At 40.5% G+C, this 218,195-nt stretch carries 187 protein-coding genes, 3 tRNA genes, 1 other RNA gene and 2 pseudogenes; 44 read left to right on the top strand and 149 right to left on the bottom strand.

From position 1 onward, the window contains the following. Positions 1-155: 155 nt before the first annotated feature. The 6 genes from AACZ87_RS18125 to AACZ87_RS18100 form a co-directional block, all read right to left on the bottom strand. On the bottom strand, positions 156-1,175 hold the full coding sequence (locus AACZ87_RS18125; protein WP_339869251.1) for a type IX secretion system membrane protein PorP/SprF: 1,020 nt from the start codon (positions 1,173-1,175) through the stop codon (positions 156-158). Next, the gene (locus AACZ87_RS18120; RefSeq protein WP_339869249.1) at positions 1,175-3,511 is read right to left on the bottom strand and encodes a PKD domain-containing protein; all 2,337 of its coding nucleotides are present in this window, start codon (positions 3,509-3,511) and stop codon (positions 1,175-1,177) included. Before AACZ87_RS18120 ends, AACZ87_RS18125 begins: the two co-directional genes overlap by 1 nt. 105 nt (positions 3,512-3,616) lie before the next feature. Beyond that, the gene (locus AACZ87_RS18115) at positions 3,617-4,888 is read right to left on the bottom strand and encodes an adenylosuccinate synthase (protein WP_339869247.1); all 1,272 of its coding nucleotides are present in this window, start codon (positions 4,886-4,888) and stop codon (positions 3,617-3,619) included. Positions 4,889-5,035: 147 nt separating this feature from the next. Beyond that, entirely contained in the window at positions 5,036-5,383 is a 348-nt protein-coding gene (locus tag AACZ87_RS18110) for an STAS domain-containing protein (RefSeq protein WP_339869246.1), read from the bottom strand. 93 nt (positions 5,384-5,476) lie between these two features. Beyond that, on the bottom strand, positions 5,477-5,950 hold the full coding sequence (locus tag AACZ87_RS18105; protein ID WP_339869244.1) for a transcriptional repressor: 474 nt from the start codon (positions 5,948-5,950) through the stop codon (positions 5,477-5,479). A gap of 54 nt (positions 5,951-6,004) precedes the next feature. After that, complete coding sequence (locus AACZ87_RS18100; RefSeq protein ID WP_339869242.1) at positions 6,005-8,221, bottom strand: bifunctional (p)ppGpp synthetase/guanosine-3',5'-bis(diphosphate) 3'-pyrophosphohydrolase; 2,217 nt, start codon at positions 8,219-8,221, stop codon at positions 6,005-6,007. Between the two features lie 157 nt (positions 8,222-8,378). On the opposite strand from AACZ87_RS18100, the gene AACZ87_RS18095 reads away from it, so the two are divergent. The 4 genes from AACZ87_RS18095 to clpX all read left to right on the top strand — a co-directional run bounded on the left by AACZ87_RS18095 (position 8,379) and on the right by clpX (position 11,851). Beyond that, positions 8,379-8,460: transfer RNA gene (locus AACZ87_RS18095), tRNA-Leu, on the top strand. Between the two features lie 92 nt (positions 8,461-8,552). Beyond that, complete coding sequence (tig, locus tag AACZ87_RS18090; RefSeq protein ID WP_339869240.1) at positions 8,553-9,875, top strand: trigger factor; 1,323 nt, start codon at positions 8,553-8,555, stop codon at positions 9,873-9,875. Positions 9,876-9,950: 75 nt separating this feature from the next. Continuing rightward, positions 9,951-10,625 carry an ATP-dependent Clp protease proteolytic subunit gene (locus AACZ87_RS18085; RefSeq protein WP_283414911.1) on the top strand — a complete coding sequence of 225 codons (675 nt, stop codon included), beginning with the start codon at positions 9,951-9,953 and terminating at the stop codon, positions 10,623-10,625. Next, positions 10,625-11,851 carry an ATP-dependent Clp protease ATP-binding subunit ClpX gene (clpX, locus tag AACZ87_RS18080; protein ID WP_339869238.1) on the top strand — a complete coding sequence of 409 codons (1,227 nt, stop codon included), beginning with the start codon at positions 10,625-10,627 and terminating at the stop codon, positions 11,849-11,851. Before AACZ87_RS18085 ends, clpX begins: the two co-directional genes overlap by 1 nt. A 37-nt stretch (positions 11,852-11,888) precedes the next feature. Here clpX and lpxB read toward each other — a convergent pair whose 3' ends face one another. The 11 genes from lpxB to AACZ87_RS18025 form a co-directional block, all read right to left on the bottom strand. Then, a complete protein-coding gene (gene lpxB / locus AACZ87_RS18075) occupies positions 11,889-13,004 on the bottom strand; it encodes a lipid-A-disaccharide synthase (protein ID WP_339869236.1) in 1,116 nt (371 codons plus the stop codon). 91 nt (positions 13,005-13,095) lie between these two features. Further along, on the bottom strand, positions 13,096-13,482 hold the full coding sequence (locus AACZ87_RS18070) for a four helix bundle protein (RefSeq protein WP_339869234.1): 387 nt from the start codon (positions 13,480-13,482) through the stop codon (positions 13,096-13,098). A 65-nt stretch (positions 13,483-13,547) separates the two neighbouring features. Beyond that, complete coding sequence (locus tag AACZ87_RS18065; protein ID WP_339869232.1) at positions 13,548-13,967, bottom strand: 6-carboxytetrahydropterin synthase; 420 nt, start codon at positions 13,965-13,967, stop codon at positions 13,548-13,550. Between the two features lie 117 nt (positions 13,968-14,084). Beyond that, a complete protein-coding gene (locus AACZ87_RS18060) occupies positions 14,085-14,783 on the bottom strand; it encodes a hypothetical protein (RefSeq protein WP_339869230.1) in 699 nt (232 codons plus the stop codon). Next, positions 14,783-18,229 carry a S8 family serine peptidase gene (locus AACZ87_RS18055; RefSeq protein ID WP_339869228.1) on the bottom strand — a complete coding sequence of 1,149 codons (3,447 nt, stop codon included), beginning with the start codon at positions 18,227-18,229 and terminating at the stop codon, positions 14,783-14,785. The genes AACZ87_RS18060 and AACZ87_RS18055 overlap by 1 nt, the downstream gene beginning before the upstream one ends. 175 nt (positions 18,230-18,404) lie before the next feature. Further along, on the bottom strand, positions 18,405-19,235 hold the full coding sequence (locus tag AACZ87_RS18050) for a hypothetical protein (RefSeq protein ID WP_339869226.1): 831 nt from the start codon (positions 19,233-19,235) through the stop codon (positions 18,405-18,407). 14 nt (positions 19,236-19,249) lie between these two features. Next, a complete protein-coding gene (locus AACZ87_RS18045) occupies positions 19,250-20,704 on the bottom strand; it encodes a RagB/SusD family nutrient uptake outer membrane protein (RefSeq protein WP_339869224.1) in 1,455 nt (484 codons plus the stop codon). Between the two features lie 12 nt (positions 20,705-20,716). Continuing rightward, the gene (locus AACZ87_RS18040) at positions 20,717-23,698 is read right to left on the bottom strand and encodes a TonB-dependent receptor (protein WP_339869222.1); all 2,982 of its coding nucleotides are present in this window, start codon (positions 23,696-23,698) and stop codon (positions 20,717-20,719) included. Between the two features lie 470 nt (positions 23,699-24,168). After that, positions 24,169-26,091 carry an OmpA family protein gene (locus AACZ87_RS18035; RefSeq protein WP_339869220.1) on the bottom strand — a complete coding sequence of 641 codons (1,923 nt, stop codon included), beginning with the start codon at positions 26,089-26,091 and terminating at the stop codon, positions 24,169-24,171. A 4-nt stretch (positions 26,092-26,095) separates the two neighbouring features. Then, the gene (locus tag AACZ87_RS18030) at positions 26,096-26,722 is read right to left on the bottom strand and encodes a 7-carboxy-7-deazaguanine synthase QueE (RefSeq protein ID WP_339869218.1); all 627 of its coding nucleotides are present in this window, start codon (positions 26,720-26,722) and stop codon (positions 26,096-26,098) included. A gap of 135 nt (positions 26,723-26,857) precedes the next feature. Then, complete coding sequence (locus tag AACZ87_RS18025) at positions 26,858-27,319, bottom strand: GNAT family N-acetyltransferase (protein WP_339869216.1); 462 nt, start codon at positions 27,317-27,319, stop codon at positions 26,858-26,860. A 147-nt stretch (positions 27,320-27,466) separates the two neighbouring features. Here AACZ87_RS18025 and leuS point away from each other — a divergent pair, with 147 nt between their 5' ends. The 5 genes from leuS (at position 27,467) to AACZ87_RS18000 (ending at position 32,962) form a co-directional block, all read left to right on the top strand. Further along, positions 27,467-30,241 (top strand): leucine--tRNA ligase, encoded by a 2,775-nt coding sequence (leuS, locus tag AACZ87_RS18020; protein WP_339869214.1) that lies wholly within the window; start codon positions 27,467-27,469, stop codon positions 30,239-30,241. Between the two features lie 101 nt (positions 30,242-30,342). Then, positions 30,343-30,744, top strand: a complete 402-nt coding sequence (locus tag AACZ87_RS18015; protein ID WP_339869212.1) for a HEPN domain-containing protein — start codon at positions 30,343-30,345, stop codon at positions 30,742-30,744. Further along, positions 30,723-31,037, top strand: a complete 315-nt coding sequence (locus AACZ87_RS18010; RefSeq protein WP_339869211.1) for a nucleotidyltransferase domain-containing protein — start codon at positions 30,723-30,725, stop codon at positions 31,035-31,037. The genes AACZ87_RS18015 and AACZ87_RS18010 overlap by 22 nt, the downstream gene beginning before the upstream one ends. Before the next feature lie 15 nt (positions 31,038-31,052). Beyond that, complete coding sequence (locus AACZ87_RS18005; RefSeq protein ID WP_339869209.1) at positions 31,053-32,123, top strand: glycosyltransferase family 4 protein; 1,071 nt, start codon at positions 31,053-31,055, stop codon at positions 32,121-32,123. Then, positions 32,123-32,962, top strand: a complete 840-nt coding sequence (locus AACZ87_RS18000) for an FkbM family methyltransferase (protein ID WP_339869207.1) — start codon at positions 32,123-32,125, stop codon at positions 32,960-32,962. The genes AACZ87_RS18005 and AACZ87_RS18000 overlap by 1 nt, the downstream gene beginning before the upstream one ends. 5 nt (positions 32,963-32,967) lie before the next feature. On the opposite strand, the gene AACZ87_RS17995 is transcribed toward AACZ87_RS18000, so the two are convergent. Then, positions 32,968-35,727 (bottom strand): T9SS type B sorting domain-containing protein, encoded by a 2,760-nt coding sequence (locus tag AACZ87_RS17995; protein ID WP_339869205.1) that lies wholly within the window; start codon positions 35,725-35,727, stop codon positions 32,968-32,970. A 1,256-nt stretch (positions 35,728-36,983) separates the two neighbouring features. On the opposite strand from AACZ87_RS17995, the gene AACZ87_RS17990 reads away from it, so the two are divergent. From AACZ87_RS17990 to AACZ87_RS17980, 3 genes are read left to right on the top strand one after another with little or no spacing between them, the layout of a single operon-like run. Further along, positions 36,984-38,147: a dipeptidase gene (locus AACZ87_RS17990; protein WP_339869203.1), complete on the top strand. Its 1,164-nt coding sequence runs from the start codon at positions 36,984-36,986 to the stop codon at positions 38,145-38,147. After that, positions 38,148-38,876: a VIT1/CCC1 transporter family protein gene (locus AACZ87_RS17985; protein WP_339869201.1), complete on the top strand. Its 729-nt coding sequence runs from the start codon at positions 38,148-38,150 to the stop codon at positions 38,874-38,876. A gap of 1 nt (position 38,877) precedes the next feature. Further along, the gene (locus AACZ87_RS17980; protein WP_339869199.1) at positions 38,878-39,639 is read left to right on the top strand and encodes a DUF5995 family protein; all 762 of its coding nucleotides are present in this window, start codon (positions 38,878-38,880) and stop codon (positions 39,637-39,639) included. A 12-nt stretch (positions 39,640-39,651) separates the two neighbouring features. Here AACZ87_RS17980 and AACZ87_RS17975 read toward each other — a convergent pair whose 3' ends face one another. Then, positions 39,652-40,773 carry a DUF4407 domain-containing protein gene (locus AACZ87_RS17975; protein WP_339869197.1) on the bottom strand — a complete coding sequence of 374 codons (1,122 nt, stop codon included), beginning with the start codon at positions 40,771-40,773 and terminating at the stop codon, positions 39,652-39,654. Between the two features lie 295 nt (positions 40,774-41,068). On the opposite strand from AACZ87_RS17975, the gene AACZ87_RS17970 reads away from it, so the two are divergent. Then, positions 41,069-41,716: a GDSL-type esterase/lipase family protein gene (locus AACZ87_RS17970; RefSeq protein WP_339869195.1), complete on the top strand. Its 648-nt coding sequence runs from the start codon at positions 41,069-41,071 to the stop codon at positions 41,714-41,716. Between the two features lie 11 nt (positions 41,717-41,727). On the opposite strand, the gene AACZ87_RS17965 is transcribed toward AACZ87_RS17970, so the two are convergent. Continuing rightward, entirely contained in the window at positions 41,728-42,312 is a 585-nt protein-coding gene (locus AACZ87_RS17965) for an outer membrane beta-barrel protein (RefSeq protein ID WP_339869193.1), read from the bottom strand. Between the two features lie 212 nt (positions 42,313-42,524). Between AACZ87_RS17965 and msrA the strand changes: the two genes are divergently transcribed. Together msrA and AACZ87_RS17955 are read left to right on the top strand one after the other, a co-directional pair. Continuing rightward, positions 42,525-43,595, top strand: coding sequence for a peptide-methionine (S)-S-oxide reductase MsrA (gene msrA, locus AACZ87_RS17960; RefSeq protein WP_339869191.1), 1,071 nt, complete (start codon positions 42,525-42,527; stop codon positions 43,593-43,595). A gap of 129 nt (positions 43,596-43,724) precedes the next feature. Further along, a complete protein-coding gene (locus tag AACZ87_RS17955; protein ID WP_339869189.1) occupies positions 43,725-44,132 on the top strand; it encodes a hypothetical protein in 408 nt (135 codons plus the stop codon). Here AACZ87_RS17955 and AACZ87_RS17950 read toward each other — a convergent pair whose 3' ends face one another. Continuing rightward, a complete protein-coding gene (locus tag AACZ87_RS17950) occupies positions 44,133-44,561 on the bottom strand; it encodes a Dabb family protein (protein WP_339869187.1) in 429 nt (142 codons plus the stop codon). Positions 44,562-44,710: 149 nt separating this feature from the next. Here AACZ87_RS17950 and AACZ87_RS17945 point away from each other — a divergent pair, with 149 nt between their 5' ends. Next, positions 44,711-45,889 carry a hypothetical protein gene (locus tag AACZ87_RS17945; protein ID WP_339869185.1) on the top strand — a complete coding sequence of 393 codons (1,179 nt, stop codon included), beginning with the start codon at positions 44,711-44,713 and terminating at the stop codon, positions 45,887-45,889. Positions 45,890-45,891: 2 nt separating this feature from the next. Further along, complete coding sequence (locus AACZ87_RS17940) at positions 45,892-46,893, top strand: 2-hydroxyacid dehydrogenase (RefSeq protein ID WP_339869183.1); 1,002 nt, start codon at positions 45,892-45,894, stop codon at positions 46,891-46,893. Between the two features lie 136 nt (positions 46,894-47,029). Here AACZ87_RS17940 and AACZ87_RS17935 read toward each other — a convergent pair whose 3' ends face one another. The 8 genes from AACZ87_RS17935 to AACZ87_RS17900 form a co-directional block, all read right to left on the bottom strand. Next, positions 47,030-47,224, bottom strand: a complete 195-nt coding sequence (locus AACZ87_RS17935; protein ID WP_086501652.1) for a cold-shock protein — start codon at positions 47,222-47,224, stop codon at positions 47,030-47,032. A gap of 5 nt (positions 47,225-47,229) precedes the next feature. Beyond that, on the bottom strand, positions 47,230-47,517 hold the full coding sequence (locus tag AACZ87_RS17930; protein WP_339869182.1) for a cold-shock protein: 288 nt from the start codon (positions 47,515-47,517) through the stop codon (positions 47,230-47,232). Between the two features lie 9 nt (positions 47,518-47,526). After that, complete coding sequence (locus AACZ87_RS17925; RefSeq protein ID WP_339869180.1) at positions 47,527-48,729, bottom strand: DEAD/DEAH box helicase; 1,203 nt, start codon at positions 48,727-48,729, stop codon at positions 47,527-47,529. Between the two features lie 6 nt (positions 48,730-48,735). Continuing rightward, positions 48,736-49,728 (bottom strand): acyl-CoA desaturase, encoded by a 993-nt coding sequence (locus AACZ87_RS17920; protein ID WP_339869178.1) that lies wholly within the window; start codon positions 49,726-49,728, stop codon positions 48,736-48,738. Between the two features lie 531 nt (positions 49,729-50,259). Further along, positions 50,260-51,606, bottom strand: a complete 1,347-nt coding sequence (locus AACZ87_RS17915) for a hypothetical protein (protein ID WP_339869176.1) — start codon at positions 51,604-51,606, stop codon at positions 50,260-50,262. Continuing rightward, the gene (locus tag AACZ87_RS17910) at positions 51,603-52,649 is read right to left on the bottom strand and encodes a c-type cytochrome (protein ID WP_339869174.1); all 1,047 of its coding nucleotides are present in this window, start codon (positions 52,647-52,649) and stop codon (positions 51,603-51,605) included. Before AACZ87_RS17910 ends, AACZ87_RS17915 begins: the two co-directional genes overlap by 4 nt. 105 nt (positions 52,650-52,754) lie before the next feature. After that, complete coding sequence (locus tag AACZ87_RS17905; RefSeq protein WP_339869172.1) at positions 52,755-53,471, bottom strand: acyl-ACP thioesterase domain-containing protein; 717 nt, start codon at positions 53,469-53,471, stop codon at positions 52,755-52,757. After that, positions 53,468-54,643: an MFS transporter gene (locus tag AACZ87_RS17900; RefSeq protein WP_339869170.1), complete on the bottom strand. Its 1,176-nt coding sequence runs from the start codon at positions 54,641-54,643 to the stop codon at positions 53,468-53,470. The genes AACZ87_RS17905 and AACZ87_RS17900 overlap by 4 nt, the downstream gene beginning before the upstream one ends. A gap of 565 nt (positions 54,644-55,208) precedes the next feature. Here AACZ87_RS17900 and AACZ87_RS17895 point away from each other — a divergent pair. Then, on the top strand, positions 55,209-56,348 hold the full coding sequence (locus tag AACZ87_RS17895; RefSeq protein ID WP_339869168.1) for a DUF4221 family protein: 1,140 nt from the start codon (positions 55,209-55,211) through the stop codon (positions 56,346-56,348). A 19-nt stretch (positions 56,349-56,367) separates the two neighbouring features. Here AACZ87_RS17895 and AACZ87_RS17890 read toward each other — a convergent pair whose 3' ends face one another. The 4 genes and pseudogenes from AACZ87_RS17890 to trxA all read right to left on the bottom strand — a co-directional run. Next, positions 56,368-56,853 (bottom strand): DUF6691 family protein, encoded by a 486-nt coding sequence (locus AACZ87_RS17890; RefSeq protein ID WP_339869167.1) that lies wholly within the window; start codon positions 56,851-56,853, stop codon positions 56,368-56,370. A 10-nt stretch (positions 56,854-56,863) separates the two neighbouring features. Next, positions 56,864-57,499, bottom strand: a complete 636-nt coding sequence (locus AACZ87_RS17885; protein ID WP_339869165.1) for a YeeE/YedE thiosulfate transporter family protein — start codon at positions 57,497-57,499, stop codon at positions 56,864-56,866. Between the two features lie 188 nt (positions 57,500-57,687). Then, positions 57,688-59,109 (bottom strand): MBL fold metallo-hydrolase, encoded by a 1,422-nt coding sequence (locus AACZ87_RS17880; protein ID WP_339869162.1) that lies wholly within the window; start codon positions 59,107-59,109, stop codon positions 57,688-57,690. Between the two features lie 94 nt (positions 59,110-59,203). Continuing rightward, positions 59,204-59,539, bottom strand: a pseudogene (trxA, locus tag AACZ87_RS17875) (thioredoxin); the annotation flags it as partial. Between the two features lie 144 nt (positions 59,540-59,683). On the opposite strand from trxA, the gene AACZ87_RS17870 reads away from it, so the two are divergent. After that, entirely contained in the window at positions 59,684-62,665 is a 2,982-nt protein-coding gene (locus AACZ87_RS17870) for a DUF2723 domain-containing protein (RefSeq protein WP_339869160.1), read from the top strand. 564 nt (positions 62,666-63,229) lie between these two features. On the opposite strand, the gene AACZ87_RS17865 is transcribed toward AACZ87_RS17870, so the two are convergent. The 21 genes from AACZ87_RS17865 to AACZ87_RS17765 form a co-directional block, all read right to left on the bottom strand. Next, positions 63,230-63,424, bottom strand: coding sequence for a DUF6728 family protein (locus tag AACZ87_RS17865; RefSeq protein WP_339869158.1), 195 nt, complete (start codon positions 63,422-63,424; stop codon positions 63,230-63,232). A 106-nt stretch (positions 63,425-63,530) separates the two neighbouring features. Next, positions 63,531-65,513, bottom strand: a complete 1,983-nt coding sequence (ispG, locus tag AACZ87_RS17860; protein WP_339869157.1) for a (E)-4-hydroxy-3-methylbut-2-enyl-diphosphate synthase — start codon at positions 65,511-65,513, stop codon at positions 63,531-63,533. A 6-nt stretch (positions 65,514-65,519) separates the two neighbouring features. Beyond that, positions 65,520-66,224, bottom strand: a complete 705-nt coding sequence (locus tag AACZ87_RS17855) for an SDR family oxidoreductase (protein ID WP_339869155.1) — start codon at positions 66,222-66,224, stop codon at positions 65,520-65,522. A 63-nt stretch (positions 66,225-66,287) separates the two neighbouring features. Next, complete coding sequence (locus AACZ87_RS17850) at positions 66,288-69,752, bottom strand: hypothetical protein (protein WP_339869153.1); 3,465 nt, start codon at positions 69,750-69,752, stop codon at positions 66,288-66,290. A 47-nt stretch (positions 69,753-69,799) separates the two neighbouring features. Continuing rightward, entirely contained in the window at positions 69,800-73,504 is a 3,705-nt protein-coding gene (locus AACZ87_RS17845; RefSeq protein ID WP_339869152.1) for a HAMP domain-containing sensor histidine kinase, read from the bottom strand. Positions 73,505-73,560: 56 nt separating this feature from the next. Then, a complete protein-coding gene (locus AACZ87_RS17840; RefSeq protein ID WP_339869150.1) occupies positions 73,561-73,812 on the bottom strand; it encodes a hypothetical protein in 252 nt (83 codons plus the stop codon). Between the two features lie 34 nt (positions 73,813-73,846). Further along, positions 73,847-74,401, bottom strand: a complete 555-nt coding sequence (locus tag AACZ87_RS17835) for a DUF420 domain-containing protein (RefSeq protein WP_339869148.1) — start codon at positions 74,399-74,401, stop codon at positions 73,847-73,849. Next, positions 74,382-75,056 carry an SCO family protein gene (locus tag AACZ87_RS17830; RefSeq protein WP_339869146.1) on the bottom strand — a complete coding sequence of 225 codons (675 nt, stop codon included), beginning with the start codon at positions 75,054-75,056 and terminating at the stop codon, positions 74,382-74,384. Before AACZ87_RS17830 ends, AACZ87_RS17835 begins: the two co-directional genes overlap by 20 nt. Before the next feature lie 76 nt (positions 75,057-75,132). After that, positions 75,133-75,465 carry a cytochrome C oxidase subunit IV family protein gene (locus AACZ87_RS17825; RefSeq protein ID WP_339869144.1) on the bottom strand — a complete coding sequence of 111 codons (333 nt, stop codon included), beginning with the start codon at positions 75,463-75,465 and terminating at the stop codon, positions 75,133-75,135. A gap of 18 nt (positions 75,466-75,483) precedes the next feature. Beyond that, entirely contained in the window at positions 75,484-76,260 is a 777-nt protein-coding gene (locus AACZ87_RS17820; RefSeq protein ID WP_339869142.1) for a cytochrome c oxidase subunit 3, read from the bottom strand. Positions 76,261-76,287: 27 nt separating this feature from the next. Beyond that, a complete protein-coding gene (locus AACZ87_RS17815; protein WP_339869140.1) occupies positions 76,288-76,869 on the bottom strand; it encodes a cytochrome c oxidase subunit 3 in 582 nt (193 codons plus the stop codon). Positions 76,870-76,871: 2 nt separating this feature from the next. Beyond that, positions 76,872-77,774, bottom strand: coding sequence for a heme o synthase (cyoE, locus tag AACZ87_RS17810; RefSeq protein WP_339869138.1), 903 nt, complete (start codon positions 77,772-77,774; stop codon positions 76,872-76,874). 2 nt (positions 77,775-77,776) lie between these two features. Then, positions 77,777-78,853 carry a COX15/CtaA family protein gene (locus tag AACZ87_RS17805; protein ID WP_339869137.1) on the bottom strand — a complete coding sequence of 359 codons (1,077 nt, stop codon included), beginning with the start codon at positions 78,851-78,853 and terminating at the stop codon, positions 77,777-77,779. Then, a complete protein-coding gene (locus AACZ87_RS17800) occupies positions 78,837-80,720 on the bottom strand; it encodes a cbb3-type cytochrome c oxidase subunit I (protein WP_339869135.1) in 1,884 nt (627 codons plus the stop codon). The genes AACZ87_RS17805 and AACZ87_RS17800 overlap by 17 nt, the downstream gene beginning before the upstream one ends. An 18-nt stretch (positions 80,721-80,738) precedes the next feature. After that, a complete protein-coding gene (locus tag AACZ87_RS17795) occupies positions 80,739-81,770 on the bottom strand; it encodes a cytochrome c oxidase subunit II (protein WP_339869134.1) in 1,032 nt (343 codons plus the stop codon). 22 nt (positions 81,771-81,792) lie between these two features. After that, on the bottom strand, positions 81,793-83,085 hold the full coding sequence (locus tag AACZ87_RS17790) for a quinol:cytochrome C oxidoreductase (protein ID WP_339869133.1): 1,293 nt from the start codon (positions 83,083-83,085) through the stop codon (positions 81,793-81,795). A gap of 2 nt (positions 83,086-83,087) precedes the next feature. Continuing rightward, positions 83,088-83,792, bottom strand: coding sequence for a cytochrome c (locus tag AACZ87_RS17785; RefSeq protein WP_339869131.1), 705 nt, complete (start codon positions 83,790-83,792; stop codon positions 83,088-83,090). Positions 83,793-83,805: 13 nt separating this feature from the next. After that, positions 83,806-84,336: a DUF3341 domain-containing protein gene (locus AACZ87_RS17780; protein WP_339869130.1), complete on the bottom strand. Its 531-nt coding sequence runs from the start codon at positions 84,334-84,336 to the stop codon at positions 83,806-83,808. Positions 84,337-84,338: 2 nt separating this feature from the next. Continuing rightward, positions 84,339-85,703, bottom strand: a complete 1,365-nt coding sequence (nrfD, locus tag AACZ87_RS17775; protein ID WP_339869128.1) for an NrfD/PsrC family molybdoenzyme membrane anchor subunit — start codon at positions 85,701-85,703, stop codon at positions 84,339-84,341. Between the two features lie 17 nt (positions 85,704-85,720). Then, on the bottom strand, positions 85,721-88,804 hold the full coding sequence (locus AACZ87_RS17770; protein WP_339869127.1) for a TAT-variant-translocated molybdopterin oxidoreductase: 3,084 nt from the start codon (positions 88,802-88,804) through the stop codon (positions 85,721-85,723). Between the two features lie 39 nt (positions 88,805-88,843). Further along, the gene (locus AACZ87_RS17765) at positions 88,844-90,106 is read right to left on the bottom strand and encodes a c-type cytochrome (RefSeq protein WP_339869126.1); all 1,263 of its coding nucleotides are present in this window, start codon (positions 90,104-90,106) and stop codon (positions 88,844-88,846) included. 365 nt (positions 90,107-90,471) lie between these two features. On the opposite strand from AACZ87_RS17765, the gene AACZ87_RS17760 reads away from it, so the two are divergent. The 4 genes from AACZ87_RS17760 (at position 90,472) to AACZ87_RS17745 (ending at position 93,403) form a co-directional block, all read left to right on the top strand. Beyond that, positions 90,472-90,542: transfer RNA gene (locus tag AACZ87_RS17760), tRNA-Cys, on the top strand. A gap of 147 nt (positions 90,543-90,689) precedes the next feature. Continuing rightward, positions 90,690-91,160, top strand: a complete 471-nt coding sequence (locus tag AACZ87_RS17755; RefSeq protein WP_339869124.1) for a (2Fe-2S)-binding protein — start codon at positions 90,690-90,692, stop codon at positions 91,158-91,160. A gap of 2 nt (positions 91,161-91,162) precedes the next feature. Beyond that, on the top strand, positions 91,163-92,476 hold the full coding sequence (locus tag AACZ87_RS17750; RefSeq protein WP_339869122.1) for a molybdopterin cofactor-binding domain-containing protein: 1,314 nt from the start codon (positions 91,163-91,165) through the stop codon (positions 92,474-92,476). 18 nt (positions 92,477-92,494) lie between these two features. Further along, complete coding sequence (locus AACZ87_RS17745) at positions 92,495-93,403, top strand: molybdopterin cofactor-binding domain-containing protein (RefSeq protein ID WP_339869121.1); 909 nt, start codon at positions 92,495-92,497, stop codon at positions 93,401-93,403. Here AACZ87_RS17745 and AACZ87_RS17740 read toward each other — a convergent pair. The 5 genes from AACZ87_RS17740 to AACZ87_RS17720 all read right to left on the bottom strand — a co-directional run bounded on the left by AACZ87_RS17740 (position 93,400) and on the right by AACZ87_RS17720 (position 98,285). Continuing rightward, positions 93,400-93,807 (bottom strand): hypothetical protein, encoded by a 408-nt coding sequence (locus AACZ87_RS17740; protein ID WP_339869120.1) that lies wholly within the window; start codon positions 93,805-93,807, stop codon positions 93,400-93,402. The two genes, AACZ87_RS17745 and AACZ87_RS17740, sit on opposite strands and share 4 nt — an antisense overlap. 56 nt (positions 93,808-93,863) lie before the next feature. Next, positions 93,864-95,132 carry a hypothetical protein gene (locus AACZ87_RS17735; RefSeq protein ID WP_339869118.1) on the bottom strand — a complete coding sequence of 423 codons (1,269 nt, stop codon included), beginning with the start codon at positions 95,130-95,132 and terminating at the stop codon, positions 93,864-93,866. Positions 95,133-95,188: 56 nt separating this feature from the next. Then, positions 95,189-95,785 (bottom strand): outer membrane beta-barrel protein, encoded by a 597-nt coding sequence (locus AACZ87_RS17730; RefSeq protein ID WP_339869116.1) that lies wholly within the window; start codon positions 95,783-95,785, stop codon positions 95,189-95,191. Positions 95,786-96,047: 262 nt separating this feature from the next. Continuing rightward, positions 96,048-97,817, bottom strand: a complete 1,770-nt coding sequence (gene rpsA, locus AACZ87_RS17725; protein ID WP_339869114.1) for a 30S ribosomal protein S1 — start codon at positions 97,815-97,817, stop codon at positions 96,048-96,050. A 285-nt stretch (positions 97,818-98,102) separates the two neighbouring features. Then, positions 98,103-98,285, bottom strand: coding sequence for a helix-turn-helix domain-containing protein (locus tag AACZ87_RS17720; protein ID WP_339869112.1), 183 nt, complete (start codon positions 98,283-98,285; stop codon positions 98,103-98,105). A gap of 505 nt (positions 98,286-98,790) precedes the next feature. Between AACZ87_RS17720 and AACZ87_RS17715 the strand changes: the two genes are divergently transcribed. After that, positions 98,791-99,954 carry a 6-bladed beta-propeller gene (locus AACZ87_RS17715; protein WP_339869111.1) on the top strand — a complete coding sequence of 388 codons (1,164 nt, stop codon included), beginning with the start codon at positions 98,791-98,793 and terminating at the stop codon, positions 99,952-99,954. 141 nt (positions 99,955-100,095) lie between these two features. On the opposite strand, the gene AACZ87_RS17710 is transcribed toward AACZ87_RS17715, so the two are convergent. The 9 genes from AACZ87_RS17710 to AACZ87_RS17670 all read right to left on the bottom strand — a co-directional run bounded on the left by AACZ87_RS17710 (position 100,096) and on the right by AACZ87_RS17670 (position 108,579). Further along, positions 100,096-101,115, bottom strand: a complete 1,020-nt coding sequence (locus AACZ87_RS17710) for a bifunctional 3-deoxy-7-phosphoheptulonate synthase/chorismate mutase (RefSeq protein ID WP_339869109.1) — start codon at positions 101,113-101,115, stop codon at positions 100,096-100,098. 113 nt (positions 101,116-101,228) lie between these two features. Beyond that, the gene (gene trpA, locus AACZ87_RS17705) at positions 101,229-102,002 is read right to left on the bottom strand and encodes a tryptophan synthase subunit alpha (protein ID WP_339869108.1); all 774 of its coding nucleotides are present in this window, start codon (positions 102,000-102,002) and stop codon (positions 101,229-101,231) included. Positions 102,003-102,329: 327 nt separating this feature from the next. Next, positions 102,330-103,508, bottom strand: a complete 1,179-nt coding sequence (trpB, locus tag AACZ87_RS17700; protein ID WP_339869106.1) for a tryptophan synthase subunit beta — start codon at positions 103,506-103,508, stop codon at positions 102,330-102,332. A gap of 46 nt (positions 103,509-103,554) precedes the next feature. Next, on the bottom strand, positions 103,555-104,181 hold the full coding sequence (locus tag AACZ87_RS17695; protein WP_339869104.1) for a phosphoribosylanthranilate isomerase: 627 nt from the start codon (positions 104,179-104,181) through the stop codon (positions 103,555-103,557). Next, positions 104,181-104,999 carry an indole-3-glycerol phosphate synthase TrpC gene (gene trpC / locus AACZ87_RS17690; protein ID WP_339869102.1) on the bottom strand — a complete coding sequence of 273 codons (819 nt, stop codon included), beginning with the start codon at positions 104,997-104,999 and terminating at the stop codon, positions 104,181-104,183. The genes AACZ87_RS17695 and trpC overlap by 1 nt, the downstream gene beginning before the upstream one ends. Before the next feature lie 6 nt (positions 105,000-105,005). After that, positions 105,006-106,016: an anthranilate phosphoribosyltransferase gene (gene trpD / locus AACZ87_RS17685; RefSeq protein ID WP_339869100.1), complete on the bottom strand. Its 1,011-nt coding sequence runs from the start codon at positions 106,014-106,016 to the stop codon at positions 105,006-105,008. Positions 106,017-106,048: 32 nt separating this feature from the next. Beyond that, on the bottom strand, positions 106,049-106,615 hold the full coding sequence (locus AACZ87_RS17680) for an aminodeoxychorismate/anthranilate synthase component II (RefSeq protein WP_339869098.1): 567 nt from the start codon (positions 106,613-106,615) through the stop codon (positions 106,049-106,051). A gap of 103 nt (positions 106,616-106,718) precedes the next feature. Continuing rightward, entirely contained in the window at positions 106,719-107,087 is a 369-nt protein-coding gene (locus AACZ87_RS17675) for a four helix bundle protein (protein ID WP_339869096.1), read from the bottom strand. 79 nt (positions 107,088-107,166) lie between these two features. Continuing rightward, positions 107,167-108,579 carry an anthranilate synthase component I family protein gene (locus AACZ87_RS17670; protein WP_339869094.1) on the bottom strand — a complete coding sequence of 471 codons (1,413 nt, stop codon included), beginning with the start codon at positions 108,577-108,579 and terminating at the stop codon, positions 107,167-107,169. 423 nt (positions 108,580-109,002) lie between these two features. Here AACZ87_RS17670 and AACZ87_RS17665 point away from each other — a divergent pair, with 423 nt between their 5' ends. The 8 genes from AACZ87_RS17665 to AACZ87_RS17630 all read left to right on the top strand — a co-directional run bounded on the left by AACZ87_RS17665 (position 109,003) and on the right by AACZ87_RS17630 (position 114,668). Further along, positions 109,003-109,557, top strand: coding sequence for a hypothetical protein (locus tag AACZ87_RS17665; protein ID WP_339869092.1), 555 nt, complete (start codon positions 109,003-109,005; stop codon positions 109,555-109,557). Positions 109,558-109,583: 26 nt separating this feature from the next. Further along, the gene (locus tag AACZ87_RS17660) at positions 109,584-109,814 is read left to right on the top strand and encodes a hypothetical protein (protein WP_283414214.1); all 231 of its coding nucleotides are present in this window, start codon (positions 109,584-109,586) and stop codon (positions 109,812-109,814) included. Between the two features lie 117 nt (positions 109,815-109,931). Continuing rightward, positions 109,932-110,022: signal recognition particle sRNA small type (gene ffs, locus AACZ87_RS17655), an RNA gene on the top strand. Between the two features lie 184 nt (positions 110,023-110,206). Further along, entirely contained in the window at positions 110,207-110,866 is a 660-nt protein-coding gene (gene fsa / locus AACZ87_RS17650; protein ID WP_339869089.1) for a fructose-6-phosphate aldolase, read from the top strand. Positions 110,867-110,912: 46 nt separating this feature from the next. Beyond that, entirely contained in the window at positions 110,913-111,116 is a 204-nt protein-coding gene (locus AACZ87_RS17645) for a fructose-6-phosphate aldolase (protein WP_091692045.1), read from the top strand. Positions 111,117-111,118: 2 nt separating this feature from the next. After that, positions 111,119-111,829: an ATP-binding cassette domain-containing protein gene (locus tag AACZ87_RS17640; RefSeq protein WP_339869087.1), complete on the top strand. Its 711-nt coding sequence runs from the start codon at positions 111,119-111,121 to the stop codon at positions 111,827-111,829. A 62-nt stretch (positions 111,830-111,891) separates the two neighbouring features. Next, on the top strand, positions 111,892-113,286 hold the full coding sequence (locus tag AACZ87_RS17635; protein ID WP_339869085.1) for a S41 family peptidase: 1,395 nt from the start codon (positions 111,892-111,894) through the stop codon (positions 113,284-113,286). A 152-nt stretch (positions 113,287-113,438) separates the two neighbouring features. After that, entirely contained in the window at positions 113,439-114,668 is a 1,230-nt protein-coding gene (locus tag AACZ87_RS17630; protein WP_339869083.1) for a S8 family peptidase, read from the top strand. Between the two features lie 428 nt (positions 114,669-115,096). Here AACZ87_RS17630 and AACZ87_RS17625 read toward each other — a convergent pair whose 3' ends face one another. The 7 genes from AACZ87_RS17625 to AACZ87_RS17595 all read right to left on the bottom strand — a co-directional run bounded on the left by AACZ87_RS17625 (position 115,097) and on the right by AACZ87_RS17595 (position 124,062). Then, a complete protein-coding gene (locus AACZ87_RS17625) occupies positions 115,097-117,865 on the bottom strand; it encodes a TonB-dependent receptor (protein ID WP_339869081.1) in 2,769 nt (922 codons plus the stop codon). A gap of 18 nt (positions 117,866-117,883) precedes the next feature. Further along, positions 117,884-118,975, bottom strand: a complete 1,092-nt coding sequence (locus AACZ87_RS17620) for a phytase (protein ID WP_339869079.1) — start codon at positions 118,973-118,975, stop codon at positions 117,884-117,886. A 193-nt stretch (positions 118,976-119,168) separates the two neighbouring features. After that, on the bottom strand, positions 119,169-120,812 hold the full coding sequence (locus tag AACZ87_RS17615) for a tetratricopeptide repeat protein (protein ID WP_339869077.1): 1,644 nt from the start codon (positions 120,810-120,812) through the stop codon (positions 119,169-119,171). 155 nt (positions 120,813-120,967) lie between these two features. Next, positions 120,968-121,672 carry a tetratricopeptide repeat protein gene (locus tag AACZ87_RS17610; RefSeq protein WP_339869075.1) on the bottom strand — a complete coding sequence of 235 codons (705 nt, stop codon included), beginning with the start codon at positions 121,670-121,672 and terminating at the stop codon, positions 120,968-120,970. Between the two features lie 21 nt (positions 121,673-121,693). Continuing rightward, positions 121,694-123,136, bottom strand: coding sequence for an HD domain-containing protein (locus AACZ87_RS17605; protein ID WP_339869073.1), 1,443 nt, complete (start codon positions 123,134-123,136; stop codon positions 121,694-121,696). Beyond that, positions 123,133-123,603 (bottom strand): hypothetical protein, encoded by a 471-nt coding sequence (locus AACZ87_RS17600; RefSeq protein ID WP_339869071.1) that lies wholly within the window; start codon positions 123,601-123,603, stop codon positions 123,133-123,135. Before AACZ87_RS17600 ends, AACZ87_RS17605 begins: the two co-directional genes overlap by 4 nt. A 117-nt stretch (positions 123,604-123,720) precedes the next feature. After that, positions 123,721-124,062 (bottom strand): DUF6249 domain-containing protein, encoded by a 342-nt coding sequence (locus AACZ87_RS17595; protein WP_339869069.1) that lies wholly within the window; start codon positions 124,060-124,062, stop codon positions 123,721-123,723. Between the two features lie 56 nt (positions 124,063-124,118). Between AACZ87_RS17595 and AACZ87_RS17590 the strand changes: the two genes are divergently transcribed. Further along, entirely contained in the window at positions 124,119-124,742 is a 624-nt protein-coding gene (locus AACZ87_RS17590) for an RNA polymerase sigma factor (RefSeq protein WP_339869067.1), read from the top strand. Further along, positions 124,739-125,146, top strand: a complete 408-nt coding sequence (locus AACZ87_RS17585; RefSeq protein ID WP_339869065.1) for a hypothetical protein — start codon at positions 124,739-124,741, stop codon at positions 125,144-125,146. Before AACZ87_RS17590 ends, AACZ87_RS17585 begins: the two co-directional genes overlap by 4 nt. A gap of 59 nt (positions 125,147-125,205) precedes the next feature. Here the strand turns inward: AACZ87_RS17585 and AACZ87_RS17580 are convergent, their stop codons facing one another. Further along, positions 125,206-125,610: a hypothetical protein gene (locus AACZ87_RS17580; RefSeq protein WP_339869064.1), complete on the bottom strand. Its 405-nt coding sequence runs from the start codon at positions 125,608-125,610 to the stop codon at positions 125,206-125,208. Between the two features lie 287 nt (positions 125,611-125,897). Then, the gene (locus AACZ87_RS17575) at positions 125,898-126,518 is read right to left on the bottom strand and encodes a hypothetical protein (RefSeq protein WP_339869062.1); all 621 of its coding nucleotides are present in this window, start codon (positions 126,516-126,518) and stop codon (positions 125,898-125,900) included. 265 nt (positions 126,519-126,783) lie between these two features. On the opposite strand from AACZ87_RS17575, the gene AACZ87_RS17570 reads away from it, so the two are divergent. Continuing rightward, the gene (locus AACZ87_RS17570; RefSeq protein ID WP_339869060.1) at positions 126,784-128,400 is read left to right on the top strand and encodes a CTP synthase; all 1,617 of its coding nucleotides are present in this window, start codon (positions 126,784-126,786) and stop codon (positions 128,398-128,400) included. 41 nt (positions 128,401-128,441) lie between these two features. After that, complete coding sequence (yidC, locus tag AACZ87_RS17565; protein WP_339869058.1) at positions 128,442-130,247, top strand: membrane protein insertase YidC; 1,806 nt, start codon at positions 128,442-128,444, stop codon at positions 130,245-130,247. A 74-nt stretch (positions 130,248-130,321) separates the two neighbouring features. On the opposite strand, the gene AACZ87_RS17560 is transcribed toward yidC, so the two are convergent. Then, entirely contained in the window at positions 130,322-130,567 is a 246-nt protein-coding gene (locus AACZ87_RS17560; protein WP_339869056.1) for a DUF903 domain-containing protein, read from the bottom strand. 270 nt (positions 130,568-130,837) lie between these two features. After that, positions 130,838-130,911: transfer RNA gene (locus AACZ87_RS17555), tRNA-Arg, on the bottom strand. Positions 130,912-131,092: 181 nt separating this feature from the next. Between AACZ87_RS17555 and AACZ87_RS17550 the strand changes: the two genes are divergently transcribed. Beyond that, complete coding sequence (locus AACZ87_RS17550) at positions 131,093-131,848, top strand: porin family protein (RefSeq protein ID WP_339869054.1); 756 nt, start codon at positions 131,093-131,095, stop codon at positions 131,846-131,848. A 50-nt stretch (positions 131,849-131,898) separates the two neighbouring features. Here the strand turns inward: AACZ87_RS17550 and AACZ87_RS17545 are convergent, their stop codons facing one another. Both AACZ87_RS17545 and rpoN read right to left on the bottom strand, forming a co-directional pair. Then, the gene (locus AACZ87_RS17545; RefSeq protein ID WP_339869052.1) at positions 131,899-132,444 is read right to left on the bottom strand and encodes a PA-phosphatase; all 546 of its coding nucleotides are present in this window, start codon (positions 132,442-132,444) and stop codon (positions 131,899-131,901) included. Positions 132,445-132,518: 74 nt separating this feature from the next. After that, positions 132,519-133,973 (bottom strand): RNA polymerase factor sigma-54, encoded by a 1,455-nt coding sequence (gene rpoN / locus AACZ87_RS17540; protein WP_339869050.1) that lies wholly within the window; start codon positions 133,971-133,973, stop codon positions 132,519-132,521. 177 nt (positions 133,974-134,150) lie between these two features. Between rpoN and asnS the strand changes: the two genes are divergently transcribed. Then, the gene (gene asnS / locus AACZ87_RS17535) at positions 134,151-135,602 is read left to right on the top strand and encodes an asparagine--tRNA ligase (protein ID WP_339869048.1); all 1,452 of its coding nucleotides are present in this window, start codon (positions 134,151-134,153) and stop codon (positions 135,600-135,602) included. Between the two features lie 43 nt (positions 135,603-135,645). Here asnS and AACZ87_RS17530 read toward each other — a convergent pair whose 3' ends face one another. The 37 genes and pseudogenes from AACZ87_RS17530 to AACZ87_RS17350 form a co-directional block, all read right to left on the bottom strand. Next, a complete protein-coding gene (locus tag AACZ87_RS17530; protein ID WP_339869046.1) occupies positions 135,646-136,833 on the bottom strand; it encodes an MFS transporter in 1,188 nt (395 codons plus the stop codon). A 62-nt stretch (positions 136,834-136,895) separates the two neighbouring features. Next, complete coding sequence (locus AACZ87_RS17525) at positions 136,896-138,365, bottom strand: NAD(P)H-hydrate dehydratase (RefSeq protein ID WP_339869044.1); 1,470 nt, start codon at positions 138,363-138,365, stop codon at positions 136,896-136,898. Positions 138,366-138,367: 2 nt separating this feature from the next. Beyond that, entirely contained in the window at positions 138,368-139,681 is a 1,314-nt protein-coding gene (locus AACZ87_RS17520) for an MFS transporter (RefSeq protein WP_339869042.1), read from the bottom strand. Between the two features lie 60 nt (positions 139,682-139,741). After that, positions 139,742-140,203: a biopolymer transporter ExbD gene (locus tag AACZ87_RS17515; RefSeq protein WP_339869040.1), complete on the bottom strand. Its 462-nt coding sequence runs from the start codon at positions 140,201-140,203 to the stop codon at positions 139,742-139,744. Position 140,204: 1 nt separating this feature from the next. Beyond that, entirely contained in the window at positions 140,205-140,840 is a 636-nt protein-coding gene (locus AACZ87_RS17510) for a biopolymer transporter ExbD (protein WP_339869038.1), read from the bottom strand. Between the two features lies 1 nt (position 140,841). After that, entirely contained in the window at positions 140,842-141,171 is a 330-nt protein-coding gene (locus AACZ87_RS17505; RefSeq protein ID WP_339869036.1) for a hypothetical protein, read from the bottom strand. Positions 141,172-141,225: 54 nt separating this feature from the next. Next, entirely contained in the window at positions 141,226-142,032 is an 807-nt protein-coding gene (locus AACZ87_RS17500; RefSeq protein ID WP_339869034.1) for a MotA/TolQ/ExbB proton channel family protein, read from the bottom strand. Between the two features lie 1,231 nt (positions 142,033-143,263). After that, the gene (locus AACZ87_RS17495) at positions 143,264-143,473 is read right to left on the bottom strand and encodes a GDCCVxC domain-containing (seleno)protein (protein ID WP_233756359.1); all 210 of its coding nucleotides are present in this window, start codon (positions 143,471-143,473) and stop codon (positions 143,264-143,266) included. Positions 143,474-143,478: 5 nt separating this feature from the next. Beyond that, positions 143,479-144,078: a mercuric transport protein MerTP gene (merTP, locus tag AACZ87_RS17490; RefSeq protein ID WP_233756358.1), complete on the bottom strand. Its 600-nt coding sequence runs from the start codon at positions 144,076-144,078 to the stop codon at positions 143,479-143,481. After that, complete coding sequence (locus AACZ87_RS17485) at positions 144,075-144,449, bottom strand: metalloregulator ArsR/SmtB family transcription factor (protein WP_233756357.1); 375 nt, start codon at positions 144,447-144,449, stop codon at positions 144,075-144,077. The genes merTP and AACZ87_RS17485 overlap by 4 nt, the downstream gene beginning before the upstream one ends. Positions 144,450-144,620: 171 nt before the next feature. Beyond that, complete coding sequence (locus AACZ87_RS17480) at positions 144,621-145,415, bottom strand: cation transporter (protein ID WP_233756356.1); 795 nt, start codon at positions 145,413-145,415, stop codon at positions 144,621-144,623. 53 nt (positions 145,416-145,468) lie between these two features. After that, on the bottom strand, positions 145,469-146,308 hold the full coding sequence (locus AACZ87_RS17475) for a cation diffusion facilitator family transporter (protein ID WP_233756355.1): 840 nt from the start codon (positions 146,306-146,308) through the stop codon (positions 145,469-145,471). 10 nt (positions 146,309-146,318) lie between these two features. Beyond that, positions 146,319-146,674, bottom strand: a pseudogene (locus AACZ87_RS17470) (STAS/SEC14 domain-containing protein). A 21-nt stretch (positions 146,675-146,695) separates the two neighbouring features. Further along, complete coding sequence (locus AACZ87_RS17465; RefSeq protein WP_233756352.1) at positions 146,696-147,361, bottom strand: cation transporter; 666 nt, start codon at positions 147,359-147,361, stop codon at positions 146,696-146,698. Between the two features lie 10 nt (positions 147,362-147,371). Continuing rightward, the gene (locus AACZ87_RS17460; RefSeq protein ID WP_233756351.1) at positions 147,372-148,739 is read right to left on the bottom strand and encodes a phenylacetate--CoA ligase family protein; all 1,368 of its coding nucleotides are present in this window, start codon (positions 148,737-148,739) and stop codon (positions 147,372-147,374) included. Then, complete coding sequence (locus AACZ87_RS17455) at positions 148,732-149,988, bottom strand: cytochrome P450 (RefSeq protein ID WP_339869030.1); 1,257 nt, start codon at positions 149,986-149,988, stop codon at positions 148,732-148,734. Before AACZ87_RS17455 ends, AACZ87_RS17460 begins: the two co-directional genes overlap by 8 nt. A gap of 73 nt (positions 149,989-150,061) precedes the next feature. Further along, positions 150,062-152,704 carry a TonB-dependent receptor gene (locus AACZ87_RS17450; RefSeq protein ID WP_233756349.1) on the bottom strand — a complete coding sequence of 881 codons (2,643 nt, stop codon included), beginning with the start codon at positions 152,702-152,704 and terminating at the stop codon, positions 150,062-150,064. A gap of 136 nt (positions 152,705-152,840) precedes the next feature. Continuing rightward, positions 152,841-154,244: a dihydrolipoyl dehydrogenase gene (gene lpdA, locus AACZ87_RS17445; RefSeq protein WP_339869028.1), complete on the bottom strand. Its 1,404-nt coding sequence runs from the start codon at positions 154,242-154,244 to the stop codon at positions 152,841-152,843. Positions 154,245-154,379: 135 nt separating this feature from the next. Beyond that, on the bottom strand, positions 154,380-156,884 hold the full coding sequence (locus tag AACZ87_RS17440) for a heavy metal translocating P-type ATPase (RefSeq protein WP_339869026.1): 2,505 nt from the start codon (positions 156,882-156,884) through the stop codon (positions 154,380-154,382). Positions 156,885-157,005: 121 nt separating this feature from the next. Continuing rightward, entirely contained in the window at positions 157,006-158,382 is a 1,377-nt protein-coding gene (gene nhaA, locus AACZ87_RS17435) for a Na+/H+ antiporter NhaA (protein ID WP_014022487.1), read from the bottom strand. Then, positions 158,367-158,723, bottom strand: coding sequence for an STAS/SEC14 domain-containing protein (locus tag AACZ87_RS17430; protein WP_014022488.1), 357 nt, complete (start codon positions 158,721-158,723; stop codon positions 158,367-158,369). The genes nhaA and AACZ87_RS17430 overlap by 16 nt, the downstream gene beginning before the upstream one ends. Positions 158,724-158,935: 212 nt before the next feature. Then, positions 158,936-159,364, bottom strand: a complete 429-nt coding sequence (locus tag AACZ87_RS17425) for an MgtC/SapB family protein (protein WP_014022489.1) — start codon at positions 159,362-159,364, stop codon at positions 158,936-158,938. 15 nt (positions 159,365-159,379) lie between these two features. Continuing rightward, on the bottom strand, positions 159,380-160,270 hold the full coding sequence (locus AACZ87_RS17420; protein ID WP_339869023.1) for a bestrophin family ion channel: 891 nt from the start codon (positions 160,268-160,270) through the stop codon (positions 159,380-159,382). A gap of 1 nt (position 160,271) precedes the next feature. After that, complete coding sequence (locus AACZ87_RS17415) at positions 160,272-162,158, bottom strand: FTR1 family protein (RefSeq protein ID WP_339869021.1); 1,887 nt, start codon at positions 162,156-162,158, stop codon at positions 160,272-160,274. A 134-nt stretch (positions 162,159-162,292) separates the two neighbouring features. Beyond that, positions 162,293-164,227 (bottom strand): heavy metal translocating P-type ATPase, encoded by a 1,935-nt coding sequence (locus AACZ87_RS17410; protein ID WP_339869019.1) that lies wholly within the window; start codon positions 164,225-164,227, stop codon positions 162,293-162,295. 42 nt (positions 164,228-164,269) lie between these two features. Further along, positions 164,270-164,692: a transcriptional repressor gene (locus AACZ87_RS17405; RefSeq protein WP_339869017.1), complete on the bottom strand. Its 423-nt coding sequence runs from the start codon at positions 164,690-164,692 to the stop codon at positions 164,270-164,272. After that, positions 164,689-165,225 carry a hypothetical protein gene (locus AACZ87_RS17400; RefSeq protein WP_014022492.1) on the bottom strand — a complete coding sequence of 179 codons (537 nt, stop codon included), beginning with the start codon at positions 165,223-165,225 and terminating at the stop codon, positions 164,689-164,691. Before AACZ87_RS17400 ends, AACZ87_RS17405 begins: the two co-directional genes overlap by 4 nt. A gap of 2 nt (positions 165,226-165,227) precedes the next feature. Continuing rightward, entirely contained in the window at positions 165,228-165,461 is a 234-nt protein-coding gene (locus AACZ87_RS17395) for a hypothetical protein (protein ID WP_339869015.1), read from the bottom strand. A 35-nt stretch (positions 165,462-165,496) separates the two neighbouring features. Further along, positions 165,497-165,994 carry an ATP-binding protein gene (locus tag AACZ87_RS17390; protein ID WP_339869013.1) on the bottom strand — a complete coding sequence of 166 codons (498 nt, stop codon included), beginning with the start codon at positions 165,992-165,994 and terminating at the stop codon, positions 165,497-165,499. Positions 165,995-166,058: 64 nt separating this feature from the next. Continuing rightward, a complete protein-coding gene (locus AACZ87_RS17385) occupies positions 166,059-166,277 on the bottom strand; it encodes an SHOCT domain-containing protein (RefSeq protein WP_014022494.1) in 219 nt (72 codons plus the stop codon). A gap of 29 nt (positions 166,278-166,306) precedes the next feature. Next, positions 166,307-167,185, bottom strand: coding sequence for an SPFH domain-containing protein (locus tag AACZ87_RS17380; protein WP_339869011.1), 879 nt, complete (start codon positions 167,183-167,185; stop codon positions 166,307-166,309). 393 nt (positions 167,186-167,578) lie between these two features. Beyond that, the gene (locus AACZ87_RS17375) at positions 167,579-167,920 is read right to left on the bottom strand and encodes a P-II family nitrogen regulator (protein WP_014022495.1); all 342 of its coding nucleotides are present in this window, start codon (positions 167,918-167,920) and stop codon (positions 167,579-167,581) included. A 70-nt stretch (positions 167,921-167,990) separates the two neighbouring features. After that, positions 167,991-168,368, bottom strand: a complete 378-nt coding sequence (locus AACZ87_RS17370; protein ID WP_014022496.1) for a four helix bundle protein — start codon at positions 168,366-168,368, stop codon at positions 167,991-167,993. Positions 168,369-168,455: 87 nt separating this feature from the next. Next, complete coding sequence (locus AACZ87_RS17365) at positions 168,456-169,691, bottom strand: efflux RND transporter periplasmic adaptor subunit (RefSeq protein WP_041935369.1); 1,236 nt, start codon at positions 169,689-169,691, stop codon at positions 168,456-168,458. A gap of 47 nt (positions 169,692-169,738) precedes the next feature. Further along, positions 169,739-174,151 (bottom strand): CusA/CzcA family heavy metal efflux RND transporter, encoded by a 4,413-nt coding sequence (locus tag AACZ87_RS17360; RefSeq protein WP_339869006.1) that lies wholly within the window; start codon positions 174,149-174,151, stop codon positions 169,739-169,741. A 325-nt stretch (positions 174,152-174,476) separates the two neighbouring features. Further along, entirely contained in the window at positions 174,477-174,797 is a 321-nt protein-coding gene (locus AACZ87_RS17355) for a DUF6660 family protein (RefSeq protein WP_339869004.1), read from the bottom strand. 144 nt (positions 174,798-174,941) lie between these two features. Next, positions 174,942-177,218 (bottom strand): copper-translocating P-type ATPase, encoded by a 2,277-nt coding sequence (locus tag AACZ87_RS17350; RefSeq protein ID WP_233756338.1) that lies wholly within the window; start codon positions 177,216-177,218, stop codon positions 174,942-174,944. Positions 177,219-177,643: 425 nt separating this feature from the next. Here AACZ87_RS17350 and AACZ87_RS17345 point away from each other — a divergent pair, with 425 nt between their 5' ends. Further along, positions 177,644-178,699 (top strand): IS110 family transposase, encoded by a 1,056-nt coding sequence (locus tag AACZ87_RS17345; protein ID WP_339868999.1) that lies wholly within the window; start codon positions 177,644-177,646, stop codon positions 178,697-178,699. A 154-nt stretch (positions 178,700-178,853) separates the two neighbouring features. After that, positions 178,854-179,039, top strand: a complete 186-nt coding sequence (locus AACZ87_RS17340) for a hypothetical protein (RefSeq protein ID WP_339868997.1) — start codon at positions 178,854-178,856, stop codon at positions 179,037-179,039. 8 nt (positions 179,040-179,047) lie between these two features. Here AACZ87_RS17340 and AACZ87_RS17335 read toward each other — a convergent pair whose 3' ends face one another. From AACZ87_RS17335 to AACZ87_RS17225, 23 genes are all read right to left on the bottom strand, one after another. Then, on the bottom strand, positions 179,048-179,359 hold the full coding sequence (locus tag AACZ87_RS17335; RefSeq protein WP_233758023.1) for a hypothetical protein: 312 nt from the start codon (positions 179,357-179,359) through the stop codon (positions 179,048-179,050). A 212-nt stretch (positions 179,360-179,571) separates the two neighbouring features. Beyond that, positions 179,572-180,906 carry a rhodanese-like domain-containing protein gene (locus AACZ87_RS17330; protein ID WP_233758021.1) on the bottom strand — a complete coding sequence of 445 codons (1,335 nt, stop codon included), beginning with the start codon at positions 180,904-180,906 and terminating at the stop codon, positions 179,572-179,574. Positions 180,907-180,962: 56 nt separating this feature from the next. Then, positions 180,963-181,568: a hypothetical protein gene (locus tag AACZ87_RS17325; protein ID WP_233758019.1), complete on the bottom strand. Its 606-nt coding sequence runs from the start codon at positions 181,566-181,568 to the stop codon at positions 180,963-180,965. 140 nt (positions 181,569-181,708) lie between these two features. Beyond that, positions 181,709-182,710 carry an SDR family oxidoreductase gene (locus tag AACZ87_RS17320; RefSeq protein WP_233758017.1) on the bottom strand — a complete coding sequence of 334 codons (1,002 nt, stop codon included), beginning with the start codon at positions 182,708-182,710 and terminating at the stop codon, positions 181,709-181,711. Continuing rightward, complete coding sequence (locus AACZ87_RS17315; protein WP_233758016.1) at positions 182,707-183,990, bottom strand: trehalase-like protein; 1,284 nt, start codon at positions 183,988-183,990, stop codon at positions 182,707-182,709. Before AACZ87_RS17315 ends, AACZ87_RS17320 begins: the two co-directional genes overlap by 4 nt. Before the next feature lie 11 nt (positions 183,991-184,001). After that, the gene (locus AACZ87_RS17310) at positions 184,002-185,546 is read right to left on the bottom strand and encodes a vitamin K epoxide reductase family protein (protein WP_339868992.1); all 1,545 of its coding nucleotides are present in this window, start codon (positions 185,544-185,546) and stop codon (positions 184,002-184,004) included. Positions 185,547-185,597: 51 nt separating this feature from the next. Next, on the bottom strand, positions 185,598-186,704 hold the full coding sequence (locus AACZ87_RS17305) for an NAD(P)-dependent oxidoreductase (protein WP_233758014.1): 1,107 nt from the start codon (positions 186,702-186,704) through the stop codon (positions 185,598-185,600). Between the two features lie 495 nt (positions 186,705-187,199). Then, positions 187,200-187,358, bottom strand: a complete 159-nt coding sequence (locus AACZ87_RS17300) for a hypothetical protein (protein WP_233758013.1) — start codon at positions 187,356-187,358, stop codon at positions 187,200-187,202. A 3-nt stretch (positions 187,359-187,361) separates the two neighbouring features. After that, complete coding sequence (locus AACZ87_RS17295; RefSeq protein ID WP_339868989.1) at positions 187,362-187,697, bottom strand: cytochrome c; 336 nt, start codon at positions 187,695-187,697, stop codon at positions 187,362-187,364. A gap of 2 nt (positions 187,698-187,699) precedes the next feature. Next, positions 187,700-189,148 carry a glucose dehydrogenase gene (locus tag AACZ87_RS17290; RefSeq protein ID WP_339868987.1) on the bottom strand — a complete coding sequence of 483 codons (1,449 nt, stop codon included), beginning with the start codon at positions 189,146-189,148 and terminating at the stop codon, positions 187,700-187,702. Between the two features lie 165 nt (positions 189,149-189,313). Continuing rightward, complete coding sequence (locus tag AACZ87_RS17285) at positions 189,314-189,976, bottom strand: DUF305 domain-containing protein (RefSeq protein WP_339868985.1); 663 nt, start codon at positions 189,974-189,976, stop codon at positions 189,314-189,316. Positions 189,977-190,086: 110 nt separating this feature from the next. Continuing rightward, complete coding sequence (locus AACZ87_RS17280; RefSeq protein ID WP_339869253.1) at positions 190,087-190,362, bottom strand: four-helix bundle copper-binding protein; 276 nt, start codon at positions 190,360-190,362, stop codon at positions 190,087-190,089. Positions 190,363-190,605: 243 nt separating this feature from the next. Further along, positions 190,606-191,175 (bottom strand): AraC family transcriptional regulator, encoded by a 570-nt coding sequence (locus tag AACZ87_RS17275; protein ID WP_233758008.1) that lies wholly within the window; start codon positions 191,173-191,175, stop codon positions 190,606-190,608. Positions 191,176-192,032: 857 nt separating this feature from the next. Next, positions 192,033-194,018 carry a conjugal transfer protein MobC gene (mobC, locus tag AACZ87_RS17270; protein WP_339868980.1) on the bottom strand — a complete coding sequence of 662 codons (1,986 nt, stop codon included), beginning with the start codon at positions 194,016-194,018 and terminating at the stop codon, positions 192,033-192,035. A 25-nt stretch (positions 194,019-194,043) separates the two neighbouring features. Then, a complete protein-coding gene (locus AACZ87_RS17265) occupies positions 194,044-195,330 on the bottom strand; it encodes a relaxase/mobilization nuclease domain-containing protein (RefSeq protein ID WP_339868978.1) in 1,287 nt (428 codons plus the stop codon). Further along, positions 195,315-195,698, bottom strand: coding sequence for a hypothetical protein (locus AACZ87_RS17260; protein ID WP_339868976.1), 384 nt, complete (start codon positions 195,696-195,698; stop codon positions 195,315-195,317). Before AACZ87_RS17260 ends, AACZ87_RS17265 begins: the two co-directional genes overlap by 16 nt. Before the next feature lie 351 nt (positions 195,699-196,049). Next, positions 196,050-198,305 (bottom strand): lipid-A-disaccharide synthase N-terminal domain-containing protein, encoded by a 2,256-nt coding sequence (locus AACZ87_RS17255; RefSeq protein ID WP_339868975.1) that lies wholly within the window; start codon positions 198,303-198,305, stop codon positions 196,050-196,052. Then, the gene (locus AACZ87_RS17250; protein WP_339868973.1) at positions 198,298-199,050 is read right to left on the bottom strand and encodes a glycosyltransferase; all 753 of its coding nucleotides are present in this window, start codon (positions 199,048-199,050) and stop codon (positions 198,298-198,300) included. The genes AACZ87_RS17255 and AACZ87_RS17250 overlap by 8 nt, the downstream gene beginning before the upstream one ends. A gap of 77 nt (positions 199,051-199,127) precedes the next feature. Beyond that, positions 199,128-199,898 (bottom strand): hypothetical protein, encoded by a 771-nt coding sequence (locus AACZ87_RS17245; protein WP_339868971.1) that lies wholly within the window; start codon positions 199,896-199,898, stop codon positions 199,128-199,130. A gap of 25 nt (positions 199,899-199,923) precedes the next feature. Next, positions 199,924-202,332: a TonB-dependent receptor gene (locus AACZ87_RS17240; RefSeq protein ID WP_339868970.1), complete on the bottom strand. Its 2,409-nt coding sequence runs from the start codon at positions 202,330-202,332 to the stop codon at positions 199,924-199,926. Further along, positions 202,322-202,783 (bottom strand): PepSY-like domain-containing protein, encoded by a 462-nt coding sequence (locus AACZ87_RS17235; RefSeq protein ID WP_339868969.1) that lies wholly within the window; start codon positions 202,781-202,783, stop codon positions 202,322-202,324. Before AACZ87_RS17235 ends, AACZ87_RS17240 begins: the two co-directional genes overlap by 11 nt. Before the next feature lie 59 nt (positions 202,784-202,842). Beyond that, on the bottom strand, positions 202,843-204,132 hold the full coding sequence (locus AACZ87_RS17230; protein WP_339868968.1) for a HAMP domain-containing sensor histidine kinase: 1,290 nt from the start codon (positions 204,130-204,132) through the stop codon (positions 202,843-202,845). Beyond that, the gene (locus tag AACZ87_RS17225; RefSeq protein ID WP_339868967.1) at positions 204,129-204,803 is read right to left on the bottom strand and encodes a response regulator transcription factor; all 675 of its coding nucleotides are present in this window, start codon (positions 204,801-204,803) and stop codon (positions 204,129-204,131) included. Before AACZ87_RS17225 ends, AACZ87_RS17230 begins: the two co-directional genes overlap by 4 nt. 289 nt (positions 204,804-205,092) lie before the next feature. On the opposite strand from AACZ87_RS17225, the gene AACZ87_RS17220 reads away from it, so the two are divergent. Continuing rightward, entirely contained in the window at positions 205,093-205,380 is a 288-nt protein-coding gene (locus tag AACZ87_RS17220; protein ID WP_339868965.1) for a hypothetical protein, read from the top strand. 93 nt (positions 205,381-205,473) lie between these two features. On the opposite strand, the gene AACZ87_RS17215 is transcribed toward AACZ87_RS17220, so the two are convergent. The 4 genes from AACZ87_RS17215 to AACZ87_RS17200 form a co-directional block, all read right to left on the bottom strand. After that, positions 205,474-205,878 carry a hypothetical protein gene (locus AACZ87_RS17215; RefSeq protein WP_339868963.1) on the bottom strand — a complete coding sequence of 135 codons (405 nt, stop codon included), beginning with the start codon at positions 205,876-205,878 and terminating at the stop codon, positions 205,474-205,476. A gap of 11 nt (positions 205,879-205,889) precedes the next feature. Continuing rightward, positions 205,890-206,726, bottom strand: coding sequence for an RteC domain-containing protein (locus AACZ87_RS17210; protein ID WP_339868962.1), 837 nt, complete (start codon positions 206,724-206,726; stop codon positions 205,890-205,892). Positions 206,727-206,811: 85 nt separating this feature from the next. Next, positions 206,812-207,660 (bottom strand): RteC domain-containing protein, encoded by an 849-nt coding sequence (locus AACZ87_RS17205; RefSeq protein WP_339868961.1) that lies wholly within the window; start codon positions 207,658-207,660, stop codon positions 206,812-206,814. Between the two features lie 22 nt (positions 207,661-207,682). After that, on the bottom strand, positions 207,683-209,236 hold the full coding sequence (locus tag AACZ87_RS17200; RefSeq protein ID WP_339868959.1) for a terpene synthase family protein: 1,554 nt from the start codon (positions 209,234-209,236) through the stop codon (positions 207,683-207,685). A 298-nt stretch (positions 209,237-209,534) separates the two neighbouring features. Between AACZ87_RS17200 and AACZ87_RS17195 the strand changes: the two genes are divergently transcribed. Beyond that, entirely contained in the window at positions 209,535-209,963 is a 429-nt protein-coding gene (locus AACZ87_RS17195) for a MauE/DoxX family redox-associated membrane protein (RefSeq protein WP_339868957.1), read from the top strand. A 387-nt stretch (positions 209,964-210,350) separates the two neighbouring features. After that, positions 210,351-210,632, top strand: a complete 282-nt coding sequence (locus AACZ87_RS17190; RefSeq protein ID WP_339868955.1) for a DUF6520 family protein — start codon at positions 210,351-210,353, stop codon at positions 210,630-210,632. A 46-nt stretch (positions 210,633-210,678) separates the two neighbouring features. On the opposite strand, the gene AACZ87_RS17185 is transcribed toward AACZ87_RS17190, so the two are convergent. From AACZ87_RS17185 to AACZ87_RS17170, 4 genes are all read right to left on the bottom strand, one after another. After that, complete coding sequence (locus AACZ87_RS17185) at positions 210,679-212,028, bottom strand: RagB/SusD family nutrient uptake outer membrane protein (protein ID WP_339868954.1); 1,350 nt, start codon at positions 212,026-212,028, stop codon at positions 210,679-210,681. Between the two features lie 123 nt (positions 212,029-212,151). Then, positions 212,152-215,373: a SusC/RagA family TonB-linked outer membrane protein gene (locus tag AACZ87_RS17180; RefSeq protein ID WP_339868952.1), complete on the bottom strand. Its 3,222-nt coding sequence runs from the start codon at positions 215,371-215,373 to the stop codon at positions 212,152-212,154. Further along, positions 215,373-216,767, bottom strand: a complete 1,395-nt coding sequence (locus AACZ87_RS17175) for a TlpA disulfide reductase family protein (protein ID WP_339868950.1) — start codon at positions 216,765-216,767, stop codon at positions 215,373-215,375. Before AACZ87_RS17175 ends, AACZ87_RS17180 begins: the two co-directional genes overlap by 1 nt. Before the next feature lie 354 nt (positions 216,768-217,121). Next, a complete protein-coding gene (locus AACZ87_RS17170) occupies positions 217,122-217,316 on the bottom strand; it encodes a hypothetical protein (RefSeq protein ID WP_339868948.1) in 195 nt (64 codons plus the stop codon). Between the two features lie 316 nt (positions 217,317-217,632). Between AACZ87_RS17170 and AACZ87_RS17165 the strand changes: the two genes are divergently transcribed. Then, entirely contained in the window at positions 217,633-217,893 is a 261-nt protein-coding gene (locus AACZ87_RS17165) for a helix-turn-helix transcriptional regulator (RefSeq protein ID WP_339868947.1), read from the top strand. Positions 217,894-218,195: the final 302 nt, after the last annotated feature.

Raw genomic sequence — 218,195 nt, 5'->3', positions numbered from 1 at the left:
TAAGCCTCTTTTCTGGTAAGCTCCTGATAGAGACGGGGAAAAGTTTCCGCAAAATGAAAATGTACTATGGGACCTATATAAATGATAATTCTAAACCCAAAATTCCGCAGATATTCCATTTGCAGAGGTATTATTCTGCACACTATAAATTTCGCTTAATATCTGAATGTAGGTAGCGGAGGGTAATACTTTTTTCTAGGGTCTCGTGTGGAAAAAATGTACCTAACCGATACCTCATGAGCTCCGCCTGAAACTCGCTGCCCCAACTTTGAAATAGAATAGTCAAAGCTATATCCAAAGTCTAACCCTGACTCAAACTCAACTCCAATAAGCCCTATTAACGACTCATTATTCGGTAAATTATATTTGGAAGGAAGCCCCCTATACCAAAAACCAAGGATAAGAGGCTCAAAATAAAACTCTGTTCCAACATCTAACTGATCAAAAGCTCCCTGAGATTTGTAATTAAATGCAAGTGCCAATGACCTTTCTTGATCGGTATTATTGAAATAATCATTAATATTTCCAGGTGCCAGATTAAATCTAACTCCTCCATGGAGCGAGTATTTAACAGGAAGTTTATTAGAGTCTGTTTTTATATAGCTTATTTCAGGCTCCAGAAGATGAAAGGCAGAAACACCAAGCCAGAACTTTTCTTCATAATATAAAAGTCCAGCATTGAGGTCAGGCGCCCTGAAACGGCTATCTCCAGTAAAGCTCTCACCTGGGATCCCCACTATTACTCCTTTATCTATATCTATTTGAGTACCTAAAATCACTTGATCAAAAAGCACTTCTCGAGAAATAAAACTTCCTTGGGCTCCTACGTGAAGAAATCGTTTTTCCCCCAGTCGAAGTCGATAACTATACACTAAACCAATTTCACTGGTACTACTTTGGGTGAAGGATTCTCTTGCCCCCGAAATAATTACTCCCAATCCGGAATTATACTTTTTGGAAAAAAGATCCGCATAAGCAGTAAAAGCAACAAAACTTTGGTCCATTGCTGGCCATTGATTACGGAAATTAACACCAACTCTCGTCAGTTCAGTACTGCCTGCCAAAGCAGGGTTGAGATAAAAAGGATTAGCATAAAACTGGGAATATTGCACATCCTGTCCAGACACCAGAGCGGTAGAAATGAAAAAAAGAACGAATACCCACCAAACACGCATCACCTTATTAGTTTGAATTTTCCGTCCCTAGTCACTTTCTCTCCGTCTATTGCTACACCATTATATCTAAAAAAATAAAAACCTGCATTCAATAATTCTCCTTTCAATTTTCCATCCCAACCTTCGGTTTTTAAGTCATCTGTTCGAAAAATCAAATCTCCCCAAGTATTAAATATTAGGAGCTCTCCAGAAACTAGTCCTTTGGATTTTGGTAGGAAAAATTGATTCTTTTCACTTAATGGCGTAAAGCCTGTTGGAAACATCAGGCGATAGCTTCGTAAGATTGAGACTCTTTTAATCACTGTAGCTTCACAGCCCCACATATTAGTAATGGTAAGAATAACATCAAAGTCTCCTTTTTTACCATAAGTATGCGTAGGGTTTTTCTCAGTAGAAACTGAACCATCCCCAAAATCCCAACTCCAGCTTTCAGCACCATTTGGGGAGAGGTCTGTAAACTGGAACACATCGTCAGGAAAAAAACCTCCATCCTCTTCCCCCTTCACACCTGTTCCTTGAATTTCAAATTCAAAATCAGCAACTAGATCTTCTTCCAAAATCACTACCCTCACCTGCCCAGGAGAGGAAAAACAATCCAAATCAGCATGTTTTACTTTTAACTCATATTCTCCAGAAAAGAGAACCTCCTTCATTTCATCATCTCTATAGTTTTGCCCCAAACCAGTAAGCTCATAATCGTAAATAAAAGGATCATAATTGGCAATACTTGCTGTGACATCAACGGACTGCCCAGGGACACAACCCACAACGGGCGAAATGAAATCAAAGTCCGGAAATTCAGGGAAACTCACAAAAATCGAATTGGATACAGCTGGGCAGTTCTTACGATTATATGCTTTCACCAAATATTCACCAGCTGAGTTTGCTATAAGTTGATCTGATTGAGCGCCATCAATAAGAACGTCATCCTTATACCACTCGTAACGCTCGTAGATTTCTCCTCCTTGAGCAGTGAAAGTCACTGATTCTCCTCCACACAATCTTACTTCATCGATCAAATCTGCATTCCCTGCTTCAAAAACATTTATTGGCTCAGGTGATTCCTGAATTTTCAATGTCATCGCATTTCCTGCAGAGCTTTTCCCATAGGTATCTGTAATGGTGTAATAAACAGTGACACTTTGATCTGTAAATCCCTCATTCGGAAAAAAAGTAAAATCACCACCGCTCGTACCCGCTTTAAATGTCCCCTGTGGCAGCTCCAACACTCTATTTTCTTCACGGCATTTGCCTTGTGCGCAAATGTCATCGACTTCCTCTTCTATATCTTCTAGAGTAGCGTAGAATTGTAAGCACCTTATTTCACTATTTTCGTTAGGAAGAATAACTTCTTCATCGCTAATGTAATAGGTGTTTTCCTGACCTTCACAAGAGGCAAAATCTGAAAAATCAACTCCAGAAGGATTTTTCAGACCTTCTTCATTTGAAACTTCGACAACCAGATTTCTTATCTCATGAATATTAGTTTCTCCTCCTGTTGATGCAGCAAATCCAATTTTTAAGTTTTTCGGAGCCTCATAAGGAAATGGAATCCCAGGAAAAATAGTGATGGTCCTTGGCTCATTTGCAATGGTAGTAACTACCATTTCCAGTTTAAGCAGGTAGCCAACCCCATTTGGGTTTGGTTCTAACTCAAAAAACACTTTACGATAGCCTGGCAAAGCAGGATCAGTCACCCTGCTGGAGCCTTGTCCCCCAGAGCTGAGCGGAAATTGATAATCTACATCTAGTGACAATCCAAGCGGGCCAGTTGGAGGGTCCAAAGTCATTTTCCCAGCCACAAATTCATAGCCATTAAGACCTGACCCATTTTTTCTTAAAGAAATACTATTAGGATAAAGTCTATTTGATGGTCCTGGAAATCCCCCGATTTTACTTTCAGAGGAATTGCTGAAGTTCCCAAAACTATCAAAACCAATCCCTAAATAACCACCGGTCATACCTGGCGTGCTGTTTCTCTGGGCGTAGCCAAAAGATCCTCCGAATCCTCCGGGCTTAAAGTTTTGCACATCTGCGTCAAATAGAAATACAGTGAGACCATCAGCTCCAGTTCCACCATACATAAAGTATTCAAAAGATGATTTTATTCCATATGCTGGAGAAAAAGGGATATCTATATAGATGTATCCGGTTTGCTCTAGTTGTGCTTCTGTCAGCCGGAGCACTCCATCTACCAATTTTGCACTGCCTCCGAAAACAGTTTCTGCACCCAATGACTCCTGGTCTGCAAACGTTTCACAATAAGGGAATCCAACTTGCGAAAACGTTTTAACGGATAACAAGAGAAAGGCAACTAGAAAAAATGTAAGTCTCAATTCTAAGGCAGGTTTAATGGGTGAGCCAAAATACACTTTAAACGCATAGAAATAAAAAAGCCCTTGATTTAAATATCAAGGGCTTAGAATTTAATTTAGCTTGGACTAACGCATGATTGTCTGTGTACGGTCTGGACCTACGGATACCAGTTTGATCGGAACGTTCAATTCTGCTTCCAAATATTCTACGTATTCTTTCAATTCTGTAGGGAAGTTGTCATAAGAATGAATATTCTCTAAGGAGCGATTCCATCCTTTCATCGTTTTGTAAACTGGAGAAACTTCCTGCTCAGTGATTTCAAAGCTTAATTTATCGATTCGCTCTCCAGAAGGAAGTTCGTAATGCGTACAAACTTTGATTTGCTCAAAAATGTTCAACACGTCACCTTTCATCATAAACAATTGCGTGACGCCATTGATCATAATTGAATAGCGAAGTGCCGGCAAGTCTAGCCATCCGCATCTTCTTGGGCGGCCGGTCGTACTTCCAAATTCATTCCCTTCTTTTCTCATGTCCTCACCATCCTGATCAAACAGCTCGGTAGGGAATGGTCCACTTCCAACACGGGTACAGTATGCTTTGAAAATCCCAAAAACCTCTCCGATTTTGGATGGCGCAACTCCTAACCCTGTACAGGCACCGGCAGTCATTGTGCTGCTACTTGTGACAAATGGGTAGCTTCCAAAATCGACATCAAGCAATGAACCTTGAGCTCCTTCAGCCAGAATTCTCTTATTGGAATCCAGAGCTTCATTTACTACATATTCGCTATCGATTAGATTTAAAGTTTTGAAAAACTCAACTGCAGCGAAGAATTGCTCTTCCATTCCTGGTAATTCATCCAAAGGATGGCTGTAGAATGAAAGTGTAGTTTCGTGCTTAGCAACTAGAGCTTCGTATTTCTCTTTGAAATCTGGGCTAAGAATATCGCCAACACGAAGTGCGGTTCTTCCAATCTTATCCTGATAAGTTGGTCCAATCCCTTTAAGAGTAGATCCGATTTTCTTATCTCCTTTGGACTGCTCCAAAGCTGCATCCAGCAGTTTATGAGTAGGGATGATAATCGTAGCTTTCTTAGAGATAACTAGATTTTTCATGTAATCAATGGAGAATTTACCTAATCCATCAATCTCCCTTTTAAGGACAATTGGGTCTAGAACGACACCATTTCCTATAATATTAAGTATCTGTGAGCGAAAAATCCCTGATGGAATCTGATGCAAAACGTGCTTTATTCCGTCAAATTCTAAGGTGTGTCCCGCATTAGGACCTCCTTGGAAACGGGCTACAATTTCATATTCTGGCGCTAATACGTCTACTATTTTTCCTTTTCCTTCATCTCCCCACTGGAGACCTAGAAGTACATCCATCTTCATTTGATGTGCGGTCTTATCTGTTACACTTGACTTTTTGAAGCGTGAAATTTGCGATAAGCCTAAAGAAAACCAAGAGAATGATGGTAATTATTTGCTCCAGTTAAAAAGTGAAACAAATTTATCCCGACTAAAAAGTGGTCTAAAGTCCTATTTTAGATCGGCCTTTTTAAATTCATCTATTGAATCATAAACTGTAAAAATATTATTCAGTTTGGTGATTATCAGCAGTTTTTTCACATGATCAGATGGAGCTGTTAAGTAAACTTCCCCATCCTTATTCCTCATTTTGGTAAGCATGGTAATCAAAAGTCCGATCCCGCTGGAACTGATATAACGTACTTCACTCAGGTCGACCACAAACTTCTTGGCACCCTCTTCCACAGCGTCTGAAACTACCTCCACCAATTTTGGTCCCATCTCATCCCCTATCAAATCTCCCTGAATGAATAGGTAATGAGCAAGCTCATCTTTTTTTGTATTATATGTCAGTTTCATAGGATTATAATTTGTCTTTGAATAAAAAATCTTGCACTGTAAATGATCAACTCAGCGCAGGCCACTTGAGTAAAGCTACCGGCTGACTCAATTTCATGAAGTTTCTGTCTTTCTGTTTTCACAATTCTCTTTTGTACAATTACCATACAAAATTAGAGAGTGGTGAAGCACTTTGAAATTTAAAATTTCGCCTACCGTATTTTGAATGTTCTGGATTCTAGGGTCACAAAATTCAAGAACTTGATTGCAATCTGTACATATCAAATGATCATGCTGCTTGTAACCATAGGACTTTTCGAATTGCGCGAGATTTTGACCAAACTGATGCTTGGTAACCAGATCACATTCAACTAAAAGATCTAAGGTATTATAAACAGTAGCCCTACTTACTCGGTAATTTTTGTTTTTCATGCTGATGTATAATGACTCAACATCAAAATGTCCGGTTCGGGAGTAGATTTCTTCGAGGATAGCATATCGCTCAGGTGTCTTTCTGAGCTTTTTAGTTTCAAGATAAGCTGTAAATATTTTCTTTACCTCTTCGAAGTGGGTTGCATTCAAAGCCATTAGCTGGGTATTTTTTCAAATATAACTTTTGTAAGTAAGAAAAGATTCATTGGATCAATCAAACCTTGAAACCTTTAATATTCCATCGACGTCGACCAAATTTTCGATAAGCTTGTCTAAGTGCTCAGTACTATGCACATACAACTTAATCGTACCTTCAAAAATACCTGCATCTGAATCCACTGTAATGGAACGCATATTTACTTTCAATTCATTTGAAATCACTTTTGTCACATCATTGATCAAGCCAACTCGATCCGTACCAAGAATTCTCAAACCTGCCAAAAAAGCAATTTCCTTTTGGCTTGTCCACCTTGCTTTGATCACTCGGTTTCCATGATTTGAAAGTAGTTCGAGTGCATTGGGACAGGAAGTACGATGGATTTTGATTCCTTCATTTACTGTCACAAAACCAAAAACATCATCGCCAGGGATAGGATTACAGCATTTAGCCAAAATATAATCCACCACATCCATGTCTTCGCCTATCAACAGCTGATCATGATCTGGTCCTTTTAGACTTTTAATTTCTTTGGTAAAAGATGACTCGTCTCTTACTTTTTCCTGAGTAGACTTGTTTTGGAGTTTTTGGGTGGCCTTGAAATCCTTAAATGACTTAATCGATGTAGGATCAATAGCCCCTATTCCCACTCGAAAATAAAATTCATTTGCTGTCTTGAGCTCAAAAAAGGCTCTTAGTTTTTCGACAGATTCAGAATTGAATTCCATTTTCATTTGCTTCAGCTTTCGCTGTACAATTTCTCTTCCGTCAAGAATAGCTGACTTTTTATCCTCTCGCAGCGCATCCTTGATTTTTGCTTTAGCCCGGGAAGTTACAACGTTGTTGAGCCAGTCTTCCGTGGGCTTTTGTTTATTGGAAGTGAGAATCTCTACCTGGTCCCCATTTTTCAGTTTATGTGAAATAGGAACTAATCGTTGATTGACTTTTGCACCAATGCATTTCGCTCCAACTTCTGTATGAATTTCAAAAGCAAAATCCAGCGCCGTAGAACCAAATGGTAAAACCTTCAAATCACCTTTCGGGGTAAAAACAAAAACTTCATCATGGAACAGATTCCCTCGGAAATCATCCATGAATTCGATGGCATTTCCGTCATTGGACTCCAAGAGACCTCTCACTTGAGTAATCCAATCGTCAAGACCTGATGGCGCTTTGGAATTTTCTCTGTCTTTATATTTCCAATGAGCTGCATATCCACGCTCAGCTATCTCATCCATTCGCTCAGTCCGGATCTGCACTTCTACCCATTGTCCAGTTCCACTCATCACTGTAGTATGGAGAGATTCATAGCCATTGGATCGCGGTGTGCTGATCCAATCCCGAAGTCGGTCAGGGTTTGGTCTGTAAAAATCCGTCACAATAGAATACACCTGCCAGCAATCTGCCTTTTCACTGTCTAGGTCACTATCTAGAATAATTCGAATGGCAAATAGATCATACACTTCTTCAAAAGGTATCCCTTGCTTCTTCATCTTATTATAGATGGAGAAAACTGATTTCGGCCTTCCTTTGATCGTAAAATCCAACCCAGTCCTTTTCAGCTCTTCATCTATAGGTAAAATAAAGGAGCGAATGAATTTATTTCTATAGGACTTTGATTCATTGATTTTATAAACAATTTCTTTGTAGGTAGCTGTGTCTGTATACTTCAGATACAGATCTTCCAGCTCAGATTTGATAGCATAAAGACCAAGTCTATGGGCCAGAGGCGCATATAAGTACATTGTCTCCGATGCAATTTTCAGTTGCTTATGCCTTGGCATACTTGCCAGCGTCCGCATATTATTGAGTCGGTCAGCCAGTTTAATTAAGATAACCCGAACATCATCGGAAAGGGTAAGCAGCATCTTACGGAAATTCTCCGCCTGCTGGGAACTTCCAGACTCGAATACTCCGGCAATTTTGGTGAGACCATCTATAATAGTCATAACCTTATATCCAAACTCCCGCTCAATATCCTCCAACTCCCACTCAGTATCTTCTACCACGTCGTGAAGTAAAGCTGCTACAATTGACGTAGTACCCAACCCGATTTCTTCCACACAAACCAACGCAACTTCCAAGGGATGATAGATATAAGGCTCACCCGATTTACGGCGCATATCTTTGTGCGCTTCTAGGGAAACATTAAAAGCCCTTTTTATAAGTTTGGCATCGCCATCCTTTAAAACAGGCTTCGCGTGTCTCAAGAGCCTTCGATACCGTTTGAGTATTTCTTTTCTTTCTTCTTCTATGTCTACTTCAATCATACATGAGGAATTTAATACAAAAATGGGGTTCTTAGCCCATCCTGCATCAAATGTTGAATATTTTTTTTCTTATGCTATTGCATTTTATTTTATAGTACCTACATTTGCATCCACAATTGGATATGGAATGAATATTTCTATATTTTTTGTAAGTATTGCGGATGTGGCGAAATTGGTAGACGCACTAGACTTAGGATCTAGCGCCGCGAGGCATGGGGGTTCGAGTCCCTCTATCCGCACAAAATACCGAACCCTCAATCACTCAACTGTCTTCAACTACAGGAAAGGGATTGGGGGTTTTTAGTTAATCTTCATTATTAAATTTTGAGCTTTGGAAATCACACAAGACAAGCATTCAGCAAATCAAGCTTTAATTAAAATTAAATTAAACGAAGCAGATTACCAACCTAAGGTTGACGCAAAACTTAAGGACTTTGCCAAAAAATCTAACATCAAAGGATTCAGACCTGGAAAGGCTCCTATATCTATGGTGAAAAACATGTACGGCACTTCTGTACTGGTAGAAGAGATCAACTCCATCCTTAGTGAATCCCTGAATACTTATTTGAAAGAACAAACTTTCAAAATCTTGGGCGATCCTCTTCCTCAGGATCAAGGCACAATAGACTGGAAAACTCAAAAGGATTTCGAATTTGATTACAAAATCGGATTCGTTGAATCGGTAGAACTTACGCTTGATTCTAAAATCAAAGCAACAAAATACTCCATCAAAGTAGATGATAAGTTGATCAATGAAACCCTTGACAACCTAAAGTCTCAATACGGTAATAGCACCAACCCAGAGGTAAGCGAAGAAGGTGACCACATCTATGGTGACCTAAAAGCTACTGAAGGAACGTTTGAAAAAACTGTTTCTTTGGATTTGACTAAAATCACTAAAAAGCTTGCTGGTAAATTCATCGGTGTCAGTAAAGAAGCTGTAGTTGAATTTGAAGCTAAAGATGTAAAAAAAGGTCAGTGGGAAGAGGCATTCGGGTTAAGCGAAGAGGAGTCAGCTGAACTTGAAGGAGCGTTCACGTTGACTGTGAAAAACATCAATAGAAAAGAGACTGCTGAAATGAACCAAGAGTTCTTCGATAAGATCTTCGGTCCTGATCAAGTTTCTTCTGAAGAAGAGTTTATCACTAAAGTTCGTGAGACACTTCAGGCTAATTATGACAAAGAGTCCAAAGTATTTACTGAAGAGGAATTGAAAAAGGTGTTGACAGATGCTGCGAAAGTAGATTTGCCAGAGACTTTCCTGAAAGAATGGCTTTTGATCGCAAATGATGGCAAAGTAACCGAGGCAGATGTAGAGAAGGAATTCCCTATCTATGCAAAGCAACTAACTTGGTCTTTGATCTCTAATGAACTTGCTACGAAAAACGAAATCAAAGCTGAGCACGAAGAAGTGATCGAGAAAACCAAGCAGATGGTTCGTGAGCAATTCGCAGCTTCAGGCCTTGGCGCTCAAATGGAAGACAGCATGGATATGTTCGTAGACAATTACCTGAAAGGTGAAGAAGGTCAGAACTATATGAATATGCTTACTTCTATTCAGAATGAAAAAGTACTTGCTTTTGCCCTTGACAAAATAAGCGTAAAAGAAAAGGATATCACTATTGACGAGTTTAAGGAACTTTTAGATAAGTAATTCACTTAAATCATCATAAAAAAGCTCTTATTAAAGGGCTTTTTTTATTTTTGTTTACCACAACAAACTCGAAAGATGATCAACAAAGAAGAATTCCGAAAATACGCCATACACAATCAAGGCGTAAGTGGTACTGCATTTGACCAGTACACGCAACATATTGAAAACATGACCCGCTCTGTAATCGAAGAGCGTCCTCAGAATTTCAGAGAGATTGACGTGTTCTCTAGATTGATCATGGACCGCATCATCTTCCTGGGAACAGGCGTAGATGATCACATTGCAAATATCATTGTAGCACAGCTACTATTTCTAGAATCCGTGGATTCCAAAAAAGACGTATTGCTTTATGTCAATAGCCCAGGTGGATCAGTGACTGCTGGTCTCGGTATCTATGACACGATGCAATTTATCAATCCTGACGTAGCTACTATCTGCACTGGTATAGCCGCTTCCATGGGAGCAGTTTTACTTGCGGGTGGAGCAGCAGGAAAAAGATCAGCCCTAAAGCATTCAAGGGTAATGATACACCAGCCTTCAGGAGGAATGCAGGGCAAGTCTACAGATATGGAAATTTCCTTGAAACTTATTCTATCTATGCGTGAGGAATTGTATGGAATACTTTCCGAGCATACTGGTAAAACCCCAGAACAGATCGAAAAGGATTCGGAAAGAGATTATTGGATGAAAGCGCCAGAGGCAAAAGCATATGGCCTTATCGATGAAGTATTAGTTAAAAAACCAAAATAATGGCTCAAGTTACCTGCTCATTTTGCGGTAGAAATAAGAAAGATGTAGATCTAATGGTGTCAGGTATCTCTGCGCACATTTGTAATTTCTGTATTGATCAAGCTCACATGATTCTTGGCGAAGAAGATAAAGCCAAGAAACCTGACGGAGCAAAACCAAAAATCAAACTTAAAAAACCGAAAGAGCTAACTAGTTATCTGGACCAATATGTAATTGGTCAGGAAGATGCTAAGAAAGTACTGACGGTTGCTGTGTATAATCACTACAAGCGGCTTTTCCAGAAGGATGAACATGATGAAGTGAAGATTGAAAAATCTAATATCATCATGGTAGGTGATACTGGAACAGGTAAAACTTACCTCGCAAAAACACTTGCCAAAACCTTGGAAGTCCCTTTCTGTATTGCTGACGCGACGGTTTTGACTGAAGCAGGCTACGTGGGGGAAGATGTGGAAAGTATCTTGACTAGACTCCTTCAAGCTGCCGACTACAATGTAGAAGCTGCCGAACGAGGAATCGTATACATAGATGAGTTGGATAAAATCGCAAGAAAATCCGATAACCCATCGATCACAAGAGATGTGAGCGGTGAGGGTGTTCAGCAGGCAATGCTTAAGTTATTGGAAGGAACTATAGTGAACGTACCACCTCAAGGAGGACGAAAGCATCCTGATCAAAAAATGATCGCTGTAAATACGGAGAATATTCTCTTTATCTGCGGTGGAGCGTTCGATGGTATTGCGAGACATATTGGCAAAAGATTGAATACTCAGCCGATGGGTTTCAGCAAAGCTGCAGCAGATGCTCAAGCAGATCGAGAGAATTTACTACAATACGTGACTGCTCAGGATTTAAAAGCTTTTGGACTGATCCCAGAGCTGATTGGACGACTTCCTGTTTTGACTCATTTGGATCCACTTCACGCAGATGCTTTGAAAAGAATCCTGACCGAGCCAAAGAACGCCTTGGTTAAGCAATATGCAAAGCTGCTGAATTATGAAGGAGTAACAGTTACTTTCGAGGAAAGTGGATTGGATTTCATAGTTGAAAAAGCTGTTGAGTTCAACTTAGGAGCTAGAGGATTGCGATCAATTTGTGAAGCAATCATTACCGATGCGATGTATGACATTCCATCAGATGATTCCATCAAGGAATTGGTGATAGATGCTAAATATGCCCATGAGAAATTTGACAAGTCGAAGTTTAAGAGACTTCAAGTTGCATAAAATCAAAAACCCTGCTTCACTGAGGCAGGGTTTATTTTTATACCAAAGTTTTCATAATCAGACCTGCTGTAATATCTGAAGCACTTTGTTCCCCAAGTCTCTCTTTAATGAGATCATACCCCTGAAGCATATGCCCTCTGTAAACTTGATTTCCCAGAATCTGCTGTAACTCAGTTTTCAGATTAGGAATAGAAAAATCATTTTGAATAAGCTCCTTTACTACCTCTTTATCGGCAATTAGATTTACTAAAGAAATGTAAGGTACTCGTATTAAATTTTTCGCTATAGCATAAGAAATAGAGCTCGTTCGGTAAACAACAATCTGTGGCACTCTAAATAGTGCTGTTTCCAAAGTAGCAGTCCCTGACGTCACCACCGCCGCAATAGCATGAGACAGCAGGTCATACGTTTGATCAAAGATCACTCGAATACCTGCCTCAATCCCCCGCTGATAGCTAGCTGAACCTAGATCTCTCACACCGGCAATAACAAATTGCGCATTCGGAAATTCGTTGACTAGCTCTATCATGCGGTCAAGCATAGTATTGATCTCTTGAGCACGGCTTCCAGGTAATAAGGCTATAATTGGCTGATAGCTCAATTCATTTTTTTGAAAGAAAAACTCATGCTGAGAGAATTTAGAAATCTCATCCAACAAGGGATTCCCTACATAGTGAACCTTCAAATCGAATTTTTCAAAGAATGTAGGCTCAAAAGGTAAGATAGAATAGATATGATCTGTATTTGACTTTAGCTTTAATGCTCTCTTTTGGTTCCAAGCCCAGACTTTTGGTGGAATATAATAATGCACAGGAATACCGTGTTCTTTGGCAAATGACGCAATCTTCATATTGAAGCCTCCATAATCAACCAAAATGATAGCATCAGGTTTAAATGACAAAACATCACGTTTAACTAACTTGAGGTATTTCAAGACTTTGCGAAAACCTAAAACCACTTCCAAAAACCCCATCAACGCTACTTCGGAGTAATCTACAGCCAAGTCTACACCAGCCTCCTTAGAATAACTTCCCCCCATCCCACGTACAGTTACGTTTGGATTATGCTCAAAAAGAGACCGAGCCAAATTAGAGGCATGAAGATCTCCAGAGCGCTCACCAGAGATGATGTAGATTTTTTTAGTTCTAGTCAAATGTGAAGTTTGTAAGTCGTGAGCCGTAAGTGGTTAGTAGTGTGTTACAATTAATATTTTGTAAAGTATGTAGTTGGAGAAAAACAAAAGATCACTTCCTCCCTATCGTGCAGAACAAAGACGCTTTAGACATCATCGCATTTAGCTTTTGGTTAATGACCTCACAGGATTTAACAATTAATTCTCTTTCCTGACCATTGACAAGTTCACAATCAAATTCAACTTCAATCCAATGTTGAGTTTCGTACTGCTCTGCATCTGAATCGGTCAGCTTAGCTATAAAATGATTTATATATCTCCTTTTAGCCCAGCTTTCCGCAATTTGAGCACCTACCGATCTAGAAGATCTTCTTATCTGATCAGTCAAAGAAAACTTTTCCTCTACGGGAAAATGCTTGGATATCCTATAAACTTCCTTCGCTAATTGCCTTGACAATTTGTAAACATCAAGTTCAAAATAAAAATTTACGTAAGTCATAATTTATAAAGTTTAATGAAAACAATACAAAAATTGCAACTTACTACTTACAATTCACAAAATTGTCACTCTCCAAAGTACTCCACAAAATTCCTGGGAGTTTCATAAAGAGTAAGTTTATGCAGTCCCCCGTGTGACGTAATTTCTTTCACGGCTGGCTCAAGAATCTTCCAAAACTCCATGATAAGATTTTCACAACTAGCCAATTTACCTTGCATAAAATCGACGTCCACATTTAGATTTTTGTGATCAACTTTCTCAATTACCAAATTTCTAATAATGGTACTCAGTTTTTTTAGATCCACCACAAATCCCGTGTCCGGATCTGGCAAGCCCTTTACCATCACGATCAACTCAAAATTATGACCATGCCAGTTGACATTGGCGCAAGGGCCAAATACCTCCACATTCTTCTCATCCGACCATTTTGGATTCCAAAGCTTATGGGCTGCATTAAAGTGTTCTTTTCTACAAACGTAAATCATCTCTAATTGTAATAGGCCGCAAAGTTAGCCAAAAACAAACTAATATTAGAATGAAGGCTCTGAGCTAGTGCTATAAAAAAAGCCCAACTTACGCCAGGCTCTTAGTTTCTATCTAATTTAAGATTCATTCAGCTTCTGAAAGAATATGGTCAAATGATCCTCCCTACCTAGATCGAGTTTATTTTCTTTCACAATCTCTTTTGCTTTAGCTTGATCCTCTTCATGCAAAGCTTTTATGATACTATTCGTTTTACTTTTGACAGACTCCACATTTTCATCAGAGTCTATCAAGTAAAAATTCTCTTCAAAGACAAACATCCTTCCTGGAGTAGGAGAGTAACTATTCTTCGGTGGTGTTACTAGATCAGAGTAAAATTTTCTAATCAAAGTATATTTACTCCCCTCTCCTATAACATTCACAAGATCTTTAGGCTTGATGCCTGGCACAAAATCATAACCTTTCTTGAAAAGTAAACTGGTCAATAAGCCCACTTGCCCATTAGCAATCAATACAGAAGGACGATCCAATACCACGTATTCCAAATAGTCCTTATTCAGATAAATAGTATTTCCCGCCTCATTTACAACTTCTAATTCATTGTCATAAATATTGAACTTGTAGGCCACATTTTCCTTCAAGCCTGCATTAGTAGTCCCAATACTAGCCTCGCTCCACTCTGGAAATAAGTAAGGAGAACCATCTACTTCTGTATAGCTTGCAAGTCTGGCCGGTACGCCATTCATATTCAAATTAGCAATTTGCGCAAATGAGTACTGAGATAGCAGCAAAAGCGCTAGGATAAATAATTTTTTCATTAGTGTTTAATAACTTTTTTATGGAATGTTAAATTGTTGGTTTCTATCTGCAAAATGTAAACCCCAGCATTGCCTGTTAATTCAAGTTGAGCGTTTAGATCTCTCTCATTTTTATATGCTTTTTGTTGCATATTCACTTTCCCTTCCATACTAATAACTCTGAAAGTAACTGGACCAGTATACTCATTCGATATTCTAACGTTTAACAATAGATCTGTAGGATTAGGTCCTACAAAAATCCCAAATCGACTCAATTCGACTTCTTGGTCGGGAATTGCTGATATAACAACTGGCTCAGAGATCCGATTGCATGCATCATTAAAAATAGCTACTTGATACAAGCCGTCCCCAGTAGCTTCATAACTCCTTTGATTCGCACCTGTTATAGTTTGCCCATTCTGATACCACTGATATGAAGTTCCTGGCTGCTGGGATGTGAGCACATTGCCGTTGGCCACAATGACGGGTTGCTGAAGTCCATTATCGACTATTTCAATTTCTTGTTCATAATCAGTGAACCCTTGCTCATTGGATACTCGAAGATTCACTTTATATTTTCCAGGGGTGGAGAAAACGAAAAAAGGATCTTCTAAATCTGAAGTCCCCATACCTGAGAAATCCCATAGGTATGAAGAGATAGCTCCTTCGCTTAGATTTTCGAAAGTGACCGCTGCCCCTACGCAAGTATAGGAAGCGACAAAATTAGCAAACAGCACTTGATCACACAGCTGCTCCAACCAGCCTGAAGAATTAGAGACAGTTGCGTTTGTCCCTAAGCTAATAACCGCATCACCTTCCAGGTCAACATTAGAAATATTCAGATTATTAAAGCAGTATTTGAGGTAGATATCGTGGACTATTTTACCTTTTGTACCCGCTGTAATCAAAGCTTTTCCTGTTGCAGTAGCATTACTGACTATGGATTCTGAGACTATTAATTCCCCTCCAGATCCTAAGTTAAGGACTGAAGATGGCCCCAAAGTCAATTCACTTACTGTTAAACTTTCAATTCCCAATAATGCTTCTCCCTCAGAAACAGTCAAATTATTGTAGCCCCTGCTGGAAATTGACAATTTCCCAGACGATATTGTCAACTTGTTGAAATCGACGGGTCCACTGTTTGAGAAAGTTCCAGTTGTACCTTCAAATACAACACCAACATTCTCTTTCAGAGAAGTAACAGCAGCTATACTTAACTCATTTGTAAAGGAAATCTCATTTACAATTCCATCTACCTCTCCTGAATTCGAGACTGAGAAAGACTCAACCTGAAGCTTCTCTAGAGCTATCGACAATGAAGCATCGCCGACAACTACATTAGCCAAAGCATCGGCATCTATAATTTCCCAATTTCCTGAAGAAAAATTCAGTGTAAACTCTTCAAAATCTGCATTTCCAACCTCTACAATCTGCTCATTATCACCAGAATTAGTTAAAATTATGCTCCCACTTCGGAACGTTGTGGATTTATTACTCACCCTAAGACCATTGGAAAGTTGCAGCTGTTTAGAATTAAAATCAAATTCTACTGGTTGGCTTCCAAACAGATTCAGGCTAAAAGCACTTGCGTTTGAAGGCAAGGTAACACTGGTTTTCTGGTCAGATGTTCCGTCAAAAACTACACGAGTTGATGATCCAGGCACCTTGTTGGCAGTCGGGCCATTCGAAGAAAGAGACCAGTTTGCTCCTGTATTCCAGCTACCAGAGGCACCACCAATCCAGTAAAGCGTCTCAGCTGCACCATCTAAAACTCCAGCTTTGAAAACCAATGAATATTGCTGTACACCAAATTCCAAATCACCTTTATGTGATACTACAACTCTGTATTTTTTGGCTGCGGGACTACTGATCAGGACCTGTTCCACGTTATCCCTAAAATTGTCTTTTGTCTGCGTTGCTTTAGCAGCCACACCATTACTAGGATCCAATGACCAAGGGAAATAACTTTTACCATCCTCATCTATTACTCTTAGATCAAGATCATTAGTTAACATCAAATCTGTAGGGTCAAGACTTGGTGCAACGGGGTTTCCAGCAGGGTCCGTCCAAACTAGGGTGACTTTAATCGGAGTCACTCCATCGGAAAGGAAATCAAATTCTACAGTTTTTCCATTTTCTAATATATCCTCTTGGATTCGATTAGAAGCTCCATCTTCACCCAAAATAAGAGTTGCTGCATCTTCAACATTTAACAACCCCCAACCATACATATAATCGGGACCTATAGAGGGACCCGCTTCCCGACTAGTTTGTATTGCCAGTGCTTTCAAAGTAGATGAAAGCATATATTTCCCCACATTTCTTTGAGAATACAGCTGTTGCAGTAAAAACAATGATCCAGAAGCGTTTGGAGCTGCCATAGATGTGCCATTCAAAGACTGGTAGGAATCTGTACCGTTATTTACAGAACTACTGAATACACCTACACCCATTGCTACCAAATCAGGCTTGATTCTACCATCGTCAGGAGGGCCCCATGAAGAGAATGAGCTCATTTTAACATCCGATGCTACTGTATAATCTAACACACTTTCAACTGCTCCTATAGTAATATTGTTTTTAGCTACTCCTTCTGGCCCTATGGTATCCTCAGGCCCATCTGCATCCTTAGTACCATCACCTTTGTCACTTCGATCATTTCCTGCTGCCCAAATAACAGAATAATAAGGTCTGCTATATAATAACTCGTCGATCGCTTGACTTTTTGATGAGTAGAAGCCAAAGCGATAATCCTCATTTTCATCCACATTAGAATTTCCCGACCAAACCCAACCACTCGAATTCTGGGTCCACCCTAATACAATACCATAAGAATGATTTGAAAGAATCATTCCATCAGGTTTTGAAACTGGGTCATAAGAATTTGACAACATTTTTGAGATATCATTTTCCCAATTAAATGCCCAACCGGTTGCTTCATATGCCATTCCTTTTGCAGCTGGATTTATTCCTGCTGCGAGAACGGTACCCGTAACATGAGTAGCATGTGTACTGATTACTTCAGTTGAACCATCTTTTTGAGTCATGCGATTCCCAAATTCTATGTGATCTGGCTTGGGTCTAGTTTGGTCGATAATACCAACAGTCATACCTTTCCCTGTAAGATTTAAACCTAATCGCCCTCCAGGATTCAGTTGAGCCGCTCCTGTTGTAATCGCAGCTTTAGCATTAAAGGTAGTGTAGACAACGGGGAACCCCGTTTCATCAATATACTGAACTTCAGAAAAAGTACCGTCAGATAGCTGAAGCCTTCCATCAGAATTCAAAAAGTCGTAATTTTTAAATGATAAATTAGGGGTGTAAGAAAATTGACCAAGGTGGTTTTTTAATTTTCTTTCGACTTCTATCCTAGCCCTTATTAATTTATCAGAGGCTAAATCATCATTAGATTGCGCAAATAGTAAGTTGGCATATAAAAGCACCAATAAGGTGAAGAGTGATCTCATACATTATTTCGGTTATTCACCCAAACTGCATTGAGCGTCAGGTAATTATTACGTAAGCAACTATAAAAGGATAGTTAATTAATTCAAATTATTTGAAAATCAATTAATTATACGGAGTATTTAAAAAAATAAATAAAAAAAGGGAGGGTTTCCCCTCCCCTTATTCTAAGCTATTCTACTGTTTCACTAATGTAGTGGTTCCATTTATTTCGTTAGTAGGATCGCTCCAATACACAACCATAGTTTCCGTAGAGGCATCAAATGACCCCACAGTTGGATCCACAGTTGGAGCAGAAATACCAAACTCAGCCTGTCTCCTAGCCACGAATGACAAAGCACCACAATTGTCGGCATAGATAGCTTCTTGCGTAGTTGAGTAACCAAAACCAGCATAAAGGCCTGCAGATACATCAGAAATGACATACTGACCTGCCCCAAGTGGTGTTACTTTTACAGTGGCAGTAAAAGTGCCATATCCAGGCGCAACACAGGTAGCCATCCAAGTATCAGTGGCTACAGAAATATCAGATGGACATACTACCTGAATATTTATTTCCACTTCACTGTAATTAGTTGAAATTTCAGCACCTGTAGAAGATATCATTTTCAATTTCAAACTAGGCGCTTCTGATGGCTCAATGTTTCCTGTAAGAATTGTCACCGGGACAGTCGCTACAAATTCGTTAGCAGGTACGCTCACTGAATTGGAAGCTAGCGTATAATGAACACCACTTACTGCTGTAGAAGATGGGTCTACCTCAAAAGTGACTGAAATCTCATCGTTAGCAGAGGTAGAAACCCTGTTAACTTGTAGTTCTATTAAATCCGTTTGCTCAGAAGAAGCTCTTACCAAGGTAGCATTTACTCCATTTGGCAACCTTCCATCTTCAAATTCGACATAATCTCCGCTAAAGGTAGCGTCAGCTCCCTGATCGTCAAAACAAGCAGTCATAGACATTGATGTCATGAGCAATGCAAGGAATATATATAATTTATTGAATTTCATATTTTATCTGATTTTTAGTTATAACCAGGATTGTTTTCCAAAAGCTCATTAAGGATAATTTCATCCTGTGGTATAGGAGCAAGAATACGGTAATCTGAGTATGGTACAGGCTCAAAAGAACCTGCCTTTGAGATAGTCAGTCCATTTCTCTTCAAATCAAACCATCTATGACCTTCTAAAGCAAACTCAATTCTTCTTTCATTCATAATTGCACCGAACAGTGCATCAATGCTTAGTCCAGTCAAGGCTTCTACACCTCTTTTACTCCTTAACGCATTAAGATCTGCCAAAGCACCCGTAGCGTCCCCTGTTTTCTGTCTTGCCTCTGCTCTAATCAGATATAATTCGGAAGCTCTAAGAATTGGAAGATTCTCCAAGAAATCGCCTTTTGCACCTAACCATTTTTTAGACTCATAAACGACACCTTCAGCACCACTTCTTGTAGTTTCAGTCCACATTTCCCTTCTCACATCTCCCTCATCATATGACTCCAAAAGTTCATCTGTAGCAGTCACTATAAATTGAGCTCCTGTATAGACATCTGCAGTAAGTGAACTCATAGAGTTATTCACTCCATCTACTGAACTCCAATCTACTGATCTGATTTCAATTTCAAATACTGATTCAGGATTTGGGAATGTATTAAATGCCGCTTCATATTCAGTTGGCTCTAAAAGACCATCACCAGAAGATGTAAGCCCAAGTGTAGCCATAGCCTGACCAGCTGTTGAAGCGGCTTCGGCATTTTTGCCTTCATATAAGTAGACTCTAGCCAACAATAACTCTGCTGCGCCTTTAGATACACGATATACACCTGATGAGCCTATTGCCTGAGGCGCAAGACTAGCAACAGCACTAGTCAAATCAGACTCGATCTGATCATATATCTCTCTATTGGAGCTTCTAGCTCTAAAATCAGCATTAGAAAACCCTAAAGTAGGAGTCGTTCTCAAAATAACTGAAGAAGTATACCCATCTACTTCTTGTCCTGGCTCATAGCCATAAACTCTAGCAAGATCAAAATAGAATAAGGCGCGTAGAAAATATGCTTCTCCCTTTAGTTTAGTACGAAGCGCATCATCGCCTTCAGCCTCATCGATCTGAGTTAGAAGAATATTAGCTTCATTTATTGCTGAGTAAATACCACGAAAGTTATTAGTAGTTGAAAAATCCCAGAGATTAATATGAGATCTATCAGCATTAGCCTCTTGGCCAATATACCGCCCTGTATTGGCTATAATTCTCAAATTATCAGCCATTATTTCCGGAGCAATCATCATTGTTTGCCCGTAATAATTAAAGCTTCTCACTTTACCATATATAGAGAAAAGTAAGGATTGGTAGCTTTCCACATCTGTGAAAGCTGTTTCTGGCGTAAGGCTTTGCCTAGGTTCTGTTTCTAGTAGACTATCACAGGATCCTAGTGCAAGAACGCTTCCCAGTATAATTGTTTTTATAATATTTTTCATTCCTAGTCCAGATTAGAAGTTAAGATTGATACCGGCAGTGATTTGCTTTCCATTTGGATAAGATCCGTAGGTTGATGTTCCTACAGAGTTAACCTCTGGATCGATACCATTGTACTTAGTGAAAGTAGCTAGGTTCATTCCTTGAACAAAGACAGTTGCACTGCTCATCCCAATCTTTTGGGCCGCAGCATTCCCTAGGGTATACTTCAGCGTAACTTGCTTCAATCTAACGTAACCTCCATCACTAAGAAGTCTTGTGGAGAAGGTGCCAATATTGGATGTACCGGGAACCTGTCCACCTTCATAAGGCATTCCTATGGTAGTTATATCTCCTGGTTGTTTCCAATAATTAGCTTGATTTACCAATTGATTGTCTGTACCTGAACCCCACGATCCAAGATTATACAGATCCGAGTTTGTCACTAAGTTGCCAAATTGCCCTTGGAAAAACACCTCCAGGCTCACTGGTCCATAAGAAAAACTATTTGAAAGACCGCCATAGCTGCTAGGAAGAGCACTTCCTCTATATGCTAAAGTAGACTCACCTGTCAGATAGGTATATCCTCCTGTGCCTGAACCGTCATCGTACATTGCCAATCCATTCGCAGGATTTACACCTAGATACTCATTGGTATAAAAGAAATCAATAGGTTTTCCTACGATAAGGTCATTACCTACTCTATCTAATCCATCATACAGGGAAAGAAGCTCATTTTCCAATAAAGTAATATTGAATGCAGTACTCCATTGGAACTTTCCAATTACCACATTGGTCGTTTGCAGATCAATATCAATCCCCTGATTTCTCACTTCTCCAGCATTTCGGGTAATCTCACCAAATCCCGAATCAACCGGAAGAGGTGTATCTAAAAGAAGTTGATTGGAATTCTTTCTCCAGAAATCCACTGTAGCAATGATTCTACCATTGAACATAGTTCCATCTACACCAATGTTAAATGTCTCGGCTTCTTCCCAAGTGAGGAGATCATTCCCTAATTGGGTAATAGTCAAACCACCATTTCCAAGGTATTGTCCACTAGAACCAACTAATGTCCTTGAGGCAAAATTGTCGATATCCGAATTCCCTGTAATACCATAAGACGCTCTCACTCTTAGATTATCCAACCAAGTCACATCCTGTAAGAATGCTTCAGATGAAAGTCTCCAGCCCAACGAAACTGCTCCGAATGTACCCCATTTATATTCTTCTCCAAAACGGGAATTACCATCTCTTCTTAGTGTTACGTCAGCCGTATATCTATCATCATAATCATACTTAGCCTGCCCGAAGACACCAGCTCTTTTGAACTCTGTATAGTTACTATTCACAGCAAAAGGAGTTGCTGCATTTTGCAAGTAAATCAATGTAGGGTTAGGAAATCCACGACCTGTAGCAGATTGTAGATCCTCATTGCCTACTTTATATTCAAATCCTAAAATACCAGAAACGGTATGCACATCATTGAATTTCTTATTGAAATTGAAGTTGTGGTTGGTGTTGAAGTTTGTTTTCCTTCTAGCTGTAAATGTAGAAGCTCCTCCGTAAGATGAGAATGCAGGAATTGTAGATGGCCTATTATTTACATCTGCATTATCAGAGAAATCAAGACCAAAATACGAAGTCCAGCTAATCCATGGGGCAAATTGGTAAGTAAGTGACAGGTTAGAAACCGTCTGAACGGACTTCCCATTTCTAGTTTCCTCATTTACGCCTTGCACGATATTATATCCAAAAAGGTGATTGGAAGGATAGGGAGCAAACGTCCCATCTTCATTATAAATCGGCACATTAGGTCTAGCAGAGTATCCTGCCACAAATGGACCATTTACGAAATTTCCGCGATCAATAGAACCATTTGTATTCTGGAAAGCTAGTGAAAGAGCAGCAGAAACGGTAAGCTTTTGATTTGGTCTATGAGTAAGGTTTAAACGGCCTGTTGCTCTTTGATAATCAGATTGGATAATCTGCGCTTCTTGCTTTGTATACGAGCCCGAAAGGAAAAACGTGGTTTTTTCATCACCTCCAGAAACTGATAAATCATATACACTGACTCTACCATCCTGATAAAGAGCATCCAGCCAATCGTAACTTTCTAAGTTTGGATCTTCTGGGTTGCCGTAAGTGGCAGCAGCATTTGCTGGATTAAGGCCTGCATTAATATAGGCATCTCTTTTAATGGCGGATAATTGCGAAGCATCCATCACATCATAAAGATTCAATGGCTTCACAATACCTTCCTGTACAGATAGCCTTACATTTGTTTTACCCTTCTTACCTCGCTTGGTATTGATTAGAACTACTCCATTGGCTGCTTGAGCACCATATATGGCTGCTGCTGCTGCATCTTTCAATACTTCGATTGATTCAATATCATTCGGATTGATTGATGCCAAAGCATTCTGAGAGCCTTGTCCCGATAGACCTCCATTTGCCACTTGTACACCATCTACGATATACAGAGGATCATTACCGGCGTTGATAGAACCCACACCACGTATACGTACTGTAAGTGCTCCACCAGGTTGTCCAGTGGAAGAGGTTACCTGTACACCAGCTATACGACCCTGCATCGCACGGTCAAATGACTGAACTGGTAGATCTTGGAATACCTCACCTTTCACCGCTGAAATGGCTCCAGTAATTTCTCTTCTTGATTGATCACCATATGAAGTAATCACAAATTCTGAAAGAGCTTGAACATCTGGTTCTAATGCTACATCAATTGTTGTCTTACTACCGATGTTAATCTCTTGTGGACTTAACCCGACAAAGGTAAAGACCAACACATTGCTTCCGGCCGGAACACTGATCGAATACTTACCATCAATATCTGTGGCAGTACCGATTGTTGTTCCTTTTACCAGAACAGTCGCTCCCGGCACCCCAAGATTATCTTCCGTAGAAGTAATCGTACCGGTGATTACACGACTCTGGGCAAATACAAACGCATTTGCCAAAAACAGCATAATCCCTAGGAGTAAAATTTTCTTCATAAGTTATATGGTTTGGTTTATATTATCCCCAATGATATTCTTTTGAGGCAATTTCGCAAAATAGCATGTTAATAATTTATTCGGCAGCTTGGGCTAAAAAATAAATACTGGCCACTTATTCGTAAAAAAACCAAATATAAATTTGAAAACGAGTAAAAATATACTTGTTTTCAAAATATTAATATTATTATTAGAATGTTAACAAAAGTTAATTTTTTGTTAAAAACCTGTAAGATCTTGTAAATCAAAATAATAAAACTATAAAAAACTTAAAATTTGTAATTTTGGCATTTAAACAAAATTTTAGCAATCTAAAAATTTAACTTTACCCATTTTATTGCCAATAATAGCGAATAATTAAAATTAAAATCTGAAGAGACTCTGAAATACATATATATAACAAATAAATTAGCTATATATTTAATATGATAGTTTCTCTTACAACATTTTCTCTTAATTATTTAATAACACTACAAGACTTTTATTGTAATCCTTCGATTTAGCGCTTGATTTTCAGGATTAGAATTGGGTACCATAGGTTCTTTATCACCCTTGCCTTCGACTAAGACTCGCCCCTCATGAAACCCATGTTCTATCAGGAAATCTTGGACACTTTTAGCACGCTGTAAACTTAAGTTTTGATTATACCCTGCACTTCCCACATTATCAGTATGTCCGATAATCAAAATATTTACGTTAGGATTCTCATTCAAAAATTTCACCAGCCTTTTTAGTGATGTGATAGACTCAGGTTTTAGATTAAATTGATCAAATTCAAAGAACACATTCTCAAATACAAATTCTTCTCCTGCTGCTACCGGGACCAATTCAACTTTCAAATCTTTTACATTCTTTATTTTATCTCGCTCTACATTATAAATTTTAGGAATAAACCCTTTTTTCTCTACATATAATCCTGATATAGCCCTGTCAGGATAAAGCATAGTAAACTGACCTGTTTTACCGTCTGCCTTGAACATATAAAGCGTACTATCATTAGTGAGCGACACAAGTGAAAGTGTCGCATCTATAGGTTCGCCAGTTTGTGAATTAAATACTTTGCCTTCTGTCACGGTAAGGTTTTCACCTAGTGAAATCTCCTCAGGAAATTTGAATCTATATAACAGAGACCTGTCATGTTCATTTTCTGAAGAAGTTAATTCCGTAAAGTACGCATAGTCCTTTTGAGCAGTAATAAATAAAGCAACCTGATCTAATTGATCATTTATTGGCCATCCTAAATTTTCAGGCTCGGTAAACTCTCCATCCACAACTTTAGACAGCTGAATATCCATTCCGCCAAAACCAGGATGACCATTAGATGAGAAAAAAAGAATCTCGTTATTAAAGAACATGAAAGGGGAAATTTCATCTTTTGGTGTATTTACCACATCCCCAAGATTTTTAGCTTCGGACCAGCTTGCGTCATTTTGCATCACACTATACCAAATATCATTTCCTCCAAATCCCCCCTTCCTATTTGATGAGAAAAACAAAATCCTACCATCTGCAGATAAGGATGGCTGAGAATCCCATGATCTCGAATTCACATTTTTTCCCATATTTTTGGGTCTTTGCCACATCCCATTGATCTTATATGCGATATATAGGTCACAGCTTCCTTCTGAATCTGGAGCATCACATGAAGTGTAGATCAGGATATTCCCGTCTGCAGTGACCGAGCAGGTCCCCTCGTTATATGGTGAATTAATCGATTGTGCTATACTCTGAGGCTTGGACCAATCTCCATCTGGAGAAACAAAAGCCATAAAAATATCCTCTTTATCATTATTCCCCGTTCCGTCCCGTTTTGTGAAAAGTATCTGTTCACCATCCGCTGTCAATACAGGAAAATACTGTAATCGAAACTCATTGAGAGGTTCCGGCAATTTCTCCTTTTCAATTTGCCGAAAGTTCTCCAACTGATCAGCAAGAAACTCCATTTGGCTTTTCATTTCCAGATAATTAGGCAAACGGCGAAATGATGCGTCAAATAATGGATCAGTGGCTGCAAATCCCTGATAAGCCTCCTTGAATCTACCTTGCTTCAAGTATACATGCGTCAGAACCCATCCCAAATCTGCCTTATGCTGAGTTGTGGCATTCTTACCGGATAGCCGTGATTTTCCAGCAATAACGGTCTTCTCCGCATTTTCTAATTCCCCCACCGTAATTTGAAGCTGGGCCAATTTTACATAGGCTTCTAAAAATGAAGCTTCTCTATTGATCGCATCCTGATATTTTTCAATAGCCGAATCGTATTGCCGAGAAAGGGTAAACTCTTCTGCCTCCCGATACAGCTTAATAGCCTTCCCATCAATGATCGAATAGCTTTGCGCATTTGCGAAAGATATTGTCAAAAAAAGAAGAATTCCGGCTAAAATTGGGCGCATGGACTTAGGGTATGTCCATAAATTTATGAGTTTGAAGCGAAATTTTCCATTTTGGATGATTTTTTGCAAAATCTATAATCACAGGAGTAAATTTTTCAGCCTTACTCCACTCTGGTTGTAAGCGCAATTCACAGCTGGAATTCACCTGCACAGCATGCTCTTCCGCAAAGGCAAAATCACTTTGATGAAATACTACAACCTTTAATTCATCTGCTACTGCGTAGATCGAAGGATGTGGCTTTTTGAACTTTTTGGGTGAAAAACAAACCCAATCAAAATCACCTGAAAAAGGATGTGCTCCGGAAGTCTCAATATTTGTAGTAAATCCCTTTTCCTTCAAAAGTGATGTCAAAGGTCCAAGATCATACAGTAGAGGCTCTCCACCTGTTATGACTACCAACCTACCTGGGTAAGCCAAGGCATCCTCCACAATCTTTTCTATCGAAAGAACCGGCCACTTACCAGAATCCCAAGACTCTTTTACATCACACCAAACACATCCTACATCACAGCCTCCAAGCCGGATAAAATAAGCAGGATGCCCGGTAAATCTACCTTCCCCTTGTATGGTATAAAATGCCTCCATTAAAGGAAGCTCCAATCCTTTCGCCACTAACTCCTTTGTGTTCATATTCATCTGAATTTTTGGTAAAGCGGGCAATTGAACCGCTGGTGAATTATGCCGCAAAGGTAAGGTTTATGATTGAAAAACGCGAAGATTACAAAATTGTAATATTCCAAACTCGATTTATCAGTCCTTTGAATTCTAGAAGCTCTTCCGCATCACTATTCTATAATCATCCTCTGACCCTTTTTTGATCATCCCCACAATCTTAAAACCTCTTCTTAACCCGAAATTGATCATGGCAGGAAACCTATTCCGTGTTTTGAAAAAAATCCGCGTAAATCCATTTTTCTTAGCCCATCGCTCTTGCTTGTCAGCCAAAGCACGTGCAACACCTGCTTTCCTGAAGTGAGGTATCACTCCTCCCACCCAGGAATAAAACATTTCTGGCTCGTTACTTTCATAACCAACTTTAAATCCAGCCAATTGGCCTCCGACTTCAGCTATCAAAACCAAATGCATCTTGAGCTTGAGTCGCTCTTCATAAAAGCCACTTCCAAGGTCCCCTGAAAACTCCGGAATTAGCCGATGGATAAAATAAACATCTTCAATACTTCCTTTTCGAATAATCACATTTCCCATATCACACTTTTCCGTAAACAAATAAATCTATTAAAAACCTTTCCGTTATGTAAAAATGATCCGTTAAATAAACAGCAAGTCTTTATGAATTACGAATTTGAATCACAAAGCCCATCAATTTTTCTATTTTTGCAGGCGTTCAGCTAAAAAACTAGAAAAAATACAATCATGGCGGAGTACACTTTTAAGGACATTGAGAAAAAATGGCAAGCATACTGGGAAGAGAACCAAACTTTCCTGGCCAATGTAAACCCTGACAAACCAAAGTTTTATTCTCTAGACATGTTCCCATATCCATCCGGAGCGGGACTTCATGTTGGTCATCCGCTGGGTTACATTGCTTCAGATATTGTCTCTAGATTCAAAAAGTTAAAAGGATTCAATGTTCTGCACCCGATGGGTTATGATAGTTTTGGTCTACCTGCTGAGCAATACGCCATCCAAACTGGACAGCATCCTGCGATCACTACCGAGCAAAACATCGCCAGATACACAGAGCAGTTGAAGAACATCGGCTTTGCATTCGACTGGAGTAAAGAAGTCAGAACTTCCAATTCTGACTACTACAAGTGGACACAATGGATCTTTATGCAGCTTTTCAAAAGCTACTATGATCTAGATGCCGACAAAGCACTTTCCATTGATTCATTGACCGAGCGATTTGAAAAAGAAGGGAATGCTTCCGTAAAAGCTGCCTGTGATGAGGATACGGAGAAGTTTACTGCGGCAGATTGGAATGCATACTCTGAAAAAGAGAAACTAGAAACACTTCTTAAATATAGACTGACTTTTCTAGCCGAAACTACCGTGAACTGGTGCGCAGCTTTAGGAACTGTACTTTCCAACGATGAAGTGAAAGAAGGCTTCTCCGAGCGTGGTGGGCATCCTGTGGAGCGAAAGAAAATGATGCAGTGGTCAATGAGAATTACCGCTTATGCAGATCGTTTACTTCAGGATTTGGAAAAATTAGATTGGTCAGAACCAATCAAAGAAATGCAGCGCAACTGGATTGGCAAATCCATCGGAGCTGACGTGGTATTTCAGGTGAAAGATTCCAATCAGAAGATCAAAGTATTCACCACTCGAGTGGATACTATATACGGTGTGACTTATTTGGCTTTGGCCCCGGAATCAGAGCTGGCAGCAGCTTTGATCACAGAAGATCAGCGTGAAAAAGCGGAAACATACATAGAAGTAGCCAAAAACCGCTCAGAGCGTGAGCGAATGAGCGATGTTAAAACCATATCAGGGGCTTTCACTGGCTCTTATGCAATCAATCCATTTAATGGAGAAGAAATCCAAGTTTGGGTAGCTGACTACGTATTGGCTGGATATGGAACTGGTGCAGTGATGGCCGTTCCTGCGCATGATGAGCGGGATTATAACTTTGCGAAGCACTTCGGACTTGAAATCAGACAAGTGATCGAAGGCTCTATGGAGGAGGGTTCTTTTCCTGGAAAAGGCGGCTTGATTATCAATTCCGGCTTCATTTCCAATTTGTACATGAAAGATGCCATGAACAAAGCCATTGAGTTTTTGGAAGAAAAAGGCATCGGAAAAGGCAAGATTCAATATAGAATGCGTGATGCGATTTTCACCCGTCAGCGTTATTGGGGTGAGCCACTTCCCGTATATTTCAAAGAAGGACTTCCCTATTTAATAGAAGAAAAAGACCTGCCTTTGGTTTTACCTGAGGTAGATAAATACTTGCCAACAGAAGACGGCGAGCCTCCACTTGCCCGAGCGTCGGACTGGAACTACAAAACCGCGGACGGGGAATTCCCGCTGGAAAGAAGCACCATGCCAGGCTGGGCAGGATCAAGTTGGTATTTCTTCAGATACACCGATCCTAAGAATGAAACTGAGTTAGCCGACAAAGCAAAAACTGATTATTGGGGCTCTGTAGATCTGTACATTGGCGGTTCCGAGCATGCGACAGGACACTTATTGTATTCCAGATTTTGGACAAAGTTCTTGTACGATCTTGGTATAGTAAGCGTGGATGAGCCATTCCAGAAGATGATCAACCAAGGGATGATCCAAGGTAGATCGAATTTTGTATATAGAGTAAAGGGCACGAACCAATTTGTCAGCTATGGCTTGAGAGACCAGTACGATACGTTTGCCATGCATGTGGACGTCAATATTGTCTACAACGACCAGCTAAACCTAGATAAATTCAAAGCATGGAGACCTGATTTGGCGGATGCAGAATTCATCTTGGAAGACGGCAAATACATGTGCGGGTCTGAGGTGGAGAAAATGTCCAAGTCTAAATACAACGTGGTAAATCCGGACGATATCATTGAGCGATACGGAGCTGACACTTTGAGATTGTACGAAATGTTCCTGGGTCCTTTGGAGCAATTCAAACCTTGGAATACAAACGGAATTGACGGAGTGTATAAATTTTTAAGAAAGCTTTGGAATCTATATCACACCAGCTCTGGGGAATTCCAAGTTTCTGATGCAGAACCTAGCAAAGAAGAATACAAAGCACTTCATAAAGCCATCAAAAAGATGGAAGATGACATGGCCAATTTCTCTTTCAATACCTCCGTCTCCAGCTTTATGATCTGCGTGAATGAGCTTACCGCACTGAAATCAAACAAACGTGGAATTCTGGAACCACTTGCGATTTTGGTTTCTCCTTATGCACCACATATTGCAGAGGAACTTTGGAATTTACTTGGACACGAAGGTTCTATAACTGATGCTACTTTCCCTATTTTCGACGAAAGTCATCTCGTTGAAAGTGCTTTCGAATATCCAGTAATGATCAATGGTAAAATGAGAACTAAACTCAGCCTGGACCTTTCATTAAGCAAGGATCAGATTCAGGAAGCTGCTTTATCTGATGAAATCGTCATGAAATGGCTGGAAGGAAAGGCGCCGAAAAAGATAATAATTGTTCCAGGAAAGATTGTGAATCTGGTGGTTTAATAGCCATAATAACATTATTGAAGGCTCAATCTAATAGGTTGAGCCTTTTTGATTTAATAAAGAAATAGAGCTATTTTAGTTATTAAATAGGCTGTTATAATATGTCTGATAAAATAGAGAATATCCAAGGAGTAATCGATTATTGGATGAGTTCATCTGATCAAAACAATCAGACGATGATGAACTTATTTAAATCAAAAGATTATGATTGGTGTCTTTTTATTGGACATTTGGTTTTGGAAAAATTATTGAAGGCACATTTTGTAAAATCAAATAAAAAGCATCCAATATTCATACATGACTTGCTTAGGTTAGCAATGAAAACCAAACTTCAAGCATCTGAAGAGCAAAAAGATTGGCTGGATGAAATCACTACATTTAACCTGAATGTTCGTTATGATAGTTACAAACAGGATTTTCACCAACTTTGCACTAAGGAGTTTGCAGAAATTTGGATTGAACGAATAGAAAAACTTAGGAAATGGCTGATCAGCGAATTATAAATATTCTTAATAAATACCTTGAATGCATCCCAGAAAAATTTGGGTTAAGAAGCGCTTTTCTATTTGGGTCTTATTCTAAGGGATCTCAGAAAGAAGAAAGTGACCTGGATATCGCCCTAGTTTTAGATCACATGGATGATTTTTTTTCCACCCAAAACGAACTTCGAAAATTAAGACGTTCAATAGATTTGAGGATTGAGCCGCATCCAATTAAAACTGAGGATTTCAACTCCAAAAACCCGTTTGCATTAGAAATTAAAAGTACAGGAATCAATTTGGTTACGGCTATTTGAGTCCAAAAAAACTAAATGAGCCGAAATAAAATCCTGTACATCACGCCATCCCTGCAGTCCTTTGTGAAAAGCGACCTCAGGATTTTGTCAAAATATTTTAACGTTCGGGTAATCAACCAACCTTGGGGCAATAAAAAGCTTGCGCCTCTAAATTTCTTAGCGCAGTTTTTCTCCATGCTTTTCAGCATTTTCGGAGCTGAGTTTATCCTTGTCAATTTTGGAGGATATTGGGCTTTTTGGGCTACAGTATTTGGGCAGGTCTTTGGAAAGAAAGTCTTCATAGTCACCCATGGTACTGATTGCGCTTCTATTCCTGAGATCAATTATGGCAGTTTAAGGATTGATCTTCTAAAGCAAATTTGCAACTTCAGTTACAGACGAGCCGATGGGATCTTCCCGGTGAGTGAATCTCTAATCGAAACTGAATTGCTTTTCGATCCAGCCATCAAGTCTCGAAAGCAAGGTCTGCTTTTTCACTTTCATGAATTACAGGCACCCATAAAAACAATCTACAATGGATTAGATGACACGCAATGGACACTACCTAAAAAGCCTAATAGAATCCCAAACAGCTTTTTGGCCGTCATGTCATCCAGTCAATTTGAGCTGAAAGGCGGAGATTTGATTTTAAAGATTGCTGAGAAATACCCAACCTGTAACTTCTATTTTGCAGGGATAAATGATTCAGAAATAAAGTTAGAAATACCCGCAAACGTTTATTTCTTAGGATTTCTATCTCCAGAAGAGTTGCTTGAGCGTTATCAGAAAACTGAGTTCTACTTTCAACTCTCCAGTTTTGAAGGATTTGGCTGCGCTTTATGTGAAGCCATGCTTTGCGGAGCTATTCCTATCGGATCGTTTACGAATCACATTCCTCAAATCGTTGGTGATTCAGGGTTTATCCTAGGTGAGAAATCCCTAGAAGCCGCAATACTAGTGGTGGATAAAGCCCTTGGATCTATCAATAAAGATTTACTTTCCATAAATTCACGACTTCATATTCAAGCCAACTACTCTCTTGCTCTCAGAGAACAAACGTTAATCGGGACTTTGGAGCAATTTACAGGCAAGTCATATACTCACTAATGGAACAAGTATTAAGTAAAATATCTAGGAATTTATATGTGATTCCAGGCGGTTTTTTTGTCACTAAATTGTTTCGAAAATTCTATGGTTCTTCTAAAAAAGAAGGGGATTGGAGGGTTTTTATCTTTCGAGGAGTAGCCATGAAAGTGGACATTGCAAAGCAAATGGGCAATGCAATCTACTGGCGTGGCGCGCATGATTGGGCACCGATTTTTGTATTGGAGAAATATCTGAAAACAGGTGACACCTTCATAGATGTCGGGGCAAATCAAGGAGAGTATTCCCTCTGGGCGGCTAGAAAAGTAGGCACAAATGGAAAGGTTGTTTCATTTGAACCTATGCCTCAGCTTTTCGATCAATTGACTGCAAACATCCGACTTAACGAATCCTTTCAAAAGACCATCTCTCCAGTGAAACTTGGGCTTTCGGATAAAAAAGGTGAGGTAACACTCTACGCAAGCGAAGATTCTAATGAGGGTACAAACACCATTTACAATACTGAAAAATTCAGCATAGAACTCGGGAAAATTCAGCTTGATACACTTGACGAACAAATAGAAGAGTTGAAAATCAACAAGGTTAACTTCTTAAAAATAGATGTAGAAGGAGCTGAGCTTCAGGTCCTAAAAGGAGCTCTCAACACACTAAAAAAGCACCTTCCAATTCTTCTTCTAGAAATCAATAAAGACGCATGCATCGCTGGCGGCTACCTACCAGAGGATATTTTAGAATTGTTGAAGCCATTCAATTATTCTTTTTCAAAAATAGGTCTGCGTGGATCTTTGAACAAGGTGGACACATTGCCTGATTTCTGCAATATCCTTGCTACTCCACTATAAACACTCTATTTAATAAGTAAAAAGCTACCAGAAAGGTTTTTTAAAGTCTTAGCATCACTTTCATTCCTATACTGAACCTTATACACATATGTTCCCGTTGGCGCTTCTTTTCCTTTGAAATTACCATCCCAGCCCTGAGCTTCTAAACTTTTGGAATAGAATACTATTTCACCCCATCGATTGAAAATCCAGATTTCCAGAGTTTGCAATTGATTGAAAACAGGGTAATAATAGTCATTTCGCCCATCTCCATTTGGCGTGAAAGCATCAGGCATTCGGATATACTGGACCCCAGTTACTTTTAACGATTTAGAAATCTCCTTTACGCAGCCTAAAAGATCCCTCACTTCCATGCTCACACTATAGTTTCCAGGGATACTATACTGATGAATTGGGTCCTTCTCAGAACTTGTATTCCCATCTCCAAAATCCCAGGAATAAGACAAGCTTGAATTGCCTTGAGAAAGATTCTCAAAGCTGATCGGATAGTTGAAATTCAAAAGCCCTTCGTTAACAAGCGACTCACTACTATAGTCAAAATCAGCCTTTAAAAAATTAAGATCTTCCTCTTCAATTTCGAAGGATTCAACCTGGCTACAGCCTTCCCGATTTTCAATCTCGACAGTATAAACCCCGGGTAAAAGCTCATCATACGCATACATCCCTTCCGTTAATTCTAAGTCTATCAATTCAATACTCTCACCCGACAACAGTTCTCCAGAAATCGTAACCTTATACTTACTAGGTGAATCAGAGTTGATGACTAGCTGGATGTTAAACTCAGATTGATCTGGACACGATTCGATTGATGAGTTCTTGCTGACCTCCACAGTGAAAAGTTTTGCCTCAGGAACGATAAACTCCTTTCTAGCTGCACAACCAGTCTGATCTATCACAGATATACGATGTAATCCAGGTAATATAGCTCTTTCAGTTTCTGTAGTAGGCGTGCCTCCCTCTTCCCAAATAATAGAATATGGCGGAACACCTTTACTGATTGATAAACTCACATTTCTTTCTAAAGTAGATTGCGCACAGGCTCCTTCATCAATCTCTACTTCTACCTCCACCTCACTCACAGCAAAGCCAAAACCGATTGGGCAACTTCTATCAGGTATCACGGCATAATAAATGGCTTCGTAATCAAGTGGGAAATTTATTCCACCACCGTATTCTTTTGTCGTACTAGTAAGTGGGAATTCATTGTAATACCTGGTGCCCGCTGGAAAAAAGTCTGGCAAATAAAAAGATGGAATGATCTCTGTATCTCCTTGACCTATGCAGATGATAATCTTTGATTCACCAGATTCATAGCCACAGTTTTTATTTAGAAATTCATCGGCATCTACCTGTAAGTCTATAGGCCCGAAAATCGGAGAATTAAAGCATTGAGAATCCTCACTGAATCCTACTAGTAATGGGGTAGTTGGAATTGGTTTTCCAGAATTCCCATTAATGCCTTGGAGTTGTCCGTCCAAAACAAAATTAGCACTGCAGGTATCAATTAATATCTCACACGTTTCAGTCACACGAACGGTATAGGTAAGTTTTGCCATTAGATCATCTGGATTACCTGGCAAGGGAATTTCCCCTAATGCCCATACTACCTGATCCGATTTTAATGAAGGTTGTTTCCCTGAATTATTGGCAAAAAAATACTCCCCAACCGAAGACACATATTCTAATCCTTCAGGCAAATTTATTTCCAAAAGCAACTCTTCAAGATCAACCCCACCAGTATTTTTCACTTCCACTACTATCTCTAGTTCATCGCCAGGAACAATGCTTTTTGATTCTTCAAAAGCCTGGCTATTAATTGTATTTACATAATGGTATCCTTGAACTTCGGGCTCATTGGCATCCACAGCCATGATGATATTATAGATAACATAGGCGTCTCCATCCGTCCCATATCGGAATCGTGTACTCGTCTGCCCATTGGCTATGATATTATTTGCGGCATTTGGGACATCAAATACAGAAATATCCATTCCTGTATTATTCTTCAAATTCGGATTTCTCGGATTTCCTCCGGTATATATGCTGGAGTTAAAAAAATTATCAGGCGAATTTCCGGCATGAGAAAGCCTGACGAAATCATTGGTATTCACCCCCCGTTCTATTTCGAAATAATCTCCTAAAGCGGCCACATCTCCCTCTCCTGCAGCTATTCCCAGCTTCATATTAACCGGCCCGGCATCTACAGCGGAAAATCCTGATATTGGAATAGTGAAGTCAGCAACCACGCTGCCCCTCACAAATGCATAGCCATCAAAGACTGTAATACTCCTGTTCTCCATAACTGGATTTTCATAGACAACTACCATTGACCAACCCCCATAATGGTAGTTCGTCCCTTCAAGCGCTCCCAGGTCAGCTACGGTATACTCCCCCTCTCCATACTGCCTTACGTAATCTGTAACTTCCACAAAACCTACATATAAGCCCAAGTCATTATCTAAATCAAGACCGTAGGTATATCGGATATCATTCTCTCCAGCCCTGAATTTACCACCTACGGGATCATTCGGACCAAACAATTTCACTTCCATCCGATCTAACTTTTTCGGAAATCCATTTTGATCGTTCACGTAAAACTCATCTTCGGTAGGACCTCGACCCGACCAATACAATCCGGCAAATAAAACATTTGTGCAGCTTGCATCAGCGCCGTTTTCTTCGGGGAAATTAAGTACAGCTGAGGAAGAGTTTATAGTATTTGGATGATCATCTACATCTTCGAACAACAATAAATTATCATTCATTAGGTCATCTGCGTAATTGGCAAGACTCAAATTTGTATTCCCAATTAATTGAAAATCACCTTTAATATTAAAAGTTTTTCTGCTTGGATTAGAAGAAGAAGCCCTTTCTTGAAACGGGACCCTTACCTGTCCAGAAACTGTGAGCTGTGAGTAAATCCAAAAGATTACTGCAAGGCAGAAAATTGTTCTAACAAATTGTTTAGGCGCTGGCACTGTAAATAAGAGATAAGGTAAAGCTGGACACAAGTAGTAAATATCTATCCTTCTCAATTAGTGCGCGTAACTACATACTCCAATTGATTCGAGTCGCAATTTTCATCTTTTTAACCTAATTCTAAAAACTTAATTATAAATAATTTTAATGCCACTGGAGTTTTTCTAAATCACTAATAGATCTCCATTAAAAATCATGACTAGCCAAACATAAACCTGATTATCTGCAGTCATACCTTTAGCCAATCACTTACAGATATGTAAATAAAAATGATTGCCATAGGTTAATAGATTCATGATTTATATTCCTTGCACACCTAGAACTCCAGTAAATCCCAACCATTGGATGGTTTTAGTTAACATTCGCAACAAAGAATCCAATAACTTACTGAGCTAAAGGCCTTTAATCAAAATAACGAATTAAAACACCTCACAATTAATGATAATAGTTTTTTGGCCTTTGTAGATTCTGATACTTAATGAAAAAATAACCTGCCTTTTTTGCCTAAATCCATAAAAAACCCAGTTCAGTATTTTAATCCTCCAAATAACACATTTCGAAATTTTAGAAAGGACTTTTTCAATTATGCCAAATTTTCAATTCTAAAGAACCAATTCAAAATCCCCCACTCAAAGAAACCAGTTTTTCGAATCTGAACATAAATTTGATCTAAATCAAAGATTTTTTAAACCACCTTTTCAACTTTAAACAAAATGTCAAAATATATAGACATAAAAAAAGGGAGCTTTTTAGAAAAAGCCCCCAAGAGTGGGTCTATTGTCAATCATCTAAAACCAAATATACTTTTGTAATCCTTGCTGTGTATTTGTTTTTTTGATCTTTATATTTTGATAAACATAATGAAAATGTTTTAAAGCGCCCAAAAACAAATAATTATTTTTTTCACATTTAATCCTCCACACAGCCACGCATCTTCCCTGAAAATAAAAAATCAAATGAAATCTATACCCTATCTCTGTTCAAAAGCATTTATCAGAGGATAGACCATTTTTCATTATCTTCAATGATCTTATCTTTTGCTATGAAGAAATTAATAATCGCACTTGGAATTTTAGCCCTTATATATTTTGCTGCAACCCGTATAGTCCCACCCTATATAGAATCTCAAAGAAATCCCGTCAAGTCTACTCCACCCTATTCTGTTTCATCGGACGCACAGGCTTTGTATGACCGCTTGGACTTTATATCAGATTTACATTGCGACGCCTTGCTCTGGGGAAGAGATTTGACCCAGAGAGGAAGTCGTGGGCAAGTTGATTTCCCAAGAATGAGAGAAGCCAATGTCGCTTTGGAGATGTTTACCATTGTTTCAAAATCCCCAGCCGGACAAAATATGCAGAGTAATAGTTCGGATGCATTCGACAATATCACTCCGCTGACCATAGCAAAAGGGGAATCTCCGTCAAACTGGTTTAGCTTAATAAACCGTACTCTTTCACAATCCCAAAACTTAGCAGATTTCATACAGGATGAAGATGGCAACGCGATCTTCGTTAAAAACAAAGCGGATCTAAACAAACTCATTTCTGCTAGAAAAAATGATAAATCTATTATCGGCGGGATGTTAGGAATCGAAGGTGCACATGCAATCGAAGGAGATATAGAAAATCTAAATCGAGTTTATGAAGCTGGCGTTCGCATGATAGGATTGACGCATTTTTTTGACAATGAACTTGGTGGATCAGCGCATGGACAAAGTCAAGCGGGCCTTACAGAATTTGGGAAATCAGTAGTTCAGAGAATGAATGAGCTCGGTATTTTTGTGGATTTGGCTCACTGCTCTCCTGCAATAGTAGATGATGTGCTAGAGATGACTACTATGCCCGTGATGGTATCACATACTGGGGTGAGGGCTGTTTTGGACTCACAGAGAAATCTGAGTGATCTCCAAATCCAGAAAATCGCAGAGAATGGAGGCATCATAGGCATCGCATTTTTTGATGAAGCAGTAGGAGTTCCTGAATTGCCCAATATCATTGCTTCGATAAAGCATGTGAGAGACTTAGTGGGTATAGAATATGTCGCACTTGGGTCAGATTACGATGGATCGGTCGCAGTTCCTTTTGATATCACAGGATTTCCTCTTTTGGTAGAGGGAATGATGAATGCCGGATTTAGTGAAGCGGAGATCAAAGCTGTAATGGGCGAAAATGTGAAAAGATTTTTCCTAACAAATCTGAGATAAATGAACGAAGCTCACCTGCATCAAGAGAGTAAATACTTCCAGAAACTTCAGGAATATCTTCGAGAGTTTGTGTACGGAGGAATTGATGGTGCTGTCACGACATTTGCAGTAGTTGCCGGTGGATTTGGCGCAGACCTGGATGCTGGGATCATTATAATTCTTGGTTTTGCAAATCTCTTTGCCGATGGATTTTCGATGTCTGTGGGTGCCTATTTGTCCTCAAAGAGTGATAAAGAAAACTACAAAAAACACCAGGAAATTGAATATTGGGAAGTAGAAAATCTTCCGGAAGTAGAACGTGAAGAAATCCGAGACATTTACAAAGCTAAAGGATTTGAGGGGGAACTCTTGGAGAAAGTTGTAGATCAAATCACTTCCAACAAAGACATCTGGGTTGCAGAAATGATGAAAGACGAGTTAAACCTAATGGAAGAAACTAAAAGTCCCTTTAAGATTGGGGTCGCCACATTTGCATCATTCCTAATTGTCGGATTCATTCCACTGCTAGTTTATCTCTGGACATTTTTCTATCCCTCAGACATTAATACTTTCTTTTGGACCAGCATACTTACAGGCCTGGCATTCGTATTAATCGGAGCTTTAAAATCCTTAGTAAATCAAACTTCGCCAATAAAAAGCATAGCGGAAACCGTTGCCTTAGGCTTGCTGGCAGCCATTGTTGCATATTATGTAGGTGATATTCTAGAGAACTTTTTTATTAAACAATGACATGAAGACCATAGATGAAGTACTGGTGCGAATGGATCAAATCGTAGCTGAATGTAAAAATGATCAATCACGGATTGGCTATTTTGCCATTCTCTACAGGCAGGTGACTCGTAGAATTCGTGACGGAATCCTAGCTAGAGAATTCGAAGACAATCCAAGAATGGAAAAGCTAGATATTCTCTTTGCGGGCAGATTTATCAATGCATATAACACATGGAAAATCGCTCAAGCCCCTACTAATAGCTGGATGCTTGCATTTGAAGCAAGCAAAGACAGCAAGCACCTAGTTCTTCAGCATTTGTTTCTAGGCATCAACGCACATATTAATCTTGACCTGGGCATCTCAGCTGCAGACACCATGGGCTCAGAACCTATTGCAGGCATTCAAAATGATTTCAATAAAATCAATGCTGTCCTGGCAGAATTGGTAGATGGAGTCAAGTCCAATATTAGCATGGTTTCTCCGATTTTTGGCTGGCTGATCCCATTAGCAAAAGGCCGCGATGAAATGCTGCTGAATTTCTCTATCCAACTTGCCCGAGATGGAGCTTGGAAATACGCCGGTGAATACTATGGTTGCGAAGACCGAAATGCATCAATAGTAGAGCGAGATAGAAACATTTCCAAGTTGGCAAACAAGCTGATCAACCCAGGTAAGTTTCTATCATTTATGGTGAAAATAGTTGGATTCGCTGAATGGAAATCAGTGAGTCGCACGATGGATCAGCTGGACGTAGTGGTCCAAAAAGCTCAAAAGGATTAGGAGAATTGAGTTTCAGATATCCTGATTAAACCCTTTTTCAAACTCCATAATTTCTGCGTCAGTCTGGGCTTTATTTTTCTTGTTAGTCTTTTCCTTGTTAAGATCCATAGCATAGAAGTGAGTGTCTTGGAAGTAGCCAACCCTTGCCTCGGATTCGCCTTTGGCAAAAGTCCACTTCTCTCCTTTGAACAATCTGACTTTGTCCTCATGTAGCTCTAAATACTCATCGTACGGTCCACGTGGAGAAATTAACTTCACGAAAATTGGCGCTGTTTCAATAGCAATAAAAAGCAACATGATAAAGGTGTTTGCTAAAGCCATTGCTGAGCTTTCCTTGGTTAAAGCATCCAATGCTTCCATTCGAGCAGCCAACCCATCAAAGCCTTCGATTCCTGGCTGTTGCTTTTCAAATTCCAGTTGTCGCAAAGCAACAAATTTACGAATCTGCGCTTCCAGCGTATCCACACGGACCTGATTCCGAATTCTAAGCTCATTCAATGTGACTTGAGCCGCATCTAGCTGCTCTTCTTTCTTCTTAGCATTTGTTCCCAATCCAACAATTCCACTTGTGCTAGTTGTTTTCTCCCCAAAACGCTCTGCATCATATTCATCCTGCAGCTGATTTCTGTATTGTTCGAAATCCAAAACTTCTGCCTTCAACGTGTCAATTTTAGCCTCTAACTCTTGAATCTCAGGGAAACCCTTTGCTAGATTTTGCTTTGATTCTGCTATAAACACAGTTCTCTTCTCATCGATTTTCCGATCAATTTCCCGCTCAAACATTTTCAATTCCAGCGGCTTTGATATCACTAAGGCAAGTAAGACAGCTAATACTAATCGAGGAATCGCCAACTTCCACTCACCCCAAGCATTTTCTTTTTTCCGCATACTGGAAACGATAAATCGATCCAGATTGAATATCATCAATCCCCAAAGCAGGCCAAAAAAGATCGCAGGCCAAATTGATTGGAACACGGTGAACAAAGCATATCCAGCTGCCAATGCTGCAAGTATTCCCGTGAAGAAAACGGTAGCACCGATCCCGAGGTATTTGTTTGACTCAGTAGGAGATCTTTTTAATAATGAGAAGTTTGCGCCGCTACAAAACCAGAAAAAACGAGTGATGCTATTCATATAAGGTAAATGGTTGACCTAAATACACAACGCTAAAACTTCACCAAAAAGGCAGAATTTGATTTTTCAAAATTGAATTGTGACGAATTCAAAGAAAAAGGCTTATTCTGATCAATCAAGGGGCAATTCAAGTGATAAAAATGTCATTTACTAAATCGAGGACATTCTTCATTTTTGTACGCAGTGTTCGAAAATGCTCGCCATATGATCGGTTTTGTTCAGGTTACTAAAATCAGAAAGCAATTTGAAAACACTTTGCATGGAATTTACTCAGTAGGTTAAGTATATTTAGGATATGAAGAAGTTACTCTCTGCACTCGCTTTACTATTTCTGGTACAATTCTCATTTGCGCAAGAACTCCCATTTCAAGAGGAAGTAAATAAGCGCGCAAAAGAAATCGATAATGCCGGCTGGAAAAAAGGCAGCGTAGTTTTTACAGGTAGTTCGAGCGTAAGGATGTGGAAAAACCTTCAGGAGCAATTTCCTAATGTAGCTATCATCAATTCTGCTTTTGGTGGCTCTACGGCAGATCAGCTATTGATGCATTTGGACAAAACTGTACTTCGTTTTGAACCCTCAAAAGTATTCATCTATGAAGGTGACAACGACATCAATGCGGACCAAGAGATATCAGCTATAATGGACAACCTAGATGAATTAGTTACGCAGATTCATACAAAATATCCAAATACCACGGTTAACCTGATCGCTGCAAAACCTAGCCCTTCGCGGTGGGATAAAAAAGTTTCCTACGTTGCATTAAATGATCTGATTAGGCAATATGCGACCACCCATGAAAACGTACATATAGTGAATGTATGGGACATCATGCTGGATGATACTGGCAAACCTAGAGCTGATATTTTCATAGAAGACAATCTTCATATGAATGAAAAAGGCTATGAGCTTTGGAAGGAGATTTTTACTCCTTTTTTGAAGTAAGGAAAGTCTGATTAGAACTGATACGAAAGTCCCAAAATCACTTGCTCTGACCTGAAATCATCTTTCCTTTTGATAACCTGATCCAAATTTAATTTTTGGTCATTCAGTACGCGTTCGTATCGCAAGTCTAATCCCACCGGTCCAAAATTTAGCCCCAAGCCAAACTGGTATCCAAAAAGCAAGTCTTTTTCAGAGGGAGTTTCAAAAAAATCATCGTAGTTGTCATTCAATAGGTAGTGGAAAGAAGGCCCGCCTACTACTGTGAATAGTTTAAATAGATGCATTCCTACCATCACTGGCGCATCCAATCGGTTGGTCTTGACTTCACCTAAGCCTGATTCAAACTGGGAATGTGTATAGAGCAATTCCGGTCGCAGGAAAATATCATAAGACGCCAATTTATAAAAAGCTCCAACTTGGTAACCCGCGGAACTACCTGGACTTTTCCAGATTGACCCAGCATCTTTGAAATACTTTCCTGAAGTGCTATAGCTCAAGCCTCCCTTAACCCCAAAACCCGAACCTTTGTGCTGTGCTTTTGCTTGTATACAAACCAGCGAACACAAAACAAAAAAGAATAGTAGTAGCTTTTTCATGAGATTCAGGCTTAGTGAAATTTGGTAAAATGTAAGCTGCAAGACAAACCGAGTTTGATCTCAACTCGTATTTCAATGCATTGGAACCATAATAGTAAATAAACTCTCAAACAGAATCACGTAAATTGAGTTTAGATTAAAATGTTTTCTATATCATCCAAAACAAAAAAAGAACCAAAAACATGTTTAGTTCAAATAAACTTACTACACCCATGCTATCTCTCATCCTAGCGCTGATGTTTGCCTGCGGTAACACTGCGGTGCAAAGTCAAGAATCAACTGCAGACACAGACAAACTTGCTAACTATAATGGAAACACCGAGCTAGCTACATTTGCTGGCGGATGTTTCTGGTGTGTAGAAGCTCCATTTGAGGGAATAGACGGCGTAATTACGGTAATTTCGGGCTATGCCGGAGGCAAAGAAAAAAACCCTACATACGGTGAAGTATCCAGCGGAAAGACTTCTCACAGAGAGTCAGTTCAAATCACATTTGACCCAGAAGTAATCAGTTATTCTGAATTGGTAGACATATTCTGGCAGACTTTTGATCCGACAGACGTAGGAGGTTCCTTCTATGACAGAGGATCTCAATATGAATCAGCCATTTTCTTTCATGACTCTGAGCAAAAGAAAGTAGCCGAAGAATCCAAAAAGCTACTTGATAAATCCGGTAAATTCGACAAGCCTATTGCGACTCCTTTGATCAAATATACCAACTTCTATCCTGCAGAAGAGTATCACCAAGATTATTATAAAAAAAGCCCTCAGGATTACTATTCGTATAGAAATGGATCTGGTCGTGATAAATTCATCAAGGCACATTGGCCGGAACTTAGTGAGAAAGAATATAAGGCTCCGCCAAAATCCGAGTTGAAAAAGACCTTGACTGATTTGCAGTATGAAGTAACGCAAGAAGATGCTACTGAAATGTCTTTTCAGAATGAATACAACGGAAATCACGACAAAGGAATTTATGTCGATATCGTATCAGGCGCTCCGCTTTTCAGCTCCAAAGACAAATACGAATCAGGATCAGGCTGGCCAAGCTTCACCAAGCCTATTGATGCTAGAGTTTTAGAAAAACCAACTGACGACGATCTGGGCATGCTCCGAGTAGAAGTCCGAAGTAAGTTTGGAGACAGTCATTTAGGTCATGTTTTCTATGACGGTCCAGAACCAACTAGCCTTAGGTATTGCATGAATTCAGCTGCGATGAAATTTATACCAAAGGAAGAAATGGAAGCTGAGGGTTATGGCGATTATCTCTGGCTAGTTGATTAATATAACAAATAAAGGCTGCCTTTGAGCAGCCTTTATTTGTTATTTAGGATAAGTGATAGATTAATTTTAAGTAATTTTTTAAATTAAAATCATCTCGATATCTATCTTTAAGCCAAACTTATTCTCTCTATGAAAAAATTTGCTTGGATTGCCGGAATCGTAATAATCGGATTATTAGCTGGTATTTTTTGGTATAAATTCTATTTCGTGTTCGGTGAGGGGGTAAAAGCCGGAAGTTTAAATTACTTCGTGAAAAAAGGAGTAGTGTTCAAAACCTACGAAGGTCGCGTTGTTCAGGAAGGGTTTCAGAGCCCAACTGCTGGCGGATTGCAAAGTAATGAGTTTCGGTTCAGTGTAGTAGACTCAGAGATCGCAGAGCAGCTAGAAAGAGCTTCAGGCAAGTTTGTAGAACTTCGCTACAAAGAATATAATGGAATGCTCCCTTGGAGAGGGACCAGCAACTTCGTAGTGACCGAAGTGCTCACAGTCAATAATGCGGGCAAAACTGACGGATCAGCCTTGCCCTTTGATCAATAATTAAGGACGAGTCCAGTAATCAACTACGGTTACTTTATCCAAATGAGGACCTAGAATAGCGCCGAAAGCCGCATGAGCTGGATGTGGCAAATATGCGTCTCTAGCTTCCTCAGAATAAAAAGTCAAGGTGAAAGCATGTGTCAGGCCTTGATTCAATTCTTCCGGACTAGAGTTAACGCCCCATTCAAAATCTTCGATTCCGTCAATTTCATTTTTAAGATTTCGGAAAGCATCTACTACTGTTTGAATATCCTCAGGAGTTGAAGTTTCTTTAAAACTGAAATAAACATTGTGTCGTAGGACGGAATCTGGTTTTGCTGGCATAACTACTTCTTGGATTTCTTTAATTTCTGTTTCGACTTGTTTCTCTCCTTTTTCTGCGCAGGAAAGCGCTAAGACTAAAGGAAGAAAATAGAGTAATTTTTTCATAGGTTATAGATTTTTGACCAATCTAAGGAGATTCACCAAAATATTCTAAACCTAAAACTCTTTATAAACCCAACTTCCAAGTAATCGAAAGGTTAAAATGTTTTCTATATATTTAACGAAAATTTAGTAGATCTACGAAACTCAAACAAATGAAACAGCCGTATTATTCCATATTAGTACTCAGCCTGATAATCCTTTCGATAACATCAGGATGCAATTCCAATTCAAGAGACACTTCTACAAGTGAAGCGGAGAATTATGAATTGGTCAAAATTGATTCTTTCCAAGTTGATAATTTCACCCGGGTAAATATTTTAGACTACAATCCAAATGAAAAAATATTCTTGGGATATTCTATCAATGAAGATGACCTAGTGGAGATCTCCGAAAGTGGTGAGATTCTGAATCGTGCCCATAGAAAAGGTGATGGGCCATCAAATTATGGAAACTGGAATCCAATTGGTTTAGGATTTGGACCTGAAGGGCAGCGAATAGTCGAATTGCCTTTCGAGCTAATCAGCTATGATAAAAACTACGAGATTGTAAAAAGACTTAGAATTCCTTCTCCTCTTCCCGTTCGGGCGAATACACCATTTGGAAGCCCTCCATACTTCCAACATAATGATACCACCTTTCTCTTGGTGGGACCAAGCAATTACTTCACCGCTACCTACCTTATTCACAATCAAGAGGGAAAGGATACACTTCAGAATTTTTATCAATTGAATTTACAAACTGGAGCCATCAAAACGGTGGTTCCTTATGAAGCCAATTCAATCTATAATGTTACAGAAAACATCTACCCAGAATTGATGGGGAAATCATTTTTCATAGACCATGACAACAATGAATTGGTGCTTGTGCAAAATCTGGATACCGAACTATTGGTTTATGATTTACCTGGCATGACATTAAAAAAATCAATCCCAATAACTCATTCCGAATTCCTAACATATTCACCAGTCCCTGTAGAAACTGCCTTTTCGGATGAAAGAGCAATTGCCTTGGGAAGACTTTCCGCAAGAAATCAGAAGCTTTTCAACTTGGGAGATCACACCTACCTTCTCCAATATTTCACAGGAATATCCCAATCAGAATACGATAGTAGAACTACGGAAGAGGTTCCGTATCTAGGTCGATTTGACAAAAATGAACAGCGGATAGTGATTTTCAAAAATGGTGAACAAGTCACAATGGAGCTTTTAGGAATAAATGGAAGTGTTGTTCTTTCATTACCAGACCAGAAATTATTAGTGCAAGAGCCAGAAAATTCGGAGATTGAAGAAGAGTTTACCCGCTTCTCTATCTATCAACTAAAATCCAACTGACCATGAGAGTGGCATTTTTCAGCACCAAATCCTACGACAAAGAAAGTTTCAATCATTATCTGCCCGATCATTCTCACGAGTTCACCTATTTCGAACCAAAACTAGACAGCAATACCATCGCTTTAGCTGAAGGGTATGATGCCATATGCTCGTTTGTAAATGATCATTTAGATGAAAAAACTCTGATTAAACTTGATGAATTGGGTGTAAAAAACATTGTCCTAAGATGCGCTGGATACAATCAGGTCAATCTGGAAAAAGCTGCGGAACTAGGATTCAAACTGTGTAGAGTGCCAGCGTATAGTCCAGAAGCTGTGGCCGAGCATGCACTTGCACTATTAATGACCCTGAGCCGTAAAACTCACAAAGCCTATAACCGCGTCAGAGAAAATAACTATTCCATCGAAGGACTTACTGGGTTCAATATACACGGTAAAACTGTAGGAGTAATAGGGACAGGTGCTATTGGAAAAGCCTTTTGTGAAATCATGCTAGGAATAGGCTGCAAACTGCTTGCACATGACATTTATGAAAATGAGGAGCTTAAAAAGCTTGGTGTTACTTACCTGACTTTAGACGAGCTATTTGCTCAAAGTGATATCATTTCACTTCATTGCCCTTTGACACCTGATACTTTTCATTTGATAAACTCTACCACGCTGAGCAAGATGAAAAATGGAGTTGTCATCCTCAACACAAGCAGAGGAGCATTGATTGAAACAAAATCGGTAATCAAGGCATTGAAAACCCGCAAAGTAGGCAATTTAGGAATCGATGTATATGAGCAGGAAGAAAACCTATTTTTTCAGAACCTATCAGAAACCATCGTGCTGGATGAGCAAATCGCACGGCTGATGACTTTCCCCAACGTGCTAATCACAGGGCACCAAGCGTTTCTTACTCAGGAGGCTTTAGCACAAATCGCGAAAATCACGCTTCAAAACTTAGATGAACTAGCAGCCGGAGGAGATCTGAGTAATGAAATCAAGTGGAAAAGTGAGTGACGTATTGAGATTGAAATTCAAATTATAAGAAATAAGCTATCAAACATCAATTCCAAAAAGCACAAAAAAATGCCTGCAAATCAGAGATCTGCAGGCATTAAACTTTGTATTTCTAATTGGGCAAGCCCGATAGGAATTACTTAGCTACTTTCACGTTCACAGCGTTAACGCCTTTTTTACCTTGAACTACGTCATAAGTAACGTGATCGTTCTCACGGATTTCGTGTACTAGACCTGAGTGGTGTACAAATACATCTTCACTGTTGTCTGCTGGTGTAATAAAACCAAAACCTTTGGTTGTGTTAAAGAATTTTACTGTTCCTTCATTCATGATTACTAACTTTTTAAATTGGTGTTTCTATTATTTTGTTGTTGTGCATTGTTCGGATAATCTCTACGAGGAGGATTCTCTTTCCTTTGCGGGTTTTCTTTTTTCGGTGGTTCTGGTTCTGGCGGAGTGTCTGAGATGTTACCAAACTCATCCACGTACGCAATCATATCGTCCAGATCTCCGCTTTTCGGCTGATCTTTACGAGCAGCCATCTTCTCTTGCTTTTCTCTCTTTTTTCTTTTCTTAAGTTCTGCTTTTTGCTTTTTAATGAATGTGTTCTGGTTTTTTGACATATCGCGATTTTAATTGACAAATGTTATGGCCTTACCGGTTTTTCCGGCCCGACCTGTCCGGCCTATTCTGTGGATATAACTATCCATAGACATGGGAAGCTGAAAGTTGATCACATGGGATACATCAGCTACGTCTATACCTCTGGCAGCTACATCGGTTGCTACCAGTACTCGAGTCATTCCAGTTTTGAACTCATCGATCGTTCTATTTCTGAAATTCTGAGATTTGTTTCCATGAATCAACCCAGATTTTATTCCGGACTGATTTAATTGCTTGCTTAACTTATCTGCGAGTCTTTTGGTTTCAGTGAAAATAATCACCTTCTCCAACTCATTTCCTTTAAATAAATCAGCAAGTATATCAAACTTATTCTTGCCTTCCGGCACACGAATAATTTCTTGATCTACATTTTCACTGGTTGTTCCCCCAGTATTTACTTTGATCTCTACTGGATTGTTAAGCAACCCATCGATCAGTGCTTTTTGACTTGGTTCTAAAGTCGCAGAGAAGAGCATTGTCTGACTTCTCTTCGTCATCAAATTTACGAGTTTTTTCACATCATGAACAAAACCCATATCCAGCATCCTATCAAACTCATCCAACACAAGAGTATTTACTCGATTGAGATGCAATAGTTTACGGTTTGAAAGATCCAACAATCTACCAGGAGTACCTACGATTACGTGAAGCTTTCTGCTCAAAGCCTTGAAGTCTGAATTGATATTCGTTCCACCTATAAATGTGTTGGAATACAAATTCATTCCTTTGCTCAGGCTTTTGAATTCTTCTTCGATCTGCAGTGCCAACTCACGAGTAGGTGTTACGATCAAAGCAGTGAAATTCTGGGGATCTAGCTTTGCATGCTCAATAATAGGAATCAAAAAAGCTCCAGTCTTACCCGAACCTGTATTTGAAATCCCAAGCAAATCTCTTCTTTCCATCAGGGACGGAATAGCTTGCTCTTGAATATTGGTCATGCTTTCATAACCTTTTGCCTCAAGATTTCTCAACAACGAAGCATTGAGCTTGACACTTTTAAATGGAGTCTCCGAACGAAATCCCTGCTGTCCGCTAGGCTGTGCCTTTTTGACAAACAAGTTAGGATCAAGCTTGGATTCCTTCTTTTTATTTTGACCTGGTCTTCCCGCAGGACGTGCATTACGTCTTTGGTTAGCTGCTGGTCTTGTATTACTATTTCTATTGTTATTCATAATTAATTAGGCTTTAACTGGCTCTACTTCGGGAGAATTCCCCAATACATAGAGCATTTTAAAATGATCCAATACAGCCAATAAAAAATGTGGTTTTGAATAGTAAGGCACATTAAATTCTTCCGCGGTAGCCTTTACTATAGGTGCAATTTCCCTATAATGCACATGGCAAATGTCAGGAAATAAATGATGCTCAACTTGATAATTCAATCCTCCAACAAACCAGAATAAAACCTTATTATTTGGAGCAAAATTACAAGTGGTAGCCAATTGATGTAAAATTCTCTCGCCTTCTACTACTCCGTCGGTATCAGCCTTAGGAAAATCTACATCCTCTACTATATGCGCAATTTGGAACACCATCGTAATGACTAGTCCTGTCACAAAGTGCATCATAATAAATGCAAGAATGATCATTCCAATAGAGAATGGCGAAAATATAATCGGCAACCCCAATACGACAGAGAAGTAGGCTAGTTTAAGGAATATCAATTTAATAATCCCCTTTCTATACGCTTTCTCACCGCCTTTTACTAAGCCTCTGTTATAATATCTCGTAAATCTGATGAAGTCTTTTGCAGTCACCCAGGAAAGTGTAGATAGAGAGTAGAAGAACCAAGCATACAAATGTTGGTATTTGTGCATAGGAGTCACCGGCACATCAGGGGTAAACCTCAAAAAGAAGGGTGCATTGATGTCGTCATCATGCTCGTGAATATTTGTATAGCTATGATGAAGTACATTGTGCTGCAAGTGCCATACCATTGAACTAGCGCCCACCATATCCAGCGTATAGCCAACCCACGTATTTACACTTTTATGCTTTGAATAAGATCCATGAACAGCGTCATGCATCACTCCCATTCCTACTCCTGCCATACCGATCGCCGATATGAAAAAGCATCCAAACAACTGAGGTGTGGTAGAAGCAACACCGGTAATCACTAAAATAAGAGGCACGACAAACAAGGAAATCAAGATGATTGACTTGATGACCATCTGAGTATTTCCATACTTAGATTTGTTTGTGGACTTGAAATGTCCATAAACTCTCTGTCTTAGTGTTTGGGAGAATTCAGATAATTCTGATTCTGAGAACCTTACTGTCTTAATGGCACTGAAATTAAATTATAAATACTAATGTTTCCCGTGGGATTTTCTCTGCAGATTTTAATTCCAAGATTGGATTTGACCAGTTCTTTTGAATTAAAAAAGTAGGAAGATGAAGAATTAAAACCTTGCGAGGGGAAACTCTTGAATTTGCTACTTAAGCAGGTTGATAATCAACGCATACTCTATTTCAAGTAAAAAGGTTATCCGAAGACATCGCCTTTATGCGTACAAAGGTGAGGAGAAGATTTCGTATATCCTAATTACGCCTCAATACTACCTCATCTCTTCACTCTAAATAAATAATTAGACTTCAAAAAACCAAGAAGTTGCATACTTCACTGGTCAATAAAAGCACCTAATATCATTTACAAATCACTATGCCAGAATTTAAATAGTCGTATCGAACCTTTTCCAGAATCAATTCCATCTCCAATTCACAATCCCATTAACGTGAATCATACCCACCTTATTATAAATTTGATTTGGGTTTAAACGTTGGTTGCCTATACTTTCCTTATTCATGACCAACAACTGAAAATCGAGCTTCCGGATTGATTTGGGAGCATATTTCACTCCCAAGTTTATTTGCCGATAGGATGGCATGTTGTATTTATTTTCCGAAGGAGCATTCAAAGGAGGCAGCCAGTGAAAACCAAAATGAGCAAATGCACTTAATGCTGTATTAGGAAAAGTATACTCTGCAAAAGCAACGAGCGCATCCAAGTAGCTAAAGCCTTCATTTCTTTCCCTGGGAATAAAAGTATACCAAGCATCTTTCCCCCACTCTCTAGGACTGAGCCAAATCCCTCGCCCTCCTGTTTTGGTATAATTCAAATGTAAATCCCAAGCAGACTTTTTATAGCCAAATCTGGTAGAAAAAGCCCAATTTCTGTCTTCAGGGTTCTTGTATTGAAAAATAGGATCAGAATTCCCGCCAGCTCCCAAACCTGACTGAAATCCAGCTTGAACTCCCCAAAGCCAAGTAATTCCGGCTTGCTCGTTCTTCCATCTTTTTTCTCCTTGTGCCCAAAGTGTGTTTGAAATGTTTTGAACTAGCGTATTCGAAGCACTCAAATTAAATCCTTCCCAATCTTTGGCGACTTCTGCAATCCCAATCCAGTCACTTTCTGTCTTTCCAGCGTATTGGGAAGCTTCTCCATCTGGATCTCTCCCGACGGGAAAAACACCAATGCTTTCTCCAACTGACAGCCATTCACTCGTTCCTCGTACGCTCACCTTTCCAATCCCCCAAACAGAAAACTTCCATTTACTATCCGTGACTAACCAGGCATTTGCGCCTTCTATTCCAGTAGGTGAAAGCCTCCCATCTTGCGCATTAATCCAATCTTCATTGATAGCTATTCTTCCTGCGGAAATCCCCCAGCTTTCTTTTGAGTAGGTTAATGATAGGTTTTCCAATTTACCAAAAAACCTGTCGTCTTGATCTAACAAATCAAACAAACCAACTTCGTACCTATTCTCTCCACCACTTACAGGATCCGGAGCCGTCAGATCGCTACTCCACAGATTTGCAAATATCCTGTAGCCAACACGAAACTTCCAATGTTCAGAATAGGTGAGTGTTGTACCTAAGTTTAAACTTGTACCTAAAGCATAATCATCCTTATAGGGATCAGAGTAGCTTGTACTCATCCAAAACATCCGGAAATGGACATCAGGTGAGACTTTAAGCTTTTTCTCAATTTGCTGCGAAAAAGATAGAAACGGGATAAAAATGAGTAATCCAAATAAGAATTTTCTCATTTGCTTACAGCTTCTTTGATCGCCTGAAACGGGCCAAACTTATGCTGTTCCTCTGAAAATTCATCTGAATACGGCCCAAAAGGATGATCCATCGGTTTTTTGGAAATATCTGGCCAGTCATCAGGAAAATGTTTTTTCGGCCTATCCAAACTATTTACATAAGCCGCTACATCCCAAGACTCTTCATCTGAGAGCATTGGATTGTCATAGGTTGCCCCGAAAGGCATATTCGCTTTTACGTACCCAGCAAACCTAGACAATCTAAAAAGTCCCGCTCCCTGATTATAGCTATGTTCTCCCCAAAGCGGCGGATAGGTATAACCACTTCCATCTGATTTCTCCACCCCTTGTCCATCAATCATGTGGCAGGCTACACATAGCCTTTCATAAATCGTTTTACCCTTAATCGGATCAGCAGCTCTATCGAGCAAAGGAACCTCATACAGTCCAGCACCTTTTGGCTTTTCCCCATTTGGAACATCTTGCCCTAGCCAATTCATATAGGCGACCATGGCTATCATTTCCTTACTATCATTTGCCAATACCTCACCGTTGAGACTTCTTTGAAAGCAACCATTGATTCTCAATTGAATATCTTCTGATTTCCCCGATCTACCGCGCACTTTTGGATAGGTGCTCTTGGCTGCAGAATAGTTATTACCCAAAGGCACTGTCCCGGCCTGCAAGTGGCAATTTTGACAATTCAACCCATTCGAAATCTTCCTTACTTTTCCTTTTGGCCCAAGGTATTCTGAAGTATTTGCGATCAATTCTTTTCCATACTTTATATCCTCAGCATTTGGTTCGGAATCTACTTTGCTCCAATCTGGTGCAATCCACATCCCGACAGGGTCCATTAAAGTAGTTGACTTTTGAGGGAGGCCTGTTTCAGCCACATCAGCCAAAGCCTCAGTTGGTAATTTCAAACCGACTTGATCAAAATATAAAATACCACCAACTAAGGTTGCTAAAATAACCACCGTCATGATTAGCCCAGCGATCAGCGGAAACAATTTCAATAAAGGATTAGATGTCTGATTCATAGTTCTACAATGAAGCTACAAAAATGAAATTAATGATCCTTAATGCATGTGATGAAGATCACGTTGCAATTCAAAAAAGCGAGTTATTACTTAATTATCTGGTAATTATTTAGCCTCAGCCAAAAACACCTGCTTATCACCCACAATTCCCTCAACCATAAAACGGCCTTGATCTTGGTACAAATGAATATCCAAAACATCACCCATGACACATTCTGCCAGATAATTAATCAAAAATGGAAGCGTGTGACAGTTATTCTCTCTAAGGATATTTTCCACCCAGCATACATAGCTGGTATTGTTAACATGATTATTCAAGTCCAAATCAGAATGCCTCACTTTCAATTTCTCACTAGTTATAAGCGCTCCCTTGAGCCTGATCTTTTCTGGCTGCCAAGCAGGTTTTTCTTCAGGATCAAAAAGTTCTGGTGGCAATGCATTTTCTGGTCTAAAAATCCTTTTTGTAACGACATTCATCAAAACCCATGAACTCATCCCTCGGGCTAAAACGTCTCCTTCAGGATTGGTGATTAAAAATTCACGAAATGCAAAAAGCTTATCAACACCCCTTCCTGCAGTATAAACCTTGATCGAATCTCCCCATGAAGGCAAGTTCTCACATTTAATCTCTATTCGGGAAAGAATCCAAGAGAGATTCTGCTCTTGTAGGTTCCTTCCAAAATCAGCCGAATCAGCATGTCGCCAAGCGATTTCCTGAAACAAATTTGACAATGCCGTCAAGCTCAACTTCCCATCTGGATCGACCTGATAGGAACGAACTTCAAAATCTTTTTGAAACTGAAAGGAAGGATTCAAACTCATTTAGTTCGGTTAGGTGAAGGCTTGACCGGAATAAGAAAAACAGCTTTTCTGACACTTGAAAGCAAGGTGATTCCCAATCCAGCTACTGCAATTAGTGCAAAAGACACTTTTAAATTAAATAATTCTGCAATAAATCCGATCATAGGCGGGCCAAGCAAAAACCCAAAAAATGAAATCGTAGAAACCAACGCCAATGCGACACTTGGCGAATACAACTTGGATCTACCTGCGATGCTGTAGGATAACGGAATTATTGAAGCCACTCCTAGACCAACCAGTAAAAATCCAGCTGTAGCAATAAGTACAGTAGGGAACACCACAGCTAAACTCAGTCCAATAAAGATCAAAACACCACTCACTTGGATCACTTCAACTTTTGTATACCTAGCAGCAACTTTATCCGTAATAAATCTCCCCGCTGCCATGGTTCCCATGAATGCGACATAGCCCAAAGCGATTAATGAAGGATCTGATTGAATTACTTTTTTGAAATAAACTCCAGACCAATCAAACATACAACCCTCGGCCATCATCCCGAGAAAAGCTATCAAGCTGATTCTCATCAGTAGTGCATCTGGTTTTTTCAACACTAAACCTCCGCCACCTTCAGAGACTTTCTTATCCTTAATAATATAGCGCTGTGCAGAAAGTATAATTGTAATCGAAATCGCCATTACCACGAAGTAATGCTGCGCAGGTGAAAAGCCAATGAATATCATCAAAGCACCCAGACCAGCTCCAGAAAACCCCGCCAAACTCCACAAGCCATGAAAGGAAGCCAGGATGCTTTTCCCCATCTCATCTTCCAATCCTAATGCCTGCGTATTCAGCGAGATATTCATCACATTCCCGAGCATCCCATAAAGAATCAGAACAGGAATTAAAAACCAAGTAGTAGGCGCCAAACCTATTAAAGGCAAAGTCATGGCATAAGCAAAAGCTCCGAACATAACTACCGTACGGCTTCCAAATTGGTGCACCGCCCAGCCTGCAATAGGCAAACCTATGACAGATCCCAACGGCAAAAACAACAACAAAGTCCCCAATTGACCTTCTGAGAGATCAAACTTGGCTTGAATGTCCGGAATTCGTGCTGCCCAAGAAGCGAAGCAAAGTCCGACGAAAAAGAAAAAAGCCCCTAGGGCAACTCGTCTTTTGGAAAGTGTGTTCATGTAAATAGGTGGTTTAAGAGGCCCACAAAAGTACGGAACATTCGTTCAAAATCACGTGAGATCGAGAACATTGCCTCTAAAAACTAGTTACCTTAGTCTCACTAACCTTATCTAACACACATGGAATTGGTCATAGCAGGAGCCGTAATCGTTACCGCCATATTTATTGTTCGCTTTATTATTAAAAAAGTTTTTGATTAATCCCACCATTCCCCCCCCCCCATTAGCCGATCGAATACTAAAAATGCACTTTATACTATTTAATTGAACTTTAGGTTTCGTTCAACATATTTTTAAGTGAACATTTAACCATTATAAACATAAGAAAACACTTAATTAAAATAACCGGTGGGCTGTTTCTCTTCAGCTTAGTAGCGTTACTTCCTACAATCAGTGAAGCACAAGCAACCTGGTGTAATTGGATTCCTGAAACTGAAATGTGTGGTAAGAGCCCAGGAAATCCGTATTGTGCCGTTCCTGCACCTGATTGTGAAGTACCTGTTGTAGAATAATGCATGAATAAATAGTCCGGGAGTTCCCGGACTATTTCATATTTAAAATTAAAATGAAGCGACTCCTTTTACTATTTAGTACTACAATCATTTATTTTTCATGTCAACAAAACTCTGAAAAAAGTTCTTTCGGAACATTGGTGTTATCTGATAGCACAACATTATATATCAATGAAGAGATAGCACCTGTAACACATTCTATGCAATATAGTGATGGCTTTATTTACTGGTGGAATCAGAACAGAGGATCAATTACTCGATTGGATTTGAAAGATCTATCACAAATTAATTTTTTAAACTATGATTATGAAGGCCCCAATGGCGTGGGAACAGCAATGGGTTTTCACATCTTTAATGAAGACTCCATTCTTATACCCAAAGCGGGGAATCACCTTATTTATTTAATCAATATGAAGGGAGAAATTTTAAATCAATACGACTACTATACTGATTCAATAGATCTTTCACCAGCAATCTCCTTCTCAACTTTCGGTGTTAATTTTAAATCTTTTGGAAAAAAAATAATCGCGCTCAATCAAAGTTACCGTCCTGAGTTTTCCTCAATATCAGAAGCCAGGTTAAAAGAATACTATCCCTTTATTGAAATTGATCTTCAAAATAGCGAATCAAGAATATTACCATTTCAACTTTCAAATTCAATCCTTCAAGAAAATCAAGTACAGTTTGGCACTGCTTTCTGGATAAGAGACAAATTCATTTATGCAAAGCATTACGATAGCAGGATACTTTATGAGTTTAATCTTGAAAATTACTCTACTAAAGAATATGTCCTAGAGAGCAATTTGTTAAAAAACTACACGAACGATCATCTAGCTGGAGCTTCTATGATGGATCTAGATACATTTCAGAGAAAATACTATCAATCAGCCAAAACATTCGCATTTGCATACGACTCGCATCAAGGAATTTATTATGAGTTTGGGTGGCCTGGAGATGAAATACCAAGTGACAAACCCTTAACTAACATAGCTAGGTATTTACCATATTATGTGATTAACATATACAATGATGAATTCAAATTGATAGGAGAATATAAAACTCCAAGAAACACCTACTTACCTCATCTTTTTTTTATTGATGAAAATGGTTTAAATCTTTTTGCAAATCACCCTGATCGACCTAACGCACAAGAAGATGTGTTTGAAATCCATTCATTTAAATATATTGATTAAAGATGATTTTCCTGCAGGCTCAATTTGGGAGCTTATCCGAAAACTTACCGTAAACCCAAGTTCCTGCGATGGCAGAAAGTAGCGTAATAATCACCACAGTAAAACCAGATCCGATCTGAGCAAACAAGGGTCCTGGACAAGCTCCTGTAATCGCCCAGCCAAGTCCAAAGATAAATCCTCCGTAAATCTGCCCCTTGCGAAATTCTTTAGTTGGAATCTTGATTTCCTCTCCAGCAATGGATTTGATTTTCAACCGCTTGATCAATTGAATGGAAATAATCCCAACAACTATCGCCGAACCGATCACTCCATACATATGGAAAGAGTCCAAACGGAACATTTCCTGTATTCTAAACCAAGAAATAATCTCAGCTTTCACAAACACAATCCCGAATAAAATCCCCAGAATCAAATACTTCACTAAGGCAAAACCTCTCTCACCAGTCTCCTGGGAATTAGGAACATCACAAACCGCGTCCTGTATATTTCTATCTTCTACTTTCATTTTCTGTTGATTAAAATCCTACCAATTTCATTAAAGGAGCCAAAAACACCTGAGTCATCAGAAAGCCACCGACCATAAAAAAAATAGTGGCAACTAATGAAGGCCACTGCAAAGAACTGATCCCCATAATCGCATGACCTGATGTACATCCCCCTGCGTATCTAGTACCAAAACCAACCAGAAATCCTCCCAAAACAAAGAATACCAATCCTTTTGCCGTGAATAGATTTTCCCATGAGAAAATATCAGAAGGCATCAAGCCAGAGAAATCAGTGATCCCCAAGGCAGCCAAGTCAGCTTGCGTTTTGCTTGCAATGACGATTTCATCTGGATTGGACATAAAAGTAGTCGCTACAAAACCGCCGACTAAAACGCCTAGAACAAATATTAGATTCCAAGTCTCTTTTCTCCAGTTGTATTGAAAGAAAGGGATTTTGGCAGGAATACATATCGCGCAGACATGTCGAAGGGATGATGATATCCCAAAACTTTTATTCCCTAGAATAAGAAGTGCCGGAACAGTGAGCCCTATCAGCGGCCCAGCGACATACCACGGCCAGGGCTGGGAAATCCAGTCAATAAATTGATTCATAAGTTTTGTATTCGGGTGATTTACTTGAGTATTTACTCTTTTTGATCTCTGCAATCTCTTCCTCTTTGCTTATCAGGTCAGATGACCGGTGACCGAAGTAGCCTAAATGCTATAGAGATGCCTTTACATTTAAAATGACAAAGCAAGTGGTCTGTGATGACACAGACCACGGTTCTACTATTATTCTATATCCTAATGTCTTGAATCTAATGTCTTAAGTCTTGGTACTAATTACGTGCTACTCAAAGCAACGTAGTTGGACAAACAAATTCTGTAATCTTAAAATCTCCAGATTCCTTAAGGTCTTTGAATCCACCTTTGACATCGATAAGATTATCATAGCCTCTCGCTCTCAAGATAGAATTGAAAACCATAGATCTATAGCCACCCGCACAATGCACGTAGTAGGTTTTATCCTTGTCTATCTTCGCCATGCTTTCATTGATATAATCAAGTGGTGCGTTTTCTGCATCTTGCACATGCTCAGACTGGAATTCACTTTCTTTCCTCACATCCAAAATGGAAATATCAGGATTTGATTTTTGAATGTCGGAAAGCTCATCTGCACCAATGGACTTGATCTGATCTATCTCTTCACCTGATTTCTCCCAAGCTTCAAATCCACCTTTCAAGTAGCCAATAGCATAGTCATAGCCCACTCGCGCTAATCTGGTAACTACTTCTTCCTCTCTTCCCTCTTCTGCTACCACCAAAATTTGCTGCTTCAAATCTGGGATCATCGCTCCTACCCACACAGCAAAGCTTCCGTCGATTCCTATATTGATTGAGTTTGGCACAAAGCCTTTGGCAAAAACCTGCGGAGCTCTTGTATCCAAAATCAACGCACCCGTTTCATTTGCTGCAGCTTCAAATTCTTTTGGACTTAGCGGTTTCACTCCTCTTTCCAACACATCATCAATGCTGTCATATCCTTCGATATTCATCATGACGTTTTGGGGAAAATAAGCCGGTGGTGGAGTCAAACCTGTGATCAACTGCTTAGTGAATTCTTTCTTACTCATCTCTTGCAATGCATAGTTCGTTTTCTTTTGGTTACCCAAAGAATCCGAAGTCTCCTTACTCATGTTTTTGCCGCATGCAGATCCTGCTCCATGCGCTGGATAGACGATTAGGTCATCTGGAAGTGGCATTATTTTATTTCGAAGGGAATCGTATAGATACCCTGCAAGCATTTCTTGCGTTAGATCTTTGACTACTTTCTGAGCCAAATCTGGCCTTCCTACATCACCAATAAATAAGGTATCACCTGTGAAAATAGCCTCAGGATTTCCTTCTTCATTGAAAAGCAAATAACAAGAACTTTCCATAGTATGGCCAGGTGTATGAATCAATTTGATTTTCGCTTTTCCGACCTGAAATTCTTCACCATCCTTAGCGATATGCGCCGCAAAACCCAGCTTCATATCAGTCGGGCCATAAACTATTTCAGCACCAGTTTTCTCAGCGAGGTCAATATGGCCCGATACGAAGTCAGCATGAAAGTGGGTCTCAAACACGTACTTGATCTTAGCGTTTCTTCGCTCAGCTTTCTCAATGTAAGGCTGCACTTCCCTTAGCGGATCAATTACCACTGCTTCTCCATCTGACTCAATGTAATAAGCTCCTTGGGCTAAACATCCTGTATATATCTGTTCGATTTTCATATCTATGTTATCTTATTTGCTTTTAATCTCTCCCCAAAAGTAGGGATTTGAGTTTTAGCGCTGAATGACTTTTGTCACACAAGACTCATTCATTCTATACAATATTCGAATTAAGTGTATTGACCAATTGGTGTACTGGTACAACCCCTGATTCTCTCCATAGGATTTTTCCTTTTTGGAAAAGTATCAGAGTCGGCACACCACGAACCTGGAATTTGCTGGCAGCCAATTGGTTTTTGTCGACATCGACTTTCAAAATCTTCACCTTATCACCGAGCTGCTTGGCTGTATCTTCCAAAATCGGCTGCATCATTTTACATGGACCGCACCATGTAGCAAAGAAATCCACCAATACGGCTTGGTCACCATCTATCAATTCTTGGAATGTTTTAGGTTTTGCGCTCATGATTTCTGCTTTTTTTGTCACAACAAAAGTAGGAGCAAAATCAGTTCAACACCGTAATTAATATCACATAGCCGTAGAGATCAAGATGCCTCAAGTTTTAAAATACCTAAAATCGCCCTATTTGGCATTTATTTTTTTTATTTTCGCCAGTCAAATTCCACTTATTAAATGCTCAATTACAAGCAAATCAATAATCTGACCGGTTGGGTCGTTTTTGCGGTAGCTACTTTGGTTTACGTTCTTACTGTCGAACAAACTGCTAGCTTCTGGGATCCAGGAGAATTCATAGCCGTAGCCTACAAGTTACAAGTACCTCACCCTCCAGGAGCTCCATTCTTCCTTTTGGTATATCGCATGTTCAGTTTCTTCGCTTTCGGAGATCCATTGCAGGTGGCTTATTGGATGAATATCGGAAGTGCACTATTCTCAGGCTTCTCTATTTTATTCCTTTTTTGGTCGATCACTCTATTTGGAAAGAAGCTTTTCAAAGTTATAGAAGGGCAAGAAAGCAAAGGCGAAACAATCACCTTGATGGGTGCCGGGATCGTCGGCGCATTGGTTTACACCTTCTCAGATAGTTTCTGGTATTCGGCTGTAGAGTCAGAAGTTTACGCGATGTCTTCCTTCTTTACAGCGATCGTGATTTGGGCATTCTTGAAGTGGGATGTGATCAAAGACCCACGCGAAGAAAACAAATGGATGATTTTCATCGCCTATTTGGTCGGACTTTCTATTGGTGTTCACTTGCTGAACTTGGTGACTCTGCCAGCTTTGGCACTCATTTACTATTTCAAAAAATACGAGAATCCTACGCTGAAAGGTGGTTTTCTTGCCATGTTCCTAGGCGGAGTTGCGCTGATCATTATTAACAACCTGATCATTCCTGGACTACCAAGCATAGCTGGATCGATGGAGATATTCTTTGTGAATAGTATTGGCTTACCGTTTGGGTCAGGAATTATAGTGTTCATGCTGCTGTTTTTCGCAGCAGTATTCTTTGCATATAAGTACTCTCGTAAAAAGGGAAATGCTATTCTTAATACAGCTCTTTTATCCTTCATCTTCATCTTGATCGGCTACGCGAGTTATGCCTTGATCGTGGTGCGAGCAAATCAAGATCCGATTATCAATGAAAATGCACCAAAGGATATTGTCAGCTACGTCTCATACCTAAAGCGTGAGCAATACGGTTACAGACCTTTGCTTCATGGGCAGTATTTCACTGCGCAATTGGTGGCTCAAGAAGAAGGCGCACCAGTTTATATGAAGGGAAAAGATAAGTACGAGATCGTAGATTATTCTTTGGTCAACACCTACGATCCTACAAAGACTACAATTCTTCCTAGAATCTATTCAACACAGGAAAATCATAAAAGGCTTTACCGACAGAAACTTGGCCTGAGAGAAGGGCAAGACCCAACTTTTGGTGACAATATCTATTTCATGTTCTCGCATCAGTTAGGAAAAATGTACTGGAGGTATTTTATGTGGAATTTCTCCGGAAAAGAGTCAGATTTCAGCGATGCACCTTGGGTAGGAATTACGGATGCATTCAAAGATTATCCTGATTACATCACGGAAAACAAAGGACACAATAACTACCTCATGCTTCCGCTGTTGCTGGGAATTATAGGGTTATTCTTCCAAGCTAAAGCAGATCCAAAGTCTTTCTATGTGAATCTAATGCTGTTCCTAATGATGGGCGTGGTACTGGTTCTTTATCTGAATTCCCCTCCTGTTGAACCAAGAGAGCGGGACTACATCTATGTGGGTAGTTTCTATGCTTTTGCCATCTGGGTTGGGCTCGGAGTAATGGCCATCGCACACATGATCGGTCGGGCCACGAAGAATATGGCAACTGCCGGAATAATTGCGACGCTACTTACTTTGCCGGTAGCCGGCTTGATGGGCGCTCAGAACTGGAATGATCACAACAGAAAAGGAAGATATTTCTCGGTGGATTCTGCTAGAAACTTCCTGGCCTCTTGTGCCCCAAACGCGATCTTATTTACTGGTGGAGATAACGACACTTTCCCACTTTGGTATGTACAAGAAGTGGAGGGTTTCCGTACGGATGTCCGAGTAATTGTCTTGAGTTACTTCGATACGGATTGGTATGTGGAGCAAATGACTCGACCAGTCAATGAATCCGAGGCACTGCCATTTAGTTTAGATGCTAATCGATATCAGAAAGGCACAAATGATGTACTTTACGTGATGGAGAGAGAGGGAATGAATGCTATCTCCGTGAAAGAATATCTGAAATTGCTTAACTCAGGTTCTGATCTTCTGAAGATGGAAACTGGCGGTAAATCTGTTGCCAACATGGTTCCTTCTCGAAACTTGATTTTGGAAGTGGACAGTTCTGCCGTGGCGAATAAGAACATCATTCCTGAAGAATTCGCTCCTTTGTTCTCCCCTCAAATGAATCTTCAGGTAACTGGAAACTATGTAACCAAAGGCACTTTGATGCTGATAGACCTAATCGCTTCCAACAATTGGGATAGACCGATTTACTTCAACAATACATCTCTTGCCACCATTGGAATCAACGTCCAAGATCACGTGGTGATGGAGGGTTTGACTTATCGCTTGCTTCCAGTGAGAAAGCCTGAATACATTCGTGAAGAGCTGGTCAATGCTGATTTGGCTTATGAGAACTACATGACGAAGTTTTCTTTCCGAGGAATGGATAATCCCGACGCTTATTTGGATGAAGAATATAGAAGATTTGCTTCCAATCACAGAAGTGCGCTGAACAGCATTGTGATTGCTTTGTTAGACGAAGGTGATATGGAAAAAGCAGCAACTCTTCTAAACTACGGATTGGAAACCATGCCAAATGAAGCAATTCCTTATGATCTCTCCAGCGGACAATCTGTGCCACTTTTCTTTGAAGTAGGGGAGGATGAAAAAGCACTGGACATCATCGATAAGGTCTCCAAAAAGTCTTTGGACATGATTGAATTCTACACCAGCGAGAAAAGGGAATATGATCGTGAGATGATGATCTCTGTGGAAATGATCAAATATTTTATTCCTCTTCTGGAAGAAAGAGGCTATCAGGAAAAAGCTCAGGAGCTCAAGCTTAGAATGGAGCAATTCCTAGGGCCTCAGCAAAGTGGTGGAAGTGCTTTGGATAGAAGGTAAAAGCAGATAGTTTTTTAAAAAAGGGATTCGAAGTTGATTCGAATCCCTTTTTTTGTGAGTTTTTTCTAGCCACATAAAGCACGAAGGTTAGGTGAAATTGAAAAAAAAGCCCCTAAAAGATGTTTGCACCGCAATATTCATTTAGATGTTTTCACCACATAGTAACATAGATTAACCTAGGGAAAATCTTCGTGGACGGCTAATTCTCATGTTGAACCTTATGTCCTTTTTCCCTTTTGTGGTTCAAAAATATTCTACCACTTAAGGCATAAAGAGTCCTTTTTTTAAAACTATGAGAGCGATGTATCTATGTGGGCCTATAAAAGTATTGCTTTATCGGTAAAACATTTTCCACCTTATTTTGATCTATTAATAAAGCAATATGATCAAACTTACTTTTCAAGTGGTGAGAAAAAAGTGCATTAGAATTATTATTAGCTAGAAATATCGGCATTCTGAATACTCTGTTTTTTTGGTCCAAATGACGAGACTTAACTACTAAAAGTTGCGCTATCTGCGAGTCTTGATAGCTATCGGGACTTCGGGTACCATGCGTTTAGACTCCTATATAAACCGTTTCACAATCCAAAAAATGATAGCCAGAAGAAATACAACGATCGAAATCTTATTGATTCCGTGCATCATTCGCAGGTTATAATTGGACTTCTGGCTGGGATCTGGCTTTTGGAAAACCCGTACAAAATAGTTTCCAAAATCACCTATCTTAAAAAATCCTTTTACTTTATTGTTATCGGACATGGTTTGAATTTTTAATGGTTAACAGATTGAACTGGTAAATGGCTAACTATATCCTTTGAGGTGCAACGCTTCGAGGTTTTTAAAACCTCGAAGGGTTCTATTAAAATTAGATAATCTCAGGTTCGTTCCACATGCCGTCTTCTTTGATGATTTCTATCAATTTATCCACAGCCTTTTCAGAAGGAACAGAACGTTTCATCACTTCCTTGCCTTTGTAAAGTGTAATTTTCCCTTTGCCTGATCCTACATACCCATAATCAGCATCAGCCATTTCTCCTGGGCCATTCACGATACAACCCATTATTCCGATCTTAACACCTTTGAGGTGATCAGTTCTCTTGCGGATCATCGCGGTAGTTTCTTGCAGGTCAAAGAGCGTTCTACCACACGATGGGCAGGAAATGTATTCGGTTTTGGACATTCGGGTTCTCGCTGCTTGCAAAACTCCAAATCCCACAGAATTATGAAGTTTGATCTGTGCTAACACTTCCTCGCGCGAATGTTCTTTCTCCTTTTCTAAGGAAATGAAGATTCCATCGCCCAAACCATCTATCAACAAACCTCCAACATCAGTTGCAGAATAAAGCATAGTTTCATCCTCAGACTGATCTGGATAACTGACTTTCACGATCACCGGGATCTCAGACTTTGCTTGAAGTAGACTCACAAAACCTCTTCTCAAGGCAGGCATCGCGTGTTTATTTTCTGTTTTAAGAATCAACACAGTATTTTTTCTTTGCTCAGCTAGCACGATCGCTTCAGCAATTTCCGTATCAAAAACTTCAAGGAAATTCAATTCTTTATGAAATTTCTCAGCAACTGAAAAACTCACTAAATCGAAAAGCGGAAATTTATTTTGCTGGTCAGAACCGATAGTCCAAATCGTCGCATCCTGAATTTCTTTCATTCCATTTGGTAGCATAAAAGGAATCGGATTCGCACCGGAATAAACAAAATCACATCCTTGATCATTCATCTTCCACTTGTCCAATTCTGGCAAATAGAAATGACCAACCGACTTCATTTCCTTTTCTGTGATATTTTCGATCTTAGAAATATCCGTGATTACTCGAGGCACATTATGACCTCCAAAGTTGTAAATCTCCGCAGAGTGACGTTTGAAATGCTCATACGGATTGACTGGATAATTTTCAATAGCCTTTATCTCAGCATGTCCCGAACGATGAGCATAGCGGTCAATCAATGCCTTAGCAACTGGCGCTTCAAACTCAGGATTTTCGGTCAAGGATACACGAACGGTATCTCCCAAGCCATCTTCCAGCAAAGTTCCGATCCCAACAGCCGATTTGATTCTACCATCTTCCGCTTCCCCAGCTTCTGTCACTCCAAGGTGCAAAGGATAAGGTTTGAAACCGCCTTGATCTAATTTCTCCACCAACAAGCGGTATGCCTGCACCATCACCTGAGTATTGGAAGATTTCATCGAAATCACGATATCAAAGTAATTCTCATCTTCACAGATTCTCAAAAATTCCAATGCTGACTCCACCATTCCTAGCGGAGTATCTCCATACCTACTCATGATCCGATCAGAAAGAGAACCGTGATTGGTTCCAATTCTCATCGCTGTTCCATGTTCCTTGCATATTTTCACCAAAGGCAAAAAGCGCTCACGAATACGATCAAGCTCTTCCTGATATGTTGAATCTGTATATTCGATTACTTCAAATTTCTTTTTGTCCGCATAGTTCCCCGGATTCACCCGCACTTTCTCCACTATCCTTGCAGCTACTTCAGCGGCATTTGGAGTAAAGTGAATATCAGCAACCAACGGAGTATTGTATCCTCTTTTGCGAAGCCCATCTTTAATATGCTGTAAGTTTTCCGCTTCTTTGATACTTGGAGCGGTGATTCTCACCAACTCGCAACCAGCTTCAATCATGCGGATACTTTGCTCGATAGAGCCTTCTGTATCCATTGTATCGACCGTCGTCATGGATTGCACCACGATAGGATTATCTCCGCCGATGATTACATCACCGATCTTCACCGGAATCGTTTTTCTCCTCGAATAACTCGTCAAGCTATCGCAATAAAGCGGATCTACTGATTTGATAATTTGCTCCATATTGGGTTATATATCTCCTAATTGAGGTCGGATTACTAGTTCTTCAACAACAGACTGAGGTGAAAGGTTATAGGCTGCCCACACACTTTCGGCCACATCCTCGGATTTCATAAATCTTTCTATCGGTAAATCAACTCCTTCCCAGCTCGATGTATAGGTTGCGCCGGCAAGAATGGATGTTACTTTGATCTGATGTGGTTTTAATTCTTCACGCAGACACTTGGTCATCCCAAGCATGGCCCATTTGGAAACGGCATATGTTCCTCCATTTGGATAGGCTGTCAATCCAGCGACTGATCCCATGGTGAAAATATGTCCTGATTTTTTCTCAATCATTTCGTTGACAAAACCCCGGGTCAGGTAATAAGCGGAATACAAGTTGGTTTGCATCATCAGCTCAAAATTCCCCTCTGGTTCATTGTGAATAGCTCCAGGTAAAAACACTCCAGTGTTATTTACCAAAACATTAGGAATCGAAACTGCTTTGATCGCTTCCACGAACTTGGTCACCTCTTCCTTTTTGGAAAGATCAGCCTGAATCGCCAGAACGTTGATCAAAGGATATTTGCTTTCCAAAGAAGTCTTCAGTTTAGCCAAATCAGTTTCATTTCGCGCACAGGTGAAGACATCAAAGCCTTCCGCTGCAAAGCGCTCAATGATCGCTCTTCCTATTCCTTTGGTGCCTCCAGTGACGAGGATACTTTTGCTCATTTGATTCGCAGTTTAATAGTTAGTGTGACAACTATTCTCCTCCGGCAAAGTTACATGTTTTTATCAAAATAGAGCGGAAACTTGCATTCTCCCAACATGGACAATCCGATCCAAACCCTGGGAATTTCGACCTTCATACACCAAGTTTAATTGTAATCCTTCTCCTATTTTCTGTAACCAATTCACATTCCATGTGACATTCGTACCTGGAGTCAACGCTTGGAGCATTTCATAGCCCACAGCTGAATTTGCAATGCCATTGTAATCGATCTGAATCAGGTTAAGTGTTGAGGTTATGGTGGTTTTTACCGCTCTGGAAAGACGAAAATCCAGCCCTATTTGATTGAGTCGAGCTTTTTCATCAAACTCTAGATTGGCGGTGTTGACTTTTCCTGTATAAGTATAAGTCGCTGTAGTTCTAAAATATGGTGTGGGTTGCCAAGAAAACTCTGGACCGATTTGATTTTGGGAAATTGTATAATTCCGATTATCTAAGTAATCTGAGTTAGATTGACGATTACCCGTCCCCGCCAAAATCCTTAAAGTCGTCTGCCCTGTAAAGTTATATCTGGCATTTAATTTCCAGTCTTTTTGAATCAAATCCTCAAAACCTCCGGAAAGCAATTGCTTGAATTGGGAATCAAAATAGGTCAAATCAAACCCATATTTGGCTGAAGCTCGATTGAAAAAAAAGCTGGAGCGAATCACCTGCCTCAGTGATAAAACATCCTCTCTATCCACTCCACCAACAAAAGGATTGATCCGATCCACGAAGTCATCTGAAGTCACTTTCTTCTCCACGCTCAAACTGGTCGTGTTGGAAAAACGATGCAGAAATGATCTCAGACCACCTTCAGTCTTCCAGTTTTCTGGAAATCTGGCTTGAATTCTATAATTCAAAATACTCGTGTACGCTTGAATGTAAGTATCCGTTGGCACAAATATCTTGATATACTGCTTCTCTTCTGGGTTGATAGCCAGATAAAACTCATTTAATTGCTGGACCCCATCACCATTATCATCTCGCCAAGTGTGCGTCCCATCGCCATTAGGAGCTGGCAAAAAGACAAATTCCCGTTGCAATTCGCGTCCATTTCCAATTGCATAGGAAATTTCATTTCGAATGAGATTTTTACCCAAACTTCCCTGATAGTCAAGCTTTCCCATCACTGTAAGTTCAGATTGCAAATCGCGCTGCACATACTCGATCTCGCGATAGGTAAATGTGCTTCCCAAACTATGCTGTGTCCATTGCTTTTTAAAAGTAAAATTGGACGTAAACGCTCTCGTGTCTTTCTGCAATTCACCGGCGAACGGCGCCTTATCTTCCCGCCAAGCAGCGTCGACAAGAAAGGAATAACTCAGTGTATCATTGCTCCGGAGATAAACCAAATGCTGTTGGAAATTCATCGCCGTACTCACTACCGAATCAGTTTCTGCATTTCTCAAGGCATTCTGGTCAAGAGAAAACTGATAACCTGGAACAATGAATTTGGAATTGTAACTCACATCGCCCAAATAGCGCGTCCACTCAGAAGTTAGTGAATCCTGTTTGGAATTCAAGCGGAAAAATTCTTGTCTAAGTCGGATTTTGGATCCCAATTGAAGGTTCCAATTGGCGACATGCTGTGTGCCGTTCAGTACATTTTGTCTGTTTCTCAGGTAAAAAAGGTAATCAAAGCGATTAAGCGCATCTTTTTCAAAACCGAATCCAGCTCGGAAAAATTGCTCTGAAGCAGCGTTTTCCAAAGCTTGCTGGCTGAGCCCCCAATCTCGATCAAACTCGATATATCTGAATCGATCAATAAAATTGAAATTGGTGGAATTGTACTCGTATTCTGTCTGCCCTTTCATGATGTAGCCTTTGAAAAGTGACGATTCCCTACCCTCTGATTGCAAGCCTACTTTCATACCTAGCCCATGATTATTATCATCTCCAAACTCCGAAAACAAATTCTCATCCACAGACGAAAGCGCTACTTCAGTATAAACTTTCTCATGTTCATTCAGCTTAATTCTAGTTCCAGCTGTGACCATTCGCTTACTATCAGGAAGTGGCAATTGGGACAAAATTGAATAATCTCCCTGCGGAAGTCCATTCAAGCGCGGCACATATTCATAGACTGTTCCGTTGGACAATTGATTGGATCGGCGGTAATCCCCTTGGCCAGCTCCGACCTGCGAAAACCCCAGTTCATAATGAGCGATGGCTGGATCCGTAGAATAATGATAGAAAACTAATGAATCTCCGAATTGATCGATCTCAGTGATTTTCGCATATAAAATTCGATTTTGGTCAAAGGCTACGCTATCGATTCTTGGAATAGTTGCCAATTCTGGATTGTCTCCGACGGAGGAAAGTAATCTCAATTCCTGCTGGGAAAAATCCGTGAACAATGGTCTATTTCGATTGTCCTTTTCTTGATAATAATTCATGTAAAAGTCGACCGTACCATTCGTCTGGCTATGATTTGCACCGATGATAGATCGGGAATAATTCCGTTCAGAATATTCAAAATCTACCCGAACTCGGGAATATTGGGTAATCAGAACTTTCGGGGTAAAAGTGATTTCCGCCTGATTGTAATCAATCACATAATCCTCGTTAAATCCACGTTTGAGCTGTTTCCCATCCAAAAATACACGTTCGGAATTTGCCATGATGATCACAAATCGTTCATTGTTTGGCCCACTGACTCGATACGGACCAAGTACGCCTTCCAAAATCGGTAATTGGATGGAAGCGAATTTCCCTTTGGCAATGGAAGCAAAAGCCTGAGAACTTGCAGTCCATTGATCACTCACTTTATACTTGGACGTAAACTGAAGTCCCTGCACATTTTTGTAATAGCGTAGAAACTCAGATTGCCTTTGCTGCAAAACTACATCTCCCGCAGCCAAGCTAAAATCCTGGTTATACAGCTCAATTAACACATTGTCAAAGTCCTGGATTTGCTGTGTATTTCCCTCTGGCTGAAAAGGCACATTCTGATCAGTAATGCTTGCACGGATTTTTAGATTTTCGGAAATATCGCCTTCTAGCTGAAGATTAAGTGCAGAGTTCACAAATACATTTTGTGTGTTTCCGAAGGAGATCCCCCGAGTAAGACTTCCGGATTTGTAAAGATTCGTTGTAGGAAAAAGCTCCTCTCGAAAGTCGAAAGTAGGAAGTTCCGCCATGCGATTATCTTTGAATTGGGCAGTTGAATCGTAATCCGCAAATAAAGTCCTGCGGGCAATCGGCTGATCCAACCGTAGTGAGAACGTTTGGTAGCAAAGCAAAAGTGAATCAGGCTTTGTTTGGTTTGCAAAAAGTATCTGAAGTTTATTGGTGCTTAATTCGTACTTAAAACTGTATTCCTCCCCATTCTTATCAGTAATTCTGATCGTTTCTTCCAATAGTGAAAGTGAATCTGGAACTGAAGGATTAACAAAGACATCTGAATCTACCCATCGGCATTTCTCCTGAGCTTTTACCGAAGTAAAGCAGCCAAGTACTAAAACCCAGAAAAGTAGCCATACACGCATGCTTACTTCGAAATGCCTTTTGATTTTGAAGGTACTAAAAAGATGAATTAACCTATCAATGGAAATGTGAGATAGAAGGTTGTGCCTTTCCCCAACTCGGTTTCAAACCAAATCTTGCCTCCCGCTGTTTCTACGCCACTTTTTGCGATAGCCAATCCTAATCCTGACCCTGTGGACTTAGTCGAGAAATTAGGTATGAAAATCTTATCCTTCAGCTCATCGGTGATGCCTTTTCCATTGTCTGTGATTTCCAAGAAAACGGCTTGGTCCGTCATCCAAAGCCAAACTTTTATCACTGGCTTCACTCCTGGCTCTACAGCCTGAACCCCGTTGATGATCAGATTGGAAATCACACGCCCAAAAAGCTTATCATCACCCATAATCGGAATATCATTGGTGAAAGAATCATCCTGAAAAAGCAATTCGACTTGTTGATCTCCACTAAAAAGTTCTAAAACTTTGTTCAGGACAGATTTGAAGTTCATCCGTTCATTATTCGGTAGTGGCATTTTGGCAAACGTGGAAAAAGAAGAAGCAATCCCACTTAATGCGTCTACCTGATGAATCAGGGTTTCCAGCGATCTTTTTAGCTTTTCTGCATCGTCCAATCTTCCAGCATCTTGTAGTCTAATCAGATGCTGCAATGTAAGCTTCATCGGAGTCAGCGGATTTTTGATCTCGTGAGCAACTTGTTTGGCCATCTCACGCCAAGCAGATTCCTTCTCAGTGGAAGCGAGCACTTTTTTCGAATTCTCCAGCTTGAAAAGCATGTTATTATACTCATTGACCAGCAAGCCAATCTCATCTTTTGAACCCCAATACATAGGTTCGTTATCTTCCAAATTGGTAGCTTTTAGCTTTTGTGTCAGCAATTTGAATGGAAAAGTAAGGTTGGTCGACACAAAATACGAAACAACCAAAAAGAGGATGAAAATCACCACAAAGGCATTGAAGATATTGCTCAACACATCTGCTATCAGTGTGTTCAGCTCCTCTTCAGATTCAAAGAAAGGCACAGCCAAAATCCCCAAATTCGCCTGACCAGTAGTAGCTGGAATAGAAAGGTACACCGCTTTGTATCTGAGTTTACCGATTTGCTCGTCCGCGAGGTATTGACTTTGCCCCATCTCTTCGATCTCCGCAATAGCTTTTGGATTGATCAACGGTGCCAGAATCTTCTTATCGAAGATATTGGGACGATTGGTTGATTCAAGTTTGCCTCGCACACTGTATACGTGAATATCACTTGCAGTTGTATTCGCCAGTTCGTTTACCTCCTCATTGAGTTCATCGCTATCTACATTTTCAGGTTTCTGATTATTCAAAAAGCTTCCGAGGTTCCCACGAATCAAAGCTGCCTTTTGAATATACTGTCGATCCAAATCTTCGCGGTAGCTGTTTGCTAACAGCCCAACAGTGATTATACTGATGATGATGATTGGAAAGAAAAAGGCGAAATTCAGGTAAAGCTGAAGCTTGGTGGAATAATTGAACTCGAAATTCTTGACTCCTGTGACCAGTGTATTGATCAGGATAGTCAAGAAAGTCATGATCACAAACAAGACGAAAAACAGAGAAATATTTCCGAAGAAATGAGCTAAGGAGATATTTCTGGAAGACACAATGATCAATTCATTCCCATTTTTTATTCCATAATGATGATAGCCAGACTGATGAACTCCTTCCGTCAATAAAGCATTGCGCGTCAACACTCGCTCAAAACCCTTGCTCAGGTAATTATACGATCCAGAGTTGCGTATAAATTCATTGTCTTTGAAAATAGCATAATCATACAGCACTGGATCAAGCTTGTCATTGTACTTTTTGTCCAACAAAAGCTTCGGATAGACACTTGTTGGTTGAACTCGTAACTGCCGGAGTTCTAGAAAAACCGTCCCTAGGAAGGCCTCATCCTTATTCACTGGCACAAAAGCAATAAAACGGTTACCAGTATTTGACTCATTTCCTCGAATAAAATACAAGTCTTTTACACTGGTCACATAATCACTTTTGATAAATTCCAGCTGAATATCCTTGAGATTTTCAGAATCTGAAGTACCAAGAATCTGCTGTCCTGAGGATGAGAAAATCCGGACTTGGACCTCAAACTGATCGAAGTAGTTATCTAAGTAAATTCTCCTGATTTTGGTTTCTATAGGCTCCTTGGAGAAAAGCGGGTCTGCTATTCTGTTTTGGATAAATAAATCACTTTTAATCCGAGTGAATATTTCACCCAAGAAAAACTCAGTCATCACATCATTCTCGATGAGATTTTGATTTGCAAAACGAGTTTTGGATTGGATCAACTCACTTTTCTCCGTCTGGAAAGTACTTATCCCTCCGATAATGGCCGTCACAAGACAGGCGAAGAAAAAGGTGAGAAACGTATCTAACCCAAGCTTAAAGGCATTTTTAAAAAGCTCAAGCCGTATGATGGTGACTAAAAACAGCAAATGAATCAACCAAACCACACCACCCCAAATAGAAAATACAAACAGTAGCCCTGCGATAGGAAAACCAATCAAGGCAATCCATTTGTAATAGAATTTTTTGCGACCATTGATCTCCAAAAGTAGACTAAACAAAGTCAGTGAAACCAGCACGTAAACGGCACCCCAAAGGAAAAGCATAAAAAAGCTGATTCCTTTGAACCAATCGAAAGAAGGGATAGAACTCACATCTAGCGCCCACTGCGAATTCGTCATCAAGTCCCTAGGAAGAGACCAAACCATATACATGCCGACAGAACTGACGAAAAGTGCGAAAAAAAAGAATACCCAGATTTCGGTAGGAGATTTCAACACTTTGATCTTTTCATGCATGGTTTTGGAAGCCAGCTGGTAAACCACCATTGCCAAAACTATGACCGCACAAAGGGTATTGATCAGGAAATCACCAAGACTTGGATTGAACCAAGATGAAGCATAATTCGCAGAATCAAACAACGTCAAATTGAGATAATTGCCTGGAAAATCCAGTAAGAGCATCATAATTCTAAATGCTCCAAGCACAAAAATAGCATAACCAATAGCCTCCCATCTTCGTCCTGATTTCCACTTATTCAGGACAAAATCGGAACTCAAAAGAAAATAGAGTAGAAAAACTGAAGTAAAGAATATTAAAATGGCGGGATTTACTACCCTTCCTGCAGGACTGTAGCCGAAGAGAAAATTGACTCCAAAAAGAGGGATTCCGGCAGGATTCTCAACCACGGTAGATGCTTCCTCAGGATTAGTAAACAGCTCAAATCGTCCATTTCCAAATATCTCAGGGTTAGCTCCTGTGATCAGGTAATTGTTTTCAATGTTTCCAGGCCACAGCAAACGTAATACATGAAGCATAACATAATCAGCTCCGTTCCTTTTGACATTTCGTATTTTCAGTAATAGCGTCCCATACGGGTCTTCTAGGAGTTGGTACTCTCGAGTAAGATCAACCTGCGAAAAATCCAGTGTCAAGGTAAAATCAGACCAATACAACAGGTCTTTTTCTGGACTTAGAATAAAAAAAGGATGCTTGTGAACTGGCGTACTAATTTGACCAAAGCTTAAGGTATCGTCTGGCCGCACATCCATTAGAATCTGGATAAAATCCTCATCAAATTCTTCATCAACAGCCTGAATTCGATCTTGCAAAGCTTGCAAATAGGTATCCTGATCGTTTTTCTGGAAGAAAAAGAAATTCAGGATAAGTACAGCAAGAAGAGAGAAAATACTGACCAAGATGATCAGGCGACGGGAATCATGCTTCATTTAGATGTAAAATAAAAAAAGCAAAGTCCTTGATCAAACTTTGCTCTTCTATTCATTTAGTGTAAGGCTATTTTTGCCTTTCTTTTTTTAGCATTTCGGTACCAAAAGTAGCCTATTACCACAGCGATGAGATAAGGCATTACAAAAAGGTACATGATTCCAAGGTTCAACCCAGCAGCCACACTTGTATCGCCATTACTCACGTTGTTTTCCACTGAAGCGCGACACATGGCGCACTGCGCAAAACTAGCTGTCTGAAACAGAAAAGTTACCAATGTAAAGAGTGCTATTTTAAGTGCTTTCTTCATAGTAAGTCCTACGCTTATTTAATACGCAGGTTTATTAATGAACGTAATAAGGACTGATCATCAAGTAGACTATCACTCCAGTCACCGTCACATACAGCCAGATTGGATAGGCAAATTTAACAACTTTTCTGTGCTTCACACGCTGGTCTGTGTATCCGTAATAATAAGCAAAGAGGATAGGGAAAAGTGCCACTGCAGCGAGAATAATATGGGTAATTAAAAGAAAATAGTAAATACTCCGAATTGATCCTTCGCCCCCAAAGGAAGTGCTCTCAGCGGCTGCGTGATAAATCACATAAGAAACTAGGAATATAGCTCCTAATACAAATGCTGTGGTCATGGAGGCGCGGTGATAAGGGATATTCCCATTTTTAATAAAAACCAATCCTGCTATCAAGGCTACTGTAGCGGCGGTATTCATCACAGCATTAAGGTGCGGCAGGAAATAAACCCATTCAGAACCCAAATCAATTTTAGTAGGCATGAATATGAGCACGGCAACTGCCACAGGAATAATTACCGAAATGGCGATAATCCATCCTTTAACTTTCCCTTCATTCTCCAACAAACTATTTTCCTTCGCTTGCATGTAATAAAACTTTAGTCTCCAACATTAATAAATCCACATCTTCCCGAGAGGTTCCACTGTAATACCCTCTTATTCTTCCCTGTTCATCAACCAGTACAAATTTGTCACTATGAACAAAATCATCAGGCACACCTAACCCATCTACACTAGGAATGATAAAACCACATTTTGCCAAATCATAGGTTTCCTGAACTCCACCCGTTAGGAAGTCCCACTTTCCGGCTTCAGCATGATGTTCATCTGCATATTTCTTTAAGACCTCCGGACTGTCATAAGTGGGGTCAATGCTAATAGACATGATTCGAACGTTGTCATAGTCTCTAAACATGTCATTGACACGCTCCATCTCTGCAGACATTTTAGGACAGATACTTGGACAGGATGTAAAGAAAAAGTCAACAATTGTCACTTTACCTTCCATATCAGCTCTTCCTACTTGTTCCCCATCTTGATTTGTAAAGGTAAACTCAGGAATATAATGCTGGGTAGTATCAGCAATCGGACATTCCTGAAATGGATTATCAACTCCTTTTTCAAAAAAAACAGGAATATCATAGCTATTACTTCCAAAACCCTTAAGAAACAGGAAAATTAAAACAGGCACCAAGAGTATGCATACTAGCACCATCCCTTGCAATATTCTCAAACTTCTCATACTAGTGGTTTAACAAAAAAGAAGGTTAAAGTTCCTCACTTCAACCTTCTTTTTTGAATTTATTTTGAAACTCTGATTAGAACCAACGCATGTTGAATATATCTGAGCCTTCTTTGATCAGAACTATTATCAGCCAGAACAGAAATGCGATCGGAATCAGAATAGAGTAGATCAATGGCTTAACCTCGTCACCAAGGTGCATGAATTCCATCATAATGTACTTGGCTTTCCATATTGTCAATGCCATGAACAATACATAAAGTATTATTCCTCTAGGCATAGTAAAAGCCATTATAAATTCTGCGCCAGTAATAAGCGCAAGAATTAGGGCAGTCTTACCGATCTTTTTTATCTTTTCCTTATTTCTAGGAACAACAGTAAGCGTTGATTTATTTTCTTGAATATCCATAATTCTAATTTTTACAGGTTAGATCAGGTAGAATAAAGTAAATACAAAGACCCAAACAAGATCTACAAAGTGCCAGTACAAACCGATTTTTTCAACCATCTCATAATGACCTCTTCTATCATAAACGCCTACAGCTGCTTGGTAGAAAACCATAAATAGAAGGATAACACCTATCGTTACGTGGAAACCGTGGAATCCTGTGATGAAGAAGAATAGGTTTGCAAAGGAAGCAGGCCCATATTCATTTACCAGCAGGTTTGCACCAAATACAGTTTCTGTTACATTTTGGCTAATTCCATTGATATAATTTAAGACAGCACCGCTTTCAGATCCGTGAATGAAGTGACTCCACTCCCATGCCTGACAGCTTAGGAAAGTAATACCTCCTACTAGCGTCCATAGCATCCATTTTACTACATCATTTCTATCGTTACGGTGACCAGCTTCTACAGCCAATACCATTGTCACAGAACTAGCGATCAAGATGAAGGTCATCAAACCTACGAATACAAGTGGTGCATGAACTCCATGTACAAATGGAATAGCATCAAATACCAATTCAGGAATTGGCCAATACTCATTAGAACCTACAAATTCAGTAGCAGGTCCGGCATAGGCAGGATAGCTGACACGAATCGCAAGGTAGGTAATCAAAAAAGCGGCGAAAGTAAAGATATCCGAAAGAAGGAAAAACCACATCATGAGTTTTCCATAACTGGCTTTGAGAGGTTCGTTACCACCTCCCCAAACGCCTCTTTTCGGGCTTACTCCTATAGCAGTAGAATGCGCAGACATAAGATATTGATTTGTACTAGGTTAATTTTAATGATTCAAAAGCAAAAACATAAATAGATATAGCCACAATGCAGCAAGAAAATGCCAGAACGTAGTCGCCATTTCAAGTGTGTCCATAGACTTGGAATGCACTTTATATCTATAAGTCGAAATTAATACAATAATCAGAAATATCACACCGCTGATTAAGTGAACAGCATGTAATCCTGTGAATACGTAGAGAAATGAGCCTGAAGGATTACCGACAAAAAACACATTTTCGTCAACTAATGCCACCCAGCTATACCACTGACCAACAAGGAACGCTATACCAAAAAGAACCGCCAAGCTAAGACCTGCTCTAAGTCCAACAAGATTGTCTTTTTTAGCAGCAGAATAAGCATATTGAAGGCAAGCACTACTGATTATTACTATTCCTGAAGTGTACCAGAAAATAGTCGGCAGATCATACTCAAGCCAATTACCCTCTGATTGTCTTACGATATAAGCGCTGGTAAGTGCAGCGAAGATCATTACGATAGTCACTAAGAACAGCCATAATGCAAACTTCTTTGGATGCATTGCGATAGGCTGATCTACCATATCCACGTATTTAAGTTCCTTTTCCATGCTTAAGGCAGTTTATCTAATAGGTAAGCGATCTGCACAATAGGCAAATACAAAAAGGAACCAAACATTATTCGCAAAGCTGATTTGCGAGAGCAATCTTTCATCAAAGAGAAAGTTTGAGCGAGGAACAATACTCCACATACAGTAGCCACAATGCCTGAAGTCATACCTGTAAGTCCAAAATAGCTTGGAAGTAATCCTAGTGGCAAAAGGAATAAAGTATAGATCATTATTTGAATTGCAGTATTCAGATCCTTACCGCCACCGCTAGGTAACAGTTTAAATCCAGCTGCTTTGTAATCCTCATCACCTACCCATGCAATCGCCCAAAAGTGCGGGAACTGCCAGATAAACTGAATACCAAAGATAATTAGCGCCTCATGAGTAATAGAACCAGTGGCAGCAGTCCATCCCAAAAGAGGGGGCAAAGCACCTGGAATGGCACCAACAAACACTGCAATGGGCCCAACTCTTTTTAGCGGAGTATAGACAAATACATACAGCACCATACTCAAAACTCCCAACCAAGTGGTCAAAGGATTAGTAAAGTACCAAAGCAAGCCTACACCTAATACTGCTACCAGCGAGGTAACCCAAAGAGCTTCTTGTAAGGAAATAAGTTTTAATGGAAGGGGACGATTTTGAGTACGCTTCATTAGCTTATCCAGATCACGCTCTAAAATCTCGTTGGCAGCACAAGATGCGCCACTGATTAAGAAACCTCCAAGGGCCAAGCCTAGAAAGCCAGACCATCCGAAACTAACACCACGATCGCCAAGTATATAACCAAATACAGCAGAGAAGGTAACCAAAGCTGAAAGCCTCAATTTAATCAACTCAGCGTAAGCTTTAAACTTGCTTATCACTAAACTACTAATATGGTCAGTCACTGCAACTGTCCTCATGATCAATTTGTATTTATTAGAAACTGAATGTTTTCTCTGATTTCCAGAAGCAAGATGACTTGCACACCGATAATCAAAGAACCTAATAAGAGATGGATAGGCTGTAGAAATGCAGGAATACCAAAGTATGCCATTCCCATTCCTGTTGCTATTTCCAGTATAATCAGAATCATCAAGACCTGAGACCAAAGATTCACTTGAGACTTTCTAAGGGTGTATTTAAACGCCCAAAAGAAGTATAAAACATGGATTCCTAGCAGAACTATAGAAAAGGATCTATGAATAAGGAAATCTAACCCTATTCGACCTACCCACTCATCTCTTAGCATATTACCAAGAGAAGAGGAGATGATATCTATCTGCTCCCTTACTTGAGTACCTAAGACTATTTGAATAAGCATCAAGATAGTTCCTATCAATAATACCAACTCAATCCTTCTTGGAACATCCATTTTCACTCCTTTGCCTAAGACCAACTTACCTGATCTATGATAAACATAGATCAGTAAGGAGACTAGAAGCAAAGCTAGCATCATGTGAAAGGTGATCATCCAGTGCAGCAGATTTGTAGATACTACTATAGAGCCTATCCAACCAATGAAAATGACAAGAATAAGATTGAAAATGGACAAAATCGGTATCCATTTATCCATCTTACCAAGTGGAAAAGACTTCCAAACAGTAAGAATTATCAATAGACCGATCGCCACACCAGCTAAGCGATTCAAGTATTCTATCCATGTTTTCACAGGATTAAATTCCTCCTCTACATGAATAGATTTATCGTTAGCTATTTCCTTAGCTTTTTCTGCGAATCCTAATTTTTCAAGTGTTGCCACGAACCTTTCGTTCTTGGCTAATCTTTTATTGAGATAAATCTCCTGATAATTTGAAGGTAATTGATCTACGTTCGTAGGGGGAATCACACTTCCAAAACACTTCGGCCAATCAGGACAGCCCATTCCGGAACCGGAACTTCTTACTATCCCACCGATCAGAATCAGGATATAAACAGCTATCACCGTGATTAAATTTACACGACGAAAGCTGCTTATTGATTTTTTAGTGAGTTGTTTCATTTGAAGCCAAAACTTCCTCTTCTTCTTTCATAATCTCCAATTCAACCTTAACCAACTCTTGCTCATGTGGTAGGTTTGATTCAGGTGTAGCAGAAAGAGGAACTGTCTGAGGTATGAAATCCTCTTCAGCACCTGGCTTAGAGTAATCATATGGCCATCTATATACTGCTGGAATTTCACCTGGCCAGTTACCATGTCCTGGTTCGACTGGTGTAGTCCACTCAAGCGTATTAGATCTCCAAGGGTTCAAAGTAGCTTTTCTGCCTTTGAACATAGAGTAGAAGAAATTGAATAGGAAGATGAACTGAGCAGCAAAGGTGATAATTGCGGCAACGGACACAAACATATTCAAATCGGTATACATATTTGCAAACTCAAAGTTTGTCCAGCTGTAATATCTTCTTGGGAAGCCTGCAATACCTATGTAGTGCATTGGGAAGAACACCATGTAAACTCCTACGAACGTGATCCAGAAGTGTACATATCCCAATTTAGCATCCATCATTCTTCCAAACATTTTAGGGAACCAATGATAAACACCAGCGATCATACCGAAGAAGGATGCAGACCCCATCACCAAGTGGAAGTGAGCCACTACGAAATAAGTATCATGCAGTTGAATATCAATCGCAGAGTTACCAAGGAAAATACCTGTCAAACCACCAGAGATAAAGAAAGACACAAGTCCTATTGAGAACAACATCGCTGGAGTGAAAATTAAGTTACCTCTCCAAAGTGTAGTCAAGTAGTTAAATACTTTTACAGCTGAAGGTACCGCAATGATCAAGGTCAAGAACATGAAGATCGATCCAAGGAATGGATTCATACCTGATACGAACATATGGTGAGCCCAAACCACGAAGGAAAGAACAGTGATACCAAGCAAAGAGATAATCATCGCTTTGTAACCGAAGATTGGCTTTCTAGAATTAGTAGCAATTACTTCAGAAGTAATACCCAAAGCAGGAAGCAATACGATGTAAACTTCAGGATGACCTAGGAACCAGAATAAATGCTGGTATAATACTGGGCTACCACCTGTGTTTGGAAGTGCTTCCCCACCGATATAGATATCCGAAAGGTAGAATGATGTACCAAAGCTTCTATCAAATACAAGTAACAATGCCGCTGCAAACAAAACTGGGAAGGACAATAGACCGATAACGGCTGTCAGGAAGAAAGCCCAGATAGTCAAAGGAAGCTTAGAGAAAGACATTCCTTTTGTTCTCAAGTTAATTACTGTAGTGATGTAGTTGATACCTCCCATTAGAGAAGAAGCGATAAAGAAAGTCATCGCCACCAACCAAAGAGTCATCCCCAAACCTGAACCTGGAATAGCTTGCTCCAAAGCAGAAAGCGGAGGATAAACTACCCATCCACCAGAAGCTGGACCAGTTTTTAGGAAAAGGGAGATAAACATGATCACACCGGAAAGGAAAAACAACCAGTAAGAAAGCATGTTCATAAATCCAGAAGCCATATCTCTTGCACCAATCTGCAATGGAATCAGGAAGTTGGAGAATGTACCACTCAAGCCCGCAGTCAATACAAAGAATACCATGATGGTACCGTGCATAGTGACTAGAGCTAAGTAGAATGTAGGGTCAAGCCTTCCAGTTTCATCTATCCATCCACCGAGAATTGGACGAAGGAAAGACATATCCATCTCTGGAAACCCTAATTGTAATCTAAATAGTACAGAAAGAAATCCGCCAAGAAGAGCCCAAAACATACCTGTTACCAAGTATTGCTTTGCGATCATTTTGTGATCTTGGGAGAAAATATATTTCGTTACAAAATTATCATGGTGCTCGTGATCACCGTGATCGTGTGCTGCGTCATGATTTGCGACAGATGCTGTTGACATAATCTATAATTTTGTTTGTTACTTTTCGCTTATTTGAACTTCTGCAACCTCTTTAACCTCAGTTTGAGCTCCTGAAGCTAATGCAGGATTCATCTGAATAAAAGATCTTTGCTCTGCATACCACTTCTGATACGCTTCTGGCTCTACTACTTCGATTACCTTTCTCATAGAAAAGTGTCCTTTACCACAAATTTCAGTACAAGCGATCTCGTAGTTAAAATCAGGATTACCTGTCTCTTCTCTCATTTCTGCAGTAGTCTTAGTAGGTACAAACCAAAAACGAGTTGGCATACCTGGAACGGCATCCATTTTCAATCTCATGTGTGGAGCGAAAACTGAGTGAAGTACATCTCTTGCTCTGATTTTGAAAAGAACCGGTTCTCCTTTAGGAATTACCACAACTGGAGATGGGAAATCATCAATTGAGTTCTTATCTGTAAAATCAATACCATGTGAATTTGTGGCTGTGATCAATCGATAATCATAATCCCCTAACACATTGTCTTTACCTGGATATCTTACTTCCCATGCAAACTGGTATCCCATGATTTCAACTGTGTGCGCATTTTCTGGTGCTGGTGCAGTAATATCTGACCAAGCAACCCAACCTGAAATCACCAAACCGGCAAGAACAATAGCTGGAACAATAGTCCAGATAACCTCAAGTTTGTTATTGTCAGGGTAGAAAGAAGCTTTACGCTTCTCGCTGTACTGATATTTATAAGGGAAAATGAATAGCAGGATATGAGTAATCAAGAATACTATTCCTGTGATGCCCATAGACCACCAAAACAACGAATCAGTAATTACACCGTGCTCAGAAGCAACTGGCAACTGATAATTGTCAAATTCTTTGATAGAATACCAGAACATCAAAATTCCGCCACCTAACAAGAAAACTATAAATAAAATAGCGTTAACCTTATTACTCCCTGATGCGATCTTTTTATCAGATCCTTTTACAACAGAGACTAACGTTTGGATTCGATATACCATCCATATTATGGAAAATATCAAAAGAACCCCTACTCCAATCAGAAATCCGTACATACCTTAATTATTTCGGCTGTTATTAAATGTGATGATTATAGCTTTCTTCAAGCATTGGATGGTTTTTAGGAACTAGATTCCCTTTTGCCAATCCAGAAAGAACTACGAATGTGAAGGCGGCTCCATAAACCAAGAACATACCCACTTCCATAAATCCAACGCCACCATTATGTCCTAATGTGCCTGGCTGTACCATTAGGAAGAAATCTACCCAGTGACCAGCTATGATAAGAGCACAAACTAACTTCAAGAATACTCCATGTCTCTTCGCGTCTCTTGTCATTAATAACAAGAAAGGAAGGACAAAGTTTAAGGCTAAGTTCACAAATATGAATGGGCCATAAATGTCACTTGACAGTCTTTCGATGAAGTAAACAGTTTCTTCAGGAATGTTGGCATAATAGATCAACAAAAACTGAGAGAACCATAAGTATGTCCAGAAGATTGTAAATCCAAAGATAAATTTACCTAAGTCATGGACGTGATTTTCATTCACCATCTCTAGCAAGCCTTGGCTCTTTAGGAAAATGGTAATTAAAGTAATTGCTGATAAGCCAGCAACGAACCAAGACGCAAATACATACCATCCAAATAGCGTAGAGAACCAGTGTGTGTCAATTGACATCACCCAATCCCAAGCTGCTATAGAAGAAGATACTGCGAAGAAAATCAAGAAAAATGCAGACCAGCTTCTGATTTTGTACCAAGAAGAGGTACCACCTATTATATCTTCATTGTAAGTGAACTGTTGGAATTTCTTGAAAAAGAACACCCAAAATCCAAAGAACAGAACCATTCTGAAGATATATAGTACAGGGAATGTTCCTTTAGCCATTGGCCAGTAGAAGAAAGCACCTTTACCGTCAATGATTTTATCATAATCCGGAGAAGTCTTATCAAATAAATAGGCATGAGTCCAGTGGAACAAATCATGATTTGCGATGAAGAAGGTTACAATCATCAAGACACCTGCAATTGGCAACCAGTTACCCAAAGAAAGCATTACTCTAATGATGGCTGTAGACCAACCTGCCTGAGCAGCATACTGTATAGCAAAGAAGAAAACGCCTATGATAGCAATACCTGTAAAGTACACGTTATTGATCCAAAGGTTAGCATATAGACGCTCGTACCAATGAAATGCATGGCCTTCGGCTTCTGCTGCCTCGTGGTGTCCCCCACCAAACATCGCCATTACGATACCAAGTACTAGCAAAGCTGCGCCGATACCTAAAACCGTGAAAACGGCTTTCTTTGTCGCTGCGGTGAAATCAAACTTTTGATCCAGATTATAGTGTTGTACGTGATGAGCCATAATTAATTAGCTGGAGTTTCTACTTGTGTAACTTCTTCTACGTCTTCTGCCACTACTGCTACTGCATTATCAGCATTCTGACCGCCTTGGAGTTCTTGCTTCACATAGTGAACAATCTTCCATCTGTTTTCTGGAGTGATCTGAGAACCGTGAGCTCCCATTCTTCCTTTTCCTTTAGTGATCACATGGAAAATATGACCTTCAGAAAGACCTACATAAGCTCCTCCTGTCAAGTTAGCCACACCCCCGATGATTTCACCTACTTTACCGTCACCCATTCCACCTGATCCGTGACATGGTGTACAATACAACTGAAATAGCCTTTTGCCTTCAGTCAAAACCTCATCATTCAATTTGATAGGATTTTTCATTGTGGCGCTAGCTTCTTCTATTTCAAAAGCTTTATAGCGATATGGTAAATAGCCTTGCTTATTTCGAGGAACAGTATTAGCAGCCGGCTCACGCATATTCATACTGTGAGGGTTGTTAATATTACTGTTGAAATATTCTCCCTTGCCATCTTCACGGGTAGAGATAAGGTTACCCTTAGTTTCCGAATCCATTACTTGAGTCAAAGGCTCATAAGCTACCGAGTGATACATCTGAGGCGCATATTCCAAGCCTTGATTATCTCCTCCGACACAGCTTGCAAGAGAAATCCCTGCAACTGCAATCCCTAAAATACTTAGTGTCTTAGCAATCTTCATTTTTCCAGATTTACTATTCAAAACTTTTTTTATTAACCTCTGATGCTCCTGAAGATTTCAATATCTCTTCAATCTTCGCCAGTTCAATAGCAGAGTTATTAGCAATATCGATTGCCATGACGTGCTTATCATCAGTGATTCTCAAATCAAAAATTCTAGGCTGAGCCCAAGGCTTAAGATTCGTGCTTACCATAAACACCCCTACCATTCCGAAAGAAGCCAGTAAAACAGTCAATTCGAACGTAACAGGAATGAAATCAGGGAAAGCTGCGTAGTCCTTACCACCGATAATCATTGGCCAGTCAAATCGCATCATGTAGAACTGCATAGTCAAAGCCAAGCTAGTTCCTAACAATCCGAATAAGAAAGCTGCGATTGGCAACTTGCTTCTCTTATAGCCGAGGTAATCATCTATTCCGTGAACCGGATATGGTGAATAAACCTCATGAATTTTAATACCTGAAGATCTTACTTGGCTGATTGCCTCTAGCAATACATCCTCATCTTCATAAACTCCAGTAACAAAATGTGTATCTCTTTCCATGATTATTTATTCACTTTATCAGATGAAGACTTCAATACAGATTTCACTTCTGCCATGTTGATTACCGGGAAGAATTTGGCAAACAAGAAGAACAAAGTGAAGAACAAGCCAAACGTAAATAGATATACTCCCACATCCGTGATAGATGGATAGAACATCGCCCAAGAAGATGGCAGATAATCTCTATGTAGAGAAGTAACGATAATCACAAATCTCTCAAACCACATCCCGATGTTCACTACAATAGACAGAGCGAATGTAGCAGCAATCGAAGTTCTAATTTTCTTGAACCAGAAAAGCTGCGGAGAAATCACGTTACATGTCATCATAGATGCATATGCCCACCAATAAGGTCCAAACGCACGGTTCATAAAAGCATATTGCTCTGCTTCTACTCCTGAATACCAAGCGATGAAAAACTCGGTGATGTAAGCTATACCTACGATAGAACCAGTAATGATAATTACAATGTTCATCAACTCGATGTGGCCCATGGTGATGTAATCTTCTAATTTGTAAACCTTACGAGTCACAATCATCAGCGTCAATACCATCGCAAAGCCTGAGAAAATCGCCCCTGCCACAAAGTATGGAGGGAAGATTGTCGTATGCCAGCCTGGAATTACTGAAGTTGCAAAGTCAAAGGATACAATCGTGTGTACAGAAAGTACAAGTGGTGTAGCCAAACCTGCAAGGATCAAGGATACTGATTCGTATCTGCTCCAAGATTTTGCGGCGCCATCCCAACCAAATGAAAGTGCTCCGTAAATAATCTTTCTTAATCCAGTAGCTCTATCTCTAATAGTTGCGAAATCAGGAATCAAACCAATGTACCAGAAAACTAGTGATACAGAGAAGTAAGTCGAGATCGCAAACACATCCCAAAGAAGCGGGGAGTTAAAGTTTACCCAAAGGGATCCAAATACGTTTGGAAGAGGAAGTGCCCAATAAGCTCCTAACCATGGACGTCCCATGTGAAGTACCGGAAACATCGCCGCACAAATAACCGCGAAAATGGTCATCGCTTCTGCAGCTCTGTTAATTGAAGTTCTCCACTTTTGTCTGAAAAGTAATAATACAGCTGAAATAAGAGTACCAGCGTGACCAATACCAACCCACCAAACGAAGTTGGTGATATCCCAAGCCCAGCCTACGGTTTTGTTAAGACCCCACATACCGATGCCTTCCCAAACGGTGGCAACAACAGCAATAGATCCTATCCCCAAGACACCAACGGAAGTAAGGAAAGCTAGAAACCACCTGATATTTGGTTTTGCTTCCACATGGCGTGACACATCATGTGTCACATCATGGTAGGTTTTACCCCCGGTAACTAACGGCTCGCGTACGGATGAAGTAACCTGCATAGTTTATAAAATTTTGATTACGCTTCGTTTAAGTCTTTATTTCTGATTTTGGTAAAGTACCAAACGTTTGGACTCACGTTGATCTCTTCCAATACATGGTATGCTCTTTCCTCATTCACTTCCTTCAATGCAGAAGTAGTGTCTTCCTTAATTTTAAGAAGCTGAGAAACCTTAGAATTCGTATCGTTCATATCTCCGAACACCAACGCATCAGTAGGACAAGCAACAGCACAAGCTACATTGATGTCACCATCTTTCACTTTACGCTTTTCACGCTTAGCCTCTAGCTTACCAGCTTGAATTCTCTGCACACACATGGAGCATTTTTCCATCACACCACGTGCACGTACTGTTACATCTGGATTCAAGACCATTTTACCCAAATCATCGTTTTGAGCTACATTGACTCCTGCGAAGTCTTTGTTATCGTGGTATTTGAACCAGTTGAATCGACGTACTTTATACGGACAGTTGTTAGCACAATATCTTGTACCAATACATCTGTTGTAAGTCATTTGATTAAGTCCCTCTGAAGAGTGGGTAGTTGCAGCTACAGGACAAACAGTCTCACAAGGAGCGTTGTTACACTGCTGACACATCATCGGCTGGAAAGTAACCTCAGGATTTTCAGCCGCTATTTCCATAGCGCTCAAATCATCCGCTGGAGCGTCAGAGGAATAATAGCGATCGATTCTGATCCATGCCATCTCTCTTCTGTTCAATACTTCCTGCTTACCCACTACTGCCACGTTGTTTTCAACCTGACAAGCAACAGAACATGCCGAGCAACCGATACAAGAGTTCATATCGATAGCCAATCCCCAGTGATGCTGAGAATACTGGTGTCCTGACCAAAGAGATATTTTAGATGGTTTTACAAATTCACCATCCTTGTAGATCTGAGGATGAGATCTTCCAGCAGAAGCATCTTTCTTGTACTCGCTCAAAACAGACTCTTGAATGACGTTCTCACGTCCCATGAAGGTCTGGTGAGTTTGAGTACGGGCAATTCTATAAGCATCTCCAGTAGCAGATACTTCTACTCCAGAAGTAATATCGAAATTGACAAAGCCTTTGGAAGCATCAAGCAATTCGTAAGCGTTTACACCTACTCCATTTGCTACACGTCCAGCTTTGGTTCTACCATATCCTAGTGCCAAACCGAAAGTACCTTCTGCCTGACCTGGCTGAATCATGATTGGAACGATCAGAGACTTGCCATTTACAGAAATAGAAGCTTTGCTAGTTTCTCCCTCATTCATGGTCACTCCGTTTTCGGAAGCCCATTTCTGAGAAACTGTCAGGTAGTTATCCCAAGTTGCCTTAGAGATAGGATCTGATAATTCTTGAAGCCAAGGAATATTTGCATACGTACCGTTACCGATACCTACTTTAGTATAAATCACCAATTCAGCAGAAGCATTGCCAGCAGAATATGATTTGCTAACTGCGGAAGCAGCAGCACTTACATCACCTACTGGAGCCAAAGCTGCAGAAGGAGCGCTGATCGCTAGTACACCATTATAAAGTGTTTGATCCCAGAATTCCTGGAAAGTCCCACCAGTTTCAACCTGAGTGAATACATCACCCTGCCAGTTGTTCTGAAGAAAATCATAATAAGTAGTAGAATCACCAGCCCAAACCAAGAATGACTCTTGTGCTTGTCTTGTATCAAAAAGTGGAGTGATGGTAGGCTGTGCCAAAGAGAAGTGACCTTTCTTTGGTTCGAAGTCATTCCAAGACTCTAGGAAGTGATGATCAGGAGCTACAATTTGTACCAATGAGGAAGTTTCATCCAACGTACCGTTTGTAGAAACTGTCACTTTTGCTTTTGCAAGACCCGCTGCAATTTCAGCTCCTCTCGCAAAATCATACACTGGGTTACAGTTGTAGAAAATAACTCCGCCAACTCTTCCAGCATTCAAATCAGTGACAAACTGATTCATTTTGGCATCGTCACCTTTTCTGTAGTACGCAGGATTTGCGAAATCTACTGTAGTGCCGTTGCTTCCAAGTAGTTCATTGATCGCATTGATGACAATTTGAACATTTGGATCATTTGATCCAGAAACTACAAGAGAAGCGCTTTTGCTAGCCCAAAGGTCAGCGGCAGCTTTCTCCAAATGAGCAATTTCAACTGCTGGTGCAGAAACTGTAGCAGCTCCGGCTTTTTTAGCAATTGCATTGTATAGCGCTAATACTGCCAATCCGCTTTGTGAAGCTCTGATTGGAGTTCGGTAATCAGCATTGGCACCAGCAAGTGACAACGTAGATTCAAACTGATAATGTCTTGACATTTCAGGCTTCTCTTTGCTGATTTTTCTTGTCTGAGCATATTGACGGGCAAATTCAATAGGAGAAATCCATGATCCTAAGAAGTCAGCTCCGAAGGATACAATTGTTTTTGCTTGGTCAAAAGAATAAGAAGGTAGAACTGCTGAACCGTAATACGTCTCAGCTGCTTTAGTGATACCGTAGTTAGAAAGTGGATCATACATGATCACTTCCACGTTTCCATTTGCGTCAGCAAACTGCTGAATAGCCTGTAACGTAGAAGGAGAAATAATCGTATTTGCCACGATCTTCACAGAACCAGCAGAAGCCAATGCAGTCTTAGCCTGCGCATCCACTGTTTTCCAGTCAGAAGGTTGTCCACCACTGTAAGGTCCTGCTAGTCTTTCTTTATCATATAGAGAAAGGACAGAAGCTTCGACGATAGCATTTACTTTTCCTTTATTAATAGGAGAAAGCTCGTTTCCGTCAATTTTGATCGGGCGACCTTCTCTTGTTTTCACTACGATAGAAGCGTAATCGCCACCAGTAGAGTAAGTAGAAGCATAATAATTAGGAACAGATGGGTTGATGTCAACCGGCTTGTTCACATAAGGGATCATCTTTCTTACAGGCGCCTCACATGCCGCCAAAGAGGCTGCTGCTAAACTGAATCCCATTACTTTCAGAAAATCTCTTCTGGAAGCACTACCCTCTTCGTTGAGTGTAGAAGGAAGCTCAGGGAATTCCCTGTCAGCGTTCTTTACAAACTCTGGATCGTTGTTGAGCTGCTCAAGCCCTTTCCAGTACGTTTTTTTATTTTCCTTCATTTTATGATATAAGAATGAATTTGCGAAAAGAATAATGAATTAATAGTGGCATTTAGCACACTCCAAACCTCCGATGTCTTTCACCTTCAAGGCATCTTTAGAATCAGAGTGAATCTGAACCAACTTATCGTAGTAAGCATTGCCATCAGTAGTGATCTCAGTCTGTCTGTGACAGTCGATACACCAGCCCATAGTAAGTGCACTATGCTGACCTACTACTTCCATTTCCTGAATAGGACCATGACAAGTCTGACACTCAATCTCACCAACAACAACGTGCTGAGAGTGATTGAAATAAGCCAAATCAGGAAGGTTATGAACTCTTACCCACTCGATTGGCTGGCTATTATCTACAGCATCGTAGATTTTCTGAATTTCTGGAGAAACCCCTTCTTTACCTTGTACATTCTGAACGTGCGTGTGACAGTTCATACAAATGTTAGCAGAAGGGATATTTGCAGATCTTCCTAGCTCAACACCAGTATGACAATACTGACATTCAATCTCTAGAGTACCCGCGTGAAGTGCGTGTGAATATGCTATAGGCTGAGTAGGTGCATAACCTTGCTGAACACCAACGGAATACAAGCCATCCAATGCTGTTTTGGCTACCAAGGCAACAACTAGCGCAGTGACAATCACGACAAACATGTCGCTCTTGAATACTTTACTTAGATTAGTCTTCTGGTTTACAAACTCTTTGTCATCTTCATCAAGATCCTGTTTTGTAAGGTATTTGGTCAATACAGAAATTATTAATCCCAATACCACCAAAATCAAAAGAAGCACTACTACTAATACTCCCAAAATTACGGTTAGGTATTCGTTTGGAATCCCTCCTCCTTCAGCTACCACTCCACCTTCAGCTCCCACTCCCGCTGCTGCTGCCGCAGGATCTACTTTGTCACCATGCTCTATATAAGCTAGGAGATTATTAAGATCAGCATCAGTTAGGAACTCATGAGAGACCATTGGTGTATTATTGAACTCCTTAAAAAGAGCAGAGTAATACGCGTCACCTGATGCGATAACCGCCTGAGAGTTTTTGATAAAACTTTTCACCTTGTCAATAGGTGCTCTATCTGTAGCTCCCCTCAACGCTGGACCGATCAGCTTTTGATCTAATTTGTGACAGGTTTTACAGTTTGCATTGAATACAGCCTTCCCTGCTGCTACTGCTTCATCGCTACTATCCACTGCCGGGTCAGCGGCAAATGCCTGCGTACCGATCAGAATGAAAAACAGCACTGCCAGTGTGTGGAAATTCAATCGAACCCCTACTAACGAGCGTTTAGATAACATATTATAGCTAATTAAATAGTTTAAGCGGCTTTTTATAACCCTTGCAAAGGTACTACCCGAAGCCAATTTTTCAAACTTGCCCTAAAGTAAGATTGTACATATACATCACCTCCTTTTGATTTCCTATAGCATTGTAATCCAGTTATTTAAGCTTATTATTTTAATTTGATTTTAATTTAGAACCTTTATAAATAGAATGTATTTTGCAAGCATTTTAAACTTAAATTAAAAACTCACGATACAAGGCACTGAATTCTTGAATTCAAATTAAAGTTGAAGCCCTTTTGACCTCAAAGATTTAAAAAAATTAATGCCTTTATTGCAAGGGAAAAGATAATACCTACATTTGCATTCCAATTCTGATTGGTCGAGTGGCCGAGTGGCTAGGCAGAGGTCTGCAAAACCTTCTACAGCGGTTCGAATCCGCTCTCGACCTCAACAAAAAGCATCCGCCGTGGCGGATGCTTTTTTCGTTTTCAGTTATTTTTTCCTGCCATCTATTTACGTCCAGTGACTTAATTATTTTCTCACATTGCATTTCCGGTAGACATTCCTTAGTTTAATTTTCAAACTACTGATAATCATGCCACAAGACATTACCCTACGTGTCAACGGGAAAACCAAAACCATATCCGCTGATCCAGAAGAACCCCTTTTATATATTCTCAGAGATGAATTTGGGTTAAAAGGTGCCAAATATGGCTGTGGTCTTTTGCAGTGTGGGGCATGTACAGTCATTGCAGATGCTCAAGCAGAGACTACTTGCGTGAGACCTTGTTCCAGTTTTGAAAATGCTGAAATCACCACGTTAGAAGGTTTGAGGCAGAACGGTGAGCTTCATCCAGTGCAAAAAGCGTTCATCGAAACCCAAGCTGCCCAATGTGGCTATTGCGTGAACGGGATGATTATGAGTACAGTAGCACTTTTAGAAAAAAATCCCAAACCAAGTGAATTAGAAATCAGGGAAGTTCTAAATCCAGTAATCTGCCGCTGTGGCACTCATTCCAGATTTATCAAAGCTGTAAAGTTGGCATCAGAAAACACAAAGGCTTAATCATGGAAGATCTAAAGCAATTCAACCCAACCCGTCGTTCATTTCTCAAAAGTACTGGACACCTATTAATAGGGTTCAATCTTTTGCCACTTACTTTTTGCCAAACTAAGGGAGCGCCAAATGAAATTCCTCCTTACGCAGGAGTGCCGCTTCGGCCTTCGATTGATAATAAATTAATTGATTCTTGGATTCGGCTAGATGCCAAAGGGCACTTGACCGTCCTCTCAGGAAAGCAAGAACTCGGTCAAGGAATCAAAATTGCCTTGATTCAAATTGCAGCAGAGGAATTGGATATCAATCCTGATCGCTGCCATATTATCAATTCAGATACAGGCCAAACTGCAAATGAAGGATTCACCGCTGGCAGCAATTCCGTAGAAGGTAGCGGAAGTGCTATCCGCCAGGCAGCAGCTGAGGCAAGATACCATTTACTAAAAATGGCTGGGCAAAAATTGAATGTAAATCCTGACGTTCTTCGCGTAGATGACGGAGTTATTATAGCTAACACTGGCGAAAAAGTGAGTTATTGGGAGCTTCTGCAAGGAAAATACATAGAGGAGAAAATCTCTGGAGATATTAAACCAAAAAAACCAGAAAACTACAAATATGTAGGACAACCCTTGCATAGGGATGATATCCGGAAATTGGTAACTGGCGAATCTCATTTTGTCCATGACCTACAAATGCCAGGGATGGTCCATGCACGAGTGCTTCATCCACCTTCCTACGACGCCACCTTACAATCCATAGACCTAACCCAAGTAAAAGCTTTGCATGGAGTTCTCAAAGTGATCAGAAACGGGAGCTTTTTAGCAGTTATTGCAGAACGGGAATACCAGGCAGTAAAAGCAAGGGAAATGCTAAAAGAACTAGCAGTCTGGACTAAGTCACCAATCAATACACTTCCAGACCAGCTAAGGGATGACTTGCTAACTACTTCAGGAAAACCAGAGGAAGTAGAAATCTCACCAGGAATTGCAGAGATTATTTCAAATTCAGCCATACATCATCAAGCGGATTATTTCCGCCCCTATCACATGCATGCCTCCATGGGACCATCTTGTGCAGTCGCACTTTGGGAACCAAATCTGCTGACCGTTTGGTCAGCTACGCAAGGAGTATATCCCGTCAGAAACTCAATAGCAGATCTGCTTACTTTGGATAAAGAGAAAGTCCGATGTATAGGCGTTCCTGGTTCCGGGTGCTACGGACACAATGGCGCAGATGATGTGTCGGGAGAAGTTGCCATCATAGCCAAAGAATTCCCGGGTAAACATGTACGACTTCAATGGATGCGTGAAGACGAACACAAGTAGGAACCATACGGCACAACTATGGCTTTTCGCCTTTCGGCAGGAATGGATTCAGCTGGAAAGCTCCTAGGCTGGAACAGCATTGTCTGGTCAGATTCCCATAGTACCCGTCCCAATGGAAGTGGCGGAAGCTTCATCGCAGCGAGATCTTTGGATCCTCCTGTAGAATTTAGAAAGGGAGGCTGGTCAGGTGGATCGTACCGAAATGGAATTCCAGAGTACAGTTTCGGAGCCAAGCAACTTCGCCTTTTCGACTACGATGGCCCGCTACGAACCTCTTCACTCCGTGGTTTGGGTGCCTATGCAAATACCTTTGCCATGGAAGCATTTATAGATGAGCTGATATACAAAGCTGGAAAAGATCCGATTGATTTTAGGATAAAAAACTTAGAAGATCCGCGCGCCAGAGCCGTTTTGGAAGAGCTCGCTCAAAAAACCAACTGGAAAAACAGATCTAAATCAGCTAATAACGGATTCGGGGTCGCCTACGCGAGGTATAAGAATGCCACCTCCTATTTTGCTGTATTTGCAGAAGTGGAAATAGATAAGGCAGCCAAAAACTACAAACTCAAAAAACTCACTGGCGTAATCGACTCTGGGTTAACGATAAACCCGGACGGGTTAAAAAACCAGACAGAAGGCGGAATGATCCAATCTGCCAGCTGGACCATGATGGAAGAAGTGCACTTTGATCAAGATGGAATCACGAGTGTAGATTGGAATACTTATCCTATTCTACGGATGAAGGATGTACCGGAAGTAGAAGTCCATATTATAGACCGACCAGAAGAAAAGCCTATGGGAGCAGGCGAAGCAGCTATGGGACCTGTCGCGGCGGCAATTTCAAATGCTGTGTTTGATGCAACCGGAAGTCGGGTTCGGAATCTACCGATTAAAGCGGAGAAGATAGACTGGGAATCGGTCAGCTAATTAATCTTTTTGAAAATATATGAGCACCCCTCAATACACATGTAGGGAGCACGAGGAGCAAGAACCAAATCGCCTTCTTCCTGCCTCATTAAGTATTCATGATTAGGAATTTCTTCTTCACAGTCAAAAAGAACTATTAGGATTCGATCAGCTACTTGATATATCCCATCTGTACACTCAAAATATTCAAAAGAGCTTAGCTTCCCATCAGCGAGAAATGTAATAGTACTACCAGAAGGCTCATAGGGCGTTCGATAATCATCCGCACCTGTATTTCCTTGATATTGATAGAGCTCCCATGTACCAACCAAGCCTTCAGAAGTCAACTCAAATGGCAGATTCTCATCTTTATCACAGGATGTAAAAGAAAGTAGCGCTATAATTCCAATCCAAAAGTAGTTCATAGTCAGTAGTTTGAAAGTAGAATTAGGACGAAAGTGCTCATCGATTCGCTACAATTCTACAATAATGAAGACACGTCAATACTCAAAAATCTAGAATCACCTGAGCCAGTTAGAATATTAACATACAATTTCATCCCACTCCAGCTCAAACTTGCTATTCCGATATTGATATTTTCACTTTCCTGGAAATCTGTAACTTGGATCAACTGCTGGGTGGTAACATTCTTAATCCAAACTTGATTTGCTCCAGATCTGTCGGAAACAAAAGCAAGCAGATCTGAATTTGAAGGAGAAAAAGAAGGATTGCTATCGTTCCAATCAGAGACTACCCAATTTCTCAAAGTAGTTGGACTACTCAAAGCAAAACCAACAACATCATAAGAAAAGCCAATTGGGATGTCCTTTGGAACAGTAATTCCATAGGCTACACTTTTCTCTTCAATAGAATAATTCATTCCAAGCATAGGAGCATAGTCATTCTCAATATCTTCCACATCTCGAAGAATCGCCTTAGGATTAGTGGCAAATGGTGAAAGATTATAGGAAATGACGCTTTGATCTCCTCCATCCAAGCTATCCAGGAAATAGATCAAGGTCGTATCCCCAGAGCCAAAAACAGGAAAGTAGCTTAGGAAAGAATCACTGACAATTTCCTCAACCTCACGTGAAACAACCGAATATACTTTGATAGCTGAGGTGCTTTGCCCTCCACTCACGAAAACCGCCTTCTCGCCACTTGCAGACCAAGATGGATATTGGCCATTTTCAAAAATTAACTTTTCAGACTTACTATTGAGATCAAAAACAAAAACCTGCTGGGCCTGGACACTAGATCCCGCTTCTGAAATGGTATAGATCACTTTAGTCCCAGCAGGAGAAACTTGTGGATGAGTGATATAATCGAAGCTGACTTTTTCAAGAATTGTTTGAGAAGCAGGAAGTTCATTCGGCACGACCATCACACGGTTCGTTCTATTGCTTACGTTTGCTCTTTTGGCAATCACGAAAAACTCCTGTCTCACGCCAGGCTCCAATCCCTCAACCAGATAAGACATCTGGCCAGCTGGGATTTCTACAAGTTTATAATTGGTACTGGAAGTAAGCGACTTTGTCCACACTTCGTAGAAAGATGCCGGAACGATGGAAGGGCAGTTGATAGTACAAATCTGTGCTGAAGACCAAGTGAGCTCCACACTAGTTCCATCAACGAGTCTGGTACTAAGTGTAGGTGTTTCCAAAAAACTCCCATCCGGTATAGGATCATCGAAGTTTTGACAGGAGGAAAAAGCAAGGATCAGGACAAAGAGTAAAGCAATATTCTTCATAATTTATTTAGTTAAATCCTGTACGGATTTAAATGGGGTAGAGGTTTAGGCTAATTTTAGAATTGATATCCTACGCCAAGTTGAACCCCAAATTCCTGCAAGATTTGCTTGTAGTTCCCTTCTTTTTCAAAAGGAATCACGTTGTGCCTTTTGTAGTTGGGAAAAATAGAAAATGAAAACTTCTCTGTATCCAACTTTGCACCAATACCAGCCAAATAGCCAACTCCACTTTGGTCAGAGAAATTATTCCCTTCGGAAAGCTGGAAATCTACTACAGGACCAGCTGCAGCATAAAAAATCTTACCTAAGGCATATTCTGCATATACTGGAATAGAAAGAATTCTGAAATCAGGATTATGAGAATAGCCATACAAGCAATTTATACATGGAGGGAAATTAGGGCTGTATTTAATTTGCGCAAATGAATAATTCAGTCCTCCACTCAGCGAAAACCTATCACTTATACTTTTCGAAAATAAAACACCGACCTCCACTAAGTTTTCAATATCCACAGAGCTAGCTCCATCCAAATTTGCGTTCCAGTTGGCCATAGCTCCCGAAGCTCCAAAATAGCCTTTCACTTCTAACCTAGATTGTGCAGTCACCGAAATACTAATTAAAAGGATAAAGAATAGTAAAAGGGCATTTTTCATAAGATCGAAATTAATGATAAAAATAGTTTACCCAAGACGAAAGAAGTAGCACGTGTGCTACAAATTAATTTCATAAAGTATCTATTTTTCTTGAAGCAAGACCAGCTTCTGGAGAAGCAGGATAACCAATAAAACTGCGCTCTTTGCGCTTTCTCTGTGATCTATGCGGTTCAAAATTTTTCATAAAAAAAACGCCGACTTTTCAGCCGGCGTTTTCCATATATTAAGTAAGTCTTGATTCTAATGTCTAGAATCTAACGTCTTACTTTTTACCTTCCATTTGCTCTTTCAATTGAGTCAAAGCGTCCAAGTCACCAAGAGTTGACTTCTCAGCTGGAGCAGAAGTAGTAGAAGCAGAACCTGAATCAGATTTCTTCTTAGCTTCTTTCTTAGCTGGCTTCGCTTCTTCTCTGAACATTGCAGTGTGAGAAAGAACGATTCTCTTATCATCTTTAGAGAATTCAGTTACTTTGAAATCCAAAGACTCACCAACCTCTACTTGAGATCCGTCTTCTTTTTCCAAGTTTTTCACTGTAGCGAATCCTTCAAGACCGTAAGGCAATTCAAGAACTGCACCTTTGTCATTCTTAGAAACTACAGTACACTTATGCTCAGATCCGATAGGGAATACGCCTTCGAAAGTATCCCATGGATTTTCTTCCAATTGCTTGTGACCAAGAGCCAATCTTCTGTTGTCTACGTCAAGCTCAAGAACAGCTACTTCTAGCTCGTCTCCTACTTTCACAAACTCAGATGGATGCTTGATTTTCTTAGTCCAAGAAAGGTCAGATACGTGAACCAAACCGTCGATACCTTCTTCCAACTCAAGGAATAGGCCGAAGTTAGTCAAGTTTCTTACCACACCTTTGTGCTTAGAACCTACAGCGTACTTAGTACCCATGTCGTTCTTAGTCCAAGGATCTTCAGTCAATTGCTTGATACCAAGAGACATTTTTCTGTCGTCTTTGTCAAGAGTCAATACTACAGCTTCGATTTCGTCACCAACTTTCACAAAGTCAGCAGGATTTCTCAAATGCTGAGACCAGCTCATTTCAGACACGTGGATCAAACCTTCAACACCTGGAGCAAGCTCAAGGAACGCACCGTAGTCAGCTACGTTTACGATCTTACCTTTCACTCTAGATCCTATTTCAAGGCTAGACGCCAAAGAATCCCAAGGATGAGCAGTAAGCTGCTTCATACCCAAAGAAATTCTCTTCTTATCATCATCAAAGTCAAGAACCACAATCTGAACTTTCTGATCAAGTTGCAATACTTCTTCTGGATGATTGATACGTCCCCAAGAGATATCTGTAATGTGAAGAAGACCATCTACACCACCTAGATCGATGAATACACCGAAGTTGGTCATGTTCTTGATCACACCTTCCAATACTTGACCTTTCTCAAGGTTGTTTAGGATCTCAGCTTTTTGCTTCTCAAGATCTTTCTCGATCAACACTTTGTGAGATACTACTACGTTATCATTTGCGTGGTTGATTTTCACCACTTTTACTTCCATTTTCTTACCTACATAGATATCGAAATCTCTGATAGGCTTCACGTCGATCTGAGAACCTGGCAAGAATGCTTCTACACCGTAGATATCTACGATCAAACCACCTTTAGTTCTTCTTTTCACCAAACCTTCGATCACGTTGTCATGCTCAAGCGCATCTTCGATGTCTTGCCATGCACGTACGATCTTAGCTTTCTTACGGGAAAGGATCAACTGTCCAAGTGCGTTTTCTTGCTCTTCGATGAATACCTCTACAGTATCACCTGGCTTGATGCCATCAAGATCACGGAATTCAGAAAGAGGAACCAATCCATCAGATTTGAAACCGATGTTGATGATTACATCCTTATCATTTACACCTACTACAGTGCCTTTGATAACTTCTTTCTCAGTGATCTCGCCCAATGTATTCTCATACATTGCAGCCATTTGCTCACGCTCTGCTTTGGAATAACCTTCTCCAAAACCTTTGGTTTCGAAGTTGTCCCAGTTAAAATCTTCTTGTTTTGACATAATGTACTAACCCTGATTAGCAATAGTCCCCGGGTCAAAGAACTATCGTTTTTAGTTGTAAATCAATGCGTTAAACAAACCCAACACACTCCATTCACTCGAACGGACTGCAAAGGTATGGAATTATTGATAAATGAGGAATTTCTGGGGAAAATTTGGACGGAGTTATTCCGAAGGAAAAAATAATTTCTTTACGGGCACTTCATTCTCTACAACAATTCAAATCCTTTTCTCATCGCAAAGCTCTCCCTGATCCAGCCTGCAAGTCTGGCACCTTGGGAATGATCAAACAGTATTATTGTCTATAAGCGGTATCCCGAACTTCTGATAAATTAATTTTTGCTCGTCAGGTGTAAGCAGACCACTTTCTATTTTCATTTTTTCCTTCTTTATCCATCTTGAAAGAGTTTTAGAAGAAATTCCATATTCTTCGGCGATCTGCTGCCTCGTTTTGGCTCCGTGTTTCATAATAAAGTCAGTTGAGTAGAGACCATATCCATTAGAACTAAAATATTGAAAAACAGACATTATTAAAACCTAACAATCAAATAGTTCCGAACTTTAGCCATTCAAAAGAAATTTGTCCTGTTTTGTCCTGTTTTGTCCTGTTTTGTCCTGTTTTGTCTTGTTTTGTCCTGTTTTAAATAAAAAGTATATTTTAGATTTGACAATCCTTTAATTTTAATAAAATATCACATGGATAACTTTAACAAAAAAAGAATCACGAGGTCAATTTCCCTTGCTATTTTGCTAATGATAGTGAATTTTGGATTGGGTTTCAATTAATCCCAAGTTACTGCTCGGGCTGTTTTAGGAGAGAACTTTGTTTGGGGCTATCAACTTATGTGGGAACCTTGTTCCCAATGGTGGGACATAGATCATAGAATTTGCAGAGAAAGTAGCGGTGGATTTTGTCAGGCTAGTGCTCAAACTACTTGCCCCGGGCCTCCCTACATGGCATAACCACAAATAAATGAGACTAAGCCGACTCTCCCTTTATTGCATTATTTTTTCCTTACTGTCTTGCAAATCAGACATCAAAAAAGAGATTGATAGTAATTTAAAGCAAGCAGGGCCCCTAGTTGATATTCCAATAAACTTAGAGGATTTTAATGAGCTTTACTTTACCTCAATCTTTGACAGCCTGCATTATATCTTATTAGATTCCAATGACTCATTACCACTAGTGGGTAATATGAAAACTATAATTGAAGGAAACAATATTTATATTGAGGATAATGAGCTTAATAATCTTCATCAATTTGACCTGAAAGGAAAAATAAAATCAATTTTCAAATCCAGTGGAGAAGGCCCAGGACAATTTCTTCAAATTGAGGATTTTATAGTAAAAAATGACACAGTGATAATTTACGATCGGAGACTTGGTAAACTCATCTATTTTGACACTTCTGCAAGCTACATAAAAGAGAAATCAGAAAAAGCGGGGGCTACTAATTTCAATATTAGCGATGAATATACATTGTTCTTTTTTAGTGGGTACGCAAACTCTAGTGGAAACATCTTTCTCAGAAAATCAAAGAAAAACGCTAGCAGTTCATTTTATCCGCTTCCCGCAAATAGTAATAGGGGAGCAGTTAGATTACTTCATGGATTTGTTGAAAACAAAAAAACAAAAGAGATTTCAATCACAATTCCATATACCTATGATGTTGCCATATTGGACTCTCTAGGTAACTTAACTGATACGAGAAGATTTTCTTTTCTAAACATCCCTCCTGAAGATCCAGAAAATTCTTCTTCCCAGCCGAGCAAAGTAAATGTGTATTTCCCTATTCAAAATCAAGTTTGGATTTCTCAATTCTTTAATCGTAAGGGCTATCACTTTCTATTGAATGGTAAAAATAAAATCAGCTACCAATCAAACAACTTAAGAAATGATATAGATGGAGTCAATTTCTTTTTTTATCCAGTTGCAAAAACTGATAACTGCTTAGTTTTCTATACTCATTCGACAATCCTATTTAACCTTTACCAAAATTCACAGGATGAAATCAAAGAAAAATTCCCAAATGCTGGTATTCATCAATTTGTCAAAGATCATCGAATTGAACTAACTGACGACAGGCATGTATTGATATTTTTAAAATTCAAGGATTCATTAAAGCCGCTATTATAGAAAGCATTTTAGAGTCGAACAACAAACCTTCTGCTTCCACGAACAAAAAGACCTCTTTTACTTTTTCCACCCGTAGAAATGCTTACAAATAAATATTGCTCTTCTACAGTAGTTGAACAACATCGATTATTACTAATTTCTCTACAACAAATCAAATCCCTTCCTCATCGCGAAACTCTCTCTGATCCAGCTTGCGAGTCTTGCACTTTGAGCAAAATCCAAGGTCTGCTGACCATCGGAGTAAGCTTTCTCAGGAACTTCATGAGATTCATAGATTATTCCGTCAGCTCCGGACATCACTCCCGCCAATGCCATCTGAGGCACATAGGCACGAATACCTATTCCGTGCGAAGGATCTACAATCACAGGCAAATGTGATTTAGCTTTCAAAATCGGAATAGCATTTAGGTCCAAAGTATTTCTTGAAGCTCTTTCATAGGTTCTGATCCCTCGTTCACATAGAATCAGCTTCTCATTTCCACCGGAAAAAACATACTCAGCGGATTGCAACAGCTCTTCGATCGTACCTGAAATCCCACGCTTGATCATCACTGCCTTATCTACTTTCCCAAGTTCATCGAGAAGGTTGAAATTCTGAGAATTTCTAGCGCCAACCTGATATACATCTACATAGGGGTACATTTCTTCGATCTGGGAAGTCTGCATCACTTCGGTGACTATCTTAATACCTGCTTCACTTGCGATTTGATGCCATAACTTCAATCCTTCCAATCCCAAACCTCGAAATGCATAAGGGCTGCTTCTAGGTTTGAAGACCCCGCCACGCATCATCTTAATGTCATTTTCCACGCAGTGCGCCACTACGGCACGGATTTGCTCTTCCGTCTCGATGGAGCAAGGCCCAGTGATCACAGCCATTTCCCCTTCTTTGATGAAAACACCATCACCCAAATCAACAGAAGTTGGCTTAGCTTTCCACTTTTTGGACACCAACTTATACTCGTCAGAGACGATATGAATGTCGATGATTCCGTCCATCTGGCCGATTTTACGGATATCAAATTCCTTTTTACCAATACCTATTAGGTAGTCTCCTAATTGTGTTTTGACTTCTGTGGTTTTATAGCCAATTCCATTGACCACATTGATCAATTTATCTTTTTGGCTATCGGAAATATCGGGTTGAAGTTGGATAATCATTATTAAGTACGATTTATGAAATACGATTTACGAGGCTCTCGTAGGTTTTGAAGATAAATTGCAAATTGATGGTTAAGGCATGGAAATTTTTAATTTTCCAATCTTACAATATTTCAATTAATGACTGATTGAATGTAACTCTGGATATCCTCACTCAGATTTTTCGAATCTTTTATTGTCTTGATGAAAGCCGAACCTATAATGGCTCCATTACTATAATTGGAAGCGGTGGTAAATGTTTCCGAATCTGAAATGCCAAAACCAATCAGTCTGGGGTTCTTAAGATTCATTGCTTTTACCCGCTCGAAATACGCAATCTGCTCCTCGGTTATTCCAGCCTTCGCACCTGTGATGCTATGTGAAGAAACCATATAGATAAAGCCAGAGGTATTTTCGTCTATCTCTCTAATTCGCTTTTCGCTGGTTTGAGGTGAAATAAGGAAGGTATTGACCAAGCCATACTGCTCAAACAACTCCTTATAATCATCCAAATATTGCTGCATAGGTAAGTCAGGCAAAATCAAACCATCCACTCCGACTTCTTTGCACTTTTGGCAGAAAGCCTCCATTCCGTACTGCATAATTGGATTGAGATAGCCCATCATCACTACAGGAATATGGATTTTCGCGCGAAAACCTCTCAGTTGCTCAAAGATCTTTCTCAATGAAATCCCGTTTTCCAGCGCAATCATATTGCTGTCCTGAATAGTTGGTCCATCCGCCACTGGGTCTGAATACGGCACGCCAATCTCAATAATATCAGCTCCTCCAGCCTGGGCAGCCTCCATGATCGGCATCGTATCTTCCAATGCCGGAAAACCCGCCGTGAAGTAGATTGAGAGGACGCGCTCCTTTTTGGTTTCAAAGAGTTTATGTATTCGGTTCATTTGCATTTTCGATTTAGGATATTGGATTTACGAGCGCCTCTTTAAAATTGAGACTTTTTCCCATTCCAGCATCAACTATTTTAGTTCAACCCTTTCAGGGTTGGTATTCAATTTTAAAATTTCTTTCTCATGGGTTGCCCCCATGGCTAATCATGGTTAACCCCTTTTAAGGTTTATAGTGAAAGGTTCGTCTCAGGTTTCGGTCACTTCATTATTCAGCCTTCAACATTCTTCATTCACTATTGTTTTGTTTAGGAAAAGCATGAATTCTACGATGACGATTGAAGTTCAAAATGCCTTCGTAAATCCGATATCATATATCCCAAATCAATACTGACCCCACTTAATATAAGTATCCAAATCCTTATCGCCTCTTCCTGACAAGTTGATCACAATCACATCATCTTTGGAATATTCAATCAAGTTTAATGCATGTATCGCATGAGCAGATTCGATTGCCGGGATTATCCCTTCCAATCTACTTAACTCAATTCCTGCAGCCATTGCATCTTTATCCTCCACTGCTACGAATTCACCTCTTCCCACATCAAATAAATGAGCATGAACAGGACCTATTCCAGGATAATCCAATCCAGCAGAAATAGAATGTGGCTCTACAACTTGTCCATCCTCTGTCTGCATCAAAATCGTCTTTGATCCATGCAAAACACCTGGAGTTCCAAGGACAGTAGTTGCGGCTGATTTCCCAGACAAAACGCCCAGACCAGCAGCTTCCGCAGCAACTAAGCGAACTTGCGGGGTATTATAATAGTGGTAAAAAGCACCAGCAGCATTTGATCCTCCACCCACACAGGCAATCACTATATCCGGATTTTCTGTTCCTTCTTTCTCCTTAAGTTGCCATTTGATTTCCTCCGAAATCACGGATTGAAATCTAGCCACCATCTCTGGATAAGGGTGCGGTCCTACTACCGATCCTATGATGTAATGTGTATCCACAGGATTATTAATCCAAGCTCGCATGGCTTCGTTAGTCGCATCTTTAAGTGTTTTCGAACCCGAAGTAGCAGGCACTACTGTAGCTCCCAAAATCTTCATCCGCTCCACGTTTGGATGCTGACGTGCGATATCAATTTCGCCCATGTATATGGTACACTCCATCCCCATAAGCGCACAAACTGTCGCTGTTGCCACACCATGTTGACCCGCTCCGGTTTCTGCGATGATTCGCTTTTTCCCAAGCTTCTTTGCCAATATGATCTGGCCTATGGTATTGTTGACTTTATGAGCTCCGGTGTGACAAAGGTCTTCTCGCTTTAAATATACTTTTGCCCCATACTTTTCTGAAAGTCTAGAAGCAAAATACAAAGGAGTAGGCCTGCCTACATAGTCTTTCAGTAATCCTCTGAATTCATCCTGAAACTCCTGCGAAGCCATGATTGACTCGTAGTTTTCTTTCAGCTCTTCCACGTTTGGGTGCAACATTTCGGGGATATAAGCTCCGCCGAATTTGCCGTAAAAACCCTTTTCATCTACTTTGATCATAATTCTATAGTTGATGGCTGATAGACCATGGACCATGGACTACCAACTATGGTTTAATTTTATTCTTAAAAGTCTTTAACTTTTCAATATTCTTTACTGCTGGAGCATCTTCAAATTTCGAATTCAAATCAACCCCTGCCAAATGAGGCATTTTTGTGCTTAATGCAATTATCTCAGAAGCAGATTCCTCGTCCAGTCCTCCACTGAGAATAAATTCCTTTTCAAAAGGATATTTCTCCAACACCTGCCAATTGAACCTCTTTCCCGAACCACCATGCGCTTTGGTGGCCGTATCAAAGAGAAAGTATTCAATTAACCCGACGTATTCTCTCAATGTTTCCCAATCAATTGTTTCTCCTACAGAAACAACCTTCCAAAGCTTCTTGCTAGTTTTCAATTTGAGTTGCCTTACAAATTCCGGACTTTCATTTCCATGCAGTTGAACTGCTGACAACTTGAATTCATCGATTTTGGCAAGAATAAACTCAATGGACTCATTTACGAAAACTCCAACTTTATCCACCTCAAAGGATTGGACAGCACCTGCCAAATCAGAAGAAACATATCGTGGTGATTTGGAATAGAAAATCAAACCCATCCAATCAGGCTTAACCTCTTGAATCAGGTTTTTGATATTCTCAGGATCCCGCATCCCACAGACTTTGATTCTCATCAGATACTTACTGTTGATTCTTTAGCCAAAAGTTTCTTGTATTCTTTGATGAAATTGTAAGCTGCCTGCTCTGGACGGCTGGATTTCATAAAGTTTTCTCCTATAAGAAATCCATCAAAACCAGCTTTTTTCAAAGTGATCAAAGTAGCTGGATCAGAAATACCGCTTTCAGAAATCTTTACGAAATCACTTGGTATTTTATCAACCAAATCTAAGGAGGTTTGTAATGACACATCAAATGTTTTCAGATTCCTGTTATTCACACCTACCAAGTCTAATTCATCACAAAGGCTTCTTTCCAGTTCTTCACCATCATGCACTTCCATTAGAATTTCAAGTCCCAAACTTTTTGCGAAAGCTGCTAATTCTTTCAATCTAGCAGGCTCCAAAGCCGCTGCGATTAGCAAAATGCAATCTGCTCCGATAGACTTTGCTTCTAGAATCTGATATTCATCCACCACAAAATCCTTTCGAAGAATCGGGCAGAAATTGAATTTACGGGCTTCCTTAAGATCGGCATTACTGCCACCAAAGAAGTCAGTATCCGTCAAAATCGATAAAGCCGAGGCCCCTGCCTGCATGTATCCTATACTTACTGCTTCTACTGAAGCAGAGCCATTGATCAAACCTTTGGAAGGTGACTTTCTTTTGAATTCAGAAATGATTCCAGACTTCTCAGGATCGCACACATACTTTTTCATTGATACCACTTGCCCGTCAAAAAAGACACTTTTTTCAAGCATTTTTGCAGGCACCAAACTTTTCTTTTCTGCTACTTCTATGTGTTTTTGAGCAATAATTTTATCTAAAATATTCATACAATTTTAAGCTAAAGAAATTGAGGTTTTTGGATTGACAAGGCCTTCAAACACTGCTAATGCTTTTCCGGAAAGTAGAACTTCCTCCGCTTTTGCGACAGCATCCGTGAAAGAAAGGCCTTCTTGCGCTGTGACTAATGCTGCCGCAGAATTTGCCAATACCACTGCATTTTGACTTTTTGTGCCTTTCCCCTTCAGGATAGACTCAAAGATTTTGGCCGATTCTTGAATGGTATCTCCTCCTTTGATTGATTCGGCACTCAATCGTTGAAGACCAATGTTTTCAGGTTTTAAAACTTTCTCCCCATCATTGGAAATCATTTTGAAATCACCTGTTAATGAAATCTCATCATATCCATCCAAGGCGTGTAGGATCGAAAATCGTCCTTGCATTTCCTGATAGAGGTACCCATAAAGCCTTGCCAGCTCTAGACTAAATACACCAACCAATTGTTTTTTAGGAAAACTCGGGTTCACCATTGGGCCAAGCATATTGAAGAAGGTTTTTACACCAAGATCCTTTCTGATTGGCCCTACATGTTTCATAGCTGGGTGGAAAAGCGGAGCATGCAAAAAGCAAATCCCGACTTCGTCTAAGCTCTGACGGATCTTGTCTAAATCACTTGTGAATTCATAGCCAAAGTAGGCAAGTAAGTTTGAAGATCCACAGATGGATGACACGCCAGTATTACCATGCTTGGCTACATTCTGACCAGCTCCAGCGACTATGAAAGAAGATAAAGTAGAAATATTAAATGTATCCTTCCCGTCACCGCCAGTACCACAAAGATCCATTGCGTCATATTCAGCGATTTCGACAGGAATGCAACGCTCTAGCATAGCTTGTCTAAATCCCGAAAGTTCCTCCACAGTGATACTTCTCATCATATATACGGTCATAAAGGCCGCGATTTGACTCTGGTTATAAGTGCCGGATGTAATATTTTTTAGAACTTCAAGCGCATCTTCTCGAGTGAGCGTTCTATGTTCGATGAGATGATTTAATATTTCTTTCATAATATTTAGGAAGTAGGTGGGTGGTTTGATTCTTAATTCTCCAACCAGTTTTTGAGAATCTGCACTCCGTTTTCAGTAAGAATACTCTCTGGATGAAATTGTACGCCCCGGACATCAAACTTCTTGTGCCTCAAAGCCATGATTTGATTGTCGGGTGTACGGGCAATCACTTCCAAGTCTGATGAAAGGGTGATTTCATTAACGACCCAGGAGTGATACCTACCAATACTAAATGTATCGGGAACGTCCTTGAAAAGCAAGTCATCCTCCACTTTTACAATAGAAGCCACCCCATGAAGAACTTCTGATAAGTTAATTAAATCTCCACCAAAGGCTTCCCCGATCGCCTGATGACCAAGACAAACTCCCAATATTGACTTAGTAGAAGCATATTTCTTCAAAAGCTCAGGCATTATTCCAGCATCTTCCGGTACTCCAGGTCCAGGAGAGAGAATTATTTTATCGTATTGAGAGACATCCTCCAAGCTGATTTTATCATTTCGGAACACATCCATATCTGCCCCATAACCAAGCTGGCGGACGATATATACCAAGTTGTAGGTGAAGGAATCGTAGTTATCTAGGACGAGAATTCGCATATAATTTTATCGTTTTAATAGGTAATTCAGGTTGAAAGGTGGCAAAGTCGAAAAGTGGTAAAGTTCACTTATCCCCAACCCTTGCAATCCATTCCGTTTTACTCTATTCTTTCTTATTTTTCAAATAGGTCATTAAAGCTTTAATCTGCCTTGACAAGACAATTAACTCTTCTTTTAATTTTAAATATGTCTCTTCCGAAACTCTGTTTACTTTAACTAATAGTGCTAATTGACTTCTTAATTCACCTGCTGATCCCTTCGCATAGCCTAGAAATCTAATGAACTGAAGCTTATTGTTGTATTCAAATCCTTCGGCTATATTGTTCGAAATCGATATTGCACACCCAATTAATTGATCTCTAGATTTGTAGTCGCTTTTGAGAGGTACTTGATCAGAAAGAGAATAGATCTCTACTCCAATCTCAATTGCTTTTTGCCAAATGAGTAATTCTTCAAAACTGTTAGCCTTCATATTCAAAGATTTATATCAAATATTTTCAAGAATACTCATTATACCACTTTACAACCTTCCTACTTTAAAACCTTCCAACTCAAATATTCTCCGCCGCTCTTAAAGCCACCCTAAGCGCTTCCAGTTTATTTGCGACTTCTTGCAATTCAGATGGGATAGTTGATTTGGCGACTACACCCGCACCTGCTTGGAATCTGAGTTGATTGTTTTCAGAAACAAATGATCTGATCAAAATCGCGTGATTGAAGTCACCATTGAACCCTAAGTAGCCAATCGCTCCACCATAGAACGTTCTAGAAACATTCTCCAACTCGTCTATCAGCTCCATAGCTCTATATTTAGGAGCTCCGGAAAGTGTACCTGCAGGAAAGGTATCAGCTACCAACTGAAGTGGATTTGTTCCTTCTGGTAATTCTCCCGTCACTTTAGATACTAAGTGAATCACATGTGAATAGTATTGAATCTCTTTAAAGACATCCACGGTAACTTTCTCAGAGGATCTACTGAGGTCATTTCTCGCCAAATCCACAAGCATCACATGTTCTGAATTCTCTTTTGGATCATCATAAAGTTTGCGCGCCAAAACTGCATCTTCCTGATCATTTCCTGTACGACGGAATGTACCCGCTATTGGATAAATGGTAGCCCGTTTATCTTTCACTACGATTTGAGCTTCTGGAGAACTTCCAAAAACCTTGAAAGAACCGTAATCAAAATAAAATAAATAAGGTGAAGGATTGACAGATCTAAGGGCACGATATACATTGAATTCGTCACCTTTGAAGGCAGTGGAAAACCTTCTGGAAAGTACAATCTGGAACACATCACCTTTAAAGCAATGCTCTCTTCCTTGATTCAGAATTTTGAGAAATTCCTCATCGGTGTAGTTTGAGCTTTCTTCTCCTACTCTCTTAAACGAGTAGCTTGGAATATTTTTATTTGAAAGCAACCTTTCGATCTCATCCGTTAATTCCGGATTCTCCGCACCTGCAACCCTATGCTCTAATAAATGAAGCTCATTTTTATAATGATCTACCACAATGATATTTTGATACACCGAATATTGCATCATCGGCACCTCAGATGCCTTTGTATTCTGCAGATTGATATCTTCGAAATAGGCTACTGAATCGTATTGGATGTATCCAAAAAGTCCATTCGAGCTAAATTTAAAATTATCCTGACCCGTATCAAACTTGTTCCCAAAAGCTCTAAGGCTCTCCATCAGCTTCTGATCCGAACTCACTTTATAAGATACAGAATGCCCCAATGGTAAGGTTTCTTTCACTTCTCCAGCATTGAAACTGAAAGTTGCCAATGGATTGAAACAGATATAGGAATAACTATTCTCCTGACCATGATAATCTGAACTCTCGAGCAGAATAGGATTTGCAAAACGATCCCGAATCTGCAGATAAATACTCACAGGGGTGATCGTGTCCGCTAGGCGCTTTCTGTAAGTAGTTAAAATAGGTAGTTTAATATGAGTCATTTCGTATTTATTTATTCATATGATTATAATTTGGCTTTTAACTGCCATATGGAATCTCGCAGCGATTATAATCATGTTAGTGTGTGACTTTTTAGTGTACCTCGATTTCATGAAAAAAGGCTTACCGGAAATCCAGTAAGCCTTTTATACTATGTCGTAACGCAAAATTAAATGCAGGGGCTTTCTAAACTTCCTTTTGGAAAGAGTAAGAATGCCACCACCAGTATTTGTTTGCGATTGTTTTCATAAGAATGACAGCAAATTTAGAAAGGGATTGTTAAGGACAAAGCATCTGCACATCTTTTTTATCAAAAATTTACAGATACTAATTCAAAAACTTAAGCAAATGGGATTCATAGTGGCTAGAATCTGAAACTAAAACAATCTTAAAACGTTGACGACTAGGGAATAACCGCTACTAAAATGAAAAACATCCTATTCATCCTAATTCTTGTTTTTGTGATTCAGGGAATTGCGAAGGCACAAAACGCAGCAGAATGGACAGCTCCCATGCATCAAGTAAATTTTAAAGCTGATTCAGGAGAAGAAGCTAAAATGGAAATTGATAGGGGTTATCGCTACGCTGACCTTGATTTTGAAGGAAGAACATTCCATTTGTTTTTCAACCACGACGATAATAAAATAAAGAAAGCGCGAATTGTAGAACCTAAAACCAATCTACAAATTGCCAGAGGAAAGGGAAGTTACTTCTGGGGTAGTGCCCGATTTGAATTTGTAGATGGAGAAGTCTACAAAGTAAAAAGGAAGCGACATACAAACGGATATGAGATAATAGGCCCAAACGGCATACTTTTCAAAGTAGAAAACCACGCAATCAGCCCAGTAAAGCCTTTAAATGAAAAAGATTTTTTGGCTCAGGCATTTTATGTTTTTGAAAGGATAAAAATAACCCAAAGCAATCCCTCAGATGTGATGATATATTACTCAAGTTATTACCCAATTGGACCGAATGAGTAATTTCGCGAAACAAACGCTCTAACATTATGGCAAAAGCATTTCCACAGTATTTCAAGCGAGTTTTTGACGATTACCAAGTTTTGGTACAAGTTGAACCTGAGACGTTCACAGGGATTGAACTAATAGTGCATCCAGATGGAAAAATAGAAAAGACAGAAATGACCTTTGATGAAGAGATTTTTGAAGACCTAGCAGAGGACGAATTTATCCACTGCAATGTGTTGGAATTCCAGATGCACTTCGCTAAGACGAAGTAATTTCAAATCTCAAATCTATACTTTGAAATTAATCCCCCTCATAGTCAGTGCCAAAAGCCGTTAATTAGGCAATCCTGATTAGGATCATTGTAAAAAATGAATTTCTCCTTACCTTTGCGCCGGCGGCACGACCAGCTCCTGCTGAATCCCCCAGGTCCGGAAGGAAGCAAGGGTAGGTGGTTGAGCGGTGCGATGCCGCTTCTTTTTTGCCCTATTTTTTCTTGGGCACCTCCAATCAAGTTCCAAATCTTGATTAATCTTCTAACTTTGTTTCTTACAATCAAATCCATTTGGAATCATCCTTCTACATGGCTTTTACCCTGTTTTTTATTTAAGACAAGAATAACAAAGCTTAAGAAGAGAGGTTTCAAAACCTATTAAACAATTTAAACATGAAATTCTTTATTGACACAGCCAATCTTAGTGACATTCGCGAAGCTTATGACCTAGGTGTTTTAGATGGCGTAACTACCAACCCTTCATTGATGGCCAAAGAAGGCATCAGCGGAGATGAAAAAGTAAGAGCTCACTACAAAGCGATCTGTGATATCGTAGATGATAAAGTTAGTGCTGAGGTAATCTCCACCGATTTCGAAGGCATGGTAAAAGAAGGAAAAGAGCTTGCTAAGATCGATGACAAAATCGTGGTAAAAATCCCAATGATCAAGGATGGCTTAAAAGCACTAAAATATTTCCAAAGTGAAGGAATCCGTACTAACTGTACGCTGATTTTCTCTGCTGGCCAGGCACTTTTGGCTGCAAAAGCAGGGGCTTCTTATGTATCTCCATTTATTGGTAGATTAGATGATATTGCATTCGACGGCATGGATCTTATCGCTCAAATTGTACACATTTATGGCAATTATGGTTTCGAAACTGAGGTTCTTGCAGCTTCAGTAAGACATACTATGCACCTATTGAAATGTGCAGAAGTAGGCGCAGATGTTGTTACCTGTCCATTGAAAGTAATCACTGGCTTACTCAATCATCCTTTGACTGACTCTGGTTTGGCAACGTTTTTGGCAGATCATGCCAAAGCAGCTGGCAAATAAATAAGTAAAAGGCCGGCATTTGCCGGTCTTTTTTTCAATTTCCCCTATGTATATTATCAAAGTAAAAGGCAAAGCGAAAATCCCTGACTATATACAAATCAGAGATGAGAACTTTGTATTAGTAGCCTATTTCAGGGCAGATAGGCCATTGAAAAAAATGGAGAAATTTGGCTTAGAAGGAAAGGAAGATGAATTAGAAGCGTTAATAAAAGAACTTCCTTTTGGAAAACTGCAAAAATTAGAACTATAAGAATGGATTTCAGTACTCAGCCTGTACTTCAGGTAAAACAAGCAACAATCTTTCAAGGCTTAGATCCAATCCTAGCCGATGTTAATTTCTCGGTAGAGCAACACGAATTTGTATTTCTAATCGGCAGAACTGGGAGCGGAAAAAGCTCCTTGCTTAAAACACTTTACGCAGATTTGGAGTTGAGAAGTGGAAGTGCGGAAGTGGCAGGATTTAATTTGGAAAATATTAAAACCAAGGAAATCCCCTTTCTGAGAAGAAAAATCGGAATTATTTTCCAGGATTTCCAACTCTTCAATGATAGATCTGTAGCAGAAAATCTAGCTTTTGTGATGAGAGCTACTGGATGGACAGATAAATCAAAAATCAATTCAAGAATGGCTGAGGTCCTACTTTTGGTAGGTCTGAATAATGCATCTAGTAAAATGCCGCATCAGCTTTCTGGGGGAGAGCAACAGCGTGTGGTAATCGCTAGAGCTTTACTTAACGAACCTTCAATACTACTTGCAGATGAACCTACCGGAAACCTCGACCCGGATGTTGCCGATGGGATCTTCAAGCTTTTCCAGGAAATCAACAAAAAGGGCACAGCGATATTGATGGCAACCCATAATTATGATTTACTTCGTAAGTACCCATATAGAGTACTGAAATGCGAAAATGGAGAACTCAAGGATAGTCAGACACACGACGTTTCCTATGGTTCGACATTCTAAAATCGAATAATAATCAACCGTAATAAAATTATTGCGTTTGTAAATATCCAAATCACCCAAATATGAAGGCTACCCTTTTCTCAAGAATTTTCTTCTTAGCAATCCTCAGTGGACTGCTTTGGAGCTGTAAAGATGATGACAAAGATCCTGTCGTAGATTCTGAGTTAACGCTTGAAGAAGAAATCAACAATTGGATATTTGATGTGATGGATGAGGTGTATTATTGGAGGCTCAATATGAAGACTCCAATTGCGGAGACTTCTGATCCTACAAATTATTTCAACTCCCTTCTTTATACGCCTACAGATCGCTTTTCTGTAATCTATCCTGATTACCAAGAATTGATCAATTCCCTACAAGGGATTTCGCTGGATCCAGGCTACGAATTCAAATTGTACAGAATGCCTGATTCGGATAATGTATATGCTGAGGTAATCTATGTGAAAAAAAATAGTCCCGCTGCTGCAAAAGATCTAATGCGAGGTGATGCGATAGTGGCAATCAATGGTACCCAAATCAACATTAATAACTATAGAGAGCTCCTTCAGCAGACAGAAACGACTCATACAATTACTCCACTCAGATTCATCGATGATGCAGGAGCCTATATCGAAATGGATGATATTTCCATTACTCCAGTACAATTTTCGGAAGACCCGAATTTTCTAGACTCTATTTACACCGTAAATAATCAAAAAATCGGATATGTGATTTACAATTTCTTTGCCCCTGGCACTACGGCAGACGCTACTAAGTATGACAAGGAAATGGATGCTGTTTTTGCTAAAATGAAAGCAGAGAATATCAATAGCTTGATATTAGACTTAAGGTATAATGGAGGAGGTTATGTATCATCTGCTGTAAACTTAGCCAGTTTGATTGGCCCTGGTGTCACCAACGCTGATATTTTCTCTAAAACTAAATACAATGCATTCCTTACTGAGAATGTTGAAGCGTTAAGAAATGTCCAAACAAAATTTCTAAATAAATCCCAAAACCTAGGCAACACATTATCCGGAAATCGTATGTATGTGTTAACCTCCGCTGGAACGGCCTCAGCTTCAGAACTCATCATCAATGGGCTAAAACCTTACATGGATGTTTTCTTGATAGGTGATGTGACCTATGGTAAAAATGTAGGGTCGATTCCAATTGAGGATGAGGACAATCCAGACAATCTTTATGGATTACTTCCAATCGTCACCCAAAGCTTTAACAGTTTGGATCAGTCTGATTACAGCACTGGCTTCACCCCGAATATAGCTGTGAATGAAAATACTGAACGATTGAAAGAGCTGGGAGATGTAAATGAGATAATGCTCAGAACAGCAATTGAGCAAATCACTGGAGTGCCATCATCAGCCAGAGTTACAAAACTGGATAGAGTAGAACTTGCAAATACCTTAGAAAGCAAAAACAGGATGGGTAAAATGATAGAATCCCCAATCAAAAAATAAGTACTTAGCCCCGATAATCCGGGGCTTTTTTTTGCCTTTACCTGCGCATCCAGAATTGGTTAATTCATATAATTTCCAGACATTATATGTATAAACTGCTCTAAACACTTAACAAAGAGTTAGTTCTAAAAACAAATTAACCACTCTACTTTATGATCAACCAACAAAAACTTTGGAAAAAACCTGCCCTATATGCAGGAATCCTTATCGGAACCCTTGCCTTCTCCTGCCAGCAAGAGGCAGAATCTCCAATCACAGGAAATTCGATTGAATTTGTGAAATACCAGTCAGGTGACGTTATTCCTGGAAAGTACATCGTTACATTAATACCTACAGGAATTAATTTCAGAAAAGACATGTCCTACGTAGCCATCCAGGCAGCCATGAGAAAAACCGGGTCTGAACTTTTAGCAAAATATCGAATATCTGAAGAAAATCTTGGTTTCGTATATGGAAGCAGTATTGAAGGATTTGCAGTGTCATTGACAGAAGAGCAACTCCAAGCAATCTCTAAAGACCCTTCAATCAAGGCTATTGAGCAAGATCGGGTGATCGCATTAGGACCACCTCCTGGTAAAGGTCCAGGAGGCGGAGGTGGTGGAGGTGGATCAACTTCACAACAGACTCCTTATGGAATTTCAAGGGTAGGTGGAGGAATCACCTATACAGGAAACAAGAAAGCGTATATAATTGACTCAGGAATAGACTCTTCACATCCAGACTTGAATGTGAATGCTGGCATCGGATTCAATGCCTTTTCCAAAGGGAAAGACTCTGACATCGGCAGTGATGGAAACGGACACGGGACACACGTTTCAGGGACTGTAGGAGCGATTGATAATAATATTGGCGTAATCGGGGTAGCCCCAGGAGTTACTCTTATTCCAGTAAAAGTGTTGGATTCTAGAGGTTCAGGATCGTATTCTGGAGTAATTGCAGGCGTTGATTACGTTACGGACCACGCAAACGCTGGAGATGTAGCCAATATGAGTCTCGGAGGTCCAACATCGGCTGCTCTTGATGCTGCAGTATCCGCGTTAGGGAATGCCGGAATTAAAGTAGCTCTCGCTGCCGGTAATGAAAGTACCAATGCTAATAATTCATCTCCTGCTAGAGTAAACGGCAGTAACATTTTTACCGTTTCTGCCATTGACATAAACAACAGATTTGCCTCTTTCTCAAATTATGGCAATCCTCCTGTTGATTTTGCTGCTCCAGGAGTAGGCATATTATCTACCGTTCCTGGAGGATATGCCAGCTACAATGGAACCTCCATGGCATCTCCACATGTGTGCGGATTGTTGCTATATGGCACTCCTAATAATGGAGGCTCAGTAATAGGAGATCCTGACGGAAAAGCTGATGTAATAGCTGTTAAATAGAATTCTGATAAAACATAAGAGGTGATTTATTCGAATAAATCACCTCTTTTTTGTTCATTATCAAATTGTTAAGTTTCTCTTTTTCAAAAGCATTGGTTTGAATTGCTGTTAAATTTGGAGTTCAAATTAACAATCATGGAAATCGCAGCAAGTTTCACCCTTATACTATCAATCTACTTTCTAGGGTGCTTAGCACTAATTCAAGAAGTTGTAAGGCCAAACCGGCAGCTGATAGTAGAAGGAAACACTAAAAAAGGTCAATGGGTAACAAATTATTCGAAGATCCTATTGATGAGTTTTGGGATTTCATTGCTGACGACCTTTCTCGCTTACTACCTATTCCTTTAACACTGAGGTTCATCACTAAATACAGTTGAAAAAGGCTACCAATTAATATTTGGTAGCCTTTTTTATATGCTAAACCGTTGTTATTCGAACAAATCGAACTTCAAACCAAAGTTCAATCGCACATTATAATACTCAGCCTGCATCGTTCTCGATTTGATTCCCTGATAATATCTCAATGGCTGATTAGTCAGATTATTTCCTTCGAAAAAGACTCTCCATTTAGGGGTAATCGCGTAAGAGGCATTAACATCCAAGAAAGCTTGCTTATCATAATAGCGATCTTCAAAACTCTCTCCTCCCAATTCATCCAAATAATCAGAAGCGTAATTTACGGATACGCGTGCCACGAATCGCCTATTTTCAAAAGAAAGAGAAGCATTGAACATGTTATCAGCAGTCCCTGGCAATTCTATATCATCAGTGTCTCTTCCCTCAATCCCAGTAGTTGAAGAGTTGGTATACGTATAGTTCAGATATACGCCTATTCCCTTCCATAACTGACGCTGTATAGATGCTTCAAGGCCATAGATTTTTGCTGTGCCCCCATTTTCTGGACGGGAATATTGAAGATCGGATCCAAACTGTGGATCGCTGTACCCCTGAGAAGTGATCGTATAGACGAAATCGTCAATATCTTTATAAAACCCTCCCAGCGAGATCAACCCAACATTATCAAAATACTTTTCTCCCATCAAATCAAAGTTCATGGCAGTAGCTGGCTTCAGATTCGGATTCCCACGGGACAATTCCTCATCTTCAGGACTAAACTCAGCATAAGGAACCAAGTCAAAATAATTTGGCCTTGCAATGGTATTAGTCCAGGCAAATCTTAAGACAGAGTTTGAATTCATATTGTATTTCAAATGTACCCCAGGCATGAAATTCGTGTAGCTTTGCTCGCCTTCTGCTGGTGAAATTTCTTCGTTATCTATATCAAAGATATTTCCAACATAATCAATAGAAGTGTGTTCTATCCTCACCCCAAAAATCGCTGAGAATTTTTCTGAGAACTGATGATCTGCCATTACATACCCACCTGTAATAGTTTCCTTGGCGCTGTAATTACCTGGCGCATATTCCTCAGGAATATCGCTTTCTTCAAATAAACCTGAGTTTTTGAAATCCAAACCACCCAAATAATCAGGAGTCATAAATGTACCTACTTGGTATTGTGAGCCTACTAGGAAATTTGGATCTGAGTAGTTCTCATGGGGCACTTCTCCAATGGTTTCTCCGAACGCTTCTTCATCCAAAGGCTCGTATTCATAAAAATTATTCTCCCGCTCCTTATTTTTTCCTCTGTACCTCAAACCAAACTGAAGAATACCTTTAGGGCTATATGGGAGTTTAAAATCCAATTTCGCATTTAAGTCGCGGTCAGATGTATACCCATATTGCTCTGAAAGTCCGTTGAACCCAATTCCAAGATTATCTGCAGGATCAGTTAGGTATGCGTAAGGCTTATTTGGATTAGAAACATCTACAGTGACATTTTGCCCCGAAGATCTATAGGAAGTATAGCGCTCAAAAGGTCTTTCTTCGGATGCCTTCGCATAAGTTGCTGACCAATCCATTTTCAATTTGTTGAATAAATGACTACCGCCGAGTGTAGTATTATACACTCGCTGATCTTCCAGTCTAGCCGCTTTATTTCTATCGCTATCCAAACCACCTTTGGTCTCATATTCTACGCGGCCTTTCGTGAGGTAATTCCCAGAACTAACCTCAGTAAAATCTCCCTCATCAAATGAATCGTCCAACTGGCTAACTCTCATTCTGAATCTGTTCTCCCAGTCATCCCGATGATTGTACATTCCGGAAAGGAAAAGTGTATGATTGTCATTGATCTCATAGTCAAAAGCAACACTTGCTGAACGACGCACACGCTGCACTCTATACTCTCTGATATCAAACTCTTCCAAAGCGACCCCATTATCGTACTCTTTCCATACTGCTTCGATATTGTCTGAGCCAAAGCGATGATTATTGTAAGAACCTGAAAAAATGGCTCCCAATTTATCATTAAAGAATCTGTTGCCTATAATCAAACCGCCAGTCCAGATGGGCTTATTAGACAGTAAATTGACACCAGATGCTGCAGTCCCAGATATACGAAGTGAATTTGGCGCTTGACGAGTCACAAGGTTAACCGAGCCTCCGATTGCATCTGCGTCCATACTTGGAAGGACAGCCTTGTTCACTTCAATGGTCTGGATCATGTCTGATGGAATCAAATCCATTTGTACATTTCTGTTATCCCCTTCTGCAGATGGCAATCTTTCCCCGTTCAAAGTCACAGAATTAAGCTGAGGCGCAAGACCTCGGATAATGATATTCCTTGCTTCACCCTGATCATTTTGCATGGTGATACCAGGAATTCTTTTCAGGGCATCTCCAATATTGGCATCAGGAAACCGACCAATTTGATCAGAGGATACCACATTGGTGATATTGGCATTATTCTTCTGCTGATTGAGCGCTTTAGCTTGCCCCTTAAGCCGATCTCCCATCACCACAAATTCCAGACTTTCTATCGTAGTTTCATCCAGTTTGAAGTTCAGAATAGTGGTTTGACCATTTTCTACCTCCGTATCATGGAGTAAAGACCCATAGCCCAAGTATGAAACTTCTACTTCATAAGTTCCAGCCGGAAGATCAACAATAGAAAAATCTCCAGTTTGATTGGTAATAGTACCGATTGTAGTGCCCTTCAAAATAACATTTGCACCTGGCATAGATAGGTTCTGTGCATCGATAACCCTTCCTCTTAAAACACCTTGGGCTAGCATCTGATGGCTCAGGCAAAAAGCCGCGATCAAGGTAATTGCTCTTAGTAATTGATTTTTCATAACTATGAGGTTGAATGATTAATTTTTTGATTTTAGAATGTCACCAGCCAAATCTTCCCAGCGATAGATCTGGAAGGTTTTATCATCAGACATGGCTACAAAAAGTCCATGAGGAAAATCAGGTCCCAAAGCCAAACTGATGGATTCAGATCCATCACTGGATATTGTACTTGTGGCGATTTTGGTGATTAAACTGTGCTCATGTGAATTGGAAGCAGATCCTTCTCTTGGGAAAACGTGGAAAAGATTTGAACCCTGATCTGAAACTAAAATATACCCGGTGGCATCATCCAGTTTGTAAATGGAGATTCCTTCGTGGTCGTCAGAAAATCCTTCTTGCGCAAAAAATGCCAGTTCTTCATTCCCCTTCTCAGGGTCAGCATAGTACTTTTTCACGCCAACTCCTTCGTCGGAATAATAGATATAGCCTAATTCAGCATCAACTGCTATGGCTTCGATTTCTTTTTTACCAGAGTATGAGCCAAACTTCCGAACAAGATTTAGGGTGATTTGACCATCCTTTCCGAGAACCTCATATTGCCACAAATAAGTCCCATCTGTAGGCCCATTTTTTCTACCAGCGATCACATAATTCTTACCGGTAGTTTTGTCTTGAAAAAGAGCGACGCCCATCAGATCTCTGAAATCAGGGCCGGATTCCCCTTCATATACTTCTATTCCTCCGACATTTATTTCCTTCATATCTGGAAGGCTGAAAAATCTTAATTTGGAAGTCATTCGCTCTCCAGTAACTGCAAAGTCAACCGTTCGATCTCCTAGATCCAATCCGTAACCCACATCCACATTGTTTGGACGCTGAATATCTCGGACAATCAGGGAATCTATTGTATTTCCTTTCAAATCGAATACATACAAAGCTCCCTCGGCATCTTTATCTGTTCCGATGATTAGGCTTTTGCTTGGATCGGAAGGATTCACCCAAATGGCTGGATCATCGGTATCATGAATTACCGAGTCAGTCACATAGATTGGCTTCACCAAGGTTTGCTCTACTGCTACTGTTTCCTCTTGTTGCTGAACTGGTTTACTGCAGGAAGTCACGAGAATTCCCAGTGTGGACAGTCCATAAATTAGTCTACTTGTTGACATAAGATTTAGTATGGTTTTGATGCTACAATGTTAGCTCGGACTGTACCTGCAGACTAGAAATGACTGTTATCAATTGGGCAACAATGAGGAAAGTGACCGTTAACAAAACCTAAACAGAATTTCAAAAATCAATCATAACAAATTGAAAAATAGAAGATTACACTATGTTAAAAACAGATTAACAAATTGTAAATCATATACAAAGAAGAAATTGCTGTAAACTATCGTCCTTTTGTAGGTTCAATTTTTTTCGAAGTCGGTAGCGTGAAATACGAAGGCTATCCATGGAAATCCCTAATGAGGAGGCGATTTCTTTGGAGTTTAAATTCAGCCGCATCAGGCTTGCAAGTTTCATTTCGGCTGGAGTCAAACCTCCAGATCTCGCTTGTATGTTTTTGAAAAAATCCTGGTGTACACGTTCGAAAGTCTGCTTGAAATCATCCCAATCTGTATCGTGCGAAAAGTTAAAATCAATCTGCTTGATCAAATTCCGGATCCTTTTCTTTTGCTCTTTTGGGTCTTCTTCCAAGATGCTTTTCAGCTTAGCCTGAATATCTTCGAGCATTTGATTTTTATCTATGACATGAAGAGTTTGGGCTGTAAGGGATTTGGAATGTGCTCTATCTTCGGCCTCCATTTTTAACTCAAGCAATTTCAGATTTTCTTTCTCTGTATTGATCAATTGCTCCTTTACCAGCAAAATCTCTTCTTGTCGCTGCAACAATTCCCTATTGCTCTTAATTTTTAGCTTTTGTCTATTTAAAATGACCCAACCTAAAACAGACAATAGAATCACTAAAAACAGGAGCAACCATTTCACTTTTGTATCAAAATCTCTCATTTGCTCCAGCTGATTGATCTGTTGATTTTTGGCAAACAGGCTGTTATGTGCTTCCTGAATCGCAAATTGCCTAGCCGATTCCTCCGAATAAACCAAGTCACTTAGTTGCCTGCTTTGCTCCAAATATTTATAAGCATTCTCATAATCCCGCATCTCTGCATAAGCCTTTGATATATCAACCACCGCACTTTTCTGCTGATATAAAGAGCCAAGTCTCCCGCTCATCTCAGCAGCTTTTACTGAATAAAGCAATCCTTGCTCTGGCTCTCGGGTTTTGCGAAGCACATCTCCGAGATTATTTAAATTACCAATCATTCGAAGACTATCTCCAAGAGCAGTATTTAACACATATGCTTTCCGGAAATTGGAATATGCAGAATCATATTGTCCTAGATCTTCATAAATACTCCCAATATTCTCTCTTACGAATGCCAATTGACTACTGAGATGAAGCTCCTCAAAGATCTTGAGCGCTACTCGCTGATGTTCAAGCGCTTTTGGATATGAACCCATTTTCTCATACATACCACCGATGAAACTTATTGTCTCTGCCTCCCCTTCTTCGTTTCGTAGCTTTTGATAAATATTCAATGCCGCCTCGTGACGGAGCAGTGCATCTTCGGCCGTTTTTATTTTATAATAGACCTGCCCCAATCCATTATTCACTTGGGCCAAAAGTGAAGGCAATTCATACTGTTGAAAAATATGTTCCGCCTCATAGAATGCCTCAGCTGCAGGCTGAAACAAACCGAACTGCAAGAGAATTTTACCGCGGACCAACTGGGCTTTTCCTATTAGAGAATCCAGCAAAGTCTGCTTGCTTTCTTCTAAAACTTCCGTCGCAAGTAGAAACCCTTGGTCAGGCTTACTCTTCGCTAACTGATATGCTGAATCCAACTTAGAATTGATTAGTCGGGCATTTTGAGCCAAAGAGAATGTTGAGGTATATACCGAGATAATGGCGTTTGTGAATAAAAATAAAATCAGTCGCTTCATAACCAGCGAAGTTCAGTCTATCAAGATTAAAAAGTGTTACCAGAAAGTTGCCATTCAATTAAACTTCTGGTTCGTAATTCTCAAAAAAGCTATTCTCGTATAGACATAAAAAAACCGACCCATTGGGCCGGTTTCTATATTAGTCATCGATTAGATCAATTAGTCTTAGCAAGGTTTTCCTTTGCCAAATCGAATGCTGGATCTAGCGAAACTGCCTCTTCAAAAGCTGCTTTCGCCTCTACCTTCGAGCCTTGATCCAAGTAGATCATTCCTTTCAGGTTCAACGCCGCTGCTTTCATACTAACTTCCTGCGTTTCTGTCTGTGATTTCGGGAAACCTACCTTATCCTCAGGCTTGGAGTTTTTCACCAACATATTCATAGAGTTCAGCGCTTCCGGATATTTCTTCAAACTGTATTGGATAAAACCAGACTTGTAAAGGCTAAAATTATCTCCGGTCAGCAAGTAAAGACTCTCAAAATAAGGAAGAGATTTCTCCAATGCACCTACCTGCTCCAGAGAATAGGCCGCAATTTCCAAAGAGGTCACACTTTTGTCGTTTACCTTCAATACATCCATTGAAACAAGGGCTGCTGACATCGCTTGACCAGCTTCAAAATAGACTGAAGCGAGCATTTCTACATACCTCATGTCCTCAGGATTTCTGACGATCAGATGGTATAGAGAGTTCTTCGCAGAAGCTACGTCGTTATACCTCATCGCTAATTGGTATGCGGCTTGATCAGAGGCATTCAATGTTTTCTTAAGTTTTGGATCGAGTCTGGCAACAGAATCTGCTGTCTGGGCAATAGTAGTGCTGGCACAAAAGGCCATAAGCAGCATGATTAATACGCGCTTCATTTGAATAGAATTTTAATTAATTTATGATTTTGGGCGATTTAATAGTGGAGTCAATCCTTTGGATTTAGCTATCTTTAGCATCAATTCACGTGCCTGTACAGGATTATTGTGAATTTTGCCCTCCAATATAGCTTCTTTAATTTCTTCTTTAATATCTCCGACAATTTTAGAAGGTTTCAAATCAAAAATTTCCATAATTTCTTCTCCAGAAATTGGAGGTTGGAAGTTTCTAACCTGGTCTTTCTCCTCTACTTCAATCAACTTTTGAGCTACTTTATCGAAATTCTCCAAGTAGCGTTTTACTTTCTTATTATTCTTTGACGTGACATCTGCACGGCAAAGTTTCATTAAATCATCGATATCATCTCCGGCTTCAAAAAGTAATCTTCTCAAGGCCGAGTCCGTCACTTCATCTTTGACTAATGCTATCGGACGAAGGTGGAGTTTGACTAGCTTCTGTACATACTTCATCCGGTCATCCATTGGCAGTTTTAGCCTTCTGAAAATCCCAGGAGTCATTCGCGCACCTTTATCTTCATGTCCATGAAATGTCCAGCCCACTTTCTTATTAAATCGCTTTGTAGCTGGCTTGGCAATATCATGTAAGATCGCAGCCCAGCGCAGCCAGAGATCATCGCTCATCGTACAGACATTATCCAGCACCTGCAGGGTATGGTAGAAATTATCCTTGTGCGATTTGTCATCCACGGAATCGACTCCTTGCAAATCCACCATTTCAGGAAAAAACTCATGAAGTAACTTGCCTGCAAACAGCAATTTAAAACCGTAGGAAGGTTTTTTTACTTCTATGATTTTGTTCAATTCTACCGCTACTCGCTCGCCAGAGATGATTTGTAGACGATGAGCATTTTCACTTAATGCATAAAAAGTGTCCCCATCTATATCAAAATCCAATTGCGCAGCAAAGCGCACTGCTCTAAGCATCCGTAGAGGATCATCCGAGAAGGTGACATTAGGCTCAAGTGGCGTACGAATCAATTTCTTTTTGATATCAGAAAGCCCATCAAAAGGATCCAAGAGCTCACCATAATCTGCGGCATTTAGAGAAATTGCCATCGCATTGATGGTAAAATCCCTACGCTCCAAATCTTCTTGGAGTGTTCCAGTTTCCACGATTGGTTTCCGGGATTCTGAGCGGTAGGATTCCTTTCGCGCACCCACAAACTCGAGTTCCCAGTCTTCCAATTTCAGCATCGCAGTGCCAAAATTCTTGAAAACAGAGAGTGGGACATGTCCTTCAAATTGTTTTGCGACTTCCTTAGCAAGCTCTATCCCACTTCCTACACAGGTAAAATCAATATCCTTCTGGCCGCTTTTCTCTCGTTTCAAAATCAAATCTCTCACATAACCCCCCACCACATAGGTCTCTAAACCTAAAATGGCAGCAGCTTTTGCTACTTTTCCAAAGACTTCGAATTCATCAAGATGCGATTTGAAATTCATCCTTTAATAATTTTTACATCCCCATCTGGCCCCAAAAACATCTCCTTAGTACTTGGACTTAATAGTGGAAACAAGATGGGAGTTTGAAATGCAGTTTCTTCCTTTGTGTCTATTTTGACGATCACAGGCTGAGAAATCTGAAATAATAGTTTATTCCAATTAGGCTCAAGTATCAAACTAAACTTCAGAACGCCTGCTACTACGGGCCCATTCTTTATGATTTTATTTGCTGGGCTATGATATACCGTAGGCTTGTTTGCGTACTCAACTATATCTAGAGATACTTCAGAAAAAGGCTCACAAATGGTTCGAATTTGGAACAAATCAAAAAGTAGATAGGTCCAATCTTCACCCATCTCTGAATTCCAAAGTTCAGGTTTCATGAGTGTGATTACTTTTCCGTTTCCTTCCTTAAGGTGTAAAACTCCTTTTTCCCTAAAAGCAGCTAATAATTGTGAGTGATCCAAGATGAATTAGTTTTTCACAAAAATAATCAGAAAAATGAGAGCATGGGGCAAAACCCCATAAACCAAAAAAACCTCTCCTATTTCAGGGGAGGTTTTCAGCATCCATCTGGCAAGATATCAGCCTTCTTTCTCAGCAAGCTTTCTATTCAGGAAGAAACTAACCATCAAGCCTATTCCACCAAAGATGAAAACTGAAGAAGTGAAAGCTACTCCTTCTTCTAACCCGCCTTGATGAAACAACGCTCCCACCAATACACCTACGCCTATACCAATAGCAAGCAATGCTATATTGAGTATTACTTGGCCAAAGCTGTATTTTTTGCCGGAGTTGAAGAGTTTTGCATCAGCACCATTTTCTATGAGTGCGAGCCTTTCCTTATTTCTTGTAGTCAAAAAGGTGAAAATGACTCCGAAAATACAGGAGAAAATAATTAGAACAACTAAGATAGTAACAGCCATGATTTGTGTGTTTTTTCTTCTTTGATGTAGACTGTTGAGGAAAAGGTTACAACTCTATGAAAAAAAATGTAACTTTTTTTCAGGTACTTGCATCCAATGTGAAAATGCGATTCCAGGAAGACCAACATTATATAAAGAAAACGCTAGAGGGTAACTTGAATGCTTACGGACAATTGATTCAAAAGCATGAAAAGTACGTCTACACTCTTGCACTGCGTATTCTGAAAAACAGAGAAGAAGCCGAAGAAGCTGCACAAGACGCATTTATGAAAGCCTTCCATGCCTTGAAAAATTTTGAAGGAAATTCTAAGTTTACGACATGGCTATATAAGATAGTATATAATGAAGCGTTAGGTAGGCTGAGAAAATCAAAAAACTACACTATAAAGCTGGATGAAGTGGAAGTATTAGATAGTGACTCTATAGATTATTTGGATGGATTAAAATCTCTTCAGTTGATCGAAAGAAAGGAACTGATCAAACAAGGCTTAGATGCACTGAAGCCAGCAGAGTCTGCAGTACTCACCCTATTTTATTTAGAAGAACAAAGTATAAAAGAAATAGAGGAGATAATGAGTTTAACAAGTTCACATGTTAAAATCCTGTTGCATCGTGGAAGAAAAAGTTTGTTGGAATCGTTGCGAGCTATTACAAAAAGTGAATTAATTCATCTACTATGAAAAATCAAGGTAAGGAAGACGAATATATCCGCCAGATCATCACTGAGCTAGGAACTGATGAGCCCTCATCCAACTTCCGTAGATCTATATTAGATAAACTCAACCAAAAGAATTCTGTATCTATCTATAAACCAGTTATTTCTTCTTTTACCTGGAAATTAATAGGTGGTTCGATTGCCGCAATTGTAGTGATAGTATTACTATTCGTGCCTTTTTCAGAAAATGCACCTCCACAACTATACCAACTATCAGATTATGCTATACCTAAGTTTTCCATTTCATTTCCAAAGATCTCACTTCCTACACTAACGCTACCAGACTTAGTTGGGCAATCAATAATAGCCTTTTGCGTATTAGCACTACTTACTGTAGTTAGTAGCCTTAAGAGATGGAAAATATCATAAGTAATTAGAAACAAAAAAGGCAGCCTAGGCTGCCTTTTTTGTTTCTAATCGGTGAGAGATTATCCTCTCAACCAATTAATGAATGTCTGATAACCGACACCAATCTCTCTAGCGAATGCAGCTTTTGTCTTCTTACCTGCAGCTTCCACTTTCTTCCACTCTTCTACGATTTTGCTTTTCTCAGCATCAGAGAATGTTCTTCTCTTAGAAGTTTTAGCAGCAGCTCCACTTCCAGTAACAAGCGAAATTAGCTCATTCAATTCATTTAGGAATCTACCGTCATTCAAATGAAGACCTGCAGCTTCCAATTTCTTTATTACTTGGTCTTTTGGATTAACCGGTGTAACAGCGATACCCTTTGTAGCTGCTTCGTGTAAATCTATCTTACTTCCATCTGAAGTTACATAGATAAATCCATCACCTTTTTTAAGATCAGCAATTGCCTCTTTGATTAAATCTCTCATGTTTATCCTTGTATGTTAATAATTATTTTTATAAACCAATGGCAATATATATAATTATTAAACTTAGCATCAAATAAACGTATTAAAAAAACTTATTTTAACATTAAAAGACAACTAAGTAGTACTGTTTTTAATTCTCAGAGAAAGTTAACATCCACTGTTGGACTAAATTATACGAATGAAAATTCTGATTAAAAGCATTATAGTATTGTTTTTCTATTGAACTATTAGAAAAATTAGCTTTAAATTCCACAAGATCAATTTCCTGACCAAGAGAATCCAACAACTCACTTATACTTGAAAAATGTATTGCTTGATCCATTTCTTTTTGCCCCATAGAGACCTCCTACTACCATCAACTCAAACGAAGAAAGTTGAGGTTTAAGGTATGAATAGCTAATCATTTCAATTCCTTTAATACTAAAAATCAATATACTTTCGTTGCCTCTTTTTAAAGTGGCTATTTCCTCTATAGCCTCATTTAAACTAACATCTTCACAAACTGACTGAACTATAAATAGAATTAAAGATTTCCATATTTTTTCAAATTCAGGTAGCATTTTGACCTCATTCAAAAAACGGGGCAATGTATCCTCAATGACAATTTCTATTCTCGCGGCACGACAATACTCAACTAGTTTAATTATAGTTTCATCCATCAAGGGAGCACTAGGCCAATTACATATAAGTTGTTTACGAGCAATTACAAACTCGTCGAACAGCATGGAATATATCGCGTTAAGCACCTCTACATCTTCCTCAAATTTAGTCCTATCCAGCAATGTAAACAATGACAAGGGACTAATCACAAAAGACTCGTTATCATTATGTTGCGCAGAATCAATAGTAACAGATCTCTTATAATCAATTTGATTTATGAGTACAATTTCCCGGCGATTAGTATTCATTTCGTGTAAGGATTAGCATTTTGAACTAGTATAAATTAGGCCATGATCGCATACAAATTTGATCTATAGCACATAATAAAAGCACTCCGCAACAGTATCTCCTCAAAACAATTGTCACGTATTGTCACGGATAACTTTTGCACTAGACGTGAAGAAATTCGAGAAAAGTCAGCTAATAAAAGTTCAAAAGGCCATTAATCGGGAAATTTTCCATAATTTTGAGCCCCATAAGAATCCAATTAAATATCCATCCTCCCCCATTCTTATGGCTTCAAGCACCAAATACATCTTTATTACCGGAGGAGTTACTTCCTCTCTCGGCAAAGGCATCATCGCAGCTTCCCTAGGCAAGTTGCTCCAAGCCAGAGGCTTCAAAGTAACCATCCAAAAATTCGATCCCTACCTAAACATCGATCCAGGAACTCTAAATCCTTATGAACACGGCGAATGCTATGTGACTGATGACGGAGCAGAGACCGATTTGGATTTGGGGCACTACGAGCGCTTTCTGAATATCACCACCTCACAGGACAATAACATTACCACTGGAAGGATCTACAATAATGTGATCACCAAGGAACGTAAAGGCGAATTCCTTGGAAAAACAGTGCAAGTCATCCCGCATATTACAGACGAAATCAAAGCAAATTTCTACAAGCTGGGTGAAGACGGAAAATACGATGTGATTATCACAGAAATCGGAGGTTGCGTAGGTGACATAGAATCACTTCCGTTCATTGAGGCAGTTCGTCAAGCCAAATGGGATCTTGGTGCAAATAATTTTTTGGTAATTCACCTCACCTTAATCCCTTACTTAAGTGCCGCTAAAGAGCTAAAAACTAAGCCTACTCAGCACTCGGTAAAGCAATTGCTAGAAGCAGGTATTCAGCCAGACATACTTGTTTGCCGTACTGAATATCACCTACCTTCTGATGTAAAGAAAAAGCTAGCGCTTTTCTGCAACGTTCAGCTGAATAGTGTAATAGAAGCAATGGATGCTGACTCGATCTATGATGTTCCTTTACTTATGAAAAAGGAGAAACTGGATGAGCGGGTAATGACCAAGCTAAAGCTTACTTCAAAGGAAAACACTGACTTAGAAAACTGGAAAGATTTCTTAGGAAAGCTTAAAAACCCTACACAGGAAGTCACTATAGGATTGGTAGGAAAATATGTTTCACTTCCAGATTCATATAAATCAATCATCGAATCATTCACGCATGCAGGCGCTTCGATCGAATGTGACGTGAATCTTCGTTTGATTTCATCCGAAGAAATCAACCCTGATAATATTGTTCAAAAGCTCACCGATCTTGATGGCATCGTAGTCGCTCCTGGATTTGGAGAAAGAGGATTTGAGGGAAAAATAGAAACAGTGAGGTATGCGCGTGAAAACAACATCCCGTTCCTTGGTATTTGCCTTGGCATGCAGGTAGCTGTAATCGAATACGCCAGAAATGTATTGAACCTAAAAGATGCCAATAGTACCGAAATGGACCCAGCAACCAAAAATCCGGTGATCGGGCTAATGGAAGAACAAAAGAATATTGACCAAATGGGCGGGACTATGCGCTTAGGTTCGTATGATTGTGACCTCAAAAAGGGAAGTAAGGCCTATCAAGCCTACGGTAAAGCTAAGATCCAAGAAAGACACCGTCACAGATACGAGTTTAACAACGACTATTTGAAGGACATGGAAGAAAGCGGAATGGTAGCAACCGGCAAAAACCCTGAGACTGGTTTAGTAGAAATCGTTGAAATCAAAAACCACTCTTGGTTCGTGGGAGTACAATTCCACCCAGAATATAAAAGCACAGTATTAACCCCTCAGCCGCTATTCGTGAAATTCATCCAAGCTGCTGTGGACAAAAAAATTAAATAAAACTCCCCGATGCCTTATTCTCGGGTTTACGATTAATCTTTATGGACAGAAATCAAGCAACTGGTTTGATTCTTTTTGCTGCAGTCATCCTTGTTTATTCGCTTTTCTTTGCGAGTTCACCTGAGATCCCTGAAGTGGAGACAGCATCCACTACGCAAACTGAGTCGATTCAATCAAATGCACCAAGTCAAACAGCAATGCCAGAAAGTATTGCTGAGAATGATAGTACGCTAGATGTAGCGAGAGTTGCAAAATATGGCGCTCTAGCAAGTATTACAGTAGGAGAAGAACAAACTCTTACACTTGAAAACGACCTAATACAAGTAGAGATTTCCTCAAAAGGAGCTCAGGTCAAAAAGGTAATACTAAAAGAATACAAAAGCTGGAAAATGGAACCTCTGGAGCTTTTCAATGAGGAAAGTTCTAAAATGGATTTCATCATTGAAAGCAATAAAGGACCTTTAGCGCTGAATGACCTTTATTTCACATCAGCTGTTACAAGCAGTGAAAACGAGGAGGGAGTAAAAAACCAAACTCTTACGCTAACAGCAGGAACTGAAAGTGGGTCAATCATTCAATCGTTCTCTTTGGCAGACGGAAGCTATCAGGTAAAGAAATCATTCGAAGTAGATCGTTATCAAGGAGTAGTTACCGGGAATTCTTTATCAGTAAACTGGGAAGATCAGGTAATCGCTCAAGAAATGAACTTGGCCGAATCAAGAAGACAAGCAAGACTTAACTACTATACAAGTTCCGGGTCTTTTGACAACCTCGGTGCTGGAAATGATTTAGAGCAAGAGTTGATTGAGGAGCCTGTCAAATGGGTAAGCTTTAGCCAGCGCTTCTTCACTGCGGCGATGATTGCGGATACTGACTTCCAAAATGTATCCATCACCCAAAGTACACCTGCTGACAGCGCTATCGTCCGCTCGATGGCTACCACCTTATCTATCCCACTTCAGGATGGCAAAGCTGGGTTTACTTACTATTTCGGCCCAGACAAATACAAAACCCTAAAGCGGGTTACTGATGGTTTTGAGGACAATGTGGACATGGGTTACTTCTTTGTAAGCTGGGTTAACAAATACATCATCGTTAATCTATTTGCATTCCTTGAGAAGTTTTTCACCAACTACGGTGTCATCATCGTCATTATCGTATTCCTGATCAAACTTGCGCTTTTCCCACTGACATACAAATCATACATCGGGATGGCTAAGATGCGAGTGATCAAGCCAGAGATAGATGAACTGAAGGAAAAATATGGAGATGACGCTACGAAGATGCAGCAGGAGCAAATGAAGCTTTTCTCCAAATTAGGCGTAAGTCCAATTTCAGGATGTCTCCCTATGGTGCTTCAAATGCCATTCTTGTTTGCGATGTTCTTTTTCTTTCCTAATGCAATTGAGCTTCGCCAGGAATCGTTTCTCTGGGCGACGGATCTTTCTACCTATGATGTTTTCTTCAAACTACCGTTTACCATCCCTTTCTATGGATCCCACGTTAGTTTGTTCACTTTGTTGATGACTGTGTCACAAATCATTTACACGCACTTCAACAATCAACTCACTACGGCAACTGGACCAATGAAAAATTTGGGTTATATCATGCCGGTCATGTTCATGTTTATTTTGAACTCTTATCCAGCAGGTTTGAGCTTCTACTATTTCGTATCAAACATGGTGACTTTCGGTCAGCAAGCATTGATCAAATTATTTGTGGATGATGATAAAATCAGAGCAAAAGTGGAAGAAAGCAAAGTGAAAAACGTAAACAAGAAGAAATCAAAATTCCAGCAAAAATTGGAAGATGCGATGAAAGCCTCAGATAACAGTCGCAAAAAATAATTAAAAAAGGAGTCCAATCGGGCTCCTTTTTTAATGCTTATCTATGAGAGATTAGAATATAGAAACTGGTAGAATCACTCGCAAGAATAGCTAGTGTAGTCATTTCTAAAAACAGACCAGATCTTGCCATCCTCATCACGATAGGTGATCGCCAATGTTTTCTTATCCATCTCGATATTGCCATTTGTGACTACAGTAGTGCCATCGGTCAAGACAATGGTGCATGGCCCATCGATATCCTTGATGTCTACTAATTTGGTATCCTCGAAAAGATTGCACCCAGATAGAAGCAAAATAAGAAAAGGAAGATACTTTTTCATTCAAAGATTGGCAGGGTGATTTCATTGGCTAAAATGAGTAAAAATAACTTCTAAAAAAAAGTACTGTAAAAAGAATCTAAGTGTTCGAAACAAATGCAGCAAAGAAATCTATGCTTGATTTCATGTAGAACTTGTCACGATTCTTAGCAGTTTCCTGCAGCAGATTAAACGGGTGATCTACAAGATTATCCTATTGACTCATTAAACAACTGGAAGTCTGGCGTTTGAGTCACAAAAAAAAAAGCCCAACTATTAACTAGCTGGGCTTTGTGACCTCGTCAAGATTCAAACTTGAAACCTCCTGAGCCGTAATCAGGTGCTCTATTCAGTTGAGCTACGAAGCCGAATTGGAATGCAAAGGTATCTAAAATTAGATTTTATCCAAATATTGATTGACAAGAATTTTATAATTTCTTGACCAGACCTACGTTCATCCTTAAGAATAATTAAGATCAAAAACGGGGTAAATCCTCTGGGATTTCCTATTTTTGCCCGCATTGAGTGCATTTTAAGTAAACCAATTTGATGAAAAAAATATACACCTTCCTACTAGCCTTTGCTTTGATTCAAACCGCTTTCGCTCAGGATACGCTGCAAATCGCTAAAAAACCAAAAACTCCCATTGGTGGAAGACCCAACATTCCAAGTGATTTGAAATTTGAATTTGGCTTCAATCAACTAAACAACAGATCAGAGGATCTAGGGATTCATTTCTTCGCATCCCGTACTTTTAATGTTTACTATCAGTACCCTGTGTCAATTTTTGGAGAATCATCTGGATTCACCATGGACATCGGTATCGGCATAGGAACTGACAAGTATGCATTCAAGGATGACAAGACTTTGTACAACAATCCCGATTTAGGTCCTGAGTCAAGTGAGCTGAAGGAGATTACGGATGTACTGGGAGACAATATTAACATTAAGAAGAATGTTGTGGCGGCAAACTACTTTGATATCCCTCTGGATTTCACTTACCACTTCAACAAAAACAACTACAGCAAAGGCTTTAAGGTCAGTGTAGGCGGTAAATTTGGATACTTGTATGAGTCACACACAAAAGTGAGATATGAGGATTCTGACGGACTGAAAAGACAAATCAAAGACTCACAGAACTACGGTTTTGAAAAATTCAGATATGGTATCACTGTGAAAGCTGGATCTCCGGGATTCTATGCTTGGAGTTACTTTGGCTTGAATCAAGTGTTTCAAAAAGGACTTGGCCCTAGTGGAACTGAAGCTACCCAAATCAACTTTGGTATCGCAGTCAACGTTTTCTAACAAGATCACCTTGATAACTAATTTAGAACCGGGCAGTTGCTCGGTTTTTTTTATGCCCAAATCCAGCTAAACCCAACGAAGCACAACCCAAATCCAAAGAGCAAACCAACATAAATCTCGATTGGCCTATGAGCCTCTAAATACAACCTTACCGTACCAACCAAACCAGTCAAGGCCAAAGACCCAATTAGCGGATAAAGCGGCTGAAAGGTAGGAAACTTAAGCCCTAATACAACCACGCAGGCTATCAGTCCACCCATTCCCGTCATATGTGCAGACATTTTCCAAAAAAAAGTAACAAGGGTTAAGATGACTATTGCCAAAGTTATAATGCCCAGCACCTCCCACAGAATTGGATCAAGCTCTTCCTTTTGAAACAAAAAATAAACAGTAAGCACGTAATAGATACTCGTCACCGAAAAAGGAATAGCTCTATCTTTCAAATCAGCCATATGGATACTCTTCAGCGTTCCGCTTAGCCTCAACCCGAAAATAGTCACCATAGGAATAGCCAAAGTAGATATAGCAACCAAATAAAAAATTCGATGCTTAAATACTTCAGGGATACTAGTTGATTCTGGGACTACGAAAAGCACCAAACCAAAAACTAAACTTGGAATAACCAAAGGCTGTAAGACAACTGAAATAATTAACGAAAAAATCCTCTGCACTATAATTCTTTTCTTAATCTAGCTACAGGGATTTGCAATTGCTCACGATATTTCGCCACGGTACGTCGGGCAATATTGTAGCCTTTACCGTTTAGCATCTTCACTAATTTATCATCTGAAAGTGGCTTCTTTTTATCCTCAGCATCTACCATTCCCTGAAGGACAGATTTCACCTCTCGATTACTTACATCTTCGCCACTGTCAGTTGCTATGCCTTCAGAGAAGAAATACTTCAGAGGATAAACACCAAACTCGGTCTGAATCGCTTTACTATTTGCCACTCTGGAAACGGTAGAGATATCCATATCGATTTTCTCTGCAATATCTTTCAGAATCATCGGACGGAGATTGGTCTCGTCCCCATCAATGAAAAACTCTTTTTGGTATTGAAGAATTGCCTCCATGGTGCGCAAAAGGGTATTTTGACGCTGTTTGATTGCATCAATAAACCATTTGGCAGCATCAAGCTTTTGCTTTACAAAAGTGACCGTGTCTTTTAGCTTTTTATCTTTCTTATCACTTTTATCGTATGCATCAAACATCTCAGAATACGACCGTGAGATCCTCAGTTCCGGTGCATTCTTTGAGTTTAGGCTGATCTCAAATTTGCCGGCAGTATTGGTAAGCATGAAATCAGGAATGATATATTGCGTCCGCACTAAGCCGTCTGCAACTCCTCCTGGTTTAGGATTCAGCTTGGTAATCAAATTAACCGCTTCTTTGGTCTCCTCATCACTCAGGTCACATTTCTTCTGAATCTTCGAATAATGCTTTTTGGTGAATTCATCAAAGCATTCCTGCATGATTCTCAGCGCATTCTGAACAGTAGGATCATCTGGATGTTCTTTTCGCTCTAGCTGAATAGTAAGACATTCCTGCAAATTCCTCGACGCTATTCCAGCTGGATCAAAGTCCTGAATTTTTCTCAGAATCTCCTCCAGCTCATCAATATCAGTTTCTATGTTTTGGCTAAAAGCCAAGTCATTAATAATCGCTTCTAAATCTCTGCGGATATAGCCATCATTTTCAATACTACCGATCAGCTGCTCACCAATAATCTTCTTTCTGCTGTCAAGTCTGAGAAAGCTCAACTGTGAAACAAGCTGCTCATGTAGGGACGATTGGCTGGAAATAGGAATTTCCCGATCCTCCTCATCTGCATTGTAATTGCCATCGCCTTGCATTTTGTACCCGCCATACTCATCATCTAAGTAGTCGTCGATGTTTACATCTCGATCATCTTGCGGTGACTCCTCTTCGTAACTTTCCTCAAAGTCATCATCGGCACTTTCTTTTTCTTCCGTTTTGCCTTCTTCCAAAGCCGGATTAATCTCGAGTTCCTCTTCGATTCGAGTATCTAATTCAGCTGTCGGAACCTGCAGTAATTTGATAAATTGTATCTGCTGAGGTGAAAGCTTCTGGGAAAGTGATTGGCTAAGATTTAACTTTTGCATTCAGTATTGGATAAAACCTGCTGTTTGGGTTCAAAAAAGGCCTTTTCGCGTAAAAAAGACCTTATGCCAAAGTTAGGAAAAACGAGCAATTTTTTGATAAAAAGCTTATTTAATCGTTTTTTTGCATTCCTTTAAATTATTAGCAGGATAATAATTCCTGCCTTAACAAATCACCAAATGGCATTTAACAAACGAGTCAAAATCAAGACCATCCTGGATACTAATCCGATTGGAACAGAAGTGACGCTCATGGGCTGGGTACGTACAAAGAGAGGGAACAAAAATGTTTCATTCATTGCACTAAACGACGGCTCCATCATTACCAATTACCAAGTGGTGGCAGACCCTAATCTGATTTCTGAGGAAATTCTTAAAAAGTGTACTACAGGCGCTTGCCTTAAGGTGATCGGGAATGTGGTAGCATCTCAAGGTGCAGGTCAAAGCTCAGAACTGAATGCAACTTCTATAGAAGTACTTGGTGAAGCAGATCCTGAAAAATATCCGCTACAGCCTAAGAAGCACTCCATGGAGTTCCTTCGGGAAAATGCGCATTTGAGAATGCGTACAAATACTTTCAGCGCAGTATTTAGAGTTAGACATGCGTTGGCTTTTGCTGTTCATAAATACTTCAACGATAAAGGATTTTTCTATATACACACTCCTATTATCACTGCATCTGACGCAGAAGGGGCTGGAGAGACTTTTAAAGTCACAACCCTTGATTTGAAAAACCCTCCAAAGACTAGCGAGGGAGGAATCGATTACAAGCAAGATTTTTTTGAAAGAGAAACTAATCTGACTGTATCCGGTCAGTTGGAAGGAGAATTGGCAGCAATGGCTCTTGCAGACATCTATACCTTTGGCCCTACTTTCCGAGCTGAGAATTCCAACACAACTAGGCATTTGGCTGAATTCTGGATGATCGAACCTGAGATGGCATTCCACGACGCAGAGGACAATGCAGATCTTGCTGAAGATTTCTTGAAATATGTGATTCGATATGCACTTGACAATTGTGCAGAGGATCTAGCTTTCCTAGACACTAGACTTCAGGAGGAAGAGAAAGTGAAGCCAGCTGATCAGCGAAGCGAAATGAGCTTGATAGAGAAATTGAGATTTGTGGTTGATAATGACTTTGTGAGAATCACATACACTGAAGCTATTGATATCCTTCGAAACTCAAATCCAAACAAGAAAAAGAAATTCTCCTACCTTATTGATGGCTGGGGAGCTGACTTACAATCTGAGCATGAGCGATTCTTGGTAGAAAAGCACTTCAAGAAACCAGTAATTTTGACTGATTATCCAAAAGACATCAAGTCATTTTACATGCGTCAAAACGACGATGGAAAAACCGTTGCGGCCATGGATATTCTTTTCCCTGGAATCGGCGAAATAGTAGGTGGATCACAGCGTGAGGAGCGTATGGATGTCCTTACTGCCAGAATGGAGGAAATGAATATTCCTCAGGATGAAATGTGGTGGTACTTAGATACACGAAAGTTTGGAGCTACCCCTCATGCAGGATTCGGACTTGGCTTTGAGCGAATGGTGCTCTTCGTCACAGGAATGGGAAATATCAGAGATGTAATTGCATTCCCGCGAACTCCTGGAAACGCAGAGTTCTAAAAAACATACTAGTTAAGCCCGATAGAGATATCGGGCTTATTTTTTAACTCACTACTTTGATTCTTCTGGCAAGAGGAATACAGATCAAACTAAAACCAATTGCTAAATATCCTACACTATTGTAGTTTGTTAATTCTCCCGCAGCATTTTCACCTATAATGATTCCGGCTATTAATGATGCCAAACCAGTTGCTAATTGTTGCACTGCTGAGTTGAAACTTAAGAAGCTCCCTCTATTTTCTGGCTTAGCAGTTCCGGTGATTAAGGCTGCCGCTGGTACGAATCGACCATTTGAAGTAACAAAAAACATCGTAGAAACCATTAATACAAAAGGTATAGGAGTGACTCCAAGGTTTGTGATAATGGCAATAGGAATCAGATTAAGCAGCATAAAAACAATGAAGATCTTTTTCTTCCCGTACTTATCAGATAGCTTCCCTACCCAAGGGGAAGTAAAAATAGTAAATGCACCGCCCGCCATATAAATATAAGTGAGCTGCAACTCAGTGAATCCGACGTTTGCCACCGTATAAGGGCTCAGAAAAGGGATAATCATGAACTGGCCAAACATCATCATTACCGAAAGTGTGATTGCTCGCATTTGATTAGAATCGCTCGTGACTCTACGAATCACAACCAGTGGATTTGGTCGAACAATATCATTTTTGAGATGCTCTGTGATATTTGGAATGTATTTGACAATCATCCCAAGGCTCAATACCGATAATGCAGTAAGGATGAAAAAAGGCGTATGCCAATCGGATAAGCTTGCAAGGAACAAGCCGAGAGGAACACCAAGAACAGATGCTACAGAAAACGCTGCCATCACTAATCCCATCGCCCGACCACGTCGGGAATCAGGGATTACATCCCCAATGATAGCCAAAATCAAGGCTGAAGTTAATCCTCCAAATAAACCTGAGATTACTCTAGCGGCCAAGAGTACTGGATAGCTAGGTGACAATGCACAGCCTAATGTGGAAATAGCGAACCCTATATAAACCCACACCAATATTTTCTTGCGATCAAACCGATCTAATACAAAGGCTCCAAAAAAACTGGATATTCCTGCGCTAAATGTGTAGCATGAAACTAAAAGCCCAAATTCACGAGGTGAAATATCAAAGATCCGCATGAGCTGAGGCCCTAAAGGCATCAAAATCATGAAATCAACAATATGAATAAAATTGATGGCGGCTAAAGTCCAGAGTAGAAGCTTCTCTTTGTTCATGGTAAAAATTGATAATTGAGAAACCTCAAGAGGTCTGATAAAGTTTACTTAAGTAGAAATAATCAAGAAATATTCAAGTGGAGGTAAGTCGCTGGAATCGCTTCAATGATATCACTTGCGACCATAGACCTTCGTTTAGTTTGTGAAGCTATTTCCCCTGCCAATCCATGATGGTAAACCCCACAAAGAACAGCATTTTCTGGAGTGTAACCCATTCCTAAATAAGATGTGATCATTCCTGTGAGCACATCTCCAGAACCTCCAGTTGCCATATATTTAGTCCCAGAAGAATTTACTACTTGTCTTCCATCAGGAAAACTCACCACAGTATTTGCTCCTTTCAAGACCAAAATTAATTGATTTTCAACAGCAAATACCTTTGCCATTTCTAACCTCTGTAGATGATTATTTGCAGCTCCAACCAGTCTCGTGAATTCACCGATGTGAGGAGTAAGAATCGAATTCTTTGGAAGCAAAGACACTAAATCACGATACCTAGCCAATAAATTCAATCCATCAGCATCGATTACAATTGGCTTTGAAAAGTCTTGTAAAAACTGCCGAAATAAACGTTCCCGGTTTTCAGTTCCCCACCCTGGCCCTATCCCTACTGCATCATAAAACTCAGGATTTGGGATCAAGCCCCAGGAAGCCATCGCTTCGGGAACTGCAGTTTGGATAATGTAACGTTCCGAATCTTCCATATGACAAGTGACCAAACCAGATCCAGTTCGTAATGCACTCTTTGCACACAGAATAAGTGCACCCATTTTACCAGGGCTACCACCTACAAGGAGTACTTTACCCATATCTCCTTTGTAACTAAATCGATTAAAAACCTTATGGAGAGGAGCAATATCCGGACCTTCGAGATAAAAAAGTCCAGTGTTAAATTCAGCATAAGTAGTTGGAAGTATGCCTATTTTTATAACGACCAATTCTCCTACAAATTCGGCATGTTCAGGTAATAAAAGCGAAAGCTTTGGAAACTCAAAACTTACAGTAAAATCAGCACGAACAGCAACTTCAGACAATAGATCATCCGAAGGCAAACCAGAAGGAATATCCACACTAATAACTGTTCCTTCAAACTCATTTATTTTATTAATAATCCTGATTGCATTCGGTCGAAGCTCTCCTTTCAATCCAACTCCTAAAAATGAATCAATCAATACATCGTCAGGAGAAAAACCCCACTTTTCAATACCAATTACCGGAATTGAAGTAGGTAGCTTTTTGAAATTCAAAAGGGCATCTGCACTCAAGGAATCTTGTGATTCAAAACATTGCAATAGTGAGACCTTGTAGGAGTGACCTGTCAAAAGCCTAGCTATTGCCAATCCATCACCACCATTGTTTCCACCGCCAACAGCAATTAGGATATTTCGTTCTAAAGAAAAATCCTGAGCTAAAAACCAATTGATGAAAGACATACAGGCACTCTCCATCATCTCGTGACTTTCCTGCCCACTCATTTTCACATGCAGCGCATCAAGCTCTTTGACTTGTACCCCGGATAATATCTTTTGCATAACTATACACTTTCAGTTTCAAACCCTTTTTTCGGGATCGTAACTAAAAGTAAGAATCCTAAGCCAACAAGAAAAAATATCCCAAGGGAAAGGGCTGAGTTCCTCATACTGCCGGTGATTTGCTCAATGAATCCATAAGAGAAAGTCCCAAGTACAATGGCCATTTTTTCAGTCACATCATAGAAACTGAAATAAGAAGCATGATCAGTACTTTTTCGAGGAATTAGTTTAGAGAACGTGGACCTAGATAAGGATTGAATCCCTCCCATTACCAATCCAACTACAAAAGCTAAAGCGAAAAACTCATAAACGGTATAGACATAATATGCTCCTGCACATATTCCAACCCATATTAACACCATAATCACCAAACTCTTTTTATTCCCATAGTTCTTAGAGATAAAAGCAAAAAAATAACTTCCAGCAATTGCCACTATTTGAATAATAAGAATGGTCATAATCAGCTGATCACCTGGCAATCCAAGCTCCTTATCACCAAAGGTGGCTGCCAAATACATAACCGTTTGCACTCCCATGGAATAAAAGAAAAAGGATGCTAGAAATCGATTCATCACTTTAATTTGCTTCACTTCATTCCACACTTTTCTAATCTCCTGATATCCCTTCAGCAAGTATTCCCTTTTGATATCCTTACCAAAAGGGTTTTTAGGAAGAACTCTAAAAGGAATCTGAGAAAAACCAGCCCACCAGAGACCGGTAATCAAAAATGAAAAACGAGCTGCCATTCCATCATCAGAGAGCATAAACCAAGATGGGAACTGAATCATGAGCAAGTTTACAACCAGCAAAATCACACTACCGATATAACCTAAAGCAAAACCTTTTGCACTCAAGAGATCATACTTATCTGGGGTAGTAATCTCGGGCAAATACGCATTGTAAAACACAATGCTACCTGCATATCCAACACTTGCCAAAACACTAAAGCAAATACCCCACTCAAGGTTGCCTCCATCAAAAAAGAATAACGCTATACAAGATATTGACCCTAAGTAGGCAAAGAACTTCATAAACTGAAGCTTATTCCCACTAGCATCAGCTATACCAGATAGTATGGGTGATATCAGAGCAATAATCAAGAATGAAAAAGAGATGGAATAGGAGTATAGAACTGTATTAACAATTTCAAATCCGAAAAAATCAACAGTATCATCCGGATTGAGCCCCTTGGTAACACTATTGAAGTAAACAGGAAAAATAGTAGAGGTAATAACTAAACTGTAAACAGAGTTTGCCCAGTCGTACATCGCCCAGGCATTTTGAACCTTTTTGGTATTTTTCAGTGATGAAAGCATAGCATACAAAAAAAGCTATCCCGAAATACGGGATAGCTTTTATATAGAAATAATGTTTAATTATTTTTTAACTTTTCCTATAGATGCATAAAGTACTCTTCTAGCATCAGCTTCTCTAAGTTCTGTCTGAACATCAGAAATAGGACCCATTTTCACATCTCTATCAATCTTCATAGAAATTGTAATACCACCCCGATCAGCTTCTGGAAGCATATCTCGCTCCTGGTTTACCCATTGTACGATTTCTGATGTCTCCAATAGCGCATCATTAGCCTGTACTCTAGGCTCAGTTCCATACTGAGTAGTATTCTTAGGCTTTCCTATGAAAATATAAGAAATAAGAGACTTCTTCTGTAGCTTCTGAAGCTGAGTCGCTTGAGGAATCTTTTGATCTACCAAAATTTCCTGCTCTCTCAACACTGTCGTAACCATGAAGAAGAAAAGAAGCATGAAAATGATATCTGGTAATGCAGAAGTAGGAATACTTACCTCAGCTTTTGTTTTCTTTCCAAACTTTGCCATATTAATTTCCTCCTATTTTATCTGGTTCCGCAATAGAAATCGCCATTGGGATTCCTTCCTTTCCACGGTCAATAAGACTTTCCTCCGCATCATTCTTACCAGTCAAAGCTCTATACTCATCTGTGCTTAGATTAACTCTGGCAGCATAGATATCGAAATAAGCCTTCTTGGTTAAGTCAAATACTTCAAGGTACTTCTCATAACTTGTACCGCGGTCTGTCTTAATAGACACAACTGCCTCTCCTGGATCATCAGATGATTCTGGATTTCTTCCAGCTAATGCTTTCAAAGATGCTGGCAATGTGTTGTATAAAGCAGCACCTTCTTCATCAGGAGAACCAAAGTTCAAAATGAAAGATTTAATCTCTTCATCAAGCCCATCAGTATTATCTCTGTAATCACCTTCTACCAAATATTGATTATTTGAATTAATTCGGATTACGAAAATATTTCTTTCATTCAAATCAATCTCTGGAGGAGGATTATTTGGATCAAGCTTCGGAGGAAGGACATTCAAAATACCTTTATCCGATGCGATCGTAGTGGTGACGAGAAAGAAGATCAGCAGCAGGAAAGCAATATCTGCCATAGAGCCTGCATTGACCTCCGTACTCATTCTATTTTTCTTTCTGGCCATATTACTTTATCGCTTTAGTAACTTCTGTCAATACGATGCTACCAAGAGCAACGATTGCAAGAACATAAGTGGTGATAAGCATTCCACCTACCAACTGAGACCCACCTGGAGTTAAGTTGAAAGGAGACGCTTCAAATTTAGGAAGTACTTCATTGCTAGAAATTGAGTAAGCGATGAAGAACAATACAACTATACCAACAATTCCTACTGCAGTTTTAAGCAAGCTTTTTGGATTGTCCAAAGACTTGATCAACGGCATAAGAACCGCCACTACAGCACCAATTGCGATTAGGATGTAACTTCCGTATAATAAGATGTCATAAGTATCCATAATGTAGATTTCTTTGAGGTTAACGTTTATTTATAGTTTCAGCAAACTGACGGCTTATTTGCCAGTCAATTTGTGCTTAACCAAAATGTCAACCAAAGCAATGGAAGCATCTTCCATATCGTTTACCAAAGAATCAATTTTTGCTACACAATAGTTGTAAAACAACTGAAGGATAATCGCTACGATCAAACCAGCAACTGTGGTCAAAAGGGCGATTTTGATACCACCTGCTACTAGAGAAGGAGAGATATCACCTGCTGCTTCGATAGAGTCAAATGCTCCAATCATACCGATTACAGTACCCATGAAACCCAACATCGGAGCTAGTGAGATAAACAAAGAGATCCAAATAAGACCTTTTTCCAATCTTCCCATTTCTACAGAACCGTAAGAAATAATAGATTTCTCTACCATCTCGATTCCTTCAGAATATCTCATCAAACCTTGAGTAAAGATAGATGCTACAGGGCCTTTAGTGCTTTTAGTAAGGTCCTTTGCTGCTTCTACTCCACCTGATTCAAGAGCATCTTCTACTTTGATCAACAATTTCTTGGTGTTGGTCGTAGAAAGATTCAATGTGATGATTCTTTCCAAAGCAACCGCTAAACCCAAGATCAAACAGATCAATACTGGAGTCATGTAAAGAGGATCACCTTCGATGAACTTCTCTTTTACTACTTGGTGGAAACTTTGCTCCTCTGCGACGATCTCGTCATCTACAATTGCGGGAGATGCAGCAGGCTCAACTGCTACTGGTGTTGTTTCTTCTTGTGCTGCGGTATCTTCTGCATCTTGTGCGTTAGTGATAACAGGTGCGAATAGGATGCCTGCAAGCATGAACAAAGCGATTAACTTTCTCATAATGTGGATTTTAAATAGACTTTTGATAAAGGTTAAATGGTTTCTACTCTAGAATCGAGTTTTAAAGTTATCATTTTTTAAATTCAAAAAACAATCGACTCTTTTAGAATTTTGTGAAAAATCAGGCTTATATCTCAGGAATAAGCAAGCTTTTACACGAGCGGACGTATTTCCTTTTACATAAAAAAAGACACGTTCCTCTAAAACTCGGGTGTAAGGTTCTTATTTTTTCGCAGAAAGAAAAATTAAAATGTACTTCAGAGCCCAGCTTTTATTCAAATTATTTGAATATCCTGATTCATTGGCATTTACATATTCAAGACTTACCAACTTTCGCTTATAAAACATTTTAATTCCTACTGTCTAACAAGTAAGAAGTTAAGCAAAAACAGCTTATACCTAAGTATGGCTTAACAACTTTTAAACTTTTACGAGTATTTATTTCATGCTTTTATAGTTCAATTCGATACTACTAAGCACAAAAAAAGTACTGCAGAGGTGTTTTTTTTTGATTTTTTCAAATAGAGAACAAAAGCTAGATCACTACTAAGAGTTTTACATTAAAGAGATATAATAGCAATTTTATGCCTTAAAAATAAAGTCCTAGAATCGTTCTATGGCAACTACTATTAATAGTTTTTACTTATTTCTACTAATCTAAAGAAAGACCTTCACGCCTTTTATAAGCTTCCTGGTATTTAGGCTCTAAAACTGAAACAAAGGAGGTGTGACTAAGAGAAGGAGAACCAGAATAAAAAATAATCCTGTAAATGAGCATATTTTTCTATAAAAACACACCAAACCACTACTGCACCAAAACAAAAAACCCTAACTATCAATATTTCAAATAGTTAGGGTTTTATTCTGTAGAGAGGAAGGGGAATGAACCTAGCTACTATATAATTGATAATCAGTTAATTACAAATTAGATTTTCACAGAACTACACGATTGACGCAATCCAATAATTTATAACGAAAACAAAACACAATTCGTTGTAAATCAGGATATTACAATAGCTTAAAGCTTCCTGCTTACTTCTTGTATTAAAAGAACTTGTTCTCAAGAACGAGGTAAATTTACAAAAATTCCAAAGTATAGCCTAGTATGAATCCAATACTTTGCTAAAAATGATTTAGAATTGCAAACCTTAATGAATTGAAAAACTAGTAAAACCAGATGTTACTCTTTGAAGATAAATAAGGGCTGTCAATATTTAATTTTTTTCAATGTTTAAGAACAACAAGGCTTGTGCTCTTGAATAGGAGGACAAGGCACTGTTCCATAGGAGCAATAAACACAGCAATCTCCCTTCTTAGGTTTCAATACCATTTTACAATTCTCACAGTCATAAAAGAATTGACAGGCCTCTGTCGGCATGGTTTCTTCTTTCTGATTTCCGCACTCAGGGCAGGTGATTATTGATTTTAGTAGGACATTCATGCTAATTACTTTTCCTTTCTTTCTGTTACTTTGTATCCTGTTTTATTTATTGCTGTTTCAATTTCAGAAGCATTCGTTTTTAAGCTGTCAAACTGTATAACAGCATTGCCGTTATCATATGATGTGGTCGAGCTGATTATTCCAGAAAGTTTATTCACTTCATGGTTTACATATTCTTCACAACTTGCGCATGTCATCCCATTGATAGAAAACTCTACGGTCTGAAGATTTTCATTGTCAACCAGTACCGTCTGGCTTCCTGTCTTGGGGTAGAAGATTTGCGAGTAACTTGGAAAGGCAAGCATGAGCATAGCAAACGCTGTCAAAACACCCAAAAATGTTTTGGTTTCAATCAACTTCGGTTTAGTCCGCGTTTCGCAATAGCAATCCGCTTCTCTTTTAGGTTTCAAAATCTGATACCAAGCAAAACCAAGAGTCAAAATTGTAAAAGCAATAAAGTAAGGTCTTGCTGATTCAAGCCAGGAAAAAGTGGATGCGATTCCGCTTGTTCCCGCGACAAGAGCAAAAACAGGAGTAATGCAACATATGGAAGCCGTAAAGGATGATAGAACTCCTGCGCCGATTAGTGTATTATCTTTCTTCATACAGTTTCGAAAACTTTATTTTCCTCAATTAATGTGAATATCGGTTTAAGCAGGATTTTATACTCTTCAGCTAAGGAGTAGAAAATAGTTTGCGCTTGTCTTTCAGCTTCGATGACCTTCTGATTTTTGAGTTTCCTGAGATGTTGAGAAATTGCCGATATGGTCATTCCTAGAATATCACTCAAATCACATACACATAGTTGTTTCTCTTCATAAAGCAGGAAAAGAATTTTCAACCTGACCTTATTCCCAGCCAGCTCAAGTCCCTTTGATAAATAGTCGAAGGATTCGTGAAGCTCAAAAACTCGGCTTTTGCAGTGGTTTAGTTGTTCAACGTCCGCTTGTTGCCTAATACAAGAAATGATATCCATGAATACAAAAATAAGGAGACTTCTTATTTAAGCAAATGCTTAAATACATTTTTACTTTTGTTCTAAAAATCCAATACTCTGCAACGTTAATATCCTAAAATCAAATATTTTTACTTAGTCTGAAATTATCCTTACCTACCGTTATTTCGAATAAAATCACTTCATGTTTTTCTATTTGCTCACTTTTAAAATTCTAAATGCCCCTTGAACAACCAAGACAAAAACAATTGTTCCTATAACCAGATCTGGCGTACTGGATTCTAGCCAATGAACTAATAGGCCTGCGGCAATTACACCTAAATTAATAATCACATCATTTGAAGTAAAAATCATACTTGCTTTCATATGAGCCTCTTCTTTGCTTTTCGATTTTTGCAACAGATAAAGACAAATTCCATTCGCCATGAGGGCAAGAATTGAGACAATAATCATTGTTGAAAAATCCGGAAGCTTCTCGACTCCAAAAAATCTTCTTAATACCTCTACAAATCCGATGATCGCAAGTATGATCTGAAAATATCCAGCCCATTTAGCAATCCGCTTTTTCCTATATATTGTTCCCCCCACTGCAAATAAACTTATCCCATACACAAAGCTATCCGCAAGCATATCCAAGCTATCGGCAACCAGCCCCATAGATTTGGAAATAATTCCTGTGGTCATTTCGATTAGAAAAAACGCAAAATTTATTGCAAGGACAGACCATAGTAACTTTTTTTGGTGAGTGTGTTCTTTAAAGACCGATTGGTCAGTCTGCTCGGTGGAAATTTTCCTCCCTCCTAAATTTAAGTCCACAACAGACTTTTCGATGGCTTCAATTTCCCCTTGATGAAAAACTGTCAGTTTCCGTTTTGGGATATCAAATTCCAAATTTTCAATACTGGAAATACCGTCCAAATTCATCCTGATAAGGTTCTCCTCCGAAGGGCAGTCCATTTTGGTTATCTCAAAGATTGTTTTTTGCATGTTGACTAGCTTATCTTTTGACAGCAAGATTTTTAAGATTTAAATATATATTATCAATCAGAACTCTTCAGATCAATGTTGATATGTTCGGTATCTATATCGCTTAAAATTGCATGAATCTGCTCTTTTATAGCACTTGAATCCGATAATAATCGAATGTCTGAAACTATAACATGTGCAGTGACCACAGCTTTTTCCTCCGTTAGCGACCATATATGTAAATGCTCTACATCTTTAACTTTGTCCAAGCAAAGTATTTTTTGACGAAGTTCAGGGAGATTGATGTTCTTCGGAACTTTTTGAAGCAGTATTTTTAGTGCCTGTACCAGTTTATGCATAGCAAATACAAGAACAGTAAGGTTAATAACAATGGCCAGAATAGGATCCAATATTGGAACATCAAATAGCAACATGACAATGCTCCCAACAAGAACAGCAACCCATCCAAGAGCATCCTCTAAAAGATGAATCATCATAACCTGTTTGTTCATCGATTTACCGGATTTCAACTTCCAAACACCGATTCCATTTAAGGCTATACCCAAAAATGAAATGCCAAGCATCCAATATGCATCAGGGTTCTGTGGATTTATTATTCGCTCAACAGATGCATAAACTATATAGATTGATCCGAGCAATAATGTCAACGCGTTTATCATCGCTCCCAATAAAGAAAACCGGGCATATCCATAAGAATATTTATCCGTACTTCCTTTCCTGGATTTCTTTTCGAAGTACCAGCCTGCACCCAGTGAAAGACTGTCAGCAAAATCATGGAGTGAGTCTGCTAAAATAGCGATACTGCCTGAAATCAAACCACCTGTGACTTCTAGCACGGTAAAGGCTAGATTCAGGAAAAAGGCTGTCCTGATATTGTTATCTTTTTTTGCCACTGCCTAGCTGTTATTTTTTAATCCACTTGAATGCAGTTTCTTTTTCTGAAATATCAAAGTATTTAACTTCACCTGAACTGAAAAAACCCATTAGGTCAGACATTTTTTCTTCCCACTTTTTTTCGCCTACCATGGCCACTTTATCAAAGTCATTGGCATGTTTGGCATCAAACTTTAAATCTTCCGAAAAAACGTTCAGTTCGCACCCGTCAAATCTTCCATTTCAAAATACCAACGGATCTTCCGGTATTGCTTCAGCTTATCGTTGAACAGTGGCAACAGTTTATCGTAATCAACTTCCGTTAATTTTCCTGTGGCTTTTGTCGCAATGATGTTGCCTTTTGTTTGTTCGAGTATTTGAATCATCGTATTTCAGATTTTCAATTTTTATTCTCTATGCTTTTTCTTCTGATTATTGTATTCCGAAGCTGCAACACCTTTCCTGCGTGCACTTTGTGCCTGTTTAAGTATTTTCCATCCTCCCTGTAGCACCACTCCAACCACAATAAGGCTGATGATCAAATCCGGAAGAGGGGAGTTAAACACCATCACCCCGACACCGGACAATACAATGCCTAAATTTACCAGCATATCGTTGCTGGTAAATACCATGGAGGCCTTCATGTGTACGCCTCTTTCCCCTTGAGATTTCAGCAAGCGCAAGGCAAGCAGGTTACTTGCTGCATTTACTATAGCCGTGATGATCATGGCCCATCCAATTGGTTCGGCTTCTGTAACAAAACGCCTGATCACTTCACCCAACAAAAGCAGACCCAGCCCAATTAAAAGAACACCGGAAAGGTTTGCAGCGCGTGATTGAGCTACAACACCTTTGCCCACAGCGTAAATGCTTACAAGGTAAACGGCTGAGTCAGCAAGATTGTCAAGTGCAGCACCCAATAGCCCTGTGGAATTTGCTATAAAGCCAACAATACCGGCCAGTGCCACCTGAAACATATTGATTCCCAGAACCTGTTTTAATGTTTTTCTTTCAGCTTTATTAGAAGCATCGAGCTGGATCTCGTCTTCTTCGTTGTTGTTATTATCGCTCATGACTGGTCTATTATTTTAATGGAATTACCTCACGAACCTTACCACCGGATGTCTGTTCAGGCAGTTCTTCAGCTTTCTCCAAGGTGATGTTTTCAAGTCTATTCTCTTTTAGCACACCAGCTAGCTCTGCGAGTATTGTTTGCCAAATCCGCTCAGGTTCTGCACCAGCCGAAAGCTTCAGGCGTATACGAAGATTTGTCGGACAGGTCTGTACAAGCTGGAACAAATCAATCCCGGGAATGCGTGCAGCTACAGTGCTGAATGCCAAAGGCGCAATAGATACTTTTTCCCCATCCGCAGGAAAAGTAAGCACATCAGAAGAGCGGCCTTGTACACGAATAGCAGGAAGCGGGTTACCACATTTGCAGGGTTCAGGTTTTTGTAAAATACTATCTCCAAGGTCATAGCGAAGTATGGGCTGTATTTTATTAGCAAGATTGGTTAGAAGTACAGTGTATGACTGTTTCCCTGGAGGAGTTGGTTTATAATCCTCGTCAACAGGTTCCAGTATCACCCAATCGCTATTTACATGGAGCCAGCCATATCTGCACCTGTAGCTAATAAAAGGACATTCCGTAGCAGCATAACTATCGTAGACTTTAGCATTTAATGCCCTTGAAATCCGTTGGTACTCTTTTTCAGGTAACCCTTCTGCAGAGAGCACGATTAGCGAAGGATTTATGTGCAGCCGTCCAGCTTCCTGTTCACTGGCCAGCAGCGGGCCCATACTTGCATAGGGGGCAAGTATTATGGGCTGGAACTGGTTGAGGTTTTTAACCATATCTGGTATGGGCATGTTCACAGGAAGGACCTGATACCTTTTGTCACGCTTCTTTTTTAGCCGTACCGCAGCGATGGCGGAAGCAAAGTGCCCACCCATTGCGTTTATCATCGTCAAACGGCCCCGGTTAACAAGAATACGAATGAAGTCGCCTAAACCAAGCCAGGAAATCATCATGCGAAATGCAAGAGCGCCCACTACTTTAAAGCTCCTCTCATCAATAAGGAATATTCCCTTTTTTCCTGTAGTTCCGGAGGTAGTAGCGACAGTGTACTTGTTTAAAAAATACACCCCAATGAATTCGGGATTACCAACAAATGCCTGTGCTTTTTCAATGGTTACTTCTGGATCGGTGACGAAATCGTTAAAATGCTCCATTAACTCTTTTTTACTTGTAACCGGCAAGCATGTTGGATCTTCAATCTGCTTTGGTAACTCTTGATATAGTTCCTGATAATAAGGTGAGTTTGCACGAGCAAAGGCTACAATATCAGCCAAACGTTTACTTTGCCGTGTTTCTATTCCTTTTAAGCCTTCTTTCTTAGCCTTCCAGGTATCAAACAGCATCCATAAAACCGTGGTTTTAATTTTATTCATATGGCAATTTTTTTATTTTACTTATCATAAAACCACTGCGTGGCAGCGTGGGCATACGCGATAAACTGAATGTCAAATCCTGATCGGGTACCTCATAAGTCATCCGATTTGTCAGAAAATCTACAGCTTGTTTCATCGATTCAATGGTAAGCCATTCACCCGCACACCGATGACCGTGTAGATGTTCTCCTCCACCTTGCGGAATTAAGGTAAAGGGATTGCCGTCCCAGTTTATAAATCTTTCAGGATTAAATTCCTGAGGATGTTGCCATAATTCAGGATCGTGAAGCATGCCATATATATCCAGCAACACCAGCCTGCCACGCTTAAATGTATATCCCTTCCATTCAAATTCTTTTCGCACAATGGCGCCTACCATTGGGGTGAATGGATAAAACCTTCGTACTTCCTGTACCAGCATTTCTGTCAGATTCTCTTTCCCTGTCTGTATTTCTTTTTTGTATTGTGGATATTGATGTAAAGCAAGAGCAGTAAAAGTAATGTAGGTTGCTATGGCTACGGTGGGTCTTACTACATTGAGCAGCTCTACTGCTGCAACCTTTGTGTCCAACAATTTACCATCAAGCTCACAGTGAAAAGCAATTGAGTGGGCGGCAGTGCCCTTTTCTACCTGAATTTTGCCGTTACGGATTTCTTTAATAAGGTTACCAATCCATTTTTCAGCTCTTTTCCGAGCCTGCTTTCCTCTCCAGTGCCTTGGACCGATGGCTCCAAAGGCATCTACCATAGCCCCAAGATCCTTTGCTCTTTGTTGCACTTCTTCTTCTCGCAGCGGCACTCCCGACCACGAACAGACTGCACGACAGAGTAGCGCCTGTACTTCGTTAAATAATATTATTTGCTCTTCTTTCTCCCATTTACTAATGTATGTTTCCCAATAACCTTTTTTGATCTCTAAGAACTGTTCAAGGCTATCCGGCTTCATCAAAGACATAAACATTTCTTTTCTTTGTCTGTGTGCTGAATTATCCAATGTCTGAACCCCCTTTTGGCCGAATAATGTTTTTTGCACTCTTTTAGGAGTAGCACCTTTGCGCTGAAACTTTTCATTATCGTAGAAAACCTCCGCGGCTTCTCTTCCACTCATGCAGATCGTTTTCTTTAACATTAAGCGAGTTCTAAAAATATTGGATCCAAGCTTTTTACGCTTTTTCTGTATAAATTCATAGCCGTCACGAAGTAGCGTCAAACTGCTATCGATGTTTTTGTCTTTCGGAATAGTTGTCATATTCTTTATATCTTTAAATAATCATTTTTTCTTATTTTATATACACTACCCTTTTTATATACCGACAATCTTCTCATATCCTCAAATTGACACCAAAAATAATTTGCCTGAAACCACCTCCGAATATCCCTGATGTGGCACGGTTCAAGCGAGAGGCCCGGTAAATTTCATTGGTAACATTCTTTCCGTTAACAAAGGCAGTCATACTCAGTTTTTTACCCAAAATAAAATCATAGTTCACGTAGGCATCTATCGAACGATAGGCAGGCAGCTTTCCGATTGCCCCATCGGCAGACTCGTTGCTAAAATTATGGAACTCGGTGAATTGCTCGCTTACGAAATGTCCACTGACTCCAACGGATAGGTTTTGGAAATCATAGTTCAAACCAATGCTCGCGTTCCATTTGGGTGTGTAAGGAGCTTCGGCATCTGAAATGCCGTCCTCTCCAAAACGGATAACGCTTTTTGTTATGTTCTGAAAATCAGCTTGATCTATGGTTTCATCAGTAAGTAATACTTCACCTCCCGAACCGTCCGAAACATATACCTCATAGGCACTTCGGTTGGCGTTTACTTTATCGATATACTCGTTTTGGGTGGCGGTACTGTGAATGACTTGCGAAAAAAGATCTTTGTCCACCAATCTACCTTCCAACACTTTCGACTGCATCACATTGATATTTCCGAAAAGACGAATATGGTGCTGGTTTATATTGAAAAGTTCCGCACCAAGAGCAACCTCCAACCCTTGCACATTAATTTTGCCTAATCCCTGAAATACTTCATTTCGGCCTCCCGCATAGAAATTCCGGCTGGTATTGTTGAAGTAGGTCAGTTGCCCGTCAATGCGATTATCCCATAAATTTCCTCGCCAACCGATTTCCCTGTTCCACGCCAATTCGGGTTCAATGTTGATGCTTTGTCCTGCAAGCGGGTTGGTAACAACACCGTCCTGCTCCACCAAAAACCCGAATACCTTGGACGGGGCTATCATACCCTGATAGATGCTTCCATAAAATTCCCCATCTTGAATGCGATAATCTACTGTAAGGCCCGGTAAAAATTGCGTGTAAGCATTCGGCTCCCTACCTTCTTCCGTGCTGTTTATGTTCGGGTTTTGGGCAAGAGCCAATAAATCTTGTCGGTACATATCCACGTATTCCAAACGAAGGATAGGTGTGATGCCCCATTTTCCGATATTAAATTCATTTCGGATAAAACCGTTGAAAGACCATAACCTGTACCACAAATCTGTTGTGGTGGTTCCATTTCTTGCCCACCTACTGCTGTCGGCCACTAAAAAGCGGTCTTTGAAGGTTTCACGGTGCAAATTGATAGCTGCTTCCAGGTGTTGTTTTTCACCGAATGCTTGCCAATCATAATTCATCGTTTCTTTTAATCCCGAAACAGTGTATGTCCAACGACTATCCGTGGTGCTTTCCCGACCGTTCAGCACCCTGCCCACAATAACGTAATCCTCTTCTCCCAAGGTATTTCCATTCAAATAGCTGTAACGGTCGTTGAAAATCGCATCTCCAACGTAATTCCTTACCTCTGATGCTTTGACCTTTGCCGTGATTTGTCTCCACCAATCCCGCTCAAAATCGGTAGCATAAATTTTTGAGGTGAAACTCAGGTTACTATTAGGCAACCATTTATGGATAATGTCCACCCCATAACGCCTCATGGTAAATTGGTCAGCATCCAAGGGATTTTGGGTTGGGTCGGTATCGAAGGTAAATGGTGTTTGGGAACTTAATGAAGCTTGATTATCCTCAAATTGGCCACTCACTTTGAAATACAGGGATTGATTATCAGAAAGTTTAGCATATATTTTCGCATTCAAATTCAGCACTTCTACCGATGAATTATCGGTAAATCCATCAAACTTTTTGTAAACGCCCTCGACCAATGCCCCTAGATTGTTCCAGGTGCCGCCATAAGACAATAAGCCTGTTTGATAATTTCGTTGACCACCAATCAACTTCATTCGTAATTCAGGTTTTTGAGGCGGCAATGCGGTAATGTAATTAATGGCACCATACATATTATTTGGCCCAAAACGCAGCATATCTGCACCTTTGTACACCTCGATGGCGGTCAACCGGTCGCTCACAGGGTTGTAATAAGCACCCGGTGCAATGTAGGGAGCAGGTGCGGATGGTGTTCCATCTTCCATCAACAGTACCTTTTTAGAACGCCTTCCCCAGGACCCTCTGATACTTATATTGGGGCGGTTTGAAAGCCCCATATCACCTACAATGTTCACTCCGGGTACCATCCGCAGCACTTCTTCCGCACTCAGTGGATTGATGTTTTTCAGGGCAATCGGACTTATTCTGAAATTGCTTCCTTTAAATTCCTCTTTAAAATTATTGGGTGATGCACTTACGATGACTTCATCCAAAGTTGTACTGGCTCGTACCAGGGCTATTACTCCCAAATCGGGTGAGTCAGTATTGACGGAAAAAGTTTTTGCGTCATAACCCAAATATTTTATTTTAATTGTATATGAGCCATCCGGAAGTGTGATCTCAAAAAATCCCGATTCATTGGTTACAGTACCAACGCCCTGAGGTTCCACCATAATCTGAGAGCCAATAAGTGGTTGTTTATCCTCACTGTCAACCACCTTTCCACTTACTTTAATTTGGGCAAAAGAGGTAATACTTAATAGTGTTAATAATAAGATCAAGAGTACATTTTGTTTTGTCATCTTCAGTCTTAATTTAGTTTGCTAATTCTATAATTTAATTTCAAATATTGAGTACTACTTCTTATAAGCCTACAAGGCAACAATCGCAACGTATTAAACACCACTACTTATATGGAAGCTTCATGGATTGAAAGGCTTAAATATGTAACGCCCTGTCTTCGGTAGCTGCCAGACAGGCCTCCTTAAAGGTCTCGGAAAAAGTAGGATGCCCATGCGACATTCTTGCAATATCTTCGGCAGATGCCCTGAATTCCATCGCTACCACTGCTTCGGTATAACTGTCCGCGATGCGTGGGCCTATCATGTGCACTCCCAATATCTCATCTGTTTCCTTATCTGCAATTACCTTGATAAAGCCATCGGTATCCATACTTATTTTTGCCCTTGCATTGGCCTTGAATGGAAAAGATCCTGTTTTTATATTTTTATTGGCCTTTTTCAATTCTTCCTCTGTCAAACCTACTCCTGCAACCTCGGGTTGGGTGTACACAATATTTGGGATGAGCGAATAATTGATATGTGGTTTTTGGCCAACAATCCGTTCGGCTACAAATACGCCTTCTTCACTGGCTTTATGGGCAAGCATTGCTCCACGGATCACATCCCCTATGGCATACACCCCCTTGACACTGGTTTCGAGGTTTTCATCTACCTTTATCTGTCCTTTTTCGTTGGTTTCCACTCCTATATTTTCAAGGCCTAAATTGACGGTGTACGGCTTTCGGCCAATGGCCATAAGGCAATAATCTCCTTCTAACAATATTTCTTCTTTATCGGAAAGGTTTTCCGCTTTCAATTCCACTTTGTTATCTGTTGCTGTTGCATTTGTCACCTTATGTTCCAAATAAAACTCAATCCCCTGCTTTCTTAGGGAACGGTGCAATTGCTTGCCCAGTGCGCCATCCATAGTGGCGATTAGGCTATCAAGATATTCCACAATGGACACCTTAGCCCCCAAACGGGCGAACACGGAACCTATCTCAACCCCGACAACGCCCCCACCAACAACCATTAAATGGTCGGGGATTTCGCTTAGAGCAAGGGCTTCGGTAGAAGAGATGATCCGTTTTTTATCGATTTCAATATTGGGCAGCGAAGCGGGTTTGGACCCTGTGGCAATGATGATTTTATCAGTTTCTATAGTTTCCGTTTTATCTTCGGCCTTGATCTCAATTGTGTTTTTATCCTTGATGGTGCCGTGGCCTTCATAAACGGAAACATTGTTCTTTTTCATCAGATAGTCAACGCCATTGATGATTTCCTTTACCACATCCTGAACCCTTTGGTTCATTTTTTTGATATCGACATTGGCTTCTTTTACATCAATCCCAAAATTTTCAAATTGATGCCTGAGTTTATAATAATGTTCCGAGGCTTCCAGCCAGGCTTTTGACGGGATACAGCCCACATTTAGGCATGTGCCACCCAAAGTGCTGTACCTTTCAATAATAGCCGTTTTTAACCCTAATTGAGCACTTCGGATGGCACTTACGTACCCGCCAGGGCCAGAGCCTATTATAGTTACGTCATATTTTTGCATATTCACATTTTTTAAAGTTAAAGTTGATTATTGAGCCGTTAAGGTTCAGTTTTCTGGCAGGTCCAACCTGTTGCTTTCCCTATGACTTTTTGTAAACTTCTTTTAGCTTTTAACACTTTACATTATTCAAGTTTCTCATTTTTTATAAGCCAATAATCTCAAAGCATTAAACACCACTACCAGGGTAGAGCCTTCATGGATAAGCACAGCAATACCGATATTTGCAAAGCCGAAAACCGTAGCGGGTATCAACAAGGCTACTATGCCCAAACTTACCCAAAGGTTTTGCCTGATTATGCCTTTGGCCTTTCTACTTAAACCGATGGCAAAGGGCAAGGTTTCCAGCTTGTCAGCCATCAGGGCAATATCAGCTGTTTCCAGGGCTACATCACTGCCCGCTGCTCCCATGGCAATACCTACGGTGCTGTTGGCCATGGCCGGGGCATCATTCACGCCATCTCCTACCATCGCTACTTTGGATTCTTTCTCCTTAAGTTCTTTGATGGCTTCTACTTTTTCTTCCGGCAGCAAGCTGCCCCAGGCATCCGTGAGGCCAATCTCTTTGGCCACTGCATCGGCTACTTTCTGGTTATCACCCGTGAGCATGATCATACGCTTGATACCAAGCTTTTTCAGTTGCTCCAGGGTGTTTTTAGCTTCTTTTCTGGGCGTATCCATCAAGGCAATGATGCCAATGTATTTGTCATTTTGACGGATCAGCATGGTGGTATTGCCCTCAGATTCCAGTGATTTAACTTTTTCTTCTGTTTCCTTAGAGGGCTTTTTGTCATCCAGCGATTCAAACAGGTCCAGGTTGCCGATGTACACTTTGTCATTACCCAAGGTGGCTTTGATTCCTTTGCCCAACACCGCTTCCAGGTCTTTTGCATCAGGCACATCAGCACCCTTCAGTCGCTCTTTCCCATCCCGCACCACAGCTTTGGCCAGCGGATGGTCGCTCAGGCTCTCTACGGCTATGGCTATTTTCAATAGTTCGTCTTCCTTTACATCACCTAAAGCCACTACTTTGGTGAGCTTGGGCTTACCTTCTGTTAGTGTTCCGGTTTTGTCAAAAGCCAGGGCGGTAAGTACCCCCAAATCTTCCAGCGGACGTCCACCTTTGATCAGCACCCCGCCTTTGGCTGCCCGGGCTACTCCGCTCAGCACTGCACTGGGGGTGGCTATGGCCAAAGCGCAAGGGCTGGCTGCCACCAATACGGCCATTGCACGGTAGAAGCTTTCGCTAAAGGTTTCGTCCAATACTAAAAATGCGAAATTGAGTATGACCACCAAGACCAATACGGAAGGCACAAAATACTTCTCAAATTTGTCGGTGAGCCGCTGCGTAGGTGATTTCTGAGTCTGGGCTTCATTCACCAATTTTACCAAACGGGAGAGGGTAGAGTCCTTCGCTACTTTAATGACTTTGATTTCCAGCGTATTGTTGCCATTGATGGTACCCGAAAAAGCACGGTTCTCGTCTTTGATGTCTTTTTCCTGTGACCAGTCTTTATCGGGATTATCCACCGGTTCTTTATCTACCGGCACACTTTCCCCGGTGATTGGTGCCTGATTCACACTACTTGTACCACTGACAATCACGCCATCGGCTGAGATTTTGCTATTGGGCTTCACCACAATTATGTCGCCTATGCTTAGTTCTTCTATACCTACTTCTTCCGTTTTACCATTTCGCTTAACTAATGCCGTTTTAGGAGCGAGATCTGCTAAAGCAGCAATGGATTTACGGGCTTTGTTCATGGCATAGTGTTCCAGCGCATGCCCCATGCTAAAAAGGAAGAGGAGTAATGCACCTTCCGCCCATTCGCCCAGAATTGCCGCTCCAATGGCCGCTACCAGCATCAGGAAATCAATCTCAAAGCCGCCTTTGGCCACTGTTTGAATGGCTTCTTTGGCTGTGAAATAGCCACCAAAGAAGTATGCCCCGATGTATAATGCGAGGCTCACCCAGGAAGGCACAGCCTCTACATAAGACAATCCAAAGCCAATTCCGAGCAATGCTCCGCAGATGATAGAAAAAATCAGCTCGGTGTTTTTACCGAAAATGCCTCCATGCGAATGTTCATGATCTTCACCTTCCTCATGTTCATGTTCCTTATCAGCTTCTTCTTTTTGCTCTTCGCCTTTTTCGGCTTCATGTGTCTTTTTTATGTACCGCTCGACTTCTACTTCTGTAGATAGAATATCTAAACCTTCTTTGCGCAATACAGTAAGGATTTTTTCATCGTTTATTTTTGCTGTTTCAAATTCTAATCCGATCATACCCGAAGCAGATACTGCGGACTGTAAAACTCCATCTAATCTATTGAGTGCTTCTTCAATTTTTCTGGCATGACGGGTATGACGAATCCCTTCTACCTCAATTAACCGGTGACCGTATTTATCAATAATGGAAGCACCTGTACGTTTAGCTAATTTTTGTATCTGATCAATCGTAATAAGCTCAGGGTTATAGTGAAAGCATAGCTGTGGTACGCCATTGTCGGTTTCGTCTGCTACATGCACTTTTTCAAGGCCTTCTTTATCCTGAAGTTGTTGAATAAGTTTTTGCACACATTGATCCTTCTCGTCCGGTACTTCAGGCAGGAGTAATGGTATTTTTATTTGTAGCTTTTTCATAATTGAATTTATATAGTCTGTTTAAACATTCTTGCATTTTGATATCTATAATACAATTAGTGGTTGAATATACCGGAGTATTTCAATGGATTGGTATAGTGGGACATTGAAAACATCGTGATTATTCATTTTCAGAATAATCATAATTTTCAGTCTCCTTATAGTTATTCTGCTTCGTGCCGATCACCAAAGTAATGACACCACCTATAGCAGCAATTAGAGAAGCCATTAAAATACTGATTTTGGATACCTTGATAATCTCAGGATTGTCAAATGCCAGGTTGGTAATAAACAGTGACATGGTGAACCCTATACCGGCTATAAGGCCCATACCAATAATATGCCGCCATTTCAATGAAGGATGCAGTTCTGCAATACCTAATTTCTGACCGATAAATGCGAACAATCCAATACCGGCAACTTTACCCACGGCAAGCCCTAATAAAATACCAAGCCCAAGAGAGCCCGAAACCACTTCCATAAACCCGACATCCAGTTTTACACCTGCATTGGCAATGGCAAAAATCGGGATAATGAAAAAAGCATTAAAGTCAATTAAACTGTTTTCTAACCTGAGCAATGGTGGCCTGGCATTTTCCGTGTCTTTTTTAATAGCTTTCAGTATTTGTCCTTGGCGCTTATCCTGCATGGGGTCACGGTTTTCAATATCTGTTTCTTCTAATGCTTTGATATTATGAACGGTACGCTCCTTTAAAACCTTACTGTCCAATTTGGGTTTTACAGGTATGGTTACAGCTAAAAGCACCCCTGCTATAGTCGGGTGAATGCCTGAATTCAGGAAGCAATACCATAAAGCGACTCCTCCCACAATGTACCAGAAGAGGTTTTTTACCCCAAAACGGTTTAACAGTAACAAAAGGATGAATACGCCTCCACCAGCACTGAAGTACAGCCCACTAAGCTCATTGCTGTAAAAGAGTGCAATAACGAGTATTGCCCCCAAATCATCCGCTATGGCCAGCGCCACCAAAAAGATTTTTATCTGAGCAGGTACCCGTTTACCCAACAGGCTAATGATGCCCAAAGAATAGGCAATATCTGTAGCCATAGGGATTCCCCAGCCATTGATATTTTCCGTACCGTAGTTAAAACCTGCGAAAATCAGTGCGGGTAAAATCATACCACCGATTGCTCCCATGAGCGGCATAGAAGCTTTTTTGAAGGACGATAATTCGCCCACCATTATTTCCCGCTTCAGTTCCATGCCGGCCACCAGAAAGAATATGGCCATCAGCCCGTCATTGATCCATTCCTCGGTGGTCAGACCAAAAGAAAAATGTTCGGATAGTTCAAAGAGAAATTCGTCTTTCAGATAGTGGTGGTAAGCATCTGCCCAAGGGGAATTGCCCAGCACTAGGGCAATAATAGTTGCGCCAATTAGAAGCAATCCTCCGGTGGTCTCCCTGTCTAGAAACTTACGGGCAGTTTCTCTAATATATGCTAATCCGGAGTTGCTAATTTCTATTGACCGATCCATTCCTTCGCCTTTTGCTTTTCCTGGAGGTCAAAAAATTTGACTTCTGAATCTGTAAACAAATCCATGGCTTTGGCCGCCCATTCCTGCCATTTTTTGTTTCCTTCAAATTCCGTTTTGCCATAATCTGATAAATGTGCGGTATCTACCTTTAGGCCTTCCCATAAACCTTCCAGCTTGTAGCGGCGAAGGTTTTCCAATTCAAAGTAGAAATCTACCTTATTTCCCTTATCGATGATATGATGTATGAGCGGATGGATTTTTTCTATGCCTTTTTTTGTGATCTTACCGCTCATTTCAGCGGTAATTAAGATTTCCTTTTTAGTTTCCTGTAGCTGTATCATTTTCTTTTAACTTTAATTTATATTAATTCAAGAGTGTTTTCTATATTTCATTGCCTCTTGCATATCCAACTTCCACATTCCATTTTCATCGTTCGCATAAATTTTCTACAAGCCTTCTTTTCCCTAAAGTTGTTGAATAAGTTTTTGTACACATTGATCTTTTTCATCCGGTACTTCGGGCAGGAGTAATGGTATTTTTATTTGTAGTTTTTTCATGTTCTGATATTTTTCTTTTTTAAAAAAGGGAAATGATGTGAAATCAATAATAGAATAAGCAAGGCGGATGTGACACTCCCGATAAGGTACATGCCATATCCAATAGCAATTCCTACAGCCGCAGTGGCCCAAATAGTAGCTGCGGTTGTCAAACCTGAAATGAAATTTTTGGATCCATCTTTGAAAATGATACCGGCACCCAGAAAGCCAATGCCTGAAACAATATTGGCAACAATGCGGGTCTGATCCGCCACTTCAATATGGGCGTTGATAATCGTTATCAAGGTTGCGCCCAGGCAAACGGCAGCATACGTTCTGATTCCTGCGGCATGCCCGTCAATTTCCCTGTCGAGTCCTATCAAAACACCGAGTACCAGGGCGACAAGTAGTCTGGGTATGAGCGTTATTTCAGTTTGAAAATCCATTGTTATTGTTTTGTGTTATAAAACATAATAGTCTGTCGGTTTTTTCTTTTCAGGTACATCCGTTTCTCCAATCATTTGCCTGATGTTTATTTCTATCGTTTCCGCCAGGTCTGTCATGGGCGTGTCCAAAGGCTGGTTCTCAAAGGGGTCCTGCATGAGAATGGAGGTTTTTTCGATGGCAATAAAAATGATCGGGATACCAATAGTAAGGCCTATTTCTACTGCCAGGTATTTATCTGTCAGGCCAAACGGCAGCATGGTGGCAAACGCATAAATGATCAAATGGATCAACAGGCTGTGTGCTTTGGGGAAAACCGTGTTTTTTATGCGTTCGCACTTGCCCATAGAATCACATAATCTGGCGATGGTGCTATCGATTTGCACCTGCTGAAAATCATTGACCATACCTTTTTCTTTTGCCTTCAATAAGGTTTCAGAATGTTCTGACAATAAAGCATTTGGAATATTAAAAGCTTCGGTCTTCTTGGATTCTGTATATTTAATGACCCTGTGGGAAAAAGGTAGTTTTCTTAGTGATTCTCCGAGCGCATAACACCAAATGATCTGACGATTGGCCATTTCCCCGACCAGGGCTTCATAGCTATCGTTGCTTCTTTCAAAAAATGAAACACACTGCCTGACCAGCGTTCTGGAATCATTTACAATAGCACCCCAGATAATACGGGCTTCCCACCACCGCTCATAGGCTTGATTGGTTCGAAAACCCAACAGCAAGGCTACCGCAGTACCAAAAACGGCAGTGACGCCAATAGGAACCGAAATTTTGTCAAGAAATCCGTATTGATCGAAAATGCCTACCACAACCGCATACAAAGAGATAAGTACAATATCAACCTTAATGGTTTTGATAAAGTCAAGTATGGATATTCTTTTATTTAAGAGCATTTTAATTCAGTTTTGTTGATCTGATTTTGGTTTTATAGTTACTCCAAAAATAGAGCAAGAGCATAAGCAACAGCAGCGCTACTTGTGCCGATATCGTTTCAATAGTGGGATATATTCCCAGCCAATCTACACTCACCGATACAGGAAAACCGGTAACGGATAGCCAGCCGGCTTCCTGAATGGAATGAACGCCCTTACCGATCAGGATCAATGCTAGAAGGGTAATTGCCCAAGCCGAATAGCGAAACAACTGCCGAACAGGTATCCTTTTAGAATACCTTACAAACAGGACAGCAATGAGGGCGATTAATGCAAAAGCGGCCAAAACACCCAGACCAATGGATGATTGATGAGCCGGTTGCGTTTCCAGGCTGATAGCCTGTAAAAACAAAATGGATTCAAAGGCTTCACGAAACACCACCATAAAGGAGAAAAAAGCAATACCAAACATTTTGTCTTTTTTTAGCTGTTTGCCTATTTTTTCTTCGATAAACTTTCTCCAATTTTTAGCATGTGAGTGGTCATGCAACCAGAATCCTACGAAGGCCAGGACGATCACTGCCACCAGCGAAATCATTCCTTCCATGATCTCCCGGTTTTTACCGCTTATACCAATCACCCAATCGGTGAAAAACCATCCTGCCACTCCTAACAATATGGCGGTTATCCACCCTCCGTGTACCCAGGGTATAGCCTTTTTTAGTCCTGATGAACGAATAAGAGCTAGGATAAGGGCCAGGATCAAAAATGCTTCCAGCCCCTCTCGCAACATAATTGAAGCTGACAATGCAAATGACATCCAATAATTAAGCTTTTTGTCCTGCATCATTTCCTCTGCCTGCCCCAGCATGGCAAGACCATTGTCAATTTCCTTCTCAACTTGTGCTTTGTCACCTTTACTTTCGATTACCTCCCGGATCTTAAACATTTGCTGCTCCAGGCTGGCTGTAAAAGCAGGGGCATTGGCCTTTAGTCTTGCCTCCGATGGCTCGATACCCTCCAGGTAAGCTGCCAGGGCATCTTCTCGTGCAGAGGAGTAGCTGCCGGAAGTATAATTTTGTAAAGCGCTTTTTAAATAATTTCTTGCTTTATCAAGCGAATATTTTTGTGTATTATCCTCGGGAGATTGTGTTCTCAGTGCAGCTAGCAACAACTCTGGGTCAGCGCTATCATTATTGCTCAGACGTTTGACCAATTCCACATCAGAGAGGGTAGCCACCTCCTCTAAATTCACTGTATTGTTTGCCTGATCAAACTTCTGTTGAAGGTTGCTATTTTGGTCAGGTTGGGTTTTAAAACGGAGAGATTTTACATAAAATGCAAGGTCCCAGATCTCTTTATCGGATAAGGTGGCAAAACTCTGCATGGCAGTACCTTCCACACCCATTTTTATAGTGTTATATGCCTGAAAGGGCGAGATTTGCTGCATCAGGTTAGCATTAAGAAAATTGGTAGGGGCAGGTTTTAAGCCTGCCGCCAACTTACCGTCTCCCGCTCCATTCACTCCATGGCAGGGTGTGCAATGCTGCACATACAAATTCTTCGCATTTTCAAGGTTCGGCCAAACAAGGGGAGCCGTTTTAAGATTGGTAGTTTTGATAATGTCTCTTCTGACTTGTTGCGCTAAGGTGTAAATACTTTTATGAGGAGATTTATTTTCTATCTGCTTTCCTAATTCTTTTAACTGTGACAGAATAAGCAGCTTGTTATCCTGCGGCAGATCACTTTCTTCAATGAGCAAATACACTTTGTCACTGAATTCCTGCATTTCTGCAAACTCCCCTTCATCTATTATTTCGCCATTTTGTACTGCTGCGGTATAGTCTCTTGAAATGTAGTCCAGCAGATGAATGGTGGTTCGCAGGCTACTATCATCCTTGCTTGCCATTACGTTATGCGGAAAAATGCAGAGCAGTACACCTACCGTAAAAATTGTATATAATGAGTTTATTATCATCTATTTAGTCCTTTAAAACCTCTCTAATTACATTTAGCTATCTATTAAGCACACTCCGGTTTGGTTTAAAACTTCATTTTCTGGATTCTTATAGCATTCAAAATAGCCAGAAAGGCCACACCTACATCTGCAAAAACGGCTTCCCACAAAGATGCTAAACCTATGGCTCCCAGGATCATCATGATTAATTTTACCCCGAAGGCCAGGGCAATATTCTGCCAGACCACCTTACGTGTAGATCTACCTATTTTTATAGCCATTGCAATCCTTGAAGGCTGATCTGTCTGGATGATCACATCAGCTGTTTCAATCGCCACATCACTCCCGAGACCACCCATGGCTATCCCCACATCACTGACTGCCAAAACGGGTGCATCGTTGATCCCGTCACCCACAAAAGCAATGCTGGCTGATGGATCTTTCTTCATTTCTTCCACTTCATGAAGCTTATCCTCCGGTAACAAACCGCCTTTGGCTTGTTCTAAGCCCAATTCTTTCCCAATTTTTTCAGTAATTGATGGCTTGTCGCCCGACAGCATAATGATTTTCTTAATGCCGGCATTATGCATTTGCCTTACAGCTTCCACCGCATCTTCTTTCAATTGGTCGGCAATGGTAACGTAGCCGGAAAATAGATCATCAATGGTGATCATCACGATAGATTCAACGATGGTATCTGTCTCCGGTGGGACAGCAATATTATGAGCTGTCATTAATGCTTTATTGCCCACTAAAACAGTTTTATTATTGACTTTACCTTTTAACCCTTTTCCTGCTATTTCGCTTACATCAGAAGCTGTATGGTGCTGGCCATTTAATTCATACTCCATAATGGCACGGGCAATTGGGTGGGTCGACTGCTCCTCCAGGGCCAACAGATAGGACATCATTTCATTTTCGGAAATAGCTACTGGTTTGATCTGTTTGATCTTAAACACCCCTTTAGTGACCGTGCCTGTTTTGTCCATAACCACTGTATTTACTTTAGTCATGGCATCAAGAAATGAGGCTCCCTTAAACAGGATGCCGTTTCTTGAGGCCGCACCTAATCCACCGAAATAGCCCAGTGGAATAGAAATTACCAATGCACAGGGACAGGAGATTACCAGGAAGATAAGCGCCCTGTATAACCAATCCTGGAATACGTAACTATCCACAAAAAAGTAGGGAAGAACGGTGAGGCAGATGGCAAGAAATACAACGATAGGGGTATATATCCGGGCAAACTTTCTGATAAAAAGCTCTGTTTTTGATTTCCTTGCCGTGGCATTTTGTACCATATCCAAAATCCGGGCAATGGAGCTGTCGTTAAATTCTTTGGTCGTTTCCAGTTCTATTACGCCTTCAAGGTTGATGCTTCCCGCAAAAACCTTATCTCCTTTATATATAGTGTCAGGTTTACTTTCCCCTGTGATCGCTGCCGTATTGACGCTGGCCTTTTCAGACAAAAGAATACCATCCAAAGGAATTTTTTCTCCTGTTCGCACCTGAACCTTTTCCCCGATATGCACCGTTTCCGGGTTTACCTCTACAAAATCATTGTCCCGATATACCAAAGCGATATTAGGCCGTACATCGAGCAATGCCTTTATATTGCTTTTAGCCCGTGTCACTGCAGCATTTTGAAAGAGTTCACCTACCGCATAAAACAACATCACGGCTACACCTTCAGGATATTCACCTATAGCAAACGCTCCTAATGTAGCAATGGACATCAGGAAGAATTCAGTGAAAAAATCACCTTTCCTGATGCTTTCCCAGCCTTCCTTGATCACAGGAAAGCCCACGGGAGCATAGGCTAAACCGTACCATACAGGGCGAACCCACCCCTTAAAAAATGGCAGTAGATTAAAGTAATCAAGCGAGATACCGACTATCAGCATTGCAAAACTTACAATTGCCGGCACATACGTTCCTAACTTCATTTTACTCTCAGAATTCGCGGTGGATACCTTCTTTTTATTAAGATCGCTCAGATTTATTTTTTTCTTTTTTGTCATAATGCAAACAGTTCAAAATGGTTTTGCTTTTGAAGGATACCTTTAGCCACTACATTGTGAGCAAACACCCTTCACCACCAGATTTACTTCATTTTTGCTGAAATTCTCAGGCAACTCAAAATGTGGAATCCTGAACTTTGGAAGACAATAGGTCTTTCCACATTTGTCACAATGAAAATGGATGTGGGCATCATCATGCTTACCTACATCACAGGCATCTGAACAAAGTGCATACTTAGGAACTCCTGTGCCATCATCAATGCTATGCACCATGCCATTATCTTCAAAAACTTTCAATGTTCTGTAGATGGTAGTCCGGTCAGATTTCTCAAAGTCTTTATATAGATCTGTAAGGCTTACAGCTGACTCACGTTCCAACAGGTATTCCAAGACCAGTAGCCGCATAGCGGTTGATTTGATATTGTGTTGCAATAGGTTTTCTTCAAGTTCTTTTATAGTGCTCATAACTTATTTTTTCTTAGTATTACCTGTGTAAACTGTAACTTTAGTGTTTCGCCTATTTCCGGTAAAATTGATTTCAGGCCTATTTCCGTTGTGTTAACATCTCCGGTAGCGCTCAGCATACATGCTATGGCCTCACCTCCGTTAAAGTGTTTCAGGTTGCCAGAAAGAACAATCTGAAATGTACTTTCACCTGCCGTTACTTTTAAAGGCCAGTTAAACGAAATCGGAGCATGTGGCTTACTTATAAAATCATCTACAGGGATAAAGCCTGAAAAGGAGATTATATCAGCATTGCTTATCTGCTCATTTAAATAACCAATACCGGTATCTATGGTTTTTAGTTCTAGCTTTCCTGAAATTTCTTTGGTATTATAATCCAAAAAAAGAAACAGCTTATGGCTTTCAGCAATTATCCGTTCATTATTTATTTCGGCCACCATCACGATATGCCCCTCGGTAGTCTGGTACATGGATTGACCCTCAGCCACCCATGTTTGCGCAAAAAATAGCAGGGTAATAAATATAATTTTCATGCTTAACGTCCATTTAAATTTTCTTCGATGTAATTGAGCGCCTCAGGGATGTCCAGCTCACGGGTACCGTTTCCGGTGCGGATATAAAAGTGTGAACGGTCGTCCTGATGCAGATAGACCGGAGAGTGCGCATGTTTAATCTCAAGATGACAGACATCAAGCCCTTCTATTTGGTAAAAAGAAACATCTACCAGAGCGCAATAATTTGCCCCTAATTTGGTGGAGATCAGTTGCATTATATACTGCTCAAAACCATCTCGTCCCGGTTTTTTTAACAACGGTAGTCCTCGATCAGACCCAGTGGTTCACCATCATCATCAATACCTATGAATAGGTGTCCACCTTGGGTATTCATAAATCCGGCAATTGTTTTGGCTACTACCTCTTCCAAAGCTTTATTCGGCTTAAACTGCCTCAAGTCCCATCTTAAGGTAGATTTAAACTCTACCTGTTGGTTTTCTCCTGCCGCAATCAACTCCTTGATCTCCTCCAACCTATCCCTTCTTGTGGTAAGCTGAAATATTTTTTGCCTGACCATAAACATCAGTGCCAGGGCAATGCCCAGTAAGCCGAATAGCAATTTGATGATGGCCTGATCTAAATCCCATGAACTAACTTCCTGCTGATATGAAGCAAGCAGGTATTTCCACCAGTTGCCATTATCTCCCTGCATGTCATACATGTGAAGTGAAATAGCCAGGGGCTGTATCACAAATAGTCCAAAGGCTAATCCAATAAGTATATAAGCAAATACTTTCCGTTTTTTCATTTTATAATATCCTTTTATAAACCACAGGTGTCACCTCGCTTGGGATACACCTGTGGCTCTATAACTACTTCTTCTTATCCTGAAGGACTTTCCTCTTTTGTTCAAATTCCTCATCGGATATCTCGCCCCGGGCATATCGCTCTCTCAGGGCTTCCATGGCCTTATCCTTTCGTCTGTTTTGTCCGGGAGTAGGGTATGGAATTAAGAAAATCCAGAATAGAAGGATAAGCCACAAGATCCACCAGATCCAGTGCATTCCTCCGAAATACCAATCATACATCATAACTGTAGGTTTTAGGGTTAAACATTTATTTAATTGTCATTTACAATTACCGGTGATTTACCATCGGTTACAATTACTTTGGTGTTCTTAGAGCCGACCAGATCCCTGGTGATTTCCAGGCTCTTATATTTGATGAGCCGGTCATTCAGGGTGGCGTTGATGATGGCCTGCTGCTTTTTTATTGCATCGGCCTCTATCAATAACCTTTCAGCCTCTTTCTTCTGCTTCTCAATGTTGAAATTGATTTGCATACGCTCTGTAATGATGGCCATCTCCTTTTCTTTCTTTTGTTTCTCCAGCTCAAAATCCAACTGATTCCTTTTTATTTCATTCTCGATTTTTGTCTTCTTGGCTGTCTCGTCTGCATTGAGCTGAGCTTCGATGGTTTCCACCACTGCCTGTGGCAAATCGACTTCTTTAAGCATTACGAGATCCATGGCAAAACCATATTCACCGATTACCTTATTCATTTTTTCTTTAATGGTATTTTCAATCGTATTTCGTTCGGTAATCAACTGAGTGGCCTTATAATCAAGTCCCGTTTGCCGAAGGATGGTAATCAAATTATCCTCAATGACCGTTTCCTGATAACCGGCACCAAAATCCTGATAAATACGAATGACCGAATCAGGAACAATATGATATAATATGGTTATTTCAGAGCTTACCTCAATCCCTTCTTCTGTATGGAAATTGAGTTCCCGGGAGTAGTTGACAATCCGCGTATCAAAACGTTCTATTTTCCGCCCGATAAACCCCATAAAATGATGAGGGCCCGGTTTCATTACCGTTGGTTTCACCTTGCCAAAATGCACATCTACACCTACCTCTCCCGGTCGCACAATAGCACATCCCTGAAACAGCATAAATGCGATGATCAAGGGAACTAAGACTTTTATAGCTTTCATAATAATATCATTTTAATTTTTCAAATTATCTCTACATTTTGGACACCAGCTCCCCTGCATCACACTATCAGCGGTAGCCTGGAAACGATGACCGTTTTTACATTGCCACCTTAGGGGTGTTTTGGAGTTTATGTATTCCTTAGAAAGACACTTACCTCCCTTTGCATGAGCCATGGACTGCATTTTCTCAATCCCGTGGGGAACGTTGTTAGCACATAAAGGGCACCAGCTTTTCCGTATTTTCACACTAAATGGGGTGGCCTGCCACCGGTGGCCTTTTGCACATTGCCACCACAACCTGGACTTGCTGTTGATATATAAATCCGAAAGGCAAAGCCCGCTCCGTTCCCTGGCTAATTGCTGCATTTTTTCAATTGGTGACTCCATAATTTTTCACTTCATATCAAATCTTTTGATAGACTTTCCGGTCTTTATTCTGTAGGCATCATCTATTTCCGATACGTAAATAATGCCATCGCCCGGTTCTTGCGTTTTGGCTTTGCCGCATATTAATTGCACGGCTTTGTCCATTTCTTCATTTTGGCAGACCAGCTCCAGCTTAACTATCGGGCTATCGGTAAAATGAAAGTCCAGGGAAGGTGAAGCTTCAGGATCTTTATGAGCTCCCGTACCTTCTCCCTTGGATAGCGTTACACTTTCAAATCCTGCATCTCGCAGAGATTCTACTACTACCTGTACTCTTTTTGGTTTTATAAATGCTTTTATTTCTTTCATCTTTTTAGTCGTTATAATTTTTAATCAATTAATTTGGCTATGGGCAAAAGGCAGTTGACAAAAGACACCTTCATCTATTTCTTGGTTTGGACTTTTCAGGATGCTCTACCATATGATTTATCATTCTGCCTACTTCCTCAGACTTACTGATCAATTCATTATATTTTTCAATAGTTAAATAATCGCAAGCCTGTGCAAAATCGAGTGAAATCTGCGTTTCGGAGTTTTCCATATCGGCATCACTCATCTTACTTGAAAAGTGCTTTGGATATTGACGTTTTCTATACCCTTCACCAATGGCCCGACACACTGAGCGCGATGACCTTCTCAATTGGTCGGTCAATGCATATTTCTCCTCAGATGGAAATGTTTTTGTGATCTCAAACACTTCCATTGCCAGCGAAAAAGCCTTTTTAAAAACCGTCAAATCACGAAAACTACCTGCCATAATTATTTTTGCTTATTCGTAATACTGCCAACTTCCCCCTTGCCAACTGCCTTTTCCTTTTTTTGCCAACTACTTATTGCCAACTCATTAGTGACTATGAGAGGTCTGGCTTTTCTTCATTTCAGAAATCAGGTAATAGGCGTTGTTCCATGCTACCTGGGTGCCGTCAGGAAGTGGTTCTAATAATTTAATCTCTACCCATCCATCTTCTGTCATGCCTGTTCGCACTTCCACTGCTTTAAATGCCCATTCGGTCTTTCCATCTTCTTCATGCGCTTCTGCCATAAAAATATAAGGCTTGCCTTCTTCTTCTATAATGGCACTTTCAGGTAAGGCTTTTACCTGATTATTTCCGGTACGTATTTTACCATTGATATACATGCCCGGGATCAGAAAATCTTCCTTTTGATCTATCTCTGCGTGCACATGTACCGCTTTCGGATTTTGCTCAAACTGTTTGCCTACCGAATAAATTTTGGCTGTTAGCGTATTTCCCGGAACAGATTCCACAGTAAAAGACAACTTTTGTCCTTTCTTCACTTTGTGAACATCCTTTTCAAATACCATCAGATCGGCATGGATGTGGTCGGTATTGACGATCATAAACATCTCGGTCTGAGGATCTACATATTGGCCAACCTGAACCTCTACTTTTTCAATGTATCCATCTATAGGGCTTACCACAGGTACGTACTGGTAAATATCACCGTCCTGTACTTTTTTCACATTCAGACTGAGCTGCTTCAATTGGGCTTCATAGCCTTTCACCTCTCCTTTCATGGCCTGGTAGTCTGCCTGTATTTGCTGATAAGTTTTTCCGGAACCTACTTCCTCTTCGTATAACCTTTTCTGCCGTTGATTTTCTTTTTCCAGAAACTGTAATTGGCTATAAGCCCGAACATAGTCCGTCTGTAACCGGGTCAGGTTGGGGTGAGAGAGATAGGCCAATACCTGCCCCTTACTCACCTGATCTCCTTCTATCACTTTGATGGAAGTAACATTGGCTCCCAGAATAGCGGTAACAGTGGCCTCATGCTGAGGAGGAACTTCTAACTGTCCGTTGGCCTCAACCACTCCGGAGAGTGCCCGGGTGGGCAGAGTATCTACCTTAATACCCAAACTTGCAAATTTCATATCAGAAAGATGGAGCTCGGCCATTCCTTCTTCACTATGACCTTCTTCTTCACCTTCGTGCCCAGCCTCGCCCTCACTGTGTTCTTCGTGAGAAGCTTCACCTGAGTTATCAGCCGACTTGTTGCCGCAACCCGTAAATACTGATACCATCAGTACCAGTGCTACTATATATATAATTTGCTTTTTCATTTCTTCTATTATTTGTCTGACTTTATTATTGACTTTCAATTCCATCATTAGTTTGTTGTTTTTAAGTAGTACTCCAGTTGGTAGCGACTGTCCAGGTAACTGCCAAAGGCATTCCAGGAGTCTACCTCTATGCGAATGGCATCCCTGATGTTTTGCAGGAAGGTCACATAATCAATAGCACCTTCCCTATACGCCAAAATAGCTCCGTCCCTTTGCTCCTGAGCCAATGGTAGTGCTTCATCCCGGTAGTAGTTCCATGAATAAAGCCATTTCAGGTACTGTTCTTTCATTCCCTGATAGGCCGCATTCAATTCCAACTGGTTTTGCCGCAAGTTTTGACTAGCAATATCCCGGTTAATTTTGGCCGACTGTGTCCTGCCAAGCTCAGGCCCGAAGAACAAAGGGATCCGAATACCGATTTGGTACTGATATAATCCTGATTGCCCATCAACTTGTTGTCGTCCGTATTGGCCTTGCAACTGTGGAAAAAACTGCGAACGCCTTTCTTTTATGGTCGCATCCGCTACATCTACCCGTTGTTTTGAAACATTTAACATAGGATGATTCATCAGGGAATCGGCCACATAATTGAGCGGTTCATCCAACTGAGAAGTTGGAACATCCGGTACGGTAAAGAGGGTATCATTGGCAAACCAAAGGTTGAGCCGCTGCATGGCACTGAGGTAATCCCGATAAGCCTGCTCTTTTTGTATCTGTACCTGATTGGCCTGATTGGAGGTAGCCAGGTATTCCAGTTTAGAAGTAGCTTCAGTTTCCAAACGAATTCGTGCGGCTCTTTCAATATCGGTAAAAATCGAATCCAACTGCTCATACACCTGGTAGTTGTTTTTGGTGGCATACACCATCGCCCAGGCCTGGCTCACTTCCCTTTCCAGTTCTATCACGGAAAGGTCAAGGGCAGATTCGGCCAGTGCCACTCGTTCTTTTTGCAATTTCAAACGGGATGCTATACCAAAAACATCAATATTTTGCTGCTGGATGCCAAATTGTGTGTAGACACCATCCGATCCATTGCCCACTTCCTCTTTACCAGTAAATATTTGGGTATTCCCTAAGTCCCAAGCTGTTTTCTTTAAGGCCTGTTGGCTTTCAATTTCCAAACGTGCCGATTGAATTTTAGGATAATTTTCTACTGCGCGCTTTCTTGCTTGTTCTAATGTAATCGTTGAAAGGCTGTCTTTCTCTTGTTCTTGCTGCTGTGCATTTGCCACAGCCGGTAAACCAAACAATCCACCACAAATAATCAATATGATGATGACATTGGCATTCGGTGCTTTCAGGCTTTTTCTTCTATCATTTCTTCCTTCTACAAGAGTGTATAGCACTGGGAGCACTACCAGAGTAAGCAATGTGGCTGTAAGCATACCACCAATTACCACAGTAGCCAAAGGCCGCTGCACTTCTGCTCCTGCAGATGCTGAAAATGCCATGGGTAGAAATCCGAAAATGTCTGTAGTTGCAGTCAACATAATAGGTCTGATTCGTTCTTTAGTTCCTGTTAGAATTCTTTCGCGAATGCTGGTTACGCCTTCTTCTTTCAATGAATTAAAGCGATTGATCAAGACCAGCCCGTTCAATACAGCCACCCCGAAAAGCACAATAAAGCCCACACCAGCTGATATGCTAAATGGCATGTCTCGCATCCAAAGCGCAATTACGCCCCCAATAGCTGCCAGGGGAATCGCTATGTAGATCATAATAGACTGAGAGAATGACTGCAGGGCAAAATAAAGCAACACAAAAATCAGAAATAAGGCTATTGGAACTACGATCATTAATCGTCCCTTCGCCCTTTGCAGGTTTTCAAATTCACCACCATAAGTAATGTAGTAGCCCGGTGGTAAATCCAATTCCGCATCCAGTTTTTCCTGTATATCCGTTACAACAGACTCTACATCACGGCCCCTGGTATTAACACCCACGTAGGTCCTGCGGAAAGTATTGTCGCGGGAAATCTGCATCGGTCCCGGCACATAGTTGATATCCGCTACTTCTTTGATGGGCACTTGTGTACCGTCCGGCAGGTCAATGTACAAGGTGCGCAAATCTTCTATGCTTCTCCGGTGATTTTCATCAAACCGGATCACCATATCGAACCGTTTTTCCCCTTCAAAAATGACACCTGCAACACCTCCGGCAAAAGCTGCACTCACATATTCATTCAGCTTTTCAATATCCAACCCGTATTGTGCAATCTTTTTGCGATTGTAGCGCACAGTCATCTGTGGCAAGCCGGAAGTACGTTCAGGGTTTACATCACCTACTCCCGGAATAGTTTGAATGATCTCACCCATTTCCTCAGCTTTTTGCGCCAGCACATCCAGATCTTCACCATAGAGTTTCACGGCCACATCTTCTCTTACCCCGGTCAACAGCTCATTGAACCGTAACTCTACCGGTTGGCTGAAAACAAGGTTGACACCCGTCAGTTTTTCATCCAGTATTTCCTTTATCTCTGCAATGAGCTCTTCTTTAGTTTCTACTGTTGTCCATTTATCCATATCCTTTTCAAGAATAATGAACATATCGGCTATGTCCATGGGCATAGGGTCAGTAGGAATATCAGCTACACCTATTCGGGCCACAGCTGTTTTGATCTCAGGGAAATTGTCAAGTAAAATATTTTCAATCTTGGTAGATACATCAATTGCTTCACTCAATCCGCTTCCCGGCCGAATCAATGCCTGCATAGCTAAATCCCCTTCATCCAACTGCGGGACAAATTCTCCTCCCATACGTGAAAAAATGAACCCTGACAGTCCGAGTAATACAATAGCCACAATGATGACAATGGTTTTGAACCTTAAAGCACCTTTAAGTAATGGTACATAAGCCCATTGAATGCCATCTATAATTTTGTCACTTACCTTTTCCAGCCAGCGTTCAAACTTCCCAAACCAGTTTTTCTTGTTTTGGATAGGTTTCATGAATAATGCCGACATCATCGGAACATAAGTCAGACATAAGAAAATGGCACCAATCATGGCAAAGCCAAAGGTGTAGGCCATGGGCTGGAACATTTTACCTTCAACCCCAGAGAGGAAAAGAATTGGGGCAAATACAATAAGAATTATAATCTGTCCGAAAAATGCAGAGCCCATCATTGTACTGCCGGCATCATAAGCCACCTCATCCATCACACCTTGGTTGAACTTAATTTTTCCTGATCGGATCCGTTTCTGTATTTCATAGACCGTTCCTTCTATGATGATCACCGCACCATCTATAATAATTCCAAAGTCTATAGCGCCAAGGCTCATCAGGTTGGCCCATACATTGAATTGCTTCATGAGTATGAAGGCAAATAATAGGGAAAGTGGAATAGTGGTAGCAGTAATAATACCCCCACGAACACTTCCCAACAATATTACCAGGGCGAATATCACAATGAGGGCTCCTTCCAAAAGATTTGTTTTTACGGTGCTGGTAGTTCTTTCAATCAGGGAACTACGATCAAGAAATGGTTTTATTTCCAAGCCTTCCGGTAAAGACTTCTGCACTTTTTTCATGCGCTCCTGCACATTCTGGATGACAGAATTAGGGTTTGATCCTTTGAGCATCAGCACCATACCACCAACAGCTTCCTGCCCATCCTGGGTGAATGCTCCATAACGAACCTGACTTCCGAAATGTACTTTCTCTGCTACATCACCAATCGTGACAGGAATGTTGTTTTCATTCCGTACTACTATTTCCCGGATGTCGTCAAGCGAACGCACAAGACCTTCTCCACGGATGAAATTGGCCATGTTGTTCTTCTCTATATATGCACCTCCTGTATTTACATTATTGCGCTGAAGGGCTTCAAAAACTTCTGAGATGGATACATTCAGTGCGTTAAGTTTTTCAGGATTGATAGCGATTTCATATTGCTTTATTTTACCCCCGAAGGCATTGACATCCACCACACCATCTACCAGTGTCATCTGGCGTTTTACAATCCAATCCTGGATTGTTCTAAGCTCAGTAGGAGAGTATTTGTCTTCATAACCAGGCTTAGGCTTGATGGTATATTGGTATATTTCACCCAGTCCGGTGGTTATAGGCCCCATAGATGGACTACCAAATTTCTCGGGGATTTTATCCCTAACCTCATTAAGCTTTTCCTGTACCAATTGCCGGGGTTTGTATATCCCCATTTCGTCTTCAAATACGATGGTAACTACAGATAACCCAAAACGGGATACGGAACGAATTTCTGTAACGCCCGGCAGATTCCCCATGGCTAATTCCACCGGGTAGGTGACGAACTGTTCTATATCTTCTGTGGCAAGGTTTTGAGACACAGTCATTACCTGTACCTGGTTATTTGTTATATCAGGTACTGAACCCAGGTTGATTGTGGACATGGAGTATATGCCCACTCCAATGAGCGCCAACGTAAGCAGGCCCACGATGAATTTATTCTTTATTGAAAAAGAAATGATTTTATTGATCATACGACTTTAAATTATTTGACATGGAAAATAAAGAAGTGAAGAAGCCTGGCAATGGTTGCTATAATGAGAATTGCACTAATCAGCACAATAAAAAACCATTTCAGCACAGTTTTTATGGTGATTTTCTTCCTTCTCTTTTTCCTTTTTTTCGTTTTGATTTTATTCAGTTTTTTCAACTTTCTGAATAGGGTTGAACACAGTAAAAGGATGCCTTTGAGTACTAAAGGCTCATTTAAAGAAAATGTCTGAGTGGTAAGTAAAGTACCCGGTCAGTCCTGATAAAAGGGACTTTAACGCGCATACTTATCCTGTAAGGCAAGAAGGATTACGATTTGGGGGGCTTGAGAAAATCGGAGATTTCAATGCTTCTGAAATCCTGAAAATAAGAAGTGTAAACCACAGGTAGTTTTACTAGGTGCGTAAAATTAACCCCTGCTGTAGATAAAAAATGTACGTGACAACAATGGCAAAAGCATAAAGGAGAACAACCGTTCCAAGCCTGATTTTGATCCTGGTCATGATTATTATCAGCGGAATTAACCACCGTGATATTTTCTGAACTATCCCGCTGCGGTATGGTATCCGCACAGGCTATCCCTGCCAGGGCAATGAAGTAGAAGCTCAATATGTAACATAAGATTTTCACTATTGTAAATTTATGGATTAATACAATGCAATGGTATTGCAAAGTTTGATGAGGAATTGATTTATTTCTCAAATTCCTGATTGAGGAATAAAATGAGCCTCTATCTGAACAAGTGTTTAGTTGATATTTTTTATAGGCTGACAATCACCTCAACCTCAAACTATTCCCAATCACACTCACGGAGCTCAGGCTCATGGCTGCTGCGGCCAGCATCGGGCTTAAAAGCAATCCAAAAAATGGAAACAGGACACCTGCTGCTATAGGGACACCAATTGTGTTATAGATAAAAGCGAAGAAGAGGTTTTGTTGAATGTTACGCATTACATCCGTACTCAACTTCCTTGCCCTTACTATTCCGTCCAACTCACCCTTTACTAAAGTGAGGCTTGCACTTTCTATAGCTACATCGGTACCCGTTCCCATGGCGATACCCACATCAGCTTGTGCCAGGGCCGGAGCATCATTAATGCCATCACCGGCCATGGCTACTTTTTTGCCTTGCTGCTGCAGGGCTTTCACTTTTTCATATTTGTCTTCAGGCAACAGGTCGGCTTCAAAACCGTCCAATCCTAATTTATCGGCCACTGTCTTAGCCGTATTTTTATTATCACCGGTAAGCATAATCACTTCCAGCCCCTGGTCCTGCAAGTTCCGAATAGCCTTTGCTGAAGATTCTTTGATTGGATCTGCTACACTAATAAAACCAGCTACTTCATTTTCTATAACGACAAACATTACAGTTTGACCCTCCATTTGTCGCTTTTTAACATAATCAACAAATTTAGGTTTCAACTTTAGACTGAATTGCTCTAATAGCTTTATATTTCCTATAGCAACTTTTTTATTATTAATTCTGCCCATGATCCCTTTGCCGGTTATGGACTCAAAATCATCAACTGGTTCAGGTTTAATTCCTTTAGCCTCCGCACCTTTAACAATAGCGTGTGCAAGGGGGTGCTCACTATTATTTTCAAGAGAAGCCACCAAGGCAAGTATTTCTTCCTCAGAATAGGTATTATTTATAGCTTTTACCTGTTGCAGGACAGGCTTCCCTTCCGTAATCGTTCCGGTTTTATCAATAACCAGTGTATCGATTTTATGCATTTCCTCAATAGCCTTGGCATCTTTTACCAATACACCTTGCTTGGCACCTTTTCCCGTTCCAACCATAATGGACATTGGTGTAGCTAATCCAAGAGCACACGGACAGGCAATAATTAAAACCGTAACAGCAGTGGTAAAAGCATAAACAAGGGAAGGTTCGGGGCCCCATACTGCCCATACAGCAAAAGAAATAATGGCAATAACTATGACTATTGGCACAAAATAACCTGACACTTTATCAGCCATATTTTGTATTGGCGCTTTTGTGCGGCTTGCTTTATTTACCATGTCAATAATCTGTGAGAGTAAGGTATCGCTCCCAACTTTAAGAGCCTTCATCTTAAAAGTTCCGGTTTCATTTATTGTACCTCCAATCACAGGATCACCTTCGGCTTTCTCAACAGGCATTGGCTCACCAGTGATCATAGACTCATCAATGCTGCTTTTTCCACTTGTTATTTCTCCATCTACAGGAATCTTTTCCCCAGGTTTGATCTTGATAATATCTTCCATAAGAACCTCTTCCAGCGGAATTACTTGTTCCTGCCCATCCCGAATAACAGTTGCTTCCGGTGGAACCAGGTTGAGCAATTCCCTAATGGCTGAATTTGTTTGTCCTCGTGCCCTTAGTTCCATCAGTTGTCCTAATAATATCAGAGTAAGGATCACAGTGGCTACTTCAAAATATAAATGTACAGTGCCCTCCTCAGTTTTAAACTGAGCAGGAAAAAGCTCAGGGAACAATAAGCCAATTATGCTAAAGATATAGGCAGCCCCTGTACCTATTGAGATCAATGTCCACATATTTGGGGATCTGTTAACTATTGACCGATACCCCCTTTTGAAAAACTCCCAGCATGAATAAAAAACTACCGGAGTGGAGAGGATAAATTGGATCCAACCGTTGGTTTTCTCATCAATGAAAAGGGAAATATCAACTCCAACATATTGTGCCATGGAAAGAAAAAGCACAGGTACTGTAAAGATAGTAGCAATCCAGAATTTCCGTGATAGCTTTTTAAGTGCCTCTTTTTCATCCTCCTGATCTTCTTTTGTAACATCCACCGGTTCAAGGTCCATACCGCATATTGGGCAACTGCCGGGTGCATTCTGAATAATTTCAGGATGCATGGGGCAGGTGTATTCAGTAGCAATTTTATCTGAGGCTTTATGTTCTTTCACCAGATCCATACCGCAGACGGGGCAATCACCCGGCTGATTATATTTTTTATCGCCCTCGCAAAGCATGGGGCAATAATATTGGCCATTGGTTGAAAGTGATTTGTCTGGGTTACTATGTTGCTGATTATCTTGCATATTAGTTGTGTTTTTTAAAGCTGAATACCTTGGATCAATTAATTTACCTCTACTTCAGGAGTAATCTCCTGAGAAAAATACAGAAAGGAATATCCAGAAGGACTAAGACAAGAACTGCCTTCGGTCCTGGCTTCCGTTCATAACTCATTTTTTGGTAATAAAAGCCGACTTATAATGAAAATCAAAAGAGGAAGAATGGTGAATTGAAGTACTGGTGAAATCCCCACCTCCACCCAAGGTATTAGAGGCATACTCTCAGCATAAGTCCAATCCCCTCTGGAACTGTGCCATACCTCAGCGATTATTGCACCCACTCCACCTACTAACATTAAAATAACTGCCCGAAAAGGTTTGAAATGTTTGGTCCAATAGTTCCCATGATATAATCTGGTTCGTTTTAAGGACAGAACCAAAAAGAATATATCATGGACACCGAAGTTTCTCCTAAGTTATTCATTGGTATTGATGTGCACAAGCGCCAGTGGAGCGTTTGCATCTTTACAGCCAATTGCCATCATAAAACCTTCAGTCAGGCACCTGATCCCAAAGCCTTGAAGTCTTACTTGGATAAGTTTTTTCCAAAATATCAGATCATCTGCTGTTATGAAGCCTGTAAGTTTGGATTTTGGATCTATCGGGATCTAAAGAGTTTCGGATATGAATGTCTGGTGATCAACCCAGCTGATCTTCCCACTACCAATAAAGAAAGTAGTGAAAAAACCGATCCTGTGGATAGTCGCAAAATGGCCAAAGCTCTCCGTGCAGGACTGCTGCGAGGAATCCACGTGCCAACCTTGGAAACAGAAGGTGATCGCCAGCTCTTCCGATATCGCAAAAGGCTCTGGGCAGACTTGGTTAGAGTAAAAAACAGGATCAAGGACAAACTCCTTCAAAACGGGATAGAAACACCTCCTAAATACGATAATCCTTATTGGACAAAGGATTTTCTGGACTGGCTGGCCATCGTAGAGCTCCCTTCGGACAGCAGCAGACTGGTAATGGATTTATTGCTCGATCAGTTTGAATTTACCTACCGTCACTTTTTGAAGGTCTCCATATCTGTCCGTGCGCTACAGCGAAAAGCAAAATACAAGGCAAACTCCAAGCTGCTGAGACAGATCCCGGGAATAGGACCTTTGACAACAGTCCAGTTACTCACTGAGATTGAGGATATCCATCGCTTCAGAAATTTCAAACACTTCAACAGCTATATCGGGCTCAAACCGATGGTCCATTCCAGCGGTGAATCAGACCGAAAAGGATACATGACTTATCGCCATCATCAGGGACTGAGAAGCTCACTGATCGAATGTGCCTGGACCACTGTCCAACGAGATCCGGTGATGCTGAATCGATACGAGGAACTATTGCAAAGACATACCGGCAAACGAGCCATAGTTATCATAGCAAGAAAGCTCTTGTCAAGAATATATCATGTCCTAAAAACGGGTGAACCTTACCAGGTAGGATATTCAAATTAGTCCGTGGCAGAGACCATTGGATCAAGCCCATCAATAAGCTCCAGACCTCTCAACACTGTGTGAGTCCAACAATTAGGAACTCTATTTTAGTATGGGGCTGGAGCACTTACTAAACTAACCGGAAACTGGGGCTCATATATATAAGAGACTCCTAATGGAAGCATGGCTTGTATTTGATGATCGCAAGGTATGGACTGATACTGCAGAAGTAAAGAACAAGGCGAGTGGACAACCCACCCGCAAGGCAGCGCTTTGTCCATTCTTGACTTCTTCCAATCAGTCCAAAAAACAGGCAATCAACTCAAAAAAGCCAAAACAAAGAAAAAATGCTAGAAAATGAACTTTTGATTATTCATGGAACACATTGTTATAGATCAGTCCAAAAAGAAAAAGGAGAATGAGTACCATTAGCATATCCGCCACAGATGCCAGGGCACAAAAAGAAATATGCTGCCAATCATATTCATATCCTTTATAAAGGGGACCCTGAGCCACTTCCCAAATAAAATTGAGGACAAAAGCCAATATGGCTATTTTCAGAATATATTGTTTATAGATACGTCTTTCTGTAACCCGTTTTAGGAAATAGAAAAACAACCCTATAACCAACCCTAAAGCAATTACCGGAATCACGAATATATCGGGACGAAGATTCTCCATACTCTTTTTATTTTTTGATCTTTTTAAACAGCCAGACTACAAGCAGAACTAATACAACAATGAGTAAAATTCCACCAAGCCACATGCCTACACACATAAGCCCACAATCGTCCATGTTCATATTGTCCATCATAGTTTTTATTGTTTAATGGTTATATAATTCGTGATAGTATTTCATCTATATATTTTTTACTTCTAAAATTTTTTTACGACTATTTAAAATCACTTATTGCTTTACTCAGATCATAAACTGCGACATCAGCAAACTCAGTCGCCAGGATACTCGAACCTGCTGCCGACCGATACCCACCCGCACAATGCACGACTACTGGCCTGTGATCAGGAATTTCAGTAATACGTTCTCTTAGTTCGGGTAAGGGTACATGGATGGCTTTCTCGAAAATCTTGCCATTAGCTACTTCAGGTTCATTTCTGATGTCGACTATGGTATAAACATCGGGGTTTTGTTTGAAATCCTGTAGGTCTATCTGCTGATCAGCATACAGGTCGTATTGCTCTAACTGATAGGTCATACCGGTAATATGACCTTCATAAGCTATTTTAGCTGTACGTCTAACCGCCTTTTCTAACATTGCCTGATCTTCAGCAACGAGATTGAAACTCTCATCAGGGCCTACTATTGAACCCAACCATGTCTCAAATTTTGATGTGTCATCCCCTAGTTGAATATTAATAGATTGCTTTATATGCCCTTTTTTAAACTTTTCCTGGTCTCTGACATCTATGATTAATGCCTTCTCATCAATTGTTTTAGCTTCAAATATTTTATGAATATCTTCCTCTGGTGAGTCTATACCTTTTCGGTTTACCTCAACCTCGTAGGGAAAGTATTTGGGAGTGAAAGCCTGACCATCCAGAAAATCCGTGATAAACTGATCCTTGTCTTTGATTTGAAAGGCCCAGTTATTACTTCTTTCCTTTCCTATTGTGGTCTCTAATTCTTTGCCCATGTTTTTTCCGCACAGCGAGCCCGGCCCGTGGGCAGGATAGACGATTGTATCATCATCTAATATGCTGAAGACTTTATTGATCGTATCGTACATCATGCCGGCCAGTTCATTTTTGCTAACCTGCATGTTGCCGGTACCCTCTCTGAGGTCGGGTCGTCCAACATCACCTACAAATAAGGCATCACCCGAAAAAACCGCTTTTTCAACACCATGTTCAAGTAATAAATATGCGTTATGGTCAGGAGAATGACCGGGGGTAAATAAAGCGCGAAAGGTTAAATCTCCAATTTGGACTTCTTCATTATGTCCAAGTTCGTTGGCATCGTAATAGACTCCCGCTTTTGAATTAATGTAGACAGGGGCATTAAATCTTTTCGATATTTCCAGGTGACTACTAGCAAAATCCGCATGCGGATGTGTTTCAAGTACTGCCACAATTTCCCCACCGAGTTGGTGTGCAAAATCAAGATAAGGTTGAATATCCCTTGCCGGATCTACCAAGACTATTTGCCCTTTACTTTCGATGGCGTAAGACAGTTGAGAAAGTGCTTTATCATAAAATTGTTTTATTTCCATAATGATCTTTTTTATATATTTTTCTCATCGTTTTTATCAATGAAATTTCCGCAGGTCTATTTTTCGATTTCAGTTTTATGCACAAAATAATCTGTCAGTTTTTCCCATTGAAATTTTTGAAAACCTGCCCACCCACCTTCTGCTATTAATGTGTTTATTACTTTACGACCAGCAGCTTCTTTTCCTTCATTATTTATCATTTCGTTTTTTCCGATTTCGTAGCCATAAAGTATTTCTCCTTTGCATTCCACTTTAAACGTACTACTGCTTTCCTGTACAAAAAAGTGTTCTGTCTTCTTATCATTTTTTCCTTTCGCCTCCGGCTTATTGCTAGGATGCACAGTAAATTCGGCACTGAATTCATCTTGTTGAATGTTTGAAATTATTACCCAATTCTCCGGAAAAGGTCCTGGAAGATTTATTTTTATGTAGTCATTTATTTCCGGTTTATCTGCAAGCTTTTTCTCTCCGGATACATCATATAACTGAAACGAGGAGGTAATTCCAGGCAATTTTGACCATTTATTTATGTCAAAAAGTTTTTTCTTAGCCCTCGCAAACCTCTTTGACATCTCTGTTTTATCTGCAAATTTATTTATACTTCTATAGATGCGATTCTCACCTTGAGTGCTGTTTGCTTTATTAATAGTATCTGCTGTCATGATTATATTGTTTATTAAACATTAAAATTGTACACCTTCGTAACTGTTGAGAGCTTTATCATAAAGTTGCTTTATTTCCAATCTTTTAATGCGTCAGATAGTGATTCGCCGGTTCTTAAATTTTCTTTATCAGACCTTAATCAACCCCTTATTAAAATATATCCTATTACAATCGCAACAATTATTAATACAATTACCAACACTTCATGTCGTCTTTTATCAATCCAAAATGTCAAACTGAAATTCTTGGACTTCTTTCCAAAACCTCCATGCACGCCATGATCTCCAGGCACAGGATCCCATAGATTATGATTTCTTCCATTATTTTCAGGCTGATCCGTTTGCTGACCGGAAATACCATTTCTGGAAAGTGTCCAGTCCACCAACCAAGGAGCCAGCCTGTTTCCCCATATAGTTTTTATAGTAGAAAAACCTACAAAATACTCTCTTCTTTTATGTTTTGCTGCGTGTACTATGGCTTTGGCAGCTACTTCGGGCTGATAGATAGTACCCATGGGCTTTGGCTTATTTGGCAATCTTGACTTAACAAACCCAAACTGAGTAGTATTCATGGCTGGTAATTCTACAGTACTAATCTTTATTTTACTTTTCTCATGGATAAGTTCAGCACGTAGGGATTCATAAAAACCTTTTACTGCATGTTTAGAAGCACAATATGCTGATTGTAAAGGAATTCCTCGGTAAGCCAATGCTGAACCCACAAAAACAATCGATCCTTCATTTCTCGCTTTCATTTTTTTAAGGACAGCCAAGGTGCCATAAACTTGCCCTAGATAGGTTACCTCGGTCACTCTGAGATATTCATCCGGCTCCATTTTACTTACGGGGCTAAATACGCTTACCATAGCATTATTTACCAAAATATCAATCTCTCCCAATTCCAATTCAATTTTATCTATGGCTTGAGCCAAAGCTTTTGCATCTGCCACATCTGCCTGAACATACATGCCTTTGCTGCCATAACTTTCAATTTCTCGCCTTACCGATTCAAGCGCTACAAGGTTTCTTGCTATTACAGCAACATTGTAACCTTGGCTTGCAAACTCTCTTGCACATGCCCGACCCAGCCCTGCCGAAGCCCCGGTTAGGACTGCTATTTTTGAGGTGATTTGATTTTTCATAGTTTCTTATTTTTTTCCATCTGAATCATATCAATCACCAAGCCTGACCACGTAAAATCTCTTGCCCCATGCCCCTCACCTGTAAATGGATTATAATATTCTCTAAAACCACTGATCTCTATAAGCTTTTCAATACTTTCTATTAGCTTATGGGCTTCTTTCTCCCAATCGTTTTCCATTAGATGCTTATGCATAAACCAATTGTATAAAATCCAGGTAGGACCTCTCCAAATAAATAATGACTGATTTGGATTGAATGCTGGATGATTTATTGAAACTGAAGGTATTGGGTATGGAACATCAAACTCATCTTTATTAAAAAAATGATTTTGAAGTACTTTTTTGGATATATCGGTAGGTATATCTTTTATTACTGTAGGAAAAAAAGCCGTTGGTGTAAGTACTTTTATTTTTTTATTGTCTTTGTCATGTACATCATAGAAAGCTGCTGTTTCTTTATCGTACATTACTTCAAGTATGCTTTTTACAGTCTGATCATATCTCGACTTATAGATTTGGGCATCCGGGTCTGCTATTTTTTCACATAGCTGATGCATTGTTAAAAGATTTTGAGCGTAAATAGTGTTAAACCCTACTTCCTTGACTATAAAATACCCCTGTTCATAAATTTTTCTACAATTGTAATTATTGAGGAAATTCCTGAAATCAATCCAAACAACTTTTACAAACAATCGCCAATTAGCTCTCTTAGAAGAAAAATTAACGACTTCATCGAAACTCGGTTTCCAATCTATGCCTGACTCAAATGGTGAAATAATAGAGATAAGTCCATTACCTTCGAAATCCCGGTTGCTAGCTATCCAGTTATAATATTTTTTTAATTTGGGAAGCATTTTTTTAAGAAAAACTTGATCCGCAGAATTATCGCATACTCTCTTCACCGCTTGAGCCACTATTGGGGGCTGTAATAATGCGCTCATATGAGTTTTCAACAGCTTAAATTTTAAATTCGGGCTAGATTGAAATAAGTCGCTTAGACGTTTGGGGAATATATTGTTCCAGTAAATCATGTGTCCCACGAAGCCATTCGCTTTTTGTAAAGCAAATAGACTTTCTAAATGTTTTTTTGCCATTTCAGCACGATTTAAGGCTGCAAGAATAAATGCATGAAAGCAAGTATCCCAAAAAAACTGAAAGGGATATGAAGTAGGAGAAGGTTTAGTATAGTGGAAATGATGCCCTATACTTTTTGAGTAACCTTTCACCATATTTTCGTCCAACAATTGATTTACTTTTTCACGCATTTGTCCTTCCGTCATACAATAGATACTTATTTTACATATTTATCCCATAGTCCATATCTTTCTTTTATTACGCCGAGAGGAATAGAGAGTGTTGCTACTAAAACGCCCGTTAGGGTGCTGCTTAAGGTAAGGGCAAAGCTGCCACCTTGAATAAACCACGGCAGTACAGCGACCAATAAGCCAATTAAGATATTCAAATAGCGGCCTACACGCAGTACCTCTGCCATGCAAACCACGGCTACTACAGCTATAAGCGCACCTCCCAAATGATTCAAATCAGCTGCCTTTGTTTCTATACCTACTCCAAAAATGGATGGTGAAAACATCAACCATAACCCGAGGATAGTAGATAGAGTGAATGTCCAGGGAGAACTCATCCCCCAAATGGAAGCTTTGAAAACTTTTCCCGGTTTTTGAGGAAAGCTGAATAGTTCAGGTGATCGGTTGTCGTTTTCGGTAGTTATCGGCTTGCCTCCTTTCCAAAAAACTTTCCAGAGTGAATCGCCCTTTCTTTTTCGCTGCACTATGTGCTGCCCCATAGCAATCACCTCATCAATTTGTAGCGGTATCATGGGTAGCATGATTATGGCTGTAAGAAGGCAAATAGTACACCAAGCTCCAACTGTAAGAGGTTGTGAGACCACCAAGAAGATGCTGACAAACCCTAAGGGTATAACCAGGATTCCAAAAAAAGTTACCATCCAGGGCATGGTACGCCAACGTGATGTTCCGCCCATCCAGCCCATTAAAAATTCCAAAGTGTAGGCCAATGTTCCCAAAGCGGCATCAGATATGGGCCAGGAGTGGGACATATCGGAATTCAGCACTTTCATTGTGCTATTTCCAAAAAACGGATCCCAGGCATAATCAATGTATCCTAATTGAAATGCTCCCAGGTAGCGGGAGGCAATCCAGCCCACAAAAGCCAATGCGATCATGATCGCCCGCTGTGGCCAGCTTGATGGATTGTAGCTCCAGCCATCGGGAACATCCCCTCCCATTTTCATGTACATGATCATATTGGGCATTCCCGGTATAAGTACGGAAAGGGCAATAACTAATACACCCACCATTGTTCCATTAAGATATCCTACTGCGGTGGGCGACCAAAAAATCAATGGAGCCATACTGATCCAAATCCCGATGAAGCAACATATCCATATGCTATATGGGCGGTTTGGGGTCAATGCACGCCAGCCAAAAAATATCAGTAGTATTCCACTAATGATATCACTCCATTTCATAGCGGCAATTCGTCCACTCATTGATAACCAAACATCCCTGCCTCCACTTGGCTCAACCACATTCTTTGCATAATCAAAGGTCAGTGGGGAGGCCACCATCCAGAAGCCTAACATAACTAGTGACCAATAAATCCAGAGTGTGTTGCTGTGGTGCATGTTTAGCATTTCACTGCGTTGGCCGCTATCCATCTTCATCCCACCACCCTTCTCCTTTTTATCATCATCATGCTGGTCCTTTTTCATGGTCATTTCTGCCATTGGCCGGGTAACGCCTCTCTTTCCCATTCCTCCCTGGTTTTGGTACTTATTTTGATCATCGTTTTTCATAGGGTTGTCTGTTAAAGTGGATAAAAAAATATTATAAATAATTTCGCTAATTCAATCCTTTTTTAATTCAGAAGGTGGCTCCAGATGATTTTCCTTGTACCAATTCAGAGGATCGGATTTAAGTTTTTCTATCATATCCGGCAGAGTAGCTATTAAAGAATGTTCAGGCTCCCAGTTGAGCAACTCTTTGGCACGGGAAATATCCAGTTCATAATGATCATCGGCACGATCTATCATCCAAGGTTTAATAAAGGGATCACCAAATAGATCCATTGCCCAGGCACCGGCTTTAGCTATTGGTTTGGGTATCTCATAGGTCTCCCACTCCTCACCGTGAATCAATTTACCGACCGTGTCTTGCAATTCCTGATAGCTTGGGGTCTCTGATTCTCCAATATTTATTGCAATTTCTTCCGGAAGTGCCTTTCTTTTTTCTACTGTTTTTTCCAGTGCGTCTAGCAGGTCTTCCATGTGAAGGAATACATTGCCATGAGAAGTATCCCCTGAGTAGAAATGACTGGTAAATTGCTTTTCATAAATGCGTTGTATTTGATGGGATACGGGAATAGAATGCCCTTCTTCATCATACACGCCGGCCAGTCTTAAAAGAACAGCTTTCATGTCTACTCTGTTCTCACGGATGATTTGCTCAGTATCCACTTTCGATTCGGGATAATCCCAATTAGGCGCAACAGGACAATCTTCATGGATCTTCCTGCGTGGTTCGGTGGGTCTATAGATCAGGTTTGTACTGGAAAAAATAAACTGCTCTACTTCAAAATCCTGTAGCACTTTGACGAATTTCTCTGTTCCCTTGACAGTTACCTCTTCATATAATGAACTAGGTTTGCCGGAAAAGTCATAGTAGGCAGCAAGGTGGACCACGGATGCTATTTTTTTTCCATAAGCATAATTTACCCGCTCCATTGCCTTTTTTATGCTTTCTTCTGAAGTAATATCAAAGCATACGCATTCGGCTTCTATGGGAGGATGAGGATTCCCCTCCCTGTCCAGCCCAACTACGTTGAAATTTTCTGACAATCTTTTAATGATCTGAGCGCCTATTAGACCACTACTTCCAGTGACGATTACTGTTTCCTTCTCTGAATATCGGTGCCCGATATTCAGGCGTGTTGATCTATGGGTAGTATGTTTCATGTTGCTAAATTTTATGTTATAAACCCAACTACAACAGCTCTAAAATGCTTTTGCCTTCTTTTTCATTATATAGCTGTTTTATCTTTTCAATTCATTAGGCTTTTCTCTCTGAATCACATCCAATATTTAAGGCATTTTATGGAATTGTTTACATCAATTCTGTTGATTTTCACGTTCTCGCGCCTCTTCAGCGGATTCTATTTCCTGATCCTGTGGTTCAACCACTACTTCAGTAATCACCGAATTAGAAAGAGAGCACTCGGCATGCGCTTTTTCATGCATTTTTTTTCAGCTCAGTTAGGTTAGGGCCTTTGCACAGGCAAATGCTGTCCGGGGTAGTAAGTTGACTTAGTCACAGCCAGCTTGTTTTTTTTATTCCTTTCAACAATAGCTGTGGCCTCATCCTCATAGGTGCTTGGCTCGCATTTTTTATAGGAGGCTATGGCAAGAAAGGTAAGTTAATGACAACTGGCCAATGAAGCCGCAAACGCCTCCTCAGGGTTCATGTTCTGAGTTCCCAAAATATTCCGTGGCCGCAGAAGCTTTTACATAACTTCCTCCTCCGAATATCCATTTATGGGTACGGTTGTATTCTTTGTATGAAAAATCTTCTAAGTCACCTTTCCATTTTAATGATACCTTGTACCTTGACATAACTTAGTTGTTTTTAAGTGCCTTCAGATATTCCATTAACTGATCCAATTCCTTTTCTGATAAATGTTCCTTATCAAAGGCGGGCATAGCGCCTGCCCCATGTCTTACCTGAAACCGTTTAGCAAAGCCGGGTGCCCAGAGAATTGAAGGACCAAGCCCTGCTGCCCCTTGGGGATGGCACCTTTGGCAATTTTGCATGAAGACTTTTTCTCCAGCTATTTCCGAATCATTTAATATCTGCGCTCCTGCTAGGGAATGGCTTGACCGATGTGAACACCCAATCAGGTAAGTGGATGAGACCAAGCAAAGAATAGATAAAATCTGTCTGAATGAGACCATAATTACTGCTTTGTGATTTTCCAGACAACCCCCGTGCCCTTTCGGGAAACGGTTCCTTTGCCAGATGTATCAATTATTCCAAAATCCACCACATAAAGAGATTTTCCATCGGGATGGAACTTAACCGCAATGGGTCGTTCCAATCCACCTTTTTTAAGCTGTGAAGCTGGACCGTTTTTATTTCCTTTGTTCAGGGCAAAATCCTTGACAATGCCCAGCTCCACGTCTACCATCACAACCTTAAACCCGACTGGTCCAAGCACTTTTCCTACATTTGGTGCCATATCCCCCAGCTGGGCGATGAAAGCCTTTCCGTTAAATCCGAAAACCTCACTGGTAGAAAAGTCCAATCCATTGGAAGATGAATGAACACCCAACACGGCTACAGGTTTGGGAGGTTCAGAGGGATGATCTTTTAGCAGCAATTCTGCGGTGCCTTTTCCGGGGACTTTGTATCCATGATGGTCTAAAGGTTCATGGCCTGAGTAATCGGGCCATCCATACCATTGGTTTTCCTTTACTTCCCATAAAATGTCCCCTGTGCCCCAAACAGGCCTGCTACCCCGGTCATCAAAACCGTTTTCCACCACAAATAATTTATCATTTTGGGCTGCCATGCCATAAGGGTTTCGGAAGCCCCAGGCAACAAGCTCAGGTTCGCCTCCCTCCAGAGGAATCTTCATTAAGGAACCTGAGCACGGAAGGGACCCTTTTATGATTTGTCCTTCATGGGTTGTTGTATTGAAAGGGACATACGCCCCAGTATTTGCTTTATCATCCGGGTCGTCGGTCAATGGGTTGTCCGTTTTGTAGTTTTTGCCATTTAGTACGATGTCGCTACAGGGAATGTCGTGGAAATCAGGGTGACGTTTTAACCAGCCGAACTTGGCGTTGTCCTCCCCCACTATGCCCGAATTGGTAACTGTTCCTTGCCCAAAATATACATATCCATTCATAACTATCGGACCATTCGTATGATGGTCTCCCATGCTCGGCAGGTTTTCTATGAGTGTGGTCACCTCTCCTTCTTTGCTGATTCTTAAGATCTTGCCTCCGTCCCTTTCACCGCCTTCCGATACGTAAAATTGTCCTTCGTAAAAAGCAACTCCATTCCAAGGGCCATTTTCTGAACCAGTTGCCACTACCGAAGCTTTTGCTGATGATTCTATTTTCAACAGGCGGGGTTGTGTCCAGGTTTCGCCGTAGGCATAGCCGGATCCAACAACATACATCAGCCCATTCCCATCGAACGCTATTCCCGTAGGAAAGGTCAAATCCGATGCGACTGCTTCAATCGAATAACCTGTGGGCAAAGAAATGTCCATCGGATTGATTTTTCTTTCAGAGGTTTTAGCTTCCGCCCCTCCCCGGGAGGGACGTATGCCATAGCAGCCATAAAGGGTAGGCAAAGCAATCAGCAACATTAAACATTTATACAGCTTTTGTTTCATAGCTAAGTTCATTCAAGTAACGTTCTGTCAATCATGGGATCAAAAAAACATGCCTCTCAAATCATGAATTGCGATATCTGCTTATAGGTACTCATTATATATCGCTGCGGACAAGAGGACATTCCGCTTTTTATCTATTATTCCCCTTTCTTTCCGAATGGGCTCCTATTCCGGTTGCCCATGTCCATTCCTGAACTGGGCAAGTTCTATGATTTCTGCTTCCTGATCATCTATGATCATTTGTGCTTCCATCCGGGTGTTTTCGTCCACACCATAGTCCAAGTCTATTTTGGCCATATCTATGGCGCTCTGGTGATGGTGGATCATCATCTCTGCAAAATCATAATCGGGATCACTGGTATAGTGCATAGCTTTCATCACCTCATCCATTTTCCTCATGGCCATGTCTATTTCTTCCATAAAACCTGTTCCATCTTGAGGAACGGGAGCGCCATGGGCCTCAAGAAAATCATTTAAACGTGCCATACTTGCCTCATTTCCTTCAAGGGTCTGTTGTGCAAGCATAAGCAAATTTTCGTGTTCCCCGTATTCTAAAACTATACTCGCCATGTCAACAGCGCCCTGGTGGTGGGGCAGCATCACTTCAGCAAAATCAACATCCGGATCCATGGTCATGGGAGCAGCATTCATGTCTTCCATCATTTTCATCCGTACCGCTTCCATTTCATTCATAAAGTCTTCATTGATGGACGGCGTAGTATCTTCATCGGTACAACCGGAAAATACGATTAATGCTGTTATCATTATCAGCGAAGGTAAACGTAGTACCTTCGATAAATTTTGGCCATTTAAAATCTCTTTTTTCATGTTTTTACAGTTTCTGGTTTTCCATTAGGTCTTGTAACAAAACAACCGACACCAGATGTCTAGTTTTAATCCGTGGCCGGTTGTCTTTGGAGTATTCGTTTTAAAGTCTGTTAGCCTTGAACTCCTGAAAAACTTCCGCATGCCTCAGCACATTCGCGACAGGCTTGGGCACATTGTTGGCAGTGGTCTGCGTCGTGCTTGGCACATTCTTCGGCACATGCCCTACAGATCTCTTGACACTCCCTTATCAGGTGTTCGGCATGTTGGGAATGGGAGGCAACAAAACTAGCAGTTGTGTAACAGATCTTGGCGCAATCCCTGTCAAGCCGGATACATTGTACCATCATTTGTATGTCCTGTTCGTCCAGACAGGCATCCGCACACATTTCGCATGCAGCTGCACATTCCGCTAATTTTTGAATCAATTCTTTGTTGTGAGCCATGGTAATTAATTTTTATGATTGTGAATATTTTATGATAGCCAATTTCAGACTATGGTTTATTAAACGACTCCTAAGGAGGAAGAGTGGTATGAAATATTGATTTTAAATTATATAATATTGATCCAATGAGTTTTTTTGTGATCGGAAAAGGCAGGCAAAAAGATCAGCCTATTGCATCAGTCGCATCTATAATTTATCCCAAGATCTTCTTTTCGTATTACCTTTTTTATATTCTGTCACTGATTGTCCCGTCACTTTTTTAAACTGGAAGGATAAATAATGAACATTATTATATCTTAGCTTTAAGGCAATCTGGCTTAAAGTAAGTTCATTATACTCGAGCAGTTCTTTTACCCGCTCAATCTTCAGATGGATTAAGTATTTTTCTATGGTTTTGTTCGTGTATTTTGAAAAATGTCTGCTTATTGAGCAGTAGTTTTTACCCGTTTTTGTACTCATGTACAATGAAAGCGATTCATATTCTTTATTGTTCTCTATATGGGTCAGATAGGATATTAAATTGATTCTGATCTTTTCGAGAAACATATCATTTTCATCTTCTAGAAGTTCAAAACCCTGCTTTTCCAAAATTTCTGATATGCTGCTAATTTGAATTTCAGAAGGAATGCACCTAATGCGGGCCTGTCCCATTTCGACTTGCAGAACTTCGGCACCCAATACCCTAAGTTCGTCCCTTACCACTTTTATGCATCGTGGACAAACCATGTTCTTGATTTGGAGATTTAATTCTTTCATGATTGTAGGATGATATTTATAGCGAGATGAACCGCTGTTTTATCTGCTTAGATTTTAATTTTTTAGAGGTTACGAAGCGGAAAGTGCCTACTACTTTAATCTTACTAGGGGTAGACACAAAACATAAGGTTGAACTATGAACGATAGGTTTTGAAGCAGTTTTCCCCAATTATTTTTCAATAAAGTACCAACTAAACATAACTTGTCATAAGCATTATATTATCTAGAATAATTATTCGTTTATTGTTCATGTAAAAAGGTTTTGGACATACCTCCCTATTTCAAGATTTTCTTGGTACAAGAGTATCGTCTAACCAGCCCATAATCAATGTGCCCCATTACCGATTGATGTTTCGAAGGCGAAGAGGTAGAATGGAATTTGCTCGGAGTCCATCATTCCCTTGCTGATTCTATTGGGAAACCATGATCTATTTACTGGTCATTAATCAGTTTTCTTATTAAATAGAAGATAACATAGAAACTATAGCATATCCCATGAAAAAGTAACTGTTTTTGCTAAAAAAAATATAGAAACGAAAAATTATGTCCCCCAAAAGGTATTAGGCTTATCTTACCATGTGAAAAATTTCTTAGCCCGTTACGTGCAGGAAATATACCAGGCGGCATTCAATAGAACATGGGAGCATTAATCCCACAGATATGGTAGAAATCGCCACAAAGTGTCCTTGGACTCAAGTAACATAATCGGTTTATTATGTTCCTCTTCTGTTTGCATTATACTGGATATAATTAGATGGGCCTCATATATTAAATCATTTAAGATCTATTCACAGTATTGATTTACATCGGGGAAAGTCCGAAACCTATACTATTAAACAATTTAGTTTAACTACAATTTAATTTCCTTTCCTAACTACCAAATGTTTCTGCCCTGGATCATTCAGTAGCCTATCCATTTCAGAAAGGATAATATCCTGCACATCCTGCTTGATCTGGAGGTAATTGCGCTGAACAATAGTGCTACTTATCTTTCGGATTTCAGGTATGGGAACATAGTTTTCCTGCTCCTTTTTCAAGGCATTATGGTCATTGATAATCTCCGAATGAAATGCTTTCAGACCCATTTTACAGTCCGGGTTATCGGCTACCATCCCCACAAATTCTCCTGATGAAAGAGAGGATATGGTGGAAGTTGGAACAGCTGATTCCAGCTGTTTTGATTTGCTGATGGAGGTATCCGCACTGTTGATCGAAAGGCTCTGTCTATTCTGCATAATCTTCCCAATTCGATCCGATAATTGTTTGGCTGAATCTCCATTTACCTGTCCCGAAACAATGTTACCCACTATGCCTATGATCACATCTGCAAGCTCCCGCCCATAGTCTTTTCGTAGCTGGCTGAGGTCCTGAATACCCAATGTGGTGGCTACTTTATTACTCCTCGCAGTAGCGATCAAACTATCCATTCCATTCAAATAGATGGTCGGAAATTCATCGAAAATCAGACTGCTTTTTAGCTTTCCTTTCTGGTTCACCAACTTCACCAGACGGTTTACATAAAGAGAAAGTACGGCTCCATAAATCTGTATTTTCTGTGGGTTGTTTCCCATACAAACCAGCTTTGGTTCATCGGGATTATTGATATCCAGCGTAAAATCATTACCGGAAAGCACATAGTACAACTGTGCTGAGGAAAGCCTTGCCATGGATATTTTCGCTGAAGCAATCTGGCCTTCCAGCTGTTCCATCACATCATTCAGGTAAGCATTCACAAAGGGATTGATCAACACATCGATATCCTTTTCTGTCCTTAAAACCGTGAACAACTCATCGTAATCAGCCTGCATCAATTCAATTACATGGGGTAGCGTACAAAACTCACCATCGTTATATTTTCGCAAAAACCAGATGATGGCTGTCAGGAAATTGATAGGCGATTCCACAAAAAAGTCTCCCTGCTTTTTGATCCATTCCCTGTTCAACCCCATCAAAATAGTCCGTGCAGACTCTGCTGCATCGGTGATATCCAGCATGGTTTCCGGTGCCAACGGGTTGCAGCGGTGACTCCGTGTAAGGTCATCAAAATTGATCACGTAGAAATCTGGGACCACCTTATAACCAGTCTTATTTTTTAACCAGGTATTGTAAACAATAGCCGACAGATCATCGAATTTGAAATCGTACACAAACATAGAGAAGCCTTTTTTGATATGCTGAGTAATCACATGTCGGATGATAAAATAGCTCTTTCCCGAACCAGGTGTTCCCAAAACCATCAGCCCGCGAAAGGGATTGATGATATTGATCCAGCTGTTTCTGAACCTTCCTTTTAGGTTATATTTTGCCGGTAGATTTACCGAAAACTCATTCTCAATCAGTCGTTCCTCCTGCGGAAAAGTCTCATTTTCTGAGTTGAAAACATCGTTGCTTAGTTTGGCATGGATAATTCTGGACAGCTTTGTTCCGCCTGAAAGGATAAGCAAATAGCCTATGGAAGTTACCGCCATATAGGAAGCTGAAAGCAATTCTAAGCTAGCTTGAAACTGTAGTATAAAATAGCTCGAAAAGTAAATCCCTAGCCCAAATCCACCATATAAAAAAGCATGCTTGACACTCATTTTCTCACTCTTTCTTCCCTTGATTCCCAGCAGGGAAATTCCCAGCATCGCCAATGCGATCAACTTAGAAGTATGGAAATCCAGAAACAAACCCGTCCCAAAAATGTTCCTCAGTACACTATCTGTCAGCTCCGATACCAACCCCCAATCGTTAAAGGTAGTATAGAAGAAAAAATAAAAATGCAGCCCCAAAACCCCGATTCCCATCAGTCTGGTCATATCCAAAATCTTGCGTAATCCCTGTTCGTTTTCGTCTGTCTGCATCCCCATCTTGCCGTGGTTTAAGTTCTTACTTTGTTACTTTTCTCTTCATTTTCCGTTTCTTTTTTCGCCAATCAAAAGGAAGGTAGCTATAGGTTTCTTGAGGGGATATCACTGTTTCCAACAGACTTTCCGAAGCGTTAATAGCTTGTTGTTTTTGTCCGCTCTCCCCTATTATTGGTAATGGCTGCCCTCCTTGCTTTTCATTCAATTGTCCAGGTGATTTCGCCAGTGGTTCCAGTGTAAACCCACTTTTAGCTGATTGAAAAACTATTCTATCCATCAATCCTTTGGCGCTATATTGTTTACCCAATGCACTTCCGTTAAAGACACACTTAGTCCGGTGATCAACAAAGGTGATCCCATACAGTCTCCCCTCTTGATTCTCTCTTTTTAAGGTGGCAATTCCCTGCTTTTCTAAACTTTTTATAACCTCATCAAGACTCTTTCCCGGCATCTTCATTACTGTTAAATCAATGGCAGAGCGGGTAGATTTAAGTTGTTTTTTACGTCCCATTTCGTTGGCTTCAAAGCGGGATTCTATGGAATTTAGAGTTGCTTTGAAATAAAAACTACTGGCTTTAATCGGTACTCCGATCTTGTTTCCCTGATCATCCAACACCCGGTAAACCAAGCCCCTGTTTTTAAAAATCCTTGACTCTTCGCTTCCTCTATCTGCCACTACCCGGTATTGGTTCAGCACTGCGTTCAGCTCAGGCAGGGAAGTGAATTTGTAGTTTTTGAGAACATGCTGCAACACATTTCCTATAGCCCATTTGGTTTCTGATTTACCATAATCCAGTCTGGAAACGGCAACTGGTTTGGCGATAAAAAGACCATGTTTTTGTGACTGGGCTGGAACCAAACCAAACTGTTTTTCGATTGCTTTTCGGGTCGGTTCAGACTTGAGTTTTCCGATATTATGCAAAGGAATCCGCTTGCCGTCGAGCTCAATATTGGTAGTAACAATATGTAGGTGTGGGTGGCCTGCATCGGTATGTTTATAGACCAGATAAGGCTGGCTTTCAAAGCCGATCCCACGGATATATTCCTTGGTAATCTCTTGTAATTTCTCTTTTTCAAAGTCCTCTCCGGGGGCAAAATTCAATGAGATATGGACTGCATTTACAGACGTTATGGAGTTTAGATTTGCCAATTTGAGCAAGTATTTCAGTCGCAAATCAGCAGTCTGTTCCGCATTTTTCATGGGATAATTCTGGGCTAAAAGCAATTCAGCCACTCCCTCCTTCACCTTATTTTCATTGTAGTGAAAAGGTCGTCTCAAAGACTTGCTGGTCTTTATGATTGCAACCATTTCTCCACAGTTTGATCAATAAATCGGTTGACTCGCTTCAGTGATTCTTGGATACTTTGTTCCAATTTCTCAACCTGGAAACGCTTGGAAGTAATTTCATTTTCAGTAGCCGTATTCATCTTTTTAGCCAACTGGTTGTAGTTGGTCGCCAAGCCATGGAGATCCCGCTTCAGTGCAGTCAACTCTTTTAAAAGTTCCTGCATACCGGTATCCCGATACCTACCAATTACCAACTTTTTGAGCAATATCCTTCTGGAATATTCACTTAAACTATCATGAATTGTCTCTCCAAAATTTGCCTTTAGCTTCAGCAATTCCCGGTCAGTCAATCGGATATGCAGCCATTTGTTTCTCTTGTTTTCTTCCATCTTCGCAGTTCATTTTCATGCTTAACAGCTTTTAAAACTCAAACCCGCACGACTTCGGAGTGCTGGTCCCAAGATCCGGTTGTGATACAACCGTACATCTTGCCGATTTCGGATGACGCAGGAAATCCAGTTAGCTTATTGAAGGTTTATCAAGCTTTGGAAAAATCGCTGATTCATTTTATAATCCCAGTCGGTAGGTGATACAAGTATAAAAAGTGCTTGGATCATTTACCTATCCTGATCAATCTCTAAATAGGTCCAATTTTATATTCATCAATGTACGGTGCTTGAGAATTAAATTATACTTCCATCCTTCAAACAATTCGCATTCTGAAATCAAAAAGAATTAGTTCAATTATTTAACTTAGATATTACCCACCCGTCAATGACCTTGAGTTGAATCCAACTATTCGAACTATTAAGGGTTGGCAAATCTCTATTATATTTTGAAATCCATATCGAATTATCCGGGGCTTTTTCTATGATCCAGGTGGAATCTGATTGTAAATTGATCAAACCAGACTTCCAATCCTCATTCTGCTGAAACTGCGTCTCCCGGTTCAGGCTTTCATCGCCATCATACACAGAAATCACTTTCAAATCCGAATTAAATAACACAGAGGGAAGGCGCTTATTGTAAATGATCACTTCTTTAGTCGCTGGCTTATTTTGCATAATCCATTCAGTCACTCGATGGGTGTCATTGGTCAAGCCAGGATTTTGGCTCATGAAATAGGTAGACATTCCCGTCAAGCCCATGGTGAATATAAAAGCAGAAATCACGGCTCGATCCACTCTACGGATATCAACCTTCTGCATGGCAGCTAGTAGAGACGCTGTGATAAACCAGAGAAAGTAAAACTTGAAATTCAGTGAGATCTTAGGGTCTATCAGGGGCAAAGAGACCAAGGCAATCAGCAGAACAATATGAAATCCCAACTGCCATCTCTCCCATGTTTTTTGCTGTGAATCTGTGAGCTTTTCCCAATAGTAAATCGCACCAATGGCCAACCCGGAATACAAGGGCAAAATATAAAGTACTAGTTTAGACTGGCTGAGTGAGAAAAAAACCAAGGGCAAAAGAACCCACATCACCAGCAAAGCCCCTTGACTTTTGAATTCAGCACGCTTGAGTGGAATCTTTCTCAGCAAGATCAATATCCATGGGAAAGCTGTTCCCAGCAAAACCACTCCATAAAACCAGAATGGTTGTCCGCGGTGGAAGGTATCTGTTGCAAATCGATCGATGGTATGTTTGAAAAGGAAATAGTTCAGAAAGCGATCATCCTCCAGGTGCAAGAAGACAAACCAACTCAATCCAATTCCCAGCATCAAGGCTATTCCGGCCAGATGAATTTTGAACGAACCCATTTTCTGCTTCATGACAAGCCCTTGATAGACCCCTATTAAAAGCGGCACAATCAGAACCACTGGGCCTTTGGTCAGAAAGCCAATCCCCAGAAAAAAATAACATAGCATCAGTAGGTGCTCTTTCCTTTTCTCTAAAAAATCAAACCAGAAATAGAGCGCTGCCAAAACGAATAGTGCCAGAAAGGTATCTGTCGTCAATGCCCTACTGCCAATAATCAATGCTGGAAATGAGGCATACAGCATTGCGGATAGAAAGGCCGGATTGGATCGCTTGAAGAATAATAAAGCAAGCTTATACACCAACCAGATCTGAAGAAGCACTGAAATCTGCAATAGAACCCTAGCCGAAAATGGCGAGATCCCTAGGACTTTATAGCTCAATGCAGTTAGCCAATAAGTCACGGGCGGTTTATGATAATGGTAGATCCCCATAAGTTGAGGATGCAACCAATCTCCCGTTTGCACCATTTCTTTGGCGATTTGGGCATAGCGGGCTTCGCTGGATTCGGTGACAGACCAAGCTCCCAAGTTGAAAAACAACACCATGCCAACAAAGACCAACAGCAAAGTCATTCTCATGCTTTTGATCCGATCGAGGAAACTGAGTTTCTCCTCGTTGGCTGCTCCGTAGTGTATCATCAGATTTCTCACATACACCAAGATCCCAAATGCCTGACCAATAAACAGCACAGAGTCTTTTCGTAGTATCGCATAGGAAGCGATCAATACCGCTCCTACCAAGCTGATGTACCAAAAACTCAAGGGGAATTGGGATTCCTTGCTTCGCTCTGCTTCATACCATTGCACCACAAACCTAGTCGTGAAAATAACTTGACCTAATGTCCCCCAAGTCAGCAGCATTCCACTGATCTCCGGATTGTGCACCAAACTGTGGAAATCATAATGTGCATGAAAGACCAAGTATCCCAGAAACAACAGGGGAAGGAGAATGAAACTCCAGCGAACCCACTTTGGGAAAAGCTGCCAAGCATTCTGAATTTTCAGGTTTCGGATGTAAATGAAATAGCCTACCAATTGTCCGCCGACGATCACGAGATCCTGACGAAATGTCCCATAAACCAGCAGGAAAAAGGAGGCAACCAAACTGAGTTGCCAGAAAATAACCGGTGAAAGCACTTTTCCTGCTTTCTCAGACTTGACCAATTGTATTAGAAATCGGGCTGAAAAAAGCCCCTGAGCTAAAAAACCAACTCCAAGTAGTACCCAACTATTCATGGATTGCTGCTTTATGACTTTTGATGGAATTCTCAGAAATCGTATACGTAGACTGACGCTTCATCATCCATCGCAGCGCTATTGTGTCCTGAAGGGGGGACAAAAGCCGATTCCACACGTTAAATTTGGATTTACCCGTAACTCTTGGAAAATGCTTTACAGGAATTTCAATGACTTTTTTGCCTTGAATCAAAGTCAGCGCAGGAAAGAATCGATGCATGCCTTTGAAGAAAGGCATTTGCAATGCGACCGATCTACGCATAATTTTCAACGGACATCCCGAATCATGAACACCGTCGTGTAGCATAGAATCCCGAAACCAGTTGGCAAAAGTGGAAGACATTTTCTTCATCGCGCTGTCCTTGCGCCCTATTCTTCTGCCCGTCACCAGATCATAATCAGGAATCATCGCTTCTAGTTTGAGAAAGTCCATAGGGTCTGTCTGCAAGTCAGCGTCAATATAGCCTACCCATTTAGTTGTAGATTTTTCGAAGCCTGCCCGAATTGCAGAGCTTAGTCCTGCATTTTTCTCAAAGGAAATGAAGCCAACATGATCATGAAGGTCTGCAATTTTCTTGATTTCAATCAAGCTATGATCAGTAGAACCATCATTGACCAATAATAGATTGACCTCGAATTTTGACTGCTTGATATACTCTTCAAAGGCTGGCAAAATTCTTCGTATCCCATCTTCCTCATTGAAAATAGGGATAACTAAAGTGATTGCGTTAGATTGCTTATCCATTTTTTAAAACAACTTCACTTTTCAAAACACAATAAAAACGTGGAATGGAAAAACCGTTTCCAGATGAAAGACACTTGCTATTCAGTCTCATTTTCAGATTGTTGTATTTTAACTGATTCACGATGAGAGAAATAAATTAACATACTAATGATAGCTAATGAGACAATGGAGGCATTCAAAGTCCCTAAATTCAAGCCACCCTTAGCCAATGGTTTGGTTAAAAAATCACCGAACGTGGCACCAAAAGGCCTGGTAAAAATAAATGCAACCCAAAAAAGAAATATTTGATTGACACGTGTAAACTGATGAATCAGAAACACGATCAAAATGATAGCCGCTGTGACAAAGGCTCCATGGAGATAGCTGAGTCCCAAGCTGTCAGTCAGAAAATCACCAAAAGCAGTTCCGAGACTATTGGAGAACAAGATAGCTACCCAGTAAAACAGCTCTTTACCCCTGTCCTGAATAGGGAATACCGCTAGTGACCCATATTTTTTGTACCAGATAAATAAGACTAAGATTAGCCACGCAAATAAGATGATGCTGCCTATTGTATATCCCAAATGGAGACTTCTATCCATAAAATCAGAAACCTCAGTACCTAGCGTCGTAGTGGCAATAATAACCAGCCAATAATAAACTGGAATGTATTTCTGACAAGACAACTGTCTCATCAATACTACAAGAAAGAATCCCGCGGTAATAACTAGACCAGTGAGGTAACCAAGGTTTAGCGTCATCGAGAGGAAGTCTCCCAACGTCTCTCCTAGCGTCGTAGCCACAATCTTCATCAACCAGAACAGAAGGGTGATTTCAGCTACCTTATTAAGTTTTTTATAAACAGTCATGGCTAAATACTTATCGTTTCTCTTATCAGAACTTATAACTATACCCTACCCGAAACACCTGAGTCTCGTAGTAATCAGCACTTGTGTAACTGAAGTCATTTCCATCAATCGTCTTCTTGATCACCATGGTATTCAGCAAATCGGTCGCGTTGAAAAACAACTCTCCGTTTCCCCCTTGGATCACTTTTTTCAAACCCATGTCAACAGTAAATCTTCCTTGAATTTTACCCTGAGGAATAATATCCGGAGCCAGATAGATGGCTGTCAATTGCCCTGTGAAATTCTCAGCAAACTTGAATTTGGAATTCCATTTGACATTTCCAGAGAAAATCTCCTGTTTGTCCGCTGAAAACGCATGTGGTTCTGGATAAAGATTCTGTACAGTAAATGCATCAATCTTATTGTGATATCCATTCAGATTTAGGTCAAAAGAATACCAATCATTGACATCCTGATCCCAGATCAATTCCAAACCAGTATTGTAGCTTTTTGCAGCATTCTGAAAGATGGCGTAGATCAATTTGCTGTCCCCATAGGTAGAAGAAATCCTGGTGATCGTCCCATCCACCTGTCGATGATAGGCTGCTGTATATAGTGAACCGGTACTCCAGCCAGTCTTCCACGCTAGTTCGTAGGAATTAGTAAACTGAGGTTTCAAAGCTGGGTTACCCACCTTGATAATTTCAGCATCATCGTACTTGGGGAAGATCCGGATATCCACCTCATTTGGTCTATCTACTCTTCTGTTGTAGGATGCAGTGATCTTATTCATCCCATTGATTTTGTAAGAAAATCGGGTATTGGGAAAGGGTTGGAAGTAATTGTATCCATCACTTTTGTAGGTCGGATGATTTGGGTTCACATCATAGTTCAATTTGATGTATTCTACTCTCAGCCCGATTTCAGCTTCCAGTTTTTTGGACTCAAACACGTAATTACCATAAACTGCAGGAATGATTTCCTTGTACGTAGCCGCTCCACCTGCTAGTGAATCAATCGCGGAGTTTTCGCCTGGAAAAAACTGCATGTTAGTTGGAATCCAACGTCTTCTAAACTTCAGTCCCGTTTCCAACCTGCCATTCTTCATGGGCTTCACATAGTCCAGCGTGAAGTCCACCACGTTCTCATCCGAGAGCAATTTGAAAGCATCTTTACCTGAAGAGGCTGGTAAAATATTGGTAAAGAAATACTGCTCATCCTCTCGGTGAAAAGTATAATTCAAGCCTGCTGAAAGGCTATGACCTGGATCTGCAAAGTTATGCTTGAAAGCCGCAGTAGCCATCACAGTGGTCTTGAGCTCGTCTTCTAAGAACTGCCAAAGCCTCAATCGCTCTGAATAATCACTATTGAAAAAAGGCTGATCGCCTCTGTCAATGATTTTTTCACTCCCAAAAAGTCCTGAAATACTAAGTGTATTTGACTCGTCTATCGTCCAATCCATCCCTGCGCGGGTGGTCAAAAAATTGGTATTTCTGTTTCTCTTAAGTTGCTGATTGATGATAGTTCCGTCAGTATAAGTTCGGGTGACAAACTCATTTTTATTCAATGTCTGGGTGTAGAGATTGTCTGCCGAAAGGAAGAAATTCACATCCTTCCTGCGATAATTCAGTGATATCGAAGGATTGATTTTTGGCGTGCCTTGATACTGAGGTCTGATGTCCGGGAGGTTTGCTTTTTTCTCCCAAAGTGCGCCTACACCAAGTGCTAGACCAACTTTCCCGTTAAATCCCTCCTGCTCTTCCTTTTTGAGAATGATATTGATGATACCCGCATTTCCATTTGCATCAAACTTTGCAGAGGGGTTATTGATGATCTCAATTCTCTCTACGGCGGAGGACGGAAGGTTGTCCAGGCCAGTTTGATTACCAAATCCAGTCAAAGCAGTCTGCTTTCCATCGATCAAAACTGCTACGCGGTCATTTCCCCGAATCTGAACTTTACCATCCTGTACGGTTACTCCAGGAAGATTGGACATAGCCTGAAGAACGGAGCCTCCGCTTTGGCTAATATTCTGACCCAAATCATAGGTTTTCTTATCCATTTTAGCGCTAACTGATTCCGCCTGCCCTACCACTTCTATTGCACCTAACTCTTGGATTGATGCAGTCATAGCAATCTCGCCCAGATTCAGAAATGCAGAACTTGCCCCCACATAAACTTCCTTGCTAACAGTCTCAAATCCTATGAAGCTCGCTTCCAATTCATAGTTTCCCGGAGCTACATCTACTAAAGTAAAAAGTCCCGATTCATCGGTAATAGCACCAGTAACAAAACTGGCGTCTTTGGCTGTTTTCAGCACTACATTAACATAGGACAAGTCCTCCTGAGAAGTCTTGTCCAGTATTTTTCCTGATACTTTTACTTTTGTTTCCTGAGCCAAAAGAGCCTGAGATAACATTAGAAAAATGATCAGCAAATAGTTTTTAATCTTCATCACCTTCTTCGATTGCTTTCTTTTCGATTAGTTTTCCATTGATATCGAACACTAACTCCCACTCTTCCTCGCCTTTTTCCACCGCCAATTCATAGACGCTTCCATCGGCTTTTTCTGAGATCTCTGCTTCTTCGATTTTGAATCCGGCAAAGTCCTGAGTTAAAGTCTGTTTGATAGCTTCTGGGATATCAGCTTTTTTAATTTCGTATTCAGTTTCTTGCCAAGTTCCGTCAGCTAAAAAATTCGCAGAATACTCATTCCCTTCCAGTTTAAATTCGGCCTCCCATTCCGTAGCAGACTCCATATCCCAGCTTACTTTCTTTGCGGTTGGAAATTTCTGAGAAAAGGCAGTTTTCACCGCATCAGGCACTTCTTCGTCGGAATGTTCCTGAGCACAGGCGCCTGCCGAAAGCAAGACGCCAATAGATAAAATTGTTAGGTACTTGTTCATATGAAATTTGGGTTTGGTAAATATGATTACCCAAAAGTCGCATGAGATTTAGAAGACATTTAGAATTTGCCGAAGCGTACCGAAAAAACGTGGAAATGATCCAAAAAATCATAGCTGATTTCCCAGCTATTTTGCTTGCATATCTCTTTCACTATAGCCAATCCCAATCCACTGTTAGTTGTTTCTGTGGTGGAAATAGAAAATCGTTTGAATAATAAATCACGATTCAATCCTTCCTTACCGGAATTCTTAAAAGAAAAACCAGCTTCATCCCATTCCACACTGACCTCGCCATTTTCGAAAGTGTGCCTAATCGCATTGGAAAGTAAGTTATTGACCAATGTCTCAGCTAAAAATTGGCTACACTGAAATACGCATAATCCTCTTTCATTTTTCTGTAAGCTCAACTTCTTTTCATCTATATAATCCTGAAGCAGTTCTTCGCTTTTCTCTACTTTCTCGGAAAAATTTATATCTGAGATATCTGAAAAATTGCTGGCATCAATTCTTGCCAACAAAAGTAAATTCTTGTTCACACGGGTTAGCCTGGCTAAAGGAACCTGAATGGCATTAACCAAGTCTGATTGATCAGAACTGAGTTTTTCATCCTGAAAAAGAATATCCAATTTGGATTTAAGCAAGGCAATTGGCGTTTGCAGTTCATGGGAAGCATTGGCTACGAATGCCTTCTGTTGATTATAAACGCTGACATTTTCAGAAATCAACTTTGAAATCGTTTGATTCAGAGTTTGAAACTCCTCTATATCCGTTGGTTCAAAAATCACTTCTTTACTCGTACTTAAATCAAAAGATTTCAGCTTAGTCAGTGTACTGTCAAAGGGTTTCCATACACTTTGAGAGATCTTACGATTGAGTCGGATAAAACCAAAAACAAGAAGTCCATAGAGAACAACTGTCACAAGGCCAATGGCAAAAATAGTTTCATAGGCTTCCTCTACATTGGTTTCTATGTTCAGTAAATAGGGCTTACTATCAATTTTAATCACCGTCTGCAAGCCCCTGAAACGATCCCATTCTGCCTCATACTCATTATATTTCGTTACTTCGTAAATACTATCTCGACTTACAAAAGTTTCGGTAATAGGTGTGATGGAGGAGCTTGGTTGTAATGTATTCCAGGTATTTAGGATTGTTTCCAAATCATGACCAGAGACATGAGACTGCTCAAATCTGTTCTCAATCCTTTCCATGATGATTTCATGATTATCATCAATCTCTGTTACCCAGATCCAATCCACCACCAAAAAATAGATCGGAATACTAACCAGCAGAATGATCAAAGCATAAATAGTGAAAGCTTTGAATGGCTTATCGAGCAGCTTGATCATATTTCCCATTTATATCCAGTGCCATACATAGTTTTCAAATAATTCCCATATCCCGCTTCGCTGAGCTTTTTCTTCAAGTTTTTGACATGAGCATAGACGAAATCATGACTATCAAACATATCCGCCAAATCCCCCGAAAGATGCTCCGCCAACGCGCTTTTTGATAGAACACGATTCTTATTTCCTATGAAAAAAAGTAATAGATCATATTCCTTCTTAGTCAGCACGATTGGATTCCCTTCTATATGAACAGTTTTTGAAAGTAAATCAATTTTAATTTCGTTCTGGACAATCAGGTTGGAAGGATCAAATTGCTTCCTACGGATCACCGAATGAATCCTAGCCGCCAACTCTGAGTGATGAAATGGCTTAGCCAAAAAGTCATCTGCACCAATATTCAATCCTTTGATTTTATCCTGCAAGGTGTCTTTGGCAGAAATGATAATCACTCCATCCTGTTTGTTTTGACTTCTCAGATGTTCCAGAATATTAAATCCATCTCCTCCCGGCAACATCAGATCAAGTAAAATACAGTCGTATTGATACATACTTACCTTTTCTTTGGCCGACGCAAAATCACTTGCAGTCTCACACCGGTAATCCTCCTCAGACAGATATTTCACTATATCGCTTGCCAGCTCCTTTTCGTCTTCTATTACCAGGATTTTCATGTTTTTATAATTATTAATTAATCGCCACCCTAATGACTATGGGGAGAATCCCTCTTGGTTGGGGATATTTTCTGTATTTCTAACCTGTGCTTTGCCTTCCTGTTTAAGGTAAACTTGGATTTCATACGGTCAAAGTAAATATTGAAATTGGAAGTAATTTAGAATTTCCACATTACTATAAATGGAGCTTTACCTATGCAAATCCTGATCAATTTCTAAATAGGCTCAAATCATTGGATCAGAGTATCTTTAGCCATGAAATTATTCTACATACAAAACCAATGAAGCTATGGCTATCTCATCACTTGAAACTATCTACGAAACATTACTTGCCGTTCCAGGTATGCATGACACGGTAAAGATTGATCTGAAAATCCCCCGCAAAACAGTGTTGTTGCTGACTGAAGTAATCACCCGTGGAATGGAAGGGAAATCTGAATCCGAAAAACCTTTAATCCGGATTTCCAAAGAGTCCGAAGAAGAACTGAATACCATTATTTCGGAGAGTCTGGAAAAAGCAGGATTGACTATCCTAAGCTCCAAACTGAAAAACTTATCAAATCAGAGTCAGAAGTAACACACCATATTGGTCAGCAGAGTAAATTTAATCTAGGGTAAGACTTAAAATACTGCTGACATCTAGTAAATCATGCCTAAGATCAAATCTGCCTTATCCTAAGCAACTCATGGACGCAAGGGAATGATTGTTTGGGATGGGGCTGATCTTCTTGCTGCCAAAGCCCTTTTCCGCCGGAACAAGGAAGTGGGCTGTAGGCTCTGCTATACTTTTTTCAGTTTTATCAGAATCCTTGATTATATACCGCCCCCTTTCAATCAGATTTATGCTCCAAAAAAATAAAACCAGCATTCCCAGAATCATCATAGGAATACTCACAAACAACAGGAAGCCTTCAATCATAGAACTTAAGACTGCTTTGCTGTAACTGGAATAATGCTGCAATCCACCAGGGCCACGCCTGTAAAATCTCCTACGACTCACCCATACACGTAACCCAAATCCACCTGCCAAAAGACAAATTCCTACCGCTACTATAAATACATCTTGCCAAAACATAGCTTATCAAATTAATATCCCATATCCGTATCATCCATACGCTTTACTAGACTTTCCTTCAGACTATCCAGAAAAATAGTCCTGTTCTTCTTTCTGCCTCGCATGCTCTGAAAGGTTCGGTAGAAGTTTCCTACCTGCACATTAAACAGCGATTCCATTAAGGTTATAATTGCCTTCACATCACTCTTGCCATGGTTTACTGCTCCGCGGGAATGCAGGGCATAGGCCAACTCAATCAGAGCAGATTTTGAATCCGTCCACTCATGGCTAGATAGCTCACCCGCATCTCCATCATTGCGCATTTCCAGCTTATAGAGGGTTTTGCGTATTTCATCAGTGAGGGCTTCACAAGCCATAATCTTAGCTAACTTGTTGCTGTTTACTGTTGAAAATGTAGAATCAAAATCAAATGAATAATCTGGGATTAATGACACAGGTTTGGAATCCCTTAAAAACAGTATTGAATCCTGATCACTTTTGCCTAGTTGATAATAGATGTAGAGTTGTTGGTTTCTGACAAAAAACTCCTGGATCTGATCCAATACATGGGGATAATAGCTTTTCATCTGTTCCTTTTTACTAATGGGTTTCTTTGCTTCTATATAGGCGAGCTCTGAGTAGAAAATCAGTTCCTTAAAGAGCAGGGGCTTGTATTCCTTGAAAAACCGGATCTCCTCCTCCTGATCCCTGAATGTATAGCCTGCCATATATTCCTTCAAGCGGATCAAAATCACATTGATCACCTGACAACATCTTTCAGCTTTCTGCAGTCCGTTGGTAGTTTCCCTGGAAACTTCCTTCAGTGATTGCTCCATCTCCACAAAAAGCGCTTCTACAAATGCTTTCATATCCTCCTTGTTTATTACCCAAGCACTGACTGCCTCTCAACTCATTCAATGCCTTTTTTAATTTCAAATCACCTGAAATGATCAATTATCCCTTAGCTTCAAAACTTTTCATATAAGCCTCCAGATTTTCTTTACAATGGTCAAGAAATACAGTTCGGTTTTTCTTTCTGTTTTTTATTTCCAGAAAGGTCCTGTAATAATCCTGCAGTTCCTTGCTGAACACTTCAGCCATGGTGCTTGCCAATTCTGAAACGCTGACATTTCCATTGTTTATAACATTGGATGTTTTTAATGCATATACCAATTCCACCAGGTCTGCCTTTTTCCCTGTCCAAAACAGCGGGGTACTTTTATCCTCTCCCATTTGCTCTTTTTCAAGGGGTAAGACAAGTAATTGGCCCTGGATATACTCTGCCAATGCTAGGGTCCCCATGATCCTTGCGCAGTATAAAGTATAGACAGTACAGTACCTGGTGTCCAGCGTATGCCAGAATAGATTAGGTTTATATACAGGCGCTTGGGCACTTCTTAAGAAAAACACCCGATCCTGATGATCTTTTTTCATTAAGAGGTAATTGTACAGGTTCTGATTGTTTTGCAGAAATTCCTGTACACTGAGCAACTCCCTTTCGTAGAATTTTCTGATTTCATTTTTAGACCCGGCCGGCTTGATAGACTCCATATTGAACAATTCGGAGAAATACACAGATTCCCTGAGAAAGTAAGTCATCCGGGATTTGAAGAATTCTATTTCCTCTTCTTCAGACACAAAGTCGTATTGATCCATAAAGAGTTTGATTTTATCCATCGCTCTATCCACCAGGTGAAAAGCAGATTCAAACTGGATGAGCTTGTTTTCGCCGTCCAGCTTCAGTACTCCCAGCTCATTTTTTAATCTGGTGATGATCCGGTCTGAAAAGGTGAGGATGCTCATAATTTTGAATTTTACGCGGGAATCAATTCTGTTTGTACCTGGGAGAAATCGACAGAGACCAATGGACTGTTCCGGCAATCTTGTATTTAATCTGCTTGAGGTATTTCAGGATGCCGCTGTTTTCAGGCTTATATTCCTCCCTCCATTTTCTCTCCAGCACCATAAATTCTTCCAGAGTCTCCGCATGCAGATTCAGAACTTCCTGCTGGGCCATTGTGAAATCAAGCTGCTTATAATGCATCATCAGCGCCACTGCATTCATAAAATCACCCCGATCAGCTTCCTTTTGGTAGGATATCAAGTCGTTGGACAGATAGATCAGCTTGGCTGCCAACCCACGGAGATCGGTTGTTTCCCTCCAGTCTGAACAATCACTTGTAAATTTCTCGCCCGATTCAAATGAACAGAGTGCCAAGGCTAGATTCCCTCCTGAAAAAGCCGGTCGGATAACCTGATATTCTTCCCAAGTAGGTAACGTCCCCTTATCTTTAAATTCCGCTTCAATTTTATTCTTTTGCATATAATTCAGAACCTCGAAAAATATAAGCCCCTTCAATTCCTTATGCCCTGAAACCAGCGCATCGAATTCTGTGGCCAGATCACTAAAAGCATTAAGGAAAACTGTAATACGATCAGGATTAAATCCCAATGGCTTATCATCCAGGATGTTTTCAATACCGGTCAGGAGGTAATCCCAAAAACCTGCTTTCTGCCCGGCATGCAAATCATCTGTCATATCATCCAGATAAAACAGCCAGAGGTAGAGCTTGGAAATCCAAACCCCTTTTTCAATATCAATTTCCGGATACAGGCAGGAGGACAGGTAACTGAATTTTTGTTCTTTGTAATAGGTGATCTCATCGTTGTTCCTAAGGATTGAATGGAAGTAAAAAGCCCAGGAGACAGTTTGCTCCTCGATTTCAGCTGCATCAGTGTGGACATAGGCAGGAAATGGATAGTGTAGCAATTTTCCAAGTTTTCCACTTTTATCAGCAGGTTTTTTACCAGTGGACTCTTTCTTAATACGTGCTGCTGTAGCGTAGCTTACCCCCAGCAGGCTCGCCTTTTCATTATTGGTCAGATCATAGGTGAACTTGGGGAACTTCTCTTCAATCACCCTGAGTTTGTCCCGGTAGTTCATTTGGGTAAATGCATGCCATTCCACATCAGCATTCCGGACTTTTGCTATCTGGGAATTTGAAAAATCTGTGAACTCAGGTATTTCTTTCAGTAAAAGCGTCTCATTTGGGTAGGAAAGGCTTATATAAACAGATTCTCCCAAAGACCTAAATCGATATTTACTGGGCATCTGTGTCTGATAGGATTCAAAATCCATAAATACATCACCCGGAAAGTAAAGTCTGGATAACTTACCCATATAGTACATCCCGATCATTCCTTCCACCAGAAACCTGGATTCAGTTTCCACAGTACCGGCATCACGGATGGTAGCTTTCCGTTTAGCATTCCTTATTTCCAGAAATTCTCGTACTTTTTCAAAAGCACTATCACTCACTTTACCTTCCAGATCAAAGAGTTTCTTTAAAAACGTTGGGGTCAAATCATACCGATTCATGATGACATCTCTGTTTAAATTACATTTTACTTCCGATTATAAAACTCCTTGCCAGAGCCTACATTTAAATTGCCTTTACAGTTGGAGAGCCAACTGCCGAACTTGCTTAGTTCGGTTGTTTAGTTTAAAAAAACAGTAGTTCAGTTTAAAATACCAACTCCTAAAAACCAAGTAATCAACTACTTTATTTCCCCAATACCCCTGAAATTGTATAGTTGATACACTTTTTTTGTTTATCACCCAACTTGTGAATTCCGGATTTTTATAATTCCCAACTTTCCATTGAACATAGAGCCGAATGGAAAACTCAGAAAAAATAGCTATCCCAAGTATCCTGTTAATCCTTTTGTGGGCCTACACAGGATTTGACAAAATCATTCACTGGGAGACTAGCAGAAAGGCATTTCATAATCAGACCTTTCCTGCTGAGCTAGCAGAAGTATTGGCCTACGCAGTGCCAACTGTTGAATTGCTGATCGCCCTGCTCCTGCTCTTTTCAGTCAGCAGATGGTGGGGATACCTCTCAAGTATCCTCCTCCTCACCGTCTTTACCACCTATGTGGGACTGATTTGGGTGGGAGCTTTTCCCCGAGTCCCCTGCAACTGTGCAGGGATTCTGGAAAGCCTGGGATGGAAAGCTCATTTCTGGCTTAACAATGTGATGATTGTGATTAGTATCATCGGACTCTATTTAACAAAAAAGCGGAATCCGAAGATCCCGCCTTGAGCGTTAAGTTTTAAGTAGATGACGGCAACTATTTCCTTAAACAATATAAACTAAATATTAATTACATAAGCAAAAAAGATACAAAAATTTAACCCTTTCCTTCTGAACAATTAAGACTTTCACTTGAAAGTGAAAAAAACGGGGCAGGAAAAGGCATTATCCCACCCCAAAAAATAGCTAAATGAGAATCAAATCAATAACCGCATCACCTGTCTCCAAATCTGGAAGTGGAGACTCCAGACTACACTGGGTGATGTAAAAGGGCGATGCCGAAAACCCTTTAACAGAGTAGGTATTTTAACCACTTCAGGTAAACAGCATATAGCTCAATCCGGAAACCCTAAACGTTTTCACCTGTTTTTGATCTGTTAAAAAACAGGACACTATATGAAAAAGCTCGAGGGCAAGTTGCCCCTATTAGCGTTTGTAGTAGCTGCCTTCGCGGCAGTTGCGTTTACTTCTCCAAATGAACTGCCTGGTAATTCTACCATGGTCTGGGCAGAGGATCCTTCAAATCCCGATACCTATATTGATGTCACAGATATTGTGAATCAAAACCAGTATCGATGTGAAGCCTCCTCTCTGGAATGTAGAGTAGCATTTACAGATGATGACCCCATCAACGGAGAAAAAACTGTTTTACAATCCGGTGAGTTTGTAGAACTTTAACCCAAGTAAACTTACCCAAGGTCAGGTGACCTTGGGTATTTATTTTTTATCGCTGGTTTTGTTCTATTCCGCTTCGTAGGATTTCCTGGTCAGGAATAGGAAAAACGTAAGCTGGACTCATTGGAGTTAGCTGATAAATTTCGCCCCCTACATCCCGTTGGATGCTTTTAGCCCATTTATCTTCCTGATTCAGTCTTCTCAGATCAGTCCAGCGTGTTCCTCTTCCCACCAGTTCCTTTCTTCTCTCCAAAAGAATCCTTGCGAGTAATTCTTCCCCTTCCAAGTCCAGTATTTCGCTATATGAATCGTCTTCATATCTGAGGGATAGCAACTCCTTCAAGAAGGATTTTGCTTTACTTTCATCCCCTAAGCGTAGGTTTGACTCTGAAGCAATCAAAAGATTCTCTCCAACCGTAAGCCCTCCAAAGTATGTAGAAGAACCGGTATGATGTCCGGTCAACCGATGGTTTCCATCAGCATTGGTCTGAAAATAATACTGAAATCTCAAATCTGCCGAATCATAACTTTCAATCAGCCCATTATCCACAGTAAACAATTGGGAAAACATCACTGATGTACTCTGAAGCTGAATATAATAAATGGTCTCGGCGTTAAAGAGGGGAAAAGGTATGGATGTACTGGAGTCAATATCATTGAAATCCATCCGTTCTGTATAGAAATCCAAAGCAACTTCTGCTGACCTTGCCGCCTCTGCATAATCAAATACGGACAGCTGAACCCTTGCCAATAGGCTTGCAGCAGCAGCTTTATTAGGACGGGTTTTATACTCCACATAATCAGGCAACAGATTTAATGCAGTTTCCAAATCTTGAATTACTCTGGCATAACTTTCTTCTAGAGTTGCCCGTTCTGATGGCAGGTTTATATCCGGATCGTCTCTCAGAACTATCCCAAGAAGCTGTTCATTTCCTCCTTCCAACTGATAGGGAGGGGCAAATGTATGCAACAACTGATAATATGCCATTGACCTGTAGAAGAGGGCAGCTCCTTCCAATTCATAGTATTTGATATCCTTCTCTCCGGTGTATTTCACCAAGGCGTCCAAAGCCACATTGCTGTAAAAAACAGCTTCATAGGGGTAATTCCAATCTGTGGATGCTCCTGTAGGAAACAGTTCTTCTGACCAGGTATAAGCTCCCTGTTCGGTAACACTTGCCCCTATAAATGCCTCCTCTGTCAAGTTGAATTCATCCGCAGCCAGCAAGGGGATAAATCCCTGAAAATTAAACACCACGTTGTTATCCAAGAGGTATTGCACATCTTCCAAGGTTCGCGGCACCAACAAACTTTGGTCCGGCTTGGGGTCTAGGTAACTGTCGCAGGAACAAAATATCCAGCTAAATACTGTAAGTAGTAATACGTTATATTTTTTCATTTTTTGCTTGATTTAAAAAAAGGGGCCGGAGTAAACCTCCGGCAGGCCGGTAATTATCAGAGGGAACCACCCCTCCCCTTATGAAGAAAGCTTATGGCCTTTTCCCTTTATTCCAGTTTATAGTTAGAAATCAAATTGAAGTCCTGCCGCTATACTTCTCAGGGGTTTGGCAAAACCGAAATCAGGATCCAGTCCACTTTCCGTAGCTTTCCAGATCATACCCAGGTTATTGGCATATAGGAATAGCTCCGCATTTCGGACACCGGAAAGAAATCCCCGTGACTTCCCAACCTGATAGCCCAACCGGATATCCTGAAGCCGGATATGATCACCCTTTTCCACCAGAGATGAATTGTTTCTATAAAATTGATCCCGGAAAGAATTTCTTGCAGATGGCATGGATGGAATTTGGGTAGTAAGCTCATCTCCTGGATTTCTCCACCTCAGCGTATAATCACTGTGACCTCCCCTGCCCAATAAAATGGGATCATATTGCACAGATTCCCTTCGGAAGTAATAGCCAAACCTGTAACTGATATTCACCGACAGGCTAAATCCCTTCCATGCAAAATCATTTCTGATCGCTCCAAAGGAGGTAGGCCTGGCCGGTCCATGGTAGATGATACTTTCCAAATCCGCCGAGTTGATCAGCTCCCTGTACTCCTCACTGGGCTGTCCATCCAGCATCCCCATGGGATTGCCGTTTTCCGGATTGAGTCCTGCCCATTCCAGACTATACACCCCAAATAGAGGTCTGCCTTCTATGGGGTAATACTCCCCACCTCTGCCTGCCATACTGTAATTGATCAGGTTGTTGATAGATACCTCGGATTCGTAACGGGTCACCTCTTCCTTCAGTCCTGATATCAAAAAGGTCGTGAACCAAGCAAACTGTCCCTGGATATTTTTGGTGCTCAGCGTCAGATCATATCCCAAAGTCTGGGTAGATGCGTTGTTTCCCCGAAACGTAGTGATCCCCGATGAAGGAGCATAAGGCGATTCCCCGATCAGATCAAGTCCTTCTTTCCTGTACAATTCCAGACTTCCTGCTATCCGGCCTCCCTTGGATTCGAAATCCACCCCCAGATTGGAGATCTTGATCCTTTCCCAGCGCAGATCTGCATTGGGAGGATTCCTGATCAATGCATAGCTGGCAGGGATAAACGAGTTAAAGGATATCAACTGTGCCGTGGTAAACGCGGTCAGGCTTCTGTCCACATTTCCGTTGTAGCCGTAACTCAATCTCAGCTTCAGAAAAGCAAGTTTATCCCAATTGTAAAACTCTTCTTCAGACAGCGTCCATCCGGCCCCGGCAGACCACAAGGGCACTGCACGCTGATTGGTCTCTACCCCAAATAAATTAGAGGCATCCCTTCTTACACTTGCCGTCAACAGATACCTGTTCCGGTACGTCACCGAGGCATTGGCAAAGGCGGAATAAAAGCGATCCGTCAGTTCCGATACATTGTCCACATAAGGTATTCTCGCTGTGCTTCTCGGATTGGTGTAGCGGGAAAAACGATTGATATAATCAACAGGCTGTACTGCGGCCAATTCTGGATTATAGCCGTAGTAACGGTTGGAAAAGTTCATCGCATGCAGGGACTTCAGCTCTGCACCAAGTAGACCGTCAACCTCAAAATCCACTCCCAACTCTTCATGATAATCCAATAGCATTCTGGCTGAATGACTCTGTGACTTACTTTTACGAACATCATAGATAGCCCCGTTGGGGATGGCATAGCTTAGATTTCCTTCTTCATCTGCCTGGGTATATAGATTGATCAGGTTACGGGCAAAGTAGCTGTCTTCTGTATTGACTGTTTCGTTCAAGCCCTGATTTTCCCAATACTGATACAAGGCAGAAATTCCCAGCGTATTGCTCAGCTTGTACTTGCTTGCCAGATTGATCCTCCAGTCATTTCTAGCCGACTCAGCCACACTTTTTCCATACTCTTCCAAAGGCCTGAAAGCCCAATCCAATAATCCCCCGGCTTCGGCCTCCCGTTTGAAAATGGAATTGTACTCCCGGTAAACTTCCAGGGGATTTCCTGCTCCATCAGCCAGTCTGGCATAGGGATACATCGCTGTGGTGGTAGAAAAAACCAGGTCACTTGGACTTAGTTGGGCATCCTCTCTGGTCGCCCTCGTTCCGTAAAAGCCCAGATCCACCGTAAGCTTATCCTTCAGCAGTGAAAAGTTGTTTTTCAGATCCAAGGTAAAACGCTGATTTGAATTGCCCTGAATTTCTTCCCTATTTCGGTCATAGCCCAGTCCCACACGGTACCCGTGGATCTTACTCCCTCCGGAAATACCCAGGCTGTATTGCTGATTTAGCTGAGGCTGGTATAGATAGCGCTCCAGGTCATTTCTGAGATCATAGCTTCTAAACTGCGCCAGTCTGCTTTGCGCTTCCTGCTCTGAGATCATCCCCTCCCTTTCCATGAAAAGGGTCTCCACTACAGGAGTCACCACCGGACGGTTGGCATTGGTCAACGTACTGTTGTAAAATCCGCTTTCAAATAGCTGGGTTTCCACAGCTATGTAATCATTTACTGAAAGGTTTGGGGCAAGAAAAGGGTCAGTGTGCTCAATCCAATTGGTGTTAGCCATCAGGCTCACCCGCATGGGCTCATGGGCTCTCCCGGATTTGGTGGTAATCACGATCACGCCATTTCCTGCCTGTGCACCCCAGATGGAAGCGGCAGCGGCATCTTTCAGGACGGTGATTGATGCCACATCGTTGGGGTTGATATCTTCCAGAATTCCATCAAAGGGAAAGTTGTCGATCACGATCAGTGGTTGGTTGAACCTGCCAAGTGTGCTTCTGCCCCGGATGGAAATAGGATCCCTTCCCGAATCCCCCGTCCGGTTGAAGATCAGACCCGAGGTCACATCCTCCAGCCTGTCCAGGATATTGGAACTTACCTTACGCTCCACCAGCTCCTGATCCACCTGCACAAAGGAACCCGATGCCCTGGCTCTCGGGATTTCCTGATAGCCTGTTGCTAGGATTTCCACTGCTCCCAGTTCCAGTTCTGCCGGAGCCATGCGGATCAGCAACGGGGCTGAGATAGGAACAGTGATATCCCTTGATATCTTTCCATACCCCATAAAGCTAAACTCCAGGGTATAATCTCCGGGATCAAGCTGCAATGTGAATTCCCCTTCATTGTCCGTTACGATTCCATTTGTCTTTCCGGCTACCCGTACCGCAACTCCGGGTAATCCTAACTCAGATTCTGTATCGAGTACCTTGCCCGAAACTTCCAAACGGGTCTGTGCATTTATCTGCTGACTCCCCATCCCTAGGAGAATCAGCAATAGTAGTATGGTTCTTTGCATTAGTGTAGGGGGTTAATTTTAGTGAGAATCAATACCGGAATCTCCTCCTCCCGCTGCACCAGATCCAGTCCGACTTTGCGGAAAGCGGCAGTAAGTTCCTCCACCTTGGAGAAATTGCCCTCCAGCCGGATATCGATGGGATAGTCTATACCCGTCTTATCGATCAGCGGAAAAGGCGAGCGCTGGAGAAAGTAGAGGTTCATCTGGTAGATGAGCCCGGTAAGCAGGGACTTTTGAAGGTCGGCTTCATAAGGCCGTACCCGGTAGTGTTTTTCATCCGCTTCCGAAGGCGGGTAGCGAAACCCTTCCGGCTGAACCAGGGCGAGCACTGTCCTTTTCCTTAGCTGCACTTCCGCTTTGATATGCGGAAAGTATCGATCCAGATCCTGACGCATGAGCGCGTATTGGTCCACTCCCGGGGGAGCGATGAGTTCATAGCCAAAGACCTTATCGCCTTCCTCCATCCAGTCGATGTAGTCCAGACCGGATTTTCTGCTGTCGAGCTCCTCTTCATCAAAACCTTCGGCAATGATCCTGTTGCTGGAAAAGAAATTGGCGAAGTCCCTTCCCGTGTATGCTAATCGATAGAGTTTGATCAGCGGTGAATTTACCGTTAGGATATGGGCACCATCTTCCCGGGAATCCATGGTGGAACCGGGCACTCCCGGTATATAGGAAGTGAGGGCAGATTGGTAGCGAATATTCTTATTGGGGATATGGGTATTTCCGCTGATCAGTCTTTCATCCATATCCACCGAAACCTGCTCGTCCACCTTGGTACGGAAATCAGCGGAACCGTCAGAAAGCAGCTCAATGATATGCGCTGCGGTGAAATCCTGTGAACCGGTGATGGCCACTACTTCTCCCTGTGGGTCAATGATCACCAGATGCGGAAAGGTGACATGCGGAAATACCTTTCTGAGCCTATTATCCCCTACAATCAGCGGGAAGTCCAGATTCTGAAGAACAGGACGCAGCGCTATGGATTCTATTACCTCCTCCCTTGGCTGGTAGGTAATAGGCAGGATCTGCAGGTCATCCCCAAATTGTTGCTGCAGCTTATCCAGCTCGGGGAGAAAGCCTGAACTGGCCGTACACCAGGTAGCCCAGAACTGAAATACCAGATACTTTCCTTCAAAATCCTCCAGTTTGAGTTTATCTGAATCATACTGCAATACATCCGAGAACTCAATTCCCGAAGGCATCTGATCGCCGATGGATAAGGTATCGGAGCGGGTCTCCCCGCCCCGATGGGTGTCTCCATAATCAGTGGAGACCTGGGGCTGCGACCTATGAAGAAAATCCGCCCCGGGTGAATCAGCAACTTTTGCTGTGGATGTGCTTCCGTATAGGCATAGCGATGCCAAGAAGCATGTGAGTATGTTTTTTTTCATGCTTTTGATGTTTGTTTAAGCTGGAAGACGGGAGACGGAAGACCGATGAGAGCACCGTCATTGCGAGGACGAAGAGCCTGTCCCGATTCGTCGGGAACGAAGCAATCTCTGTCACATTTCCGAGTCATTTCGACGAGGAACGTGGAGAAATCTCATGACTCTTGGCTCTAGCTTCTTGGCTCTAAACCAGACATAGTAATCCCACCTCAGTCTATCCGACCAACCCGCACTAATTAATAATAAGATGTAATGTGCCAGCTCTACCAGCTACTGTGAGCTTGCTGACGTGAGTGTGTAGTAACCGATCTGCTCAGGGATGTGCACCTCCCCTTTCACGGTCTTAAAAATGAATCCTCAAATCGGATTCTTGGGCTTCAGAGGATACAGGCGATCTACCGCGGCGATGCCCTGTACCTCTGGAAGGATGTAATAGGCTCCGATAGGTAATGAGCAATGTGACCCAATGTAAAAAAGCACAGACAGATCTTTCTTCAGGAATACTAATCCCAGGAAGCAACTTAATCCAGAAAAAATCAAGGTCTGTTCCATGATACTTGGGTTATATGAATTTCCAAGTTAAGACCATGCATAATGAAAAGGCGTGGTACTCAACTTACCGACACCAGGTACCTAGGATAGACCTCGAACACGGATAAGAAGAGCCCACGCCAATGGCGTGAGCAATCCACTTATTCCCCCATGTTCTACGAAATTTCCTAGGTTTCGGTATCGAGGTTGTAAGTGCAATGCTTCAGGATTTAACCACTAAAGAATCACAAATAAGCAAAAAAACATCAATTGATAGCTTTTGCTTAGTAATAACTAAGCATAAAACTAAGGAAGATTTTTGAATTTGCAAACAGCAATGGAAAAAAAAACAAATTTCGAGTTAGCTGTTATACAACATGTTAAAGATGTTCGAACTCTTAAAAAGTTTTCGCAGCGAGATATTGCTGCATTTTTAAATTTAACTGAAGGATTCATTGGACAAATAGAGAGCCCTAAGAACGCTAGTAAATATAACCTCAACCATCTGAATAAGTTAGCTACTGAGATGAAATGTTCGCCAAAGGACTTTCTACCAGACTCACCAATTGAAGAAAACGAGGGCGAACAACAAGAATAGTAACCTAGTTTGTTGAGACTTTTCAAGCAATAAAAAAAATAGAACCTGTGTCAGAAGAAGAGATTTTTTTGAATACTACTAGAAATGACAAAAGACCTAAATCTTCTCGAGAAGACATTAGTGTCAAACTGATCCAGTAGTAAAGGTATGCGATTATTGAGGAGGGGAAGGGATGATTTGATCAGCTACCGATCTAAAAAAACACATTCCTTCCTAGCACTTGGTTAACCTCTTAATTTGGTCTTACGGTAGTATCCCATTAAGTGTGTAAGTGTAGAAAAGTTATTCTATAATTTTTCGGC

The organism is uncultured Algoriphagus sp. (assembly GCF_963974365.1).
Classification (GTDB): domain Bacteria; phylum Bacteroidota; class Bacteroidia; order Cytophagales; family Cyclobacteriaceae; genus Algoriphagus.
Note: the sequence above shows the minus strand (reverse complement) of the source record. Positions and strands in the feature narration are given on the sequence as shown.

Excerpts from the sequence above, each read along its gene's own strand:
- AACZ87_RS18125 (WP_339869251.1), bottom strand. The coding sequence starts at position 1,175 with ATGCGTGTTTGGTGGGTATTCGTTCTTTTTTTCATTTCTACCGCTCTG.
- AACZ87_RS18115 (WP_339869247.1), bottom strand. The coding sequence starts at position 4,888 with ATGAAGATGGATGTACTTCTAGGTCTCCAGTGGGGAGATGAAGGAAAA.
- AACZ87_RS18110 (WP_339869246.1), bottom strand. The coding sequence starts at position 5,383 with ATGAAACTGACATATAATACAAAAAAAGATGAGCTTGCTCATTACCTA.
- AACZ87_RS18105 (WP_339869244.1), bottom strand. The coding sequence starts at position 5,950 with ATGGCTTTGAATGCAACCCACTTCGAAGAGGTAAAGAAAATATTTACA.
- AACZ87_RS18100 (WP_339869242.1), bottom strand. The coding sequence starts at position 8,221 with ATGATTGAAGTAGACATAGAAGAAGAAAGAAAAGAAATACTCAAACGG.
- AACZ87_RS18085 (WP_283414911.1), top strand. The coding sequence starts at position 9,951 with ATGATCAACAAAGAAGAATTCCGAAAATACGCCATACACAATCAAGGC.
- clpX (WP_339869238.1), top strand. The coding sequence starts at position 10,625 with ATGGCTCAAGTTACCTGCTCATTTTGCGGTAGAAATAAGAAAGATGTA.
- AACZ87_RS18070 (WP_339869234.1), bottom strand. The coding sequence starts at position 13,482 with ATGACTTACGTAAATTTTTATTTTGAACTTGATGTTTACAAATTGTCA.
- AACZ87_RS18065 (WP_339869232.1), bottom strand. The coding sequence starts at position 13,967 with ATGATTTACGTTTGTAGAAAAGAACACTTTAATGCAGCCCATAAGCTT.
- AACZ87_RS18060 (WP_339869230.1), bottom strand. The coding sequence starts at position 14,783 with ATGAAAAAATTATTTATCCTAGCGCTTTTGCTGCTATCTCAGTACTCA.
- AACZ87_RS18055 (WP_339869228.1), bottom strand. The coding sequence starts at position 18,229 with ATGAGATCACTCTTCACCTTATTGGTGCTTTTATATGCCAACTTACTA.
- AACZ87_RS18050 (WP_339869226.1), bottom strand. The coding sequence starts at position 19,235 with ATGAAATTCAATAAATTATATATATTCCTTGCATTGCTCATGACATCA.
- AACZ87_RS18045 (WP_339869224.1), bottom strand. The coding sequence starts at position 20,704 with ATGAAAAATATTATAAAAACAATTATACTGGGAAGCGTTCTTGCACTA.
- AACZ87_RS18040 (WP_339869222.1), bottom strand. The coding sequence starts at position 23,698 with ATGAAGAAAATTTTACTCCTAGGGATTATGCTGTTTTTGGCAAATGCG.
- AACZ87_RS18035 (WP_339869220.1), bottom strand. The coding sequence starts at position 26,091 with ATGCGCCCAATTTTAGCCGGAATTCTTCTTTTTTTGACAATATCTTTC.
- AACZ87_RS18030 (WP_339869218.1), bottom strand. The coding sequence starts at position 26,722 with ATGAACACAAAGGAGTTAGTGGCGAAAGGATTGGAGCTTCCTTTAATG.
- leuS (WP_339869214.1), top strand. The coding sequence starts at position 27,467 with ATGGCGGAGTACACTTTTAAGGACATTGAGAAAAAATGGCAAGCATAC.
- AACZ87_RS18015 (WP_339869212.1), top strand. The coding sequence starts at position 30,343 with ATGTCTGATAAAATAGAGAATATCCAAGGAGTAATCGATTATTGGATG.
- AACZ87_RS18010 (WP_339869211.1), top strand. The coding sequence starts at position 30,723 with ATGGCTGATCAGCGAATTATAAATATTCTTAATAAATACCTTGAATGC.
- AACZ87_RS18005 (WP_339869209.1), top strand. The coding sequence starts at position 31,053 with ATGAGCCGAAATAAAATCCTGTACATCACGCCATCCCTGCAGTCCTTT.
- AACZ87_RS18000 (WP_339869207.1), top strand. The coding sequence starts at position 32,123 with ATGGAACAAGTATTAAGTAAAATATCTAGGAATTTATATGTGATTCCA.
- AACZ87_RS17995 (WP_339869205.1), bottom strand. The coding sequence starts at position 35,727 with ATGAATGATAATTTATTGTTGTTCGAAGATGTAGATGATCATCCAAAT.
- AACZ87_RS17990 (WP_339869203.1), top strand. The coding sequence starts at position 36,984 with ATGAAGAAATTAATAATCGCACTTGGAATTTTAGCCCTTATATATTTT.
- AACZ87_RS17985 (WP_339869201.1), top strand. The coding sequence starts at position 38,148 with ATGAACGAAGCTCACCTGCATCAAGAGAGTAAATACTTCCAGAAACTT.
- AACZ87_RS17980 (WP_339869199.1), top strand. The coding sequence starts at position 38,878 with ATGAAGACCATAGATGAAGTACTGGTGCGAATGGATCAAATCGTAGCT.
- AACZ87_RS17975 (WP_339869197.1), bottom strand. The coding sequence starts at position 40,773 with ATGAATAGCATCACTCGTTTTTTCTGGTTTTGTAGCGGCGCAAACTTC.
- AACZ87_RS17970 (WP_339869195.1), top strand. The coding sequence starts at position 41,069 with ATGAAGAAGTTACTCTCTGCACTCGCTTTACTATTTCTGGTACAATTC.
- AACZ87_RS17965 (WP_339869193.1), bottom strand. The coding sequence starts at position 42,312 with ATGAAAAAGCTACTACTATTCTTTTTTGTTTTGTGTTCGCTGGTTTGT.
- msrA (WP_339869191.1), top strand. The coding sequence starts at position 42,525 with ATGCTATCTCTCATCCTAGCGCTGATGTTTGCCTGCGGTAACACTGCG.
- AACZ87_RS17955 (WP_339869189.1), top strand. The coding sequence starts at position 43,725 with ATGAAAAAATTTGCTTGGATTGCCGGAATCGTAATAATCGGATTATTA.
- AACZ87_RS17950 (WP_339869187.1), bottom strand. The coding sequence starts at position 44,561 with ATGAAAAAATTACTCTATTTTCTTCCTTTAGTCTTAGCGCTTTCCTGC.
- AACZ87_RS17945 (WP_339869185.1), top strand. The coding sequence starts at position 44,711 with ATGAAACAGCCGTATTATTCCATATTAGTACTCAGCCTGATAATCCTT.
- AACZ87_RS17940 (WP_339869183.1), top strand. The coding sequence starts at position 45,892 with ATGAGAGTGGCATTTTTCAGCACCAAATCCTACGACAAAGAAAGTTTC.
- AACZ87_RS17935 (WP_086501652.1), bottom strand. The coding sequence starts at position 47,224 with ATGAATGAAGGAACAGTAAAATTCTTTAACACAACCAAAGGTTTTGGT.
- AACZ87_RS17930 (WP_339869182.1), bottom strand. The coding sequence starts at position 47,517 with ATGTCAAAAAACCAGAACACATTCATTAAAAAGCAAAAAGCAGAACTT.
- AACZ87_RS17925 (WP_339869180.1), bottom strand. The coding sequence starts at position 48,729 with ATGAATAACAATAGAAATAGTAATACAAGACCAGCAGCTAACCAAAGA.
- AACZ87_RS17920 (WP_339869178.1), bottom strand. The coding sequence starts at position 49,728 with ATGGTCATCAAGTCAATCATCTTGATTTCCTTGTTTGTCGTGCCTCTT.
- AACZ87_RS17915 (WP_339869176.1), bottom strand. The coding sequence starts at position 51,606 with ATGAGAAAATTCTTATTTGGATTACTCATTTTTATCCCGTTTCTATCT.
- AACZ87_RS17910 (WP_339869174.1), bottom strand. The coding sequence starts at position 52,649 with ATGAATCAGACATCTAATCCTTTATTGAAATTGTTTCCGCTGATCGCT.
- AACZ87_RS17905 (WP_339869172.1), bottom strand. The coding sequence starts at position 53,471 with ATGAGTTTGAATCCTTCCTTTCAGTTTCAAAAAGATTTTGAAGTTCGT.
- AACZ87_RS17900 (WP_339869170.1), bottom strand. The coding sequence starts at position 54,643 with ATGAACACACTTTCCAAAAGACGAGTTGCCCTAGGGGCTTTTTTCTTT.
- AACZ87_RS17895 (WP_339869168.1), top strand. The coding sequence starts at position 55,209 with ATGAAGCGACTCCTTTTACTATTTAGTACTACAATCATTTATTTTTCA.
- AACZ87_RS17890 (WP_339869167.1), bottom strand. The coding sequence starts at position 56,853 with ATGAAAGTAGAAGATAGAAATATACAGGACGCGGTTTGTGATGTTCCT.
- AACZ87_RS17880 (WP_339869162.1), bottom strand. The coding sequence starts at position 59,109 with ATGAAAATCGAACAGATATATACAGGATGTTTAGCCCAAGGAGCTTAT.
- AACZ87_RS17870 (WP_339869160.1), top strand. The coding sequence starts at position 59,684 with ATGCTCAATTACAAGCAAATCAATAATCTGACCGGTTGGGTCGTTTTT.
- AACZ87_RS17865 (WP_339869158.1), bottom strand. The coding sequence starts at position 63,424 with ATGTCCGATAACAATAAAGTAAAAGGATTTTTTAAGATAGGTGATTTT.
- ispG (WP_339869157.1), bottom strand. The coding sequence starts at position 65,513 with ATGGAGCAAATTATCAAATCAGTAGATCCGCTTTATTGCGATAGCTTG.
- AACZ87_RS17855 (WP_339869155.1), bottom strand. The coding sequence starts at position 66,224 with ATGAGCAAAAGTATCCTCGTCACTGGAGGCACCAAAGGAATAGGAAGA.
- AACZ87_RS17850 (WP_339869153.1), bottom strand. The coding sequence starts at position 69,752 with ATGCGTGTATGGCTACTTTTCTGGGTTTTAGTACTTGGCTGCTTTACT.
- AACZ87_RS17845 (WP_339869152.1), bottom strand. The coding sequence starts at position 73,504 with ATGAAGCATGATTCCCGTCGCCTGATCATCTTGGTCAGTATTTTCTCT.
- AACZ87_RS17840 (WP_339869150.1), bottom strand. The coding sequence starts at position 73,812 with ATGAAGAAAGCACTTAAAATAGCACTCTTTACATTGGTAACTTTTCTG.
- AACZ87_RS17835 (WP_339869148.1), bottom strand. The coding sequence starts at position 74,401 with ATGCAAGCGAAGGAAAATAGTTTGTTGGAGAATGAAGGGAAAGTTAAA.
- AACZ87_RS17830 (WP_339869146.1), bottom strand. The coding sequence starts at position 75,056 with ATGAGAAGTTTGAGAATATTGCAAGGGATGGTGCTAGTATGCATACTC.
- AACZ87_RS17825 (WP_339869144.1), bottom strand. The coding sequence starts at position 75,465 with ATGGATATTCAAGAAAATAAATCAACGCTTACTGTTGTTCCTAGAAAT.
- AACZ87_RS17820 (WP_339869142.1), bottom strand. The coding sequence starts at position 76,260 with ATGTCTGCGCATTCTACTGCTATAGGAGTAAGCCCGAAAAGAGGCGTT.
- AACZ87_RS17815 (WP_339869140.1), bottom strand. The coding sequence starts at position 76,869 with ATGGAAAAGGAACTTAAATACGTGGATATGGTAGATCAGCCTATCGCA.
- cyoE (WP_339869138.1), bottom strand. The coding sequence starts at position 77,774 with ATGAGGACAGTTGCAGTGACTGACCATATTAGTAGTTTAGTGATAAGC.
- AACZ87_RS17805 (WP_339869137.1), bottom strand. The coding sequence starts at position 78,853 with ATGAAACAACTCACTAAAAAATCAATAAGCAGCTTTCGTCGTGTAAAT.
- AACZ87_RS17800 (WP_339869135.1), bottom strand. The coding sequence starts at position 80,720 with ATGTCAACAGCATCTGTCGCAAATCATGACGCAGCACACGATCACGGT.
- AACZ87_RS17795 (WP_339869134.1), bottom strand. The coding sequence starts at position 81,770 with ATGTACGGATTTCTGATTGGAGTAGGGGTTCTTTTGATATTTTCCATA.
- AACZ87_RS17790 (WP_339869133.1), bottom strand. The coding sequence starts at position 83,085 with ATGGCTCATCACGTACAACACTATAATCTGGATCAAAAGTTTGATTTC.
- AACZ87_RS17785 (WP_339869131.1), bottom strand. The coding sequence starts at position 83,792 with ATGAAGATTGCTAAGACACTAAGTATTTTAGGGATTGCAGTTGCAGGG.
- AACZ87_RS17780 (WP_339869130.1), bottom strand. The coding sequence starts at position 84,336 with ATGGAAAGAGATACACATTTTGTTACTGGAGTTTATGAAGATGAGGAT.
- nrfD (WP_339869128.1), bottom strand. The coding sequence starts at position 85,703 with ATGCAGGTTACTTCATCCGTACGCGAGCCGTTAGTTACCGGGGGTAAA.
- AACZ87_RS17770 (WP_339869127.1), bottom strand. The coding sequence starts at position 88,804 with ATGAAGGAAAATAAAAAAACGTACTGGAAAGGGCTTGAGCAGCTCAAC.
- AACZ87_RS17765 (WP_339869126.1), bottom strand. The coding sequence starts at position 90,106 with ATGTTATCTAAACGCTCGTTAGTAGGGGTTCGATTGAATTTCCACACA.
- AACZ87_RS17755 (WP_339869124.1), top strand. The coding sequence starts at position 90,690 with ATGCCACAAGACATTACCCTACGTGTCAACGGGAAAACCAAAACCATA.
- AACZ87_RS17750 (WP_339869122.1), top strand. The coding sequence starts at position 91,163 with ATGGAAGATCTAAAGCAATTCAACCCAACCCGTCGTTCATTTCTCAAA.
- AACZ87_RS17745 (WP_339869121.1), top strand. The coding sequence starts at position 92,495 with ATGGCTTTTCGCCTTTCGGCAGGAATGGATTCAGCTGGAAAGCTCCTA.
- AACZ87_RS17740 (WP_339869120.1), bottom strand. The coding sequence starts at position 93,807 with ATGAACTACTTTTGGATTGGAATTATAGCGCTACTTTCTTTTACATCC.
- AACZ87_RS17735 (WP_339869118.1), bottom strand. The coding sequence starts at position 95,132 with ATGAAGAATATTGCTTTACTCTTTGTCCTGATCCTTGCTTTTTCCTCC.
- AACZ87_RS17730 (WP_339869116.1), bottom strand. The coding sequence starts at position 95,785 with ATGAAAAATGCCCTTTTACTATTCTTTATCCTTTTAATTAGTATTTCG.
- rpsA (WP_339869114.1), bottom strand. The coding sequence starts at position 97,817 with ATGTCAAAACAAGAAGATTTTAACTGGGACAACTTCGAAACCAAAGGT.
- AACZ87_RS17720 (WP_339869112.1), bottom strand. The coding sequence starts at position 98,285 with ATGAAACACGGAGCCAAAACGAGGCAGCAGATCGCCGAAGAATATGGA.
- AACZ87_RS17715 (WP_339869111.1), top strand. The coding sequence starts at position 98,791 with ATGAGACTAAGCCGACTCTCCCTTTATTGCATTATTTTTTCCTTACTG.
- AACZ87_RS17710 (WP_339869109.1), bottom strand. The coding sequence starts at position 101,115 with ATGATTATCCAACTTCAACCCGATATTTCCGATAGCCAAAAAGATAAA.
- trpA (WP_339869108.1), bottom strand. The coding sequence starts at position 102,002 with ATGAACCGAATACATAAACTCTTTGAAACCAAAAAGGAGCGCGTCCTC.
- trpB (WP_339869106.1), bottom strand. The coding sequence starts at position 103,508 with ATGATCAAAGTAGATGAAAAGGGTTTTTACGGCAAATTCGGCGGAGCT.
- AACZ87_RS17695 (WP_339869104.1), bottom strand. The coding sequence starts at position 104,181 with ATGAGAATCAAAGTCTGTGGGATGCGGGATCCTGAGAATATCAAAAAC.
- trpC (WP_339869102.1), bottom strand. The coding sequence starts at position 104,999 with ATGAATATTTTAGATAAAATTATTGCTCAAAAACACATAGAAGTAGCA.
- trpD (WP_339869100.1), bottom strand. The coding sequence starts at position 106,016 with ATGAAAGAAATATTAAATCATCTCATCGAACATAGAACGCTCACTCGA.
- AACZ87_RS17680 (WP_339869098.1), bottom strand. The coding sequence starts at position 106,615 with ATGCGAATTCTCGTCCTAGATAACTACGATTCCTTCACCTACAACTTG.
- AACZ87_RS17675 (WP_339869096.1), bottom strand. The coding sequence starts at position 107,087 with ATGAAGGCTAACAGTTTTGAAGAATTACTCATTTGGCAAAAAGCAATT.
- AACZ87_RS17670 (WP_339869094.1), bottom strand. The coding sequence starts at position 108,579 with ATGACTCATATTAAACTACCTATTTTAACTACTTACAGAAAGCGCCTA.
- AACZ87_RS17665 (WP_339869092.1), top strand. The coding sequence starts at position 109,003 with ATGAAAAACATCCTATTCATCCTAATTCTTGTTTTTGTGATTCAGGGA.
- AACZ87_RS17660 (WP_283414214.1), top strand. The coding sequence starts at position 109,584 with ATGGCAAAAGCATTTCCACAGTATTTCAAGCGAGTTTTTGACGATTAC.
- fsa (WP_339869089.1), top strand. The coding sequence starts at position 110,207 with ATGAAATTCTTTATTGACACAGCCAATCTTAGTGACATTCGCGAAGCT.
- AACZ87_RS17645 (WP_091692045.1), top strand. The coding sequence starts at position 110,913 with ATGTATATTATCAAAGTAAAAGGCAAAGCGAAAATCCCTGACTATATA.
- AACZ87_RS17640 (WP_339869087.1), top strand. The coding sequence starts at position 111,119 with ATGGATTTCAGTACTCAGCCTGTACTTCAGGTAAAACAAGCAACAATC.
- AACZ87_RS17635 (WP_339869085.1), top strand. The coding sequence starts at position 111,892 with ATGAAGGCTACCCTTTTCTCAAGAATTTTCTTCTTAGCAATCCTCAGT.
- AACZ87_RS17630 (WP_339869083.1), top strand. The coding sequence starts at position 113,439 with ATGATCAACCAACAAAAACTTTGGAAAAAACCTGCCCTATATGCAGGA.
- AACZ87_RS17625 (WP_339869081.1), bottom strand. The coding sequence starts at position 117,865 with ATGAAAAATCAATTACTAAGAGCAATTACCTTGATCGCGGCTTTTTGC.
- AACZ87_RS17620 (WP_339869079.1), bottom strand. The coding sequence starts at position 118,975 with ATGTCAACAAGTAGACTAATTTATGGACTGTCCACACTGGGAATTCTC.
- AACZ87_RS17615 (WP_339869077.1), bottom strand. The coding sequence starts at position 120,812 with ATGAAGCGACTGATTTTATTTTTATTCACAAACGCCATTATCTCGGTA.
- AACZ87_RS17610 (WP_339869075.1), bottom strand. The coding sequence starts at position 121,672 with ATGAAGCGCGTATTAATCATGCTGCTTATGGCCTTTTGTGCCAGCACT.
- AACZ87_RS17605 (WP_339869073.1), bottom strand. The coding sequence starts at position 123,136 with ATGAATTTCAAATCGCATCTTGATGAATTCGAAGTCTTTGGAAAAGTA.
- AACZ87_RS17595 (WP_339869069.1), bottom strand. The coding sequence starts at position 124,062 with ATGGCTGTTACTATCTTAGTTGTTCTAATTATTTTCTCCTGTATTTTC.
- AACZ87_RS17590 (WP_339869067.1), top strand. The coding sequence starts at position 124,119 with ATGAAAAAAAATGTAACTTTTTTTCAGGTACTTGCATCCAATGTGAAA.
- AACZ87_RS17585 (WP_339869065.1), top strand. The coding sequence starts at position 124,739 with ATGAAAAATCAAGGTAAGGAAGACGAATATATCCGCCAGATCATCACT.
- AACZ87_RS17580 (WP_339869064.1), bottom strand. The coding sequence starts at position 125,610 with ATGAGAGATTTAATCAAAGAGGCAATTGCTGATCTTAAAAAAGGTGAT.
- AACZ87_RS17575 (WP_339869062.1), bottom strand. The coding sequence starts at position 126,518 with ATGAATACTAATCGCCGGGAAATTGTACTCATAAATCAAATTGATTAT.
- AACZ87_RS17570 (WP_339869060.1), top strand. The coding sequence starts at position 126,784 with ATGGCTTCAAGCACCAAATACATCTTTATTACCGGAGGAGTTACTTCC.
- yidC (WP_339869058.1), top strand. The coding sequence starts at position 128,442 with ATGGACAGAAATCAAGCAACTGGTTTGATTCTTTTTGCTGCAGTCATC.
- AACZ87_RS17560 (WP_339869056.1), bottom strand. The coding sequence starts at position 130,567 with ATGAAAAAGTATCTTCCTTTTCTTATTTTGCTTCTATCTGGGTGCAAT.
- AACZ87_RS17550 (WP_339869054.1), top strand. The coding sequence starts at position 131,093 with ATGAAAAAAATATACACCTTCCTACTAGCCTTTGCTTTGATTCAAACC.
- rpoN (WP_339869050.1), bottom strand. The coding sequence starts at position 133,973 with ATGCAAAAGTTAAATCTTAGCCAATCACTTTCCCAGAAGCTTTCACCT.
- asnS (WP_339869048.1), top strand. The coding sequence starts at position 134,151 with ATGGCATTTAACAAACGAGTCAAAATCAAGACCATCCTGGATACTAAT.
- AACZ87_RS17530 (WP_339869046.1), bottom strand. The coding sequence starts at position 136,833 with ATGAACAAAGAGAAGCTTCTACTCTGGACTTTAGCCGCCATCAATTTT.
- AACZ87_RS17525 (WP_339869044.1), bottom strand. The coding sequence starts at position 138,365 with ATGCAAAAGATATTATCCGGGGTACAAGTCAAAGAGCTTGATGCGCTG.
- AACZ87_RS17520 (WP_339869042.1), bottom strand. The coding sequence starts at position 139,681 with ATGCTTTCATCACTGAAAAATACCAAAAAGGTTCAAAATGCCTGGGCG.
- AACZ87_RS17515 (WP_339869040.1), bottom strand. The coding sequence starts at position 140,203 with ATGGCAAAGTTTGGAAAGAAAACAAAAGCTGAGGTAAGTATTCCTACT.
- AACZ87_RS17510 (WP_339869038.1), bottom strand. The coding sequence starts at position 140,840 with ATGGCCAGAAAGAAAAATAGAATGAGTACGGAGGTCAATGCAGGCTCT.
- AACZ87_RS17505 (WP_339869036.1), bottom strand. The coding sequence starts at position 141,171 with ATGGATACTTATGACATCTTATTATACGGAAGTTACATCCTAATCGCA.
- AACZ87_RS17500 (WP_339869034.1), bottom strand. The coding sequence starts at position 142,032 with ATGAGAAAGTTAATCGCTTTGTTCATGCTTGCAGGCATCCTATTCGCA.
- AACZ87_RS17495 (WP_233756359.1), bottom strand. The coding sequence starts at position 143,473 with ATGAATGTCCTACTAAAATCAATAATCACCTGCCCTGAGTGCGGAAAT.
- merTP (WP_233756358.1), bottom strand. The coding sequence starts at position 144,078 with ATGAAGAAAGATAATACACTAATCGGCGCAGGAGTTCTATCATCCTTT.
- AACZ87_RS17485 (WP_233756357.1), bottom strand. The coding sequence starts at position 144,449 with ATGGATATCATTTCTTGTATTAGGCAACAAGCGGACGTTGAACAACTA.
- AACZ87_RS17480 (WP_233756356.1), bottom strand. The coding sequence starts at position 145,415 with ATGCAAAAAACAATCTTTGAGATAACCAAAATGGACTGCCCTTCGGAG.
- AACZ87_RS17465 (WP_233756352.1), bottom strand. The coding sequence starts at position 147,361 with ATGAGCGATAATAACAACAACGAAGAAGACGAGATCCAGCTCGATGCT.
- AACZ87_RS17460 (WP_233756351.1), bottom strand. The coding sequence starts at position 148,739 with ATGAATAAAATTAAAACCACGGTTTTATGGATGCTGTTTGATACCTGG.
- AACZ87_RS17455 (WP_339869030.1), bottom strand. The coding sequence starts at position 149,988 with ATGACAACTATTCCGAAAGACAAAAACATCGATAGCAGTTTGACGCTA.
- AACZ87_RS17450 (WP_233756349.1), bottom strand. The coding sequence starts at position 152,704 with ATGACAAAACAAAATGTACTCTTGATCTTATTATTAACACTATTAAGT.
- lpdA (WP_339869028.1), bottom strand. The coding sequence starts at position 154,244 with ATGCAAAAATATGACGTAACTATAATAGGCTCTGGCCCTGGCGGGTAC.
- AACZ87_RS17440 (WP_339869026.1), bottom strand. The coding sequence starts at position 156,884 with ATGAAAAAGCTACAAATAAAAATACCATTACTCCTGCCTGAAGTACCG.
- nhaA (WP_014022487.1), bottom strand. The coding sequence starts at position 158,382 with ATGGATCGGTCAATAGAAATTAGCAACTCCGGATTAGCATATATTAGA.
- AACZ87_RS17430 (WP_014022488.1), bottom strand. The coding sequence starts at position 158,723 with ATGATACAGCTACAGGAAACTAAAAAGGAAATCTTAATTACCGCTGAA.
- AACZ87_RS17425 (WP_014022489.1), bottom strand. The coding sequence starts at position 159,364 with ATGGATTTTCAAACTGAAATAACGCTCATACCCAGACTACTTGTCGCC.
- AACZ87_RS17420 (WP_339869023.1), bottom strand. The coding sequence starts at position 160,270 with ATGCTCTTAAATAAAAGAATATCCATACTTGACTTTATCAAAACCATT.
- AACZ87_RS17415 (WP_339869021.1), bottom strand. The coding sequence starts at position 162,158 with ATGGCAAGCAAGGATGATAGTAGCCTGCGAACCACCATTCATCTGCTG.
- AACZ87_RS17410 (WP_339869019.1), bottom strand. The coding sequence starts at position 164,227 with ATGACAAAAAAGAAAAAAATAAATCTGAGCGATCTTAATAAAAAGAAG.
- AACZ87_RS17405 (WP_339869017.1), bottom strand. The coding sequence starts at position 164,692 with ATGAGCACTATAAAAGAACTTGAAGAAAACCTATTGCAACACAATATC.
- AACZ87_RS17400 (WP_014022492.1), bottom strand. The coding sequence starts at position 165,225 with ATGAAAATTATATTTATTACCCTGCTATTTTTTGCGCAAACATGGGTG.
- AACZ87_RS17395 (WP_339869015.1), bottom strand. The coding sequence starts at position 165,461 with ATGCAACTGATCTCCACCAAATTAGGGGCAAATTATTGCGCTCTGGTA.
- AACZ87_RS17390 (WP_339869013.1), bottom strand. The coding sequence starts at position 165,994 with ATGAAAAAACGGAAAGTATTTGCTTATATACTTATTGGATTAGCCTTT.
- AACZ87_RS17385 (WP_014022494.1), bottom strand. The coding sequence starts at position 166,277 with ATGATGTATGATTGGTATTTCGGAGGAATGCACTGGATCTGGTGGATC.
- AACZ87_RS17380 (WP_339869011.1), bottom strand. The coding sequence starts at position 167,185 with ATGAAAGCTATAAAAGTCTTAGTTCCCTTGATCATCGCATTTATGCTG.
- AACZ87_RS17375 (WP_014022495.1), bottom strand. The coding sequence starts at position 167,920 with ATGAAAGAAATAAAAGCATTTATAAAACCAAAAAGAGTACAGGTAGTA.
- AACZ87_RS17370 (WP_014022496.1), bottom strand. The coding sequence starts at position 168,368 with ATGGCAGGTAGTTTTCGTGATTTGACGGTTTTTAAAAAGGCTTTTTCG.
- AACZ87_RS17365 (WP_041935369.1), bottom strand. The coding sequence starts at position 169,691 with ATGAAAAAGCAAATTATATATATAGTAGCACTGGTACTGATGGTATCA.
- AACZ87_RS17360 (WP_339869006.1), bottom strand. The coding sequence starts at position 174,151 with ATGATCAATAAAATCATTTCTTTTTCAATAAAGAATAAATTCATCGTG.
- AACZ87_RS17350 (WP_233756338.1), bottom strand. The coding sequence starts at position 177,218 with ATGCAAGATAATCAGCAACATAGTAACCCAGACAAATCACTTTCAACC.
- AACZ87_RS17345 (WP_339868999.1), top strand. The coding sequence starts at position 177,644 with ATGGACACCGAAGTTTCTCCTAAGTTATTCATTGGTATTGATGTGCAC.
- AACZ87_RS17340 (WP_339868997.1), top strand. The coding sequence starts at position 178,854 with ATGGAAGCATGGCTTGTATTTGATGATCGCAAGGTATGGACTGATACT.
- AACZ87_RS17335 (WP_233758023.1), bottom strand. The coding sequence starts at position 179,359 with ATGGAGAATCTTCGTCCCGATATATTCGTGATTCCGGTAATTGCTTTA.
- AACZ87_RS17330 (WP_233758021.1), bottom strand. The coding sequence starts at position 180,906 with ATGGAAATAAAACAATTTTATGATAAAGCACTTTCTCAACTGTCTTAC.
- AACZ87_RS17325 (WP_233758019.1), bottom strand. The coding sequence starts at position 181,568 with ATGACAGCAGATACTATTAATAAAGCAAACAGCACTCAAGGTGAGAAT.
- AACZ87_RS17320 (WP_233758017.1), bottom strand. The coding sequence starts at position 182,710 with ATGAAAAATCAAATCACCTCAAAAATAGCAGTCCTAACCGGGGCTTCG.
- AACZ87_RS17315 (WP_233758016.1), bottom strand. The coding sequence starts at position 183,990 with ATGACGGAAGGACAAATGCGTGAAAAAGTAAATCAATTGTTGGACGAA.
- AACZ87_RS17310 (WP_339868992.1), bottom strand. The coding sequence starts at position 185,546 with ATGAAAAACGATGATCAAAATAAGTACCAAAACCAGGGAGGAATGGGA.
- AACZ87_RS17305 (WP_233758014.1), bottom strand. The coding sequence starts at position 186,704 with ATGAAACATACTACCCATAGATCAACACGCCTGAATATCGGGCACCGA.
- AACZ87_RS17300 (WP_233758013.1), bottom strand. The coding sequence starts at position 187,358 with ATGTCAAGGTACAAGGTATCATTAAAATGGAAAGGTGACTTAGAAGAT.
- AACZ87_RS17295 (WP_339868989.1), bottom strand. The coding sequence starts at position 187,697 with ATGGTCTCATTCAGACAGATTTTATCTATTCTTTGCTTGGTCTCATCC.
- AACZ87_RS17290 (WP_339868987.1), bottom strand. The coding sequence starts at position 189,148 with ATGAAACAAAAGCTGTATAAATGTTTAATGTTGCTGATTGCTTTGCCT.
- AACZ87_RS17285 (WP_339868985.1), bottom strand. The coding sequence starts at position 189,976 with ATGAAAAAAGAGATTTTAAATGGCCAAAATTTATCGAAGGTACTACGT.
- AACZ87_RS17280 (WP_339869253.1), bottom strand. The coding sequence starts at position 190,362 with ATGTGTGCGGATGCCTGTCTGGACGAACAGGACATACAAATGATGGTA.
- AACZ87_RS17275 (WP_233758008.1), bottom strand. The coding sequence starts at position 191,175 with ATGAAAGAATTAAATCTCCAAATCAAGAACATGGTTTGTCCACGATGC.
- mobC (WP_339868980.1), bottom strand. The coding sequence starts at position 194,018 with ATGCAGACAGACGAAAACGAACAGGGATTACGCAAGATTTTGGATATG.
- AACZ87_RS17265 (WP_339868978.1), bottom strand. The coding sequence starts at position 195,330 with ATGGTTGCAATCATAAAGACCAGCAAGTCTTTGAGACGACCTTTTCAC.
- AACZ87_RS17260 (WP_339868976.1), bottom strand. The coding sequence starts at position 195,698 with ATGGAAGAAAACAAGAGAAACAAATGGCTGCATATCCGATTGACTGAC.
- AACZ87_RS17255 (WP_339868975.1), bottom strand. The coding sequence starts at position 198,305 with ATGAATAGTTGGGTACTACTTGGAGTTGGTTTTTTAGCTCAGGGGCTT.
- AACZ87_RS17250 (WP_339868973.1), bottom strand. The coding sequence starts at position 199,050 with ATGGATAAGCAATCTAACGCAATCACTTTAGTTATCCCTATTTTCAAT.
- AACZ87_RS17245 (WP_339868971.1), bottom strand. The coding sequence starts at position 199,898 with ATGACTGTTTATAAAAAACTTAATAAGGTAGCTGAAATCACCCTTCTG.
- AACZ87_RS17240 (WP_339868970.1), bottom strand. The coding sequence starts at position 202,332 with ATGAAGATTAAAAACTATTTGCTGATCATTTTTCTAATGTTATCTCAG.
- AACZ87_RS17235 (WP_339868969.1), bottom strand. The coding sequence starts at position 202,783 with ATGAACAAGTACCTAACAATTTTATCTATTGGCGTCTTGCTTTCGGCA.
- AACZ87_RS17230 (WP_339868968.1), bottom strand. The coding sequence starts at position 204,132 with ATGATCAAGCTGCTCGATAAGCCATTCAAAGCTTTCACTATTTATGCT.
- AACZ87_RS17225 (WP_339868967.1), bottom strand. The coding sequence starts at position 204,803 with ATGAAAATCCTGGTAATAGAAGACGAAAAGGAGCTGGCAAGCGATATA.
- AACZ87_RS17220 (WP_339868965.1), top strand. The coding sequence starts at position 205,093 with ATGGCTATCTCATCACTTGAAACTATCTACGAAACATTACTTGCCGTT.
- AACZ87_RS17215 (WP_339868963.1), bottom strand. The coding sequence starts at position 205,878 with ATGTTTTGGCAAGATGTATTTATAGTAGCGGTAGGAATTTGTCTTTTG.
- AACZ87_RS17210 (WP_339868962.1), bottom strand. The coding sequence starts at position 206,726 with ATGAAAGCATTTGTAGAAGCGCTTTTTGTGGAGATGGAGCAATCACTG.
- AACZ87_RS17205 (WP_339868961.1), bottom strand. The coding sequence starts at position 207,660 with ATGAGCATCCTCACCTTTTCAGACCGGATCATCACCAGATTAAAAAAT.
- AACZ87_RS17200 (WP_339868959.1), bottom strand. The coding sequence starts at position 209,236 with ATGAATCGGTATGATTTGACCCCAACGTTTTTAAAGAAACTCTTTGAT.
- AACZ87_RS17195 (WP_339868957.1), top strand. The coding sequence starts at position 209,535 with ATGGAAAACTCAGAAAAAATAGCTATCCCAAGTATCCTGTTAATCCTT.
- AACZ87_RS17190 (WP_339868955.1), top strand. The coding sequence starts at position 210,351 with ATGAAAAAGCTCGAGGGCAAGTTGCCCCTATTAGCGTTTGTAGTAGCT.
- AACZ87_RS17185 (WP_339868954.1), bottom strand. The coding sequence starts at position 212,028 with ATGAAAAAATATAACGTATTACTACTTACAGTATTTAGCTGGATATTT.
- AACZ87_RS17180 (WP_339868952.1), bottom strand. The coding sequence starts at position 215,373 with ATGCAAAGAACCATACTACTATTGCTGATTCTCCTAGGGATGGGGAGT.
- AACZ87_RS17175 (WP_339868950.1), bottom strand. The coding sequence starts at position 216,767 with ATGAAAAAAAACATACTCACATGCTTCTTGGCATCGCTATGCCTATAC.
- AACZ87_RS17170 (WP_339868948.1), bottom strand. The coding sequence starts at position 217,316 with ATGGAACAGACCTTGATTTTTTCTGGATTAAGTTGCTTCCTGGGATTA.
- AACZ87_RS17165 (WP_339868947.1), top strand. The coding sequence starts at position 217,633 with ATGGAAAAAAAAACAAATTTCGAGTTAGCTGTTATACAACATGTTAAA.